The following is a 230,686-nucleotide window of genomic DNA, read 5'->3' as shown; positions in this document are numbered from 1 at the left end:
CGAAACCACCCTGGCGCAGATCTGGGCCGAGGTGCTGCAGGTCGAACGGGTAGGGCGCCATGATCATTTCTTCGAACTCGGCGGGCATTCGTTGCTGGCGATGCGCATGGTTGCGCAGGTCCGGCAACGGTTGGGGCTGGAGCTGGCGTTGGCGGATCTGTTCGCCAATGCCGAACTGGCGGCGGTCGCTGAGTGCCTGGCGGGTGCCGAGCGCAGCACCCAGCCGTCGATTGTGCCGGTAACGCGTGACGGCACCTTGTCCTTCGCCCAGCAACGCCTGTGGTTCCTCGCGCAAATGGCGGGCGGCAACTCGGCGTACAACATCCCCATCGCCCTGCGCCTGCGCGGTCGACTCGATATCGATGCGCTGCAAGCGGCGCTGGCGCGCATCGTGGCCCGCCACGAAACCCTGCGCAGCCGCTTCATCAGTCGCGATGACACTGCGCAGGTGACGATTGCGCCGGTCGACAGCGGCTTGCTGCTGCGTGTTGAAGATCTGCGCCAACAGCCACAGGCCGAGGACACCTTGCACAGGTTGATGGCGCAGGAAGCCTCGGCGGCGTTTGATCTGCAGAACGACCCGCTGATCCGTGGACAGCTGCTGCATCTGGCCGACGATCACCATGTGCTGTTGCTGACCGTACACCACATCGTCGCCGACGGTTGGTCGATGGGCGTGCTGACCCGCGAGTTGATGGCGTTGTATCAGGCATTCAGCCAGGGCCAGCCCGATCCGCTGCCAGCGCTGACGCTGCAATACGGCGATTACGCGGTGTGGCAACGACGCTGGCTCAGCGGTGACGTGCTGCAACGGCAAAGTGATTATTGGCAACAAACCCTCGACGGTGCTCCAGCGCTGTTGACGCTGCCCACCGATCGTCCGCGTCCGGCGCATCAGGATTATGCTGGCAGCAACCTCGAAGTGGTGCTGGACCAACACCTGAGCGCCGCACTCAAAGCCCTGAGCCAGCGGCATGGCGTGACCCTGTTCATGACCCTGACGAGTGCCTGGGCATTGCTGATGAGTCGTCTGTCCGGGCAGGCCGATGTGGTGATCGGCTCGCCGGTGGCCAACCGCACCCGCGCTGAAGTCGAAGGCTTGATCGGCATGTTCGTCAACACCCTGGCGCTGCGCATCGATACCTCGGGCGAGCCGAGTGTCGAAACACTGCTGGCACGGGTCAAGGCACGGACACTGGAGGCGCAGGCGCATCAGGACTTGCCGTTCGAGCAAGTGGTGGAAATCACCCGACCGTCGCGCAGCCTGGCGCACAGCCCGCTGTTCCAGACCACGCTGAGCTGGGACAGTCACGGCGGGCCGCAACTGGCGCTGGGCGAGCTGACACTGGAAGCGGTGGCCGGCGCGGACGAGGTCGCCAAGTTCGACCTGACGCTGACCCTGGGCGAGGTCAACGGCGTGATTCGCGGCTCGCTGAACTACGCCACGGCGCTGTTCGACGAATCGACCATCCGCCGCTATGTCGGCTATTTCCAACGGCTGCTGCAAGCGATGGTCGGCAATGATCACGCAGTCCTTGAACACGTGCCGTTACTGGCGGCGGAGGAGCGTCAGCGCTTGCTCGTCGACTTCAACGCCAGCGCACGCGATTACCCGCAGACCCTGACCGTGCACGGGGTTTTCCAGCAGCAAGCGGCGGCGCATCCAAAGGCTGTGGCGGCGGTGCATGGCGCGCAATCGCTGAGCTATTTCGAACTGAACGCGCAGGCCAATCGCCTCGCTCATCACCTGATCGGCCAAGGCGTGCAACCGGGGGATCACGTGGCGATCCTGCTGCCACGCTCGCTGGAACTACTGGTGGCGCAACTGGCGATTGCCAAGTGCGCGGCGGCCTATGTACCGCTGGACATCCATGCGCCGAGCGAGCGTCAGGCGTTCATGGTCGAGGACTGTCGGGCGGCCGCGCTGCTGACCCTGAGCGGCGAAATCATCGATTACGCCGCGCCGCGTATCGATCTGGACAGGCTGACCCTGAGCGGGCAACCGACGCATAACCCCAATCTTGTGCAGTCCTCGGAGTCGCTGGCGTACATCATGTACACCTCCGGCTCCACCGGCACGCCGAAAGGGGTGATGGTGCCGCACCGTGGCATCGGCCGTTTGGTGCTCAATAACGGTTACGCCGATTTCAATGCGCAGGATCGCGTGGTGTTCGCCTCGAATCCGGCGTTCGATGCCAGCACCATGGATATCTGGGGCCCGCTGCTCAACGGTGGTCGCGTGGTGATCATCGATCATCAGACCCTGCTGGATCCGCAGGCCTTTGGCCGTGAACTGAATGCCAGTGGCGCGACGATCCTGTTCGTCACCACTGCGTTGTTCAACCAGTACGTGCAACTCATCCCGCAAGCGCTCAAAGGCCTGCGCATTCTGCTCTGTGGTGGCGAGCGCGGTGATCCGGCGGCGTTCCGCACGCTGTTGGCCGAGGCGCCGGATCTGCGCATCGTGCATTGCTATGGCCCGACCGAAACCACCACCTACGCCACGACGTTCGAAGTGCGGGAGGTGGCGGAAAATGCCGACAGCGTGCCGATCGGTGGGCCGATTTCCAACACCCAGGTCTATGTACTCGATGCGCATCAGCAACCAGTGCCGATGGGCGTAACCGGTGAGCTGTATATCGGCGGCCAGGGCGTGGCGCTGGGTTATCTGAACCGAGCCGATCTGACCGCCGAGAAATTCATCCGTGATCCATTCAGCGATAAACCCGGCGCGTTGCTGTATCGCACCGGCGACCTCGCGCGCTGGCTGGCGCCGGGGCAACTCGATTGCGTCGGGCGCAACGACGATCAGGTAAAAATCCGTGGCTTCCGCATCGAACTGGGTGAGATCGAAAGCCGTTTGCTCAACTGCGCGGGGATCAAGGAAGCCGTGGTGCTGGCGCGCCGCGACGCTCAGGACGCCACGCGTCTGGTCGCCTATTTCACCGCGCACGAGGGACAACTCGACAGCGTTGAGCTGCACGCTCAACTGTCGGCGCGCTTGCCGGAGTACATGCTGCCGACGGCGTGGGTGCAACTGGAGGCATTGCCGCTGAACAACAACGGCAAGATCGACCGCAAGGCGCTGCCGGCACCGACCCCGGCCGCCATGCTCAGCCGGGTCTATGTAGCGCCGGTCACGGCGCTGGAGGAAAACCTGGCGCGCATCTGGGCCGGGTTGTTGCAGGTCGAGCAGGTGGGACGACACGATAATTTCTTCGAGTTGGGCGGTCATTCGTTGCTGGCGATGCGCATGCTGTCGCAGGTTCGCCAACAACTGGATGTCGAGCTGACCCTGGCCGAACTGTTCGCCAATCCGGAACTGGCGGCCGTGGCGCAGGTGTTGAGCCGGGCCGCGCGCAGCACCTTGCCGGAGATTGTCCCGGCAGCGCGTGAGCAAGTGCTGCCGCTGTCGTTTGCGCAACAGCGCCTGTGGTTCCTGGCGCAAATGGACGGCGGCAACACGGCGTACAACATTCCGCTGGGCCTGCGTCTGCGCGGGCGGCTGGATGAAGACGCGCTGCAACGGGCACTCGCGCGCATTGTCGAGCGCCACGAAACCCTGCGCAGCCGCTTCACCCAGATCGACGATCAGGCGCAGGTGCTGATCGTGCCGGCTGCGGCCGCGCTGTTGCTGCAGGTTGAAGATTTGCGCCAGCACCCGCAGGCCGATAACGCCTTGCGTGGGCTGATCGAAGAGCAAGCCAGCGCACCGTTCAATCTTGCTCGCGATTCGCTGATTCGCGGACGTCTGGTGCGTCTGGCCGACGATCACCATGTGCTGTTGCTGACGCTGCACCACATCATCTCCGATGGCTGGTCGATGGGTGTGCTGACCCGCGAGTTGGCGGCGCTGTATCAAGCCTTCAGCCATGACCAGCAAGACCCGTTGCCCGCGCTGGCGCTGCAGTACAGCGATTACGCGGTGTGGCAACGCCGCTGGCTCAGTGGTGAGGTGCTGCAACGGCAGAGCGATTACTGGCAGCAGACCCTGGCCGGTGCTCCGGCGTTACTGACGCTGCCGACCGATCGTCCGCGTCCGGCGCAACAGGACTTTGCCGGCAGCCATGTCGACGTAGTGCTGGGCGCGCCGCTGAGTCGCGGACTGAAAGCGCTGTGCCAACGTCGCGCCGTGACGCCGTACATGGTGATCCTCAGTGCCTGGGCGATGCTGCTCAGTCGCTTGTCCGGGCAGACCGACGTGGTCATCGGCTCGCCGGTGGCCAACCGTACCCGCGCCGAGATCGAAGGTTTGATCGGCATGTTCGTCAACACCCTGGCCCTGCGCATCGACACCTCTGGCGCCCTCAGCGGCGAAGCGTTGCTGGCGCGGGTCAAGGCGCAAACCCTGGCGGCGCAAGCGCATCAGGATCTGCCGTTCGAGCACGTGGTGGACATCAGCAAACCGCTGCGCAGTCTGGCCCACAGCGCGTTGTTCCAGACACTGTTGAGCTGGGACAACAATGACGGCCCGAGCCTGCAACTGGGCGACCTGACGCTGGAAGGCGTGGCGGGGGAAAGCCACTTTGTGAAGTTCGACCTGTCGCTGAGTCTCGGCGACAGCGCCGATGGCGTTCGTGGTTCGCTGCGTTATGCCACGGCACTGTTCGATGAGTCGACGGTGCGGCGTTTTGTCGGTTACTTCCAGCGCTTGCTGGCCGCGTTGGTCAGCGATGAACAAACGCTGCTGGAGCAGGTGCCGTTGCTGGCGCAGGACGAACGTCAGCGCCTGTTGCACGACTTCAACGCCAGCGAAGTCGATTGCCCACTCGAACAGCCGTTGCACTACTTGTTTGAAGCGCAGGTGCGGATTAAGCCCGAGGCCATCGCCGTGCAGTCCGAAGCTGGTCGGCTTTCCTATCGGGAACTCAATGCGCGGGCCAATCAACTGGCTCATCACTTGCGCGAACAGGGCGTGCAGCCGGATTCACGCGTGGCGATTTGCGTCGAGCGCGGGCTGGATCTGGTGGTCGGTCTGCTCGGCATTCTCAAAGCGGGCGGGGCCTATGTGCCGCTGGATCCGGGGTATCCGGCGGAACGTCTGGCCTACATGCTCGAGGACAGCGCGCCGGTCGCGGTGTTGGTGCAAGCAGCGACGCGTTCGCTGTTCGCCGCGCCTGCAATGACCTTGATCGACCTCGATCAAGGTCATTGGCAACAGTTGCCTGATCATGATCCGCAGGTGCCCGGCCTGGGCGAGTCGAACCTGGCCTACATGATCTACACCTCCGGCTCCACCGGTCTGCCGAAAGGCGTGATGATCGAGCATCGCAGCGCCTGCAACATGGTGCATTGGGGCTCGCAGATCAGTGCGCCGACCGAGCATGGTGCGTTGCTGCAAAAGGCCCCGTTCAGCTTCGACAGTTCGGTGTGGGAGATCTTCTGGCCGCTGTGTTCCGGCCTGCGTCTGGTGCTGGCACGGCCCGATGGCAACCGCGATTCGGCCTATGTGGTGCAGGCGATTCGCGAGCACCAAGTGACGGTGGTCAAGTTCGTGCCGGCGCTGCTGCAGGACTTCATTGAGCAGGCCGATGTCAGCCAGTGCACCAGCCTCACCGATGTGCTCAACGGTGGCGGTGAACTCAGCGCGGCGCTGGCGCGGCAGGTGCGCGATCGCCTGCCGTGGGTGCGTTTGCACAACGTTTACGGCCCGACCGAAACCACGGTCGACAGCACTGGCTGGACGCTTGAACCGGATCAGCCGGTGCCACACAACACGGTGCCGATCGGCCAGGCGCTGAGCAACACGCGCTTGTACGTGCTCGATGCTTACGATCAACCGGTGCCGCAGGGTGTCAGCGGCCAGTTGCACATTGGCGGTGTGGGTGTGGCGCGCGGTTATCACCGACTGCCGGAGATGCAGGCCGAGCGTTTCATCGACAGCCCGTTCGTGGCCGGTGATCGGCTGTACCGCACCGGCGATCTGGCGCGCTACAACAACGACGGTGATCTGGAATTCCTCGGGCGCAACGACTTCCAGATCAAGCTGCGCGGCTTGCGTCTGGAGCCGGGTGAAATCGAAGCGCGGCTGATCGAACATCCGGCCATTCGCGAAGCGGTGGTGATGGTGCGCGATGAACGTCTGGTGGCCTGGTACACGTTGCGTGCAGGGATCGAAACGCCAAACCTGGAGGTCTTGCGTGCCCATGTGCTGGAGCGTTTGCCGGAGTACATGGTGCCCGGCGCCTATGTGCTACTCGACGCATTGCCGCTGACCCCCAACGACAAGGTCGATCGCAAGGCCTTGCCGGAGCCGGGCGCAGACGCGGTAATCAACCGTCCATATGTGGCGCCGCAAGGCGAAGTGGAAACCGCGATGGCGCGTATCTGGGCCGAAGTGCTCAACGTCGAGCAGGTCGGTCGTCACGACAACTTCTTCGAGTTGGGCGGGCATTCGTTGCTCGCGGTGCGGCTGGTCAATCTGCTGCAACGCGGCGGATTGCAGGTGTCACTGGCCGAATTGTTCCAGCACCCGAGCATCGAGTCGGCGGCAGCGTTGCTCGCTCAGGATGAAATGGCCGGACTGCCGGAAGGGCTGGTCGTGGTGCGAGCCGGGAATACCGGTACGCCGCTGTTCCTGGTGCATGAATTCAGCGGCCGCGACGTGTATTTCCCGACGCTGGCGCAGCACATTGGCGGCGAGTTTGCGATTTATGGCCTGCCCGGCGTGCCGCTGGGTCAGCCACAGTTGCGCACAATCGAATGCATGGCCACGCGGATGGCCGGGATCATCCGTTCGGTGCAGCCACACGGGCCGTATCGTCTGGCGGGCTGGTCGTTCGGCGGGGTGCTGGCCCATGAGGTTGCCCAGCAATTGCTGGGTCAGGATCAACCGGTGGACTTCATCGGCATGCTCGACAGTTACGCGCCCAACTCACTGGCCCAGGACAAGGCGATGTGGAGCGGCAAGGATCTCGACAAGCGCCAGTTGCTCGGGCATTGCCGGGGGCGTGCGCTGATGCTCGGTGCCGATGGCGCCGCCGCGTTGGCGTCGGTCGAGGCTCTGGAAGCCGAAATGGAGCAGTTGGATTTCCACGCGCTGTTCCAGCGTTGCCAGGTGCAGCAACTGACCGATCCGGAACTGGCCACGGTCAGCGCGGCCGATGCCTGGCATTACTTCGATCGCGAGGCGGCGCATCGCCTGGCCTTGGCGCATTACCGGGTCAGCCCGGCGAGCCAGACGATTCATCTGTTCCGCGCGCAGGCGTTGATGGACGGGCAGTCTGTGCCAAGCCCGACACGCGGTTGGGAGGAGCGCTTCGACAGTCGTCTGTTGCAGTGCATCGATATTCCCGGGGATCACCGCAGCATGATGAAAAACCCACATATTCAGGCGTTGGGACAGGCCATCACTCGGGCACTTGAGGCGGTAATCGCGCCCGCCACGGCGGTGTATCAGCCGCTGCTGACGATCCAGAGCGGGCACCTGGGGCATGCACCGATTTTCTGCGTGCCGGGGGCAGGTGACAGCGTCACCGGGTTCATTCATCTGACCGAAGCGATCGGCCCGGAGTGGCCGATCATCGGCCTGCAACCGCGCGGGCTGGACGGCAGCAGTGTGCCGCACAGTCAGGTCGAGGCCGCTGCCGCGTTTTATCTGCAGGCGATCGCGCAGGCTTACCCAAAAGGCCCGGTGCATTTGATCGGCCATTCCTTCGGCGGTTGGGTGGCGCATGCCATGGCGGCGCAGCTGCAAGCGACCGGGCGCGAGGTGGCATCGTTGACGTTGATCGACAGCGAAGCGCCGGGCGGCAACGGCACGGCAGGCAAGCCGTACACCGGTACGGCGGCGCTGGAACGTTTGATCGACACCCTGCAACTGTCCAGTGGCAAGTCCCTGGAGATCGATCCGCAGGTGTTTGCCGACGCTGATGACGCCACGCAAATGCGCTTGCTGCATGCCGGGATGGTGCACGCCGGTGTGCTGTCGGAGCGCGCCGCGCCCGATGCGATGTACGGCCCGGTCCGCACCTTCGCCACAGCTTTGCGCACGGTCTATCAACCGTCACTGGCCTACACCGGCCCGGTGCGGTTGGCGCTGGTCGATGACCCGACGCTGGATGCGTGGGGCAATCAGCGCGAGCAAGCGGCGATGGTTGAAGGCTGGCAGCGCCAGGTTGCGGATCTGGCGGTGTGGTACGGGCCGGGCAACCACTTCACGATTCTCAAGGCGCCCAACGTCTTCAGTCTCGCGGCGTGGTGGCATGACGGCCTGAAAGTGCCGGCCGGGCAAGTGCTGTCCTGATTGTTGTTTATCTACCAGAGCCCGGCCGCTGGCCGGGCTCACCCCTGAACGGACTTGTGGTTATTTATGGAAAAGTCGAAGTTGCGCAAAGTCGGTATGGGTTTGGCGTTGGTGGCAGTGGCGGGATTGGCGTTCTACGCGGTGCAGGCCCCAGCCGAGGCGCCGCAGTACCTGACCGCCACGGTGGAACGCAGTGATATCGAAAACGCGGTGCTGGCCACCGGGTTGCTCGAAGGTATCAAGCAAGTGGATGTCGGCGCGCAAGTGTCCGGGCAATTGAAGTCGCTCAAGGTCAAGGTCGGCGACAAGGTGAAGAAGGGCCAGTGGCTGGCGGAAATCGACCCGTTGGTATTGCAGAACACCCTGCGTCAGGCCCAGGTCGATGAGGAAAACCTGCAGGCGCAAAAACGCGCCACTCAGGCTCAACTGAGGCAGACCAAAGCGATTTACGAGCGCTACAAGAACTTGCAGGACGACGCCTCGATCTCGCGCCAGGATTTCGAAAACGCCGAGTCGAACTATCAGGTACAACAGGCCAATCTGATGTCGCTGGACGCGCAGATCAAAAGCGCGCACATCCAGATCGACACGGCCAAGGTCAATCTGGCGTATACGCGGATTGTCGCGCCAATCGATGGCGATGTGGTCGGCGTGGTGACACAGGAAGGGCAAACGGTGATCGCCAGTCAACTGGCGCCGGTCCTGCTGAAACTGGCGGATCTGGACACCATGACCGTCAAGGCGCAGGTGTCCGAGGCCGATGTGATCCACATTGCCCCGGGGCAGGAGGTGTACTTCACCATTCTTGGCGAGGACAAACGCTACTACGCGAAATTGCGCGGCACCGACCCGGCGCCGCAGAACTTTCTTGAAACGCCGCCCGCCGGCACGCCGAAGCAAAGCAGTGCGGTGTTCTATAACGCCTTGTTCGAGGTGCCGAATCCCGACCATCGTTTGCGCATTTCGATGACCGCGCAGGTGCGCATTATCCTCGACACCGCCAAGGCAGTGCTGACCGTGCCGGTGGCGGCGCTCGGCCCGCGCAATGCCGATGGCAGCTTCCCCGTGCGCGTGCTCGACGCCAAGGGCCACGCGCAGTCGCGCAATGTGCAGACCGGGATCAACAACAACGTCAAAGTGCAGATCAATGGCGGTCTGGCTGAAGGTGATCGCGTGGTCATCGGTGATCCGCTGACCAGTGTGGCGGGGGCGTGAGCATGACTGAGCCACTGCTGCAGCTCACTGGTATCACCCGCAGTTTCACCGCTGGCGACCGCGAATTTCTCGCGCTGAAAAACATTAACCTGACGATCAATGCCGGGGAAATGGTCGCGATCATTGGCGCCTCGGGCTCGGGCAAATCGACGCTGATGAACATCCTCGGTTGCCTCGATTACGCCACTGCCGGCAGCTACAGGATCAACGGCCAGGAAACCCGCGATCTGGACAATCAGGCCCTGGCCGAACTGCGCCGCGACTACTTTGGTTTCATCTTCCAGCGTTACCACTTGCTGCCGCATTTGAGCGCGATGCACAACGTCGAGATGCCGGCGATTTACGCCGGCACGCCGCAGCTTCAGCGTCATGCCCGCGCCCGTGAGCTGTTGGCGCGATTGGGCCTGGAAGGGCACCTGACGCATCGGCCGAGCCAGCTCTCTGGCGGTCAGCAGCAGCGGGTGAGTATCGCCCGGGCCCTGATGAACGGCGGCGAAGTGATCCTCGCCGACGAGCCGACGGGCGCCCTCGACACGGCCAGCGGCAAGGAGGTGATGCGCATCCTCCTGGAGTTGCACGCGGCGGGGCATACGGTGATTCTGGTCACCCATGACCCGAAAGTCGCGGCCAACGCCGAGCGCATCATTGAAGTCAGCGACGGCGAAATCCTCAGCGACCGCGCCAACGAACGCGACACCACGCACCTGCTCAGCGATGAACCGGTGACCCCGAAAGCCACTGCGTCGCGGCGTTTGGTCGCTAGCCTCGGGCTATTCAAAGAGGCGTTCAGCATGGCGTGGGTGGCGTTGATTTCCCATCGCATGCGCACCTTGCTGACCATGCTCGGCATTGTCATCGGCATTACTTCTGTGGTGTCGATTTCGGCGGTCGGCGAGGGCGCAAAGAATTACGTGCTCAAGGACATCGCCGCGATTGGCAGCAACACCATCGATGTCTATCCCGGCAGCAGTTATGGCGACAAACGTGCCGCGGCCATTGAAACCCTGACACCGGCCGATGTCACCGCGCTGAATCAGTTGTATTACGTCGACAGCGCCACGCCGATGATCGGCCGCAGCCTGTTGTTGCGTTATCGCAATATCGATCTGGATGCGCAGGTCAACGGCGTCAGCGATCAGTACTTCAAGGTGCGCGGGATCAAGATGGCCGCCGGTATTCCGTTCAGCGAAAGCGATGCGCGACGCCAGGCGCAGGTGGTGGTCATCGATCACAACACCCGGCAGCGCCTGTTCGGGCAAGACGTCGATCCGTTGGGCCAAGTGATCCTCATCGGCAACCTGCCGTGCACGGTGATCGGTGTGGCCGCACAGGATAAAAGCCTGTTCGCCTCGGGCAAGACTCTCAACGTCTGGGTGCCTTACGAAACCGCCGCCGGGCGGGTGTTGGGTCAGCGTTATCTGGACAGCATCAGCGTGCGCATGAAGGACGGCCAGCCGAGCAAAGTGGTGGAAGAGCACGTCACCCAACTGTTGTTGCAACGTCACGGCACCAAGGACTTCTTCACCAACAACCTCGACAGCGTCTTGCAGACCGTGCAGAAAACCAGCCGCTCGCTGGCGTTGCTGTTGTCGCTGATTGCGGTGATTTCGTTGGTGGTGGGCGGTATCGGCGTGATGAACATCATGCTGGTGTCAGTGACCGAACGGACCCGCGAGATCGGTATTCGCATGGCGGTGGGTGCGCGGCAGTCGGACATTCGTCAGCAGTTTCTGGTGGAGGCGGTGATGGTGTGTCTGTTGGGCGGGGCGATCGGGATTTCCCTGTCGTATGCCATCGGGCATTTGTTTTCGGTGTTCATCAAGGAATGGGAGATGGTGTTTTCACTGGCGTCGGTGCTAACGGCGGTGGTGTGTTCGACGTTGATCGGGATTGTGTTTGGCTTTGTGCCGGCGCGGAATGCTTCGCGGCTAGATCCGATTGAGGCGTTGGCGCGGGATTAAGGGCTGACCCTCATCAAATCTGCTGGGCATTGAACAGGTCGTGATGTTGGGGGAATTGCCGGTGAATCAGGCATTGGAGCACGTCGCGGGATTGCCCTCACCCTAACCCTCTCCCAGAGGGAGAGGGGACTGACCGCGGTGTTCTTTCAAGTTACACCGACGTGGCATACCGAGCCGAACTCAGGTTTTGAAAACCACAACGATCGGCTCCCTTTCCCCCTCGCCCCCCTTGGGGGGAGAGGGCTGGGGTGAGGGGGGAATCCCACTGACACACCGCAAAACCTGGAACCACCGCCATCCAGTATTTCCATCAATAAACACCACGCCGTGAGCGCGTTTAAATTACACGAACCGTTACGTCATACCGCCTACAACACCTTGCGTCGTTACCTACGCGTACGCCAGAATCCGCCGGCTTACGCGGCTATGGGTCGGGATATATCGTTTGCCTGTCACTGCAAATCAGTGATCGGGTTTGGTAGCCCGCTTCGGTACCGCCGTATGGCGCCACCTTATGCAGTCTCTTTTTGCGGCTGCGTTTTATATGGTGGACATGCGTGGGGCTCATTCATGAGCGCCGGGTTTCCGTATCGACCGGTCTACCAACCCGCGCATGGCCGCCACCTTCGTTTGGTAGCGAAAGTGATGGCTCCGGTTAATTTCGATACGAGACTTTATCTATGTTCAAAGCCACACCCAACCCACCAGATACCGATCCGATCCCCTACGACGCCGCGCTCGAACCTCAAAACATCAAAGAGGCCACAGAACGGGCGATCAATTTCTACTTAAACCCTTCCTCGCTCAAAACCTCAAAACCCACCCGCAAAACCGGCAAGATCTACCTGATCGACCCCTCCGTCGACGACGAAACCCTGCTCGTTGAAGCCTACGAATCGCTGTCCTCGGCCAGTGACATGGCCCGCGACCTTGCTGACTCGGTCGACAGCCCTCACCGCAAGAAAATGCTGATCCTGCAGCAGGTGATCATGTTGAGTGAATTGGTGGTGAGTCGCGTCCTCGACAATCAGCGCTTGCCCAACTAATTGCGAAACTGTCGCGCGAGTGGTGATGCTGGGGAATTGCCGGTGAATCAGGCATTGGAGCACGTCGCGGGATTGCCCTCACCCTAACCCTCTCCCAGAGGGAGAGGGGACTGACCGCGGTGTTCTTTCGAGGTACGCCGACCTGAAATACCACGTCGAACTCTGGTTTTGAAAAGCACAAAGATCGGCTCCCTTTCCCCCTCGCCCCCCTTGGGGGGAGAGGGCTGGGGTGAGGGGGGAATCTCACTGACACACCCAAAAAACCGAAACCCACACTATCCCTGCGTATCAAGCCGCACTCGACGCCAACGCCTCCAACGGCGAATACATCCAGCGCATCAACGAATGCCGCCCGCTGATCCCCAACTTGATCGCCGCACGTTTCAGATAGCTCTCGACGGTGTTGACCTTCAACGCCAATTGTTCCGCCAATTCCGGCGCCGTGCGCCCGGCGAGCAGGCCGACACATACTTCGGTTTCGCGGTTGGACAGGCTCAGCCCCAGTTGCTCAAGGCGTTCGTCAAAGCGTAGGCGCAAGGTTTCCAGGCCGTTGCCTTCGGCTGCTTCGGACGTGGTCTGCGGATCAGGAGTGGCCGGTTGCAGGGCGTTGATGTGCTTTTCCACCATCGGCAGCAGCACCGGGGAAATGTCCTGCAACAGGCTGCGTTCCTGCGCGGAAAAGCGCTGCGACTCGTCGTTGCGATACACCGAAATCACGTAGCGGTAGCCGTCCTTGCGCCGGGTCAGGTGCAGTTGCGAGGCGTCCGCGCTGGTCGCGGCCGGCGGATTCTGTAAATGGTGGGCCGCCGCACTGTGTTCGGAAAACACCGTTTCGGCGAGCAGGGCCGGCTCTTTCAGCGGCTCACGCTCGCTGCGGCTCGACGCGCGGCCCAGCGGTTCGACACGCATCTGCCGGATGTGCGTGGCGTCTACCGCCAGTTGCGTCAGGATCAGGTCATGCAGCATGCGCGGAAAGTGCCGGCTGCCTGTGCTGGCAATGACCTTGCCGATGTGGGGGAACAAGTGTGAGTTCATATGCGTGTCATCCCTGAGAAGCGTTAATTCAAAAACGTCTGCAGCACTGTCGACGATCTCCTTGGTCGACGAAATACCGCAGACTTGGATCCTATCCTAGTACAACGTTTGAGCGACGGTTTAATGAAGGTGTTATTAGCTCATAACCGCGATGTCGGGTTGCTTGCCCTGTGAGCACCAGCGGTTGCGGCCTTGCTGCTTGGCTTGATACAGGCAGGTATCGGCTGCTTTCAACAGGGTCGCTGGGGTTACCGTGTCATCGACTGGATGCCAAGTGGTAATCCCGGCGCTGGCGGTGACATAGCCCAATGGATGCCCGGCGTGCTCCAGTTTCAGTGCACGGATGGCCTGCAGTATGTCTTCGGTAACCTGAATGGCGCCGGCATTGTCGGTGTTGGGCAGCAGCACGGTGAACTCTTCGCCGCCGTAGCGCACCGCGAGGTCGCTCGGTCGTTTGACCGCTTGCTGGATCGCCTGCCCGACAGCGCTCAGGCAATCATCGCCCGCCGCATGGCCATACTGGTCGTTGTAGCGTTTGAAGTGGTCGACATCGAGCATGATCAATGACAGCGCCGAACCTTGTCGCCGCGCCAGACGGATTTCGTCCACCAGCGCGTTGTCCAGACGTCGGCGGTTGCCCAGTCCGGTGAGGCTGTCAGTCAGCGCCATGTCACGCATGGTCTGGTGCGCGTAGCGAATTTCCCGCTCCATGGCCATGCGCTGGCGCAACTGGTGCAGCACCACCAGGCCGAAACCGCTGAGCACCAAAATCAGAAACACCAGCACGAAGCCGTTTTTCAGCAAATCCTGCTGCCACGGTTCGATGATCGAATCCCGTGAAAGCCCGGCCTCGACCACCAGCGGATAGGTGGTGAGCGCGCGATAGCCATACAACCGCTCAGTGTCGTCGACCACCGCGCGGACTTGCGCAATGCCGGCGTTGGCGTTGGGCAGGTAGACCTTGAAGATCTCGCTGTTGGCCAGGCTTTTGCCGATCACCGAGGCGATGAACGGCCGGCGTACGAGGATGGTGCCGTCGCGCCTGGCCAGCACCAGTGCGCCTTTGTCATCGATTCTGAAGTCGCCGTAATAGTCGACAAAGTAGCTGACCTTGACCGTGCCCAGCAGCACCCCGGCGAACGAGCCGTCGGGATTGTTCAGACGACGGGAGACGGGAATGATCAGGTCATGGGTCGATCGGCTTTCCACCACATCACCGATGCGCACCTGCCGATCATCATGGCTGCGGTGGTATTGAAAGTAATCGCGATCGGCGTTGTTGGCGGTCTCGGGCGTGACTTCCTTGTCGGTGACGAGCCACTGCCCATCCGCGCCGTAGATAAACAAGCCATGCAGCTGCGGCATGATTTTCGATTGCTGCACCAGCAGTTTGTGAATACGCGGCACGTCGAGGTTCTGCAGGCCATCGCCTTCGATACGTTCACTCAGGGCGGCGGTCAGCACATCCATTTGCCGAATGGTGTCTTCGGCATGCTGTGCAGTGGCGCGGGCCAGGTTGGTCACCGAATCGCGCGCGGAGGCGAATGCAGCGCGATAGTCGCGCCAGGTGCGCCAGCTCTCGACCGTCAGAAAGGCCAGTACCACCACCAGCATAAAGCTGACCGTAAGGCGGAATGTCGAGCCGGCGCGCACGGCGTTGCGGGCAGAGGCGGCTCTGCCCGGGTCTTCGGTGTTCGGCTCTGGCGGACGGCGTCCGAGCATGAACATCTCCTTTTCTCATACGTAATGCATCGCAACAGTATGACAAGGATCGCCAAAAAGTTCGGAACAGAGCGCGCGCCGTCGTTGAATTGTCCTGTTTGAGTGGACGGTGAAACGCTTTTCAGCCGATTTATCCCGTCCTCGTGCGTCAGTAATCTGTACCCAACTTGAACGCAACAACAACTTCAAAAACTCAAAAGGGACGCCCACCATGACCACTCCAACCTACAACCGCCTCAACAAAGACGACGCCATCGTGCTGCTGGTTGATCACCAGACCGGCCTGATTTCTCTGGTGCAGGACTTTTCGCCAAACGAGTTCAAGAACAACGTGCTGGCCCTGGCTGATCTGGCGAAGTTCTTCGAACTGCCGACCATCCTCACCACCAGTTTCGAACAAGGCCCGAACGGCCCGCTGGTGCCAGAGCTGAAAGAGATGTTCCCGGATGCGCCGTACATCGCTCGCCCTGGCCAGATCAACGCCTGGGACAACGAAGATTTTGTGAAAGCGATCAAAGCCACCGGGCGCAAGCAGATCATCATTGCCGGTGTAGTCACGGATGTCTGCGTAGCGTTCCCGACCTTGTCAGCGCTGGCGGAAGGGTTTGAGGTGTTTGTGGTGACCGATGCTTCCGGCACTTTCAACACCACCGTGCAACAAGCCGCGTGGAGCCGCATGACCCAGGCCGGTGCGCAGATGATGAACTGGTTCTCGGTGGCCTGTGAACTGCACCGCGACTGGCGCAACGATATTGAAGGCTTGGGCAATCTGCTGTCGCAGCGGATCCCCAACTACCGCAACCTGATGAACAGCTACTCGGCGCTGACTGCTCAGCAGAAGTAAGCCTGCGCGACCGAACAAAAGCCTGCCTTGAAAGCAGGCTTTTTTCGTGTCTGCGCTTTAAAGCGCTGGCAGCGCCGCGATGGTGTTACTTCAGGTTATGGCTGAAGAACTCGGTCAATTTGGCGAAGGGAATCAGGTTGACCCGGTCGTACAAGTCGACATGGCCGGCCCCTGGAATGATCAGCAGCTCTTTGGGCTCGGCCGCGCGCTGATACGCGTCTTCACTGAATTCGCGGGAGTGCGCCTGAGCACCGGCAATGAACAGCAGCGGACGCGGGGAGATGCTCTCGATGTCATTGAACGGGTAGAAGTTCATGAACTTCACATTGCTGACCAGCGTCGGCATGGTGGTGGTCTGCGGCGAAGCGCCGGTCGGAGTGACCTGGCCACGCGGGGTGCGGTAGAAATCGTAGAACTCGTCACCCACGGCGTTGCCGGTGAGTTTCAGCGGTGTGCCGCCGGTGTAGCGGACCGGGCCGCCCCAGAACTGCGCGTTACGCTGCTGCGCCGCCTGTTCAATGATGGATTGGCGTTGCGCTAGCGTGAGCGAATGCTTGAGGCCGTTACGGTTGGCAGCACCCATGTCGTACATGCTGACGGTGGCAATCGCCTTCAAACGTGGGTCGATCTTGGCGGCACTGATGGCGAAGCTGCCACTGCCGCAAATACCGATCACGCCGATACGCTCGCGATCAACCAGTGGGCGAGTGCCGAGAAAGTCCACCGCCGCGCTGAAGTCTTCGGCATAAATGTCCGGTGCAACCGACTGGCGTGGCAGGCCCTCGCTCTCGCCCCAGAAGGACAAGTCGAACGACAGCGTGACGAAACCCTGTTCGGCCATTTTGGTCGCGTAGAGATTGGCGCTTTGCTCTTTCACCGCGCCCATCGGGTGGCCGACGATGATCGCGGCATTTTTTGACTGCGGGTCAAGGTTCTTCAGGCTGAACAGATTGCCTGCGACCTTCATCCCGTACTGGTTCTTGAAGGTGACCTTTTCCACGGTCACTTTATCGCTGGTGTAGAAGTTGTCTGCGCCGTTCGACATATCGGCTCCCATGGCTGAAAAAGTACTGAAGAGCAGCCCGAAGGCCAAGCAAAAACCTTTCACTGGAATGTCCTTGCGATTGAGGGTTTATTCGTCTGAGCCTGTGCCCGAACATTCTCTCGATCAGCGCCTCAGCGCCGTAGTGCATTCCTCTGGATTGCTTGCCTGATCCACTGAATCTGGATTTTCAACGCCGCGCGCATCCGCCGCGGCCGTTTGGCGCGGCGTGCAGAGTAGATATGGCGGCGATGAGAGAGCGGGGGCAGCCGATGAATTACGCTGAGGATTCAGCGCTGGCCTCAACCACTCCGGTTTCAGCCTGACGACCGTTGCGCTGGGTTTCCGGAACCCCGACCCCAAGCAAGACAACCGCCACCGCCGCAATACCGGCCAGGGTCAGAAACGCCGCGCTGTAACCGGCCTCTTGCACAACGAACCCTGCAAGTCCGTTGCTCAACGCCGCGCCGAGTCCGAACGCCGTTGTCAGTGCGCCGAGGCTGACGTTGAAGTGGCCGGTGCCCTGGGTGAGGTCTTTGACCATGATCGGAAACAAGGCGCCAAACAGACCGGCGCCGACGCCGTCGAGCAGCTGCACCGCGACCAGCCAGTAAGCATCGTCCGACAGCGTATAGAGCACACCGCGCAACGGCAGGATCAGAAATCCGGCCAGCAGCAGCGGTTTGCGTCCCCACAGATCGGCTTTCGCCCCGACCAGTAATGCCGCCGGCACCATGACCAGTTGCGCTGCGACGATGCAGGCCGAGGTCAGCGGGGTGGCCATCTGCAAATTGGCTTGCGCAAGTTTTTGACTCACCAGCGGCAACATCGCCGCGTTGGCGAGGTGGAATAGCGCACAGCAAATGGCGAACAGCAACAGCGAGCGGTTGCCCAGCAGCACCGATAAACCGGAAGGCTGGTGATGGCCAGTGTCGGCGGGATCGAGTCCGCGGGCCTGATCATGGTCGATCGCTTCTGGCGATACGCAGGCGATGGCGATGACACTGGCCAGGGTCATGGCCGCCATCAGATAGAACACCGCCACCGGGCCGAACAGATAGGCGAATACGCCGGCGAGGAGGGCGGCGCAGGCGTTGCCGGCATGATTGAAGGTTTCATTGCGCCCGGTTCGCCGGGTGAACGCCCGTGGCCCGGTCATGCCCAGGGTAATCGCACAAATGGCCGGGGCGAATATCGAGGCGGCCATCGCACTCAGGGTTTGCGTCAACGCCACCCACGTGAAGGACGTCACGAACGGCAGCAGCAAGCAACTGCCGGTCACCAGCAGCGCGGCGATCGCAATCAACGCTCGTTTGCGCCGGCTGTTGTCGACCCAGGCGCCGGCGGGTGTCTGGGTGATCAGTGCAGCGACCCCGGCAATGGTCATCACCAGGCCGATGCTGGCCGGCTCCCAGTGATGCACCGCCAACAGGTAAATGGCCAGATAGGGGCCGAGACCGTCGCGCACGTCGGCGAGGAAAAAGTTCAGGCTGTCCAGTGACAGGTTGTTGCGGCGATCGAGGTCAGCGGCCACGGCGGTATCTTCAATATTTGAGGTTTGCGGATGGATTCAACCTCAGCAAGCCTAATGACCTGCGGCCACGAATATAAGTTGCAGGCCGCCGCCGTGTCGTTGCGAAACAACGCCAAGGGGTTGAAAACGACGTTCCGTCACATGGTTGCTGCGCGTTCGTCGCGCTACTTGTATCCTTGCGCCGGTCGAGGACATACGACCGCTGTTATTGCCTTGAATCAGTAACGGCCGGAACCGGAAACCGGACTTTCCATTAGGTACTTTCGTGAAGCGTGATACCCACCTCGTCATCCTCTTGCTGCTGGTCATCGGCTGCTCCCTGGCGTCGCTGACCATCTGGAAAGTGCTGTCCTCGCGCGATCGCGCGCTGGAGGAAGTCAATGTGCACGGGTTGAACCTGACCCAGGCACTCGAGACCTATTCCGAGGGCATTGTCCGGCAAAGTTCGCTGCTGTTGCTCGGGCTGGTCGAGCGCCTGGAAACCGAAGGCAGTGGCCCCGCGCAGATCCAGCGCTTGGGTGCGCTGATCAACCGCCAACAGCCGTTGATGCCACAAATGAGCGGGATCACCATCTATGACCGTCAGGGCCATTGGCTGATGTCGTCCAATCGACCGATTCCGGCGGGTGCCAACAGCAGTGATCGGGCCTATTTCATTCATCATCGCGACGACCCGAGCCGCGAACCTTTTATCGGGCCACCGATACGCAGCCGCTCCAATCAGGAGTGGGTGATCACCGTCAGCCGCCGTTTCAACGATGATCGTGGCGAGTTTGCCGGGGTGGTGGCCGTGACCTTGGGCGTGGAAAACTTCCTGCGCCTGTTCGGCAAACTCGACGTCGGGCAGGAAGGTGCTATCGGTTTGTCGTACACCGACGGCACGTTGCTGGTGCGCTATCCGTTCCGCGAGCAGGACATGGGCCGCAACTTTTCCAAGTCGCCGATCTACGCCAAATACCTGGTCGATCAATCGGTCGGTACCGCGTCGTATACCTCCAGCCTGGATGGCGTCGAACGCCTCTACGCCTTCCGCAAAAGCGAGAAATTGCCGCTGATCACCACGGTCGCCATCGGCAAGCGTGAAGCGCTCACCGCGTGGCGAACCGAGGCACTGCTGTCGGCGGTGGTGGTGGCGGGGCTGTTGGGGCTTACCGGTCTGATCGGCTGGTTCTTGATCCTCGACATCCGTCGCCGGACCCAGATTGAAGGCGAACTGCGCATCGCTCAGCAGCAGTTGCTCGGTTCCAATCGACAGCTGGAACTGCTGGCCATGAAGGATGCGCTGACCGGTCTGGCGAATCGGCGCTGCTTTGACCAGACCCTGGCCACAGAGGGGCGGCGGGCACAGCGCAACAACTCGTCGCTGGCGTTGCTGATGATCGATATCGATTATTTCAAGCGGTTCAATGATGCGCTCGGGCACGTTGCCGGCGACGCCTGTCTGCAAACCGTCGGTAGCGTGCTGGATGCGTGTGTGCGGCGGCCGTCGGACCTGGTGGCGCGCTATGGTGGTGAAGAGTTCGCGGTGATCATGCCCGACACCGATATTGACGGTGCCGAGGTGGTGGCGCAGCTGATAATCGAGCGCTTGCAGTACGCCAATATTGCCCACCCTGACAGTCCCGTGGCCCGCGTGAGCCTGAGCATCGGCATCGCCGCTGCGCGCGGTCCGCAGCTGGATCCGGTGAGCGCTCTGATCGAGTGCGCCGATCAAGCGCTGTATCAAGCGAAAACGGCAGGGCGCAACAGGTTCATGAGGTTCGCTGCGCAACCTTCAATCGAAGTCGATGGTCAGCAGGCCACTGACGCGTGACACCAACGTGTCGACGGCAAACGGTTTGGTCAGCACCTGCATGCCCGGGCCGAGTTGACCGTTGCCGATCACCGAGTTTTCCGCGTACCCGGTAATGAACAAGGTCTTCAGCTTCGGCCTGATTTGCCTGCCCGCATCGGCCATCTGCCGGCCGTTCATGCCGCCGGGCAAACCGACATCGGTAATGAGCAGGTCGATGTGCGCGCTGGAACGCAATACTTCCAGTCCCTCAACGCTGTCGGCCGCTTCGAGCAGGTTGTAGCCGAGATCGTTCAGCACATCCTTGAGCAGCATGCGGACGGTGGGTTCGTCGTCGACAATCAGGATGGTCTCGCCAGTCTTTGCCTGCAGGGTTGCCGAGCTTTGCGCGTCATCCTGATTGCGCTGCGTTTCGCCGACGTAGCGCGGCAGGTAAATGCACATGATGGTGCCTTGACCCACGGTCGATTGCACCCGTACCTGCCCGCCGGATTGCTTGGTGAAACCGTAGATCATCGACAGCCCGAGACCGGTGCCCTGGCCCAGCGGTTTGGTGGTGAAAAACGGGTCGAAGGCCTTGGCGATCACTTCCGCACTCATGCCGGTACCGGTGTCGGCGACCGACAGGCACAGGTATTGGCCTTCGGGCATTTCCCGTACGCGCGCCGATTCAGCATCCAGGGTTCGATTGGCGGTCTCGACGATGATGCTGCCGCCATCGGGCATCGCGTCGCGAGCGTTGATGCACAGGTTGAGCAGGGCGTTTTCCAGTTGACTGGCATCCACCAGTGCTGGCCACAGATCGGCGGCGGCGACCGTCTTCAGGCGAATGCTCGGGCCGACGGTGCGCTGGATCAGTTCGCTCATGCCGGCAATCAGTGCGTTGACTTCAGTCGGCCGTGGATCGAGGGTCTGGCGGCGGGAGAAGGCCAGCAGACGATGGGTCAGGGCGGTGGCGCGTTTGGCGGCGTCCTGGGCGATCTGCATGTATTTGTCGATGTCGTTCAGGCGACCCTGGGCGATGCGTTTGTCCATCAGCTCAAGGGATGCGCAGATGCCCGCCAGCAGGTTGTTGAAGTCATGGGCCAGACCGCCGGTGAGCTGCCCGACCGCTTCCATCTTCTGCGATTGGCGCAACTTTTCTTCGGCCTGCATCAGGTCGGCGGTGCGCGCAGAGACCCGTTGTTCCAGTGTGTCGTTGAGGGCTTTCAATGCGGCGGTGACCCGGTCGCGCTCAGCTTCGACGTTGCGCCGGTCTTCGACATCGATGAGCACGCCGGGAAAGCGCAAAGGCGTGCCGTCTTCGGCGCACTCGACGCGGCCGTTCGCTTCAATCCAGGTGTATTTGCCATCCGCGCCGCGCACTCGGTATTGGTGCGAATAGGCACCTCCCCGGGCAATGACTTCGTTGATCGCGGTGGTGAGTCCTTCCCTGTCGTCCGGGTGCACGGTCATCACCACTTGTTCCAGGCTCAGACCGTCAAGACCCCAGGCCGGGTCGAGGTCGAACACCCGCGCGAAGGCTTCATCGACGCTGAAACGATCGCTGGGCAGGTGCCAGTGCCAGGTACCGATAATGGCGCCGGCGGCGAGGGCGAGCTGGACACGTTCGACGTTTTCCCGAGCGACCGCTTCGCTGATGCGCAAGCGTTCTTGCGCGTCGCGGCGTTCGGTGACATCGCTGAAGAAGATCGCAATCTGCCGATCGGCCGGGTCGCCGACGCGGACGGCGCGCACATCGAACCAGCGTTCGAAGGTATTGGCGTAGTTCTCGAAGTTGGCCGGCTCGCCGGTCTTGGCCACATGGCCGTAGGTTTCGAACCAGAATTTCTCCAGGTTGGGCGCAAACTCGGTGACCCACTTGCCCCGCAGGTTGACCCCGGCCTGACGTTCGAATGCCGGGTTGGCCTCGACAAAGTAGTAATCGATGGGGTGGTCGTCGGCGTCGAATTTGACTTTGACGATGGCGAACGCCGCCTCGATGGTCTCCAGAATGGTGCTGAAGCGCTCTTCACTCTGGCGCAGTGCGGTTTCGGCGCTGCGCGAACGGGTCAGGTCGAGCATCGCACCGATCATGCGTTCGGCCTGGCCATCGGCATTGCGGATCAGATGTCCACGGTCAAGCACTTCGGCGTATGAACCATCGTGGCAGAGGAAGCGGTACTCAGCGCTCCAGGTCGTCCCGGAGCCGTCAATCGCCGAGCGAATCGAGGTGGTCACGCGCGAGCGATCCTGCGTGTGAATCTGCGCAAATCGCCAGTCACACGTCGGCTCGATGGCTGCTGACGCGTAGCCATACGCCTGTTGCAGCGAGTCGTTCCAGATGACCTGATTGGTTTTCAGATCCCAGTCCCAGACGGCGTCGCAGGTCGCCTTGACGGCCAGACGCAGGCGCGTGACCTCAGACTCAAGCTCCTCGCGAGTAAGCTGTTTCAGGATGTTCACCCTTCATGCGTTGATGGTTGGCTTGCGTTCAATTGGCGTGTTTCAAGCCCTCTGCTTCACAAGCTTTGTGAGCCATTGACCCGGGGCCTCATGTTTAAGTTGCACAGGGATGAAGGCTCGCGCGCGTTCATAGCGATTCGCCGCGATCCAGTTTGTCGAGCAGCCCTTGCCCGCGTTGCCACAAAGCCTGCTGTTTTTCCAACGGCATGCGATCAAGGTTTTTGTACATCATGCCCATGCGCTGATTGCTGCGCAGAAGGTCGCCGTGGCGCATCAGGAAATGCCAGTACAAGGCATTGAACGGGCAGGCGTTGTCAGCCGTGGTTTCGCGCACCGAGTAGGCACAGTCGCGACAGTAGTCGGACATCCGGTTGATGTACTGGCCGCTGGCGCAATAAGGCTTGGAACCGAGGTAACCGCCGTCGGCGTGCATGACCATGCCGAGGGTATTGGGCAGCTCGACCCAGTCGAACGCGTCCATATAGATGGCCAGATACCATTCACAGATCTGGCTCGGCGCGATGCCGGCGAGCAGGGCGAAATTGCCGGTGACCATCAGGCGCTGAATGTGATGGGCGTAGGCGTGTTTGAGGCTTTGGCCGATGGCCTGGCGCATGCAGTTCATTTGCGTGTCGCCGGTCCAGTAAAACTCTGGCAGGCGCCGCGTGTTACCGAAGGCATTGCCCTCGGCGTATTCCGGCATGTGCAGCCAATAAACGCCCCGCACATATTCGCGCCAGCCGATCAGTTGGCGGATGAAGCCTTCGGCGGCATTCAGCGCGATGGTGCCGGACCAGTAGGCCGACTCCACGTCACTGCAGAGTTGACGCAGATCGAGCAAGCCAATGTTCAGTGCAGCGCTGATGCGCGCATGGAACAGAAACGGCTCGTTGCTGGCCATGGCGTCCTGATAATCGCCGAATCCGGCCAGGCCGTAATCGAGAAAGTACGCCCACAATGCCTGGGCATCGGCATGGGTCACCGGATAGTTGAAATCATCGAGGCTGCCGTAGTGACTGGCGAAGCGTTCCTTGACCAGTGCGAGCACTTCGAGGGTGATTGCATCGTTGGTAAAACCCGCCGGGTAGGGCGCCTTGACGGATTTGGGCAGGGCTTTGCGATTGTCAGCATCAAAGTTCCACGCGCCGCCGACTGGCGTGCCATCGCCGTTGAGCAGCAGACGACTTTTGCGGCGCATCTCGCGGTAGAAGAACTCCATGCGCAACTGCTTTTTGCCAGCGGCCCACGCACGGAATTCGTCGCGGCTGCAGAGGAAACGGTTATCGGCATGCCAGTGGATCGGCAAGCCACAATCCTTCAGTGATTGCTCCAGACGCCAGTCGCCGCATTCGGTCAGGTGCACCTCGTTCGCTTGCAGTAGCGCCTGCCAGCGCTTTAATTCGCCGGGCACCGAGCCGCTGTTGTGCGGGTCGTCGAGGGTCACGTACTGCACTTGGAAGCCCTGGTTTTCCAACGCCTTAGCGAAGTGACGCATGGCGCTGAAGATCAGGGCGATCTTCTGTGGGTGATGAGCAACGTGGCTGGCTTCTTCCATGACCTCGACCAGCAGCACACGGTCCTGTTCGCGATCCAGACCGGCCAATGAAGCCAGATCAAACGATAACTGGTCACCCAGCACGAGGCACAGCCGACGGGGTTTGTTCATTTCACGGATTCAGCATAGTGAGCAGCAGGCTGCCGAGTGGACGTTTAGGTACTAAGTCCAGATAGTTGTACAGATTGTAGTCTGTGTATAGGTTTTTGTGCGGTGAATATTCACATCCCCCTGTGGGAGCGAGCCTGCTCGCGAAGGCGTCGTCACATTCAACATGTTGGCTGACTGACACGCCGCTTTCGCGAGCAGGCTCGCTCCCACAAGGGCTTGCACTCCGACGCGGATGAACGTTCCCGCTGTTGCGGGAGCGCTTGACGCCGCGTGGAAAGGCTTAGCCGGGATAAACGGGGTAATCCACATAGCCCTCGGCGTTACCGCCATACACCGTCGCCGGGTTCAACACATTCAACGGCCAGTCATTGGCAATGCGCGCCGGCAGATCGGGGTTGGCCATGAACGGGCGGCCGAAAGCGACGAAGTCTGCCAGCCCGGAATCGAGCAGTTGCGCGCCGGATTCGGCTGTGTAGCGCCCGGCATAAATGATCGCGCCGCTGAAGGTCTCGCGCACGGCCTGACGGAACGTTTGTGGCATCGCCGGCGCGTTGTCCCAGTCGGCTTCGGCGATCGACAGATAAGCAATGCCCACGTCCTCCAGCACTTTGATCGCTTCGATGTAAGTGGTGTGCGGATCTTCCTCGACCATGCCCAGGTAAGTGCGCGCTTCATCGGTGGTGGTAAACAGTGGGGCGAAGCGCACGCCGACTTTTTCCTTGCCAATGCATTCGGCGACGCCGGCGACCACTTCCTTGAGAAAGCGCAGGCGGTTGTGCAGCGAGCCACCGTACTGGTCGTCGCGCAAATTGCTGTGTGCGGAGATGAACTGGTTGACCAGATAACCGTTGGCGCAGTGCAATTCGATGCCGTCGAAACCGGCGTCCATGGCGTTGCGCGCCGCCTGAATGTACAGCTGAACCAACTCCTGAACTTCATCGGTGCTCAGCGCACGAGGTGCCGACGGTGGCACCAGTTCACCGGCGCCAGGCGCAGTTTCGATAAACACGCTGACCCGATCGGTAGCCACGGCAGAGGCGGAAACCGGCGCCGCGCCGTCAGGTTGCAGCGCGGTGTGCGAGACACGGCCGACGTGCCACAACTGGGCGAAGATCACCCCGTCCACGGCATGCACGGCCTCGGTAACTTTGCGCCAACCGGCGATTTGCTCAGGCGTATGAATCCCTGGCGTCCACGCATAGCCCTGACCTCGGGGTTCGATCTGCGTGCCTTCGGTGACCAGCAAACCGGCGCCGGCGCGCTGTTGGTAATACTCGGCCATCAGTTCATTGGCGATGTTGCCCGGTTGGGTGCTGCGCTGGCGGGTGAGGGGCGGCAGAACGATGCGGTTTTTCAGGGTGTGATGGCCGAGTTTGGCCGGGGTGAAGAACGGGCTGCTATTCATGGATTACCTTGTATTGGCATTTAATAGACCAGTCGTCTACTGGCCGGGTGAAAAAATAACGCCGGGCAAGACGCACCCGGCGTTAGGAAGGTTGGAAGCGAGGGTTTAGCCCAGCATCTCCAGCAGTTTTTTCGCGACGGCGGCGGAGCTGGCAGGGTTCTGGCCAGTGACCAGTTGCCCATCGGCGACCACATGAACCTGCCAGTCAGCCACTTTCGAGTAATAACCGCCGAGGCGCTGGAACTCGTCCTCGATCAGGAACGGCACCACGTCCGTCAGGCCAACGGCCTCTTCTTCGGCATTGGTGAAACCGGTGACCTGGCGGTGCTGGACCAGCGGTTTGCCGTCAGCGGTGAGGGCGTGACGTAACACACCCGGCGCATGGCAGACAAAACCGTGGGGTTTGTTGGCGCGGTCAAACGCTTCAATCAAAGCGATCGACTGTTTGTCTTCGGCCAGGTCCCACAGTGGGCCGTGGCCGCCCGGGTAAAACACCGCATCGAAATCCTCAGCGCTGACATCGGCCAAGCGGCCGGTATTGGCCAGTGCCTGTTGCGCGGCGGAGTCTTTGCGGAAGCGATCAGTCTCGGCAGTCTGCGCATCAGGCTCATCGCTTTTCGGGTCCAGCGGCGGCTGGCCACCGGCCGGCGAGACCAAGGTGACGTCGGCGCCGGCGTCCTTGAAGGCGTAGTAGGGCGCGGCGAACTCTTCCAGCCAGAAGCCGGTTTTCTTGCCGGTGTTGCCGAGTTGATCGTGGGAAGTCAAAACCATCAGGATTTTCATAGAGCACCTTGAGTCGATCAGGTGTCTTCGATTGAGCGAAGGATTCGCACATCGGCCACACCGGTCAGAAAACGTTTGTCGGAGCGCAGCATAGATTCCAATTAGACCAGTCGTCTAGTAATTTTTTATCCTGCGGTTTTTCATCGACAGGTATGGCAAACTTCCGTTCCTCCGAAAATACGACTGGTCTTTTGCCTGGTAATTTGCGCCCCCATGAAACCGACCTACGACGACACCCGCCAACACTTGCTCGACACCGGCCACCGGATGATGGCCGAGAAGGGCTTCACCAGTGTCGGCCTCAACGAAATCCTGCAGACCGCGGGCGTGCCCAAGGGTTCGTTCTATCACTACTTCAAATCCAAAGAGTTGTACGGTCAGGCGTTGCTGGCGGATTACTTCGTCGGCTATCTCGCCGACATGGAGCGGCGCCTGACGCTGCCAGGCTTGAGCGCCTATGAGCGGTTGATGGATTACTGGCAGGGCTGGCAGAACCGCTGCACCCTCGAAGGCCACGGCGATGAGTGTCTGGTGGTGAAACTCAGCGCCGAAGTCGCCGACCTGTCGGAGTCTATGCGCCTGACCTTGCGCGATGGCGCCGAGCAAGTGGTGGCGCGCATCACTCTGTGCATCGAGCAGGGCCAGGCCGAAAACAGCCTGCCCGCAGGCGACGCCCGGCATCTGGCGGAAACCCTTTATCAGCTGTGGTTGGGCGCCAGTTTGCTGAACAAATTGCAGCGTACCGGGCAGTCGCTGCAGACCTCGATGGCGATGACCCGACAACTGCTGGCGGTGTGAGCGGCGGGGCCGTTGTGGCCCAGGTTACATGGCTCAACACACCTCGCCCTGACTGTTGCAGGGCCGCACATCCTCGGCACGCCATTGTTTGATCAAGCGCCGGCGGTCAGGCGCGTAGTGTTCGACGAGCACCTGCACCGTCGCAAGGTCAGCCATATCGATCACGCGAAACCGGCTGTCGCCTTCGCACCACGCCGCGATGCAGCGCTTGCCTTCGATAAAGCCCAACATGATCGGCCAGATGATGTGTTCGGCGGCCTCCGCATGTTCGAGCGCTAGCGCGATGCGCAGCTTGTTCTGCTCGCGCAGCGCCCGACGAATCTCGCTGAGGTCGATGGTTGTGCCGGGCTTGTGCGGCTTGGCCACGTAAAAGGTTTCGTCTTCGAAGATCGGCCGCATCTGCGCGGGCAGCACGGCACTGATTTTCGCCAGGGCATTGTTGACGGCGCCCGCGAGTTGGCTGTCGGTCTGCCGGCTGACCCATTGCGCGCCGATGACCAAGGCTTGTATTTCCTCGGCGCTGAACGATAGCGGCGGCAGGACAAAACCGGGCTTGAGCACATACCCAAGGCCCGGCTCGCCGTCGATCTCGGCCCCCATGCCTTGCAGCGTGACGATATCGCGGCGAATGGTGCGCAACGACACGCCCAATTCAGCCGCCAAGGCTTTGCCGGACACCGTACGACGATGACGCCGCAGCGCTTGCATCAGCTCAAACAGACGATGACTTCTGGCCATTAACGCTCCATGGCGACGACACCTTTGCCGCCGAGTTTGCGGCCCTGTTCGAGCTCGCGGATCAGTTGTATGGCGCCGTCCAGCGGCACCACTTCTCCTAGCCGAATCTTCAAGCGTGCCTCAATGGCGGCACTGGCCAGTGTTTCGAGGATTTCGTGTCGCGGTGTGCCGATGACCAGTTTCAGTCGCCGATCAATCAGGCCGCGCAGGAATTTACCCGGACCCGGATTGAGATCAAGCAAACAGCCGCCCGGACGCAGCAATCCGATACCGGTCGAGACCGTCATCGTCGCGGCCGTGTCATACACCATATCGAAGCGCGCCGGCAGTCTTGTCAGGTCCGTTAACCGGTAGTCGTAGACGGTCGATACCCCCAGCGCCTGTGCCCGGGCAACATCCGACGCGCTGCAACTGCCCGATACCGTGGCCCCCGACATCAGGGCGATCTGCACCGCCGCTTCGCCGACAGCCCCGGCGCAACCATTGATGAAAACCTGCTGACCGGCTTGCAGTCTGGCCTTGTCGATCAACCCGTTCCACGCGGTAATGCCCGGTGTGCCGAGGCACGCCGCATCGGCGAAGGAAAGAGTATCCGGTTTGCTCGCCAGAAAGTCCTCCCTGGTCACGACGGCTTCGCCCAATGCGCCACTTTCTTTGAAGCGGGATAGCCCGAAAACCGCGTCGCCGACCTGGAAGCGTCTGACACTCGCCCCAACCGCAAGAACCACGCCAGAGAAATCCATACCCATCGCGCGCGGAAATGTTCTGCCGGTGATCAGCTTCATCCGGCCCTGACGCAACTTCCAGTCAATGGGGTTGATCGCTGCAAATCTGACCTGCACGAGCACTTCATCCTTGCCGGGTGCTGGCAACTGGGATGCTTCGATGCGCATCACTTCCGGACCGCCGTAGCACGAGTACTGAATACGTTTATAGCCTGCTGACATGTTGGGTTCGCCTTCCGAGAGTGGACATGACACCGACTCTATAACGGGGCAGTGCCAGTTTTTGGCACCATTCGCTTTCTATGGAGGAGGCAGATTGATGAGCGGTGTTCATGACTTCATGAAGCTGAGCGCAGATAGTCGCAAGATCCTCGTCGGTTTACCGTAGCGGCTGATTATCCCGTCAGCAGGAGCTTAACGATGGCAGCACTCCCGGTTCGTAGCGTGACCCACTCCAGCCGACTTCTGTTAACGGCCATCGCACTGTTGCTGACAGCCTGTGCTTCAACTGAAAAAGGTTCGACCTCCATGAAACGTTCACCTGCAATGACCTCCGATGCCGCGGCTGCCGTGTCCCCGGCACTGGCTCATAACACCGATGCCATGTTGTTCGGCGAAGTATGGAAACGCCCGGGATTGTCACCGCGTGACCGCAGTCTGGTGACGGTTGCGGTGTTGATTGCACGCGGGCAAACCGCCGAGATGGCCGCGCAATTCAACCTTGCGCTGGACAACGGTGTCACGCCGCTTGAGCTGTCCGAAACGCTCAATCACCTGGCGTTTTATTCCGGTTGGGGCAATGCGTCAGCGGCTCTGCCTATCGCCGGCGAGGTGTTCTCCGCGCGCAACATCGATGCTGAGCAACTGGCACCGGTTGCGCCGTCGTTGCTGCCGCTGGACCAGGTTCGCGAAGCTGACCGCGTGGAGCGCGTGAATGCGGCGGTGGGATCAGTGGCGCCGGGGCTGGTCGAGTTCACCACCAAAGCGCTGTTCCGCGATCTGTGGTTGCGGCCAGGTCTGGCGCCTCGCGATCGCAGCCTGATCACGGTCAGTTCGTTGGTGGCCAACGGGCAGACCGGCCAGGTCGGCTATCACTTGGGTCGGGCGATGGACAACGGTTTGAGTCAGACCGAAGCGGCGGAAATGATTACCCAACTGGCGTTCTATGCTGGATGGCCGAATGCGTTTTCCGCCGTGCCGGTGTTCAAGGAAGTGTTCAGCCAGCGCGCGCCGGGCTGACTGAACAGGGCGTCAAATCTGCTCCGGCAAGTGCGCGATAAGTTTGTCCAGCGTGATCGGATAATCGCGCACGCGCACCCCGGTGGCGTTGTAAATCGCATTGGCGATGGCCGCTGCGGCGCCACTGATGCCCAACTCGCCGACACCTTTGGCCTTGAGCGGCGTGGCGTACGGATCAACCTCATCGAGGAAAATCACCTGCTGATGGGGAATGTCGGCGTGCACCGGCACTTCGTAACCGGCGAGGTCATGGTTGACGAAAAAACCACGGTGCTTGTCGACCTGCAGTTCTTCCATCAGTGCGGCCCCGGCGCCCATGGTCATGCCGCCGATGATTTGGCTGCGCGCGGTCTTCGGATTGAGAATCCGCCCTGCTGCGCAGACCGCCAATTGGCGACGCAGACGAATCTCGCCGGTCGCCGCGTTGACCGCGACTTCGGCGAAATGTGCGCCAAAGGTCTGCTGGGCAAAGCGCTGGGCCAGATCGCCGAACTCCATGCGGTCTTCGCCAACGAGATCGCCTGCGGCCGCCGCGTGAGCCAAAGGAAAATGCCGCGTGCCATCGTGCACCTCGCCGTGGGCAAATTCGGCCGTTTGCGGATCAAATCCGACGGCGCGGGCAGCGGCTTCGCGCAACTTGACGCAAGCGGCATAGACCCCGGCGGTTGACGACGCCGCCCCCCATTGCCCGCCCGATCCCGACGACTCCGGAAAGCGCGAGTCGCCAAGGCGCACTTCGACCCGGTCCAGTTCCACACCCATCATCTCGGCGGCGGTCTGCGCAATGATCGTGTAGCTGCCGGTGCCGATATCAGTCATGTCGGTTTCGACGGTGATTGTGCCCTGCCGGTCAAGGCGCACACGGGCCGCTGATGCGGTGGTTGGCGCGCCACGTATGGCAGACGCCAGACCGATGCCAATCAGCCAGCCATTCTCCAGGCGTTGGCCGGCGCTTGCGTTACGCTGGTGCCAGCCGAAGTGCTCGGCGCCGGTTTCTAAGCACTCGACGAGTTGCCGTGTCGAGAACGGTCGTGATGGCTGTTCGGGGTCGACCTGGGTGTCGTTGAGCAGGCGCAACTGCAGTGGGTCGATGCCGAGTTTTTCCGCCAGTTCATCCATGGCAATTTCCAGCGCCATCATCCCCGGTGCTTCCCCCGGCGCGCGCATGGCCGAGCCTTCAGCCAGGTCCAGCACGGCAAGATTCAAGCGGGTCATGCGGTTGGCGCCAGCGTAGAGCAAACGTGTCGAGGCCGTCGCGGCTTCGGCCCGGCCCCCGGGCAGGTTGCCTGACCAACTCTCATGGCCGATGGCAGTGATCAAACCCTCGCGGCTGGCACCGAGGCGAATGCGTTGGAGCGTCGCGGGGCGATGGGTCAAATTGTTGAACATCAGCGGACGCGGCAGCGCGACTTTCACCGGACGCCCGGCGTGGCATGCCGCCAGCGACGCCAGCACCGCGTCACACAGGATCGTGCCTTTGCCGCCGAAACCGCCGCCGATGTAGGGCGATATCAAACGAATATCTTCTTTGCGTATACCGAGTGTCCTGGCCAGATCGCGCACGCCCCAGTTGATCTGCTGGATCGACGTCCACAACGTCAGCGAATTGCCGTTCCACTGGGCGATGGTGGCGTGGGGTTCCATCATCGCGTGCGCCTGATCCGGCGTGCTGTAGTGCTGATCGATCTGGATCGGTGCGGCGCTGAAGGCGCCTTCGAAATCTCCTGTCTGCGTCTGCGGCGGAGGGCCGAAACCGGCGGGTGGGGGCGGTGTGGCCGAATCCTTGGCGGCCGCCAGATCGAACGCGCCGGGTTCGGCCACATAGGTGATTTCCAGCAGGTGGGCGGCGCTGCGGGCCTCTTCAAATGTCTGCGCGACGACGATCGCGACAGCCTGGTGATAGTGGTCCACCTGCGGGCCGGCCAAGGCGCGCGCGACATAGAACTCGCCCTTGGCCAAAGGCCCGGCATTCTCGTAGGTGACGATCGCGATCACCCCGGAACTGTTGCTCGCCTGCGTCGAGTCGATCGAGGCAATTCGTCCCTTGCCGATCCCGGCGCCGACGATATACCCATAGGCCGGATTGGGCACTGCGGCATGTTGTTCATACGCGTAGGGCGCGGTCCCGGTGGTTTTCAACTTGCCATCGATGCGGTCGGCGGGCTTGCCGATGACGTTCAATTGATCGATCGGATTAGTGCCGGCCGGTGTGTCGAATTTCATCGCTGAGTTCCTCTTCGGGCGGGCTGTCGGCCACCGCCGGGCGCCTCAGCGCCAGCGTTTGCAGGCCATATCGCCTACGAGCCTAGGCCATTGAACCGCATCTGATAATGCGCCTTGCCAGGATGGAGTCATGAGTCCGGCTCACGAATCCTGACCAACATGACAAATAAGAATAAGTTTCAATTACACGATCTCTGGTATACCATCCGCGCCGCTGTTCTGGCGGTTTCACCCTTCGTTCTGGCCTATTCACAAGGTTTTCATTTCATGCGTCGTACTCTGCTTTCCATTTGCGTGCTGCAGGCGTTGTCTTCTTCCTCGTGGGCCGAACAGGCCGATTCAACATCCTCAGCGCTAGAGCTGGACGCAACCGACGTGGTCGGTACAGCGGATTACGAACGGGCCGACGGCCCGGTGCAGGGTTACCGCGCGACACGTTCCGCCAGTGCTACCCGTACCGACACCTCGATCCATGAAACCCCACAATCGATCAGCGTAGTGACCAAGGATGCAGTCGAAGACCTCGGCGCCACGCGTCTGCAAGATGCACTGGACTATGCCGGCGGCGTCGGCCGCGCAAACAATTTCGGCGGGCAGGGGCTGACCACATTCACCGTGCGCGGCTTTACTACCGGCGAGTTCTACCGCAACGGTTTCCCGATCAATCGCGGCTACCCGAACATGCCCGACGCCAACACCATCGAGCGTCTGGAAGTGCTGCGCGGGCCGGCGACAATGCTCTACGGCCGGGGCGATCCGGGCGGCACCTTCAACGTTGTGTCCAAGCAGCCGTTGGCCGAGCGCACGGTCACGCTGGGCAGTCAGTTGAATGATCAAGGCATGAAACGCGGCACGCTGGACGCTTCCGGCCCACTGGACGAAGAGGGTCGTCTGGCCTATCGATTGAACGTGGTGGGCGAGGGCGGCGATACCTTCCGCGATCACGTCGAGACCGAGCGTTACGGCATCACGCCAGTGCTGACCTGGCAGGCGAGCGATACCACTCGAGTGATCTTCGAGGGTGATTTCATGCGCAACAATCATCCACTGGATCGCGGCGTGACGCGTTACGCCAAACAGATCGGCACCGCCTCGCGGGACACGTTCTTCGGCGAGAAAGACGCCGGCAAATTGCACAACGACAACAACATGGCGCAACTGCGTTTCGAACATCTGCTCAATGATGACTGGACGCTGGGCGGTGGTTTCCAGTGGCTCGACGGCTCGCTTGAGGGCAATGCCATTGAAGCCAACGGCATTGCCGATGACGGTCGAACCCTGGGCCGCAATTTCAACTACCGCAAACTGGAATGGACCGACAAGGACACTCAACTCAATCTGACCGGGCATTTCAGCACCGGTGGCTTGCAGCACACCTTGCTGACCGGCATCGAATACGAAGATTACGACTACAAGTCGATCATTCAGCGCTCCAGTGGCGCGGTCGGCGCCTACCCGATCGACATCTTCGATCCGGTTTACGGCCAGCCGCGTCCGGCGCTGACTCGCACGCCGACTCACGACAAGGAAAACCTCAAGACCTACGCCGCATTCGTCCAGGATCAGGTGGCGTTGACCGAGCGTCTGAAGGTGCTGGCCGGGGCACGTTTCGAGCGATTCGAACACGACTATGAAACCTACGTGCCGGGCGGCAAAAACTGGCAGGCCAGCGACAACGCGGTGACTCCACGCCTCGGCGTGACCTACGATCTGACCGAGACGCTGGCGGTCTATGCCGACACCGCGCGCTCGTTCAAGCCCAATACCGGCGCGAGCCGCGTGGGCGGAGGCTTTGCACCGGAGAAAGGCAAGTCCTACGAAATGGGCGTCAAGTGGGAAGCGCTGGATCATCAGTTGAGCGTCGACGCGGCGATCTATCAGATCGAAAAGCGCAACGTGCTGACCACCGACCCGGTGGACTCGACCTTCAACGTCGCGGCCGGGGAAGTGCGCAGCCGTGGTTTCGACCTGAACGTCGCCGGCAACCTGACCCCCGAATGGCGCGTCATCGGCGGCTACGCCTACGTGGATGCCGAGGTGACCAAGGACAACGTGATCCGCTCCGGCACACGGTTGATGAACATTCCGCAAAACAGCTTTAGCCTGCTCAACGTTTACGAGTTTCAGGACGGAGCGCTTAAAGGTTTGGGCCTGGGTACCGGACTTAAGTACGTCGACGAGCGTGCTGGGCAAACCGCCAATACCGCGTTCTCGATGGACAGCTACACCGTTGTCGATTTGCTCGGCTTCTATAAGGTCAACGAGAAAGTGCGGCTCAATCTTGACGTGAAGAATCTGTTTGACCGGGATTATGAAGAGGGCGCGTTTGGTAATGTCTACGCCTATCCGGGCGCGCCGAGAACGGTGCAGGTGGGGATTTCCTACACCTTGTAAGCCGCGCTCGACGCTGCAACGGCGGCCCCTCACCCCAGCCCTCTCCCTGAGGGAGAGGGGGCCGACCGAGGTGTCTTGCGCTATGCATCGACCTGACAGATCGCGTCGATTATGGGTCCATCCGCAATGCTTGGCGGTATTGGATTCACAGCCGTTATTGCACGTCGGCGCTCATCGCCAATATCCCCCAATTGGTCCCTTTCCCTGCGGGAGAGGGAGTCGACCGAGGTGTCTTGGGTAATGCGTCGACCTGACAGATCGCGTCGATTACGGGTTCATCCGCAATGCTTGGCGGTCATGGATTCACAGGCGCTATTGCACGTCGGCGTCCATCGCCAATATCCCCCAATCGGTTCCTTTCCCTGCGGGAGAGGGAACCTTATGCATCGACCTGACGGATCGCGTCGATCCGCAACGCTTGGCTGTCATGGATTCACTGCCGCTATTGCACGTCGGCGCTCATCGCCAATATCCCCCAATCGGTTCCCTCTCCTGGGGGAGAGGGCTAGGGTGAGGGCAGCTGTTTCGGCACCCGCCACTTAGCCAGTGACACTACCTTCCGGTGTTTTTCCAGCAAACTCATGCGCGTTGAACACCTAGGGCTCAAGCATCAAGGGCCGCCAGACGATCGGAGCAACACCAAGTATTGCGTTGTGCTGCTTGGGGTCGGGCGTTTCGTGGTTCGCGGGTTCAGGTGGGTGTTTTTTCTCCGTGTCTTGCAGTTCGTCAGCGGGGGGCTTTTCGGTGTCGCAGGCAACGTTATCCATGGGTCTTTCGCCAGATGATTACAGGCAGGCAACTATTTGATCTGCACGATTACCTTGCCTTTCGCACGGCCCTGTTCGACGTAAGACAGGGCTTCGCCCGCTGACTCGAAGGCGAAGGTGCGATCCAGCACGGGCCTTATTACACCGGCTTCAATCAGGGTGGTGATTGCTTGCAGTTGTGTGCCGTTGGCCCGCATGAACAGGAAGCTGTACCGGACATCCTGCTTTCTTGCTTTGCGCCGAATACTCAGGCTCAGCAAGCGCATGACTTGCCGCAGCGGCCAGGCCAGGCCCTGCGCCTTGGCGAACTCGGCAGTTGGCGGGCCTGAGATGGAAATCAGCTGACCACCCGGTTTGAGTACCTTCAGCGAGTTTTCCAGAACGTCGGAGCCGAGGCTGTTCAGCACCACGTCGTAGTCGCGCAGTTCCTCCTCGAAGTGCTGCTGTTTGTAATCAATCACCACGTCCGCGCCCAACGCTTTTACCCATTCGACATTCGCGGTGCTGGTGGTGGTCGCGACAACCGCGCCGAGGTGCTTGGCCAGTTGAATGGCGATGGTGCCGACCCCGCCGGAACCGGCGTGAATCAAGACCTTCTGACCCTTTTGCAAACGGGCGATGTCGACCAGCGCTTGCCAGGCTGTCAGGGCAACCAAGGGAATGCCGGCGGCTTGTTCCATGCTGAGGTTGGCGGGCTTCAACGCCACGGCGTTTTGCTCGACGGCGATTCGCTCGGCGAACGTGCCGATTCGCTGTTCGGGCACGCGCGCATACACCGCGTCGCCGGGCTTGAAACCCTTGACCGCTGCGCCAACCGCAATCACCACGCCGGCGCAATCGTTGCCCAGCACCAAGGGGAATGAGTACGGCAGAATCAGTTTGAATTCGCCGCTGCGAATCTTTGAATCGAGCACGTTGACGCTGGCCGCGTGGACTTCAATCAGCACGTCATGGGCGCCGGGTACAGGCTCGGAGACATCGCCAATACGCCCGTTCTGCTTGCCATAGCGATCGATAAAATAAGCTTTCATGTTGGGGACGGCTCTCACGGTTCTGGGGGAGGCGGCGCTGCCTGAGCAGATTGGTTCAGCTATCGAGAAACGCCTGTGCCTTGCTGACAAAGTCAGCGTAGTTCTGGAAAATCGCGCCGTGTCCGGCGTCTTCATAAATGATCAGTTGCGCGTCGGGAATCCGCTTCGCCAGATCAATCGAGTTGACGGTGGGCACCATGATGTCGTTGTCACCGTTGACCACCAGCGTCGGGATTTGCAGGCCGCCGAGGTTCTGCGGCGTCTGTTTTCCCCATGCCTTGATGGCTCTCAACTGCCGTAGAAAAGCGCTCGGTGTCGGGCGCTTGTCGCGATCTTTGCGGCGTTCTTTCAAACGTTGCAGAAAGTCGGTCGCGGCCCGCTGTCCGTTGGCAGTTGTGGTGAAAAACAGATGGAACTTGGGATCGCGCAGGGTCAGCAAGCCCTTGAACATCAGTGGCCAGGAAACCGCACCGACCTTGGCGAGACCGACTCCGCCAGCAGGTCCGGTGCCGGTCAGAATCAGGCGTCGCACCAAGGCAGGATTTTTGAGCGCGATGTCCTGAGCAACGAATCCGCCGAGGGAAAAACCCAGCAGATCGACGCTGGTGAATTCCAGCGCAGCGACCAAGTTGATAACGTCGTCGGCCATCTGCGCGACGGTCAGGGGCGCGGTGCCGCCTGAGCCACCGACACCGCGATAGTCAATGGCGAGCACGCGCCGGGTTCGCGCCAGACCATCGACGATTCGCGGGTCGAAGTCGTCAAGTGCTGCGCCCCAATGATTGAGCAGGATCAGCGGCACCGCCGATTTTGGGCCGAGGTCGCGATAGGCGAAGGCCGTGCCGTCAACCAAAATCGATTGGTTGGCGGCGTTGACGAAAGGCATTTGTTCCATTGGACTCACGCCAGATAGCGCTGGGCGACTGCCGACTGGCGGATCTGTGCCAGCAGGCCCTGCCGCGCGGTCTGCAAGGCATCCCAGCGCTCACCTTCATGCAGCGGCGGAATGGTCACCGGCTCGCGACGATCGAAACCGACCAGCGCCGCATCGACCAGGTCGCTGACTTCCATGATCTCGCTCAAGGTGTTGATGTCGATGCCCGCGCGATCCCAGATCTCGGTACGCGTCGCGGCCGGCAGTACGGCTTGCACGTAGACGCCCAGTGGCGACAGTTCCAGGCTCAACCCCTGAGACAGAAACAGGACAAACGCTTTGGTTGCGCCGTACACCGACATGCCGAACTCCGGCGCCAGACCGACCACCGAGCCGATGTTGATAATGGCGCCGTCACCGGCCTTCGCCAGACGGGGAGCGATGGCACTGGCGAGCCGCACCAGTGCCGTGGTGTTGAGGGCGACCAGATTGGCCACTTTGTCGGTGCTCTGCTCGATGAAGTTGCCCGACTGCGCGGCACCCGCGTTATTGACGAGGATGCCAATGCGCGCATCGTCGCGCAGGCGCGTTTCGACGGTGGCCAGATCGCTGAGTTGGGTCAGGTCGGCCTGAAGCACATCGACGGCAACGCTGTGTTCGCTGCGCAGTTTCGCGGCGAGTGTTTCCAGGCGCTCAATATCGCGGGCGACCAGCACCAGATCATGCCCGCGTTGGGCGAAACGTTCGGCGTAAACCGCGCCGATGCCGGTGGAGGCGCCAGTGATAAGAACAGTAGGGTGGGCGTTCATAGGGTCATCTCTTTGTCAAAAACATCGATTAGGGATTGATGCATGAAGCAGTAAATGCGCTGGGGCTCGGCTTACTGGGCAGCAGCGCTCCATTCCGCCAGGGTCGGGTAGTCGATGTAGCCTTCTGCGCCGCCGCCATACAGGGTCGCGGGATTAAAACCGGCCAACGGCGCACCGGCCGCCAGGCGCTCGACCAGATCGGGATTGCCAATGAACGGGCGACCGAAGGCGATCAGATCGGCGTGGTCCTCGGCAATCCGCGCGTTCGCCAGCTCGAGGTCGTAGCCGTTGTTGGCGATGTAGGTGTTTTTGAATCGCTGGCGCAGAGCGCCGAAATCGAACGGCGCGACATCGCGCGGCCCGCCGGTTGCGCCTTCGACCACGTGCAGATAAACGATGCCCAGCGCATCGAGTTGCTCGACGATGTACTCGAATTGCCCTTGCGGGTCGCTGCTCGACACCCCATTGGCCGGCGACACCGGCGAGAGGCGAATGCCGGTGCGATCTGCGCCGATCTCGGCGACGACCGCTGCCGTCACCTCCAGCAACAAGCGCGCACGATGTTCAATCGAGCCGCCGTAGGCATCAGTGCGCAAGTTGGCGCCGTCCTTGATGAATTGATCGAGCAAATAGCCGTTGGCACCGTGGATTTCCACACCATCGAACCCAGCGGCGATAGCGTTGACCGCTGCCTGGCGGAAATCGTTGACGATCCCCGGAAGTTCACTGATGTCCAGTGCTCGTGGCGCGGAAACGTCTTCAAAGCGGTTGTTGACGAACACTTTGGTCGCCGGGCGTATCGCCGAGGGGGCGACAGGTGCGGCGCCGTTTTCTTGAAGATCAACGTGTGAAACGCGACCGACATGCCACAGTTGCAGGAAGATCTTCGCGCCTTTTTCGTGCACCGCAGCGGTGACCTTGCGCCAGCCATCGATCTGCGCCTGCGTGTAAATCCCCGGGGTGTCCTGATAGCCCTGGCCCTGTCGGGAGATCTGCGTGGCCTCGGAGATCAGCAGGCCAGCGGAGGCGCGCTGACTGTAATAGGTGGCCGCGAATTCACTGGGCACGAAGCCTTCGCCCGCTCGATTACGGGTCAGCGGTGCGAGAACGATTCGATTCGCCAGCGTCAGGGAGCCAAGTGTGTACGGCGTGAACAGATTTTGATCGGTCATGGGGGTTGATCCGTGCCTGTGAGTGAGCAGCGATAACTTCTGTAATTAGGATGATGATCGAAATCTAAACTGTCAACGGTTTTGATTATGGCTGACATCTATGTATCATCTGCGCATGATTTTTCAGCGGAGGTATTGCACGTGAGAGTCACCAAAGCCCAGGCGCAGGCAAACCGCGAGCACATCGTCGAGACCGCTTCGGTGTTGTTTCGTGAGCGCGGTTTCGACGGTGTTGGCGTCGCGGACCTGATGGCGGCGGCCGGATTCACCCATGGCGGTTTCTACAAGCACTTCGGCTCGAAGGCCGACCTGATGTCCGAAGCCTCGGCCAACAGCCTTGCGCGCTCGTTGGCCAGTGCCGAAATGCTCGATGTTCAGGGCTTCATCGACGCTTATGTGTCGAAAGAACACCGGGACGGGCGGGGCAGCGGCTGCACCATGGCCGCTTTGTGCGGCGACGCTGCGCGCCAGTCTGACGACGTGAAAACGGCATTTGCCGACGGCATCGAGCGCACGCTGCAGACGCTTGGCGACAAGTACCCGACAGGGCCCGACGCGGCGTCTGGTGAGGGGCGAGTGAAAATGATCGACATGCTGGCGCGGGCGGTTGGTGCGATTATCTTGTCTCGGGCCTGTCCGGATGATTCAGCGCTGGCCGATGAAATACTCGCGGTGTGTCACGCTGAAATGACCGCTTCACTGTCGGTTTCTACCGACAGTAAAAGTGGTTGATCGGTATTGTCCTTTTTGAGTTGACGGTGAAACGCTTTTCAGCCGATTTATCCCGTCCCTGTGCGTCAGTAATCTGTACCCAACTTGAACGCAACAACAACTTCAAAAACTCAAAAGGGACGCAGACCATGACCACTCCAACCTACAACCGCCTGAACAAAGACGACGCCATCGTGCTGCTGGTTGATCACCAGACCGGCCTGATTTCTCTGGTGCAGGACTTCTCGCCCAACGAATTCAAGAACAACGTGCTGGCCCTGGCCGATCTGGCCAAGTTCTTCGAACTGCCGACCATCCTCACCACCAGTTTCGAACAAGGCCCGAACGGCCCGCTGGTACCGGAACTGAAAGAGATGTTCCCGGACGCGCCGTACATCGCTCGTCCAGGTCAGATCAACGCCTGGGACAACGAAGACTTTGTGAAAGCGATCAAGGCCACCGGGCGCAAGCAGATCATCATTGCCGGTGTGGTAACGGATGTTTGCGTAGCGTTCCCGACCTTGTCGGCGCTGGCGGAAGGGTTTGATGTGTTTGTGGTGACTGATGCGTCCGGCACCTTCAACACCACCGTGCAACAAGCCGCATGGAGCCGCATGACTCAGGCTGGTGCGCAGATGATGAACTGGTTCTCGGTGGCGTGTGAGCTGCACCGCGACTGGCGCAACGACATTGAAGGGCTGGGTAATTTGCTGTCGCAGCGGATTCCCAACTACCGCAACCTGATGAACAGCTACTCGGCGCTGACTGCTCAGCAGAAGTAAGCCGACGCGACCAAACGAAAAGCCTGCCCTGAAAAGCAGGCTTTTTGTTCATCGCGAAGTCAGACCCGCAATTCAACAGCGACACCACGGGGAGCGCGGATCATTCAAGAGGCGTTGCTCGATACGCTTTATAAAGTCGCTGGACCTCAGGATCATCCAGGCTTTCATACGTAATCCCTTCCTTGTCCAGCCCGTCCAGCCCCTTTATCCCGCCAATCATTGCGGGCCATTCATCGCGGCTGGAGATGTCGATGACGAAGGGGGCCAGATAACCATCCAGATGGCCTGTGAAAGGGTCTCGGATTTCGTCGGCGAGTGCTCGCAGGTAGTCGTCTTTGTTGGTTTTTGACCAGTCGATGGCGAACCGGGTCCGATAGCACAACTCCATGTAGATGAGCAGGATTGTGCGGCCATTGCCATCCAGAAACGGGTGGGCGGACGCCAACTGGCCCATTACTTCGCCGGGGCGCTGACGAAAACGTTTTTTGTTTGCTGCGAGTTCGAAGGCGTATTCGACGGATCTTTTGATCAAGTCAGGACGTTCGAATATCGTGTGATGCGGATCATCTTTCGACCCTTTGAATACTGCTAGGTGGGGGACCAGTTCATTTCTGTCTTTTCCTGCCCACGGATAAAAACCGGAGAACAGGATTTCGTGGGTCTTGAGCACAGCTTTGTAGTCGATGGTTTTTTTCTTGGCGAGATAAGCAAGGGCATCTTCGATACTGGCTTCGAAGGAGAGGTGCTCAGACTCTTTGACTTCAAGAGGGTCTTTCAGTTTGAGCGAGTTTTGAAGATAACCTTCAGTCTCGAAATCGCCGAAGGGGTCAAAAGTCATGCGCTAAGTTGCCTCTTGCAACGCCTTTTTTCCTGGAGATAGCGCCCTTGCAGGGCCATGATTTCTGCTTTGTTGAGAACACCTTTACGCTTGAGATTGACGAGCAATTGCTCAATGCCATCCAGCTCGACAGCATCACCTGCCAGGCGAGTAATGGTCGCGGCCATGCAGCTCATGCTGTCACGCTCAGCGGTAACCTTATGCTTTTGGGCGAGTTTGCGGACTTCATTCGCAACGCCGCCAGTGGCTGGACTAGTCATTTGAAACCCTCGTTTTCTCCCTCAGAGCATAGCATGGCGCCGGCTCTATAAATTTTCCAGTAGCCCCCGGTTGTCAGCAAGAACATCGCGTTGTTCGGGTTGGCTACGAAACGCCTTTCAACCGATTTATTCCTTGTTCAGCGTTACACCTGCGCCCACTCATCACGAAACTGCAACAGAAAATCAACAAACGCCCGTACCCGTTGCGGCACATACCGGCCGTGCGGGTAGAGCAAGGTGTAAGGGCGCGAGCGCCCGGCGTAAGGCTGTAGCACCTCAACGAGGTTGCCGTCGGCCAGCTCCTTTTCGACAATGAACTTGTACGTCTGGAAGACCCCCGCGCCGTGTTTGGCCAGCGTGACGCCGCCGAGCACATCGTCTGAGCAGGAGTAGCCCCCCTCGGAAATCACTTCCCGATCATCGCCGTTTTCCTGGAACAGCCAGGAGATCCGCCGTCCGCTGCTGGGCAGTTCGAACTGAATGCATTCGTGTTGCACCAGATCCTCCAGCGTCTGCGGTGTGCCAGCCTTTTTCAAATAATCGGGCGAGGCGACAACCACCAGTTTGGCATCCTCCAGCAGCCGCGCGACCATGGTCGAATCCGGTTGGGCGCGCACGCGGATCGCCAGATCGTAGCCTTCGCCGACGAAGTCGATATTGCGGTTGCCCAAGTGGATGTCGACAGTGACGTCGGGATAGAGCGCGCGGAATTTCGGCAACAGCGGCAGGATACGGTGATGCCCGTAAGTGGTGGGCAGGCTGATGCGCAACAGCCCTGAAGGTGACGACTGTGCGCCCATGACTTCTTGTTGCGCTTCGACCAGTTGCGTCAGCGCCTGGCTGCACTGGACGAAAAAGTTTCTACCGGCCTCGGTCAAACGAATGCTGCGCGTGGTGCGGGCAAACAAGCGCGAACCCAAGCGCTGTTCCAGACGCAGAATCGACCGGCTCACCGCGGCCGGCGTCACACCCGCGAGCTGCGCGGCGGCGGTGAAACTGCCGGCTTCAGCGGCGAGGCAAAAGAGTTCGATGCTGCCTAACTGCAAGTCTTCAAAGTGGCGCTTCATGTGAGTACACCGAGGATCAACTGACGGTTCATTCTCAGGCTTATCTCATGAAGCGGCACCGCCGGTACACACCGGCGGCGCTGCGGGGAGGTATCAATGGCCAGCGCTTTGACCACCGTCGACATGGAGGATTTCGCCGGTCACGAACTTCGCACTGTCCAGGTAAAGGATCGCTTGCACGATGTCGTCGATCTCACCCATATGCCCGACCGGGTGCAGGCTGCCGAGGGCGGCGTGCGTCTCTTCGCCGTGCATCGGCGTTTTGATGATGCCCGGCGACACCGCGTTGACCCGAATGCCGCGCTTGGCATATTCGATGGCCAGCGATTTGGTCGCCGCGTTGATGCCGCCCTTGGTCAGCGACGCAAGCACCGACGGTACGCCGTCAATCGCGTGATCGACCAGACTGGTGGTGACGCTGACGATATGGCCACTGGCGTTTTTTTCCATCTCGGCAATCGCCAATTGCGAGATGTGGAAGAAGCCGCTCATGTTGGTTGCCACCACTTGTGCGTAGTCTGCCTGGCTGTATTCGGTGAAAGGCTTGGCGACGAATATCCCGGCGTTATTGACCAGCGTGTCGATACGGCCGAAGCGTGCAACGGCTTCGCGGATCACGCGCTCGGCGGTCTGTGGGTCGGCGATGTCACCGGCGACGGCGAGAATATCCGGGTCGGTGGACGGTTTGATCGAGCGCGAGGTCGCGACAACCTGATAGCCGCGTTCACGGAATCCCTTGACCAGACCTGCGCCAATGCCTTGCGAGGCGCCGGTAATCACTACAACTTTGTTGGACGTGCTCATGATGTTTCCTCATGCAATCTGAATGGTTTGAAAAAACGAAGTTCGGGTGTCAGGCGTGAGCCGCAATCTGCGCAGCTTGACGTAACGCTTGCTGGTAATAAGCGACGGACTGGGAACCGGGGATGACCTGTTTGTCGTCGATCACCATGGCCGGAACCGAATCGATGCCGCGCTGCTGATAAAACCGTTCAAGTTCGCGCACGGCCTGGCTGAACTCTGCGTTGGCCAGCACCTCTTGCGCACGCGGGCCATCGAGCCCGACTGCTTCTGCCAGTGTCACCAGCGTGGCGTGGTCATTCGGGTTCATGCCGTCAGTGAAGTAGGCCTTGAGCAAGGCTTGCTTCAACTCACGCTGACGTCCTTGTGTAGCGGCCCAGAACAGCAATCGATGGGCATCGAAGGTGTTGTGGAAATGGCTGCGTTTTTCCAGGTCGAAGTGAAAGCCGATCTGCTCGCCGCGCTCGATAATCATCGCGTTGCGATCCGCCACTTGCTCGGCACTGCGCCCGTATTTGCGCATCATGTGCTCGATGGCGTGTTCACCTTCGGCGGGCATGTCAGGGTTCAGTTCGAACGGTTTGTAGGTCAGTTCCACATCGACTTCGCCCGCCAGATTCTTGATCGCTTGCTCCAGAGCGGTAGCGCCCAACGCGCACCAGGGGCAAACGACATCCGAGACGAAATCGATTTTCACTGCCCGGCTCATGACTGCGAGTCCGCCAACTGTTGGCGATATTCGGTGGTGGTGATGCCGGCATAACCCCAGTTATCGGTGTCGACTTCCTCGATCACGATGTGGGTGAGTTTCGGATCCTTGTGCAGCACCCGCTGCATCGTTTCGGTGATTTCCTTGATGACCTGGGCTTTCTGTTCCCGGGTCACGCCGTCACGGGTGATACGTACGCTGATAAAAGGCATGGGGATCGCTCCACTGGCAAGCCCGTCAGGATGATGGGCCGCTGTTGGAGTGAACTTTAAGAAGCCACGCAAGATTGATAAATAGGCTTTGAGGTACATCATTTGTGATGTGGTGTATCAAATGGCTGCGTGCGGTGAAGTGCGCAAGAAGTTGCGCAGTACCTGGCCTGTTTTCATCCGGGAAAGTCTGTGCAGGCCTTATGAACCGAGGCTTTCAGACAAGTGCGCAACTTCTTGCACACCACTGCGCAAAAAGTTGCGCACTTTTATTTGTTTAATCTCGTTTATTCAAAGGTCGGCGTACGGGCTGTTTGTTTAAGGCGTTGAAGAATAATGGTTTTGTGATAGCTGGCATGGAGTTTGATAGCTCAAGCCTGCCCGGACAGGCAATGGTGCCTGTCGGTTGTGTGTTTTAAGCAAGGAGAGCATCCCCATGGCAACACCAGCGTACATGTCGGTTACCGGCGAAAAACAAGGTCTGATCACTGCCGGCGCATTCACCGCCGACTCCGTTGGCAACACCTTTCAGGAAGGTCATGAAGACCAGGTCATGGTGCAGGCTTTCACCCACGACGTGATCATCCCGCGTGACCCGCAATCCGGTCAGCCAACCGGTCAGCGCGTGCACAAGCCAGTTGTGATCACCAAGGTCTACGACAAGGCTTCGCCTCTGCTGCAAGCCGCTCTGACCTCCGGCGAGCGCATGAGCGAAATCGTTATCCAGTGGTTCCGTACTTCTGCTCAAGGCACCCAAGAGCACTACTACACCACCAAACTGGAAGACGCGATCATCGTCGCCATCAACAACAAAATGCACAACTGCCAGGACCCAGGCAACGCGCACTTCACCCACCTGGAAGAAGTGCAGTTCACCTACCGTAAAATCACCTGGACCCACGAAGTCTCCGGTACTTCGGGTTCCGATGACTGGCGTGCTCCAGTCGTTTAATTACGGCTGATGGTTGTACCGCCCCGACCGGCATGACCGGTTGGGGCGCACTCACTTCTAAAGAATTTTTGCCAATAGCCCCACAGCGGGCTGTTGCGCATCGCAGCACTGCGCGAGGGACAAGGGAATGTTCTCACCGGCCAACCAGCCTCATTTCAATCTGACCGTCGATGGCATCGACAGCGATTTCCAGGTGCTGTCGTTTACCGGTCGTGAGGCCCTCAACACGCCATTCGAATTCGAGCTGGAACTGGTCAGTGAAAAGGCCTCGATCAACCTCGAAAGCGTGCTGCACAAACTGGCGTTTCTGCAGCTGTCGCCGAGCGGCACGGGGATTCACGGGCTGGTCTACAGCATCGCCCAGGGCGAGGCGGGCAAGCGCCTGACGCGCTACAAGATTTCCCTGCGCCCGCAACTGGCCTACCTCGCGCACCGGGTCAACCAGCGCATCTTCCAGCAGATGACGGTGCAGCAGATCATCATCCAGGTGCTGGAAGAACACGGCATCCTTGCCAGCGATTACCACTTCCAGCTCAGCGCGATTTATCCGGAACGGATTTACTGCGTGCAGTACGACGAGTCGGACCTGGATTTCATCCAGCGCTTGTGCGAGGAGGAGGGCATTCACTACCACTTCCAGCACACGTCCAGCGGCCACAAACTGACTTTCGGCGATGACCAGACGGTGTTCCCGAAACTCGCGCCAGTGGCCTATCAGCAGGACTCCGGACTGGTCGCCGACAAACCGGTGGTCAAGCGTTTCGGCCTGCGTCTGGTCACCCGCACCAGCCGCACCACGCGCCGCGATTACGACTTCGTCAAACCGAAGATCGAGCTGGAAAGCGACGCCAAGAGTTCGGCTCAGCCAGACCTCGAAGACTACGATTACCCGGGCCGTTTCGTCGATCGCGAGCGTGGCAAACACTTGGCCAATCGCGCGCTGGAACGCCATCGCAGCGACTACCGTCTGGCCGAGGGTAATAGCGATCAGCCGATTCTGGTCAGCGGGCATTTCCTCGCCCTGACCGACCACGCCAACCCGACCTGGAATGACTTGTGGCTGCTCACCGAAATCTTCCACGAAGGCAAGCAACCGCAAGTGCTGGAAGAGTCGGTGACCAGCGACACCACCGACAACAAAGATGATTTTCACCAGGGCTACCGCAACCGCTTCAGCGCGATCCCGTGGGACGTGCCGTACCGTCCGCCGCTCGATCACCCGAAACCGAAAGTCCTCGGCACGCAAAGCGCGGTGGTCTGCGGCCCTGAAGGTGAAGAGATCTACTGCGACCAGTACGGCCGGGTGAAGGTGCAGTTCTTCTGGGACCGCGAAGGCAAGCACGACGACATGACCAGTTGCTGGATGCGCGTCGCGTCGAGCTGGGCGGCCGAAACCTTTGGCTCGATCAATATTCCACGGGTCGGCATGGAGGTGTTGATCACCTTTCTGGAAGGCGATCCCGATCAGCCGCTGATCACCGGTTGCCTGTACCACGGCGCCAATCTGCCGCCGTACAAACTGCCGGATTTCAAGACCCTGGCCACGGTCAAGAGCAAGGAATACAAGGGCAGCCGCGCCAACGAACTGCGCATCGACGATACCACCAGCGAGATCAGCATCGCGTTGCGCAGCGACCACGGCGCGAGTGCGATCAACCTCGGTTATCTGACGCATCCACGCCCGAGCGGTGGGCAGCCGCGTGGCGAAGGGTTTGAGTTGAGAACCGACCGCCACGGTGCGGTGCGTGCGGCGGCCGGTCTGCTCATCACCACTGAGCCGCGTCCGAACGAATCCAAGCACCACAAAGATCTGCCGGAAACCGCTGAACGTCTTGCTACCGCCAGCGATCAGCAAGACGGTTTTGCGGTGCAGGCCAAAGAGCTTCAGGCTCAGGAGGCGGGTGATCAGGACGACGTGGCCAAGGCATTGCACGCCCAGCATCAAGGCGTGCTCGGCAGTGGCCCGGCGAACCTCACCGCCAACGAATTCCCCGAATTCACCGAACCGCATCTGGTCCTCGCCAGCCCTGCCGGTATTGCCCTGACCACGCCGCGTTCCAGCCACATCGCCACCGGCGAACACCTCGCGCTGAGCAGCACCGGCCACACCAGCCTGTCGATCGGCAAACGCCTGCTGGCCAGTGCCAGTCGCGGCATGCGCCTGTTCGTGCAGAGCATGGGCTGGCGGCTGGTCGCAGCGTCCGGCGACATCGACGTGCGCGCACTGAAGGACAGCATCAACCTGCTGGCCAAACTCAACATCACCGCCAACGCCGACCGCATCACCATCACCGCGAAAACCGAACTGGTGATTCAGGGCGGCGGCAGTGCGACGACTTACAACGCCGGCGGCATCACCCACGCCACCAGCGGCCCGTACACCGCGCACGCGGCGAACTTCGCCTACACCGGCGCGAAAAGTCTCGCCGGGGTATTCCCGGAACCACCGAAACCGGGCAAGGGCAATCTGGAACTGTTCAACCAATACGCCGGGCGTCAGGGCATCAAAGAGGGCGATTACGAAGTCATCGATGCCCTGGGAAAAAGCATCAAGGGCAAGCTCGACGGCAAGGGTTTCGCCAGCGTCGCCGGCGCTGCACCGGGGCCGGCGCGTGTGCTGTTCGGCAAGGATCCGGCGGATACGTGGAGCGATGGCAGTTACATCGGTAAACCGGAGTGGCCGGTGAATCCGCCGGGTGCCGAAGACGTGCCGAGTCAGGTGCAGGCGATGGTCGCGCAGGTGTTGCCGAGCAAGAGTTGGGACATGTTGGAGAAGGGCAAGGACATGGCGCAAACAGGGATGAGTGCGATGCAGACGGCGCAAGGCGCGATGCAAACGGCGCAGCAGGTGAAAGACGTGGTGCAGGGCGGGGTGGCCGGGTTGCCGAAGCTGGCGAGTGCGGCGTTGCCGAGTGCTTCGGGTCTTCTTGGAGCGGCGAGCAAGGCGGGCAAATTGCCGAGTCTGCCAGCGCCGACGATTTCGAAATCTGTTGTTAAAACTCCAAGCCTCCTGACCGGAGAAGTACTGTCATGACTGAAGCAGCCGGTGCGCAAAAACGTGAACCACAGGTCGCCGTTGTACCGTTGAACACTCTGGATGTGCAGGATGTCGGGCGCGGTGCGGCTCGATTTGATGCCTGGCTGCGATCTATCAGTGGCGATGTGGTTACGCTGGATCGTATCAAGGGTGTAGCTGGAGCCCTGCCTGTTGTCGGCAACATCATGGCGCTGGTTGATGCGCTTGGCGATATCGTGACCCTCACCAAAAGCAAGCAGCGCGAACTGCTCGACTGGGTGAGCCTGGGCATCAACCTGATTGGTGTCTTGCCCGCGCCTCCCACGATGGCTGCAGCGCGCATGAGCTTGCGTCCGACCCTGTTTCTTGTTCGTCAGGAACTGCGCAACAGCGTCAAAATGCTGTTGGGCGATTCAATGATTGAAGTATTGGTCGGTCATTTGAATGCAACCATCGTCGGCACGATTGATGACTTCGTCAAACAAGCCCAAGGAAAGCTTTCCGGGATACTCGCTGACGCTGGAAAACTGGGCGAAAGCGCGGTCAGCGAAATTGCCAAAGGGCTTGAGGCCGTCGTCAACGGCAAGCTTGACGCGAAAGGCGATGCACGCGCGGCCAGTCAGAAAATCACCACGGCGGGCAATCAACTGCTCAGTGATCCTAAAGCGGCCATCGGGAACATTTTTGGTGCCGCCTTCAGTGCTTACAAAGCAGTAGGTAAGGGTGTCGCCAACAGTGCAGCCAGGAATCTGCTTCCGGATCAAGCCAAGAAGCTGGTGTTGACGCATACCGGAACCTTGCGAGCCATGGGGCCTGAGATAAAAACCCAACTGAGCAAGTTGGGGGATCCAGGTACACGTCATTCGATCGGCTGGTTATTGCAAATGCTCAGCGGTGCTGTTTTGACGTGGCGCAAGCGCCGTGGGCATGGTCAGAGCGCGAGCGTCAAACCCAATGCGACCAGCAAGGCACAACGCAAGGCCGGGGAAGGTCGATTAGAGGCCTCCAGTCATCAAGCACCGGCCAAAGGTGCAGCCAATCCAAACAAGAACGTCGCTTGTACGGGGACCTGCCACAGTATTAGTTTTTCGCTGGGCTCAGAGCTACTTCGTCATATCGACTTCAGTCTGCCCGGTGCCTTTCCAATCGAGTGGTCGAGAACCTATAACTCTCGACTGGATGCCTATGACCAAGGCTCATTGGGTGCACGCTGGGTAACCGAACTGAGCACACGCTTCGATTGCCGAGAAGAGGGTCTGGTCTTTTTTGGCTCCGATGGCAGAAGCCACGACTACCCACTCCCCAAGGTCGGACTGTTTCACTATGACCCTATAGAGAACGTCACGCTGATCCGCAGCAGAGAAGATCAGTTGCTGTTATGCCACGGCTTTGAGCGCAAGGAAACCTACGTCCGTCATGGTCGGCGCTATCTGTTGGCTGGCGTTGTACTTCGTAACGGTGCCGGGATCATGCTTCATTACGAGCATCGTCACGGTGACGAATCGATCCTGTCGGACTTGATGACTTATCAGGACGAAGTCACTCAAGTGCTTTCGCATCTGGGCACGTTAATTGATGATCACGGACGTCTCACCGGTTTGTGGGAGATCAAGGATGGCGTGCCTCAGCGTCAACTGTGCAGTTATCAATACGACACCTTCGGCAATCTGATTCTGGCCCAGGATGAAAATGGAGCCGCTTGGTCGTATCAGTACGAGCATCACTTGATCACTCGCTATACCGATCGAACCGCCCGGGGCATGAACATCGAATGGCAGGGGCGTGGCGCCGACGCAAAGGCTATTCGGGAATGGGCGGACGATGGCAGCTTCGATACGCGTCTTGAGTGGGATGACAATATTCGTTTGACCTATGTGACGGACGCGTATGGCAACGAGACCTGGCATTACTACGACATCCTTGGCTATACCTATCGCATCCGTCATCCGGATGAGCGCTCTGAATGGTTCTTTCGTGACGACGCCAAAAATCTGGTTCGTCATGTTCATACAGATGGAAGTACCGATCGCTTCAGCTACGACGCCCGCGGGAACATGGTTGAACACATCCGCCCGGATGACAGCGTCGAGTACTACGCGTTTGACGACCATGATCAACTGATCAAAATCAGTGACGCAGAAGGTGGTCAGTGGCAAAGAGGGTATGACGACCGCGGCAACCTTGTTGAGGCGATAGATCCTTTAGGCAACAAGACGGAGTACGCCTATAACAAGGCCGGACTGCCAATTGCCATCAAAGATGCCAACGGCAATGAAAAAGCGATCGAATACAACGAGGCCGGCCAACTGACCAAGTACGTTGACTGTTCTGGCAAGGCCAGCGCATGGGCGTACGATGCGCGTGGCCAGATGATCTGCTTCACTGACGCCGCCGGACAAAGCACTGAATACGAATACAGAAATGGTCAGTTGGTGCTGATCAAACATCCTGACAAAACGGAAGAGCGTTTTGAGCGGGACGCAGAGGGGCGACTGCTGGCGCACGTTGATGCATTGGGGCAATGCACGACTTGGAGTTATACCGCGGCCGGGTTCGTCAGTGAGCGTGTAGATGCCGCCGAGCAGAGCCTGCGTTACAGCTGGGACCGTTTGGGTCGTCTGGTTGCCTTGGAGAACGAGAACGAACAACGCGCCCACTTTCACTACGATCCGCTTGGCCGCTTGTTGGAGGAGAGGGGGTTCGACGGACGCACGACTCGCTATCAATACAATCCTGAAACCGGGCGCCTGGATAGCAAGTTCAATGGCCAGCGTGTCATCAAGTTCAACTTCGACTCCATGGGGCGCCTGACTGATCGTCATGCAAATCTGGGCGGTGAGTCTCAAAGTGAAGCGTATGCCTATGACGGAAATGGTCGTCTGGTCATGGCCAGCAACGGCAACAGTCGCCTGAACTGGTTTCATGATCCTGCCGGCAATCTTATTCGTGAACACCAGCACTATCTGGATCTCGACATGCCTCTTGTCGCTGTCTGGAAACATGAATACGACGTTCTCAATCTACGCATAGCGACGGTTCGCCCAGACGGGCACAAGGTGAGCTGGTTGACCTACGGAAGTGGCCACCTTCTGGGGTTACGACTGGACGATCATGATCTGATTGCATACGAGCGCGACGATCTGCACCGTGAAGTGGCACGCCATCAAGGTAATCGGCTACTACAAACCCAGAAGTGGGACCCGGCTGGGCGGCTTCAGGAGCAACTGCTGGGGCACTCTGACGACAAATCGACTCTACTCAAGCGCGAGTATAAGTACGATGCAGTGGGTCAGTTGACCGAGATTAACGACACTCGACGGGGCCCATTGGCGTACCGCTACGACCCGGTTGGCCGTCTCATCAGTGCCGTCAGCCGACTGGGCACCGAAACATTTGCATTCGATCCGGCCAGTAATCTGTTGGATGACGCGGTTACGCAGGTTCGAAGACCGCTTGATCAGGACACGCCGCGCAGCAAGTTGCTCGATAACCTCCTGCGTGAATACGCCGGTACTCACTATGAGTACGACGAGCGTGGCAATCTTATCCAGCGATGGCACAACGGAAGTTACAGCCGTATGCGCTGGGATCTGTTTGATCGAATGGTGAATTTCGACGATGCACGTTTGAGTGTCGATTTCGCTTATGACGCGTTGGGCCGGCGCCTGTACAAAAACTCCAATGCTCACTACAAGGAGCGTCCAGAGGCAGGGTCTCAGTGGAATCACAACGAACATGCTCGTAAACAAAGAGAGTTAGGCTGCGGTTTTACGTTATTTGGCTGGGACGGAGATAACCTGGCGTGGGAAAGCAGTCCTGCTCAAGCAGATGACGGAACGGGGAGAACGGTTCATTACGTTTTTGAGCCAGGCACTTACATTCCGGTAGCCCAGGCTGTTTCCAACGGTTCGATACAACTGTCAGGACTGCCCGATTATGTTGGCGACTACACGCTCGACGACGATCCCTTGTGGAATCACCAACCGACTGTACAAAGTTTCGATGCGATTGCCTGGTACCAGTGCGATCGTATGGGGACACCATTAGAACTCACTGATGAGAACGGTGAGATTGCCTGGAGTGCTCACTACAAGGCATGGGGAGAGGTTCGTGAGCAACGTTCCGCTCGAGCACAGCAGTTGGGGTTGGCCAACCCGATACGTTTCCAGGGGCAGTACCACGATGTCGAGACCGGCCTGCATTACAACCGCCATCGCTACTATGACCCTGGTGTCGGTCGATTCATAAGCAAGGACCCGGTAGGTTATGCAGGTGGTTTGAACACCTACGCTTACGCGCCTAACCCCACAGGCTGGATTGACCCTCTAGGCTTGACGAATACCCCAGACGGTACGGGGAAAACCGTTCCGATGAACAATCTGGGTATTCCCGACAAGAGTCAATTTGCTCCAAAACCTGGCATTACAAAGCCTTACGCTCGAAGTTCGGCGTGTGGGCCTACTACGGCGCAAACCGCCTCGGTACAGGGCCTACCTTGTGTGGTGTGTGGAACCGTGGCGCCTAAAATGGTTGCTGATCACAAAGATGCCTTGGTGGTGGAGTATTATCGAACGGGCACTAACGATGTGACGCATCAGTCCTCGTTGTTGGCTGTGCAGTCACACTGCCCCGTCTGCTCAAAAAAACAGGGTGGGCATGCATCATCGTATTCAAAATGTATGAAAACCAAGCTGGGAATCTGATTTATGCAAAAGGCTGACGCTGTTTATCCGGACCAGGCGCAAACAGAAATCTGTAGCAAGTATGGAATGCCTGTGCAACCGCCCGAAGAGATGGTCGCGATCGCTATTGACTCGCTTGGCAAGTCGCCGATTTATGGCACAAGAGTTCAATTGCCGGAAGACGGCAATATCAGCTGGTTTATTCACTGTGGTGAGTTCTCTGACGCGGATGACTTCTACAAGCCTGTCCATGTTCACCACCTGAGTGAAATGTTGCCTCAGGTTGTGAATTATCTTTGTCTGCCCACTGGCGCAAAATTCATCATCGATACAGCCGGCTATGAAGATGTCTGGATGGCTGAGTAAGGAGTATTGAAGCCGGTTCACCACCGGTTTCGCGTTTGATTGATCCCGTGGATCAATTGGAATATCAGCGGCTTGGTCAAAGGAGTGACAACATGAAAGACGCCATTCGCTTGGGCGACTCCACCACTCACGGTGGCAAGGTCCTCGAAGCCTTCTCCCGGACTGACCTCAATGGCAAGCCGATTGCCGGTGTCGGTCACAAGGTCAGTTGCCCGTTGTGCAAAGGGATATTCCCGATTGCCGAGGGCAGCAGCACCTACACCGTCGATGGCACGCCCATCGCGCTCGATGGCATGAAAACCGCCTGTGGCGCTGCGCTGATTGCCAGTGGCCCGAAGGGTGCGGTCGTCAGCTGAGTGCTGTAATGCCGCTGACGGAGAGCCAGCGGCGTGGCGTTTGACCTTAGTGAAGAAATGTAATTTGAATGCAGTGGGCGGTAGCGGCTGCGGAGGAAGGCAATGACGTCAGGGTTTTCAAGCGAACTCAGAACTCTCTCCGCCAGAGATTTACAACGTTATCCCTCAACTGTAATTCAAGGGAGGGCAGCATCACGTCACCGTCACACTTGGACTCCCGTTCAAGTGTGACGGTGACAAAAGCAAAGCCCAGGGACGAAAGGGCGAAGTGTTGACGTGAGGTCAATACCAGAATCTGGAAGCGAGCCTGCCCGCGGAATTGGCGCATGCGCACCTGCCGGCCACGGCTTCTCAAGCCAGCAACTGCGCGATCCATTCAGCCTGTCGCGTGATCTCTCGTACCTTCGCCTCGGGCAAAGCCTGCTGCGCCCGGGCGAACTGACCGAGGGTCTTTTGCTTTTCGTTCAGTATGCGTTGCCACTTGGCCAGAAACTCCGGACTGCGTGCCTGCATCTGTAGCGGGCCGAAGTACAGTTCCTGGTCGGAATAGCTCACCGGTTCGGCGCGTTCGGCGACGATGATTTCGTAGTCGAAGCGGTTTTCCCGCAGCACTTCTTCACTGAGGATGCGGTAGCCGTTTTCCATCAGCCACTGGCGCAAGGGTTGTTCACCGCCGTTGGGTTGCAGGATCAGACGTTCCTGGCCGTTGAGGTGAGCCTTGCCGCTGTCGAGGATGTCGCGGATGGTTTCACCGCCCATGCCGCAGACGCTGACGGCGGTGATGCCGTCGTCAAGTTTGATTGCTGCCAGACCATCGGCCCTGCGCACACAGATGTGCTGCTGCAAATCGTTTTCGCGCACAGTGCGTTCAGCCGCGTGGAACGGCGTCGCCGCAACCTCGCCAGCCACGGCCGCGCTGATCAAACCACGACGCATCAGCGCCACCGGCAGATAGCCGTGATCCGAGCCGATATCCGCCAGTCGCGCACCGGCAGGTACGTGGGCAGCCACCCGCTCGAGGCGCATGGACAATGTCTGTTCGTTCAACGGCAACCCCTTGATGGCAGGCAAAGGGGTGCGACTCTGGCGAGCAACGCCGGGCCTGTCAAATCCCGGCGACGGAATTCGATGGCCCATTGGCCGCGCTGAACGGCCAATGGGCGCTGAGGCTTAGCCAGCCAACGTTGCGTTGTCGATCACGAAACGATATTTCACATCGCCCTGGAGCATGCGCTCGTAGGCATCGTTGATCTGGTCGGCGCGGATCAGTTCGATGTCGGAAACGATGCCGTGCTCGGCACAGAAATCGAGCATTTCCTGAGTTTCGGCAATGCCGCCAATCATCGAACCGGCAATCGTGCGGCGCTTCATGATCAGGTTGAACACGTTCGGCGACGGGTGCGAGGTGGCCGGCGCACCGACCAGCGTCAGGGCACCATCACGCTTGAGCAGCACCAGAAAAGCATCGAGATCGTGCGGCGCGGCGACCGTGTTGAGGATCAGGTCGAAACTCTTGGCGTGTGCGGCCATTTCTTCCGCGTTGCGCGACACCACAACCTCATCGGCGCCCAGCGCCTTGGCTGCTTCACGCTTGGATTCAGAGGTAGTGAACGCGACAACGTGGGCACCCAGAGCGTGAGCCAGTTTGATGCCCATGTGGCCAAGGCCACCGATGCCAACCACGCCGACTTTCTTGCCCGGTCCCGCATTCCAGTGACGCAGCGGCGAGTAGGTGGTGATGCCCGCGCACAGCAGCGGTGCGACGGCGGCCAGTTGCGCTTCAGGATGACGGATACGCAACACGTAGCGTTCATGCACAACGATGTTTTGCGAATAGCCGCCCAGCGTCCAGCCCGGTGCATCCGGAGTCGGGAAGTTGTAGGTGCCGATCATGCCGTCGCAGTAGTTTTCCAGCCCGTTTTCGCAGTCATCGCAATGTTTGCAGCTGTCGACGATGCAACCGACGCCGACCAGATCACCGACCTTGTAGTCCGAAACATGGGCGCCGACGGCCGACACGCGACCGACGATTTCGTGTCCCGGTACGCAAGGAAATTGTGTCCCGGCCCATTCGGCGCGTACCTGGTGCAGGTCGGAATGGCAGATGCCACAGAACGCGATGTCGATCTGCACATCATGGGCGGCCGGCGCGCGGCGGTTGATCTGCATCGGCTCAAGGGGTTTGTCGCCCGCGTGGGCGCCGTAGGCTTGTACAAGCATGGGAACATCCTCGATCGGTTTGTCGTAAGGCATTGTTTCTTTTTCAGCGCTGCGGGCACTAGTGCATTCCTGTGCGATCCTTGCCTGATCCTGTGCGTTGTTGTGACATTGCGCGGACAGACGCTCGTGGCGTTTGCAGGTAATCTCCCGGTTCACTGACGACAACAAAATCAAAACAGGAGTCATTGATGCAACCAATCCGTCTCGGTCTGGTGGGCTACGGCAAGATCGCCCAGGATCAACACGTCCCGGCAATCCTCGCCAATCCCGCTTTCCAGTTGGTCTCCGTCGCCACCCAGGGCCAGCCTTGCCCCGGTGTCGAAAATTTCCGTTCGCTGAGCGAGCTGCTGGAAAACGGCCCGCAGGTTGACGCGATTGCCTTCTGCACGCCGCCGCAAGGTCGTTTTGCGCTGGTGCAGCAAGCGCTGGCCGCCGGCAAACACGTGCTGGTGGAAAAACCACCGTGTGCCACTTTGGGTGAGGCATTGGCCTTGGTTGATCAGGCAGCAGAGCAGGGCGTCAGCGCCTTGTATGCCTGGCATTCACGCTATGCGCCCGGTATCGAAGCGGCTCGCGACTGGCTTGCCTCGCGAACGCTGCAAAGCGTGCAGATCGACTGGAAAGAAGACGTGCGCAAATGGCACCCCGGTCAGACCTGGATATGGCAACCCGGCGGTCTCGGCGTATTTGATCCGGGCATCAATGCCTTGTCGATCGTCACCCATCTGCTGAAGCTGCCGCTGTTTGTCGAATCGGCTGAGCTGCGCGTACCGAACAACTGCCAGTCGCCAATCGCTGCGTCGATCAAAATGGCTGATGCGCATCAACTCGATGTGCGTGCGGAGTTCGACTTTGACCATGGCCATGATGAGCTATGGAGTGTCGAAGTTCGTTGCGCTGAAGGCGTGTTGCGCCTGGATAACGGTGGTGCGCTGTTGAGCATTGACGGTGTGCGCCAGGCGGTGTCGGAGGAGGGTGAGTACGCAGCGGTGTATCGGCATTTTCAGCAGTTGATTGGCGACAAGGCCAGTGACCTGGATGTGCAGCCGTTGCGCTTGGTGGCGGACAGTTTCTTTGTCGGCAGTCGGGTGTTGGTTGAGGCGTTTTACGATTAGTGCGGCGGGCAACGTAACCGGTCAATCGCTCTTTACTTTTTTTGCCTTGCCGACGCTCTATTGAAGGCAGAACTGCGGGAACTGAAAAGCTCCCGCAGTCTGAATTTCTACTCAGCGATTGGCTTCGGCCAGACCCGCCTCAATGAAACGTACTGAGCTCTCCATTGCCTGTTGACCTTCTGGCAGCATGGCAGAGTAGAAGTGCCAGGCGTGGAACATGGCAGGCCATACCTCGAGATTGACCCGGACACGGTTGTCCGCCAGATGGGTGGCAAGCCGCATCGCGTCACTCAGCATCAGCTCGTTCTCGCCAATCTGAATCAGAATGGGTGGGAGTCCAGTGACGTCCGCGAAAACCGGCGATGCCAGAGGATGGTTGGCCAGTGTCTCGCCAAGGAATGTTCTGGCAAGAATATCCAGAACAGGCTTGGAATTCAGCGGATCCAGGCCCTCACGGTTGCTCATAGAGGCGCCGGTGTGTTCGAGATTTGCCCAAGGCGAGATCGAAGAACCCACCGCAGGTAACGCAAGCCCTTTGGATTTGGCCGCCACCATCACGCTTACTACCATTGCGCCGCCAGCCGACTCGCCGGAAAACGCGATTTTTTCAGCCGGGATTTTCTGCTCAAGCAACCATTCGTAGGCGCGCAGTGTGTCGTCGATGGAGGCGGGGAATTTGTGCTCCGGGGCCAGGCGGTAGTCAGGCATGTATACACGAGCACCCAGCATTTTCGCGTAGTTGCCACCAATGCCGTGGTAGCCATCTGGACGGCCGACAATATACGCCCCGCCATGGATGTACATCACAACTGCGTCGGTCTTGACTTCATCGGGTGTCACCAGGGTCCCTGGAACACCGCCCATGTCGACTGCTTCGAACCTGACGCCGGTGGGCGCTGGATTTTGCGCGAGCATTCTTGCGTAGGAGTCGCGGATATCGCTCATTTTCGTGGTGGTATCAATGCCTTTGAGGACAGGTACCAAATCGTTCAGGCTGTTGGCCCAGGTTTGAACGGCTGCTTTTACTTTCGTATTCATGGTGATCTCGATTGAAGGAGGGCGTTGGATTAGCTAATTGAGATACTATTCTCTTGATTGGGGAATAGGGTTCCCCATAGCGAGTGCCGGGGCGCCCGAACGTTGATCGAGTGAGGAAGTATGGAAATTCATAACCTGAACGACATCGCGGCTTTTGTGAGTTCTGTAAAAGCCGGAAGCTTTACCGCAGCTGCCAAGCAATTAGGTCTCACTCGTTCGGCAGTGGGTAAATCGATTGTCAGGCTGGAAGCTCGATTGCAAGTGCGGTTACTCAACCGCACAACCCGCAGTCTGAGCCTGACGGACGACGGTCAGGTCCTTTACGAACGCTGTGTTGGCATCCTTCAGGATCTTGACGATGTCGAGGATGCACTGGCGTTTCGTCGCTCGACACCCAGTGGGCGATTGCGTATGAGTCTGCCGGTCGCACTGGGTAGGCTTCACGTTCTCCCGCATATCGAGTGCTGTCTGAAGGACTGGCCTTCGCTAAGTGTCGACGTTACGTTTTCCGACCGACTGGTAGACCTCATTGATGAGGGGTTTGATCTGGCCATGCGAATTGGCCCGCCCAAAGAGGATTCTCGATTGCTGACACGCACCGTGGCGTACCAGCAGATGATCACCTGTGCTTCACCCCACTATCTGGCTGAGCATCCACGGCCGCAAACGCCCGAAGAACTGTCCACGCACGAATGTCTGCATTTCGTCAGCGGGGGACGATTACTTCCATGGAATTTTCGAGTAGACGGCCAAGCGGTTGCCTTTACTCAAGGTGGGCGGCTACAGATGGACAGCGCGGAAGCGCTGCATGAGTGCGCGATGGCGGGCTTGGGTATTGCGACACTGCCGTCGTACGTAGTGAGCCACCAACTACGCAGCGGCAAGCTTGTTCAACTGCTCGAAGAATACGCTGAGGCCGCAGAACCCATCCGGATCATCTATCCCAGCAAACGACATCTTTCGCCCAAGATCCGCCTGTTCATCGATAAGCTTTTAGACGCGTGGTCTCCTTGTCCGCCGTGGGAACAATGTCTGGTTGATGATATTGGCGCTGTATGAAAAGGGGAGCTGATGCTCCCGGCGGAACGGCTAGTTGCAATGTTGTCAGGAGCGCTGATAGAAGCGTTACAACCGATCACTTGAGGGCAGACGCTCAATCGCATCGGCACCCGCTGTTCAGAAACGATCGAGTCTGAAGCGTTCATCTGCCGTCAGATCAGTCACCTGATACGTCGTTGCCGGCAAAGCCATCCGCACCACCATCTCCGCCGTCACCGCCGCCTGCGTCAGCCCCAGATGCTGATGCCCAAAAGCAAGCAACACCTTGCCCTCACACACCCGATCAATCACCGGCAACGAATCCGGCAACGACGGTCGAAAGCCCATCCACGGCGTCGCCGCTTCAGCGCTCAGATCCTTGCGAAACAAGCCCTGACTCAACCGATGCAACTGCCACGCGCGTTCCATCCTCGGTGGTTTTTCCAGACCGGCGAACTCGACGGTGCCCGCCAACCGCAACCCCTCGGACATCGGCGTCATGATGAACTTGCGCTCCAGCGAGGTCACGGGGAAGGGCAGTCGGTCGTGTTCCTGGGGCAGCATCAGGTGATAACCGCGCTCGGTGTCTAGCGGTACTTTTTTGCCGGTGAGGGCGGCGGTGAGTTTCGCCGAATGTGCGCCACAGGCGATCAGCACGCGGCGTGCAGTCAGACCGCCATTGCCGGTGGTCAGCGTCACCCCGTGCTCTTGCACATAGCCACCCTGAACCTGCTGCTGTACGAAGCTCACGCCGCTGGTCTTGGCCGCTTCGACCAATTCACACACCACGCGATACGGGTCGATGAAGTGCCCGGTGCGTGGGAAGAACAAGCCGCCCTGAATCTGTTCGCTGAGTTGCGGCGCGGTGTCGCGGATGGCGCCGGCCTGCCAGTAATCGACCGGCACCTGCTGCTGATGCAGTCGAGCCTGTAATGCCTGGATTGCCTGACGCGATTCGGGACGTTCGAACACCAGTAACGAACCATCGATCTTCAGCAGGTCCGGCCGCTGGATGTCGGCGAGCAAGCGCTGCCAGGCCTCCAGACTGCTTTCATTCAGGGCGCGCAAGCCTGCCACAGTGTTCTGAAACGGCGCCGGGCGCAGGTTCAGCAGCAGGCGGGTGAACCATGGCAAGGCGCGCGGCAGGTATTTCCAGTCCAGTCGCAACGGTCCCATCGGATCCATCAGCATGGCCGGCAGGCGCTTGAGGATGGACGCGTCGGCAATCGGAAACACCTGCTCGGTCGCCAGATGCCCGGCGTTGCCGAACGAGGCGCCGTGGCCGGGTGGCTGCTGATCGATCACCACCACGCGCAACCCTTTGCGAGCCAGACGTAGTGCGCAGGCGACGCCGATGATGCCGGCGCCGACCACGGCGATGTCGTGGGAGACGTTATTCGCCATAGTGCTGCGCTTCCCTTTGCCCATCGAGCAGACGCCGCAATTGCAGCGGATTGGCCTGCTTCAGTGCGGTCGGCAACAGGCTGTCGGGGAAGTCCTGATAGCAGACCGGGCGCAGAAAACGCTGGATCGCCGCTGTACCGACGGATGTCGTACGCGAGTCGGAGGTGGCCGGGAACGGCCCGCCATGCACCATTGCGTCACACACCTCGACCCCGGTGGGCCAGCCATTGATCAGCAAGCGACCGGCCTTGCGTTCCAGTGTTGGCAGCAGGGCGCGTGCCTGTTCCAGGTCTTGGTCATCAAGGTGCAACGTGGCGGTCAACTGGCCTTCCAGGTGTTCGCTGACCTGACGGATTTCAGCTTCACTTTCGCATTGCACAATCAACCCAGCTGCACCGAAGGCTTCGGCTTGCAGGCGGTGATCGGCGAGAAAGTCGGCGGCTTCGGTCACGAATACATGGGCCTGACATTGGTTCGGGCCGTTGCCGGTCTGACCAACACCGGCGATGTTCGCACTGGCATTCTCGGCCAGTGCATTCACGGCAGATTCGTAAGCACTGAAGATGCCCGGTGTCAGCATGGTCTGTGCCGGGCTGCGTTGAATGATCTCGGCGGTGGCGGCGATAAACTTGTCCAGTGCCGGTCCTTTCAAGGCAATCACCAAGCCCGGATTGGTGCAGAACTGGCCCGCGCCCAGCGTCAGCGACGTCACAAACCCTTCAGCCAACGCCTGCGTGCGATTCTCCAGCGCCGCCGGAAACAGCAGCACCGGATTGATCGAACTCATTTCCGCGTACACCGGAATCGGTTCGGGTCTGGCCTGCGCCGCTTGAATCAACGCCAGACCGCCGCTGCGCGAGCCGGTGAAACCCACTGCTTTGATCCGTGGATCAGTGACCAGCGCAATGCCCACTTCGCGGCCGGAACCGTACAGCAACGAGAACACGCCTTCCGGCAAACCACAGGCTTTCACCGCCCGCGCCACTGCGCGACCGACCAGTTCGCTGGTGCCGGGATGCGCACTGTGCGCCTTGACGATCACCGGACAACCGGCGGCCAGTGCCGATGCGGTGTCACCGCCCGCGACTGAAAACGCCAGCGGAAAATTGCTCGCACCAAATACCGCGACCGGCCCCAGTGCAATCTGCCGTTGACGCAGATCCGCGCGCGGCAGCGGTTGACGTTGCGGCAGCGCGCTATCGACACGCACATCCAGCCATTCACCGGCGCGAACCGTGCGGGCGAACATTCTTAATTGCTGGCAAGTACGCCCGCGTTCGCCCAGTAACCGTGCACGCGGCAGACCGCTTTCGGCATGGGCACGGTCAATCAGTTCATCGCCGAGGGCTTCGATTTTCTCGGCAATGCTTTCCAGAAATTCGGCGCGGACATTTAGGGTAGTTTCGCGATAAACATCGAACGCTGCCCAAGCCAGAGCACAGGCCTGTTCGACATGCTCCGTCGATCCTCCGGCATACGCCGGTTCCAGCGCTTCATTCGTGGCCGGATTGATCCCGCGAATAGCCTCGCGATTACCCGCAACCGAGTGCAGCCCGATCAGCATGTGGCCCGTCAGAGTCATGGTGTCTTCCTGAGAAAAAGGGAAATGCCTGCCGCGTAGCGCAACGCATCGCGGCAGGTGAGGAGGCGTTGATCAGGCGAAGTTCTGTTCCGCCGACCAGTTCTCGTACCAGTGACGGAACAGCGAATACTGCTTCTCGGCATAACGCCGTTGCGAGTCGCTCAATGCATCGGTTTCGTTGAAATGCAGGGTGTATTCCTTGTCGCCGTTGAGCACCATCAGGTGCTTGTAATACAGCACCAGATCGCAGCCTTCATCGAACGACGACAGCACTGCCAGCGCCGATTCCAGCTCCCGCGCCTGACGACGGGCCTTGGCATCTCCTTGTGCGGCCTTCTTGCTCAGTGCCACCAATTGCAGCACTTCGCGGGGCAGGGCGTTTCCGATACCGGTGATCGCGCCGGTGGCGTTGCAGTTGACGAAACCGTGCACCACTTGTGTATCGACGCCGACCATCAGCGTCACGTCTTCATCTTTGGAGGTGATGTTTTCGGCGGCGTATCGCAGATCGGCGCCACCGCCGAATTCCTTGAAGCCGATCAGGTTCGGGTACTCGCGACGCAGTTCGAAGAACAGGTCGGCGCGGGTGGCGAAGCCGTAGTACGGGCTGTTGTAGATCACTGCTGGCAGGTTCGGCGCGGCTTGTAGAATCGCGGCGAAGTGGGCTTTTTGCGCGGTGACCGATGCGCCACGGGACAGCACGCGGGGAATCACCATCAAACCCTGCGCGCCGACTTTCGCCGCGTGGGCTGCATGGGAAACCGCTTCGCGTGAGTTCACTGCGCCAGTGCCGACAATCGTTGGAATCTCGGCAGCGACCAGACGCGCCACGCCTTCCTGCCGTTCAGCCTCGGTGAGCAACGGCCAGTCGCCCATCGAACCGCAATAAACCACGGCGCTCATGCCGATATCGATCAGTTCGCGACCCTTGGCCACCAACGCGTCGAAGTCCGGTTTGCGCTGGGCGGTGCACGGGGTCATCAGGGCCGGCATGCAACCGGTGAAGATGTTGTCGCTCATTGTTTTAACTCCTTGGCACATCATTCAAATTGCGGTGAAAAGTCTGCGCGGAGGCTCAGATGCCCCACGCGAACGGGTCTGCTTCGTCGATCAGCAAGGTGCTGTCGGCGGTCATGTAAGCGCGGCCGGTGATGAACGGGCGGACTCGTTCGCCGTCCCACTCGAAGCGGCCTTCGAACTGGCTGCCGGTGATACTCGCCTGCACCCAGGTTGCGCCGGGTTGCAGCTTGTCGTCGGCGGCCAGACAGGCGAGTTTGGCGCTGGTGCCGGTGCCGCACGGTGAGCGGTCGTAGGCTTTGCCGGGGCACATGACGAAGTTGCGGCTGTCGGCCCGATCGTCATCGGCAAACAGTTCGATGTGATCGATGACGGCACCGTCCTCGCCGAAAATGCCTTGGTCTTCGAGGGCTTTGAGCATCGCCCAGGTGTAAGCGGTGAGGTGTTCGACGTTGTCCATGGTCAGCGTCTGGCCGTGCTCGGAGACGAGGAAAAACCAGTTGCCGCCGTAAGCGATATCGCCCAATACCTGACCGAATCCCGGCACATCCACCGGTACCTGTTTGCGGTGGCGATAAGCGGGGACGTTGCCCAAGGTGACGGTCCCGTCCTCATGCAACGTGGCGCTGACCGGGCCGACTGGCGTATCGATCTTGTGGATGCCCGGTTGGATTTTTCCCAGATACTGCAACGAGTTGATCAGGCCGATGGTGCCGTGGCCGCACATGCCCAGATAACCGGCGTTGTTGAAGAAAATCACCCCGCACGTGGCGTCCGGCGAGACCGGCGCGCAATACAACGCGCCGACCAATACATCGTTGCCGCGCGGTTCCAGCAGGCAGGCGCGGCGCCATTGATCATGCTCAGTGCGCAGCGCATCACGTTTTTCCACCATGGTGTTGCCGGGCAGATCGGGGAAGCCGTTCATCACCAGGCGCGTCGGTTCACCGCCGGTGTGGGAATCAATGACGTGTAGTTCTTTCATGGATAGATTCCTTTAGGTGATTTCAGTAGGCGCCGGCAGGGCGCGCAGCCACGGTCGAGGCGGGGGCGGCGACTTCGCTTTCCTCATCGTCCTCTTCCAGACGCAGCAGATGCGCCGGTACACCGGTCGCTGCGCCCCAGTAATAAATGCCGGTGGCGCAAGCAGCGACGACAATCGTGTCGAACGGGTGGGCGAGGATGCCGAGTCCGCCAAAGGTGCCGAGTTTCGACAGCACGATGGTTACTGCGTAGAAGGCGATCAACCACGCAGAGGAACGCACTTGGCTGGCCAGATTGAGGTGAGCGGTCGGCACAAAACGACCGCACAGCAGATACACAACGAACATCAGGATTTGCAGGCCGAGCAGCCACGACACAGTGTTCCAGCCCGACCAGTAGACAATCAGCGCGGCGATGATGAATGACACCGGCCCGAGCACGCCCATGCATTTGACCCGGAACGGCCGTGGCATGTCTGGCGCATTGCGGCGCAGCGCGGCTACGGACACGGGGGCCACGGCGTAGCTCAACACCAGCGCGGCGGAGACCACGTTGATCAGGGCTTCCCAGGACGGGAACGGCAGGGTCCAGAACACCGACAGGGCAAAGGTCAGCCACAGCGCCGGACGCGGGATGCCGGACTTTTCATCGATGTGGGTGAAGACTTTGAAGAAGGTCCCGGTCTGCGCCCAGCCATAGATCACTCGCGGGGTGGCGTTCATGTAGATGTTGCCGCAGCCACTCGGCGAGATCACCGCATCGGCGACCACCAGATAGGCCAGCCAGCCCACACCCAGTGCCAGTGCGATGTCGCGGTACGGCAGGGAAAATTCCTTGCTGATCCCGGCCCAGCCATTGGCGAGCATTTCGGTCGGGATGCTGCCGAGAAAGGCCATTTGCAGCAGCACATAAATCAACGTCGACAGCAGCACCGAGAGGATCAGCGCGATGGGAATGGTGCGCTGTGGATTCTTCACTTCACTGGCCACCGAGATGATCGGCGTGAGCCCCAGATAAGCGAAAATCACACCGCCCGCCGACACCGCCATTTCGATACCGGACAAGCCGAACGGGGCGAAACCTTGTACTTGGAAATTCGCCGGTTTGAAGAAAGTGAACAGCACGCCGATCACCAGCAGCGGCACGATGAACTTGAACACGCTGACCAGATTGTTGGCCTTGGCGAAGGTCTTTACGCTGCGGTAGTTGAGCAGGAAGAACACACAGAGCAGGCCGAACTGCACCATCCAGCCGAGGATCGTCGGATCGCCGCTGCCAGCCTTGGTCAGCTCGGGAAACCACGCTGCCGCGTATTGGCGCGAGGCAACCACCTCAATCGCCACCAGACTGGAAAACGCAATCAGGGTGATGAAGCCCATCAAGTAGCCGAGCAGCGGCCCGTGGGAGTAAACCGGATAACGCACCACGCCGCCGGCACGCGGTAACGCGGCGCCCAGTTCGCAATAAACGATGCCCAGCAACAACACGGCAAAACCGCCCAGCAGCCAAGAGAAAATCCCCGCCGGCCCGGCAATGGCGGACACATGACTGGCCGCGAACAACCAGCCGGAACCGAAGATCGCCCCGAGCCCGATAAATGTGAGGTCGATCAGTGAAAGCTGTTTTTTGAACTTGCCTTGGCCTGACATGGCATCGCCTTCTTGTGAGTTATTGGATAGGCAGTTGTGTCACTGGGACGGCCAGACTTTGAACTCATCGATGGTGTGGCGATTGATGTTTTGCGGTGGCTTCGATGACGAAATCAGCACAATCGCACTGGCGAAACGTGGCCCTCGACAGGTCTTGAGCGATGCTGCAATCTGCACGCGAAGGCCGCATGGCGGGCGCTTCGTCCATCCACGTTACGAGAGGAATCTTTGATGCAACAGGCGTTTTCGATCCTGTCTCAAGGCATTGATGGGCATCGCCCGCAGACACTGGAGGAGTTGTTGGCCGGTGCGGCATTGTTGTTGCCGATGCTCGATGTGATCCCTAACGCGGCGATTTTCATCAAGGATGTGCAGGCCCGTTACGTGCTCGCGAATCGCACGCTGGTGCAGCGCTGTGGCTTGAAGGATTTACGCCCGTTGCTCGGCAAAACCAGTGCGCAAGTTTTCCCGGCGCAACTCGGGCCGGGCTACACCGAGCAGGATCGCAAGGTGCTGGAGGAGGGCTTTGTGCTGGAGGATCAGCTCGAACTGCATCTGTATGGCAGTCGCGAACCGGGTTGGTGCCTGACTCACAAGCAGCCGCTGTACAACCGTGACGGGGTGATCATTGGCCTGGCGGGGATTTCCGTGGACCTGCAATCGGCCAGTGAAACGCACCCGGCATTCGAGCGGCTTGCGGCAGTCGATGAGCACATCCGCGCGAATTTCAATCGACGCGTGACCCTCGGTGAACTGACGCGCATCGCCGGTATTTCAGTCGCGCAACTGGAGCGCTACTGCAAACGCGTGTTCCACCTGACGCCACGGCAGATGATCCAGAAAGTGCGGCTCGAACACGCGCACCGATTGCTGCATACCGACTTGCCGATTACCGATGTGGCGCTGCAATGCGGCTATACCGATCACAGCGCCTTCACTCGGCAGTTCAAGGCCTCTACCGGGTTTACGCCGCGCGAGTATCGGCAGGCCACCTCACCCTGATGAAATGGTATTGAAGCGCTATGTAGGAGCTGCCGAAGGCTGCGATCTTTTGATCTTGATCTTAAAAAAAAATCAAAAGATCGCAGCCTTCGGCAGCTCCTACGAGGGAGTTAAGCCAAGACAGTCAGCCATGCCGAGAGCAGCAGTAACAAGGCAAGCGTCGCGTTCATCCGCTTGAACGCTTTCGGCGATCCCATCAACCGCGCGCTGCCCACACCCAGTAACGCCCAGAACGTCATGCACGGCAGCGACACCAACAGAAATGCCAGCGACAACACCAGCAGCCGCAAGGTCTTGTCACCACCGCCGACAAACACGCTGACCACCGCCACGGCCATCATCCACACCTTGGGATTGACCAGTTGCAGCATGGCGGCGCCCAGCACGCTGAAACCTTCTTCCTGCGTATCCGTCGGGTCCAGCGATGGCGGCGTGCTGCGGAAGATCTGCCACGCCAGCCAGCTCAACCAGAGCACACCGCCCCAGGCCATCGCTTGCTGCACGCGCGGGTAGCGCAGCAAGGTTTCGCCGGCACCGAGGCCGACCACCAGCACTATCAGTGCCGCCGCCGCGCAGGCGCCAAAAATGATCGGCAGCGTGGCGAGCAAGCCTTGGCGCGAACTGTGGCTCAGCACCAGAATATTGGTCGGCCCCGGCGTGATCGAGGCAACGAAAGCAAACAGCAGAAAGGGCAATAACGACGCCATGGGCGGATTCCTTGGAAGTAAACACAGGAAGCCATGATCGCCAGTCGTTGTGGGTCAGTCTGGAAGGTTTGAGCAGCGCTTGCGGTAGTCGGCAGGGGTGAGTTGATAGGCTCGGCGGAACCACCGCCCCATGTGACTCTGGTCAGAAAAACCGAGCACGCTGGCGACCTGCGCCGGCGTTTCACCCCGGGCCAGTAACTGCCGCGCCTTTGCCAGGCGCAACTGGATAAGGTACGCATGCGGCGCCAGGCCAAAAGCCGACTTGAAGGCGCGGCTGAGACGAAAACGGTCCACGCCGCAGACCCGCGCGAGATCATCGAGACCGATATCTTCATAGGTGTGCGCGTGCAGATAATCCCGCGCCATTTGCGCCACCAGCGGCAAGCGCGGATCGAAGTCTTGCCGCTTGCGCCAAGCGAGATGGCACGTGAGCGAGCTCAGCAAACCATCGACGGCGGTCTGACGGACGATGCGCAGATCACCGTCATGCAACGCATGGAAAGCGTGACTGATCGCTGTGGCCAGGCGCGGGTCCTGGCTCAGCGTGTCGGCAAAACCGGGCTGGCTGTCGGACGGTGCGTCTTCGAACAGCGCGTGCAGTTCACGCTCCAGCCAATGTGGATCGAGGTAGAGCATCGAATAGGTGAAACCTTCCTCGGTCGGCGCTTGCCCATCGTGGATTTCCCCGGGCTCCAGCAGGAACACGTTGCCCGGCGTACTGCGATGGCGCACGCGGCGACAATTAAACTGCTGCACACCTTGCTCGGTGACGCCCACGAGGAAGCTGTCATGCCAGTGCGGATCGTAGGCATGGCCCTCAAAGTGAGCGCGAATCGATTCAATCCCGGTGTCGACATCCTGGGACAGCTCGATCCAGTTGCGTTTATCCACGAAGGCTCCAGTGTTCGCCATTGAAAGGTGCGGCCCCATAAAATACCGCGCAATGGTGAAGGGCGTTTAGAAGATTTGTGCAGGTGAGGGGGCTAGACTCTGTAGGTCTCGACCCCTTTGCCGGCAGGTGGAATGCGATGATTAACCGATGCTCGTTCTGGGGCATGCTCACCCTGATCGGTCTTAGCCTGACGCTTGGCGCAGGCTGCTCCAGCCGAAAACACTATCCACCATCCGGTGTTGGCGATGCCTGCTACGCCAAAGCCTTGCCGTCGGTCGGCGAGGGCGGTCTGGCCTGGGGCTCCAGTTTGAACATGGCCCGGCAGAAATCGATGAACAACTGCATCCGTTATGCCGGGCGCTCCGGGGGCACGCCGAACACCTGTCAGGTGGTCTTGGCCAAGTGCAAATAGCTTTCTGTTGACATGGTTGCTTGAGGCAAATATATAGTTGCTTTAAGCAATTAACTGAGCATTTGCCATGTCCAGCAGCCATCTCCTCCAGCAAGCCGACGTTGTACGCGGCTTCAACCGCTTCTACACCCATCAGATCGGCGTATTGCAGGAGCATCTGCTGCAAAGCGACTACTCGCTGACTGAGCTGCGCATCTTGTATGAATTGGCCTCGCGCGGTGACCTGACCAGTGCCGACCTGCGCCAGATGCTCGGCCTGGACGCCGGCTACATGAGCCGCATCATCAGCGGTTTCGAAAAGCGCGGCTTGATCCAGAAAGTGCCGTCGCCCACGGATGCCCGCGCTGCACAATTGCACTTAACCGATTTGGGCCGTGAAATCCTGATTCCGCTGGAAAAGGCCTCCCGCGAACAGATCGTCGCCATGCTCGAGCGATTGTCTGAACCGCAGCAGAAACAACTGATCGGCGCCATGACGCTGATCCAGACACTGCTGCAAGGCAACAAAGACTCAACCTACGTATTACGCGATCCGCAGCCCGGCGACATGGGTACGGTGATGCAACAACAAGCCGCGCTGTATAGCCGCGAATACGGCTGGAATTCGGAGTTCGAAACGCTGGTGGCCGAGGTGGTCGCCAAGTACCTGCGTGATTACGACCCGACGAGCGAGCGCTGCTGGATTGCGGAAAAGGACGGCAAGGTCATCGGCTCCGTGTTCATCGTCCGCCAGGATGAAACGACCGCCAAACTGCGCATGCTCTACGTCGATGCCAGCGCGCGGGGCTTGGGCATTGGCAGTCGTCTGGTCGAAGAGTGCCTGCGCTTTGCCCGGCAGATTGGCTACCAGAAAATGACCCTGTGGACGACCAGCAACCTGACGGCTGCACGCAAGATTTATCAGCAGGCCGGGTTTGAACTGGTGGAGGAAGAAGCGGTTCACAGCTTTGGCAAGGATCTGCTGAGTCAGACGTGGGCACGGGTGTTGTGATCTGATTTTCATCGGCGGATGCAGTGAAAGGGCAGACGAAAAAAAACCGCCTTTGCGGGGCGGTTCTTTTGTAAACCTTGGTTTGCGACCGAGGTTTGTTGCTTCACTAGCTGCTTTAACGTTCGCTCATGGTAGGAGTCTTTGTGCCCCCTTGCAAGGTTAAAGTTCGTATGGAACTGGTTGTTTGCGCTATTTCATTTGCAGAAAAAGCTGGCAGAAATAATGATTAACAAAACAGAAAATTACTTTTCCTGAAAGCCTTTGAATGAAGGTTATGATGCGGGCGCTCACTTGTTCGAGCAGCGGTGAGGCCAGGCTGGTGACTAAACGGTTTCATGCCCTTTGACACGGTTTTGCACCCGTGCCGGAATGATGTTTCGGAGGGATTTCAACCGGCCGCCTCACTAGCTGCTTTAACGTGCAGGCTGAAGGCAAGCATGATCCGGTAAGTTTGCCGGAGGTTTGGCCCCCAGCCCTGGAGGCCAAAACGTATGAAGCTTTTGCTGCGTACGCTGAGCCTTGTATGGAGATTGTTTAAAGCCTTTCGCTTTTACGAGTTCCTGCGAGACCACTTTGACGACCTGAAGTAACGGCCGTTGAAGTGGGAGAAGCCCGTTTCAGTTTCGACTGAAACGGGCTTTTTTTGTTTTATAAAACTGTCATAAGTAGGATTTTTCTGTGTCGGGTTTTTTTGGCGTGTAGGGCATTTCTTCGGCAAGTGTAGGCGTTGTTCAAACCACTCTGTAGTCCGCAAAAAGCGTTCGATTATCGAGCACCCAAACCTTCGTCCAATTGCCCACTCTGACACTCCGGCGTACTGTGGCTCGTGATGCCTGAATCCCCGTGATCCCAAAAATAACGACAACAACGAGCAACGCCCCATGGACAGCCATCTGCTGAGCGATCGCAGCAGCGTGTTCCGTCACGCTGACCCTTATGCCGTCTCCGACTACGTCAATCAGCACGTCGGCCAGCACTTCATCGGCCTGTCCAGGACCACCCACCCACAAGCCAGCCTCAACCACCGCAAACTCGCCGATCTCGATCTGGCCCGCATCAGCTATGGCGGCAGCGTGCGCGTGACCTCCGTGGCGCTGGAGACCGTTTACCATCTGCAAGTGCTGCTGCAAGGCAATTGCCTGTGGCGCGGGCACAAGCGCGAACAGCATCTGGTGCCTGGCGAGTTGCTGTTGATCAACCCGGATGATCCGGTCGATCTGACGTACTCGGAAGACTGCGAGAAATTCATCCTCAAGGTGCCGGTCAGCGTGCTTGAATCGGTGTGCGACGAGCAGCGCTGGCAGCACCCCTCCAGCGGTATCCGTTTCCTGCGCAATCACTATCGGCTCGATGAGCTGGAAGGTTTCACCAACCTGCTTGCGATGATCTGTCAGGAAGCCGAGGCCAGCGACCCGTTGCTGCGGGTGCAGGAGCATTACGCGCAGATCATCGGCAGCAAACTGATCTCGCTGATGAGCACCAACGTCAGCCGTGAGTGCCTGAATGCGCCGAGCGTCAGCTTCGAGCGCATTCTCGATTACATCGAACGCAACCTTAAACTGGATTTGCCCGCCGAACATCTGGCCGCACAGGCGAGCATGAGCCCGCGCTCGCTGTACACCTTGTTTGAACGCCAACTGGGCGTTACGCCGATGCAATACATCCGCCAACGCAAGCTTGCGCGCATCCACGCCTGCCTCAGCGATCCGAGCTGCCCGGTACGCAATCTCACCGAACTGGCCCTGGACTACGGCTTTCTGCACCTCGGCCGTTTCTCCGAAAGCTATCGCCAACAGTACGGCGAACTGCCGTCGCAGACCTTCAAACGCCGCCACTAAAACACTGCGCTAAACCCCCCTCTGAAACACGCCGAATCACCTGCCGCGCCGTCCTGCACAAAATGGATAGCGATCTGCAGGATTCGGCTATTGCCCCGTGCATCGCCTCCCTAATCTGACCTGGCCTGAACAATAACAATGGAGGCCCCGGCCATGTCCCTGGGAATCGACTACCTCAATGCCATGCTTGAAGAAGACAAGGAGAAGGGCGCCTATCGCTGCAAGCGGGAGATGTTCACTGATCCGCGGTTGTTCGAACTGGAAATGGCGCACATCTTCGAAGGCAACTGGATTTACCTCGCCCACGAAAGCCAGCTCCCCAACAATAACGATTTTCTGACCACCACCATGGGCCGTCAGCCGATTTTTATCGCGCGCAACAAGGACGGTGTGCTCAACGCGTTCCTCAATGCCTGTAGCCATCGCGGCGCCATGTTGTGCCGGCACAAGGCCGGTAACCGTTCCAGCTACACCTGCCCGTTTCACGGCTGGACGTTCAACAACAGCGGCAAACTGCTCAAGGTCAAAGACCCGAGCGAAGCCGGCTACCCGCAAGGTTTCAACTGCGAAGGCTCCCATGACCTGAGCAAAGTCGCGCGTTTCGAGTCCTATCGCGGCTTTCTGTTCGGCAGCCTGAATGCCGATGTGAAATCACTTGCTGAACATCTGGGCGAGTCGGCAAAAATCATCGACATGATCGTCGACCAGTCGCCAGAAGGCCTGGAAGTGTTGCGCGGCTCCAGCTCGTATATCTACGAAGGCAACTGGAAACTCACCGCCGAAAACGGTGCCGATGGCTACCACGTCAGCTCGGTGCACTGGAACTACGCCGCCACACAGAACCAGCGCCAGCAACGCGAAGCGGGTGAAGCGATCAAGACCATGAGCGCCGGCAGTTGGGCGAAGAAAGGCGGCGGTTTCTACTCGTTCGATCACGGCCATCTGCTGCTCTGGACCCGCTGGGCCAACCCCGAAGACCGTCCCGCCTACGAGCGTCGCGACGAACTGGCCCGGGATTTCGGTCAGGCCCGTGCCGACTGGATGATCGAAAACTCGCGCAACCTGTGCCTGTACCCCAACGTGTACTTGATGGATCAGTTCAGTTCGCAGATCCGCATCGCCCGGCCAATCTCGGTCGACAAGACTGAAATCACCATTTACTGCATCGCTCCCAAAGGTGAGAGCGCTGAAGCGCGGGCCAAGCGCATTCGTCAGTACGAAGACTTCTTCAACGTCAGCGGCATGGCTACGCCGGATGACCTCGAAGAGTTCCGCTCGTGCCAGACCGGTTATGGCGCCGGGCGCGGCTGGAATGATATGTCCCGTGGTGCCACTCACTGGGTCGAAGGCGCCGATGCCGCGGCCGAAGAAATCGACCTCAAACCGCTGCTCTCCGGCATGCGCACCGAAGACGAAGGCCTGTTCGTGCTGCAACACAAGTACTGGCAGGAAACCATGCTCAAAGCCGCTGCCACCGAACCACAACTGATCCCCGTGGAGGCCGTGTGATGAGCAACCTCTACGACAGCGTGCGCGATTTTCTCTACCGCGAGGCGCGTTTTCTCGATGACGGCCAGTGGGATCAATGGCTGGAACTGTACGCCGCCGACGCCACTTTCTGGATGCCGGCCTGGGACGACAACGACACGCTCACCGAAGACCCGCAAAGCGAAATCTCGATGATCTGGTACGGCAACCGTGGCGGCCTCGAAGATCGCATCTTCCGGATCAAGACCGAACGCTCCAGCGCGACCATTCCCGACACCCGCACCTCGCACAACCTGAGCAACATCGAAATCGTCGAACAGGGCGAAGGGCAGTGCCAGGTGCGCTTCAACTGGCACACCCTGAGCTTTCGCTATCAGGTCACCGACAGCTATTTCGGCAGCAGTTTCTACACCCTCGATCTGCGTGGCGAACAGCCGCTGATCAAGGCCAAGAAAGTCGTGCTGAAAAACGATTACGTCCGTCAGGTCATCGACATCTACCACATCTAGTCGACACGGCGAGGTGCACCATGAATTTCCAGATTGCGCTTAATTTTGAAGACGGCGTCACCCGTTTCATCGAAGCCGGCGGCCATGAAACCGTGGCCGACGCGGCATATCGCCAAGGCATCAACATCCCGCTGGACTGCCGCGATGGCGCCTGCGGCACCTGCAAATGTTTCGCCGAGGCCGGGCGGTACGACATGGGCGACAACTTCATTGAAGACGCCTTGAGCGACGACGAACTTGCGCAAGGCTATGTGCTGACCTGCCAGATGCGCGCCGCAAGTGATTGCGTCGTGCGAGTGCCGGCCGGTTCGCAGGTGTGCAAGACCGAACAAGCGAACTTCCAGGCATCGATCAGCGCTGTCCGGCAGTTGTCCGAAAGCACTATCGCGCTGTCGATCAAGGGCGAAGCGCTGAGCAAACTGGCGTTTCTGCCGGGCCAGTACGTCAATCTGCAAGTGCCGGGCAGCGAACAGACCCGCGCTTATTCCTTCAGCTCATTGCAGAAGGACGGCGAAGTCAGTTTCCTGATCCGCAACGTGCCCGGTGGCCTGATGAGCAGCTTCCTCACCGGTCTGGCCAAGGCCGGCGACAGCATGAGCCTGGCCGGGCCGTTGGGCAGCTTCTATCTGCGCGAGATCAAGCGGCCGCTGCTGTTGTTGGCGGGCGGCACCGGCCTGGCGCCGTTCACCGCGATGCTGGAAAAGATCGCCGAGCAGGGCAGCGATCATCCCGTGCATTTGCTCTACGGCGTGACCAATGACTTCGATCTGGTCGAACTCGATCGTCTCGAGTCCTTTGCCGCACGGATCGCCAATTTCAGCTTCGGCGCGTGCGTGGCCAATCCGCAGAGCGCGCATCCGCTCAAGGGCTACGTCACCCAGCACATCGAGCCGCGCCACCTCAATGAAGGCGACGTCGACGTGTACCTGTGCGGCCCGCCGCCGATGGTCGAAGCGGTCAGCCAATACATCCGCGAGCAGGGCATCACCCCGGCGAATTTCTACTACGAAAAATTTGCCGCTGCGGCTGCCTGAAATCCTTTTTCGAGGTTGTCATGAACAACAGATTCTCCAACAAGGTCGCGCTGGTCACCGGCGCGGCGCAGGGTATCGGCCGCCGTGTGTGCGAACGCCTGTTGCGCGAAGGCGCGCAAGTCGTCGCCGTCGACCGCTCCGAGCTGGTTCACGAGCTGCAAGGCGAGGGCGTTCTCGCACTGACCGCTGACCTTGAGCAATACGCCGATTGTGCGCGGGTGATGGCCGAGGCGATCAACACTTTCGGCCGACTCGACATCCTGATCAATAACGTCGGCGGCACGATCTGGGCCAAGCCCTTCGAGCATTACGAAGTCGAACAGATCGAGGCTGAAGTGCGCCGCTCGCTGTTCCCGACGCTGTGGTGTTGCCACGCCGCGCTGCCGTACATGCTCAAGCAAGGTCGTGGCGCCATCGTCAACGTTTCATCGATTGCTACCCGCAGCGTCAATCGCGTGCCGTACGGCGCGGCCAAGGGCGGCATCAATGCGCTGACCGCGTGCCTGGCCTTTGAAAACGCCGAGCGCGGTATTCGCGTCAACGCCACCGCCCCGGGCGGCACCGAAGCACCGCCCCGGAGGATCCCGCGCAATGCCGCCGAACCGTCGGCGCAGGAGCAGGCCTGGTATCAGGAGATCGTCGCGCAAACCCTCGACAGCAGCCTGATGAAGCGCTACGGCAGCCTCGACGAACAGGTCGGCGCGATCCTCTTTCTCGCCTCCGACGATGCTTCTTACATCACCGGTGTAACTCTGCCGGTTGGTGGTGGCGACCTCGGTTGATTACTTTTCAAGGGACATTGAAATGCAGCGAATCCTGATTGAAAACCTGACGACGATCATCGTCGACCTGCCGACCATTCGCCCGCACAAACTGGCGATGCACACGATGCAGAGGCAGACCCTGGTAATCCTGCGCCTACGTTGCAGCGATGGTATTGAAGGCATCGGCGAAGCCACCACCATCGGCGGTCTCGCTTACGGTTATGAGAGCCCGGAAAGCATCAAAGCCAATATCGACGCACATCTGGCCCCGGCGCTGGTGGGTATGGACGCCAACAACATCAACGCGGCGATGCAGCGGCTCGACAAAATTGCCAAGGGCAATACTTTCGCCAAGTCCGGCATCGAAAGCGCACTGCTCGATGCGCAAGGCAAACGCCTCGGTCTGCCGGTCAGCGAACTGCTCGGCGGCCGCGTACGGGACAGCCTAGAAGTGGCCTGGACCCTGGCCAGCGGCGACACCGCCCGCGACATCGCCGAAGCCGAGCAGATGCTCGAAGCACGTCGCCATCGCATCTTCAAATTGAAGATCGGCGCCAACCCGCTGGAGCAGGATCTCAAGCATGTGGTGGCGATCAAAAAAGCCTTGGGCGAGCGCGCCAGTGTGCGGGTTGACGTTAACCAGTATTGGGACGAATCCCAGGCGATTCGCGGCTGTCAGGTATTGGGTGACAACGGCATCGACCTGATTGAACAGCCGATCTCGCGGGTCAACCGCTCAGGGCAGATTCGCCTCAACCAGCGCAGCCCGGCACCGATCATGGCCGATGAATCGATCGAAAGCGTCGAGGATGCTTTCAGCCTTGCCGCCGACGGCGCTGCCAGTGTGTTCGCCCTGAAAATCGCCAAGAACGGTGGCCCGCGTGCCGTGCTCAGAACCGCGCAGATCGCCGAGGCCGCCGGCATCGCGCTGTACGGCGGCACGATGCTCGAAGGCTCCGTCGGCACGCTGGCCTCGGCGCACGCCTTCCTCACGCTCAAGCAGCTGACCTGGGACACCGAACTGTTTGGGCCGTTGTTGCTGACCGAAGACATCGTCACTGAAACGCCGCAGTACCGCGATTTCCACCTGCACATCCCGCGAACTCCGGGCCTTGGCCTGACGCTGGACGAAGAGCGTCTGGCGCGTTTTCGTCGCCACTGAATCAGGAGAGTCACCATGCTGTTCCACGTAAAAATGACCGTGAAATTGCCTGTCGACATGGACCCGTCGCTGGCCACCCGGCTCAAGGCGGACGAGAAGGAACTGGCCCAACGGCTGCAACGCGACGGCGTATGGCGGCACCTGTGGCGCATCGCCGGGCACTACGCCAATTACAGCGTGTTCGATGTGCCGAGCGTTGAGGCCTTGCACGACACGCTGATGCTTTTGCCGCTGTTCCCCTACATGGACATTGAGGTCGATGGCCTCTGCCGGCATCCGTCGTCGATCCACAGCGACGACCGCTGACCCAACCCGGTCCCTGTAGGAGTGAGCCTGCTCGCGATAGCGGTGTTTCATTCAGCATCGATGGCAACTGGCAGACCGCTATCGCGAGCAGGCTCACTCCTACAAGGGACGGTGCTGGAACTCAAGAACCGCGTCGGCAAAACAACAAGATGAGGTAACCACCATGACCGTGAAAATTGCCCACACTGCCGAGCTGCAGGAATTCTTCAGAGAAGCCGCCGGTTTCGCCAACGACGACGGCAACTCCCGGCTGAAAACCATCGTCCTGCGCATCTTGCAGGACAGCGCGAAAATCATCGAAGACCTCGACATCAGCGAGGACGAGTTCTGGAAAGCGGTCGACTATCTCAACCGACTCGGTGCGCGCTCGGAAGCAGGACTGCTGGTTGCCGGCCTCGGAATCGAGCATTTTCTCGACCTGCTACAGGATGCCAAGGATGCACAGATCGGCTTGACCGGCGGCACGCCACGCACCATCGAAGGCCCGCTGTACGTGGCCGGCGCGCCACTGTACGAAGGCGAGTGCCGGATGGATGACGGCAGCGAGGAGGGCATCGCCACGGTGATGCTTCTAGAAGGCCAGGTGTTCGATCTGCATGGCCAGCCATTGGCCGGTGCCACGGTTGACCTGTGGCACGCCAACACCAAGGGCACCTACTCGTTTTTTGACCCGAGCCAGTCCGAGTACAACTTGCGTCGACGCATCATTACCGATGCCGAAGGCCGCTACTACGCTCGCAGTATCGTGCCATCCGGCTACGGCTGCGACCCGCAAGGGCCGACCCAGGGATGCCTGAACCAACTCGGCCGCCATGGCCAGCGCCCGGCCCATGTGCATTTCTTTATCAGCGCACCGGGGCATCGACACCTGACCACGCAGATCAATCTGTCGGGCGATCAGTATTTGTGGGATGACTTCGCCTATGCGACCCGTGAAGGCTTGGTCGGGGAGGTGGTGTTCCGTGAGGACGCGGTGTCGGGGCGTTATGCCGAGCTGAAGTTCGACTTCCAGTTGCAGCAGGCGCCGGACGCCAGTGCCGAACAACGCAGCCAACGGCCGCGTGCGTTGCAGGACGCTTGATACCGAGTCGTCTGGTTCCCTCACCCTAACCCTCTCCCAGAGGGAGAGGGGACCGACCGGGGGGATCTTGAGTGCTACACCGACCTGAACGTTTTGTACCGAATCCAACCCGGTCGTTCAGGTCGATGCATAACGCTAGACAACTCGGTCGGCTCCCTCCGGGAGAGGGTTGGGAGGGTACTGACCGAGGCGATATTTAGTGCTACGCCGACCTGAACAGTTTGTGCCGAATCCATAATCGACTCGGTCGTTCAGGTCGATGTATCGCGATATACACCTCGGTCGGCTCCCTCTCCCTCCGGGAGAGGGCTGGGGTGAGGGAAAATAAGGCCTAAGGTAATGCGAAAAAGATATTGGCTCTGCATTTTTAAGATCGTTTAGTTTTGACTCAAAGACGAATCAAAACGCATCAAACCGATAGACCCCCGATTGCCATGACGGCACACGCTGAATCGATCACAGGTTTTTCAGGTTTGATTCACACGGGAGTGAATCATGCCGCATACCCTCGACATCACCGCATTACCGACGCTGGATCTGTCGCTGTTCGAAGGCACGGCGCAACAGCGTTACGAATTTCTTGAAGACCTGCGCCACGCCGCGCGCGACGTCGGCTTCTTTTACCTGACCGGCCACGGTATCGACAGCGACTTGCTCAAGCAGGTGCAGGCCCACGCCCGGCAATTCTTCGCCTTGCCCGACAGCGAAAAAACCGCCGTCGGCATGATCAATTCACCGCACTTTCGCGGCTACAACCGTGCCGCCTCGGAGATCACCCGTGGCCAGCCCGATCTGCGCGAGCAGTTTGATCTGGGCGCCGAGCGCGAAGCGTTGCCATTAGACGCGGAAAGCCCGTTCTGGGCCCGGCTGCAAGGCCCCAACCAATGGCCGGCGGCACTGCCGGAACTGAAACCTTTGCTGCTCGAATGGCAAGAGGCGATGACGCGGATGTCGTTGCGCCTGCTGCGTGCGTTCGCTCAGGCACTGTCGCTACGGGCCGATGCGTTTGATCAGCTCTACGGCGACAAACCCAACGAACACATCAAGTTGATGCGCTATCCCGGCCAGTCCAGCGAGTCGAGCCACCAGGGTGTCGGCGCGCACAAGGATTCCGGTTTCCTCAGCTTCCTGCTGCAAGACCAGCAGGCCGGACTGCAGGTCGAGATCGAAGAGGGGCGCTGGATCGATGCGTTGCCGCGCGAGAACACCCTGGTGGTGAACATCGGTGAACTGCTCGAACTGGCCAGCAACGGTTATCTGCGTGCCACGGTGCATCGCGTGGTTTCGCCTCCGGCGGGCAGTGAACGCCTGTCTGTCGCGTTCTTCCTCGGTGCGCAACTGGATGCCGTGGTGCCGCTGTATCCGCTGCCCACCGCACTGTTGCGCGAGGCGCGCGGGCCGGCGAGTGATCCGCTCAATCCGCTGTTTCGCGATGTCGGCTGGAACTACCTCAAGGGTCGTTTGCGCTCACATCCGGATGTCGCGCAGCGCTTCTACGCCGATGCGTTGCTGCCGCCACCGCCCGTTCGTAAATCCGCCTGACTCAACCACCGCTCAAGGACTCCGCACATGATCAAGAAAGCAGGTTTGACCCTGGCCGTGCTCGGCGCGCTGGTGACGTCGTTCGGTGCGCAGGCGCAGGAGCCGTTGCGCGTGGCTGCCGACCCGGTGCCCCACGCGCAGATTCTGGCGTACATCCAGAAAATCGATCCGCAGCTGAATCTCAAAGTCATCGAGATCCCCAACGGGGTGAACTCCAATGAGCTGTTGGTGCACGGTGATGTCGACGCCAATTACTTCCAGCACCTGCCGTACCTGAAATCCCAGGAAAAGGCCCTCGGCGAGAAACTGGCGGTGGCGGCCACGGTGCATATCGAACCCTTGGGCATTTACTCGCACCGGCACAAAAGCTTCGCCGACGTGCCGGTAAAAGGCAGCGTCGCCGTGCCCAACAACGTCACCAACCTGAGCCGCGCGCTGTACCTGTTGCAGGACAACGGCCTGATCAAGCTCAAACCCGGCTTCAACGATCCGGCGGCCGATCAGGCAACGCCCAAGGACATCGCCGAAAACCCGAAACAACTGAAGATTCTCGAGATCGAATCGCCGCAGATTCCGCGCTCGCTGGACGACGTCGATCTGGCCGTGATCAACGGCAACTACGCGCTCGACGCAGGCCTGGTGCCGGCCAAGGATGCCTTGGGCCTGGAAAAAGCCGAGCACAATCCTTACGCCAACATTCTGGTGACCACGCCCAAGCTCGAACACGACCCGCGTATCGCGCAACTGGCCAAGGACCTGACCTCGCCAGAGGTCGCCAAATACATCAGCGACAACTTCGCCGGTTCGGTAATTCCGGTGGCGGGCGGCAAGCCATGATCGCCGTCGAGCAGTTGAGCAAGACCTATCCTTCGGCCGCGCAACCGGCACTCGATCAGGTCTCGTTGAGCATTCCCGACGGCGCGGTCTACGGGATTCTCGGGCGTAGCGGGGCGGGCAAGTCGACGCTGCTGCGCTGCCTCAACCTGCTCGAACGACCGGACAGTGGACGCATTCTGCTCGATGGCGTCGACCTGACAACGCTGTCGGTCAGCGAACTGCGCCAGCAGCGTCAGCGCATCGGCATGATCTTCCAGGGCTTCAACCTGCTGCATTCGCGCACCGTTTTCGACAATATCGCGGTGCCGCTGGAGATCGCCAAGGTGGGCAAGCCGTGGCGTCATGTGCGGGTTCGCGAACTGCTCGAACTGGTCGGTTTGAGTGACAAGGCGCAGACCTTTCCCTCGCAGTTGTCCGGCGGCCAGAAACAGCGCGTCGGCATTGCCCGCGCCCTTGCTGCTGAACCGGCTTATCTGTTGTCGGACGAAGCCACCAGTGCACTCGACCCGGAAACCACCGCGTCGATCCTCGAACTGCTGCGCGACATCAATCGGCAACTGGGCGTGACCATCGTGCTGATCACCCATGAACTGGAGGTGGTCAAGTCGATCTGCGATCACGCTGCGTTCATGGCCAACGGACGTCTGGTCGAAGCCGGGCCGGTACCAAGGCTGTTGGCCGATGCGCAATCGCAACTGGGTGCTTCGCTGCGACCGACCTGCGGCTTGCCGCTGGGCCACGCTGAGCCGGGCCTGAGTTTTCTAAAACAATACGGCGTACGGGCGGCGCACTCATGAACCGCACGGTCAATTGGGATGAAATCCTGCAACTGCTGTTCAACGCCACCGGTGAAACCCTGTACATGGTCCTGCTCGCAGGGCTGTTCACGCTGCTGATCGGCTTGCCGTTGGGCGTGTTGCTGTTCATCAGTCGCCGCGATGGACTGCTGCCGATGCCGCGCTTGAATGCCGTGCTGGGTGGCGTGGTCAACCTCGGCCGTTCACTGCCATTCGTGGTGATGCTGATTGCCCTGATCCCGCTGACACGGCTGGTGGTCGGCACAACGCTGGGCAGCACCGCCGCCGTGGTGCCGATCACCATCGGTGCGTTTCCATTCTTCGCGCGCATCGTCGAAAACGCTCTGGACGAAGTCGACAAGGGTCGCATCGAAGCGATCCTCGCCATGGGCGGCGACATCGGTCACGTGATCTTCAAAGTGCTGTTGCCCGAAGCGCTGCCGGCGTTGCTGGCCGGAATCACCTTGACGCTGGTGATGCTGATCGGTTTTTCCTCGATGGCCGGCGTAATCGGCGGTGGCGGGCTCGGTGATCTGGCGATCCGTTACGGCTATCAGCGGTTCAACAATGAAGTGATGGTTGCCACGGTGGTGGTGTTGGTGATCCTCGTCCAAGGCGTGCAAAGCCTGGGTGATCGATTGGTTCGTTCGCTGGCGCATCGTCGCTAAGGATTTGTATGAGTGTGCCGGTCGCTGTGGCCCGTGATCCGCTGATTCGTGTACGTGAGTTGAGCAAAATATTTGGCGCGAGCCGGGCGCTGAACGCCGTCAGCCTGGACATCTATCCCGCCGAAGTGGTGGCGCTGCTTGGTGCCAATGGCGCGGGTAAGTCGACCCTGGTAAAGATCCTCGCAGGCAGCCAGACTGCCGACGCTGGCGAGATCTGGCTGGAGGGCGCGCCACGCCATTTCAGTTCGCCGCTGTCGGCGCGGCGCTTCGGTATTGTCGCGGTGCACCAACAGATCAACGAGGGCATTGCACCGGGTTTGAGTGTCGCGGAAAACCTCCTGCTCGATGAATTGTGCAAGCCGGACGCGGACTTCTGGCTCAATCGCAAACGCCTGCTGGAACGCGCCGCGAGCATCGCCGCCGGGCTGGGTTTGACCTTGCCGCTGGAGCAGCCAATCGAACATCTCGGTCAGGCCGAACGGCAATTGGTGGTGCTCGCTCGAGCCTTGGCTTTGCAGCCGCGCCTGCTGATTCTGGATGAGCCGACGGCGGCGCTTTCCGATGCCGAGGCGCAGCGGCTGTTTGGATTGATCGACACCTTGCGCAGTCGCGGCGTGGCGATTCTGTACATCTCCCATCGACTCTCCGACCTGCAACGGGTGGCGGATCGCGCCATTGTGTTGCGGGATGGGCAGTTCGCGGGCGAGTTCACGGCGCGGCAATTACCCGAAGCGGTGAGCGCCATGCTCGGGCAGGCGCTGGCCGAGCATGTTTATCAGCCGTGCGTGGCCGGGCGCGAGGTATTGAAACTCAACGCCATGCAAATTCTGCCGCGCTCCGCCGCGTTCGACCTGACCCTGCACGAAAACGAAGTGGTGGTGCTCACCGGGCTGTTGGGCGCCGGCAAAAGTGAAATCGCCGAGGTGCTGTTCGGCCTGCGTAAAGCCACCTCGGGCCGCGTGCAACTGGATGGCGCTGACTGGCGTGCGGACTCGCCACGTCAGGCGATTCAAAGCGGGGTGTTCTTCGCGGCCGAAGATCGCGCCAGTCAATCGCTGGTGCCGGATTTCTCTTTGCGTCGCACCCTGACTTTGCCGTTTCTTGAGCGCTTTACCCGCGGCGGTTTTATCCGCAACCGCGCCGAAGCGGCAGCGGTCGAGGCACAAGTGGCGGCGCTGGGGATCAAGACTGCCGGCATCGATGTGCCGATGAGCGCGTTGTCGGGCGGCAATCAACAGAAAGTCGTGCTCGGCCGCTGGCTGCTCGGTGAAGGGCGGGTATTGATCCTCGATGAACCCTTTCAAGGCGTCGACGTGCGCGCCCGCCGCGACATCGGCCAGTTGCTCCGCGACAGCGCCAAGGGCCGGGCGACGCTGGTGATTTGTGCCAATGTCGATGAAGCCCTGGAAATTGCCGACCGCATTCTGCTGGTGCGCGATCACGCGGTGGTCGCCGAGTACCCGCGCGCCGGCCTCAATCGTGCTGATCTGGTCGCTGCACTGGCCGGCAGCGACGTGACCGATCATTCCCCTCAAGCCACGCCAAGGAGCAGAGCGAGTGCCTGATTCAAGTTCACTGTTATCGACCGAGCCGGCACGCGCCGAACGTCTGCTGCACGGGCTGATCCGCTATGGCCTGTTATGGCTGCTGGCGCTGATCGTGGTGTTTTTCAGTGTGGCCGAGCCGGCATTCCTGCGTGTCGGCAACCTGTTCAGCATCCTGCAATCGGTGTCGATTGTTGCGCTGCTGGCGTTGGGCGTGACGCTGACCATGGCGGTCGGCGGTCTCGATCTGTCGATTGGCGCGGTGGCGGCGATGAGCCTGATGATCGCCAGTTACGTGATGGTCGTGCTCGGCTGGGGCGCGGTGCCGGCGGTGTTGATCAGTCTGGCCGGTGGGGCGCTGGTTGGTCTGCTCAACGGCTGGCTGATCGTCAAGCTGCGGGTGCCGGACATTCTGACGACGCTGGGCAGCATGTTTCTGGTAATCGGCGTGCAATTGATTCCCACCGGCGGGCGCTCGATTGCGGTAGGCATGACGCTGCCCAGCGGTGAGGAAACCGAAGGTACGTTCAGTGCCGTGTTTCTGGCGCTGGGACGTGGGCGGTTGTGGGAGGTGGTGCCGATTCCGGTGTTGATCACGGCGGTGGTAGCGGTGGCGGTGTGGCTGTTTCTCGAACGCACGCGCATTGGTCGGCTGTTCTATGCCATCGGCGGCAACGAGCAAGCGGCGCGTTTGGCCGGTGCACCGGTGCAGCGCTTCAAGTTATTGGCTTACGTGCTCTCGGCGTTGCTTGCATCGCTGGGTGGATTGTTGCTCGCGGCGCGCTTGGGCCGCGGCGACGTCAGTTCGGGCAACGGTCTGGTGCTGGATGCCCTCGGCGCGGCGCTGATCGGTTTTGCCGTACTCGGCGCGAAGAAGCCCAACGCCTTTGGCACCCTGGTCGGCGCGCTGCTGGTGGCGGCGCTGCTCAACGGTCTGACCATGCTCAACGCGCCGTATTACGCGCAGGATTTCGTCAAGGGACTGGTGCTGGTGCTGGCCCTGATGTTCACGTTCGGCCTCGCGCATCGGGCGCGTTGAGCCGCTTTATGCAAGGAAGTTGTATGCACGGTTCAATCACACAGTTCGCCCGTCATTGCCTCGCCGGTGCGTTGCTTTCGGCATTGGCGCTGAGCGCGCAGGCCAAAGCCTTGCCCGGCGCACCCGCACCGTTCGACAAAGGTCAGGTGCAGATCGCGCTGGTGGGTTACTTGTTCTCCGGGGACTTTCCCGAGGCTTATTTGCGTGGCGTCGAAAAGCAGACCGAAGCGCTGGGTGCCAACCTGCGGGTCTTCGATGCCCGCCAGCAAGCGGCGAGTCAGGGCGAGATGATCGATCAGGCTATCGATCTCGGCGTCGACGGCATCATCGTCCAGCTCGGCTTGGCCGAAACCCTGAAAGCACCGATCGATCGGGCGATCGCCAAAGGCATCAAGGTCGTCGCTTTCGATGTCGATCTGAACACGCCGCAAGTGACCCAGGTCGAGCAGGATCACCATGCGCTGGCACGTCTGGCGCTGGATCAGGCCGTCAAGGACAACGGCACGAAGTTCGATGCCGGCTACGTGTACATCAGCGGTTTTACGCCGATGGAGCGCCGCGACGAGATCTGGAGTCAGGTCAAGAAAGCCAATCCGGGGATCGTCGAGAAGGCCCGCTTTGGCACGCTGAATCCGCCGATCGCCAACTCCGTGGCGGATCAAGCCAGCGCCGTACTTCGAGCCAATCCAGGCATCAGCGTGATTTTTGCACCGTTCGATGAGTTCGCCAAAGGCGCAAAAATCGCCGTCGACGAAGCGGGGCTGGCGAGCAAGGTGAAGATCTACAGCGCCGATATTTCCACCGCCGATATTCAGATCATGAAAGAGCCGGACAGCGCCTGGGCGGCGACGGCAGCGGTCAATCCGCAAGTGGCCGGGGCGATCAGTGTGCGCAGCCTGGCGATGTTGATTGCCGGGGAAAATCCGGGGCATCAGGTACTGGTGCCGCCGACGCTGATTACCCGTCAGCAGTTGCTGGATCTGGATGTGAAGAATGTTCGAGATCTGGCGCAGAAGCTCCCCAGCTTCGGTGATACCGCGAATGTCGCACGGGCGCCGTGGATTCCGGTGGCCAACTAGATCCTGCTACCGACCACGATCCCCTGTAGGCCTTCGCCTGCTCGCGATGGCGTCAGGTCTGTCGACATCTTTGGCGCCTGACCCAGCGCTATCGCGAGCAGGCTCACTCCTACAGGGAATTGGGGGCACCCTTGAAAATGGAGTGACTATGCACAACAAAGCCTCGCGCTTACGCAAAAGCCGTTCCCCGGCAGCGGATCCGTTGTTCGGTAAACGACTCCCCCCAGGCCAGGTGCTGACGGAGCGTTTTCCAATCCTCCACGAAGGCGAAATCCCGGATTGCGACCTCGCCAACTGGTCGCTGCGCCTGTTCGGCACGCTCGCACAGCCCATCGAATTACGTTACGCCGATCTACAGGCACTGCCGCAACGGCAATTGCGCTGCGACATCCATTGCGTGACACGCTGGTCGAAGTTCGACACCGAGTGGAGCGGGGTGCATCTGCAGGATTTGTTGCAGGCGTTCGATATCCAACCGACATCGGCGTTCGTCATGGCCCACGCCGACCACGATTACCAGACCAACTTGCGACTCGATGATCTGTTGCACCCCGACAGTCTGCTGGCCACCCATTACGCCGGCCAGCCTCTAACCGCGCAACATGGCTGGCCACTGCGGCTGGTGGTGGCGGGGCGGTATTTCTGGAAGAGCGCCAAATGGTTGCGCGGGCTGGAATTTGTCGATCAGGAACAACCGGGGTTCTGGGAGCAGAACGGCTTTCATCTGCACGCCGATCCGTTTGCCGAACAGCGATTCAGTGGTGATGAACTGGATATTGCCGAGGATGCCTGGCTGGAAAAAGAGTTCGACTAAGTAGTGCCCGACGCAGATCAAAACTGTAGGAGTGAGCCTGCTCGCGATAGCGGTTTTAAATTCAACGGTGATGTCGACAGATGTACCGCTATCGCGAGCAGGCTCACTCCTACAGGGGGACTGCATTTCAATCTAAAAAATTGGTGTTAGTTGATTCAGGTGTTGGCTCAGCAACACTTCTGTTGAACTAAGAACAACTTTTTAGGGCGATCTAACCTAAGCGTTATTGGTTCTTTTACGAGCTGCGGCAGCTCGTCTAGCATCTGGCTTCAAGGGGAAACGTCTCACGCTGGGGAAACTGCAACTCACCGTAAAAAAGCCTTCACTGCCTTCCGGAAATCCAAAACTACAGCAGACATTGCCGCGCATGGCTTGCCGAACTTTATTGTCGGCAACAGCCGGGTATTAACTGCGATTCAAGGAGCTGTTATATGCATTACCGTTCCCGTTCATTACTGGCGGCTGCCGTCGTGTCCGCCATCTGGCAACTTCCGGCCAACGCCGAAGAAACTTCCGTCAGTGCCGACAGCGAATCGCGACTCGGCACTGTGCTGGTCACCGGCACCCGAGGTACTTCGCGCACGGTGCTGGACTCTCCGGTGCCGGTCGACGTACTCACCGCCGAAGACCTCAAATCCGCCGGCGCCGCTGACGGTGAATTGGGCGCGGCGCTGCAGACGTTATTGCCATCCTTCAGCCTGCCGCGCCAATCCAACTCCGGTGGTGCCGACCACGTGCGCGCGGCGCAACTGCGTGGCATGAGCCCGGATCAGGTGCTGGTGCTGGTCAACGGCAAGCGCCGGCATACGTCAGCGGTGGTCAACGACTCTTCAAAGATCGGGCGCGGTACCGCCCCCGTGGATTTCAACTCTATCCCGCTCAGTGCAATCAAACGCATTGAAGTGCTGCGCGATGGCGCGGGCGCGCAGTACGGCTCCGATGCGATTGCCGGGGTGATCAACATCATCCTCGACGACGCGCCCGAGGGCGGCGAAGTGTCGACCAGTTATGGCGCTTATCACACCCATCAGGACGCCATCGGCAAGACCACCACCGACGGCCAGAACAGCGTGACCACGGCGAAGATCGGCACGCGCCTGGGTGAGGAGGGCGGGTTTATCCGTGGCGGCACCGAATACAAGGATCGCAACCCGACCAACCGCGCCGGTTTCGACGGTTTTGCCGACAGCCCCGGTCAGCGCAACTATGTGATGGGCGACGGCGTCGCGCGCGACGTCAACCTCTGGTTCAACAGTGAACTGCCGCTGGCCGGCGGCAAGGCCTACAGCTTCGGCACCTATAACCAGCGTCACACCACCGGCGCCGAGTTCTATCGCTACCCGTACGAACAGCCGCAGTTCTACCCCAACGGCTACTTGCCGCAATCGCTCGGCGACAACAAAGACATCTCCGCCACCGCCGGTTTCAAAGGCCTGATCGGTGATGAGTGGGACTTCGACAGCAGCGTAACTCACGGTCGCAACCGCTTCGAGGGCTCGACCCGGCGCACGCTTAACGTCAGCCTCGGCGAAGACTCGCCGACGAAGTTTGACACCGGCGATTACGAGCTGCGCCAGACCACCACCAACCTCGATTTCAGCCGCGAACTGCGTCTCGGCGAGCGCTCCTTTGTATTGGCGGTTGGCGGCGAATACCGCTATGAAAACTACCTGACCTATGCCGGTGACGAGGCCTCCTACATCGGCTCCGGAGCCGACGGCGCCAATGGCCTGCGCCCGAGCGAAGAGTCGGATCTGGATCGCAACGTGTTCGGCACCTACGCCGAGTTGTCCGGCGATCTCACTGACCGCTTCTTCGTCGACGCCGCCACGCGCTGGGAGCATTACGACGATGCCGGCAGCAAACTCACCGGCAAACTCAGCGGTCGCTACAAACTCACTGAGCAATGGGCCTTGCGCGGTGCGGTCTCGAACAACTTCCGCGCGCCGTCTCTGGCCCAAAGCGGCTTCCAGAACACCACCAGCAACTTCGGTGATGGCGGCACGCTGACTGATATCCGCGTGCTCTCGGTCAACGATCCGATCGCCCGTGCACTCGGCGCCGAGAAGCTCGATCCGGAAACCTCGAAGAACTTCAGCCTAGGCCTGACCTTTCAGTTGAACGAACGCTTCGATGCCTCCCTGGACGTGTTCCGCATCGACGTCAAAGACCGCATCACCCTGTCGCAACGCATTGGCAGCGATGCTCTGGAAACATACATCAATGACAACTTCGGCGTTGCTGGCGTGCACGACGTCAACTTCTTCACCAACGCCGCCGACACCAGCACCGACGGCGCCGAACTGGTGCTCAACTACCACCAGCCGTTCTACGAAGGGCAACTGGGCCTGACCACCGCGTACACCTACAACCACACCAAAGTCACCAGCACCAAAGGCACACCGTCGCAACTGACGGCGCTGGGCATTGGTAATGACGCCCTCGTTGGTGTCGAGGAAACCAACACCCTGACCGACGCGGCGCCGAAGGATCGCTTCATCTTTTCCGCCAATTGGGCCAGCGAGCATTGGGGCTTGCTCGGGCGTCTGACCCGCCAGGGCGAGACCACTCGCGTGTTCGATTTCGGCGATTCGCAACCGGAGCAAACCTACGGCGCCGTGTGGCAGCTGGACGCCGAGGTGGCCTACAAATTCACTCCGAAATTCAACATTGCCGTGGGCGGCAACAACCTCACCGACAACTACCCGGAACGTTCTGGCTCGGCGATCAACTACGGCGGCAACCTGCCGTACGACGTGCTCTCGCCAATCGGCACCAACGGCGCCTACTACTACGCCCGCGCTACCTATGGTTTCTGACGCGGGGCCGGGGCGGCATCTACCGGTGTTTCAAGCGTTGCTGATCACGCTGGGTATGGTGATCACCACCGACATCCTGAAAACCGCGCCGACCGTCGCCCTCAACGTCGGGCCGGAATATTTCTACCTGGTGTGGGTGCTGGGTGGCGTCGCATCAATGATCGGCGCGCTGTGTTTTGCCGAGATGGCCACGGCGTTTCCGCATCCGGGCGGCGACTATCACTTTCTGCGCATGGCGTATGGCGAGCGCATGGGATTCCTGTTCGCCTGGTCGCGGTTTTCGGTGATGCACACCGGCTGGATAGCGTTGTCGGCGTTCATGTTTGCCGATTACCTCAATGCGGTGGTGCCGCTGGGTCAGTACGGCTCGGGGTTGTTTGCCGGGGCGGTGATTGCCGCGTTGGTGTTGCTTAATCTCACCGGCAAGCACATTGGTTTTCTCACCCAGACCTTGTTGGTGGGGTTGCTGGCGCTGGGTTTTTTGAGCATCGCCAGTGCCGGCGTTTTTTTGGCCTGGCAAGGTATCGGCGCGCCTGCGCCGAGTCTTGCGCCCGTCGCGGAAAACACCGGTATGGCCGGATTTTCGGCGGCGATGATTTTCGTCTTTCTGGCGTTCGGCGGCTGGAGCGATGCGGCGACGTTATCGGCGGAAGTGCGTGATGGCCGGCGGGGGATTTTCATCGCCATGCTCGGTGCGCTGAGTGTGTTGATGGCGATCTATCTGGCGCTCAATTGGGCGTTCGTTCAGGGCTTGGGGTTCGCTGGATTAGCGGCCAGCAATGCACCGGCGGTCGAGTTGTTGAACCGGGCCTTCGGTGCACCGGGTGTGATGCTGATTTTGCTGATGGTCGGTATCGCCGCGATCGCGACCATCAACTCGACCCTTCTGGTCGGCGCGCGCACCACCTACGCCGCCGCGCGCGATATACCTCAGCTGCGCAGATTCGGCGAATGGGATGACCGGCATGGTGTGCCGCGCAAAGCGTTGCTGGCGGAAGGTGCGGTGGCGTTGTTGCTGGTGCTGTTCGGCAGTTTTACCCAGAGCGGTTTCAACACAATGGTCGAGTACCTGACACCGGTCTATTGGCTGTTTCTGAGTTTGAGCAGCGTGGCGCTGATTATTCTGCGGTGGCGTTTTCCCGAGGTGTCGCGGCCGGTGAAGGTGCCGTTGTATCCGCTGTTGCCGCTGCTGTTTTTCGGGTTGTGCCTGTACATGCTGTATTCCAGCGTGACGATGGTGGGGTTTGGGGCGTTTTTGGGGATTGCGGTGTTGTTGGTGGGGGCTGTGCTTTTGGCCGGGTTGAGCCGTTTAAAAGCGAACCCTCACCCCAGCCCTCTCCCGGAGGGAGAGGGGGCCGACCGAGGTGTCTTGGGGGATACATCGACCTGAAAGACCGAGTCGATTATGGATTCGGTGAAGCAAGTACAGGTCGAAGCCGATTGTGGATTCAGTGAGGCAAAAACAGATCGAAGCCGATTGTGGATTCAGTGAAGCAAAAACAGGTCGAGGTCGGTTGTGGATTCAGTGAGGTACGTTCAGGTCGGCGTACTTCTCCAATATCCCCCAATAAGTTCCCTCTCCCTCTGGGAGAGGGTTAGGGTGAGGGGCTTCTGATTCTAGAACGACACCTCCGCCGGCTGCGACAACCGCAGCACCGACAAATCCCCCGTAATACGCTTGTAAGCCAAACGAATCGCTTCGATGTTGCCCGCATTCTTCGCACTGTTCTCATGCAGGATCACAATCACCTTGGTGCTCAAGCGTTCAGGCTCTTTTGCGCCTTTATCCCGCCATTGCCCATAAGCATCAAGCACACTGAAGCCATCAGGAAACCGCGACGTAACCTCCTGATCAAGAAACTCACGCCAGCGCGGGGGGCTGACCGCGCCTTCCTTGCCATCAATCGACCCCACGGAGAAGTACAACTCGGTGCGAATCCACTGCGCCTGCGCCGGCCGCGAGGCATCGCCTTGCAAGGTCGAACTGGCAGGATCATGGGTGTGAACGGACGCAGGAGGAGGATTGGCACAACCGGCGACGGCGAGAAACAAAGCCGCCAGTAAAAGACGTTGAGGCATGGAACATCCTTATTGAACGATGAGTAAACCGCTCGAGTATAAGGTTGCTGTCTGACCACCAATAAAGACCTAAAAAGCAGGCATTTAGGCGCTTCGGGAATAACCCTTCACCGCGCAAAAAATGTGGGAGCGAGCCTGCTCGCGAAAGCGATTTTTCAGACAGCGAAAATATTCCATGCCAGAGCCTCACCGATTCATTACCCACTCTCCGGTGGTTTCGCCAACGCAATCTCTGCCGCACCCAGCCGCTTGAGAATTTCAAACAGCAAATCACTTTTGGTGACCCCGACAATCCGCGGGCTGCCCACGTAACCGGTCACCGTCAAGGTAATGCCGTCCGGCGACAAGTTGCTGAAGCGCACGAACGGTGCCGGTTTATCGAGGATGGTTTCGTTCTCCCGGTAAGTGTTGAGCAACAGGTCTTTGACCTCTTCAGGATCAATGTCCAGCGGGAACACCAACTCCAGCGACGCCACGCCTTGCGCGGTACCGCCCAGCGTCACGTTGCGCAGGTTCTGCGAAATCAATTGCGAGTTCGGGACGATGACGATCGAGCGGTCACTGAGCTGGATTTCCGTGGCGCGCACATTGATGCGACGGATATCGCCTTCTACGCCACTGATGCTGATCAAATCGCCGACCTTCACCGGGCGTTCAGTCAGCAGAATCAGGCCGGAGACGAAGTTCTTCACGATCTCCTGCAGACCGAAACCGATGCCCACCGACAACGCACTGACGATCCACGCCAGATTGGTCCACTGCACGCCCAGCGACGACAGCGTCAGCAGGATCACGAAGGCGTACCCGATGTTGGAAAACAGCGTGCTCAGCGAGGCACACATGCCCGGGTCCATGTCGGTCTTGGGCAGGAACTCGTTGTCGAGCCAACGACGCAGGGCGCGGATCAGCCAGATGCCGATCATCAACGCCAGTACGGCATTGAGCAGATGGCCGGGGACGATGTTCAGCTTGCGCAGTCCGGCGCCGCCGAGGATCGCCATGATGTTGCTCGCCAGTTGCCCGAGCGTGGTGCCGATGCCGCCGACAAACAGGGCGATGACCGCCAGCAACAACAACGCTGCACGGCTGAAACCGGACAGCAGAATCGAGATCTGATCGAGTCGCCGGTCACCGATACCCAGTAGCTGTTTGAGCGCCTTGCCGCTCGCATGTCTGGGTGAAAAAACGTGCTCGCAGACGTCCTTGATCAACTGGATCAGCAGGTAAAAACCTGACAGGACAATGTACGCCCACACCAGCTCATAACTGATGAACCGCGCCAGTGATACGTAGCCGGCGAGCAGGGCAATCGCCGAGACAAGCATCGAGACACTGGCGAGGGTGTAGATCACCCCGGCGAACGTGCTGTTCGCCGCCGCCGCATCATTGGCTGCGACCAAGGCCTTGCGCACCTTGCCGACGCGCAACAGCAGGACCGTCACGATCGCCAGCACAACGATGGAAATGACCCCGCGCCCGGCGATCACGATCTGGCTGCTCATGCCGGTGGCATTACTGACCTGCACCAGCGTCACCAGCACCAATAACGTGCAGGACAAGATGCGCGGGTAGGGCCTGAGCGCCAGCGCCACCTGATCGGCAATTGCCGGCAGGCGCCACGAGGGATGTTCGGTCGACAGCAGCGCGCGGCTCAACCCGGTGAGCAGCACGCAGGCATACACCACCTTCTCGAACTCTTCGGAGAAGGTTTCCAGCACGGGTGGCAAGGGTTGATGGCGGGTGCAGGCGTAGAAGAGCAACTGCAAGGCAATGCCGGTGGTGGCGATGGTCGCCAGCGCCGAGGCGAACGCCAGCGCACTGCGGCGCAGACGTCCCTCGGGCACGCGGTGAATGCACACCCAGGTCAGACCGCGTTCGGCCAACCGGCGTCCAAATGTCCAGATGATCAGCGCCACTAACACCAACACACTGGTGTAGAACCGCTCTCCCGGCGCCCACACGGTGGCCCAGGTGTCGCGCACCTGGGCGACGAAAAAGCGCAGACGCTGACGATCATCCTCGGTCGGACTCACCAGCGGCGACCAGAAACTCGGGCTCAGCACGCTGTCAGTGCCCAGCGTCAGCTCACTTTCCAGCAGTGTGCGACGGATGCCGGCGATCTGCGTAATCAGATCCGCCGCGCTCTGCTTCAACGCCGCCAGGCTCTTCAGCGTGCCGTCGACCTTGCTCTTCTGCTCGGCCAGCGATGCCCGTTGCGCAACGATATCTGCCTGCTCCGCCGCCAGATCAGCATCCGGCGCGGCCCCCAGCACCCCTAGCTGCACGGCCAGTTGCGCCTGCTGCGGCAACAACGCCGCCGACAACCGATCGACATCCAGAATGAATGCCTGCACGCGATCCTGCGGGCCTTCGAGCTGGTTGTAGTTGTTCGCGGCGGAAATCTGTTGCTTGAGGCCGTCGAGGCGTTGTTGCAGCGCCTGCAGATCGCTTTGCGAAATCACCGGCAACGGCGCGGCGGCGGTGGTTACCGGCGCCGGCAAGTCGGCAGCCAATAGCGTCGGGCTACCGCCAACAAGCAGCATGAATACGACAAAAAACAACGACTTCAATGTGTTGCGCATGGGTGAGGCGGCTCGAATGGATCACACAGTCTATGAGGTTAGGTGATCGAGCCGATCGAGGAGGAAAACTTTCCGGCAGAGCAGGGCAGGTGCGCAGCGCTGCCAAACGAAAAAAGCCCGACGGGTGAGGTCGGGCCTTTCTTCGGTGACTGCGCTGAAGCGCTGCATTCAGACGGCGCGGCGTTCAATCAAACGGTCTGAACCACCTTCGGCTACGGCATCACTGAACAGCGAATCGGTCTCGGTTGCGGCGGCTACGGCATCACTGAACAGCGGATCAGTCTGGGTCGCGGCGGCTACTGCGTCGCTGAACAGCGGATCGGTCTGGGTGGCGGCGGCTACCGCGTCGCTGAACAGCGGATCGGTCTGAGTCGCGGGAGCGGCAACAGCATTCAGGGCGAACAGTGAGAAAGCGATGCTGAAAAGGGCTTGGCGTTTCATGAGTGTGTGCTCCGTGGGGTAGTGGTTAGGTCTGGAGCCGATCTTACGCCGCAAGCCTGATAAGAGAACTTCATTGAATCAATGGTTGTTATTGATGCGGTTAATGGTTGTTCTTTTTGAACGCATCGGGGATAGCGCCGGGACTCACCTGAGCACTGATCAGCTCGGCCAACATCCGCACAGGTTCGGTGAAGGTCTGGCGAGATCGGTGCACCAACCCTATATCTCGATGGAAGGTGTGCTGGCCGAGGTCGAGTACCCTTACACCGTCGGGCCATGCAAAATCGGGCGCCGTCTGCGGCACCAACGCCACGCCCACGCCGTTCTCGACCAGCTTGATGATCGCCTCCAGTTCATCCAGTTCGCAGACTTCGTGCAGGTTGAAATGCATCTGCCGCAAAAAGCGGTCGACCTGCCTGCCGCCGAAAGAGGACCGGTCATATCGAATGAATGGCTGGCTGGAAAGCAACCGAGTCCAGTCATCTCCGGGCACGTCACGGGGCACGATCAATCGGTAAGGCTCCAGCGCCAAGGTTGTCCAGCGCAGATCACTTTGCAGCGAGAAGGGCGGGCGGATGATCACGGCCATGTCGATCTCGCCAGCATCCACCAGGTTGACCAGTTCCATCGACAAACCCGGCACTACCCGGGATCGGCATTGCGGGCAGTGCTGGTGAAACTTTGCCAGCGCGTCAGGCAAGTAAGAGCGCTGCACCGAAGCAATCGCGCCAATGTTGACCAGCACGCTGGGCGGCAATCCCACCGTCGTCGAGCCGAGGCTGTCGTAGAGCCTGAGCAGTTCTTGCGCCTGCAGGAGGATCTGCTGGCCCATTTTGTTGAGGTGTGCCGAGCGCCCTTTTCTGTCGAAAAGCTCGAAGCCGAGTTCAGCTTCCAGGCGCTGGATCTGTGCGCTGACGGCGGCCTGCGTGAGGCCGATTTTGTTGCCTGCTGCAGCGAAAGTACCTTCGCGAGCGACGGCGATAAGTGTCTTCAGTTCTTTGATCATTCACAAATATTAATTGTGTTTCTAAGAAATATATATTGATTTTTATGTTTGGTTTTCCGTCCTAGGATGTTTCCCATTCCCCGGCAGCGGCTGAACCCAAGGCGCCGATGACGGCAGGAATGTTCGCCAACCCACAACAATATGATCGGAGTTCTGATGAGCCTCTCGCCTTTTCACCTCGCTATCCCCGTTTACGATCTGGCTGCAGCGCGCACCTTTTACGGTGAAGTCTTTGGTCTTGCAGAAGGGCGCTCCAGTACTCAGTGGGTCGACTTCGATTTTTATGGCCACCAACTGGTCATTCACGAACACCCGAAAACCGCGTCCCAGGAAAGTGTTCACAGCAACCCGGTCGACGGTCACGACGTTCCGGTTCCGCACTTTGGCATCATTTTGGGATGGCAGCAGTGGGAAGCCTTGGCCGAGCGCCTGAAGTCCTTTGGCACCGAGTTTGTGATCGAACCGTACATTCGCTTTCAGGGGCAGGTTGGCGAGCAAGCCACCATGTTTCTCTTTGATCCATGCGGCAACGCTCTGGAATTCAAGGCTTTCAAGGATATGAGCCAGCTCTTCGCCAAGTGACAAACGTCATGGCACAACCCGGTTGTGCCATTCGGTCTCAAGTGAGCTGGAAGCTCATGACTCTAGCAACTGCCCAAAACGCAGACCTTTCATTCCAACAAAAAGGCTAGACATGAAACGTATTCCCTTGGTGTGGCAAATCGTTGCCGGGCTGTTGCTTGGCGTGCTCGTCGGTTGGTATTTCAATACCCATCCGCAGTATCAAACGTGGGTGAGTGCGGAGATCCTCAAACCCCTTGGTGACATCTTTATCAAGATGATGAAGATGGTCGTTGTACCCATTGTGTTCTGTTGCATGATTCTGGGCATTGCCGGCGGTGGCGATAACAAGTCGTTTGGCCGCATGGGCATCAAGTCGCTGGGGTATTTCTTTGCGATAACCGCGCTGGCGATTGTGGTCGGCCTGTGTTTCGCAAATATCTTCGAGCCGGGTACCGGCACCGATATTTCCGGCCTGTCCCACGGCACGGCGTCGATCAACATGGAGCCATCAAAAGGCGCACTGGTGATCCTGCAGAACATCGTGCCGGACAATGTTCTGCTGGCGATGTCGGAAGCGAAATTGCTCTCGGTGCTGTTCTTCGCCGTGCTGTTCGGCCTCGCCCTGAATGCGCTGCCGAGAGAGAAAAGTGCACCGGCCATTGCGCTGGTTCAGAGCATTTCCGACGCGATGTTCAAAGTGGTCTCAATGGTCATGGCCTACGCGCCGATTGGGGTCTTCGGCATGATTGGCGCAACGGTCGCGACGTTTGGGTTTGCCTCTTTGTTGCCGCTGCTCAAGTTGATTGGTGTGGTTTACCTGGCGCTGATTGTTTTTGCCTTGGTGATACTCGGTGGCATTTGCTACTTGATTGGCGAGAACATTTTCAAATTGATCCGCTACTTTCGCAGTGAATTGATTCTGGCGTTTTCGAGTGCCGCATCGGCCGCCGTCATGCCGCAGTTGATGACCCGGTTGGAGAGCTACGGTGTACCGCGTCGGATTGTCAGTTTCGTGGTACCGGTCGGGTATGCCTTCAATCTGGACGGTGCCTCGATTTTCCTCGGCGTGGCGACGATTTTCGTGGCGCAACTCTATGGCATCGACCTGTCCCTGTCGCAGCAGATCCTGCTGGTGGTGACGATGGTGCTGACCTCGAAAGGCGCGGCGGGTGTGCCCGGGTTTGCCATCATCATCCTCTCCGCAACGTTGGCTTCAGCCGGTCTTCCGTTAGAGGGTGTGGCGTTGATCGCAGGTATTTTCAGGATCATCGACAGCGGCACGACCACGCTGAATGTATTGGGCAATGCCATCGCACCGCTGGTGATTGCCAAGTGGGAAAGGGCTGCGCTTGAACCCTCACGTGCTCGTACCGCAGCCGAAGTGTGAGTTATTCGCGGACATTCGCTTTTGCAATCGTACTTTTGACGAGTGCACGCCCGCTGGCACAGGGGCGTTTTTTTGGGTCTTTTTACTAGACGACCGGTCTATTGATTTGGAGTGCTTATGATTGATAACGCTGTTGATACCGACCTTTTTTCGCCCATGGCCATGGGCGCGCTGCAGTTAGCCAACCGGATTGTCATGGCGCCGGTGACCCGCAGCCGGATGGCCGAAGACGGCGTGCCAAATGAAATGCATGCGACCTATTACGCCCAGCGCGCTAGTGCAGGCTTGATCATCGCCGAAGCGACGAACATTTCCGCTCAGGGGCGCGGCTATGCGATGACCCCGGGAATCTGGTCGCAAGAGCAAGTCGCCGGGTGGAAGAAAGTCACCGATGCCGTACACGCCGCGGGCGGAAAAATCGTCAGCCAGTTGTGGCATGTCGGGCGTTTCTCCAGTGTCGAGTTGCAGCCCAATGGCCAGGCACCGGTCGCGCCTTCGGCGATCAAGGCTGAGGGCAGCACGTACACCGAGAATGGTTTCGTCGAAGTGTCGATGCCGCGTGCGCTTGAGACCTCGGAAATTCCGGGAATCATCGAGCAGTACAAACTGGCTGCCGAGAACGCCAGGCGCGCCGGTTTCGACGGTGTGGAAGTGCATTCTGCCAACAGTTATCTGCTCGACCAGTTTCTGCGCGATTCGACCAATCAGCGCACCGATCAGTACGGCGGCTCCATCGAAAACCGTGCGCGGCTGACGCTGGAGGTCACCGAAGCGGTGGTGTCCATCTGGGGCAGCGACCGCGTCGGTATCCGCCTTTCACCGGTAACCCCCGATGCCGGCAATACGCCGCCCGACAGCAACGTCATGGCGACATACGGGTACCTGATCCAGCAACTCAATCGATTCAATCTGGCCTACCTGCATTTCGTCGAAGGCGCCACCGCCACATCTCGAACCGTGCCCGCGGGCGTGGACCTGGACGCGCTGAGTGCGCAGTTCGAAGGCGCGTTCATTGGCAACAACAACTATGACCTGGCGATGGCGCTCGAGCGTCGGGCGCAGGGCCGCATCGACGCGGTGGCGTTTGGACGCTTGTTTATTGCCAACCCCGATCTGGTGGAACGTCTGCGGCACGGTTTCGAACTGACCATTGCACCGCGTGAGAGTTACTACGGCGGGGGCGCCAAAGGCTACATCGACTGGCCAACCGCCAACGCCTGAATGACTGCCCGGACGCAATCGCATTCACTGTAAAGAGGAACGGAACATGAACTATCTGCACAACAAAGTCGCCATCGTCACCGGCGCATCGTCCGGTATCGGGGCGGCAACCACACGGGCGCTGGCAGCACACGGCGTTCGCGTCGTTGCCGCCGCGCTGGATGAACACGGTCTGAATACGTTCGTCGCCGAGTTGCGTGATGCCGGTCATGACGTGTGTGCATTTACCACTGATGTGACCCGGCCGGATCAAACCCGGGCGCTCGCCAGATTCGCTCAGGACACCTATGGCGCTGTAGACATTCTGGTTAACAACGCCGGGCTGATGCTGTTCTCCAACTGGGTCGATCTGGCCGTGGCGGATTGGGACCAGATGATCGACGTCAACATCAAAGGCTATCTCAATGCCACAGCAGCCGTGCTGCCAATGATGCTCGAGCAGAAGTCCGGGCAGATCCTCAACATGGACTCGGTGGCCGGTCATCAGGTCGGGCCGGCGGCGGGTGTTTACAGCGCCACCAAATTCTTCGTGCAGGCCATGACCGAGTCCATGCGCAAGGAGCTGGGCGTGCAGCACGGCATCCGCGTCAACACGGTCAGCCCCGGCGTTATCAATACCGGCTGGGCGGACAAGGTCAGTGATCCAGAAGGGCGCAAGGCCGCCTAGGAACTGAACCGCATCGCCATTGCGCCTGACGATATCGCCCGTGCCGTGATCTACGCGCTCAACCAGCCGGAAAACGTCAACGTCAACGACCTGATCATTTCGCCGACGCGCCAGGATTGGTGAACGTCGGCTACTCCCGCTGCCGAGTGCCATCCCTGGCTCGCGGCAGACTCTGAAACTCACCCCCAACGATAGGAAACAACCATGTCCAAGAACATCAAAGCCGTGCCGACGGCTGAATACAACGCTGTGATCGCCACCGCCAATCAATACGTCGAAGGCCTGCGCATTGGCAGCGCGCAAGGCGTCGCTCAAGCCTTCCATAAAGAGGCAGTGATGTACGGTTTCACCAACGGCGAACTGCTCTGCGGCCCGATCAAGAACCTGTTCGACTTTGTCGAGAAGAACGGCGCAGCCCCCGAAATCAGCACGCGACTCGACGTGCTGGCGATCACCCCGACCACTGCGGTGGTGCGTGTGGACATGGAAACGGATGCAATTGGCGCCGACTACAACGACTACTTGACCCTGATCAAAATCAACGGTGTCTGGAAGGTCATTGCCAAGGTTTATCACCAGTTCGAGGTCTGAATACCGACCACTCCCGGCAGTTCGCTGCCGGGGATCAACACAAGAGGATTTATGTCATGCCGATGGTTGAGTTTGACGCTGTCCTGGACGGCGATGCACAAAAGATCTGGAACGTATTGAAGCAGTTTGGCCAGATTCAGAACTGGCATCCCTCGATCGTGAGCAGCCAGATCGAAGGCGGTGCAGCGCAGAGGGTGGGTTGTATTCGCACCCTCACGCTGACCGATGGCGCGGTTGTCAGAGAACGCTTGTTGGCGCTTGATGACTCAGCATTATCGCTGTCCTACCGCTTTGAAGAGGCACCTTTACCGCTGGATAACTACGTGGCCAGCGTGAAGTTGGTCGCTTTGACGGGACAGAACAAAACGCTCATCAGTTGGTCGGCAAGTTTCGATCCTCAAGAGCTGAATACCGCTGAGCACTATCAGGCACTGATCCAAAGCCTGATCGTTGAGGGTCACAATGGGCTGCAGGCATTGATCGCTCAGCATTGACATCACACCGTTTACACGCCCACATTCCCGTAAGGAATGCAGGGCATAAAATTAATGAATTTTTCTTATCTGATGTCTCGGCGTAGTTTCTTCTGAAACAGAAAGGAGTCTCGTCGTGAACCCAACATCAGCAGAAAAATTCGACACCTTGCGCGCCAGCGAATACGCCCGGCAAAGTCGCATCGCCCTGGCCGGCTACGACGCCTGTCACGATCTGGCGGCCTGCATATTGGCCGCCAGTCTCGGTTCGCGCCCGGCGAACATACTGGTGGTCGGCGCGGGCGGTACGGCACAGGAAATCATTGCGATGGCGGCGCTGGAACCGCAGTGGCGTTTCATCGCGGTCGATCCTTCCGCACCGATGCTTGAAGCCGCCGTGCAGCATTTGGAGGCCAACGACTTGCTACATCGGACGCAGGTTCATCTCGGGCATGTCGAGGACTTGCCGGCCGATGCGCAATTCGACGCGGCGACATTGATCGGCGTGCTCCATCATCTGAACGGTGACGATCCCAAGCGCCAGATCCTGCAAACGATTCAGGCACGTCTCAAGCCGGGCGCGCCGCTGATTGTCGCGGGCAATCATTACGCCTACGCCAGCCAACCATTATTGCTGCAGGCGTGGGGGCAGCGTTGGCGCCAGCAGGGTGCCAGTGCGGAGGAGGTGAAGGCCAAGCTGGGCAAGATTCTGCAAGGCGCCGATCCGCCGCATTCCGAGGCGGCGGTTCAGGCGCTGTTGCATGAGGCCGGATTTGGCGAGGCGACGCGGTTTTTCAGCAGTCTGTTCTGGGGCGCGTGGCTGACGTGTAAAACCGACGCCGCTAAAAGTAGCGACTCGGCACTTCCCCCAACACTTGCTTGAACACCGTCGCAAACGCACTGGAGCTGCTGTAGCCCAAGTCCATGGCGACCTGTGTGACCGACTGACCTTTGCCCAGCATGACAATCGCCGCCAGCAGACAGGCTTGCTGCCGCCATTCGATATAGCTGATCCCGGTGTGCAGCCGAAAGTGTCGGGTGAAGGTGCGTCGGCTCATGCCCGCCCGTTGCGCCATGTCGTCGATACCGACCTCCAGCGAAGGCTGCTGCAGAAACGCGCGGCACACCATTGCCAGTCTAGGTTCTGCCGGTAACGGCGCATTGAGCGAAAGCACGGGCATGCTGGCGATTTCATGCAGCAGCAAGCCCATCAAATGGCCGTCATGCCCTTGAGTGGAATAGCGCGCGGGGACATCGATGGCTTTCAACAGCAAATGGCGCAACAACGGCGACACCTCCAGCACCTGACATTGCCCCGGCAGTTCGAGGCGCTGCGCCGCTTGTTTGCGGATATAGGTGTTGTGCAGCGTGACAGTCCCGCGCATTTGCATGGAGTGGCGCAGTTGCGCGGGTACCCAGATGCCGCGCTGCGGCGGCACGACCCAGTTACCGTCATCGGTAAACACGGTGATGACACCGCTGGCCGCGTAGGCGAATTGGCCGCGCTGGTGATCGTGCAGCGGGAACAGCGTGCCGTCCGCGTAATCAATGGCGGTCACGACGGCGTCGCGCGGGGTGTTCTGATAGGGATGACTGGAGATTTCTCGCATGGCCCGATTCTAATGAAAGTTGGCCTGTGACTGAAAGCAGGCCAGGTCGATTGCCGGCATATTTCTCCGCGCCCGAGTACTTCCGCTCGGCGCCGGGAAAGATTGACCATGCAAAAGAAGCATCTTGTACTCGCCGTTCTGGTGACGGCTGTCTGGGGATTGAACTTCCCCGTGACCAAACTCGGCCTTGCGGCTATCGACCCGCTGCTGCTGACCGCACTGCGTTTCACGTTGGCCGCATTGCCCTGGGTGTTTTTCGTCGAACGTCCACGTGTGGCGTTCCACTGGCTGGCTGCTTACGGACTGATTTTCGGCGTGGCGATGTGGGCGTTGATCAACCTCGGTATCGCTTGGGGCGTGCCCCCCGGAACGGCATCGCTGCTGATCCAGTTCAGTGCGTTTTTTACCTTGGGTTGGGGCGTGGTTTTTTTCGGCGAACGTCTGGGACGGCTGCAATGGCTTGGCACTTGGTTGGCTGTCGCCGGCCTGATGGGCATCGTAATGAGTCGCCCCGGCGACGCATCGGTGGCGGGTTTGGCACTGGTCATTGGCAGCGCCCTGGCGTGGAGCATTGGCAACGTCGTGATCAAGGTCTCGAAGGTGCGTGAGATTTTTGCGTTTGTGGTGTGGGCGAGCCTGTTTCCTCCCATCCCGCTCATGCTGCTGACGTGGCTGCTGCATGGCACCGCACCGTTCACTGCACTGCCGTCGCAGCTCAACGCGATAACCGTGTTTTCGCTGGCGTTTCAGGTCTATGCCGCGACGCACTTCAGTTATTGGGGATGGAACTTGCTGTTGCGCGAATACCCGATATCGCGAGTGGCACCGTTGTCGCTGTTGATTCCTGTGTTCGGGATCTTCAGCTCGATGGCGATCTTCGGCCAGTATCCAAGCCTCTTTGACTGGCTTTCGATCTCGCTGGTTTTACTGGCGATCCCCTTGGGATCAGGGCATGTGCACGGAATGCTTTTGCGCCTTCGGGTACGGCATTAATGTTCAGCAGTGGATGCCAGCCACTGTGCCCTGGATAACCCGTAGCACTTGCACTGGGCAGGTGCACCGGAGAGGTTTAGCTCGGCGTCATACAAGTGCCCGGCGCCGATTTTCAACAGCGCTTTTTGCGAACGAAGGTTGGCGGGGCCGATGTGGAAATAGACGGTGTCGTAGACCTTGAAAGCATGTTCCAGCATCAATCGTTTCAACTCACGATTGGCATCGCCACCCCATTTCGCCCGCACCAGAAAGGTGTAGCCGATGGCGATACTCTCGGGTTGATCGGGCGGCGTGTAGTAGCTCGACATACCGACGATCTGCCCCGACTCGATATCGATGACGGCAAGTGCTTTCTGGCTGGCGAGCCGAGCGGCGAAGTACGCTTCAAACACTTGCCGTTCATAGCGATCGCTGGCGGGGTGGCCGGCCCAGATCAGTGGATCACTGGCGGCCAGGAACAGCGCTTCAAAGTCACTGGCAGCCAATGTCCGCAGCTTCAGCGTGCTTGCGTACAGAGCGGGTTGGCAGTCGAAGTCGCCTACAGGCATGGTTTGCGTTCCTGGTCGAACTGGGGAATGCGACCAGTTTAGGGCGGCAAGAGGTTAAGGAAAGATCCAATTCGAGGAGGATTTGTGGGGCCACTCGGTCCAGGAGCTCGGCCTGATGAGTGGGGGGATTATCCGGCAAATAATCTGCCTTATATCATTCTAAGCAACGCCGCTTTGATAATGGCTTCTGAACGTGTTGAAGAATTCATTTTTCGGGTGAACTGTTTGACGTGAAAGTATACGGTCGCACGCGTGACGTTGATGGTGTCGGCCACCTGCTTGGATGTCAGGCCATCAGCGAGCAAGCGCATGATGCGTACTTCACGAATATTTAGCTGACTACTTGCTACGGATTGGCTGCATTTCGACAGGTGACTTATTTTTTGGGCGACCATTCGTGATTCCGAGAACAATGTTTCGTAGGTCTCATTGAAGTCAATGTCGGGTCGGTCTGTGTTCGCCCAAATCAGAGTCAATGACGCCACGCTGCCGTTACGCATGGGATAAATTAACGTCGAAGCATCTGCCACGCGTTTGGCTGCAGACGTTTTTATCAATGTGACAATGCTCGGCGAGGACACGGGCAGCCCGCTGCTCCAGTGATGTATTTCTACGTCACTGGCTATATCCAGAACCGGGTCCATCATCCAGATTTTTTCCTGGTCGTAGATAACCCGACAGGAAAAGTCAAAGTTGTCGGTGAGATAGACTTTCGGAAGTGATACAGGTACCGCCGCCTTGTAGAAAATTGCGTAATGGCTGCAGTTTGTCTTTAGCAGGATCCTCCTTGTTAGTTCCCTTTGAAACGTGCCCGCGAATGAAACTCGCGCGTAGTCAAATGCTTGTCGAAAATCAACGTTATGTTTAGCCACGACCATATCTATCCTTGATTCGGTATCAGGGGCGAACCGTCAGGCTAGCTAGAGGTTGCAGAGTTTTCAACCAGACAGGCGCAAGTCGACTCAGGGACAAGGTCGCGTAGCACATGAATATGTTGAAAAACTATCAACATTAGTAGTGATAGGGCGTTTTTTTCAACCACCCTGATCGTGGCTGCCGTTGATGGGCAGCCGAGTACGCTGAAGAATCTGCCTAAAATAATGGAGAAAACTATCATGAATGATATCGACACGATCACTAACGCATGGGGGCGCTGGAAAACTGCTCAATACGGAACAACCTGCTGGTTTACTGAAAGCACACAATATGCCCGTAACAAAGACACCAAGAACTACATGCAATATCAAACCAATGTGACGCCACCAAAAGATCTGGTGTACTCGAGTTTTGTGCAAAAAGATGGTGGCAGCGCTTTGTTAGGTAAATACGACACTGTCAATGACGGCGGTCAGGTCATAGAACATGTGGTGAGCTTGCAACAAGGGTTGACGGATACCTTTACCTGGAGCGTTACGGAACAACTCAAAGTCGGCGTCACGGTAAAAGCCAACGCGGGCATTCCACTTGTAGGTGGCGCGGAGACAAGCAGTACCGTTGAAATGACCCTGTCTTCTACGCAGGGCGCGAGCGAGTCCAAGGCCTCCAACTATGGGGCGTCGACCAAAGTGCCAATTTCTCCCCACACCCACGGTTGGGGTGAGGTTGACTTGAGTTTCACCGAACTAAACACCCAGTGGGTCGGGAACGTCTGGCTGCAAGGATACGTTGCCATCTGGTTCAATAATAAAGTGGCAATCAACAATAACGGTGATTACCACTATTTGTGGTTCATCCCGGTTCAACAGGTTTTCTCCGAGTGTATTCAACATAACATCATCAGCACTTCCGGCTACATCGTACAGGGCGGCGGAGTGACTGCTCAGGCCAGCGGAACGTTCCACAGCAGCATGGGCCTGAGCTTGAAAACCATCGCCCATGAACAGCCATATCCCGGAAAATCCGAAGCGGTCAAAACCTATTACGGTTATGTGAGTACTCGACCGGAAGTAGAATTTAAAAGCATCTCAGCTATCAATGAATCGAGAGATAACGTGGATTAACGATCGTCTCTGATTAATCAGTAGACCCGGCCAGCACTTCTGAAGAAAGAAGGGCTGGCCAGGCTCAAAGTCTGTTTCCGGCCATTCAAGGGGAAGCTGAGGGGGATTTCAGCTTTCGCTGGTTTCGACTGGCTCTGCGGCTTCAGCTTCCAGTTTTGCCCGATCAGCCTTGCTGATGTATTTGGGCTTTTTCGGCGCCAGTTTGGCGCTGGCCTTTTTGGCCTTTTCCTTGAACAACTGCTTGAGTTTCTTTTGACGATTCATGTTTTCTGTCCGGCCTACAAGTTTGAATAACGACTAGCGAAGGGCGTAAACGTACGCATCAATGGACGAGCCACAAGATAGGCTGCACTTTGCCCTCAAAAAGGGGCGAATCCTGACGTAAGCCTCCGTCCAAGGCAATGCCATTCCTCACATTGCGATGAAGTCGCGCACAGCTTTGATGGTCGGCGCCGGGGCTTCTTCCATCAACCAATGTCCTGCCGTCGGAATCACCACCTCGGTGACGTTGTCCGCAGCATTGCGCATGACGATCGCTTCGTTGTTGCCAAAGGACTTTTCACCGCCCACGGCCAGCACCGGCATGCTCAAGTGTTTCTGCAGGACGGGAGCGTTGTCGAGGGCGTCCTGACGAATGCTGCGGAACTGGGCGAATGCGGCGTGCATGGCGCCGGGGCGGGCGTATAGCTTAGCGTAGTGCTGACGGGTGCCTTCATCGACCTTGGCCGGATTGCCGGCAAACTCATTCCAGAAGCGATCGAGGTAGATGCGCTCACGCCCGGCCACCAGACGCTCCATGTCCGCACCGCCAAAGTCGAAGTGCCAGAGCATCGGCGAACGAACAATGTCATTCCACGGGGTGATGCCGGGCACGGGCGCGTCCATCACCACCAGGCGCTCGGTCAGTTCGGGATAGCGCGCGGCATAGGCGAACGCGACCATGGTGCCGATGTCATGCCCGATGACCACCGAATGTTCGATCTTCAGCGCGCTCAACACCTGACGAATGTCGCCGGCCTGAGTCTTTTTGTCATAGCCGCCCTCGGGAATCGACGACAACCCCATGCCGCGCAGATCCGGCACCACCACGGTGTGGTCGCGGGCCAGATCCGCCGCCAGCGGCGCCCACATGTCGCCGGTATCACCGAAACCATGCAACAGCACCACGGCCGGACCCTTGCCACCGACCCGCACGTGCATTGTCGCGCCTTCGACCTTGATGTCCTGAGTGTGGAAGGTCGGCGGGAAGGGGACGACGTCGGCAAAAGCCTGGAAACTCAGGGCAAGAAGGGCGAGGGCGGTCAGTAGCGGGCGAGTCATGACGAAGTCTCCAAGCGTGGGGGGATGGAGAGAGCGTAGACGTATCGATCAGGGCCGCAGGAGTTTCACTTGGAAGCGAACGCCGCCTCGATAAACGCCCCCAGCGCCATCTCCTCAAGAATTTCGATAGAGAAGCGGCCGAAGCGCTTCGGCAGCCAGATGATGCGCATTGCGGACGGGTGTCGATGGGCTGGGCGTAATCGACGATCGGCCAGCCGGGATAAACTAAGCTGATGTGTAACGTCAGGATGACACAGGAGCATCCCACCATGAAGGCGCGCCGCATGATCAAGTCACGCACGTTGATTGCAACGATTTCGTCCCTTGCGCTGGTTTTCAGTTCGGCGATGGCACTGGCCGATCCCGGTAATGGAAAAGGTCAGGGGCAGGGCAATGGCAAGGGAAATTCGCAGAATGTGCAGGGCCACGGTAACCAGAAAGGTAACGGCAACAAGGGCAACAACTCGGGTGGTGACTGGAGTCATGGCCCAAGCATCGATCACGGCAATGTGCTCGGGATTGTTGGCGGCTACCGCGACTACTGGAGCCCGGGGCCTGCGCTGCCACCGGGCATTCAAAAGAATCTTGCACGCGGCAAAGCATTGCCACCCGGTATCGCGAAAAAGCTCGATGGACGCCTGGTCGGTCACCTGCCGCATTACGATGGCTACGAATGGCAGCAGGTGGGCACTGATCTGATCCTGGTCGCGTTGGCCACCGGCCTGATTTACGAGGTGCTCAACGGGGCGTTTGATTAAGCTTTCCAGCCCGTTGCGCACCACCCACGCCGATCAGACGATTTTCAAAGCACTCAGCACGATCAGCGATTGCTCGGCGAAAGCCTGAGCCTGTTCGGTCAGCGCGGCAATGTTGGCTTCGGCAGTGGTCAGCGGTTTGCCGTCCTTGAGCAACACTTCGTTTTGTTCGGCGATGACGCTCCACACCAGTTGCGCCCACTCCGCCGGGTGCTGTTTGCCTTGGCGGATTGCAATCAGGAACAGTTGCTGGAAACGACTGACCGTGACGCCGCCACCGGTGACCGGACTGCTCAACACCTGAATGTCAGCGTTGAACAGCGCGCGCTTGCACAGTTGCAAGTTGAACGCGGCGCAGCGTTCGTACACCAGCGCCTCGGCGGCTTCGCTCTGGCAAGGGGCTACCGCGCCCATGCCGACCAGGATGGCGATGGCCTGTTCCAGATCGTCGTAGGCCATTGGCGACACCGCATCGAGCAACTGTTGCATCGTTCTGGCTTCATAGGTCTGACCCGCGAGTGCATTGAGGAGCGGGCGGTAAATTTCCGCTTGCAGTGACGCTTCGCCAGCGGGGCCGGTGACGCTGGACGCTACGTTTTCTGCCGGTTGCATCAGGACAAATCGCGTATTGAGCATGCGCGAGCGGCGCTCGGTGGCGCTCAGTCGGTTGGCACCGCGCACGTACAGGTCGCGACGGAAAGCCTGGTTGACGAAGTAGTCACGCGCCTGCTCGCGCATCACCGGATGTTCGATACCGTCGAGAAAGGCCAGGCCTTCAGCGCTCAGGTTGAGTGCATCGACCGAATCCAGCGGCACCGCTGTGGTGACGTAATCGAGCTTGGCCGGGGCCAGCGCATCCACCATGTCGGCGAAATACATGCAGTTCCAGTCGCGATTGAAATATTCGTGGGCGACGTATTGGCGATCCTGACCTTTGATGGTCTGCAGTCGCGCGCCCAGGCTCGGCGCGGCGATGGCGTACTTGGGGTTGGCCGCCAGCAGCGCTTCGGAAAACTGCAACGCAGCATCGATGCGCTGATCCGGCCGCGTCGAGTGGCTGGCAAAGCGGTCGTGCAGGCTGAACAATTGGCGCAACGGCGCTGAAGGCGACCAGCCCGGGAAGGCGTTGTAGCTGACGTACAGGTGACCACCCGGTTTGAGGTGGCGCCGGGCGAATTCGACAATCAGCTTCTGGTTGTCACGGCTGACCCAGGTCCAGATGCCATGCAGGCTGATGCTGTCGAACTGCGGCAAATCATGGCGCGCCAGCAGTTGCTCGAAGCTGTCGTCATAGAGTCTTGCGCCGTTGTTGCTGAGTTCCGCCAGCTCAATGGCGTGAGCCGCCTGACCAGGGTGGAAGTCCGTACCGACGAAGCCTGCCGGGTTGGCCGTGGCGTGAATATTGATCGACACACCCTGACCAAAACCGAGTTCGCAGTGATAACCGTCGGGATTGTCGAGGCCGGCAAAGCCGCGTAACAACAGGCAGTAACGCTGGAAAACCGGATTGATTTCCCGGCTATAGCTGTAGGTGTAGCCTTCGTCGGTGAAATAACCTTCGTTCCAGGCATTGCTCATGGGTGCAGCCTCTTGAATCGTAATGGAAAGTGGCTCTTGTAAAAGGCATGGACGTGCGTCGTTCAGTCTTGCGCAGGCCACCCGCATGTTGTCGGCAGGATCGAACCATTCGATAGGGTTCGTGCTGATATTTTGCCGGGTTATTCATGATCGGAGTTGGTCGCTCCTCACAAACGCACGCCCATCTCCAGGGCACGGGTCTCGAAGCCGAACTCGGCATACATGCGCACCGCGCGCTCGTTGAAAGGCCAGACCGTCAAGCGCAAGTCCTGCGCATTCTGCTCGATAGCCCAGTCTTTAACCCGCTGAATCAGCGCGCGGCCAATGCCTTTGCCCCAGAACGGTTCGGCGACACACACCGAACCGATGCGCACCACGTTCTGTGGCTGCATCAACGGCCCGGAACTGGCGGACAGGGTGGCCGTAATGAACGCGGCGGGCTGATCTCCCACACTGGCGATGAAGGCGATCTGACCGGGCTTTTCGAATACACCGGCCCAGTGCGGCAAGTCGCGGGCAAAATCATCAGTCGCGGCGGCGTAGATATCGGGGCGGGCGGCGTGGTGGACCGAGTTGAGCAATTGGCCCAGCTCGCACATCGCCATAGCATCTTCGGCGGTGGCGGTGCGGTAGGTAATGATTTCTTCCATGATAAAAATTGCTCCCTGGATGTGTTCATAAGCTTCGCATCCTGCGGCAAACGGCGAAAGTATGCATCCCGGATCCTGCAGGCATTTCAACGAAGCCGGGGGCACCTGGGTCGCTTTTTCAGGCAAATCTGTGCATTGAATGTTTCTGCGTTAAACGAATAATCGAGCGCTCGAATCTTTTGGAGTTGGGCACTGTATGGAAGCGTTACGCATTCAATCTGGCGACATTTATCGTTCACGGACGGCAGCCTCGGAGAGTCGCCCATGAGCCTGCATACCCGCACCAAACGCTTGACCGTGCCGCAACTGGTCGCGATGAAAGGCCAACAGAAAATCGTCTCGCTGACGGCGTACTCCAGCAGTATCGCCAAGCTGATCGACCCGATCGTCGACTTTATTCTGGTCGGCGATTCCACGGCCATGGTCGGTTATGGCCGCGCCTCGACGCTGAGCATGCAGCTCGAAGAAATCATCGGCCACACGCGGGCGGTGGTCGATAGCACGCGCCTGGCCTGTGTGGTGGCCGACATGCCGTTTGGCAGTTATCAAGAATCCCACGAGCAGGCCTTTCGTAATTGCGCTCAGGTATTGGCGCGTACCGGTTGCGACGCGGTCAAACTGGAAGCCAACAAGGCCTTGGCGCCGACGGTCGAGTTTCTTGTAGCCCGTGGTATTCCGGTCATGGCCCATGTCGGCTTGATGCCGCAGTTCGTCAATGTCATGGGCGGTTTCAAGGCTCAGGGCCTGACCGCTGAAACCGGTGCAGTGATTGCCGAAGACGCCCGGGCCAATCTCGACGCGGGCGCCTTCAGCCTGTTGCTCGAAGGCGTGGCGGAGGGCGTGGCGCGGCAGATTACTCTGGACTCGCCAATGCCCACCATCGGCATCGGCGCCTCACCGGCCTGCGACGGCCAGGTGCTGGTCACCGAAGATGTGCTCGGCCTGGGCGGTGAGCATCTGCCGCGCTTCGTCAAACGCTACGCCGATGTCGGCGCGGTGATCAGCGAGGCATGCGCGCAGTTTGCTGAGGATGTGCGGCATGGTCGGTTTCCTGAAGCGCGGCATTGCTATGGACTTTAAGCGCGGTTTTCTTCGTTGAGCGCCTGCGCCAGTCGTTCCACTGCGTGGCCGATGTCCTTGTCCCAGTCGAGGGTGTAACTCAGGCGCAGGTACTGCTTCCAGGCGCCTTGCTGGCTGAAGATCTCGCCGGGGGCGACCACGATCCGCTCGGTCAGCAGGCGCTCGAACACCCGTTGCATGTCGATCGGCCGCACAGCCTTGAGCCAGAAGCTCGCACCGCCCTGTGGGGCGACTACCTGCCACTGACCGTTACCGTGTTCTTCCAGCAAGGTCTGTAGCTGTTGCATGCGCTTGCGCAACAGTGCTCGCAGGGTGGTCAGGTGCTGATCGATGCGCCTGGAGCTGTAAAGTCTGGCAATCGCTTTCTGCCGAATTGGCGAGAGGCGAAATCCGCGTTGCATAAACAATCGATGAAATTGCGCGGCCTGCTGGCGACACAGCACATAGCCGTACGGCGCTTCACCGCCAATAATCTTGTCGAACGTCGAGAACACCACCAGTTTGTCCGGATCAGCAAAATCGCGATAGCGCGCGGGTGAATCGGAGAAACACAACTCGCCCCATGTGTCGTTTTCGAACAGCCAGATATCGCGCTCGGCCAGCCAGTGACAGATCTGCTGTTTATCCTGTGCTGGCATCAACTGGCCTTGGGGAATATTCACCGTGGAGGACAGCACCGCCAGGCGCACCGGTTCGCGCGTGAGTAACGCCTTCAACGCGGTTAGATCGAAGCGGCCGTCATCACCGAGGGGCATTTCGATGACGCGGATATTGGCCGCCTGCAACTGGCGCAGAATCGCCCATGAGCAAGGCGATTCCACCAGCGCCACGCTGCCGCCGAGATTCAAGGCACTGAGCGACAACTCCAATACACTGCGCAGGTCGGCGCCGATATACGCCTGCTCGGCCTGCCAGTGGTTGTGAGCAGCACGGGTGTAGCGTTCCGCCAGGGTGGCGCGCAATTCCGGCTCGCCGAGTGGCTGATAGAGCGGTGCATTCGAGGGCGGGTATTGGCGAGTCAGCTCACGCTCCATCATCAACAACGGCCCCTGCAGCGACAGCAGCATCGCCGGGGCATCGCTGCTCAGCGCCAGCATGCCGGGCTGACGGGCGCTGGCGAAGACGTGGTCCAGAAGATTGCCGGAGCTGGTCGTCACAGGCGCCGCCGGCATCGACCGGGTGAAATAGCCGAACCTGGGTTTGGCGTGGATTCTGCCTTCGTCCTCGAGCAGTGCGTAGGCATATTTGGTCGTCGACACCGAAACGCCGAGGCGCAGGGCCAGTTGTCGCAGGGACGGCAGTTTCTGCTCAGTCGTGCCACTGGCCGCCTCGATCAATCCGATGAGGTAGTGGTAGACCGCTTGATAGGCGAACGCGGTGTCGTTGGGGGGCGTCAATGCTGTTCTCCTTGATTGTCAGCCTACGAAGCAAACGGAAGATTGTGCCAAAGCAGTCAGCTGTCCGTTTGCGCCGCCGCCCAGTGCTTCATCTCTTCAGCAATGAAGTGATTGACTAGGTCGCTGTACATTTTCTCAATGGCATCTGCATTCAAACCTTCGTTTTCGGCCCAGTCGCGACGGGTTGCCAACATCGCCTGAAAACGCTCCGGTGCCCGCACTGAGGTCGCCGAGGTCTTGAACTTCGAGGCCGCGAGTACGTACTGAAAGCGCTTGCCCAGCAGTTTGATCACCGCTTGATCGAGTCGGTCGATTTCACTTCGAATATCTTGCATGTCCGCACAGTCGGCGGGTTGTAACGTGTTGATGACGTCCATGTGCGTCTGAGCCTCTCGAGTTGTTGTTGATATTGCGGCGGGTTTTCAGCGGGTAAGAGCAGCGTTGTTTGTCACTTTGCGTGCTTCAGACAGCTCAGTGAGAAACGCCAGAATCTGCGGCACACCGCAAAGATGAACGACTGGAATCTGCGGCCCGACGCTAGCACGCATCGCTTCAATGCTCGGGCGATTGACCCGGTCAAAATTCCACACGTATTTCAGAAATTGCAGAAATGCGCGGTCCAGCCGCTCGGTGCAGCCGACGGGAAGATCCGCGCGCGGGCGATTCAGGGCGCTGCGCAGAATGACCCGCTTCATGCAGGTCAGCCGAGGCGTATCCAGCCAGATCACCAGGTCGGCACGGGGCAGTCGCAGATCGAAGGTGCGCCGCGAATAATTGCCTTCGCAGATCCAGGTGTCGCCCGCCACGGCTTGGCGAACCCGTTCACGGAACATTTCATTGACCGGCTCTACCCAGCCTGGCTCCCAGAACAGCGGGTCGAGGTGAACCACCGCCAGATCCAGACGCCGGCCGATTTCGCGGGCGAGGCTAGATTTGCCGCTGCCCGAGTTGCCCAGAATGACGATGCGTTGCATGTGCAAATCCCTTGCTGCAAAAAGTCGGCAAGTCTAAATCAAGCGTTACCGGAATTCCGAAAAAAACGCTCTGGGCGGCACGGTTGAAGGGCAGCAGATGACCGGCGATCCAGCAGCTCTTCACTGGCGAGGCGCCCGACGATTGCCGCCAGCGTCACACCGGGATGCATCGCACAAACGTAGACCCCGCCGACACCGGGCAAGTAACCGACCGCGGGTATGCCATCAGCGGGCATAGGTCTCAGTCCGACGGCGACGGTTTGCGCCTCAATCAAAACCACCCCGTGAAGTTCTTTGCGTATGGCTTCGGCGGTTTGCCGGGCGATGTCAGTCGGCGAGTTGCCTGGCGTCTCTCCCCAATAATCTTCAGCGGCCAGCAACGTGCCGTCGGCGCTTTGCCGAATTTCCATTTCGGGGCTGGAGATGATGCCTTTGACCAGGCCCGGTTGGGTCTTGTAGCGGATGAAAATGGCGGGCGAAGCGTCGATGGGCAGGGAGACGTTGAGCATCTGGGTTAACTGCCGGGTGGCAGTCCCCGCAGCAAGCGCAACGAGGTCGGCATCAAACGTGCCCGCTGTGGTTTCAACGCCGGTGACATCTGCGTTGCAGGTTTTGAAACCGGTCACTCGGGTTTGCGTGAGCAATTGCGCCCCCAGCGCCCGGGCGCCGGCAATCAAGGCGTGGGTGGCCTGCACGGCGTCGAGTGCGCCTTCTTCCGCGCGATACAACGCGCGGGGAGGGGGATTTTTCAGGTTGGGCTCGCGGGCAAGCACCTCGGCAGACGATAACAATGTCGCCGACGCCGGATACTCTGCTGATTCGCTGTACGACAGCGCTCCGGTCCAGCGAATCTGCACATCCGGCAGCTCGGTTTCGAGTCGTCGGTAGGCTTCTATGGCCATCCCGCGCAACTGCGCAATCGGATCAGCGCCGGCGTGCGTGGCATTGATCCAGGCGAAAGAGCTTGCCGTCACGCCGCTCGCGATCTCGCCGGCCTCGATCAACGTGACCTGTGCACCTTTGCCGGACAGGTGATACGCAAGAGAGGCACCGACGATGCCTGCACCCACCACCACAATTCGCCCACGTGTTTTCTGTTTCATTTCAACATTCCCTGTTGTCGACGGCTGATCCTGCAACAGGGGTGACAATGCGAGCAACCAGAAAAAAGCCCGGCCAAAGCCGGGCTCGTCCACTTGCAACGGATCAAGCAGCCATATTTCCCGCGGCCATTTCCTTCTTGCAGCTGGCCTTCATTGCTTCCATCTGCGCGCCCAGTTCTTCGAGTTTTTCCTTGCCCAGAAGCTTTTTCGCCTGAGGAAACATTTCCGTCTCTTCCTCTTCGATATGGTGTTCGAGCAATTCCTTGACCACTTTCACTCGACCGGAAAACTCCGGGGTGCCCGGGTCGGTCAGTTTCAGATCGGGCAGCACCAGTGAGTCCACGGTGCGGTGTTCTTCCTTGGCTTCGAAGTACATGACGTCCTGTTCCTTACTGCCGGCGACCTTAAACGCGGGGTAGAGGATTTCCTCTTCGAGGCGGGTATGGATGGAGATTTCCATTTCCAGTTTGCCCAACAGCTCGACGCGTTTTTTCAGCGCGCGCTCGGTTGAATCACTGAGTTGGCTAAGGATGTCTTTGACTTTTGCATGATCGGCTTTGAGAAGGTCGATGGCGTTCATGGCGCTGCCTCTGCTGTCACGGAGTTAACACAGGCCGTTGTTTCACGGCGCTGTGAATGCCCTGATTCAGTCGCATTTGCCATGCCAGTCCGTGGCGAATGCTCAATCGCTCTGGATCAAGGGCTTGCGCCGACACGGGCAAAAAGCCTTCGTGCAGCCTGCATGAAGAGGACATTGCAGGCATTGCAGATCACGGCTTCGTCAGATGACAAGCGCCGCGTGCCGGGCAGTCAATCGGATTACGACGCTGAATGACTGACATGCTTGGGCCCCGCCAACGCCCAGGCAATCAAGCCGAACAACGGCACAAACACGATCAGCACGATCCACACGCCTTTGTTGCTCGCTTTCCCCTCGCTCTTGCGCACCCGATTGATGGCCCAGAGTTCGATTAGCAGAAGAACTGCCGCCAGTACGATCCACACGGTTTCGATTTGCATTGGCTACCTCCTGATGGTCTGTGCGTTAGGTGGCGTGCGGTGCGACGGGTTCATTTATTTTTGTTCAGGGCATTGAGCTGGCGAGCGAGCTCCAGTGCCACCCGACCGCTGTTAAAGGTCGGCAGCAGGTGAGTGAAAGGGATGTCGATCATTCGGTTCTCGCGCACCGCGCGCAGTTGCGACAACACCGGGTCGTGGGTCAGCAGATAGCGTTTGCGCCTGGCGGGCGACCATTCGGCGTCGGCCAGCAGGATCACGTCCGGGTCGCTGGCCAGCAGGGTTTCGCTGTTGACGGTGACTCGATACAGGTTTATGTCGGCGAACACATTGCGTGCCCCGGCAGCCGCCAGCAGAGGAGTGACAAAACCACGTCGGCCCTCGCTGTCGAGGCCTTTGACTTCACTGTCGAGATAGAACACTGACAATGGTTTAGCCGTACCGGCCAAGGCTAGGGCGCTGGCAATATCCTTTTCCATGGAGTCGATCAACGCTTGGGTTTTTTGCTGCTGGTGCAGCAGCTTGCCCAGCGTCAGCAAGTCATTGCGTACATGCGCGAAATAATCCAGCGAATGCCCGTTGCAGGCGGATTCCAGCAGATACGAACCCACGCCATTACGCGCAAGCCCCGAGCGGGAAGTCACACCGTCGGCGAATGCCGTGGCAAACCCGCCGATCACCAGATCCGGCCTCGCAGCGTAAAGCACTTCGCTGGCCGGGTATTGCCGCGCGATCACCGGCACACCGAAATACTCGGAAGGCCGCTGCCCGGCACCGGTGTCATCCAGATACGCCACGCCGACCAGCGCTGGCCCGGCACCCAGTGCCAGCACGAGATCCGCCGCATGCTGATTGAGCGCGACGATGCGTGAGGGCGCAGCGGCGCGCCAGTCTTCGCCGCAATTACGGTAAGTGTCGGCGAGCGCGGGCGCGGCGCAGAGCAGGGCACTCAACAACATCCACAACCTGCTCATGGCCGCGCCTTGATCAGCAAATCCGCAACCACTTCACCGCCCACCAGATGCCCCTCGACCAGCCGCTGCACATCGTCTTTGCTGCGCACGCCATACCAGCAACGCTCCGGATACACCGTCACAATCGGCCCCAGATTGCACGGAAACTGACAATGCGTACGGGTCAGCAGAACGCCGCCCGGCGTCTCGATGCGATCGTGCGCGAGCAAATGCCGGCGCAGGGTTTTCCATAGCTGCAAGGCGCCGCGCTGGGTGCAGCGTGGGCCGGTGCAGAGGAACACATGGCGCGCGTGCTCGGGCACGTGCGACCAGTCCGGGTGCGTGTCGACGCCGTCGACGGTTTTGATCTCACTCATCAGAAGCGGTACGTGTAGCGCACTTCGGAGGTGAACGGCCGGCCGAGGTTGTCGACATTGCTCGAACGGCTGGTGACGTAATCGCGATCGAAGAGGTTTTCCACCAGCAGGCTCACGCGGTGTTGGTGGGCGTTGTCGAGGTAGCGATAAGCGTCGGCGTCGACCACTGAATAATTGCCGTACTCGACCTGCTTCGAGCTTTTGATATCGCGGATATAGCGGATCGCACCGCCAACGCCCCACAGGCGATTTTCCGATTCATAACCCACGCGCGAACGGGCGAAGAAGCTCGGGATGTCATTGATGGTCGCCCCCGTGCGGGATTCGGTGAGGTTGCGGGTCATGTCCGCTTGCAGACTCCACTGATCGTTGAGCGCCAGTTTGGCGTCGGCCTCGAAACCGCGCATCTGGATCGTGCCTTCACCGTTGACCCACTGAATGTCATCGAGGGTGATCAGGTCGTCGATCTTGCGTTTGAACAGGGTCACGCTGGCGCTGAATTCGCGATCGAGCAAGAAGCCTTTGTAGTCGACACCGAGTTCAGCGTTGCGGCTTTTTTCCGGTTTGAGATTGCGATTACCGATCTCGTCGCCCGGCTCGTTGACGAACAGTTGCTCGGCGTTCGGCAGTTTGTAAGCGCTGCCGTATTGGCCGCGCACCGACCAATTGTCATTGAGGTCATACAGCGAAGTGAGCATGCCGACCGTGGCACTGTCGCCGCCGCTCATGGCTTCGTGGCGCACACCGATGCTCGGATGCCAGTCGGGCAGGGCGTCGATCTGCGGTCGCAGTTGCGTGTAGAACGCATGGGCTTCGGCCTTGTCGTTGTCGATGATCAACACATCGTCCTGGCCCTTGAACCATTGGTTGTCGCTGCCGAACACCAGCACATGGCCGCCGCGCAGTTCAGCCTTGCCTTCGGCCTGCACGCCCCAATCGGTGAAGCCCCAATAGTCGTTGTGATTGATGACTTGGGTGCCGCCCCCGGCGATATTGTTGACGCGCGTGTAGCGGGTGTCCCAGTCGTTGATATGACTTTTGATGAAGTAGCTCAGGCGCTCGTTGACGGTCTGCTCGAAGGTCGCCGTGGCGATCTGCTGCACGCGGTCGTTGGTGGTGTTGTGGTTGTCGACCGGGCGGGCGAAGTCGAGATTGGCGTCGGCGTATTGGTAGAACAGTTCCAGCCGCGCATCATCGCCAAACGACTGAATCGCCTTGCCACCGAAGGTGGTGACTTCGTAGGCGCGGTTCTTCTCGCTGACGTTTTTCATGTCGCGGTTGCGATAGGGCTGGTAACCGTCGGAGACGTTGTGGCTGACATACGCCAGCAGACCGAGATCGCCAAAACCGTTCGTGAAGATGTTCTCGACCCGAGCGTCTTCGGTGGTGCCGCCGAAACTGTCGACGCCCAGATTCACTTCGCCAGAGGTTTTGCGCGATTGCGGGCTGCGGGTGACGATGTTGATCACACCCGACACGGCTTGAGTGCCGAACAACAGGCTCTGGCCACCCTTGAGCACTTCAATGCGCTCGATGGCATTGGCCGGCAGGGTGTCCAGATAGAGGCCGCCGTACAGGCGATTGTTCAGGCGTACGCCGTCAAGCAGGATCAACGTGTCGTCGTTGCGCCCGCCCAGCAGTGAATAAGTGCCGTAGTCGAACGGACCGTTTTTCGGTGCGACGTACAGACCGGGAATGAACATCTGCATGACGCGGCTGACATCGGCGCTGGGGCCGGCACGTTCGATCTGTTCGCGGCTGACGATCTCGACCTTGCTGCCGAACTTCGCCATCTCGGCGACGGTGGTGGATTCCACAGACGGTGCAGAAACGATTTGTTGATGGAGTTCCAGCGGCGCGTCGTCGGCCAGTAGCAGCGGGCTGAACAGGCAGCCAAGGAACAGGGTTGGAGCAGGAGTGTTGAAAGGTCGAATCATTGTCTTCTCGAAAAGGATCTTCGCAGAAGAGCATGCAGGAGAAGGCATCGCGCACAGCCAATACCGGCCCATGCCCGCCCACCGCAGGATTTTGCCAAACAAAATTTCAGGCCGGTCTCCGGGCTCGCGCGTATCGAGGCTTTCACCTTCCCATGGCCGTCTGGCCACAGTGGTGTATCGAAAGCATCACGCGCATACCGTTGCGGGGGCAGCACCGGACTTGTTCGAAAAGAACGTACCGGTTTCCCGTTTCACCCCATGCACGGCGGCATGGGACACCTGAAACTGGGCGGCATCTGAACATTCGAATGACCGTTCGTCAACTTTCGGGACCCGGGTTATGGGTATGCAAATGGCCAAAGTTGCCTATTGCCAAGCACCCGTCGCGCGCCAGACAATAAGAGTCATTATCACTCGCGAATTATTCCAGCCTCATGTCCGCCGACGAATTATCCCTGCGCAGCGCCGTCAATGACTTGTATTGCGACCATCACGGGTGGTTGAAAGGCTGGTTGCGCAAGCGTCTGAGCAACTCTTTCGATGCGGCCGATCTGGCGCAGGACACCTTCGTTCGGGTCATCAAGGCCCGCAGCGCTCTGGAGATTCGCGAGCCGCGTCCTTACCTGTCGATGATCGCCAAAGGCTTGCTCGTTGACCTGTTCCGCCGCCGTTCGCTGGAGCAATCCTGGCTGGAAGCGCTGGCGGCCATGCCACAAGAGCAACAGCCTTCGCTGGAAGAGCAGGCGATCCTGCTGCAGGCGCTGGTGGAAATCGACCGTCTGCTGCAAGGGCTGGGGCCGAAGGTCAAGCAGACCTTCATCCTGTCGCAGTTCGATGGCCTGACCTACCCGCAGATTGCCGAGCGCTTGAACATCAGCGTGCGCAGCGTCAACAACTACATGGCCAAGGCCATGGAGCATTGCTGTCTGATGCAGATTCAGATGCAACTGGCATGAGCCTGTCGCCCGCCGAACTGCAAGCGATCAGCGCCGCTGCCCGCTGGTACGCGCGTCTGCATTCCGGCATCGCCACCGAGGCCGACCGCGCTGCGTGGAACGACTGGTTGCGCGCCGATCCTGCCCATCAGCAAGCCTGGCAGCAGATGGCGGCGGTCGGCGAACAGATGGCCAGCGTGCCGGGCGCATTGGCGGCACCGGCGTTGCGCGGGGTCGAGCGATCCCGGCGGCAGGTATTGCGCAGCGTGGTGCTGCTGGCGTCGGCCGGGTCGCTGGGCTGGCTGGGCTGGCGCAGTGAGCCGTCGCAAAACCTGCTGGCCGATTTCCGTACCGGCGTGGGCGAGCGGCGCGAGTTTCGTCTGGCCGATGGCAGTGCCTTGCTGCTCAACACCGACACCTCGGTCAATCTGCGTTTCGACGGTCGCCAGCGGACCCTGGAATTACTGTGGGGCGAGATTCTGCTGAGCACCGCGGCCGATTCGTCGCAGCGTCCGTTCAAAGTATTGACCCGGCATGGCCAAGTGTTGGCGTTGGGCACGCGGTTTATCGTCCGCTCACAGGACAGCGGTGGCGAGGTGTCGGTTGTCGAGAAGGCGGTCGAAGTCAGCTCGGCCGGCGGTGGCTCCACCGTGCGTTTGGAAGCCGGACAATCAGTGGCTTTCAACAGTCGTGCGGTAGGCGCGATTCGCCGCAACGATGCGTCGGTCGGTGCCTGGCAGCAAGGCAGCATCATCGCGCTCAACCGTCCTCTGGCCGAGTTGCTGGCGGATATTTCGCGTTACCGCCATGGCGTGCTGCGGTGTGATGCGCGGATCGCCCAACTGAAGGTTTCCGGCGCATTCCCGATCGACAACACCGACCTCGCACTGGCGGCGCTGGAGAGTGGATTCTCCTTGCGCATCACGCGCTACAGCCGTTATTGGGTCAACGTGTCGCCGCCTGCCCAGTGATGGGCACCGTGAACCGGAAATGTTTTTTACAGCGTTTGCACTTTTCACGCACACCGTTCGGCTCATCCCTCAATGAGTTTTTATTCAGCGTTTCTGGGGGAGGGTAAGCATGTCTCGGGTGTACAAGTCTGGTCGTCTGGCGACCGCGGTGAAGGTCGGACTACTGGCGGCAACGACGGCCGGCGTCTGGTCGACGACCACGTTGGCCGCGCCGTTTTCGGCGCAACAGAGTTCGGTTAAATCCTTCGACATTGCCGCTGGCAGCCTGACCGAAGTACTCAGCCATTTCGCCAGTGCGGCGGGGGCAGCGATTTCGTTTGATGCGCAACAAACCGATGGCCTGAAATCCCCTGGCCTCAGAGGCGCATTCGGCACCAGCGAAGGCTTTGCGCGGATTCTTGGCGGCAGCGGCCTGCAAGCCGAACCGCAGGCCAATGGCACCTATGTGCTGCGGCCGGCACCGGTAGTCGGTTCGGCGCTGGAACTGGGGGCCACCAACATCAACGGCCAGTTGCTCGGCGCGACCACGGAAAACAGCGGCTCGTACACTACTGGCGCGGTGACCATCGGCAAAGGCGAGCACTCGCTGCGAGAGACCCCGCAATCGGTCACGGTGATGACGCGCAAAATGCTCGACGACCAGAACCTCAACACCATCGATCAGGTCATGGAAAAGACCCCGGGGGTTACCGTCTACGACTCGACCATGGGCGGCAAATACTTCTACTCCCGTGGCTTTCGCATGTCGGGCCAGTATCAGTACGACGGCGTGCCGCTGGACATGGGCAACCTCTACGTTCAGGCCGACAGTTTCAGCGGTGACATGGCCTATTACGACCGCGTCGAGATCCTTCGCGGCGCGGCCGGGATGATGAAAGGTTCGGGCGGCACCGCCGGCGGGGTGAACTTCGTGCGCAAACGCGGGCAGGCCACAGCGCAAACCGAGATCACCTTGTCGGGCGGCAGTTGGGACAATTATCGCGGACAAGTCGACACCGGTGGCCCGTTGAATGACGCTGGCACCATACGTGGCCGCGCCGTGGTCGCCGAGCAGAGCCGGCATTACTTTGTCGACGACGCCAGCCGCAAGGATCAGGTGTATTACGGCGCGCTCGACTTTGACGTCAGCCCCGACACCACACTCGGACTGGGTGTCGCCTATGAAGACGTCGATGCCAATCCGTGCTGGGGCGGTCTGCCGCGCTACAAGGATCGCAGCGATTTGAAACTCAGTCGTTCGACTTGCCTGGATCCGTCGTGGAATACCTGGCGCAGCCAGCGCACGACGGTGTTCAGTGATCTCAAGCATCAGATCAACGAAGACTGGAGCCTGAAGGTCGCCAGCGTTTACACAAAAAACACGCAGGACATCAAATACGCATTTGCTTCCGGTGCGGTGACTCCGGGCGTCAACACCACCGGCATGCTGGGCAGCATGTACGACTACGATCAGGTCGACTACGGCCTGGATGCGTACGTCGATGGCAAGTTCGACGCATTCGGTCAGCAACATGAACTGATCGTGGGCGCCAACGCCAGCCGTTCGAAAAAGAACGACTTCTACTCCGTGGCGTTTTTGCCGCAGCGGCAGAATGTGTTCAATCCCGACAAACATATTCCTGAGCCGGACGACAGTTACTTCATCGAAAACTCTTCGCGCGGCGGCCCGGTCAATTCGCTGACCAAACAGCAGGGCGTTTACTCGACGTTACGCCTGAAACTCGCGGATCCGTTGACGCTGGTCGTCGGTGGGCGGGTCAGCTGGTACAGCTCTGAGACTGATTCGGACTTCATCAACAGCGGTACTTCGGAGCATTCCAGCTCGACGGAAACCGGCCAGGTCACACCGTTTGCCGGGGTTCTGCTGGATTTGAACGAGAACCTGACGGCTTACGTCAGCTATTCGGACATTTTCACGCCGCAAGGCAACTACCGTTCCGAAGACGGCGCGGCGCTCAAGCCACTGGTGGGCCAGAGCTATGAACTGGGGATCAAGGGCGCTTGGTACGACGGTCGACTCAACGGCTCGTTCAACCTGTTCCGCACGATTCAGAAAGATCAGGCGCAAACCGACTACAACTCGTCCTGCCCATCGTCCGACGGCTATTGCTACCTCAATGCGGGTAAGGTTCGCGCACAAGGTTTTGAAGCCGAGATCAGCGGTGAAGTCATCGAACGCCTGCAACTGCTCGCGGGGTACACCTACACGCAGACCAAGACCCTGGACGACATCGACAGCAGCCTGACCGGTGCCGCGTTCAATACGTATGTGCCGCGACACGTGCTGCGCATGTGGGGCGATTACGCGCTGAGTGGCGCGCTTGAGCGCTTTACCCTCGGCGCCGGGGTCAATGCACAAAGCGACAACTTCCGCGTCTCACCCGCCAGTGGCGAGAAAATCAGCCAGTCGGGTTATGCAATCTGGAACGGTCGCATCGGCTACCGCATCGATGACACCTGGTCGGTCGCGCTCAACGGCAACAACCTGTTCGACAAGCGTTACTACTCGACCATCGGTACCGAGACGTTCGGCAGCTACTACGGTGATCCCCGCAACTTCATGATGTCGGTGAAGGCGAGTTTCTAGTTCAGCCTGAATTGATTGCAAGCGCCGGTCCGTCCTGAGTGCAGAGGTGTGTCAGTGGGTTCAGCACCTTCCGGTCACCCTGCGCGCGCGCACCGGCTGCTTTGCTGTGAGGCTTGTCGTGTTTTTCTCCTTCTTTTGAAATAGCTACTAAGGTCTATAACTGTAATCTCGAGGCCATATCCGTTTGTTGTCGACAGTGGCCACTCAGTGGTGGAGATAGCTGAACAGGGAGGTTTTCATGCAAGGTGCCAGCGGCCATTCTTACGGCGGGCACGCCCCGCATTTCATTCGCAACGCATTACTGGTCGCCATGGCCAACACCCTGATGCTCGCAGACGCTCAGGCCGCATGCGGGCCTTTGGCGGCGGGTGCTTACAACGTTTCGCAAACCTGTTCGGGCTGTCGTTGTCCGCCGGGACCATCGACGCTGGCGTCAGCCACTACACTCGGAGCGCCGCCGGCGAAGACACCTTGCGCGCTTACGGCGTCGGCGCCTACTGGACGCACTTCGGCCCGTCCGGCTGGTATCTGGACGGCGTGTTGCAAGTCAACCGCTTCGACATCGAAGCCAAACCCAACGACCTGGCCAAACTGAAAACCCGTGGCTGGGGCTACACCGCATCGCTGGAAAACGGCTACCCGTACGAAGTCGACAAAGACTGGTACATCGAGCCGCAATTGCAGGCGATCTACAGCTACGTCGATCTGGACAGCAGTGATGACGTCGGCGCGAAAGTTCGCTTCAAGGACGTCGATTCACTGATCGGCCGCGCCGGCGTGCGCATCGCCAAGGACTGGGACACCGAAGGCGTCGACAAGAGCGCACGGCGCACCAATGGGTGGATCCGGCCGAGTATCTGGCATGAATTCAAGGGGCAGCCGAAAACCGAGTTTTCCTCCGAGTCGGGGTACATCCCGTTCGAATCCGACATTCAGGGCACGTGGGGTGAAGTGAATGTCGGGGTGGATTACCAGGCCAATCAGCGCACCACGTTTACCGCGTCGGCCGGCTATCGCCAGGGGTTCGACGGTGACAGCCACGGGTATGACGCGATGTTGGGGTTGAAGATCAATTTCTAGCGCACTCGGGTACACCGCATAACCCTGTAGGCCTTCGCCTGCTCGCGATAACGGTGTGTCAGATAGCAAATGAACACCTGACACACCGTTATCGCGAGCAGGCGAAGGCCTACAGTGGATGGCTTGCTGACGTTCAGCCCTATATTCTTCCCGCCTGTTTGATGGAATGACTTAGGGAAGAATTGCATGCCGTTCAGGGTGATGGTGGTCGGTGGTTACGGAAATTTCGGCAGCATCGTGTGCAGGCATCTGGCGCTGATGCCGGACATCGGCCTGGTGCTTTCGGGTCGTGACCCGCGCAAATTGCAGCGCAAACTCGATGAGTTGAACAGCCAATCGGGTAACGTCTGCGAAGGCTGGTGCGGTGATGCCATGGGCAGCGAATTCAAAGCCGCATTGCGGGCGATGAATATTCAACTGGTCGTGCACACCGGCGGGCCGTTTCAGGGGCAATCCTATGCGCTCGCCGAAAGTTGCATCGACGCCGGTGTGAATTACTGCGACCTGGCTGACTGCCGCACGTTCGTCAACGGCATTCACGTTCTCGACGCGAGAGCGAAGCAGGCCGGCGTGGCGATCCTCAGCGGTTGCAGCTCGGTGCCGACGTTGTCGTCGGCAATCATCGATGAACAGCGTCAGCGTTTTTCCCGCATCGACTCGATCGAACACGGCATTTCCTCATCGGCGAAAATGCCGGGCTTGTCGACCATCGAAGGTGTACTCGCTTACGCCGGCAAACCGATCAAGCAACTGAAAAACGGCAAGGTGCATGAAGTGTCCGGCTGGCTGGACCTGACCTTGCGCAAAATGCCGCAGATGGGCACGCGTCTGCTGGCCAACGTTGATGTGCCGGACATGGACATCTTCGCCGGTCGTTATGGCGCGCAGACCCTGAAGTTCAAGGCTGGCGCCGGGCTTAAACTTGGCGGCGTTGCCAACGGTCTGCTGGCTCAGGCGCTGAAAGTCGGGCTGGTGCGCGACCATGCCTTGTGGGCCGGCAGACTGCATCGCCTGGGCACGCATTTCGAGCGTTTCGGCGATGGCAAAAGTGCGATGTACATCGACGTGCAGGGCCTTGGCGTTGACGGCAAACCGCTGTCGATGACCGCGCAACTCACCGCCCTGAACGACAAAGGCCCGGAAATCCCCAGCTGCGCCGCCGTGGCCCTGGCGACAAAAATGGCTTCAGGCTACGTGCCGGCCGCCGGCGCCCGACCGTGCGTGGGCGAAATCAGCGTCGCTGAGTACATGGCCGCGATCAACGATCCGGCCAACCTGAGTCTGGCCGTGCAGTTCTCGGACGGGCAGCGCTGACATGCTCTACCTGTGCCTGAAGTACCTGCACATCATCGCCGCGATCTTCCTGTTCGGCTTCGGCATGGGTTCCTACCTCTACCTGATCGCCGCCAGCCGCACGCGCAATCCACAAGTGATTGCCCACGTTGCGCGCATGGTCGTGGGCTTTGACACCTGGATCACCACGCCGGCCGGGTTCGTGCAGATCATCACGGGGTATCTGCTGATGCGCCTGTCGGGGCTGAGCATGAGCACCGAGTGGGTGCTGACCTCGTTGATCATTTTTCTGTGCGTCGGCTCGCTGTGGTTGCCAGTGTTGCTCCTGCAGAAGCGGCTGTGTGTGATGGCGACGAGTGCGAGCGAAGTGGGGGCGGGGCTGGATGAGCAGTATCAAGCCGTCTACCGGAAATGGTTCTGGATGGGTGTGATGGGTTTCGCCGGAATGTTTGTCATCGTACTGATGATGGTCACGAAGATGACGCCGGTGCAGTTGTTTAACTTTCTGGTGTAGGTGCGGTGGCTTTCAGGAAGCGCTGTTCATGATCAGGGTTCGGCAGCAGGCAAGTGTCGTACTTGCCGAACAGCCGATAGCGGTTCAGCGCAATGCGATCGTAGGCCCAGTCGCGCAGTCCACGAGGGAATACGCGCAGCAGGCGCAATGGCTGCCAACGGGCGGGTAGTTGGCTGATGACTTCGAGGAACGCGTCCGAACGTTCCCAGTAGTGACGATCACGAATAACGGCCATGGTGTCGAATTGATCTATGGGCAGGCCGGCCCACGCGAGCAACGCCTGCCCCTCCGGCGACTGCACCGCTGCCAGACGTACGCGATGTTGATGATCGTGGCGAATCAAAAAACGCGCCCAGCCATTGCAGAGTTTGCACACGCCATCGAACAAGACCACGGATTCGCCGGGGTTGAGGAACGGGGCGGGGGTCGGGCGGTTTTTTTCGGAGGGCATAGGGTTTGTGTTCAAGAGGTCGGGTGTTGCGATCATAGCGCCGCAAGCAGTTGTTCGCGAATAACTGCCTCAGGCAGAGCCGTGGATATAAGGAACAGACCCCGTTTAGACGCGTGATCTGCCTCCCGACGATGTCAAACCGCTGCTTCACCCCCGTGAATGTCCCTGACTCGATCCTTGGAACCGGCCCGAAGCGTATGGCGAAACTTCAACGCCGGCCGCTCGACGCAATAGTAGGAAACACCACTCAACAAGAACGACAGCACCAATACCGTTGCAATCCTGGCCCAATCGAATGAGGTGATCGGCCAAAAGCCGTGCAGGAAGTAAATCACCATGAAGTGATTGAGGAACACGCCGTAGCTGATGTTTCCCAGAAATTCGTCAAACCGGTGAAATTTCAGTTTTGTCAGCCAGTACACGGCAGGGATGCCCAGGGCAATGCCTGCGGCCACTTCGGCGTTGAACGGTCGGCGGTCGATCCAGCCCGCCATGATCGCCACGACGATCATGGCCGCCGCCACGGCGGTGCCTGTGGCGATTGCCAGACCCTTCGCCTGCGGTTTGTAGAGGTAGCTGCCACACAGGAATATAAACAGGACGCCCGGCAACAGACGGTAGCCGTAGTAGTCGGTGTTGATGAATCCAAGACACGCGGGAATGAACACCGCGACGGACAACGCGAAAGCAACGCCCCGTGCTCGGTAGATGAGCAGGAACGGGATCACCAGGTAGAAGCACACCTCAAGCCCGAGCGACCAGGCCGGAGGCAAAATCCACGTTCCGCTTGCGCCGAACATATAGAAACCGAGGGGCACGATCGCGAGGTTCGCGGCGATGTTTCTGAAGGTCAGTTCGGCCCACTGTGGCGTGCCGGGCAGCAGGAAGTAGATCACCGCACAAGAGACGAAGAAATAGAACAGGAATTGCGGATAAAGACGCAAGGCTCGGTCCAGGTAGAACCGGCCGACTTTCTCGGGGGCCTTGTAGTTGCGCTCGATCAGTGAGGTCATCACGAAACCACTGATGAGCAGGAAGGAAATCACGGCAACCACTCCTGGGTTGAACCCCATGAACGTCTTGCCCATATGCGAAACAGCGACCAGGACGGCCAAAAGCAAACGGAAGGCTCCCACGTGTATCCCCAAACGACCTTGTAGTTATGGCGGGTAAATTACGATGGTTTTTGGGGGGATGACAGGTTTTTCTCTGCGCTCGGGGCTAGGGAATTTCAGGATTTCGGAGAATGCGGGATTTATGCGAGCCATTCGCAGTGGGCGAGAGCGCTCGGCACGGAACCAAGCGCTCAGGGTAGGGCGGGGCACTTACGGCTCCACCCTGACGTTTCAGCCTTTGTTTGCGTTTAGCTTGCGCAGTTCTTCGTAGGTCGCCGACTGGACGAACCAGAAGCCGGAAATGATGCACCAGCACAGGGCGCCGGCCACGAAGATACCCAGCGCCGGGAGGAACCCGCTGGTGAAAATCGCGACGATAGCGACCAGCCAGATGAACGCCAGGGAGAGATAGAGGACGGTGTTGTTGACGCTGATGACGAAGTCTTTCACGGGGGCATATTCCTTGCAGGATGTAGAAAAATTCCCCCTCTCCGGGGGCGAACGCATGCTATCACATTGCCTTCACGGTTCAAGGAAGGGGAACTCATTGCCGGCTGGAATGGGGACGGATTTATTTATCAGGCAGACCGGTCGCTTCTGGCCGAAATCGGACGTCCCTGAGCGGCCACTATCTGCTGACCGTGGGCGAATGGGCCGGTGGCGGTGGTTTCCAGAGAGCGTGAGAAGTTAGCGGCGGATTTGCGACAGTGTGTCGATTCGATTTTCCTGGTTATCCAAAATCTTTCTCGACATACACCAGCGTAGCGTCACCATTTAAGCTTGCTGAAACGTTTCACCCAGTTTATAAAAAGCGCACAACTCCAAGAAAGGCTGCTGCCATGACCCCGCTCAAACTCGTTGTTGCCCTCAGCGCACTGTCCGCTGCCTCCCACGCCATGGCCTGGGATTACGTTCTGCTCGACACCGACAAAGCCGCCCAGAACTGGCAGATCACCAGCCAGCAACTCGGCATAAAAACCGACAAACCCTTCAGCGTTACCCTGCGCACCTTGCATGGCGGTCGGCAAGAGGGCGTCAGCATTGTCGACATCGATAACGGTACGATGAAACTCTCGGTAGTGCCGACACGGGGAATGAATGTCTTGCAGGCCTCGGTCGGCAATGTGCGCATGGGCTGGGATTCGCCGGTCAAGGAAGTGGTCAATCCGTCCTTCATCGAACTCAATGGCCGCGGTGGTCTGGGCTGGCTGGAAGGTTTCAATGAGCTGGTCACCCGCTGCGGATACGAATGGGTCGGCCACCCCGGCGTCGACAACGGCGAGCTGCTGACCCTGCACGGTCGAGCCGCCAATATTCCTGCGAACAAAGTCACTCTGCACATCGATGAAACACCACCGTACGCCATCACCCTGCGCGGCGAATTGAAAGAGCAGGCGTTCAAGAAGGTCGACTTCTCCGTCGCGACGGAACTGGTCACCGAACCCGGCCGCGTCGTGTTCGACCTCAACGACACCCTGACCAACAACGGCGACTATCCGAAGGAATACCAGGCGCTGTATCACAGTAACTTCAGCACCCCGTTCCTGGAGCAGGGTGCTCGTTTCGCCGCGCCAGTAAAGCAAGTGTCGCCGTTCAACGACAAGGCCAAGGGCGATCTGCCCGAATGGCAAACCTACCGCGCACCGACCAAGGACTACGACGAAACGGTTTACAACGTGGTGCCGTACGCCGATGCCAAGGGCGATACGTTGACCGTGTTGCATAACAAGGCCGGCAGCCTTGGCGTTTCGGTTGGCTTCAATACGCAAACACTGCCGGTGTTTTCCCTGTGGAAGAACACCGATACCCAAGGCCAGGGATATGTCACGGGGCTGGAGCCGGGGACAAGTTTTTCCTACAACCGCCGTTATCAGCGGCCACTGAACCTGGTGCCGACAATCGGGCCGAAGGAACACAAGCAGTTCCGCATCAGCTACAGCTTGTTGGCGGATAAGGCGGCAGTGGACAAGGCCTTGAAGCAGGTGAGCGAAATTCAGGGTGGACGCGAGACCGAGGTGCGGCAGACGCCGTTGGTTGATCTGACCAAGGAGTGACACCGGCCAAGGCATTGTCGGCCGATGAGCTGCTCGCAATGACAGAGACTGTCGGCTCTTGGCCAAAAGCAGGCGCATTAAGCGTTCTTGATCCCTCTGTGGCGGATACCTGACCGCCGCCACAAAGGGATCACCCCTCAATCCACCGGCACAACCTTATCCAGCGCTCGATTCACCGCCAATTCCCCCAGCATCACCACTTGCGCAATGCCCAGCGCAGTTTTGCGGTGGCCTGGGTCCAGGAGGGCGGCGAAGTTGCAGAGCATTTCGGTGGCTGAGCTGAGGGACTCGCTGGCGTTAACCAGCAGGGACTCGCTGTCGTAGTCGGCGTTGGGTTGGCGTCAGGTAGTAATCGAGGGCGCGTTCGGCGGCGTCGTTGAGGGTTCGGGAGTCCGGGAATTTGTAGGGTGAGACTGGATCGGTTTCTGGTGGATTCGGCGTTGGTTTGAACATAGATGAAGCTCCATATGGGACTTAAGGAACCATCACCTTCGCTACCAAACGAAAGGTGGTGGCCATACGAAGGTTGGTAGACCGGCCCATATGGAAAATCCGGCGCGCCCGAGGACGCCCTGCGCATGGCCACCATAAGACAAATGCTGAAAAAGCATCTGCGCACGGTGACGTTATGCGTCATATGAGAGCGGGCTACCAAACCCCATCACTGTTTTTCAGTGACCCGGAAACGATAAAACCCGCGCCCCAGACGCACAAGCCGGCGGATTCTGGCGTAGTCGTAGTCGTAGGCAACGGCGCAAGACGTTGTAGCCTTAAGCAGGTAACGCGACGTGTCTTTTAAACAGTCAGAGAAAACTCCTAAACAAGCCTCATCAACGCGCCATCCAAAATGACATTCGTCGGTCCGTCCTCCAGCTCAGGCAATGGTGTGGAACCCTCATGACAGGGCACGCACCAACACTGAGTTGCAACCCAAAAAGACGAGGAGGGATACCGATGTCAGTTCATCCGATTCTGTTTCTGGGTGGTTCCGGCGCCATCGGCCACCGTTCTGCCGAAGCGTTGCGTGCTGCCTATCCTGACGTGCCGTTGCTGATCGGCGGGCGCGACCAAGCCAAGGCGCAACAAGCCGCCGAGGAAATGGGCGGGGCGCAGGGCGTGGTCATTGATCCTGCTGCCGACGACTTGGGGTTGGGCGATCGCCCGGTCAGCGCCGTGGCGGTTTTCTATATGGATCATTCCCTGGCCGGACTGCGTTTCGCGCAGCAACGCAAGGTGCCGCACTTGAGCATTTCTTCTGGCGTGTTCGAGATTGCGCCGCAAATCGCGAGCTTCATTCATCGCCCTGACGCGGCGCTCATCGTGCTGGGTTATGAGTGGATGGTGGGCGCGACGACGGTGGCGGCGCTGCACATTGCTGAGGCGTTTTCCCGGGTGCGCGATATCCGCATTGATGCGCTGGTCGACGAGGAGGACGGCGGCGGGCCGGCCGTGGCCGAGGATTTTGAACACCTGAACAAGATGCTGCCCGCCGCCCTGACTCGGCGCGACGGGGATTACATTTGGCGCGAAGGGGCGGACAAGAACGTCAGCTTCCGTGCGCTGGACGGTACGCCGATGCAAGCCAGCGGTTTCTCGTCCATCGATGTCACTGGGCTGGCGGCTGCCACCGATGCGCTGAATGTGCAATTCAATCTCGCCAGCGGGGTCAGTTCTTCGCGGCGCGCGGGTCGGCCGATGTCGACCGAAATTCTCATCGAAATGGTCGGCGAGGATCGCAAGGGTCGGACGTTGCACACACGGCATGCCGTCGTTCACCCGGCAGGTGCCGCAGCGTTGACAGGGCTCAGCGTGGCCATGTTGTTGGAACGACTGCTCGGGCTGGATGGCAAACCACCCACTCCGGCAGGTCTGTACTTCCCTTATCAGTTGCTCGATGCCGGTGCGTATCTGGAGCGTCTGAGCAGGGAGGGCGGTGAGCTTATAAACCTGCAAGAGCATTAAGGCAGGCTTCTTTCGGTAATGCCGATCTTGCCCACTGAACCGCTGGCAAACCTTGATGTGTTCGCCAGCGGTAATTTGCCCTCACGGCGAGTGCCACTCCCCACCATCCGCCACCGGCACCTCGCCCAGATCATAAGGATTGACCCCTTCAAGACAGCCCACATTGAAGCCGAACTCCTGCGGATTGCTGCTACGTCGGTGATGGGTGTAGATGCCGCAGTTACCGCAGAAAAAGTGCTCGGCCACTTGCTGGCCAAAGCTGTACTTCAACAACGCCGATGTTCCGCGAATCACCTTCAGGTCAGCCGCCGGCACCGCCGCAACGATCGCGCCTCGGCGTTTGCAGAACGAGCAGTCGCAGCGGTGCGGCGTGGGCAGGCCTTCGGGCAGGTGGATTTCGAGAATCACGGCGCCGCAATGGCAACTGGCGCGGTGATCACGGCGGATCAGCGTATTACCGATTTGTTTGAGCATGGCTATGCCTCTGTCCAGTCCACGGTCGCCGTTTCACGCCACTTCACTTCGGTAATGCCAAAGCGCTCGGCCTGGGGTTTGGAGATGACCTTCAACGGTGGTTTGCCGGGTTTGGGAATTGGCGCGATGCCGGCATCGCAACTCGCCCAATGCCAGGCATCGGCATTGCGCATGGTTTTCGCGCGGATGACGAATGATTTTGGCTGGCCGTGAAGTTTGTATTCGATGACGAAGATGTCGACGTTGCTCATGCGTTCCTCCTTACGCTCATACGCAAATGAGTTTTGCCGACAAAAAAAATTCAAAGGATTTTCGGAGTTTGTTTCAGGCTGCTGAGAATTGTTTTGAGTTGAACGGCTGGAGCGGGCGCAAGCCTAAAGATCAAGCCTTGCCGAGTAGACAAGGGGACGAAAAATCCAATCGATTTCAACCCCGGAGGTAGCCGGTGACCAAGACGATCAGTGCCAGGGATTTGAACATTCAGCTCAAGCACAACGATGACGGTTCCCTGTTCAAATGGCTGCTTGCCAGTTTCCTGATGGGCAAGCGGATACAGGCCGAAATCGCTGCAGAAGCCTATCGGGTGATTGCCGATAAACACGGGCGCGATACACCGCGCAAACTGGCCGCGTGCAGCCATCGTGAACTGGTCGCGATGCTCGGGGAAGCGCATTACGTGCGTTATGACGAGACCACCGCCGTACGGCTTCACGCCTTGGCACGCCGGTTAAACGACGAGTACGCGGGCAAGGTCTGCCATATGGTCGAGGCCAGCGCTGATCGCCAGGCGTTTGAGAAACGGCTGGCGGAGTTCGACGGCATCGGTCCGAAAACCGTGGAAATCTTCATGCGCGAAGCAAGCGCTGTACTTGGCTTTTGATCGCAGGCAGCAATCCAGTCACGGTCACTGCCGGGATCATTCGAAGGCTACCTCACTCGACGACCAGAACGATTGATCGCCAACAGGCACAGCCCGACCAGCAATGCAGCGCCTGCAACCAGGAGCGCCGAAGGTTGCATCGGTTGGCGCAAGCCTGCTGCTGTGTGCCGCTGCGATATCGCCCGAGGTCGGGTTTCAATAGCTATTTCGTCAAGCGTCTGCAATGGCGTAACGACCTCTGCCTGAAACGGCATTTCCTCGATGCTCAGACGCAGGCCGTCTGTCAGCTCCAGTGTCCGTGCGGTGATAGTGCCGACGATTCTGTCCGGATAAACCGGTTCGCCATTGGGATCGAGTTGGTCATACAGGAATTTTTGCCCTTCAAGCCAGCCCACGGCCGTTTGCAACTCGGGGCCCAGGTAATACTTGCCATCGAGGAAAAATCCGGAAAATTGCGGCGCGCGCTCGACGCTTTCAATGCGATAACGCTCACCCGGTTTCATACCGGTTTCAGGGGCAATCATGGTCAATCCCTCCGCTGTAGGTTCAGCGGTAGAGAACAGGGAGCGACCGTCGTTCCATGTAAAGGAGGAAAGGTAGCGGGTTGTCTTGATCAACAGCCTGGATCATTCAGGAGAGCAAACGTACGCCTGAGCGGATCAGTCCCTTTGCCGTCAACTCCCGAATTTTTTCCCGCAGTGTTTCGCGCTCTGCCTTCGGTGTTACCGGATCGACAACCAGATATTGCCTGTCGCACCACGATTCGATTTGGCCGATCCAGTAGGTTTGTCCGGCGTGCCCCGTGTCGAGGCGGCTTAACAAGTAGCCGACTTGTTGCCAGGTCGGCAGCAGTTGGAAAGTGGCGCTGCGCCGCGCCAACGGGAGTTCATGCCAGTCTTGATCAAGTTTGGCTTTCACTCCACGGATCAACAGCGGCCAGGACACTTTGTCCAGTCGCGCAATCACCACCGAAAAAACTTTATCCGACGGATCGTCGAGTGCCGCGAACAGTTCAGGCAATTGATCATCGCGAAGCAGGCGCGCGGCGGCTTGTCGCACGGTAACAAAAGCCGAGCGTAATGCGCGGGCGTGCCAGTGCTCTGGCAACGTGCCAGCGAGTTCAGTGGTCAGGCCGATCACGCCCAGCCAGTGTTGTTTTGCCGTGGGTAACGGCTGACTCAAGCGCTCGGCGAGGACCGCGTGCGCATCAACGTCGTTACGCGGTGCCGCCCACAGCGCCAGATTGCGGACGGCAGGTGACACATCCAACAAGGCTTCGTGCAGTACAGGTTTCGGATCGGCGAGTAGCGGCAGCAGCGCATGAAGCACACGCACACGGATTTTGCCGCGGGGCCGTGACATCGCTTCAAGGAGCAACGGCAGACTTTGCGGCGCCGGCAACATTGCAGTCGCCGACACCGCCATCAAACGTACGGTCAACTCGCGATGAGCTAAAGCGCTGCGGAGCAGGGTTTCGGGGTTCTCAGGATTTTCCAGCAACAGCGTAAACAGGTAACGCGCGGCTTTGCCTTGGCGATCCAAGAAATCGGCGTACACCTCGTCCCGGCATTTCGCCGATTGCAGCATTGCGCGAACCGTCGATAAGGTCTGGCTGTGGTCGACTCGGCGTTGCGCTGCCAATGCCATCAAGGGTTCGAGAGCGGACAACCAGGCCTGGGTATGAACAGGGGAGAGGTAGTGTTGCAGGCCCGCCGCCGCCAATTCGCGCACCTGCGGGACCCAATCGTTCAGGCGTTCGATCAACACCGCCAATGCTTCGGCAGACGCTTGCCTGCACATTTCTCGCACAGCGACTTCACGAACAAAACCGTTGGCGTGATTACTTACGTCTGCCCATGTGCCGGTGCTGCCGACGTGAGCGAGTATTTCCAGCGCGTCGTTGCGTCGGAAGTCCTCATAAGTGGCAGGCTGTCCTTGCTTGCGTGCCAACCGGGTCAGCCAGTCTTGTGTGGTGTTCATCGGGCAGTGCGTCCTTGCGGGGGCAAATTGTTTTGCGCAAAAGCGTCAGCCTACGCGACTGGCGCCCGAGCACAAAATATCTTCGCTGCCATCCGGGCAGTGCGACGAGCCACGGCGCGTCGCCATGATTCCGGATGGATTGTCCATGGCCCAGACACACCTTCGCCCGACACAGGCCGGGCGAAGGTGCACAACGCAATCGCGATCAATAATCCCAGATCGCCGGAATCCAGCGAAACGCCTCGCCATTCACGGCAACACGGCCCACCGATGGAAACGGCAGGTGCGTGGCGACAAACAGTTCGCCACTGGCCGCAGCTTCCTGCAGCAGCCGCACGCGCACGCGCACCGCTTCATCGGGGTCGTGCTCGAAGCCGTTGTGCCAGTCCGGGTGGTCGAAGGCCACCGGGAACAGGGCGTCGCCGGCGAAGGTCAGGCGTTCGTCGCCGGAGCTCACGTAGACCACGCAGTGGCCCGGGGTGTGGCCGCCGGTGAGTTTGGCGACGACGCCAGGGGCGACTTCGAACGCGTCTTCGAAGATGCGCAGTTTGCTTTGATATTGCTGGATGAACGCGTTGGCGGTGGAGCGCAATACATCCGGCACCGGTGCGGGCATGTCGGTATAAGTGAAGTCCGGCGAGGTCCAGAAGTCGACTTCGGTGGCGGTGACGTGGATGCGCACGTCGTCGCGCAGACGGTTTTTCACCGTGTCGACAAGCAGGCCGCCGATGTGGTCCATGTGCATGTGGGTGATCACGATGTCGGTGACATCGCGTAGGTCGATACCGGCCGCCGCGAGGCGTTTGGGAAATTGTCCGGCGCGGGGGAAACCGGGGAACTGCCCGCCGAGGCCGGCGTCGACGAGGATCACCTGTTCGCCGCTACGCACCACCAGCACGTTAAGTGCCCAGTCGAATGCGTCGGGGCCCAGATACATCTCCTTGAACCACGCAGCACGGGCTTCGGGATCGGCGTTGGTCGACATGGTCTGGGTCGGCAGCGGCAGGACGCCGTCGCTGATCACCATCACGTCGATGTCACCCAGGCGCAGCGCGTAGCGCGACGGCACCAGTTCTTCGGGCGGGGTTTGCAGGGTGGCGCTATTGGCGGTGAATGAATCCAGATGCACGGTCATGGTGTTCTCCTTGTACTCAGGCAAGACATCGGTTCGAGGTTGAAGGGGGCGATCAAGCCACCGGAATTGCCGGGTCGGCAGCGGCCAGCGCGGCGCTACGCTCGGCGGCCGGCGGGTAGATCCACACGCTGTTGATTTGCGTCTTCAATTCTTTGGCTTCGGCTTTCACCAGTTTCAGTTGGCGATCCCAGCCCTCGGTGTACACGGCGCCCCAGGCACCCAGGTCAAGGCAGGTAACGTACTTCGGCTGACGGTAAGTGGTTGGCGCCACGCCGAGCAGATCGGCGACGGCGTTGTTGCCAGCGTGACGACCGAGGCTGATGGCGTGCTGGCAAGACATCACCGAGAAGTTACCGACGTCGTCGGTGGCGGCGCGGGCGACATCGCCGGCGGCGAATACGTGATCGAGACCTTGCACTTTGAGGTTGCCATCGACGTGCAGACGACCCTGGACGTCGCGTTCGGCGTTGAGCTGTTCAGTCAATGGACTGGCGCGGAAACCCACGGTCCAGATCACCGTGTTGCTTTCGATGTGGCGGCCATCGGCGAGGGTTACGCCGTTGGCATCCACGCCGGCGACCGAGGCGTCGACGATCCACTCGATGCCCAGTTCTTTCGAGGCTTCGATGATGGACGGGCGAATCCCGTCGCCCATGGTCGCGGCGATGTCTTTGCTGCGATCAACGATGATCACTCGAACGTCTTGACCCTCACCCAGAATGGCGCGCAAACGGGCCGGCATTTCGGTCGCGGTTTCGATCCCGGTGAATCCTCCGCCGGCGATGACCACCGTGTTGCGGGCCTTGCTGGCCGGCTGACTGGCCAGCGAGATCAGGTGGCGTTCCAGCCGCGCCGACGATTCGATCTGGTCAACGTCGAAGGCATGTTCTTTCAGACCCGGCACTGGCGGACGGGCCAGTTGGCTGCCGCTGGCCAGCACCAGGCGATCGTAAAAAAGTTCGCCCGGGCGACCGTTTTCATCGCGATAGCCGACGCGACGTGCCTGGCCATCGATGCTTTCAGCGGTGCCTTTGACGAAGCGCACACCGACAGCGTCGAACAGCGCGTCGAGCGGCGCATACATGCTGTGCACGTCGGGTTCGTAGAAACGCGGACGGATGCGCAGTTCGGCTTGCGGGGCGAGCAGAGTGATCTCCACGTCGTGACGGTCATGCATGTCCAGCAAACGCGCGGCGCTCAACGTGCTCCAGAGTCCGCCGAACCCTGCACCGATCACCAATAATTGCTGTTTCATAATGTGCTCCCTGACGCTGATGGATGGATAAACCGAGTCGTGGTTTCGACTCTGGCGCGACGATCACTGGCCGCCGCAAACCGCTTGCCGTACTGCATGGCGGTTAGTCGCCCGCTGTCGAAAACAATGCTACGGCGTGAGGGCTGTGGGCGCAGTTGTCCATCGGTGTGCGTCGATTACGCATGTGTTGAAGGGGGGTATACGAAGGTATCGACTGTGGGAGCTGCCGAAGGCTGCGATCTTTTGATCTTGCTTTTAAAAGGCAACAGCAAAAGATCGCAGCCTTCGCAGCTCCTACACGGGAGGGGTTTTACTCAGGGCTTGTTTGATATGGCTAAGCAAGTCATCGGCCTGGAAGGGCTTGGGCAGGCAAGCCACCACTTCGGGGACTCGGGTGTTCACGTCATCGGGATGAGCAGTGACGAAAATCACCGGAATGCGCAAGCCTTGCGCGCGCAACGCTTCAAGGAGTTCCAGTCCGCTCATGCCGGGCATCTGGATATCGGAAATCAGGCAGTGCACCTGCGCAAGGTCTGTCGATGCAAGGAACGCGCGGGCGCCGCAATAGGTCTGCACTCGGTAGCCACTGGCGCGCAGCAAGCTTGCCAGCGCACTGCGAATGGCCTTGTCGTCGTCCACCACTGCAATGACAACCGTGTTGTGCATAGGGCTCCCTGGTCGGATGGGCACGTATGGCGACTCCTGTCGTCCTTCCACCATACGCCGTCCGCACCGGCGCAAAACTATACCTAGGTATAGTCGGTCGAGCCCCTTTGGCCCTCAGCCGTTCCGGCCATCAGCCTTCACGGCTGAAGCGGCTGCGGTAATCACGCGGTGAAATCGACAGGTGCCGCTGAAAGCAGGCGCGCAGCCGCTCTTCGTCACCAAAGCCGCAGAGACGCGCGACCTTGTCGATGTTGTGCGTTGAGTTTTCCAGCAGACGCTTGGCCGCTTCGAGGCGGAACAATTCGATGGCTTTGGACGGCGTGCGGCCGGTGTTCTGTTTGTAGACCCGGGTGAAATTGCGCAGGCTCATTCTGGCCTGCTCGGCGAGACGCTCCACACTCAGCTTGGGATCGCCGAGGTTGTCCATCAGCCACAGGTGCAGTGAGTCGAACAACGGACTTTCCTGCACTTGCGCTTGCAGCAGTGTGCTGTATTGCGCCTGACCACCGGGGCGTTTGAGGTACACCACCAGTTCGCGGGCGACCTGCAAAGCCACTTCGCGGCCGACATCAGCTTCGACCAACGCCAACGCCAGGTCGATTCCGGCCGTGACTCCGGCCGATGTCCACACCGTGCCTTGCTGGATGAAGATTGCATCGGCATCCACTTCGATCGCCGGGAAGCGCTCGCGCAACGTTTCGCACATGGCCCAATGCGTCGCGGCGCGACAGCCGTCGAGCAGACCGGCCTTGGCCAGCAGAAACGCGCCGCTGCACACCGAAACCACGCGTTGCGCGCTCGGAGCCTCGCGACGCAGCCAATCGGTCAGTTCACCGTGCTCATCGAGGGTCTGGCAGATGTCCGGTGCACCGGGGACGACGAGGGTGTCCAGCGTGGCAATGTCCAGATCGCGTAGCGCGCGGGTATCCACGGCCAGACCTTCGACGGTGTACACCAAACCGCCGTCAAGGCTGGCGGTGTGCAGTTGATAACCGGGTTGACCGCGTTCGGCCAAGGCCTTGCTCGCCGCCCAGAACACCGTTTGTGCACCGCTGAGGTCGAGCAGGCTCATGCGCGGGTAGGCAATGAACACCACGTCGCGTGATTGCGCGGCAGAAGTGCGAGGCTGTGGGAAGGCGCTGGACATCAAAATCTGCCTGTTCAATCGGCTGAAGTGGGGCGGAGGCGACATGGCCGATTTTCAGGGTTTTCTGGCCTGTCGGCAACGCGTGCCGACTGCTAGCCTGCTGTGCGACCGTTTGGCTGGCCTCTGGCTGCGTTTGCCATCATGGACTAGATTTATTCACCTGCACATCGTACGCGTTGCGATCTCGCCGAGGAGACAGTATGACCCTGTGGTCGCATTCCAGCCCCAGCGCCAACCCGCCGACGTTGCGCGAGCCAGTGGTTTATGTGGTCGACGACGACGCCTCGATGCGCCAGGCTCTCGACGGTTTGCTGCGCTCCATCGGCCTGCAGGTGCAGACGTTCGAAACCTCCCTGGATTTTCTCGCATCGGCCAAACGTGACGTGCCCGGTTGCCTGGTGCTCGATGTGCGCCTGCGCGGTGAAAGCGGTCTGACTTTACAGGAGCAGATGGAAAAGACCGGCGTGCGCATTCCCATTGTGTTCATGACCGGACACGGCGATATCGCCATGACCGTCAAGGCGATGAAGGCCGGCGCGGTGGACTTTCTCGCCAAGCCGTTTCGCGATCAGGACATGCTCGACGCCGTGGCCAGCGCGCTGGCCCGCGACAGTGCGCGGTTGCTTGCCGAGCAGTCTGGCGCGGTTATGCGCCAGGCCTACGAGACATTGACGGTGCGCGAACGTGAGGTGCTCAGTTTTGTCATTGTCGGGCTGATGAACAAACAGATCGCCGCGCAACTCAACCTCAGTGAAGTGACGGTGAAAGTTCATCGCGGCCAGATGATGAAGAAACTTTCGGCACGCTCGGTGGCGGATCTGGTGCGCATCGCCGAAGCCCTGGGCATCGAGCCGGCGCGGCGCAACGCTTGAACGGCGGTCTTCGCTAAAAATCGCGGGTCATCCACCGCGTGGCAGAAAACCCTTTGACGGTGTCGACACAGATGGCCAGCAAAAAACAGATTTTGTGGGACGACGGCGAGCGGGTGTTTACCCGCGAACGCGGCCAGGGGGAGGGCAGCCGCAATGTTCTGGTAATGCGCCCGACCCTCGCTCAACCGCTGCCTGCGACCCTCGATCGACTGGCGCACGAATACAGCCTCAAGGACGCTCTCAACGGTGAATGGGCGCTGCAACCGCAAGCCATTGAACGCGCAGGCGCAACCACGCGTCTGCTGTTCGACGACCCCGGCGGCGAGCCGCTGTCGCGTTTATTGATCGCGCCGCTGGACACCGAAACCGGCCTGCTGCAGGCCATCAACATCGCCGTGGCGCTGGGCCGCCTGCACCAGTGCGGGCTGGTGCACAAAGACCTCAAGCCGCAACACATTCTGGTCAATTGCAGCGACGGCCAGACACGCCTGACCGGCTTCGGCCTCGCCTCACGTCTGCCCCGTGAACGGCAGGCGCCGGAGCCACCGGAAACCATCGCCGGCACCCTCGCGTACATGGCGCCGGAACAAACCGGGCGGATGAACCGCTCGATCGATTCGCGCAGTGATCTGTATGCCTTTGGCGTGACCCTTTATCAGATGCTCACCGGCTCACTGCCGTTCAGCGCCAATGATCCGATGGAATGGGTGCATTGCCACATCGCGCGGTTACCGATGCCGGCGTGCGAACGGGTGGCCACCGTGCCGGCGATGCTTTCGCGGGTGGTCATGAAGTTGCTCGCCAAGACTGCCGAAGAGCGCTATCAAACCGCAGCCGGCGTCGAGCATGACCTGCGTCGTTGCCTGAACGATTGGCAGCGCGCCCGGCACATCGAGACATTTACCCTGAACGAACAGGGCGCGATCGATCGCCTGCTGATCCCGGAGAAACTCTACGGGCGCGAGCGCGAAGTGCAAACGCTGATCGATGCGTTCGCACACGTGGTGCAGAGCCAGGCGCCGAAACTGGTGCTGGTGTCCGGTTACTCAGGCATTGGCAAATCCTCGGTAGTCAGCGAGTTGCATAAAGTGCTGGTGCCGTCGCGGGGGCTGTTCGCCTCCGGCAAGTTCGATCAGTACAAGCGCGATATTCCCTATGCGACGCTGGTTCAAGCCTTTCAAGGGCTGGTGCGCACGCTGCTGGGCAAGCGCCGCGAAGTGCTCGTTGAATGGCGCGCGGCGCTGTTGCAGGCACTGTCGCCGAACGCGCGGCTGATGACCGAGTTGATCCCCGAACTGAAACTGATCATCGGCGAGCCGCCAGCGGTGCCGGAGCTTGAACCGCAACAAGCGCAGCAGCGATTCCTGCGGGTGTTGCAGCGCTTTATCAGCGTGTTTGCCCGACCGGAACACCCGTTGGCGCTGTTCCTCGATGACCTGCAATGGCTGGATGCGGCGACGCTGGATCTGCTCGAAGAGCTGCTGACCCGCGCAGAGGTTGGCCACCTGCTGCTGGTCGGCGCCTACCGCAATAACGAGGTCGATGCCGACCACCCGCTCAGCAGCAAACTCAAAGCCATTCGTAGTGCCGGCGCGCACATCGCCGAGATTCGCCTGACCCCGCTCGCGGGTGTGCACATCGAACAACTGATCGCCGAATCGTTGCGCTGTCCACCCGCGAGCATCGTCACGTTGGCGCGGCTGGTGCTGGACAAGACCGGCGGCAATCCGTTTTTCGTCATCCAGTTTCTCCAAGCCCTCGCCGAGGAAGAACTGCTGATTTACGACCATCAGCTCAATCGTTGGCGCTGGGATCTTGAGCTGATCAACGGCAAAGGCTACACCGATAACGTTGTCGATCTGATGGTCGGCAAGCTTGCGCGTTTGCCACTGGAAACCCGGCAGGCCTTGCAACAATTGGCGTGCCTGGGCAACGTCGCGCGGATCGACACCCTGGCCACCGTGCTCGATCTGTCCACGGCGCGCGTGCACGCGGCGCTGTGGCCGGCGGTGCGCCAGGATCTGGTTGAACGTCTGGACGGCGCCTGTGCGTTTGCCCACGACCGTGTGCATGAGGCGGCTTACTCGCTGATCGCCGAAGCCGAACGTGCGCAGACGCATTTGCGCATCGGCCGGCTATTGGCGCTGCAAACGCCGGGCGAGAGGCGCGAAGAGGCGATCTTTGAAATCGTTGGCCAACTCAACCGTGGCGCCAGCCTGATCAGCGCCCGGGCCGAGCGTGAACAACTGGCCGAATTCAATCTGCTCGCCGGTCAGCGCGCCAAGGCTTCGACCGCTTACACCTCAGCGCTGACCTACCTGGGCGCGGGTGCAACAGTGCTTGGCGCACAAGGCTTCGACAGCCGCCATGAGTTGGCGTTTGCCCTGGAGCTGAACCGCGCCGAGTGCGAATTTCTCACCGGGCAATTGGCACTGGCGGATGCCCGTTTGCAGGTTCTGGCCGAGCGCGCGGCGACCACCGTGGAGCGTGCGGCCGTGACGTGTTTGCACATGGACGTCTACCTGTTGCTTGATCGCAGCGACCGCGCGGTGGCGGTCTGCCTGGCCTATTTGCGTCAGGTTGGCATCGACTGGACGGCGCATCCGGACGATCAGCAAGTGCGCCAGGAATACCAGCAGATCTGGACGCAACTGGGTGAGCGCAGCATCGAACAATTGATCGACCTGCCGCTGATGGAAGATCCGGCCTCACTGGTGACGCTGGATGCGTTGAGCAAACTGTTGGCCCCGGCGTTGCAGTCCGATGCGAACCTCGCATGCCTGACCATCTGTAAAGCCGTCAGTCTGAGTCTTGAGCACGGCAATTGCGACGCCTCCTGCATGCTCTACGCCAACGTTGTGCGGGTCGCCGGGCGGCGCTTCGGTGACTACACCAGCGGTTACCGCTTCGGCCGTTTGGGCTGCGATCTGGTTGACCGCCGAGGTCTTACGCAATACGAAGCGCGTACCTACCTGTGCTTCTCGATTTTCGTGGTGCGCTGGATGCGCCCGGTGCGCGAGTGCCGTGAATTGTTGCGACGTGCGCTCAGCGCCGGCAACCGCATCGGCGATTTGCCCTATGCGGCGTATGCCGGCAACAGCCTGATTTCCGACCTGCTGTTTATTGGCGAGCCGCTGGCGGAGGTGCAGGTTCAGGCCGAGGCAGGGTTGGCTTATGCGCAGAAAATCCGCTTCGGTCTGGTGATCAGTTTCATGAGCTGCCAACGGGCACTGATCCGCATGTTGCGCGGGCAGACACTGGAATTCGGCAGTTTCAACGATGAACAATTTGATGAGACGCACTTCGAGGCGAATCTCGCCGCGCCTGATCTGGCGCTGGCTCGGGGCAAATATTGGGTGCGCAAATTGCAGGCGCGTTATCTGGCTGCAGATTACGCGGCGGCCGCTGACTGCGCGGCTCAAGCGCAGGAATTAATGTGGGTGATTTCTTCTTTTTTCGAGGAGGCCGAATACCACTTCTACGCCGCGCTGACATTGGCCGCCCACGGCGCCGTCGATAGCGATCAACTGCAACGCTTGGCAGAACACCACGATCAACTGCAGACCTGGGCGCAACAGTGTGCCGAAACCTTCGCCAGTCACGTGGCACTGGTCGGCGCGGAAATCGCGCGGGTTGCGGGGCAACTGATCGAAGCAGAGTTGCTGTACGAACGGGCGATTCAATTGGCGGCGGATAACGGTTTCGTTCACATCGAGGCTTTGGCCAACGAACTGGCGGCGCGTTTCTACGGTGCTCGCGGTCTGGCGAAAATCGCCCGCGTTTACCTGCAAGACGCGCGCTACGGTTACTTGCGCTGGGGCGCCGATGGCAAGGTGCGACAACTGGAGCGACGGCACCGTTTTCTGCGCCAGGAAGACGCGCTGCCTAGCCCGACTGCGACCATCATCACTGCCGTCGAGCATCTGGATCTGTCCACGGTGCTCAAGGTCTCCCAAGCCGTGTCTGGCGAAATTGTTCTCGACCGGTTGATCCAAACGATCATGCGCACCGCCATCGAACAGGCCGGCGCCGAGCGGGGTGTGCTGATTCTCACCGAAGGCGAGATTCCGTATATCGCCGCGCGAACGCGCATTGGCGACAGCAGCAATTTACTGTGCAATGAGCCGGTCAACGCGACGGCGCTGGCCGAATCGGTGCTCTACCAGACCCTGCGCACCGGCGAAAATCTGTGCCTGGACGATGCCGGCGCCGATCCGGCATTCGCCGCTGATCCGTATATGCATCAGCACGGCGCCCGCTCGATCCTGTGCCTGCCGTTGATGAATCAGGGTCGGGTCGCCGGGGCGCTGTATCTGGAGAACAATCTGTCGGCGGGGGTGTTCAGCCCGGCGCGTGTTGCCGTGCTGCGGCTGGTCGCTTCACAAGCGGCCATCTCGCTGGACAACGCGCGGCTGTATCGTGACGTCGCCGAGCGCGAAGCGAAGATTCGCCGGCTGGTCGATGCCAACATCATCGGCATTATCGTTTGGAGCGTTGAAGGGGAAATCATTGAGGCCAACGACGCGTTCCTGCGCATGGTTGGCTACCAGCGCGATGATCTGCTCTCGGGAAACGTGCATTGGCGCGACATGACCCCGCCGGCTCGGCGCGCCGAAAGCGAAGCGGCGCTGGCGACGGCGATCCGCACCGGGCGCACTCAGCCGTTCGAAAAGGAATACATCCGCAAGGACGGCAGTTGCCTGCCGGTGATCGTCGGTCTGGCCGCGTTTGAAGCCAGTCAGCAACAGGGCGTGGCGTTCGTCCTCGACCTCAGCGAACGCAAACAAGCGGAAGAACAAGTGCGCGAAGGCGAGCGCCGTTACCGTCAGGTACAAGCGGAACTGGCCCACGCCAACCGCGTGGCGACCATGGGCCAATTGGCGGCGTCCATCGCCCACGAAGTCAACCAGCCGATCGCCGCCACCGTGACCAATGCCAACGCCGCGCTGCGCTGGCTCGGCGCACAACCGCCGAACACCGATGAAGTCGAGCATGGCCTCAGGCGCATCATCAGCGATGGCAACCGCGCGGCCGACGTACTCGGCCGAATCCGCGCATTGATCCGCAAGACGCCGCCGCAACGGCAAGCGCTGGACCTCAATGCGGTGGTGGACGAAATGGTCGGGTTTACGCGCGGTGAGGCGACTCGGTATAGGGCTGTGGTGTCCGTGCAACTGGCCAGCGACTTGCCGGCGGTATTGGCGGACCGGGTCGAGTTGCAACAGGTTCTGCTCAATCTGATCGTCAACGGCCTCGAAGCCATGGCGGTGATGGAGGAGGGCGCGCGTCGACTGTCGATCAGCAGCGCTTGCGTCGGTGAAAACGTGCGGATCACGGTCAGCGACTCCGGGCCGGGGTTTGCCTGTGAGCGCGCGGAAGAAGTCTTCACCGCGTTCTACACCACCAAAGCCACCGGGCTGGGGATGGGGCTGTCGATCTGTCGCACGATCATTGAGGCGCATGGCGGACGCTTGTGGGCGGAGGCGAATGCGCCTTGTGGGGCGCGGGTTGTGTTTGCGTTGCCGAGTCATGAGGCATTGCAGCAAACATAGGTTGCAATGTGCGCGCGGTGACCAATTGGTTTTAATCGTGAACACGTAGTTCTCGAATGTCGATATCAGACACGATCATGGCGCAATCAGGCTACTGACTCATCGGGCAGGCCGGGTAAGGTGGGGTGTCTTTAAGTCAAGATAACCCCATACAGATCATGGGGTTGATAAGAACTGCGGCGGTTGAGGGGGCTTCTTTCGGGGAGTTTTACAGGCGACGATGATGATCGTTTGCCTGAGTCAACTCGCTTAAATGTCGATCAGCAGAGAATAAAAAAACCAATGATCAGCCCGAACTCCATGGATTCGAGTAGCCAATTGGCGCAGGGCTTCAAGCCTCGTCACGTCACCATGCTGTCCATTGCCGGGATTATCGGCGCCGGATTGTTCGTAGGTTCAGGGCATGCCATTGCCGCAGCGGGGCCGGCGGTTCTGTTGGCCTATCTGTTTTCCGGTTTGCTGGTGGTGCTGGTCATGCGCATGCTCGGTGAGATGGCGGTGGCCAATCCGGACACCGGTTCGTTCTCGACCTATGCCGATCAGGCGATCGGGCGCTGGGCGGGCTTCACCATCGGTTGGCTTTACTGGTGGTTCTGGGTGTTGGTGATTCCCATCGAAGCATTGGCGGCCGGGCATGTTTTGAACCAGTGGTTTCCTCAGGTCGATGCCTGGTTGTTCGCCTTGGGCTCGATCATTGCGCTGGTGGTGACCAACCTGTTCAGCGTGTCCAAGTACGGTGAATTCGAATTCTGGTTCGCCATGGCCAAGGTTGTGGCGATCATCGGTTTTATCGGTGTCGGTTTTGCCGTGTTGATGGGCTGGATTCCCGACAGGGAAGTCAGCGGGTTGAGCGGGTTGATGGCCGACCACGGCGGATTTGCGCCCAACGGTCTGTCGGCGGTGGTCGGCGCCTTCATCACCATCATGTTCAGCTTCATCGGCACCGAAGCGGTGACCATCGCCGCCGCCGAATCCAACGACCCGTCGCGAAACATTGCCAAGGCCACGCGTTCGGTGATCTGGCGCATCGGCGTGTTTTACCTGCTGTCGATCTTCGTGGTGATTTCCGTGGTGCCCTGGAATGATCCGTTGCTGGCCTCGGTCGGGTCTTATCAGCGCGCCCTGGAAATCATGAACATTCCCCATGCCAAGTTCATGGTCGACGTGGTCGTGCTGATCGCCGTGGCCAGTTGCATGAACTCCTCGATCTACATTGCCTCGCGCATGTTGTTTTCGCTCGGTCGTCGTGGCGATGCGCCGAAAGCGCTGAAGGCGACCTCCTCGGAAGGTGTGCCGCGCGCCGCCGTTATCGCCAGCACGGTGATCGGTGCGTCGATTACCGTGTGGAGCTATTTCATGCCCGCCGGGCTGTTTCAATTCCTGCTGGCCAGCTCCGGGGCAATTGCTTTGCTGGTCTACCTCGCCATCGCGGTGTCGCAGTTGCGCATGCGGCGGATTTTGCAACAGCGCAACGTCGAGCTGACCTTTCGCATGTGGCTGTTTCCTTGGCTGACGTGGCTGGTGATCGTATTCATCTGCGCGGCGCTGGCGGTGATGATGATCACTCCGGAACATCGCACCGAAGTCACCACAACTATTGGCCTGGCGTTGGCGATTTCCTTTATCGGCCTGGTGACGTCGCGTCATCCTGCGCCAGCGGCGAGAGTTACATCGGTGGGGTAAAAAGGGAGCGGATTGCGCTGATCTATTGATGTCGCCGGGCTTTATCACCACAAATTCCGCAGCCGTATAGTGCTTGCCCCGTTACGCGATTACCCATAAACCCTCCCACTGAACCGAAGTATTCAGGTCAATGACGCCGGTAGTCGCCGGCGCACGGAGGGATCATGGACGTCACCGCAATTCCCGAAGGATTCACCCCATTTACCCGCAGCAGCCCGTTGCTGGATCTGCTTGGCCCGATCTACGCCAGGGGCAGCGGGCTGCAACTGGAACTGGGTTTATTGACTGACTCACGCCATGCCAATGGCCGTGGCACCCTGCATGGCGGCGTCTTGGCGACCTTGGCCGATGTCGGCATGGGATACGCCATGGCATTTTCCAGCGACCCTCCGCAGCCATTGATCACCGCGAGCATGACCCTGGATTATCTCGGCGCGGTGAAAATGAACGAGTGGCTGGAAGTGCGTTTGGAGTACTCGAAAAAGGGACGTCAACTGGCGTTTGCTGCCGTTAGTTTGCATGTTGGTGAGCGAACGGTTGCGCGGGCCAGTGCGGTGTTTGCGGTGCCGGTGAGTTGAGTGAGTATTCGTCAAAGCGTTGGTTACTGTGCCATTAACCCTTGAGTCACTGCATCTTTTGGCGCACCCGTTGAAACTCGTACGGTAAGCCAATCAGGGCCGTTTCTGATTGGGTTTCCGCCGCGTCGATAGAACTTTGGTCGGTGTCTGGCGTGATGGCATTTCGATGTCTTCCTGTGCATAATCGGGCGCCGCTGCCAAAGCAGACTGAAGTGGAATCATGGGAAAGGGAGCACCTTCGTGCGCCTTTTCGACATCATATTGGCGATCTTGGAGATGGATCGGCCAGCCAGTTTCAGTCAGTCGCGAGCAGCTTTGAGATCGAAAGGAATCAGTATGACGCAGAGGGTGGTGCAAACGATTTCTCGTGCCTGGTCGCGCATGGGAGAACTGAGTCGACTTCGGACTCCGTCCCAACGCAGTGAATACATCGTTGAGGGTTTCGCCGATGACCGGGTGATCGTATTGATCGCCTCCAAGCGCCACGTCCTGCTCAGATCGGCGTTCGAAGCGGCGCTGAATTACCTTCACCAACACAGCCATGGGATTGAAAGTCCGTGCCTGATCAAGTCAAACAATGACCCGGCGCTATCCGGCCCGCTCTGTCGTGCCAGTAGAGTCACGTTGAGCGGGGCGTACGGCCCGCGAAACATCAATTACGTACTGCCAATTCTGCAAGCACTCGGCGTGGTCGATATTCGCACATCGACGCCTAATGCTGTCTGGCTCGTGACGCCTCTCGCAGCCAATGATCTTTCATTTTCGAACCCGGTACGGCGAGTCGGGAAGGGTTTGCTCACTGCCAGGCAATTTGATTTTGCTCAGTATCTGAGCGGTTTATGGACAGGTGCAGCAGGTTCGTTTTCGCATCGCTACAAGGTCAGTAGGCACCATTCCTGGAAAGACTGGAGAGCTCGGCATGGCGCCAGCGATTGGTGGTGCCAGAGCTTAAGCCAAGCGAACCAGCACTATTGCTGGCCTGAAAAGGCTGCCCCGCATGATTTTGCGAGTATTGCAGCTGAGCTGCGCAAGAGCCTGGCGGCCAATGATGATGCTGCAGCGTTGGTTACGTGCAAGGCGATCTTTGCCTGGGGTGGCGTTGCTCGAAAGGCTGACGATGCTTCTTTGCAGTGGGTCGAGTCGCAGGCGGCAGCCAAGACCTTGTGCCGTTCAATCCGCAGGGCCGTTAAGTTGCTTGACCGCGCATGTGCAGACCCGCTGGACGATTTCAACGGAAAAACACTGTTGATGAATTCGGCGATGACCAAGATCTATGCCGCCGCGGCGCCGGACAGCTTGATTATTTATGACGGTCGTGTGGGGGCGGCATTGGGGGTGCTGGCGCGCACTTGGCTTTTGGCAAATGCTGAGCGCACGGTTCCTGCGGATTTGGCATTTCGCTGGGGCCCGAATACCAAGACCGCGAACCAGAAGGATGAAACGAGAAATCCTTCGCAAGACCTCTTCATTTTCACAAACCTCTATACCGCCTCCAGCGACATTCCTGCACGCAACAGGGAGTGGGCTGAACTTGTGCGGATGAGCAGCCGCTTGCTGTGGGCTACGGGCGAAATTCTCGGCGCGCAGGGTCACACGGTGACACTAAGCATGTTGGAGCGTTCGTTGTTTATGTTGGGGTATGACGTTCGCTGATTGCACGCCGTGAGTTTTCAAGTTTCTGAGGCGTTGGTCATGATCCCTTCGTTAGTTGATGCAGTGACAGCTGTTGTGAGTAAAGCATTGGCAGATTCAAGGACCGCAATCCGGGCCGCTAATTTTCAAGGAGATCAGATGTACGAGCAAAATATCGAACTGCTGCGCGAAGAATCCCTGCGTTTGCTTGAAGTGGAAATCGATCTGTTGCAACGAATGAAGGATGCAGACGGCGTAGTGGTCGATGAGCACAGTCATGAGCACCAGACGTTTACCCAGGCCAGCATCCAGAAAGATTTGCAGATGCTCCGGGGCGAAGCAGACAAGCTTCAGCGCCTGGAAATGGTGCTGGCCGTTGTCGGGACGATGAAGGCAGGCAAATCGACCACGATTAACGCCATTGTCGGCACTGAGGTGCTGCCGAATCGAAATCGTCCGATGACCGCTCTACCGACGCTTATTCGTCATACCCCCGGCCAGATCGAACCTGTTTTGCGACTGGAAAACATCGGCCCGATCAACAGTGTCGTAGCTGAGTTGCATGAGTTGTTGCGTGACCCCGCCGGGCAGCAATTGCCCTACGAACTGATTGACGACAAGGATATGCAGTCCCTGCTGCGGCTAATTGATGAGAATCAGCGGTTTGACAACTGCTATCAGGGGCCTGAGGCCATTTTCTGGTTTCTCAGAAGCTTGAATGATCTAGTGCGCGTAGCACTCGAGTTGGGCGTGGACTTCCCATTTGATAGCTATGACGAAATTCACGAAATCCCCGCTATTGAAGTCGAGTTTTCCCATTTGGCCGCAATGCCAGAAGGTTTGGGCCGTCTGACCTTGCTCGACACGCCCGGCCCGAATGAAGCCGGCCAGCAGCATCTTCGCAAAATGCTGGGCGAGCAACTGAAAAACGCCTCGGCTGTTTTAGCCGTTCTGGACTTCACTCAACTCAAGTCAGATGCTGACCAGCATGTGCGCCAGGAGCTGGAGCGAATCGCAGATGTAGCTCAAGGGCGGATGTTTGCGCTCGTCAACAAGTTCGATGAGAAAGATCGCAACAGTGATGATGAGGCGCAGACCAAACGCCTTGTTGCTGATTCATTGATGGAGGGCCGACTACAGCATTCTCAGGTATTCCCCGTATCGTCAAAATTCGGCGATCTTGCCAACCGTGCACGACGGGAGTTGGCACTCAATGGCTGCTTGCCGACGATTGTCGGCGATCAGAACGCCTGGGTGGAGGACTTCGGTAAAGCAGCGTTCGGCATGCTTTGGACGAGCATGGTGACAAATCCGGAGGCCGTGAAAACAGCGGCCAACGCACTCTGGAATGCCTCGTTGTTCGCAGCCCCTCTGGATCAGATCATTCGTAAAGCCCACGCCGGCGCTGCGACACTTGCCGTGGCTTCTGCTGCCGCCAAGCTCGCTGACATCGCGGTCAGATTGAACAACTTTCTCTCTGTTCGAGATGCCGCGCTGGGAAAGGGCGTAGAAGAATTGAGCGAGCAGATCAATTCTTTGCGCAATGACATCGAGCGTATTACCGGTCTGGAGGACAAGACGCGAAAGGATGCCGAACGCGCCTTGCAAGCCATTGATGGAAAAATGAAAAAGGTCTTTTCTGAAATTCGTGCCGCCATCAGCGCTCAGATTCAAGAGGGATTCAAAGCGGGCAAGGAAACCGAAGAGCAACAACCTCAGGAGCGCAAAAGAGAGTCTCTGACCGGACTGCTTTCGATGCTGACGGGTGCGGGTAGCCAACGGAGGCTGGAGAGACGACGTACGACTTACGGCTATGAGTTTAATGAAGACACGCCTGTCATCAAACTCAGCAATCGGGAAAAAGCTCAAGAGATTACGCAGGGTATCGAGAATGGAGTCCGGGAGATAATCACGCTCAATGAAAGGCGTTTAGTCGCAGAGACTGAGCTCATTTTGCGAGATTTTCATGTTTTGTTCGAGCAAGGCATTTCAACTCAGGCCAGTGAGATTGTCAGCCAACTCAACCAGCGTTTGAACCGCAGCGGCTTTTCCATTGCAATCAAACTACCACCCATGCCAGCGCTTTCAATGCGACCTTCCAGTGGAGAAGTGTTGGGTGAGGTCATCGAAAACAAGCAGCGCAGTGTGCGTCGGCGGCGTCGAGCCGGTGGGTTGTGGGGGGGCATTTGCAGCTTCTTCGAGACAGATGACTGGGGTTGGGAAACCTATTCGTCGAAAGAGGAATATTTTGAGATCGACGTTAATAAGGTGAAGGCCTCTATCGAAAAGTCTGTCGCCGATGTGTTCGCTGGTTTGGCGAGTGCCACGGTCGAAACCATCGCCAAGCCACTGGAGGCCAGTGTTGACGACTTCTTTGATGAGCTCAGGCTCACCGTCGAGTCCATTCGCAGCGACCTGAATCAAAGTATTCGCGACAAACAGTCCGATCAAGGGCAGCAGCAAAGACTGGGTGAACTGCTGGCAGGCTTCAAGCGCCATGTGCCTGGTATTCAAAAGGACAGTGATGCGCTCAAACGTGACGTCCCTTCCGCGGGCGTTGAGGTGGCGGCATGAGTGAGCAGACCCCGATTTCACCCGGCTCGGATATCTGCCAGACACTGACGTGTCTGCCCGAAAAATTCGTGGTGGATTTTGCCAACGGCATTGATGTCGCGCGGGAACGCCAACGTTACATGGCCAAGCGGGATGGGTTTTTCACTCGCCTTTTCGACGGCTTTACCGGTCAGGGTGATCGCAATCAGGCTGAGATCAACGCAAACCTTACTGATGGCGTGGAAGGTGCGTTGAACTGGTTGAAGGATTTGAGCGAGTCGTTGGCCAAAAGCAATCATGCGATTGTTCAAGTCAACAACCGGGTCAACGCCCTCAAACACGATGTCGCCACCCTCGTCGATTTTTCGATAGAGAGCCGCCAGGCTATTAATTCGCTTTCGCAACGTCTGGACGAGCGTTGTGATGAGCTGGATCGCAATGTCGCAAGGATTGACCGGTTACAGCAGGCCCACCTGCATCTGGACGATGTTTTCGGCAAGTGGGGAGCAGGGCGGTTCAATATGTTCACGCTGTCCGGGCGCTGCTATGCAGCACTTGAAGAACTGCGGTGGGGGGCTTTTGGCGACTATTGCCAGACAGTGTCCGGGCACGAACGACAGAAACAGCTTGAGCGTCTGGCCAATCAGGCAATCATTCAGATGAACAAGGATGCAGGAATCAGTCAGGGCGAGCGTATCGCGACTCGCGACCGGTGGCTGGCTCGTCCTGTTGGAAGTGTCGTTTCTGCTGACGGCGAAGATGCTATTCGTTATCTGGGGGACTGGACGGACCCATATTCCACACCGTTCGCATTTGCGGCCTCGCAGACCCCGGAAGAGTTGCCTGTGCATTTGCCAAGGATCATTGCAGCGCCAAGGGTGACAGAAGCCATGATCAGTGAGCTGTTTCTGGAGGCTTCATGATGACTGCTCCCATGAAAGTCGGGTTGGTACTTTCCGGTGGTGGGGCCAAAGGGGCCTATCAGGTCGGTGTGCTCAGAGCCTTGCGCGAACTCGGCACCCGCATTGATGCAGTTTCAGGCGCCAGCATTGGCGCCCTCAACGGCGGCGTTCTGGCTTCTTCTCCATCACTGGATATCGCTATCGAGCGCCTGGAGGCTATTTGGGAACGGTTGGCCAATGACTCCCCGTTAAGCATGAAGGCGCCTGGGTATCTGGCGCTTTTGGCTGCAGCGGGCCTGCGGGTTCAGGGTGCAGGCGTTGTGCTGGGACTTGTTCACGCCGTGAAAAAAATAGCGGGGGCCTTTGAGTTCGAGTTACCGAGCTGGCTTGATGGGCTCGACGAAGGCTTGCTGGACGACCAGCCGTTGAAGCAGCTGATGGATGAGTTTCTCGACAGCAAGCAGCTAGCGACAGGGATCCCACTCTATGTCTCGTTGTATCGCAGCAACGGCGGTCTGCAGGACTTGGCGTCAGCATTCATGGCTGAGCTGGGGCTGAGCAATACACCGGATTCGGAATTCGTGCATATACAGTCGCTCGAGGAAGACCGGCGCAAACAGGTGTTGCTGGCTTCTGCTGCGATCCCGCTATTGTTCGCCTCGCGCAAACACGGTGAAAAACGTTACTCGGACGGCGGCCAAGGTGGCTGGCAGACGATGCAGGGTAATACGCCAATCACCCCATTGCTGGAAGCTGGATGCAATCTGGTAATCGTCACTCACTTGAGTGATGGATCGCCATGGAGCCGTCAACGATTTCCGGATGCAACCATTCTGGAAATTCGTCCCCAACAAAGCCTTAACCGAGCTACGGGCCTCATGAGCGGCGCTCAGGACTTGCTCGGTTTTGATGTCGACAAGATCCCCACCTGGATCGAACAGGGTTATCAGGACACGCTGCATTGTGTTGGACGGGTCATGAAGGCTCAGCAAAGTCGCGATCAACTGCGGGGCGCGCAAGCCGCTCTTGCAGGCATCGCAAGTGAGTCCGCAAGTGCCGACGCAACACTGGCCGATGCGATGGCACGATTATCCAGGCAGCCCTGACAAGGAGTCAGAAGTGGCAAATGTAAAAATTGAATGGGATTGGCTGCATTGGAATTGTGGTCAGACGTGGGGAACTGATGTCTGGCCGGAATTGCAACGCAGAGGGGTTAAACAGCAAGACCTTGAACGATGCGTCTATGTGATCAGGCTCAACGGTCTGTTCGCCATCCAGTACCCGCTAGGCGTTTCTCCCACGGTCTATATCGGCGAAGGAAACTTTGAACAACGTATTACTCAGCACAAAAACTGGCTGATGGAACTCGCGGATTTGCAAGGCGAGTATGAGTTTCTCATCGGCTATTGTTTCCCTCGCGCGCGGAACGCCTCGAAAGTTTATTCCGATTTCGAGGCGATGCTGATCCACGAATTTCGAGACATTTACGGCGCGGCTCCGCTGCGCAACAGGCAAATGGAGTTTCAGAAATCAAACCACGTGTTTGAGCCAATGAATGAAATCCGCAGCGCGATCATGATTGGTCAAGGCATGCGTTTTCATTGGGCGGTGCAGCCGATGAAAAGCTCGCCTATGTATGATGTTTACCAGCGGACTATTCTGGAAGAGTTGAGGGTTTGACCCTGTCTTTAGCGGGGTAAAGCGAGAAGTCGTTGGTTAAATAAAATTTCAAGTAATTTGTTGTTGGCTAATTTGTTAGGGGTTTCCATGGATTTAGCTCCAGCTACAACCAAAACATCTATCGTGCTGCTGGGTGTTGCAATAATTGCGTTCGGCATGATTGTTTTAATGCAAGTGCTCACCGGATATCCGCCGTTCAAGGATCAATATTTTTTTCAGCTATTTGGAATCGAGGGACGAAACTGGTTTGTGGGCGGGAGAGAGGCTGTCCACTTTTTTGGATTTATTGGTTGTGTCTTATTCGGATGGTCCTATGTTTACTCGATGACATTCAAGGGGATGCTGAAGGTTCATTTTTTTATTCTCCCCGTTTTGCTGATGTTTTTGCTCGCATTGACAAAGTTTGTTGAACTGAGTGTTCCCTACTATTTTTTTGTAATCTTTGCTCTGATAGGTGCAGTCATATCTGTTTTAATGACAGTCTGGATGAACAGTTCCAAACGCAGCGTTAAATACCCAAAGATGATCATTGTTCCGACGCTAGTTTGTCTCTCAATCTCTTGGATATGTGAGTTTTTTTGGGAGCCAACCCTTCGCGCTTGTGGATGGCAACAAAGTGAGGGCATCACCTGGTCGCTACTAGTAGGGGAGAATAGCCCTTGTGTCTGGACAAACCTTCGATTCCAGTGGGCTCAGATCATCATCGATTTTGCTGCGATCGTTATAGGCTTGGTGATTGCGCTTATTATTTATAAGTGTCTGGCGCATCAAAAGCGATGACGCCATCTGATTGGAGTTCGCGATATATGTGCTATGCAGAGGGCAGAGGGCGCGGCTACGATGATGAAGAGTATAAACCGTGGTGTCGCCTGCGTTGCTAAAACCTCTTGCCAGTCATGTAGATGAGCCGATTCAAGCCACTACCGGCATAAGGATCTCAGCGACTGCGGATCGAATGACACATTGGCCATACTTCGAGCGTCAGGTATTGGTTGCCATTGCCCAGCAGTGCCGTCGATTTCGCGCAGGGTCCATTGCCCGGGGCCGGACCAGGACAGTTCTATGAACGGCCCTTCAAGTGCTTTGCTCGCTATTAACATGTCGACTTCGTCAGCAGGCCCGGGGAGCATGCCTCCGACAGCAATGGGCACGCGCTGACGCAAAAGGCTGTTGAGCATGCTCAGCAACTCGGCACGTGATGTGTAAGGCACTCGGTGCTCCCCAACTTCTGAGTGGGCAAACACCAGGCTGCCGGTATCGGCGTCCACGGAACTGATCAACGCGAGATGCGTCGGTGGCCGGCCTGAGCCCCTTGAATACCTCAAGCCTGATCCATCGCCGCCGCCACGCCCTGATCCTCACCCAGAAACCCACCACTCTGATGCTGCCAGAGCCGCGCATAAATGCCGTTTCTGTTCAGCAACTCAGCGTGCGTTCCCTGTTCGATAATCCGCCCCTCGTCCATGACAATCAGTCGATCCATCGCCGCAATCGTCGACAACCGATGCGCAATAGCGATCACGGTCTTCCCCTGCATCATTTCATCGAGACTTTCCTGAATGGCCACTTCGACTTCCGAATCCAGCGCACTGGTGGCTTCGTCGAGCAGCAGGATCGGGGCGTTCTTCAACATCACCCGGGCGATAGCGATGCGTTGGCGCTGGCCGCCGGAGAGCTTGATGCCGCGTTCGCCGACCAGGGTGTCGTAGCCGCTGTGGCCTTGCTTGTCGCTGAGTTGGCTGATGAAACCGTCGGCTTGCGCATTGGCGGCGGCGCGGCGGATGTCTTCGTCGGTGGCGTCCGGGCGGCCGTAGGCGATGTTGTCGCGTATCGAGCGGTGCAGCAGCGACGTGTCCTGGGTGACCATGCCGATCGCGCTGCGCAGACTGTCTTGGGTCACGTGCGCGATGTTTTGCCCGTCGATGCGGATCTCACCGCTGTCGACATCGTAAAAGCGCAGCAGCAGATTGATCAGCGTCGATTTGCCCGCGCCGGAGCGGCCGACCAGGCCGATTTTTTCGCCGGGGCGGATGTGCAGGCTCAAGTTGTCGAGGACCTGGCGTTCGCCGTTGTAGTTGAAATTCACCTTGTCAAAAGACACCGCGCCGCCAGCCGGCACCAGCACACTGGCGTTCGGCGCGTCCTGCACTTTGGGGCCGCGGGTGAGGGTGGCCATGCCGTCCTGGACGGTGCCGATGTTTTCGAACAGCGACGTCATTTGCCACATGATCCAGTGCGACATGCCGTTGATGCGCAGCGCCATGGCGGTGATCGCCGCGACCGCGCCGGTGCCGACCTGACCCAGATGCCACAGCCACAGGGCATAGCCGCCGGCACCGATAATCAGCCCGACCACCAGCGCCTGATTGACGATCTCGAACTGGCTGACCAGACGCATCTGGCGAAAACCGGTGAGTTTGAAATCCTCCATGGCGGCGCGGGCGAAGTGCGCTTCACGTTTGGAATGCGAGAACAGTTTCACCGTGGTGATGTTGGTGTAAGCGTCGGCAATGCGCCCGGTCATCGACGATCGCGCATCGGCCTGTTCCTGGCCGACCTTCCCCAAACGCGGCACAAAGTACAGCATGGCCAGCCCGAACAACGCGAGCCAGGCAATGAACGGCAGCATCAGTTTCAGCGCAAAGCCGCCAGCCAGGGCGATGATCGCGATGAAGTAAACGCCAATGCCCGGTGCGATTTCGATCAGCGTGAACAAGACTTCGCGCACGGCCAGCGCGGTCTGCATGACCTTGGTCGTGACCCGCCCGGAGAACTCATCGGAGAAGAACGAAAGGCTTTGCCGCAGCATCAGCCGATGGAAATCCCAGCGCAGCCGCAGCGGCAGATTGATCGCGAGGATCTGGTGCTGGACCATCGTGCGCAGCGCCACCAGCCCGATGCTGATGAACAACACAATGCCGATGCCCCACAGCACACGGCTTTCCTGCGCGTTGACACCGCCGCCGGCCTGCCACGTCGAGAGCAGATCGACGACCTGACCAAGAAAGGAAAACAGCCAGGCTTCATAGATCGACACGCCGGCACTGAGCAGCGTCAGCGCGAGGATATAACCGCGTGCGCCGCGCGTGCAGGCCCACAGGAACCGGATCAGGCCGACGGGCGGAGGTGGTGCTTCGTCGGGGGGGAAGGGGTCGAGCCGTTGTTCAAACACGCGCAGCATTGTGGTCTCCGAAATCATCAGGGTCAGGGGATTCTGCCATTTAATCGCGGCGTTGAGGGTTTGCTCTATCAGCTACGCTAACTGTTCAAGTGACTTGAGCAGAGCAAAATGCAGCGAACACAACCGGTTTCCTGTTGGGAGTCGATGAGCAAAGGAAATGTTTAATTTCTTTTTGACGTTTTTGTTCGTGCTCATCCCCACAGCGTCTCTTTCACTCGACAGTTACCTTTGCTACCGAGTGGCAAAAAACCAACCGGTGAGCCAGGCGTGGAAGGGCTGCAATTATGTGCTTTCTATCCTGCTGATCATGCAGTTGCTGGGCCTGGCCCTGTATTTCTTTTACATTGCGTGAGCCCAGCCGTTTGCACCAGCCCGACAAGAGGTGGTGTTGTTGATTCCTGAATATCGAATTCGCATTTACTGCCTGATCGGTGCGCTGTTATGCCTGCTCGTGGCGTGGGCCAGCGCCGAGCAGCTGTACAACGCCGCGACCCTTTGGCAACTCGACGTCACGACGGGGCGGGGGGCTTTCAAATCCCGAGAGCACTTGGTGTTCGATCAACAGCCATGGCGCTTCGTTTTTTATCTGCTGGTGTCCATTGCCGTTTTCATCGCCTCGACCGGCGCGGCACTGTGGTTTTTGCGGGGTGTATTACGGGGGCGGCAAGCGTTCAAGCGCTGGAGTGGAAAATTCCGATAAGCCCTGCACCTGTCGTTGTGCAAGAACTTCATGCCAAGGGCCGAGCGGGCGCTGGTATAAAACATTTTCACCACGCTGCATCCATTTCAACCCCTGCTCCGTAAATTCAATACCCTCACTCGAAGGGTCGAAGAATTCAGGAGACGCATCATGCATACTTTTTTCAAACGCATCGTCATCACCTGCCTGACAGTGCTGAGCCTTGGCGCTGGACTCGGTTTCGCTGCCGGTAACGTCATGGTCGGCGGCGCGGCCATGTATCCGACGAAAACCATTGTCGAAAACGCTGCCAACTCAAAAGACCACACGACACTCGTCGCAGCGGTCAAGGCTGCCGGACTGGTTGATACCCTTAACAGTAAAGGGCCGTTTACCGTCTTCGCCCCCACCAATGAGGCCTTCGCCAAATTGCCTGCCGGGACGGTCGATATGCTGGTCAAACCAGAACACAAAACAGACCTGACGAAGATTCTGACTTACCACGTCGTGCCCGGCACTCACACCGCGAAACAGTTGATGGATGAAGCCAAAATGCACGACGGCAAAATGATGCTGAAAACCGTCCAGGGCGAATCACTGACCGTCATGCTAAGCAATGGCAAGCTGTGGTTGGTGGATGCCAAAGGAGGCAAAGCCGCCATTACTATTGCTGACGTCATGCAGTCCAACGGCGTGATTCATGTAATCGATACGGTGCTGATGCCGAATTGACGCTTGGCAAATTCGGCGGACTCTCTTCAGAGAGTCCGCCGTTGATCTGAAGCGGTTTACCGAATGCGGTGCGTCCACCGAGTTGCATCCGGGCCCAAACCACAGCTCGAAAGCAGCCACAACGTTAAGCCCACGCAGGTGGCAGAGATAATTTTTTCGTTTTCGCGGGTTTCCGCTGTCTCTGACTTCCTGGCCTTTTCGGGCTTGTTGTCAGCTTTTCGGGCTGTTTTTTTCAGGTCCAGACATTCATCGCCGATTCGGCAACAGTGTTTGTCCCACCGCCCGATTTTTCCCGCCACTGTCATTCCCTAGCATCGTCTCCAGGCCAGCGGCAATCACGCTGAAGCGGCCCACTCAACGAGACGGTGAACATCATGAACACAATGAAAATCGCAATGGCGTTACTGCTTGGCAGTCTGGGCGCGCAGGCGTATGCGGATACGACAGAAACGCAAAACCTGCCGGTCGAAACCTATGGCTACTCGACCAAACTCGACATCGAGCATGTGATCTCGATTACCGAGCCGGCCAATGAATGCGCGCCGGTGCCGGTGCAGATGACTTATGAAGACTCCCATGGCGAGCGCCATGTTTTGCAATACCAGGTCATGGGCACTGGCTGCTCCAGTTGATTCACTGCAGAGAAGGGAGGGTCGACACTCCTTGTCTGCTGCGCTCAGTGCTTACTTGCTCCCGCAATATCTTCATCCGATGCCAGTAATTCCGGGATCGACTGCTTGAGAAAATCCACCCAGGTTCTGGTTTTCGCATCAACGAACTTGCGCGACGGATAGATCGCGAACAGGTTCAATTCCTCCAGCCGGTACGCCGGCAGCACCCGCACCAATGTCCCCGCCCGCAGGCCATCCACGGCCGATGCTATCGGCTGAATGCCGATGCCCATGCCTTTTCTGATCGCGATGGTCATGCCGTCGGCGGTGTTGATATGGAAGGGCGACACGGGAATGGTGATGGTCTCCAGGCCTTGCGGCCCCTCGAACGTCCAGTGCTCCACTGGCATCACCGTGTTGACGATACGCAGGCACTCATGTTCGGCCAAGGCGTCGGGCGAGTGCGGTGTGCCGCGTTTTTCCAGATAAGCCGGCGACGCGCAGAGGATGCTGTAGGTGATGCCCAGCCGTTGCGCGACGAAGCCGGAATCCGGCAGTTCACGGGCCAGCACGATGGACATGTCGTAGCCTTCTTCGAGCAAGTCCGGCACGCGGTTGGTCAGGGTCAGGTCGAACATCACCGTGGGGTGAATTTCTCGATAGCGGGCGATGGCGTCGATCACGTAGTGGTTGCCGATGGCCGACATCGCGTGGATTTTCAAGCGGCCCACGGGCAGGGTTTGTGCGGTGCCGGCCTCTTCGTCGGCCTCGCGGACATCGTCGAGAATGCGTTCACAGCGTTGCAGGTAACGCAGGCCCGCCTCGGTCAGAGCGAGGCGGCGGGTGGTACGGTTGATCAGACGCGTGTGCAGGCGGGCTTCGAGGGCGGACACGGCTTTGGAGACGTTGGTTGTGGTGGTGTCGAGCAACTCGGCGGCCGCCGTAAAGCTGCCGCTTTGCGCGACGGCGACGAAGAAACGCATGCTCTGGAAAACGTCCATCGTTGTTCCGCCTTATGGTGGGTTGTGTGGTGTTGGTGGGGCGGTGTTCACTTTTAATGGCAGCCCTTCACCCTAACCCTCTCCCGGAGGGAGAGGGTTAGGGTGAGGGGCTGTCCGCCGACCTGAAATATCAGGTCGAACTCAGGATTTGAATAGCACGCGATCAGGCTCCCTCTCCCTCCGGGAGAGGGCGGGGGTGAGGGCCACACTCTGCGTCACGCCATAAACTTCAAGACGTACGCCCAGGAATAAACCCCGGCACCCCGGTTTCCACCACCGAATTGAAGCGGATCCGCGTGCTGATGTCTTCCTTGATCTCACGCATCGCCCGCTGCGGCAATGTCGCAACATCAAAATTCTCCTGAATATGCGCTGGCGTCGCCGAAGTCGTCAGAAACGCCGTACCACGCTGCACCGCCCACGCCAGTGCCACTTGCGCCGGGGTTTTCTGTACATGCCGGGCAATGCCGGTCAGCACGGCGTCCTCCAGCACATTCGGCTGCATCCCGTGACCCAGCGGCGCGAACGCCAGAAGAATGATGCCGTGCTGTTGGCAGAACTCGAGCATGTCCCATTCCGGCAGGTACGGGTGTGATTCGATCTGCACCACGGCCGGTTTGATCCGGGCGTGTGCGACGATCTCTTTCAGCGCTTCCAAAGTAATGTCCGAGAGGCCGATGGAATTGCAGCGACCTTCATCCACCAGACTTTCCAGCGCCCGCCAGGTGTCGAGCAACGTGATCTCGCCATCGTAGATGACGTGACCGAATACATCGCGCGGATCCTGATCATCCCCCGCCTGAAAAGCGAACGGCGTGTGGATCAGGTAGCAATCGATGTAGTCGGTTTGCAAGCGTTGGCAACTCGCCTCGAAGGCCGGTCTGACCCGCTCGGGGCGGTGGTTGGTGTTCCACAGTTTGGTGGTGATGAACACGTCTTCGCGACGAATCCGGCCGGCAGCGAAAACCTGCTGAAACGCTACGCCGATCTGCGCTTCGTTGCGATAACGTTCGGCGCAGTCGAAGTGGCGGAAACCCACCTCCAGCGCGCATTTGACCGCTTCAGTGGTGGTGCTCAAGTCGCGGAACAAGGTGCCAAAGCCAACGGCCGGCATCGAACCCGCACCGTTGTTCAGCGGCCAGCGGGTGTCGCGAAGCGCATCGTGAAAGGCTTCGTAGGTCATGGTTTTTCTCCAGTGTCGGTGGTTACAGCGGTGTTTGTTCTGTGCCTGCACGGGCGGCGAGTGTTTGCTCGAAGACGCCGACAGAATTGCCGCCCAGCGCCACGAACAACTGCACGGTGTCGAGATAGCGCGTGGTCTTCACCTGAATCTGCCCAAGCAGGGCCTGCTCGTACGCGCGCTCGGCTTCGAGCACTTGCAGGACGCTGTTTTCGCCTTGGGCGTAAGCCTGTTGGTTGAGGCGCAAACTGCTGTCGGCGGCGCGCAACGCATCGTCCTGCGCCAGATTTTGTTCGGCGCCGTGATGGATCGCCTGCAAGCTGTCCGCGACCTGGCCGAACGACTCAATCACGGTTTGCTGATAGCGCGCGAGCGAGGCGTTGTAGCCATCGATGGCGGCCTGACGTTCGGCTTTCAGCGTGCCACCATTGAAAATCGGCGCAGTCAGGCCGGCCGCGAACCCCCATAGTGCGGCGCCGCCATTGCCGGACGCGGCTTGTGCCAGTGAGGCCGACAACTCGATGCGCGGATAGAGATTGGCTGTCGCCACCCCCACAGCCGCGCTGGCCATGTGCAGTTCGGCTTCGGCCTGCAAGATATCCGGGCGATTGCGGGCGGTTTCCGAAGGCAGGCTGACCGGCAGCGTCGACGGCAAGACAAAGTCGCTGAGAGTGAAGTCCGGCGCGATCCAGTCAGCCGGGCCTTTGCCGGCGAGTATCGACAAGGCATGCCGCGCCGCATCACGCTGTTGGGCAAGGGGCGGCAGCAGGGTGCGATCCTGCGCCAGCCGCGTTTCGGCCAGCGACACATCGATGCGCGTGGTGCTGCCGCTTTGCTGAGCACGCTGCACCAGATCAAGGTTTTTTGAGTCATTGGCCAGCAGCGTTTGCACCGCCGCGATCTGCGCATTGGCCGAGGCGATCAGCAGTGCTTGCCGGGCCACTTCACCGGTCAATGTGAGATAGGCCGCTTCGTAGCGATGTTTGTGCAAATCGGCCAATGCCTGCTGGCCTTCGACTTCACGTTTGATGCCGCCGAAAGCATCCAGGTCGAATGTCACCCGTGGGCCGATGGCGTAGACATTGGCAACGCTCGGCTGCGGTCCGCTGTGAGTGCGTTGCCGACCGCCCGCCGCCGCAAAATCCACTTGCGGGTACAGCGCGCCTTCCGCCGCTGCAACGGAGGCCGCAGCCTGGCGCAGGGTCGCATCGGCGGCGACCAGTTCGAGGTTGCCGTCGATGGCGCGGCGCATCACTTGATCGAGTTTTGGCGAGCGCAGCGCGGTCCACCAATCGCCGTGAAGGCGTTGGCCCATAGCGAAGCGTTGAGCGCCGGAGGAATGCTCTGCTTGCTCATCGTAGTGCTCTGATGAGCCGGCGGCGGGGCGCTGAAAGTCGGGGCCGACGGTGCAGGCCGAGAGCATCACCATCAAGGCCAACGCACTGAAGGCACCTGGGCTTGCAGAGCGAGTGAAGCGTGTAGACGTTTTCATTTTGCAGACTCCACAAAGATCAGTTGGCCGCAGCCGGTTTGCGTAGCAACAGCACCAGCGGACTCACCACGAGCATCGCCAGCATCAAAATCTTGAACTGGCCCATCACCGCGACGAACGCGGCCTGATGGGTCACCAGATGGTTCAAATGTTCCAGCGCCGGTAGCGATGTCGGCAGCGCCGTTCGATAGGGCGTCAACTGGCTGACCAGCGCGACGTGCATGGCCTGGGTGTTGTTGAAGAAAAAGATCTGCACCACCGCCACCCCGAGGGTGCTGCCGTAGACGCGCATCAGGTTGAACAGGCCGGTGGCTTCCGGGCGCAATGCCGGATTGAGCGTGCTGAACGCGACTTTGCTCAGCGCCGGCATCAGCACGCCGAGGCCGACGCCTTGAAGGAATCCGCTCCACGCCACGGGCGTCCAGTCCATCAGCGGCGAGTAGCCGAGCATCAGCCAATTGGCGTAGACCACCAGCGCGATACCGGCGGTGATAAACACCCGTGTGTCGATCCAGCCCGGCGCACGGCCCATCAGCAGGAACGCGCCGACCAGGCCGATGCCGCGCGGAATGGTCAGGAACCCGGTGGTGTCTGGCGGGTAGCCCATGATTTCGTCGAGCATCGGCGAGGTCAGCGCCATGGTCGACAGCAGCACAAAACCGAGGGCGAAGAACATCACCGTCGACAGCACGAAGTTGCGATCGCGCAGCAGCGCCTTGCTGACGAAGTGCACTTTGGCCGTCCACCGATGCACGATGAACAGGTACAACCCGAGCGCGCAGGCCAGCGCTTCGATGCAGATTTCCAGCGAGTCGAACCAGTCCAGGCGCTCGCCACGATCAAGGAGCATCTGCAGGCCGATCATGCCGACAGTGAACGTGCCGAAGCCGAAGAAATCATAGGGCGGACGCTGCTCGGCTTTTTTCTCGGCGAGCAGCAACGCCACCGTCATGAGGATGTACGCGATCAGCGGCAGGCTCAGGTAAAACATCGGCCGCCAGTCGAGGTACTCACAGATCAGGCCGCCAATGCTCGGACCACTGACGATGCCGAACAGCACCAGCGCCGTCCATTTCGCGCCGAACGCAGGACGCTTTTCAGCGGGCAGGGTTTCCAGGGCAATCGCCATCGACAGCGGCGCCAATACGCCACTGGCCAGGCCTTGCAGAATGCGCGCGGCGATGAACTCGAGCGGCGTGCTCGCCCACGTGCCGAGCCACAGGCCGAGGGCAAACAACACCAGGGCAATCTGATAAACCCGCTTCAAGCCGAAGGACGCGGCGAGCCACTGCGCGATCGGCAAAGTGATCGCGCTGGCGGCCAGATACGCCGTGAAAATCCACCCGGCCTGATCGTCAGTCATCGACAGGCTGCCCTGTATCAAACGCAGGGCGGCATTGGGCAATGGCAGATTCATCGATTGCAGATAAGTCGTCAGTAAGGCGACGAAGCGTAATGCGCGCAGATCAGCCGTGTTGTTCATCACCATTACCCCGCGCTGAGCAACGACTTGAGTGGATACCACCACGGCGTGCGGTGGCCGGTGTCGACTTCGACCGTGGCGCTGGTGCCGGAGAACAACGGCATGGCCGGGTCAGCGTCGTCGAGTTCGAGGCGCACCGGTACCCGCTGCACGACCTTCACCCAGTTGCCGGTCGCGTTTTCCGGCGGCAGCAGGGCGAAGTCCGCGCCGGCGCCGGGGCTCATGCTGATCACGTGGGCCTTGAAGGGGCGGTCAGGATAAGTGTCGAGGGTGATCGTCGCCGTCTGGCCGGGGCGCATGTGGTTGAGCTGGGTTTCGCGGAAGTTGGCTTCGATCCAGGTCTCATGGTCGGAAATCAATGCGAACGCCGCGCTGCCGTTGCTGACGTAATTGCCCACCTGCAAGTCGTCGACCTTGGCCACGATGCCGTCGGCCGGCGCGGTCACTGTGGCGTAAGACAGATAGAGCTGCGCCTCGTCGAGCTGGGCCTTGGCTTCGCGCACGGTTGGATGTCGGTCGATGGCGATGTCCGGATCACCACTGAGGGCGACTATGGTGCTGGCGATCTGTTGCTCGATCGAAGCGATGCGTTGGCGTGAGACTTTCTGGTCGGTGTCGGCGCGTTCATAGGCTGCCCGCGAGACGAATTCGCTGGCGATCAGTGCTTTTTTGCGAGCGAACTCTTTCTGATCGTAGTCCGCCGACGCCCGCGCCGATTGCAGTTCGGCCTGCTGCTGGCGATAGCTGGCCTTGAGGCCGTCGATGCGCAGGCGAGCATTGCCTAACTGGGCTTCGGCGCGGTCGACTGCAATCTGCAACGGTTGCGGGTCGAGGCGAAACAGCACCTGGCCTTTGCGCACGGGTTGGTTGTCGTTCACGGCAATCTCGACCACTTGCCCGGACACCCGTGCATTGATCGATGCCTTGGCCACGCGGGCATAGGCGTTGTCGGTGGAAACGAAAGGCTCGTTCGCCCGGTATTGGCTGTAGCCGATGACCGCGAACAGCGCGGGCACGCCTGTCATCAACAGTGCTCGCAACCTTTGCTTGAGCGGTTTTTTCGATGGGGCGTCCGGCAGATCGCGGATCGGCTGGGGGCTGGCATGTGCTGCGGTGAGATCAATTGGCTGGGTCATGATCTGCTCTATCCAAAATGCTGAAGCGCAAACGGAACATCGGGCCGACCGGGGCAATCGCCTGTCGCCGCGACGTGATTAATGGCTGCGAAAAATCAAATCGGTGCGCGGTGGGGGAGGATCGCTCCTTACCGCTGTTCGTCGTTGCTACAGCCCGTTGGGGCTGCGCCATAACAAAGCTGCTGACCAAGGAATTTCTGGTTCCTTAATTTTGTGCGATGGTGTAAGAATATGAGCGACTTCCCATCCACGCAAGGAATTTGTACGACATGGCACAAAATAAACCGACAGAAGGAAAAGGCCGTGGCCGTCCTCGCGCCTATGACCCGCAAACGGCGCTGCAACAGGCCCTCGGTGTGTTCTGGAATACCGGCTATTCCGGTGCTTCGCTGGACAGCATCGCCACGGCGGCAGGGATGAACCGGCCGAGCCTGTACGCCGCGTTTGGCGATAAACACGCGCTGTACATCAAGGCTCTCGATCAATATTGGGATACCGCGCACGCCGCCATGCAGGCCGCGCTGACCGACAGCAGCCTGACCCTGGCCCAGGCGTTGAGCGGTTTTTATGAGGGGCAATTGGCGATCTACTTCTCGGGCGACGGTCAACCTCGTGGCTGCTTTGCCATCGGTACGGCGACCACCGAAGCGGTTGAAGACCCGGAAATCCGCAATGTGCTGTCGGCACGCCTCAGCCAATTGGATGCTGATCTGGAAGCACGCCTGCAAACGGCAATCGAGGCTGGCGAACTGAAGCCCGATAGTGATTTGGCCGCGCTCGCGGTGATTGCTTCTTCGCTGCTGCACAGCATTTCGATCCGCGCGCGGGCGGGCAAGTCCCGCGAAGAACTGACCGCGATTGTGCGCAACGCCGTCAGCGTGATTTGCGGCTGAGCGCGAACATGAACGCTCTCGAAGACATTCTCGCGGAAGATCTGTCAGTGGTCTTTTGCGGGATCAATCCCGGTCTGCTCGCGGCGGAGCAGGGACATCATTTCGCCGGGCGCAGCAATCGGTTCTGGCGCACGCTGCATCTGGCCGGGTTCACGCCCGAAGAAGTGCGCCCGGAAAACGACCGCTCGATTGTGCAATACCAGTGCGGTTTGACGGCGGTGGTCGCCCGGCCAACCGCGCGGGCGGATCAAGTGTCAGCGCAGGAATTCATCGCTGCCGCCGCTGATTTCGAAGCGAAGATGGCCCGCTACACACCACGGCATGTGGCGTTTCTCGGCAAAGCGGCTTACGCGGGGCTCTCCGGGAAAAAAGCCATTGCCTGGGGACTTCAGCCGGAAACTTTCGGCGGTGCGGCGGTCTGGGTGCTGCCCAATCCCAGCGGGCGCAATCTGGCGTTTTCCCTCGAACAACTGGTTGCGGCCTATCGGCAGTTGTACCAAGCCACAGCGCTTCAAAGCGCTTGAGTGTCGGCCTCGATGCGCGCTGAAATCCATTGCCGACTGTAGGCCAGAACGCCCTGAGCGAGGGCCGTGGGGAAGTGGATAAAGCCGTGGGGCGAGGAGGGCAGCAGGTACACCTCGACCGGCGCCGATTGCGCCCAGCGTTGGGCTATGTCGAGGGTGTCGTCGCGCAGCGGATCGAGTTCACCGGCAAACAGCAGCGCAGGCGGGAAATCGCTGAAGTCGCCGTACAGCGGTGATGACGGTGGCTGGCGGCGTTGTTCGTCAGTCAGTTCCGGGGTCAGCAAGCGCAGTGCCTCGACCATGCCCGGGCCGTCCAGCACCAGCGTATCCGCCGTCGCGCTGCGTACGCTTGGGGTTCCGGTCAGGTCGTAGACGCCGTAATACAGCAACGCGCCGCTGATGCGTTGCAGCAATTCCGGCCATTGCTTGAGCGCCAGCAAGGTCGCCGCCGCCAGATGACCGCCCGCCGATTCACCGACCACCACGACGGGCAGACCGGCAAATTCGGCATCACTCAAGACCCCGCGAGTCGCGTTGAGGCAGTCCTCCAGCAGACCTTCAAGCGGCGTCGAAACCGCTAATCGATAATCGACCGAGACCACCGTCACCTGGCAGGTGTTGACGATGGCGATGTTGAAATTGTCGTTCATCTGCGCATTGCCGATCACCCAGCCGCCGCCGTGGAAGTCCAGCACCACGCCTTTCGCCGGGCCTTTGGGACGGATTATCCGCACCGGCACGTTACCGAGCATCTTCTGCTCAGCCGTCAGACCATGCTCGCGCAACTTCCTCGCACCGCCGACCTGACTGACGCGCAACAGCGCCTGAATCAAACGCGGCGTCAGGCGATTGCGGATCTTGAAACGCGGCAGCCAGGCGAGTTTGCGGTTGAAGGCGCGCACCTGCGCCAGCTCGCGCTCGCCTTGCGGCCACGGTGTTGCAGTACCCCAATTGGCATTGCTCATCAGCGGTTCTTGATCAGGATGGAAAAATTCAACGCCGCCGCCACACACAGCCACGCCAGGTACGGAAACAGGATCAAGCCAGTGATCAGGTCCAGTTGTATCGCCAGCACCACCATCGCCGCAACCACCAGCCACAGCACCGTGAGAATCACCATCGCCGCCAACACCTGATGCGCGCCGAAGAACACCGGCGTCCACAGTGTGTTCAACGCAATCTGCGCCGCCCACAGCGCCAGCACAGTCTGGCTGCCAGGGATCAGGCTCAAGCGGTAACCGGCCCAGGCCAGCAGCAGATAGATAATCGTCCAGGCCACAGGAAACGCCCAGTTAGGCGGGGTGAACCCGGGTTTGTTCAGCGTTTCGTACCACGGCCCCGGTTTGAACATCACGCCAGTGGTTGCCGCTGCTGCGCAGGCCAGAAGAAAAATGAAGAAGGTCATCGCCGATCCTTGGCTGAAATCAGCCGCTAAGGGGTTTAAGAAAAGGACGCCCCGGCGCGCGAAAAGTTTGCCATGAATTCCAGATTGGTCTGAGGGGCGATTCAATTTGAACTAAAAACTGACCACTGCGTCAGGATAGTCAGTTGCCTTTTCCTACTGACGCGGATGACATCATGTACACCTATCACATCGATTACCGATTCAACGGCGAGCCTCGTACCTTTCTGCTTGAACTCAAAGAACAGCAGTTGGCCGAACACGAGGCCGCGATGCATCTGCTCGAGTTGCACCTGGGCGACGCGGAAAACGGCCTGATCATGCCCACTGCGGATTCGACGGCCGAGGAGATTCTCGAGCAGGCCAGGCGGGTAGGGATTACAGACATCAAGGTTGTCAGCCAGACCAACTGAAGTGTGCTGCAGACGTTGGCAATGACGGTGATTCATCGCATGCTGCGCGCACACTTCAATGTACGCCCGGAGGACACGCCTTGCCGACCCTGAGCCGCGCTGATCTTGCTTACGTTCTGCAAGTCCTGGAGCAAGACACGATTCACGACTTGAGCGTTATTTGTCAGGCTGTGCAGATGAATCCTCGCGACCTGTTGAATCAAGTCGCGATGGCCATGGCCGATCAGTTCCTTAGCGGTGTACGCGACTTTCACGCATGCGACGAGATGATGAATCTGTTGTTCGGCGATATCGTCAACCTCGGCATGGATGCCGAAATGCCCGAGCCGGCTTTTTCCATCTACCTCGCGTTTGATTCCGGAGAGCATTGGCACACCGGTGATAACGAGGAGGTCGTACCGTGGGAAAAATGGACGCGACCTGAGCTCGTGCAGATTCTTGATCGGCTGGCGGGTGGCTTGTCCGGGGCTCGTCGATAGTTACACGCTTTCTAGCGCTGGGTGGGCGACAAGCAAGTTTGCCCGCTCTTGATAGAACCGCAAAAACTCCTCCGCCGGCATCGCTTTGCCGAACAGCCAGCCCTGACCAAAATGCACGCCGTGACTGCGCAGGTAATCGCGCTGGGCTTCGGTCTCGATGCCTTCGGCGACAATCTGCAGGCGCAGGCTCTTGGCCATTTCGATGATGTGGCCGGTCACGGTGCCGGTCGCGGCATCCTGATCGATATTGTCGACAAACGACTTGTCGATCTTCAGCACGTCCAGCGGCAATTGCTGCAAATGCTGGAGGCTGGAAAACCCGGTGCCGAAATCATCGATGGCCGCCAGATAACCCAGCTCACGGGCGCGATTGACGGTGGCGCGGGCAGCATCAATCTCAACGAAGCCGCGCTCGGTGGCCTCCAGCCAGATCTGCTTTTGTTGCACGTCGGCGCGGCGTAACGCAGCGTCGAGTATCGGCAGGAAACGGCCGCTGCTGACGTCCTTCGCCGCCAGGTTGATCGCCACGTGCAAACCGCGCTCCTTGACCAGCAACGGGCCGAGGTCGCGCATCACATTGTCGATGACCTGATCGGTGATCGGCAGAATCAAACCGCTGTGCTCGGCCAGTGGGATAAATGCATCGGGGCACACCCGCGAGCCATCCGGATGCTGCCAGCGCACCAGAGCCTCCGCACCGACGCAGGCACCGTCGCCGAGGCGGATGATCGGTTGATAGTGAACAACGAACTCGCGATTGCGCACCGCCAGTTGCAGTTCCGCCAGCGGCGACAGACGTTGCCGGGTGCGGCGCACGATCAGCAACACCAGCACCCCCGCGAGCAAGCCACCGATGGGCAACAGCAATAACTCCCGGCGGATCAAGCCTTGCATCAGCTCATGGCGCGACAGCGCGGCGATGGCGACCCAGTCGCCGCTGTGTACGAGGGTGTAGAGGTAGCCGTCGGCAAGGCCGGAGTGCGGGCCGGAATGCACGCGAGCAAGAAAGTGTTCCGCGCCCGAGTGCGAGGTGCTGACTAATTGCCCGGACGCGGTGCCGACGGCCAGATGCAGATCCTCATCGAGCATCACATGCAGAAACTGCTCGGGATTGACCAGCACGTTGAACGCCGCATACTGCAGCGCCATCATCGGTTTCGCCGCAACGATGCGCGACTGCACGCCGAGCGACACGCGCACGCCGTCCGAGGTGGTGAAGTCCTCGCGCCATGGCGTCGCGTGCTGCCCGACCGGGCCCCAGGAACCGCAGGCGTAAATCTCTTCTTCGACGTAGCCGATCGACTTCACTGACAGGGTGTTGATGGTCAGCAGCCGCATCTCGTCGATGCTTTCCGGCGTGCATGGCGCGAGCCGCGAACCCGCGATGGATTTCAGGGCGCCGGCCGCTTCACTGAAAGTCACGTGGGCGCGACTGGAGGCGACGGAAGCGAGGGTTTCCAGGCGCTGCTGCGCCGCCGCCAGATTCAACATCCAGGCGACATAACCCATCAAAAGTACCGGAAGCAAGACACACGGAAGGCCCAGGAGAACGCTCCCCCAGACAATGCGTTTTTTGTTCATGGCGCCACCTTGGCCACAAGGCCTGTGACGTGCGCACAGCACGGCTGTTTTCAGCCACACCAGAATATCGCCGCCGGGGTGGGCGAATATTGTTGTAGATCAACTATTCCACTGCCGGCCTTCAATCCCTGTGTGAGCTGGCTTGCTCCCACAGGTTTGTGGCAAAACACAGATACCCAATAGCCCAAAGAACCCTGTAGGAGTGAGCCTGCTCGCGATCGCGGTGGGTCATTTAGCAATGATGTGGCCGGTAGACCGCGATCGCGAGCAGGCTCACTCCTACAAAGTTTGTGTCAAATCCAGGATATCCAGCATCCCGAAGAACCCTGTGGGAGCGAGCTTGCTCGCGAAGGGGCCCTGTCAGCCAACATCACCTTAACTGACCTACCGCATTCGCGAGCAAGCTCGCTCCCACAGTGTCACCGCTCAAACTGCACCATCCAACCCGATGGACAATTCACGCACCCCACGGCCCATTCGCGCAGGCATTTTCGTGCGGCGTGAATTTGTCATATTCGGTCTAAATCCGGTGCAGATAGTAGGCACCCCAACGCTAACCGAAATGAGGCTGCACCGTGTTTCAACGTCTTCTGTGTTCGCTGTCCGTACTGAGCCTGTCCATCGCCGCCGCCCATGCTGCCGAACCCGTTCTGCTCGACACGCCGCGCCTGCAAGGCATGGACAATTTCCGTGATGTCGCCGGCACCACCACCGCGTATTCCACCGCCCACGACGGCACGATGCGCGCTGGCGTGTTCTACCGCGCCAACGCGGTAACTCCGACGGCCTCCGACCTGGCGACCCTCAACAGCCTTGGCATCAAAGCCGTCTACGACCTGCGCACCCCCAGCGAAATCGCCGCCACCCCCGACACGATGCTGAGCGGCGCGACCTACCAGAACATCGACATCATCGGCTCCACCACCTCCGGCGCGAACATCACCAACATCTCCTTCAAAAGCGCCGCCGACGCCATCGCCATGATGGAACAGACTAACCGCGCCTTCGTCAGCGACGCTGGCATGCGTGGCCAGTTCAACCAACTGTTCAACGAACTGGCCAGCACCGACGGCGCCCAACTGTTCCACTGCACCGCCGGCAAGGACCGCACTGGCTGGACCGCCGCGGTATTGCAGAGTATCGCCGGTGTCGACGATGCGACCATCATGGCCAACTACCTCGCCACCAACGACTACACCGCCGCCCGCGTCGCCGCCACGCTCAAAGCGCTGCCGCCGAGCATGGCCGCCATCTACGAGCCGTTGCTCGGCGTGCAGGCCAGTTACCTTCAGGCCGGCCTCGACGAAGTCACCGCGCAATACGGCAGCATGGACAACTACCTCAAACAAGGTCTCGGTCTGTCGTAGGAAACCATCTATGTGCTGCGCGGCAAACTGGTCGAATACAACAGCCTGCCGGGTCAGGCCGGGCTGATCGGCAATGCCGCCGGCGGCGCCGAACTGCTTCGCCAATTGCAGAACACCAACCTGTCCGGCGCCTACAGCGCCTACAACTATTACCTGCAATCGGCCATCGACGCCGGCACCCTCGGCGGTGTCGAATCCCAGGTCGGTGGCCAGGTTCACGCCGACGCCGCCAGCTACCTGCTGCGCCAAAACGCAATGATCGAGCAAGCCGCCGCGCCGTTCGCCAGCGGCACTGACCTCAAGGTCGGCCAATACCGCCTCTGGACCACCGCGCTCGCCAGCTATCTCGGCACCGACGGCTCGGCCCACGCCGAGAGCAGCAACGAACACAGCCAAGGCCTGATGGTCGGCATCACCCAGCGCTTCAGCGAACAACTCAGCGCACGTGGCGGCTTCGGCTACAGCAAAGGCACGGTCGGCGGCGCGGGTGGCGAAGCCGACACCGACTTCACCTTCCTCAACATCGGCGCCCGCTACGGCTTCACCAGCCTTGAACAAGGCCTGTTCCTAGACGCCAACGCCAGCGCCGGCTACATCGACTACGACAGCAAACGCGATCTCGGCGGCGGCCTCGGCACCGCGAAGGGCGACACCCACGGCAACCTCACCGGCGCCACGTTGGCCCTCGGCTACCGCGCCCCAATCAACGGCATGATCTTCGAACCAAGCCTCGGCTTCCGAGTCAGCCACCTCGACCTCAACGGCTTCAAAGAGAAGGGCAGCGAACTGGCCCTCGACGTCGACGACAACAGCGCCACCCGCCCCAGCGCCGTCGCCAACCTCAACGTCGCCTTCGCCCCCGTAGCCATGGGCGCATGGCAACTGGTGCCGGGCGTACAAGTGGGCTACGAACGCACACTGGGCGACAACCAGGTCGACAGCCAAAGCCACCTGCTCGGCCTCGACATCGAACAACGCGCCGCTTTCGACAACCGCGACCAGTTCAGCGGCGGCGTCAACGTCATGGCCAGCCTCGGCGCCCTGAGCCTGGGCGCAGAAATCGGCGCCAACGGCGGCGGCGACAGCCACGGCTTCAACGGCGGTCTAAAAGCCAGCTACGCCTTCTAAAACACACGCGGGATCAAGGATGACCCCCAATCCAACAAACACCCCAAAACCCAATGTGGGAGCGAGCCTGCTCGCGAAAGCGCCAGGCCAGTCAACATCAAATCGACTGACCCACCGCATTCGCGAGCAAGCTCGCTCCCACAAAAGCCCCTCACCCTAACCCTCTCCCGAAGGGAGAGGGGACTGACCGCGTGGATTGGAAGAGTTACACCGACGTGGCATACCGAGTCGAGCTCAAATTTTGAAAAGCCCATCAATCGGCTCGCTCTCCCTCGGGAGAGGGATGGGCGGCCGGCGTTCCGATGAGGGGCAGCCCCACCACAAAGCCTGCGAGTGTCCCTTGCGCTTGTATATGAAGTTGTGGGAGAGGGGACTGACCGAGGCGTCTTGCGTCATGCACCGACCTGAAAGATCGAGGCGATTATGGATTCAAAGCAAGACTCTCAGGTCGGGCTAGATCTTCAATATCCCCGGCTCGGTTCCCTCTCCTTGGGGAGAGGGCTAGGGTGAGGGGAAAGCAGTCACCGCAAAATCAACTGGCCAACTCGGTCAAACGCCCCCGCGGCCACTCCTCAATCAACCGCGCCGGCGTGCCATCCCCACGCTTAGCGACCCATCGGCGCGGTGCGATGTTTAGCTAAATCTTCTCACCACAAGTTACCTTGCAAACCTGTTACCCAATCACCCCCGAGCCCGAAACTCCGCCGGACTCACCCCATAAGCCCCCTGAAAATACCGACAAAACCGCCCCACATTACTAAACCCGAACCGCAACGCCACCTCGGTCACCGACCCCGAACCCCGCTGCTTCAACACCTCATAAGCCCGCTCCAGCCGCACCTGCCGCTGATACGCCACAATCGACATCCCGACAAACCGCCGAAACCCCTCCTGCAACGCCCGCTGACTGACATGGCTCAACCGCGCCAGATCCACACCACTGACCAACTGCTCCGGATGCGCCTGAATAAACTCCACCGCCAACTTCACATGCCGCGGCGCAACCATCGCCGTCGGCCGCCGCAACGCCTCGGAAAAATTGTGCGGCCATGCCTCCAGCACCGCATCAACCAACATCTCGCGCAACCGCGACGGCATCAACGTCCCGCTGTTGAGCAACAAATCAAACTCCGTGCCCGTGGCCAGATCAATCAACGCCTTGATCCCCTGAAACGCCGCCGTCTCAAGATCCACACTCGGCTCAAAAACAATCTTCTGCAGAATCGGTTTATCCAACAGCGCCGACAACCGCTCAGTGAGCTGATGCCGATTGATCGACATCCCGTGATGCGCGTGATCATCCAGAAAACGCATCGAACGGATATCCGCCTTATCAATCGCCAGCCCAACGTGCGACACCCCGATAGACTCGGTGGCATGGTTGAAAACGATCTTGCCGGCAGTGGGGATAACGAACGTGATCTCATCCTGTGGATCGGGGAAAGCGACGGTGAAATCACCGTGATAATGCATCCGCCGAAAACTCACGCCATCGTGCCGCCCGTAAACGCCGCCGATAATGATGTTCGACGGCAGCGGCGGATTGTCGGCATAACGATTGCCAAACAATCTGGAAAACAGTGCACCGAAGTCGTCCGAACGGAGGTTGTCGGAGCGCAGGATAATTTGCTGGCGAACGGGAGTCGGAAACACCTTGGCGGCACCTTCTTTTGGGGCTCTAGGGCAGGGGTGTAGGGGAGGGCGCCAAGGAGATTAGCAGACGAAATATGACGCGTTTGTGACAGTCAGAAACATGTCGTTACAGCGCCGCACCACGTTTAGGAACAAGGACACTCGGCAGGCAAAGGCCAACATGGCAACCTGCTCGCAACTGTACTCAGCAAACAAATAGCGGCGACGCCTCCAGCGCTTGGCCCTGTTTGACATGACCTGAAAGCATTCAAGTTAATTGGAGCGGCAATGCAAGCCAACACACAAACACTCCCCATCACCCTGACCCCCGAACTCGACTTCGACCAAAGCGCCGCCAGCGCCTTCGGCGAATCGCTGACCCGCGAATACACCCAAGCCACGCCATTCCCGCACATCGTCATCGACAACTTTCTGCAAGCCGATGTCATCGCCAGCATCCGCGAACACTTCCCGGTCGAACCGACCAACAACGAACAGACTTACGAGCGCGGCTACAAAGGCCAACTCAAACGCCAGATCAGCCCCAACGCCTGCAGCCCGTACCTGAAGAACGTCTTCAACATCTTCAACTCCGCACCCATGCTGCAATTCCTCGAAAAACTCACCGGCATTCAAGGGCTGATCCCCGACCCTTATTTCGCCGGCGGCGGCCTGCACGAAACCAAAACAGGGGGCTTCCTCGGCGTGCACTCGGATTTTCGGCTGAACAAAAAGCTCAACGTTGAACGGCGGTTGAACGTGATCATTTACCTGACCGAGGACTGGCAGGAGGCGTACGGCGGCAACCTGGAGCTTTGGGATGTGGGGATGAAGAAATGCCTGAAGAAGGTGCTGCCGATTTATAACCGGTGTGTGATTTTTAATACGGATAAGGACAGCAACCACGGGCATCCGGAGCCGTTGACTACGCCGGAGCACGTCACTCGGCGGTCGATTGCGCTTTATTACTACACGGCGAGTGGGGTGGGAGGGGAGCCGGGGCAGAGGAATAAAACGCACTATAAGCCGCGGCCGAAGGATCGGTGGAGTTTGAGGTATTACGTGAGTAAGTTGTTTAGGAAGGGGTTAGGCTTTTGATGTTTAGATATGGATAATTTTTTTGCGCATTGATTGAAAAGTTACTGGAGTTCGTTATGCTTTCATCCAGAGTATATGGTGGCATCGGAAGAGTTCACGGCTCTGTGGGGGCGGCAGGGACATAAATCTTTAACAAATGGTATACGCTATTTCAGGAGGCTCGGTGGTGGGGGTGTCTAGAATGGCGGACCATTTTCAAGTTCAAGTCCAAACAGCGTAGCTCGCCCTAAAGTGTAGATGCTCTAAAGCGCGAGGTGGATTCCGTTAATGTGTTGCTGTATACCCGGAGGTCGCTGAAATTTTTAAAATCTGCAAATTTTTGGTAAGCATCTCTATCAACCGTACCCAGCATTGTCGGGCTACTGCGATGCGCGCGTTTCCTACGTTGGTTGCGGGTTAAGTAAGATGTTGAAGCGGCAAGGATCATTTGCAGTGGCGACAGGCGCGTAATTAAGATCGGAGTTACTTCGAGTTATATTTCCGATTACCTTACGGCCGAGGGCATCAATGGACTGCCCTGATCGATTTGGCGGTGAAAAAATTACAAGTCCGCTGGGTTTGCTTCCCTGGTTTTCGATTCGCTTAGCAGGTAGTGGCTATCCAGAAACCTTCAAAAAACCACTGCTGTCACCAAGAGACTTTAATTGAAAAATCTGATTTCTCTGGTAAATTGCGGCGGTTTGCAAGCTGGCTGGGAAAAAAGCTCCGGATGTCGACACAAAAATTGACAGATGACGATGCTCAGTATGCTCTGGTTGCTGCTGAGATGGGAAGGCATCGAGAAGATACCGAAACCTCAAAACTAGGTCATTGGGCTGCTGCCTCAACATACGAAAGGCGGCACAAATTGTACCTTGGAATCCCCGCGACACTTGGTTCCTTGATTCTGACTTGGTTGCTTTCCTCGGATGTCAAAAAAATATTCGAGGGTTCTGGGCATGATTGGATCATCGGTATGGTGCCGGTAGGCCTCAGTCTCGTTGTTTCTGTCTTGACGGGAGTCGGCGCTTTTTTGAATTTCAATGAAATGGCGATCAAACATAGAAGCGCTGCGGAGAGTCTGCATGCGCTCTGGCGTGACTGTCTTAACTGGAAAACGGATTTCCCCACTTCGACGAAGGTTGCTGAAGCTGTTTTGGCGGTTCAACGCTATCGTCAACGCCTCAACGATATCAATCGAGACTCTCCTCAAATTCCGTACTGGGCCTACAAGAAAGGTAACAGGCAAAAGGCACAAGGCTCCACTCGTTATACTGATCAGAACTCGGCTGCCACTAATATCCCCCGAGATATTCAGTGAATAGATTTCTTTAGTGCTTTAACTCCAGCAGATAGCTTTTTCTTGGTGTCGGCCAAGAACGTTGTTGTATCGAAGAACAGCCGATTTTTCTTGATTGGGCGAAAGACCGAAATTCTTGATAAAACATACCGTTCAAGTAGGTGCGCGAATGACGCTGTTCCAATGAACTATCTAGCGTCGAGTAGAGTTGCGAGTAGCCGCGCCAAGTTTCGGGCGTCATCGGTGGCTCTGTGATAAGAGCCACGCCAAGCCATCCCCATCGATTCTGTGGCCTCCTTCAAACTAGGTGCTGGAGTTCCAAAGGCGCAGCTGTAGAACTCATCAATACTCAGATGTTCGAGCCCTGTCAGTAATGATGTGATGTCCAGCCTTGTTGAGTCCTGCTTCAATTGATCGGCATCGTAGCGCCCCCAAGAACACCAAACTGCGCCTTCTATGAGATAAGGTTCTATAAAATCATTCAGCTCTTGATTAACTTTAGAAAATGTCATTGCTCCATCCACATCGAGTTGTTTGATACCTGTCAGCGACGTGCAGAAGCGCGTCAATGTAGGATGAGTAGTCGGACGAACTAGACGGGAAAATTCCGCCGCCGTCGACAGGTTGCTTAAGCGGTCCAAGGCGATTACACCGACTTCGATGATCTCCATTTCTTCCTTTTGAATGGAAAGCTTCCTGCGCGATGCTTCGGCTCCGGGAATGAAATCATCGCAAGTCGCTTCCAAATCCACGCAAAAAACGTAGCGAGATCTTCTGAGGCGACCCTTGAAGTGGGTGATTGCTTGGGGGTAGGTGAGTTGCATTCTTACTAACCTCGTTCACAGCCATTGGATTTCCGAGCACCTGCGCAAGCTGTCAGATAAAACGGATGAACATCACTCAGATATTCAAAGGACTGTGTGGATACTGAATGGTTCGGGTGTTGAGGGGATGTTTCGAACGATTTACACTCGCTATGATTTATCGAAAAGTGTGAATGGCATCACTAATTTGGCGTCAATAGTCCGCCAAAAAATGCGCTCAGCCTCACGCACACAGTTACATTGCCACACTCACACAAACCGCAGTGGATGCCATGGTGCGTCCAAGTCAACGCACAAGGAACGAGAAATTGAGTATTGCGGAAAAATTTCAGACTTTTCTTTCGAACATAAAAATTGACAACGATGAGCAGATCAGTTCTCGGTATGCCGATATTACGGTATGCCTGAATAAGAATTTTCGTGATACTTCCTCGGCTACTGCAAATAATCTACAGGTTGGATCGTATGGCCGCTGGACAGCCATTCGTGGCGTTTCAGATCTAGATATGATTTACATAATGCCTGATAGTAAGTGGGACAGCTATAACGTTGTTGGTGGTCAGGCGAAGTTGTTGTCGGACACTAAGGATGCGCTAAAAGCTCGGTACCCGAGAACTGACATTTATGTCGATAGTCCTGTCGTACGGGTCTTGTATACGAATTTCCATGTCGAAGTCCAACCCGCGTTCGAGCAAGACGACGGAAGCTTTAAATTCCCCGATACCCGTAGTGGCGGAAGTTGGAAGGTAACAAAGCCTCGGGATGAGATAGAGGCAATGAAGGATACCAATATCGAGAAGAATCGAAACTTACGTCGCCTTTGCAAAATGGCTCGAGCATGGAAGAATAAGCACGGAGTTGCAATGGGCGGACTGCTAATCGATACGCTAGCCTATAATTTTTTGAAGTCGACAAATGCGTACGATGCGAGAAGTTATTTGTATTATGATTGGATGAGTCGGGACTTTTTCAAGTATTTGGCGGATGAGCCGGAGAAAGAGCGATACGCAGCGTTGGGTAGCGGTCAGCATGTGAAAGTCAAAGACGCCTTCCAAAAAGATGCGGGCAAAGCTTATGAACTTTGTGTGAGCGCGATCTCGGTTTCGGGTAGTGACACAGAAAATTCAAAATGGCAAAAGGTATTCGGTGCTCGTTTCCCTGCACCTGAAAAGCAAATGGCCAAGGCATCGAGTCGAGTGTTCCGAGAAACAGAGGAGTTTATTGAGGATCGGTTTCCTGTCGATATTCGCTATAAACTTAAGATTGACTGCGAGGTTACTCAGAACGGATTTCAACCACGCAGGCTTAGGGGCATGTTGGGAAAGAATTTTAAACTCGGCGCACAAAAATCGCTAAAGTTTGAAGTCGCTGACATCAAGGTGCCTGGTACATATGATTTATATTGGAAGGTCCTCAACAGAGGGGACGAGGCTGAGCGTCGCGATTGTGTCCGTGGTCAGATAGTGGAAGACAGTGGGCACCAAGCAGTGTCAGAGCACACAGATTTTGCGGGCGACCATGTTGTGGAGTGCTATGCGGTCAAAAATGGAGTTGTTGTGGCGAAAGATCGCATTCACGTCCCTATTGAGTAATCAGGAATGAACAGAGACGCATTGCTAAAGTCAATCGCCGAGCTAGGTTATAATGTCGGAATTGGCTGCAAGAAGCACTGGGCAACACTTGATGTCGTGGAAAAAATTCCTGGTTTTATAGGGTTTCTTTCAATGGCTGTGGGTATTTTTGCTCTTGTAATAGATGAGCTTAGTGCAAAGATTCCATCGGCGATCATGCTGGTATTCGGTATATGTGCTCTTTATATTTCTTACTATGATCATAAGAAAAAGGACTATGAAGCTGCTGCGCAGAAGCTAACAGAGTTGCTTGACGAGCTCCGGGATCTTTATCGTGAAGTGCAAGGGGTTGCTGTGGCACCCACTCCTGCGCAGGTTGGTCGCCTGCAAGATATTAGAAAGGTCTATTACAATACTTGCCTGAGTAAGCAAATTCTTTTTAGTGACTGGTATGCCCACTACAAATTCTTTTGGCAACATCAGATTGGCTGGATGGATGAGCAGTTGGGATTTAGATTTTTTCGAGACAAGCTTCCGCTTTCACTGATGTTTTGCATTTTGGCAGCTATAGGGTTGACGGCTTACGAATTGCAAGATAAGACAGTTCGAGTTGTGAATAAATTAGAGGCTCGCAATATTCCCGCTGAGAAAATTATTGATAGTTATGCATGGGGTTTTACGATGACTTGGACTGCATGTTCTGCCGCCAAAGTGCTACCCGGCGATTTTTTGAAATTGTCACGAATTACACCGTAGTTTTTGAGGGCTGGCAGGGCTGGGCTTCATTGTCAAAGTGACGTCATAACTCCAGGCCGATAAGAAACTCTTCCTAGGAGGATTATTTGAGTGGCGGTGGAACTCGGAGGAATCGACGATACCTCCGAATTCCGTGGGAAAAATGGGGCGACTTAAATCCTCTTCTTGCCGATAATCGACAGTTGGACCACCGCTTACTCCAATGGCACCACGTTATCCAACGCCCGATTCACCGCCAACTCCCCAAGCATCACCACTTGCGCAATGCCTTGCAGTGTCTTGCGTGCCGGTCCATGGACCAGCCCGATAACATCCCCAAGCATCACCGAAGCCGAGCCGAGTGATTCACTGGCATTCACCAGTAGTTCTTCAGTCTTGGTTTTTGGATTGGCGATAAACATCGTGTTGGTTTGGTACGGGGTGAGCATGATTTCCGGGGCGGGGCCGAGGTAATGGGAGAGGGCGCGGTCGACGGCTTCGTTGAATTTCTTTGCGTCTGGGGATTCGTCGCCCGCGATCGGATCAATTTCTGGCGGATTTGGCGTAATTTTGAACATAGATGAAACTCCTGGGAAACGATTAAGGAGCCATCACACTTCGCTACCAAACGAGGGGTGGCGGCCATGCACAGGTTGGTAGACCGGCCCAGGAGCCCGGCGCGTCCGAGGACGCCCTACGCATGGCCACCATAAAGCGGAGATCAAAAAAACGATCTCTGCGAAAGGTGCGCAATGCGCCTGGGAAAGTCGGGCTACCAAACCCGATCACTGCTATTCAGTGACCGACCCACGATAGAACCCGCCCACCCGGCGCACAAGCCGGCGGATTCTGGCGTAGTCGTAGGCAACGGCGCAAGGCGTTGTAGCCTGTTGGAAGTATTTCGGAATGCTTTTAAACAGGTCGTTTGGAATGCCAGCCGTCCAAGGTCTGACACCCGTAAAAACGCTTCAACTCTTCAACAAAATCAACGCACACCTACCAACCCCGCCAATGGCTTCGACGCCTGTTGACGGCGCTGATGGGCATGTAGATCGGCTCACGGTCTTACAGCATTTGCGTACCGGCAGCGCAACATGCAGGCAGTCACTCCAGCACTTGAAATGGCAATCTACAATCACTGTGGAATGCCATGGAGAGGTTTTGAATATGACCGAAGAACATCTCGTACGCACCAAAGCAATCCTTGTTGCACAAGAAGGCAAATACCGTCGATCAGCCATGCGCTGGAAGTTTGCGTACCGCTTTCTATTGGTTGTTTCGGCGTTATTGGCATCGGCGGCTGCGATCATTTCAAAACTGTCATTTCTGGATGACAAAGCCCTTTCAGCGGATTGGTCTTCCATGCTCGCCGGTACCGCTGCCGTTCTGACAACGTTGCTGGCGGCCCTGGATTTTGAATCCAACTTCCGGATCAACCGCCGGTCACGCCACCAAGTGCAAATACTCCTCCTTGACGCCGAAAAATCCGAGGCAGTCCCGGACAAGCTTCTGGAGGGGTTGCAGCAAGTCGTGAGCCGTCGGACTCATGATCTGGACAAGGCCGACTGAGGCGCAAGGAAGATAGCGGGTGCCGTGAAAAACAACCCGCTCAACGCGCCAATCCCTTCTATAGTCAAACTGCCACCACCACTTGGGGCTTGTCGGAAACTTGCAGTCGACCTTTGCTCGAGACGAACTCGAGAGCCCTCAATAACCCATCAGGGAAATGGAGAGCACCATGGCTTTAGTCGACCCGCGCAATAATGAATATGACGTCAACAAACTCAATACTGCAAGTATCGTTGGGCATGTTGATACCGATAGCGCACGAATCTGGATTCGCGTTTATAAAGCAGGGGAGTGGACGCTCGTCTGGTCCGAAAGAAAGCTGGAAGGGGATTTGTTTTCTCTTGATGGCAAAACCATTGAACAGTTTTTGGCGGATCAGGGCGCCGACCCGCAAAATACGATAGTACACAAATTCAGTGATGGCTCAGACTTGACCAGCACCTTCGATATTACAAGCCTTAAGCCGAACACTACTTACTACTATTACTTGATGAGCCAGAAGTTGGTAAGCCGAAGCCTGTGGCGCCGGACCGAAATTGGCTATCAAAAGACTTTTTCCTTTACCACCATGGCGCAAGTCATGCCCAATTTCAGTTTCGGATTCTATAGCTGTCACGACCCTTTCAATGCAAACAACAGTCTGGGTGCGTGGCCATTGTTTCTCAATAGAGCGACTGACGCTAATGTCAGGTTTGTCATTGGTGGAGGAGACCAGGTCTACGTGGATTGCCAGGAAAACAAGTATTTTCCTGATATCTGGGAGTGGCTCCAGAACAACAAAGATGAATTGATTCAGGCCTATGAAAAAAAGGAAAGCTACAAGGCGCGGAGCTCGACGCGTACCTGTTGAACCTCTACCGCTGGTACTACCGCGTGTACTGGAAATTTCCTCATATGCAGGAGATGTACGCAAATATTCCTCAATATATGATTTGGGACGACCATGAAATCATGGACGGTTGGGGCTCCAGAACTGTTGGCGAACGCCTGGACATTCTCTCCCGGTATTTCAGGGCAGATGATCCTGTCACTGACCAGCAAATCATTGATTCCATGTGGAATGCCGCAAGAACTGCCTACTTCGAATATGCACATAGTCATAATCCACCCACAAATATTGACAAGACAATGCTGAAAACCCCTGGTCAGTGCATTTGGGACTATGGCTTCGTAAAGGGGACGACTCCGTTCTATGTGCTCGATCTCCGCGGCCATCACGATGTAGATCAACCCCGAAACAAGCTGCTTGGGGATGCGCAAATCGAAAGATTTGTAGAGTGGCTGGATTCCGACGCTGTGAAGAAATCCAGGATCGTATTTGTGGTCAGCTCCGTGCCTTTCGTTCACTGGAAATCTTTCGTGATGACGGCGGGTTCTTTGATAGACAGTCTCAGGGATGACCTGATGGATGAGTGGGACCACAAGAGCAACCATGAGGAAAGAAACTTTCTGCTGGAGAAAATATTCGCCGCACTGGATGCCGAAGGCAGAACCCTGGTCTTCTTGAGCGGCGACGTTCATTGCGCCGCCGCCTTCAAGCTTCAGCATCAGAACTATCGTAAGGCAAATGTCTTCCAGATCACTTCGAGCGCCATCTCACGGATGCCCGCTGGCATGGCTGTATATGCTGGAATTGCAAAATCCGGCACGCTGAGTGGCCATGAGAAAGTCCAGTTCGAACACTTGTTCAGCCATTCGGAAGACAAGAATTTCGCTATTTTTCATGTCAACAACAGCGCATCGGTTACCGTTGATCTTTGTTGGCCAGGCGGCACGGAAGGGGAAGCCGTGATCAAAACGATCCAGCTGAAATAACCCTCGCGCCAACACCGATTTCGTGAGTGCCACGGCAACCTCGGAATCGGATTGGCTTTTGGTATCTGACCGCATGGCGAGTGAACGCCGAAGGTGAGGAACATGACAAAAAGACACGTTGGCTCAGTGCTGATCAGCTTCTTGGCGATGGTTGTCGCAGAGTTCGCCGCGGCGGCCGAACGAACGCCCATCAGCAGTTTTCAGGCGCTGGACCTGAAAGACCAAATCAGCTCGGTTGCTGCGATCCTCGGCGTATTGATCACTGTATTCGGCGTGTTTCGAGGCTTGGCAGTAGCACGCAAATCGAATCGCCTGAGGCAGGCTGCGGTGGCCAAGGAAGTGCTTAAGGATCTGTTCACCGACCCGCTGGGACGTTCAGCGATGCAAATGCTCGATTGGGACGGCCGCACGTTCCAGGCAGGGCCGAACAGCCAGACCGTGCACTGGGTCGACCTGCAACCGGCATTGGTGATCCCCTCCAGTTCGACGCAGTTTAATGTTAAGCAACAGTTCATTCGAGATTGCTTCGAGAACTTGTTCGACCACTTGCTGATGATCGACCACCTGATTTCAATCGAGAACATCCACTACGATGACATCAGGATTCCTGTCCAGTATTACGCTGCGAAACTATCCAGACACCCGCTAGTCTTTGATCCCTTCCTGTTGAAGTATGGTTATGCCAAAGCACATGGACTCATCCATCGTTTGGCCAAAGACTACGCGGCACACTCGGAGGCGCTGGACAGCGATCGCAACTGATCGGGAAGATTATCGTGACTCAGTCATTTTTCTGGTAAACGTCAGTACTTCTGTCGCTTCGGTACCCGCGATGAACGCCGCGATCTGCTCTTGCGGCTGGGGAGAAAATTCGAGGTATTAATCGATCAGGTATTCGATGACAGCTTGGTTATCCTTGGGGCCGGGTCGGTGGAAACGGCCATGTCCCACGCTCGCAATACCTGCGTGATCGCCGCGTCAATACTCTCAATTGTCATGGCGTCTCGGGCGAGGATCGATATCCCTTGGAGGAAACTGTCAAACACCGTCGCCAAGGCGACGGCGTTGGTCTCAAACGCTAACTCTCCACCACTCACACCACGTTCGACACACGCAACAATCCCAGCGCGGGTGCGGGCGCGGGAGTGGGTGAGCGCTTCGACGACGCGCGCATTTTCCGGACTCGGCGCGCTCATGACGCCGAGGGTGACCATGCAGCCTTTCGGGTGGCCGTCGTCGCACTGCATGCGTGCTGACTGGCGCAGGGCGGTTTCGATGGCTTGGCGTGGCGGCAGGGTTTCGTCCCACAGGCATTCGGTGACTTGGGCGAAGGTCGTCAGGTAGCGCTGCACGCATTCGTCGAACAGGGCTTCCTTGGAGCCGAAAGCAGCGTAAAAGCTTGGCGCGGAAATGCCGCCGCCTAGTTCAGCCTTCAACAGTGAAAGGGATGTCGAGTCGTAGCCGTGTTGCCAGAACAATTGCATGGCCTGGTCGACGGCGTCGTCGCGATCAAATGCGCGGGGGCGGCCGGTTCTGGCCATAGCTGAAACTCCTCGGAAAGTGATTTGGATACTAGTCGATACATAAGTCGTTGACAACGGGCCTCGGCTGCAGCCAGTATTTTATATCGATCGGTACGCAAGTCTGAATTTCCAAACTCAAGGAGTTTCCCGTGACACCTTCATTGACTCTAACGGCGGCGCCCAAACGCCTGCCCATCGGCGCGCTGCTGGCGCTGGCCATGACCGGATTCATCTGCATCGTCACCGAAACCCTGCCCGCCGGGCTGTTGCCGCTGATCAGCGATGGTCTGGCGATTTCGCCTTCGATGGCCGGGCAGATGGTCACCGCGTATGCGCTGGGCTCGGTGCTGGCGGTGATCCCGATGACCATCGCCACGCGAGGCTGGCGTCGACGCAATGTGTTGTTGCTGACCATCGTTGGTTTTCTGCTGTTCAACTCGATCACGGCGTTGTCGTCGCACTATGGAGTGACGCTGGTGGCGCGGTTCTTTGCCGGGGTTGCGGCAGGTCTGGCGTGGAGTTTGTTGGCCGGTTATGCGCGACGCATGGTCGAGCCGGATCAGCAGGGCAAGGCGTTGGCACTAGCCATGGTCGGCACGCCGATCGCCTTGTCACTGGGCGTGCCGCTCGGCACTTGGCTGGGTGGCCTCGTCGGGTGGCGCACGACGTTCGGGTTGATGTCGGCCCTGACCCTGATGCTGATTGTCTGGGTATTGGTGAAGGTGCCGGACTATCCGCCGCAGCCTGCGCATCAGCGTCTGTCGTTGCGCCGCGTGTTGACCACGCCGGGTGTGCGGCCGGTGCTGGCGGTGGTGATCAGCTGGATGCTGGCGCACAACATTCTCTACACCTACATCGCGCCGTTTGTGGCGCCGGCGGGGCTGGCGGATCGAGTGGACCTGGTGTTGTTGGTGTTTGGTCTCGCGGCGTTGGCGGGGATTTGGCTGACGGCCAAGTTGGTTGAGCCGCTGTTGCGCAAGACCGTTCTGGTGAGTCTGGCCACGTTTGCACTGGTGTGCGTAGGGTTCGGCTTTTACGGACGGGTGCCGGAGGTGATTTATCTGGGCGTGTTGGTGTGGGGATTGAGTTTTGGCGGTGCGGCGACGCTGTTGCAGACGGCTCTGGCGGATGCGGCGGGGGATGGCGCAGACGTGGCGTTGTCGTTGAATGTGGTGGCGTGGAATAGCGCGATTGCAGGCAGCGGGGTGGTCGGCGGGGTGCTGTTGGATCGATGGGGAGTTGCCGCTTTCCCATGGGCGATGGTGGTGTTGGTGGCGGTGGGGTTTGTGATTGCCTGGAGTGCTCGGGCGCATGGGTTCAGAGCGGGGCCGCGTGGGGCGGGAGCGGCGGCCGTGGTTGGGCACTGAAGGTTTTTCAACGCCGCTCATTTTTTGAAGTGCGCAAGAAGTTGCGCAGTGACTTTCTTTTTTTCTCGGGTGAATGCTCTGTAGCCCACGTCGTTATTGGCCTCCAGCCAAGTGCGCAACTTCTTGCACACCACTGCGCAAGAAGTTGCGCACTTCTCTTGGTTTTTCATCGGCTTAGCGTCAAGAAAAGTGAATCGATGGCCGCAAAGCCTTGATCTGTATGGGTTGCATGAAAGCTGGCATGAAGTTTGATGGCTCAAGGCCACTCCGGTGAGCAATGGTGCCCGCCGGGTACGTCTTTTTGAGCAAGGAGAGCATCCCCATGGCAACACCAGCGTACATGTCCGTCACTGGCGAAAAACAAGGCCTGATCACTGCAGGCGCTTTCACCGCTGACTCCGTAGGCAACACCTACCAGGAAGGCCACGAAGACCAGGTTATGGTTCAGGCTTTCACCCACGACGTGATCATCCCGCGTGACCCGCAATCCGGTCAGCCAACCGGCCAGCGCGTGCACAAGCCAGTTGTGATCACCAAGGTCTACGACAAGGCTTCGCCTCTGCTGCAAGCGGCGCTGACTTCCGGCGAGCGCATGAGCGAAATCGTTATCCAGTGGTACCGCACTTCTGCTCAAGGCACCCAAGAGCACTACTACACCACCAAACTGGAAGACGCGATCATCGTCGCCATCAACAACAAGATGCACAACTGCCAGGATCCGGGCAATTCGCACTTCACCCACCTGGAAGAAGTGCAGTTCACCTACCGCAAAATCACCTGGACCCACGAAGTCTCCGGTACTTCGGGTTCCGATGATTGGCGTGCTCCAGTCGTTTAATTACGGCTGATGGTTGTACCGCCCCAACCGGCATGACCGGTTGGGGCGCACTCACTTCTAAAGAATTTTTTGCCAATAGCCCCTTGAGGGCTGTTGCGCGTCGCAGCACTGCGCGAGGAACAAGGGATGTTCTCACCGGCCAACCAGCCTCATTTCAATCTGACCGTCGATGGCATCGACAGCGATTTCCAGGTGCTGTCGTTCACCGGTCGTGAGGCCCTCAACACGCCGTTCGAATTCGAGCTGGAACTGGTCAGTGAAAAGGCCTCGATCAACCTCGAAAGCGTGCTGCACAAACTGGCGTTTCTTCAGCTGTCGCCAACCGGCACTGGCATTCACGGGCTGGTCTACAGCATCGCCCAGGGCGAGGCGGGCAAGCGCCTGACCCGCTACAAGATTTCCCTGCGCCCGCAGCTGGCGTACCTCGCGCACCGGGTCAATCAGCGGATCTTCCAGCAGATGACCGTGCAGCAGATCATCAGCAAGGTGTTGGAAGAACACGGCATCCTCGCCAGCGATTATCACTTCCAGCTCAGCGCGATTTACCCCGAGCGCATCTACTGTGTGCAGTACGACGAGTCGGATCTCGACTTCATCCAGCGCCTGTGCGAGGAGGAGGGGATTCACTACCACTTTCAGCACACCGCCAGCGGCCACAAACTCACCTTCGGTGATGACCAGACGGTGTTCCCCAAACTGGCGCCCGTGGCCTATCAGCAAGACTCCGGGCTGGTCGCGGACAAACCGGTGGTCAAGCGTTTCGGCCTGCGTCTGGCCACGCGCACCAGCCGTACCACACGGCGCGATTACGACTTCGTCAAACCGAAGATCGAGCTGGAAAGCGATGCCAAAAGCAGCGCCCAACCGGATCTTGAGGACTACGACTACCCGGGCCGTTTCGTGGATCGCGACCGTGGCAAGCACCTGGCCAATCGGGCACTGGAACGTCATCGCAGCGATTATCGACTCGCCGAAGGCAACAGCGATCAGCCGATCCTCGTCAGCGGACATTTCCTCGCCCTGACCGACCACGCCAACCCGACGTGGAATGACTTGTGGCTGCTCACCGAAATCTTCCACGAAGGCAAGCAACCGCAAGTACTGGAAGAGTCGGTGACCAGCGACACCACCGACCTCAAGGACGATTTCCACCAGGGCTATCGCAACCGCTTCAGCGCGATCCCGTGGGACGTGCCGTACCGTCCGCCGCTCGATCACCCGAAACCGAAAGTCCTCGGCACACAAAGCGCGGTGGTCTGCGGCCCTGAAGGCGAAGAGATCTACTGCGACCAGTACGGCCGGGTGAAGGTGCAGTTCTTCTGGGACCGCGAAGGCAAGCACGACGACATGACCAGTTGCTGGATGCGCGTCGCGTCGAGCTGGGCCGCGGAAACCTTTGGCTCGATCAATATTCCGCGGGTCGGCATGGAGGTGTTGATCACCTTCTTGGAAGGCGATCCCGATCAGCCGCTGATCACCGGTTGCCTGTACCACGGCGCCAATCTGCCGCCGTACAAACTGCCGGATTTCAAGACCCTGGCCACGGTCAAGAGCAAGGAATACAAGGGCAGCCGCGCCAACGAATTACGCATCGACGACACCACCAGCGAGATCAGCATCGCGCTGCGCAGCGACCACGGCGCCAGTGCGATCAACCTCGGCTACCTGACCCATCCGCGCCCGAGCGGTGGGCAGCCGCGCGGCGAAGGTTTTGAGTTAAGAACCGACCGCCACGGTGCGGTGCGTGCGGGTGCGGGTCTTTTGATCACCACGGAGCCACGGCCGAACGAATCCAAGCACCACAAGGATCTGCCGGAAACCGCTGAACGCCTCGCCACGGCCAGCGATCAGCAAGACGGTTTTGCGGTGCAAGCCAAAGAGCTGCAAGCCCAGGAAGCCGGCGATCAGGACGACGTCGCCAAAGCGCTGCACGCCCAGCACCAAGGCGTACTCGGCAGCGGTCCAGCCAACCTCACCGCCAACGAATTCCCCGAGTTCACCGAGCCGCATCTGGTCCTCGCCAGCCCCGCGGGCATCGCCCTGACCACACCGCGCTCCAGCCACATCGCCACCGGCGAACACCTGGCATTGAGCAGCACCGGCCACACCAGTCTGTCGATCGGCAAACGCCTGCTGGCCAGCGCCAGTCGTGGCATGCGCCTGTTCGTGCAAAGCATGGGCTGGCGGCTGGTCGCAGCGTCCGGCGACATCGATGTACGCGCACTGAAGGACAGCATCAACCTGCTGGCCAAACTCAACATCACCGCCAACGCCGACCGCATCACCATCACCGCGAAAACCGAACTGGTGATCCAGGGCGGCGGCAGCGCCACCACTTACAACGCCGGCGGCATCACCCACGCCACCAGCGGCCCGTACACCGCGCACGCGGCGAACTTCGCCTACACCGGGGCGAAAAGTCTCGCCGGGGTATTTCCGGAACCGCCGAAACCGGGCAAGGGCAATCTGGAGTTGTTCAACCAGTACGCCGGGCGCCAAGGCATCAAGGAAGGCGATTACGAAGTCATCGATGCGCTGGGCAAAAGCATCAAAGGCAAGCTCGACGGCAAGGGTTTCGCCAGTGTCGCCGGTGCTGCACCGGGGCCTGCGCGGGTGCTGTTCGGCAAGGATCCGGCGGACACCTGGAGCGATGGCAGTTACATCGGCAAGCCGGAGTGGCCGTTGAATCCGCCGGGGGCCGAAGACGTGCCGAGTCAGGTGCAAGCAATGGTCGCTCAAGTGTTGCCGAGCAAGAGTTGGGACCTGTTGGAGAAGGGCAAGGACATGGCGCAAACAGGGATGAGTGCGATGCAGACGGCGCAAGGTGCGATGCAAACGGCGCAGCAAGTGAAGGGTGTGGTGCAGGGCGGCGTGGCCGGGTTGCCGAAATTGGCGAGTGCGGCCATGCCGAGTGCGTCGGGGATTTTGGGGGCGGCGGGTAAGGCCGGCAAGTTGCCGAGCCTGCCTGCACCGAGTCTGCCAAAACCTTCCTTGAAAACCCCGGGCCTGTTGGCGGGTGAGATGCTGTCATGACTACTGAAGTAGCTGCTGTAAAACGTGAACCTCAAGTTGCCATCGTTCCCCTGAATGCCATCGACATTCAGGATGTCGCCAGCGGTGCGGCAACCTTCGACGCCTGGCTGCAATCCGCCAGTGGTGGTGTGGTCACTCTCGACCGGATCAAGAATGTCGCCGGGGCCTTACCAGTGGTGGGCAACATCATGGCGTTGGTTGATGCGCTGGGTGACATCGTCACGCTGTCGAACGCGCAGAAACGCGACCTGTTGGCCTGGGCCAGTCTGGGCATCAACCTGATCGGTGTTTTGCCGCTGCCACCGGCGATGGCGGCAGCCCGTATGACCCTGCGTCCGACACTGTTCCTGGTGCGTCAGGAGATGAAGGCCAGCAGCAAGATGCTGCTCAGTTCATCGGTCATCGAAGTCCTGATCGGCCACTTGAACGAGTCCATCATCGGCACCCTCGATGACTTCGTTGAACAGGCCAAAGGCAAGCTGCCGGGTATTCTGGCGGACGCTGGCAAGCTGGGCGAGGACGTCATTAACGAAATCGCCAAAGGTCTCGATACGGTGGCCAATGGCAAGCTTGATGCCAAGGGCGATCTCAATGCGGCCGGCGCACAAGCGAGTGCAGCGGTCGATCAATTCAAGAATGATCCCCTTGCATCGTTCGGCAACATCTTCGGCGCCGCTTGCAGCGCTTATAAAGCCGCAGGCAAAGGTTTGGCCAACAGTGCAGCCGATCACCTGCTGCCCGATGACGTGAAGAAGCGGGTTGCTACGGAAACCGCAAAACTGCGAGCGATGGGCCCGGAGCTGCGCACCCAGTTGAGTAAGCTGGACGACGAGTCCGTTCAGAACTCCATCGGCTGGTTGCTGTTGATACTGTCCAGTGCCGTGGCTCTGTGGCGCAAGCGCAATGCCCATGGTCAAGGGGCCGGTGTCAAACCAGATCAGACCAGTCAGGCCAAGCGCACTGCCTCGGAAGGGGCGCTGGGAGCGACGGGCCGACAGGCTCCGGCGACTCACGCCCCTAATCCGAAAAGAAACTGTGCCTGCTCCAGCACCCGTCACAGCATTAACTTTGCCCTGGGTTCGGAAAGCCTCAGCCATACCGATTTCAGTTTACCCGGGGCTTTCCCGGTTGTGTGGATGCGTACCTACAATTCACGTTTGGGTGCATACGACCAAAACGAACTCGGCGCCCGCTGGATCAACGAGTTCACCACACGTTTCGATTGCGTGGATGATGGCCTGACCTTCTACGGCGCCGATGGCCGCGATCACAGCTATCCGTTGCCCAAAGTCGGTCTGTTCCACTACGACGCCATCGAAAGTATCACCCTCGTTCGTGCCAGCGAAGATCAGTTGCTGGTGTGCCGTGGTTTCGAGCGCAAGGAAACCTACGTCCGCCGTGGCCAGCGCTATGTGTTGACCAATATTTCGCTGCGAAATGGCGCCGGGATCATGCTGCACTACGAGCATCGTCACGATGAGCAGTCGGTGCTTTCGGACTTGATCACTTATCAGGAAAACGACTTCACCAAAGTCCACCTGCACCTCGGCACGCTGATCGACGATCACGGCCGACTGACCGGTCTCTGGGAAATCCGCGACGGTGAACCGCAGCGACAACTTTGCGCCTACCAGTACGATGCCTATGGCGACCTGATTCAGGCACAAGACGAGAACGGTGCAGTCTGGTCGTATCAGTTCGAGAATCACCTGATCACCCGCTACACCGACCGCACCGGGCGCGGCATGAACCTGCAATGGGACGGTTCAAGCGCCAAGGCCAAAGCCGTGCGCGAATGGGCCGATGACGGCAGCTTCGACACGCGTCTGGAGTGGGACGAAAATATTCGTCTGACCTATGTCACCGACGCCCTCGGCAACGAGACCTGGCACTACTACGACATCCTTGGCTACACCTATCGCATCCGCTACGCGGACGAGCGTTCGGAATGGTTCTTCCGCGACGAGGCGAAGAACGTCGTGCGCCACGTGCATACCGATGGAAGCACGGATCGCTACAGCTTTGACGAGCGCAGCAATCTTCTCGAACATATTCGCGCCGATCACACCGTGATGCATTACGCCTACGACGACCAAGACATGCTGATCAAAATCAGCGATGCCGAGGGCGGTCAGTGGCAACGCGCCTATGACGACCAAGGCAATCTGGTCGCAGCGCTCGATCCGCTGGGCAACAAAACCGAATACGCCTACAACAAGGCCGGTCAGCCCACGGCGATCAAGGATGCCAACGGTAACGAAAAAGCCCTCGACTACAACGACGCCGGGCAACTGGTCGAGTACGTCGACTGCTCAGGCAAGACCAGCGCCTGGGAATACAACGAACTGGGGCAGATGATCTGCTTCACCGACGCTGCTGGAAACGCCACCGAATACGAATACAAGGCCGGCCAACGGGTGCTTATCAAGCACCCGGACAAGACTGAAGAACGCTTTGAACGTGACGCCGAAGGCCGGTTGTTGACGCATGTCGACGGTCTCGATCGCTGCACCACCTGGAGCTACAGCGCGGCCGGTTTGATCGCCGAACGTGTCGATGCCGCCGAGCAAACCCTGCGCTATCGCTGGGACCGTCTCGGACGGCTAACCACCCTGGAAAACGAAAACGAACAATGCGCGCACTTCCACTATGACCCGGTCGGTCGACTGCTGGAGGAAAGCGGATTTGACGGGCGCAGCACTCGCTATCAGTACGACCCGATAACTGGTCGCCTCGCCCAATTGATCAATGGCAAACGCATCATCTCGGCGAGCTTTGACCCGATGGGCCGCCTGATCGAGCGTCGTGCTACCCAGGGCGAGCAGTCACAAAGCGAGACTTTTGCCTACGACGGCAACGGCAATATGGTGCTGGCCGACAACGCCGGCAGCCGTCTGCAATGGTTCCACGACCCGGCCGGCAATCTGCTGCGCGAGCACCAACATTACCTCGGCCTGGAAAAACCCACCGTCGCGATCTGGCAGCACGAGTACGACGTGCTCAACCAACGAGTCGCCACCGTGCGCCCCGACGGCCACCGCGTCAGTTGGCTCACTTACGGCAGCGGCCATCTGCTGGGCATGCGCCTGGACGAGCATGAGCTGATCAGTTATGAACGCGACGACCTGCACCGCGAAGTTGCCCGTCATCAAGGTAACCATTTGCTACAAACTCAAAGCTGGGACCCGGCCGGTCGCTTGCAGGAGCAACTGCTGGGGCGCAGCGATGACAAAAGCACTCTGCTCAAGCGCGAATACAAATACGACGCTGCCGGCCAACTGACTGACATCAACGACAGTCGTCGCGGCCCGCTCGCCTATCGCTACGATCCCGTCGGCCGACTGCTCAGCGCCGTGACGCGTCAAGGCGTTGAAACTTTCGCCTTCGACCCGGCCGGTAACCTGCTGGATGACAAGACTGCCGAAATCCGTCGCCCACTGGATCTGACGCCACCGCGCAGCAAACTGGTCGACAACCTGCTGCGCGAATACGCCGGCACCCACTACGACTACGACGAACGCGGTAATCAGATCCAGCGCTGGCACAACGGCCAACGCAGTGATCTGCGTTGGGACCTGTTTGATCGACTGGTGCATTTCGAAGATCCGCGCCTGAGCGTGGATTTCGCTTACGACGCACTGGGACGCCGCCTGTACAAAAACTCCCGAGCGCACTACAAACAGCGCCCGGAAGCCGGTTCCCTCTGGAACAGAAACGAGCACGCCCGCAAACAGCGTGAACTGGGCTGCGGTTTTACGCTTTACGGATGGGACGGCGACAATCTTGCGTGGGAAAGCAGTCTGGCGCAGGGCGATGGCGAGCCGGGACGCACGGTGCATTACATCTTTGAACCGGGCACCTTCATACCCGTCGCTCAAGCTGTGCGCCACGCGCCGATCAACCTCATGGGCCAGCCGGATTACAGCGGTGAATACAGCCTTGATGAGGATCCGTTGTGGAATCACAAAGCCACGGCATTGCCGTTTGATGCGTTGGCCTGGTACCAGTGCGATCACCTGGGAACACCGCAGGAACTGACGGACTCACACGGCAATATGGCTTGGACCGCGCAGTATAAGGCGTGGGGGCAGGTGACGGAGCAGCGTTCAGAATGGGCGCGACAGCATGGTGTGACGAATCCGATACGGTTCCAGGGGCAGTATCACGATCATGAGACTGGGCTGCACTACAATCGATATAGATACTATGATCCGAGGGTTGGGCGGTTTATTTCGCAGGATCCTATTGGCTTCGCGGGCGGCATTAACATCTACCAGTATGCGCCAAACGCCAATGGTTGGATTGATCCGCTTGGATTGGTTAAAGGTACAAATGAAAAAGGTCAGGTCACGAGTCGTGGAGGATGGAGAAAGGCATCTGTAAGGGACGCATGGAATAGTGCCCTTCCCGGACCGAACGGAGGCAAAATCTGTCCTGTGTGCGAAACAGAAGTAGAAGTTGCCCCAGGAACAGGTCCGCGAGATTGGGATATGGATCACCATCCCGATCCGTGGAGCAAAAGAGATTTCCCAGACGGCGTAAGTCGAAAAGAGGTTCTCGACAATTACCAGACGGGCGTTATTCTAAAATGCCCATCCTGCAACCGTAGAGAAGGAAATCGAAAATGAGCATTATTGAACATATAGAGAAGCACTTTGGGAAAATTTACCAAGGGTGGGACTTTTCTGAAGGTGCACATTCTTATCAAGTAGTTGAGTGTCGGGATGGTAGTGTGGAAGGTGTTGTCACATTTTGTACGCTAGGCCTTTCACATGTAGGGCTTAAGTCTTCGGTGTCTGCACAAGTAATACACCACGAATTGTTATTGTCTATTGATCAGAATGAGATTCCCAAGAATGCAGTGGCAATCGTAAAGCAACTTGCAGATGATGCTATTGGCTCCACTTACGCCTTGTTGAATAATCAGTTAATACAGAGGGGGGGAGTTGTTTTCGATGATTACTCGCTCTCTGCTGTATGGATCAAGCCTCCGGTTTTTTTTGGAGATGAATCATTTTCTTATACTGGGCTTGATACGCATGGCCTTACATGCGTTTTTGCGTGGATTGTTCCAGTATTTGACTCGGAACTTAAATATATTGAACAAAAAGGTGCGGATGCTTTTGAAGTGTTGCTTGAAGAAACATCGATTGATTTGTTTTCATTAAGTAGGGATAGCTTGGTCGCTTGAATTTGTAGTGCAAGGTTTCTTTACTCCGTTTTCTGTGGGTCATGGAGATAGGTCGGGATAAAGAGCGTTCTCAGAGGTGGGCTGCGTTTTTATAATTAATTAAACGTAGTCTGTCCTGATAAAAAAACGGGGGGCGTAACTTTGACTGTAATACGGACGACGCTGGCCATGCCATCAGAAATCGATTGGGTGGAAGCGGTGGTAAGGGGAACATTTTTCCTCAAGCCCCTAGTGTTAACCGTGGTGAGTTCCGTGACTTTGAGGGAGATATTGCCGACGCTGTTAAAGGCGGTAGTAACGTAATAGTACGTGTCACCCTCAGTACGATGAAGGTGCCACTCGACCCCATTCTGTTTTGTACCAGGCGAGAGTTGACGGGGATACTGAAAGTCGGCTATTCCAGAACCCTTGTTCGTGCGATTGTTGATAGGATCGTTTTATGTTACCTAGTGAGCGATTACAAAATTTTCTTTCGCAGATGCATGAGTGGGAGGTGGGATTTCATGCCGAGAAGCGATGCGACGCATATAAGACGGATTCGGGGTATCGGACTAAGGCGAATGAAGCAGCAAAATCAAGGTTGGAAGCGATATTCTCTGAAAATCTGAGTGTGAAAGCTTTAATTGCCCTTGGATCAGCAAGGCTCGATACATTAGGTACTGGACAGCCTCCGGAGTATGAACAGACCATTTTGACTGATACCGAAGAACAGCTAGATAAGGTAACGAATATTCAGGCAGTCAGAAAAAAAGGGCTGAAACAACGTTATCGATACACCGTGATCGGAGAGCGTGATGAACCAAAAATTGATGGGGTTAGCGTTTGGCGCGCTAGCAGTGAGAAATGGGAGCGTCGTCATGCGATTTAGCCCTGAACCGGTCTCTGAAGAAAATCACCTGTGCACGAGTTGATGAAAACTGCTCTGGGACAGACCACGTTTCTGAAGGTTTTTAAACGTGGTTTGCCTAATAAAGTCTAGTCGGCTTATCACCCTGAGCGTATAGAATGAAAGGTACCTTTCACAAGATTGTCTTTGAGTTAACGCCTGACGAGGATGATTATCCTCCTGTATCTGCTGAGTCGATCTGGGGCATCTATGCCGGTGATGGCACCTATATCTTAGACAATACTCCCTATTACGTTTATGGCGTGAGTAAGGGAGATTCCGTGCAGGTAAAGTCCAGTGGCGATGAGATGATAGCTGTGCGTGTCGCAAAACAGGGTGGCCATTCGACTGTCAGAGTTTTTGCCAGTGATACTGAAGAGAAAAGAAAAATAATCGCTCATCTTCATCAGTTAGGTGCCTCGTGCTCAGTTAGTCAGGAAGTGTCGCTGTTTACAGTGGATATTCCCTCAGATTGTGATTTTTTCGCAATCGACAGATATTTGTCTGATATTGCTGATGGGGAAAATACTGCATATGAGGATGCTTGTCTGCAGCACTCAGATATTGAGTCATCTCGTCTAGGGGAGTGCCTGTCATTGGCTTCTTTACCACTACTAGCTCATTGATTGAGTAAGCCCTAGGGGGGCATGGATACAGGCCGTGAGCTGGAGTTTATTAATCGTAGTCTGTCCCTATTAATATCGCCGGGGCCAAGAAGCATGCCGAGAGGAACTATTGGAGGAAAGCGGCTCGGATGACTATGTATGTTGGCGATGTGGCGGTAGTTCGAAAAACCCTAAAGATATGCATTTGGGGCACACCAATGTCCCGACCTCCAAAGGTGGTAACCTTGCGATGGTTAACATCGCCCTTGAAGGCGCTTCGTGTAATCTGAGTGCTGGTAGTAGTGGTTATGTCAAAGAAGGCATGTCGTGTGTTGAACGTGGAAGCTGTGGAGCACCCTATGGTCGATGATCAATCAGCAGAACTCATCCGTGTGTATGCCGGAAAAAACTCAAAAGGTCCAGTATTTGAACAGCTACCGGCTCGCAAAATTGACGAACATACATATGAGCTTCTGTCTTCCCCGGGGCTGGCTTTGAATCTGGCACGAGGAGATATAATTTCGTTAGAAAATCCTCAGACACACGCCGAGGTTTTGAAGAGGGGGGGCAATTTTTGTATCCACATCTACTCCAAACACATTTCGCCAGAGCGGCTGGAGGTGCTTGAAGCGGATGTTGCAAACGAGCTCAACGGTACCTTGGACGGCGTATATAGGGGGAATTTGTCATTAGCAATTCCTGCGGAAAATGGAATGGATAGAGTTGCGAAATTTTTTAACGCCTTCTATGAACAGACCGGGGTTCAGTGGTACTACGCGAACATCTACAAAAATATCGATGATGCAGAAGACGAAACGCTGCTCAATTGGTGGTTGGATAGTTAGAGGGGAATGACTGGAATAAGAATGTGGATTATTTTCGGCAGTAGAACCAGTAGGTGTAGTGAATTTTTCGGGAGCTGCCGTGAAGGAAAGTGCGGAGTTGCGTCCCAGTCCGTCCCAGATAAATATTTGTGAGAAGGACGAACTGGTGGTGCATGCTCCTGAGGAAATGGTTGCCGTCGCCTTGCAGACTGTAGGCCAGTCCCCGGTTTATGACAGCAGAGTTGACTGCCTGAAGGAGGGACTGTTAGCTGGTTCATACACTGCGGTGAGTATTCAGCGGCGGTTGTTTTCTAAACGCACGTTAACTGCTCTGGGACAGACTACGTTTCTGAAGGTTTTTAAACGTGGTTTGCCTAATAAAGTCTAGTCGGCTTATCACCCTGAGCGTATAGAATGAAAGGTACCTTTCACAAGATTGTCTTTGAGTTAACGCCTGACGAGGATGATTATCCTCCTGTATCTGCTGAGTCGATCTGGGGCATCTATGCCGGTGATGGCACCTATATCTTAGACAATACTCCCTATTACGTTTATGGCGTGAGTAAGGGAGATTCCGTGCAGGTAAAGTCCAGTGGCGATGAGATGATAGCTGTGCGTGTCGCAAAACAGGGTGGCCATTCGACTGTCAGAGTTTTTGCCACTGATACTGAAGAGAAAAGAAAAATAATCGCTCATCTTCATCAGTTAGGTGCCTCGTGCTCAGTTAGTCAGGAAATGTCGCTGTTTACAGTGGATATTCCCTCAGATTGTGATTTTTTCGCAATCGACAGATATTTGTCTGATATTGCTGATGGGGAAAATACTGCATATGAGGATGCTTGTCTGCAGCACTCAGATATTGAGTCATCTCGTCTAGGGGAGTGCCTGTCATTGGCTTCTTTACCACTACTAGCTCATTGATTGAGTAAGCCCTAAGGGGGCATGGAGACAGGCCGTGAGCTGGAGTTTAATAATCGTAGTCTGTCCCTATTAATACTCACTCCTTAAGGACCTGAAATGGAAAAGGTATTTTTTAACTTGATCGTCGAAGACGATTACCCTCCTGTCTCGAGCGAAAGCGTTTGGGGCGAAAAAACGGCATCCGACACATTCATTGTGAAGAACATACCGTTTTATTCGAGAGATGCTTGTCTTCATGATGAGGTTGCTATCATCGCCGGTGCAGACGGTGAGCACCTTTTCGATAAGGTCGTCACGAGCAGTGGTAACAGCGCCATTCGTATAATTTTCTTTGCTGAAGGAGTACCTCACATCTCGCCCGTGCTGGACTCCCTAGTCAATATAGGTTGCAAGTGGGAAGGAATGAGTAAGAAATTCTTTTCCATCAACATTCCTGCGGAGGTTTCCTTCGATGAGGCGATAGACCTGCTTGCTGAGGGAAAAGCTAAAGACTGGTTGGATTTCGAGTATGGATTGGTCCGACAGTAGAGACGCCTACCTAGTAGGCGGAGGGTAACCGTCCGGCCAACTCACCTTCCTGACCCCGACGCCAAAGGCGATGGTGTCCACCTAATTTAAGTGGACACCATTTCTAGCCTTTTAAGCGGGTCTTTCCATGCAGTCACAACGCCGATTAATTCGCCTTGCGAGATTTGCAGGCTCTCAGACCGACCTCAACGGCAAGCCGATTGCCGGTGTCGGTCACAAGGTTAGTTGCCCATTGTGCAAAGGCATATTCCCGATCGCCGAGGGCAGCAGCACCTACACCGTCGACGGTACGCCCATCGCCCTCGACGGTATGAAAACCGCCTGCGGCGCTGCGCTGATTGCGAGCGGGCCGAAAGGCGCCGTGATCAGCTAGGCATCAAACATTCTGGATTCAATCAATACCCCCGCTGTAAACCTTAAAGGACTAAACATGAAATACACCGCTTTGATCTTCGCCATGACCGCAGCCCTGGGCACCGCCAGTCTTGCCCATGCGGAAGAGATGGATCCTGCAGCGCTGAAAAATGCCTACGACATGGGGCGCAACTCGGCTGGTTTGATCAACCACTGCGTCGACAAGGGATTCTTGAAAGCTGACAGTACTGAGAACGCCAAGAAGATGAGCGACTATATTAAGGGCATGCCTGGGCCAGTGGACAAAAGTGACGGCGACAAAATCGAAGCTCAGGGACGCAAGGGTGAGATGTTTATGAACGGTGAATACCAAAAGCTCGAGGGTAACCTGCCGCCGACGCTCAGTCTCAAGCAGTGGTGCGAACAGGCGGATCAAGGCATGCGTAATGGCTTGAAGCAAGTAGGTTTGTAAGTGAGTCCGACCTTGTGGCCAGGCTCGAAAAACGCTCGCTGATTGCGAGCGTTTTTTATTCCGCTGCAGGTGCTTGATGTCGTTCTATTGGCTCAGCCCCTTGGAATCCGCCAACCCGCCCTCATAACCATCGCTATACCCAACACCCCGAAGAGGAACGACACGCCATGACCACTCAAACCGAAACCGCCATCCTCGCTGGCGGCTGCTTCTGGGGCATGCAGGATCTGCTGCGGCGCTATCCCGGTGTGTTGCAGACTCGCGTCGGTTACACCGGCGGCGATGTGCCGAACGCTACCTATCGCAACCATGGCGACCACGCTGAAGCCATCGAGATCACCTTCGATCCTGCGGTGATCAGCTATCGGCAGATCCTTGAATTCTTTTTCCAGATTCACGACCCGAGCACGGCCAACCGTCAGGGCAACGACCTCGGTCGCAGCTATCGCTCGGCGATTTATTACCTCAGCGAAGCGCAACGTGATATCGCCGAGGACACCGCTGCCGATGTTGATGCGTCAAAACTATGGCCGGGCCGCGTGGTGACCGAAATCGAACCGGCGGGGCCGTTCTGGGAAGCAGAGCCGGAGCATCAGGATTACCTTGAGCGTATTCCGAATGGCTACACCTGCCATTTCATTCGCCCGAACTGGAAGCTGCCGAAACGCGGGTGAGGGGGCACGCCGCTCATTCAGCGCCACTTCAGTGGTTGCGAGGCTGAATGAGTTTCCGACTTCGCGGGCAAGCCCGCGAAGCGGCGAGTGCCCATAGCGCCGTTTTAACCCTGCGCTTGATCCTTCAAATCATCCAGCGCATCGATGATCGCCTCATCGCTGTCGGCCATTGCATCTCGCATATCTTTAGCGAGGGTGCTCTGGACGGCCATGAATTTTTCGGCCAGATCGCGGCCCTTTTTCGAACTCAGGATGATCGTCATCGCTTGCTCGGGATGCTGGTTGGCGCGAGTCAGCAGGTCAAGCTCATCGCTGTTGAAGTGATTGGCATAGATTTCCACGACCATGCCCTTCAGGTCGTCAGGATCGATGTTCTCTCGCACGACGTTGCGAATTTGCTCGTGTTCGAGCATCGGGTAGCGGGAGGCATAACCGCTGGACGCGGTCTCGACCATGCTGGTGTATTGCTTGGTCATGCCACTGGACTCGACGAACGCCTGCGCCTTGTCCTTGTTACCCCCACAACCCGCCAGCGCCGCTGCGGCCAATACAGCCAGCATAATTTTTTTCATGCCCATGAGCATTTTTCCTTTAATGATCTGTAAGTGCAGAGAGCGCCACAAGTGTCCCTGTCTCTCACTCCAAACACCGTTTCGGGGTAATGCGGATTTCTCCGGACGGGTCGGCACTATTGGCCCTCTCGGCATTGCGCGCAGGCTCTTTACGACCGCTCCATTCGACAGGATAAGGTCCGCTCGGTGCCAGCAGCGCCTGCATTTGGTTCATGAAATCAGTGTCACTTCGGGCGTAGAAGATCCACTCCCGACGGTGTTCTCCAGTGACCGTGCACACCCACTTCGCGAGCCCGTCATCCACCGCGGCCGACAGTAAAAGGGCCTCCATCTCATTCATGCGTACAAGATCACGAGGTCTCGGCAGGAGTTTCCTGGAGGTGTAATTCCAGCGGACTTTCATCTTGAACGGTAGCGCCTGCTGCTCCGTCGCGGAAATTGAGCGAGCAGTCTGGTAACTCATGGGGCTGGGGGTGTCCGGATAGTCGGACTCCTGAAAAGTTTCCTCGCCCGGCTCGGCTAGGCGCATTTGCGGGTAAAGATCTGGGCCATTGCCAAGAATGGCATTGAGTGCAGCAGCGCGTTCGTCATTACGGTCAACCACGCAGTCATCGTAAGCGGCACTGTGGAGTGGGCCTTCATCCAGGCATGGGTCGCGTTCGATCGGTGGCGGGGGATGGGAGCAGCCCGTGTTAAGCAGAGCTGTCGATGCCAGCAGCAAAAACAGCGGCCAAGCGCGATTCAGGGTGTTTCGATTGTCGGGTTTAACGTCATTCACAACATGCCTTCCTTGGGAGGGGCGAGTACTGGTTTGGAGTGGAAGTGATCGAGCAGTGTCGCCATTAATGCCGACTGACCTGCTTGAGCCAGTTCCAGAAGGGGTCGTTCGATTCGCTCACATCCATGCACTCTGTACCGCCGACCAGATCCGCTGCTCGCGCCGGTATGCCCAGCCCGAGCGTTCGCTCGACGTGGCTTCGCAACAGAAGAGGCGGTGGAGGGTAATCGTCTCCGGCGCATTCTTTTTCGCGTACTTCATCCGGGGTCAGTTGAAACTGCTCCGGCCAGCAGAGCTCGTCGTAACCGATAGCCAACAGCCTCAACAAGTCTTCAATCGTGTCGGTCAGGACGCAAAGCATCGTTGACCCTGAACCTGATCCCAGATGGACGAATCGCTGTTGCCCGCTGTCGTCCAGCCACAGCCCGGCCCCGGAGCCGTCCCCACCGGTTCTGAGGAACAGGGTCAGGCGCTGGTTTACGTCAGGATCATTGCTGTTAGTCCAGCGGGCGGTGTCGGCAGGTACTGGCAGGTAAAAAGCGGTTGTCGCCACATCGCTGTGTGCAGGGTCAGGATGCAGCGTCATATAGCGCGTGCCATCGCGGTGACTGCGCACGCAGCCATGTTCTTCCAACAACTCAAGTGCTTGGCGAAGGCGTGCGGGCATTGGATTGCCCGCAGGGAAAGCGGCCGCCATTTCATCGGTGAAGTTCATTCATTTCCTGACTTGGTGGGCATTGTAGAGGGTTGCGTGCCGGTTCAAACGTCGTCTCGTCGAGAAGCCAAGGTCCCGGTGTACGTTCAATTACGCTTTACCAAACCCCAGAAAAGAACGCAGTTTATTGCCCCACTTGCGCTCATAGAACGGCGTGGTCTCCCTGAGAAAGTAATCACTCAGGCCAGCTTCACCTTGGGACACCCGGCACAAATCAACCGGCTCGCCCTGCGGCGCGGTATCTCCGGCAACATTGCCCGCCTCACGCATAACCCGCTCAATATCGCCGTCCGCCTCGATACCCACGATCAAGTGCGGTTTTTCATCTTGCGAGGTGTCATGCATCAATGCCAGAAACGCGCGCTTCACATTGGAATGTTTGGCTAGCAATTGCGCGAGCGAATGGATCATTTGGGATGGGTATTCGGCGGGCTGGCCGAGCAACACGTTGGTTTCTTTCTCGACCGTGCGTTGCGTGGCGGTCTGGCCAACGGCATCGGCGAGCAAATTGTGCACTTCCTGCGGGAAAAACTCTTTGCCGTACGGCGACTTGGGATTCAGACAGAGCAGGGCGCCCAGTGTGATTTCGAACAACGATCGGGCGGGTATCTCGAGGTAGGTCTGCTCGCTGTCGATGGACTGTTGCAGTGTTTGCAGTGACGAGAAAAACGGGATGACCGGTGTGCCGTCCGGTTTTTGCCAATGGGCGATGCTGATGTTGCTGCCGGCTTCGAGATTGACGTGGCCGTCTGCCTCACCGGCGGTGCCGAGAATGTAAACGTTTGAATTCAACAGGGTGTTGAAAAACTCGGGACGATGTGCCGGTTCGTCGGCGGCCAGTTTGAGGCTTTTTTCCAGCAGGTTTTCTGGTTGGGTATCCATGGTGTTCATCCCTGACTCGGTCTAAAACAGAGCAAAGCGTCGATCAGTTACATCGACGCTGGTTCGACTGACGCCTTCGCGGGCAAGCCCGCTCCCACAGGTTTCCGGGGCGCTCACAAAATCGCGGTACAGCGCAGATCATTGTGAAAGCTGGCTTGCCAGCGATGGCGGTGGGTCAGTCAACTTCCTCGGCACAGCCTATCCGCCATCGCCAGCAGGGGGAAGACGTCAGAGCAAACTCCACGAAACCCCGACATAAACCCCCATCCCTTCACCCGGCGTCGACCGCGCCGCATCCAGCCCCTTGTCGTCATACCCCGGTGTGACCGTTGCCGCGTAGTGTTTATTGGTCAGGTTGCGCATATCCACCCACGTCTGCCAGTCATCCTTCGGCGCGTTGTAACCCAGCGTCGCGCCAAACAGTGCGTAAGGATCGGCGTAATAACTGTTGGCGTAATCCACCGCGACTTTGGACACCAGTTGCGTATTCATCGCCGCAAAGAACCCCTGCGGCCAGTCGTAACGCAATTCGCCTTGGTAGTAGTGCATAGGCAGACCGGGCAAGCGGTTGTCACCAAAACGATCATCATCGCGATAGTGGAAATCACTGAAGGTATACGCCTGACGCAAACTCAACTGACGGCCATCATCAGCCGACCAGAGTTTGCTGTTGAGGCTGGCTTCAACGCCTTGGTGCACCGTAGGGCTGGCGTTGAGTTCGTAAGGGGTGACGGCATTGGCATCCGGCAACACCGAGAGCAGCTCATGCCGCACCTGCGCGTAATACCACGCCAGACTCCATTCGCCGACGGCACTGTCGCCGCGCCCACCCAGCTCCAGCGTAGTCGCGGTCTGGTTCTGCAGTTTGATCGGGTCTTTCTGCGTGCCGGTCGCAGCGCCGTTGCCGGTCGGAAAGCGCACGTTGGAGCTGTAGATCAGCGACCACGGATGCGGCGCCTCAACCGAGCGGCTGAGGTTGCCGAACACTTGCAGATCCGGGCTGATCTGGTAGCGCAGGCCGAGGCGCGGGGCGTAATCCCAGTCGTTCATGCTGGTTTTGCCGCCGCTCTGCGGGTAGGTCACAGCGCTTTCGCGGCGGGTGTAGATGGCGGCGAGGCCGGTGGTCAGCCAGAGGTCGTCGGCGATTTCCAGGTCGTTGCCGAAGTGCAGAACGGTGTCCGAACCCTGATAGGTGAAGTTGCGCATGCGAGTGCCGGGCACGTAGCTGGCGGTGTTGCCGGTCGGGATGCGCACAAACTCACTGGCGCCGTCGTTGGGCAGGTGTTTGGTCACGCGCAGGCCGACGTTGCTGCGGCTTTCCATGCCGAAAATCGTGTCGCGGCGTTTGTAGTCGAACGTGCCGCTGACGTCGGTGTAGGCGACCTTCAAACGGTTCGGGCCTTCGCGCAGGTCCATCGGGTAGTCGTGGTAGACGAGGCCGGTCTGAATGCTTGAATCGTCGTCGATGTAATAGGTGGTCTTGTTGCCGATGAAAGTACTGCCCGGTTGCTTGCGGCTGTCATCGCGTGCCACATAGGACGGATTGGCCGCGCGAGGCGAGTGCTCGATGGAGTGCTTGGTCACGCGGCCGGCGAGGTCGTTGTCGGTCTCGCGGTAGCGGATATAGAAGCGCGTTTCCAGGTTCGGGTTGAAGCGATAACCGAAATTGGCGATCACGCCTTTGCTTTCGCTGGCGGTGTGATCCTGATAGCCGTCGGCGTTGGAATCGGTGAGCGACACGTAGTAATCGAAGTCGCCGAGCACCTGCCCGGAACTGACCTGACGCTGCTGATAACCGTGGCTGCCGGTGGCATAACGCACCTGAAGTTTCGGTGCGTTGTAGCCGGTGTGGCTGACGTAATCGATGGCGCCACCCAGGGCCAGCGAACCGCGATCGAAGCCGTTGGCGCCGCGCAGTACTTCAACGTGATCGACCCACAGCGGCTCGAGCAATTCATACGGCGTGCCGCCCGGGCCGGTCAGTGGCAGGCCATCGAGCAGGGTGTACAGCCCCGACGCATGGGCGCCCGGCGCGCGGTTGATGCCCGAGCCACGGACCGAGATTTTCACGCCTTCGTTGCCCGCCGACTGCGCATAAACCCCAGGTTGATACGCCAGCACATCCTGATTGCTTGCCACGCGGCCCTGCAGCGGCTGACGCATGTCGACCACGTCGGTGCCGCCGGGCACCTGATCGAGGCGGGCCTTGGCTTCCTCAACAGAGACATCACTGCCGTTGCGATCCTCGGCCGAAATCAGCACTTGCCCCAGTTCCAGGCCTTGAGTCTCGGCCATCGCCGGGCAGGCTAGAGCCAGGCCGAGCAGGGCAGTGGGCAGGGATTTGGACGCGGGCATCGAGAAAACTCCAGGCAGACAAGGGCAGGGCAATGAACAGTGCGACGCAAGAAAGAACGAACGAAACACATGGCAATTTTGCTTTTTGCCCGGTCATGGCAAACGGCACGTCATGAACTAACCTCACGTGTCTGGTGTATCCCGTCAATCAACACTCTGTTTCTGCATTTATTGGAGAGAGGCCAAGGTCATGGCAAAAGGCAAAAAGAAGGCCGCCACGGCGCCTGAAAGTCTGAAACTGAAAAACAAGGATTACCTCGAGCATTTGCGCAAACTGCACGTCGAACTGGTCAAGTTGCAGGAATGGGTGATTGCCAAGGGCGTCAAGGTCTGCATCGTTTTCGAAGGACGCGACGGCGCAGGCAAGGGCGGGACCATCAAGGCGCTGACCGAGCGCGTCAGCCCGCGTGTCTTTCGCGTGGTGGCGTTGCCGGCGCCGACCGATCGCGAGAAAAGCCAGATGCACGTGCAACGTTATCTGCCTTATCTACCGGCGGCAGGCGAAGTGGTGATCTTCGATCGCAGTTGGTACAACCGCGCCGGTGTTGAGCGTGTGATGGGCTTCTGCACCGACGAGCAGGCCGACAAATTCCTCAAATCGATTCCGTGGGTCGAGCACGCCATCGTCCAGTCCGGGGTGATCCTGCTCAAGTACTGGCTGGAAGTCAGCCCCGAAGAGCAGACCCGCCGGCTTGAGGCGCGAATCAACGACGGGCGCAAGACCTGGAAACTGACACCCATGGACTTGAAGTCCTACAGCCGCTGGTACGACTACTCACGGGCACGGGACGAAATGTTCAAACACTCTGACACCGAACACGCGCCGTGGCTGGTCGCCGACTCCAACGACAAGCGCCGCGCACGGCTGAACATCATCACCGATGTGCTCAGCCGCATTCCGTATGAGGATGTGAAGCGCGACAAGGTCGAGTTGCCCAAACGGCAGAAGCCGGGCAAGTACCGGGATCCGGATTATCCGTATAAACGCGTAGCGACAAAGTTCTGACAGCTGGCCCGCACAAATCCCTGTAGGAGTGAGCCTGCTCGCGATAGCGGTGTGTCAGCCAACACATCCGTCACAGACAATCCGCTATCGCGAGCAGGCTCACTCCCACAGTATTCGGTGATCATCCGTCATGGCGGATCAGCACAAACCCTGTGGGAGCTTGCCTGCAAGCGATGGCGGTGGGTCAGCCAATATTTTCGGTGCAGACAATCCGCTTTCGCGAGCAGGCTCGCTCCCACAGGGTTTGGTGGAGTTTCCTGCATTGCTGATCAGTACTACCCCTTAGAAGTGAGTAGTCCATCCGTCGACTGCGCTGAACCATCGCGATCTCGTTTCTTTCTACCCGTGGAGTCCTTCACGAGATCATTCCCGATGTTCGATCAGCGCAAACAAGAAAAACTGGCGGCATGGCGAAAACTGGCGACGCAAGCGCAGATGCGTCTGGACCCGGAACAGCAGTACGACGAACTGCTCAAGGCCGCCGATGAAATGGAGGAGCAGGGGCTGATCACCAGCGCCGAGTGGCGGCAGTTAGTGCGCGATGCGGGCAATGTGTTTACCGCCGATTTGGGTCGTACAAACGGTTAAGTCCTTCAGGTCACGCGACCTTTCTTTGCCTTCAGCTGTGCGCCCCTGGAGTCGTGCAGCAATTGCGCAAACGCGACTTTGTCGATCGGCCGACTCATGAAGTAACCCTGCACCTCATTGCATTGATCAACGCCGAGAATATCCAATTGTTCTTCTGTCTCGACCCCTTCGGCGGTGACGGTCAGACCCATGGCTTTGCCTAACCCGATGATTGCCTGCACCACAGCGCGATCATTTGTGCCGCTGCTGATCGAGGCGATGAAGCGCTTGTCGATCTTGATCCCGTCGAAGGGATAGGCGCGCAGGTAACCGAGGGACGAGTAGCCGGTGCCGAAGTCGTCCATGTTCAGGCGCACGCCGAGTTCTTTCAGGGCATTCATGGTGGTCAGCGCGCCGTCGGTGTCGTTGAGCATCACGTTTTCGGTGATCTCCAGCTCCAGGCGACTGGCCGGAAAACGGCTTTGCACCAGCACCTCGCGAACATCCTCGACCACATCGCTGACGGCGAACTGCGCGGGCGACAGATTGACCGACAGCAGAATGTCCTCCGGCCAGCCCAACGCGGTTTCGCAGGCCTCGCGCAGTACCCAGCGCCCGAGCGGGACGATCAGGTCGGTCTGCTCTGCCAACGGGATGAACAAGTCCGGGCCAAGCAATCCCTTGGTGGGATGCTGCCAGCGCACCAACGCTTCGACCGAAACGATGTGCTTGCCATCGATCTTGTAGCGCGGCTGATAGTGCAGGATGAATTCGTTGTGCGTGAGCGCGTGACGCAAGTCATCTTCCATTTGCCGGCGCGTCTGGATCTGATCGCTCATGTGCGCTTCGAAATAACACCAAGTGTTTTTGCCTTCGGATTTGGCTTGATAGAGGGCTATGTCGGCGTAACGGATCAGGTCGCTGGGCACATAGCCGTGGTGGCGACTGAGCGAGATGCCGATGCTGGCGCCGATGTGCAGCGGATGGTGTTCGAAGACCACCGGTTGATGCAGGCTGCCGATCAGGCGGGTGCAGAATTTGTCGATTTCGTGCGGACTGTCCATACCGTTAAGCACCACGATGAATTCGTCGCCGCCCAGTCGCGCGACGATGTCGTGTTCGCGGGTGCACTCACGCAGGCGCACGGCGACTTCCTGCAGCACGGCGTCACCGGCCGGGTGGCCGAGCGAATCGTTGATCGGCTTGAAGTTATCGAGGTCGATCATCAGCAGCGCCAGCGGTGGCGCGTGCTCCTTGAGCAGCAGCGCTTCATCCAGATAACGCGCAAGCTTGTTGCGATTGGGCAGGCCTGTCAGGGCGTCGTGCATCGACAGGTGCTGGATCTGCGCATGGGCGGCGACTTCGTCGGTGATGTCGCTGGCGGTACCGCGATAGCCGATGACTGTGTGCTGCTGATAAATCGGCCGGGCCGACAGTCGACAGTGGCGTTGCTGGCCGGCGTGGTCACGGTAGGTGCAGCGTAAATCGCTGGCGCTGTTCTCCTCGGTGAGGTTTCTCAGCCACAGTTCCAGCGGCGTGGTATCGCAACTCAACAGGTGGCCGATGTCTTGCCCCAGCCACAGGGTTTGCGGGTAACCGGTCACTTCGCTGAAGCGCGCCGACAGGTAGGTCAGCGCGAGGGCGCGATCGACCTCCCAGATCCAGTCGGACGCGGCTTCGGCCACGGCGCGAAAGCGTTCTTCACTGGCTTCCAGCTCGCGGTTGGCGTTTTCCAGTGCTTGATTGGAGGTTTGCATGACGGCAAAACTCTGGTCGACGTACTGCGATGAACGCAAGGCGTGACGGAAGAAGTACGCGGTCAGCAGCATCAGCACCACAATCGTCGCGCCGAGTGGCGGCAGCAATGACCACAATAAATGTTGCCCGGGTCGCTCCAGATCAGCGACCAGGCTGTAACCGGTGCTGTCCAGCGGCACCCGAGGGCGCTGCGGGTCGATGGTCTCGTCCGGCGCCAGCGTCAGGTTGTTCAAGCCGTAACCGCTGCCAATCAGACGCAACTTGGTCGGCGTGAGTTTGTCGACGAACACCAGCACCGATGAGGTCTGCGGATCGCCAAGGGGCCGCTCATCGTTGGGAATAATCGCCGCCGCCGACACCAGCGCCGGCCAGCCTTCGAACAGTGAGTAGCGGCTGACCGGTTTGGTCAGATCACCTTGGCCCAACACTTGATCGAGTAACTCCGTGGCGCTCACCTGAACGAACGCGGACAGCTCGGCATCGACCATTTGCCCGCGCACCACCGCGTAACGGGTGCCTTCGCGGTTGAGCACGAACACGCCGTCATAGCCGTCACTGGTGAACAGGGTTTTGCCGAGGTTCTGCTCGGTGTAGGCCCAATCGGTGTCGACCTGACCGCTCAAATGCTCGTAGGCGGTGGTCCAGTAGGCGTAGCTGGTGATGTAGTTTTTCGAGGCAGTGATGCGGTTTTCCAGCGCGCGAGCCGAGTAAAAGCGGGTTTTGTTGATCTCGTCGTTGTCGAGGCGTTCGGCAATGCCGAGCAAGGCCACGGTCGCCGCAATCACGCCGCTGACAAACAGCGCTCCGACCGCGAAGGCCAGGCGGCGAGTGACGGCGCTCTGGCGCGGTGGAAGCGGGGCTGCATAGCTGGAAAGGTCCATGTGCTCGTCCTTGATCCGCTGTCTTCTGAATCTAGAACCACGGCGTGGGCGCAATGTTCAGATTGTTCTAGGCGACTGCTCTGAAAGCGTAGTGAACCCCGCGTGATTTGTCTTCCCAAGTGCAGGACGCCGATCAGCGGCCAATCCCGAAAGGGCAAGACTTCCCGCGCAAAAACCGGATAATGGCCGCCATTCGTTTAGCCGTATTCTGGTAATCCCGCATGGAAATCAAGGTCAACTTTCTCGACAACCTTCGACTTGAAGCCAAGTTCGACGACTTCACGGTGATCGCCGATCAGCCCATCCGCTACAAGGGCGATGGCTCGGCACCGGGGCCGTTCGACTACTTTCTGGCATCGTCGGCGTTGTGTGCGGCGTACTTTGTGAAGTTGTACTGCGACACGCGCAACATCCCCACGGAAAACATTCGTCTGTCGCAGAACAACATCGTCGACCCGGAAAACCGCTACAACCAGATCTTCAAGATCCAGGTCGAGTTGCCGGCGGACATCTCCGAGAAAGATCGTTTGGGCATCCTGCGTTCCATCGATCGCTGCACGGTGAAGAAGGTCGTGCAGACCGGCCCGGAATTCATCATTGAAGAAGTCGAGAACCTCGACGCCGATGCCCAGGCGCTGTTGATGCCGGTGGCCGGCTCGGACGCAGGCACCTTCATCGCCGGCAAGGACCTGCCGCTGGAGCAGACCATCGCCAACATGTCGGGGATTTTGGCCGACCTGGGCATGAAGATCGAAATCGCCTCGTGGCGCAACATCGTGCCCAACGTCTGGTCGCTGCACATCCGCGATGCGCATTCGCCAATGTGCTTCACCAACGGCAAGGGCGCGACCAAAGAGGGCGCACTGGCCTCCGCGCTGGGCGAGTTCATCGAGCGCCTGAACTGCAACTTCTTCTACAACGACCAGTTCTGGGGCGAAGAGATCGCCAACGCCGAATTCGTCCATTATCCGGACGAACAATGGTTCAAACCGGGGCCGAAAGACGAGTTGCCGAGTGAGATCCTCGACGAATACACCCTGAAGATTTACAACCGTGACGGCGAGTTGCGTGGCTCGAACCTGTTCGACACTAACTCCGGCAACACCCAGCGTGGCATCTGCTCGCTGCCGTTTGTGCGCCAGTCGGACAATGAAGTCGTGTACTTCCCGTCCAACCTGATCGAAAACCTTTACCTCAGCAACGGTATGAGCGCCGGCAACACGCTCGCCGAAGCGCAGGTGCAGTGCCTGTCGGAGATCTTCGAGCGCGCGGTCAAGCGCGAAATCCTCGAAGGCGAAATGGCCCTGCCGGACGTGCCGCAAGCAGTGCTGGAGAAATACCCGAGCATCCTCGCCGGCATCAAAGGCCTGGAAGAGCAGGGCTTCCCGGTGCTGGTCAAGGATGCGTCGCTGGGCGGTGAATTCCCGGTGATGTGCGTGACCCTGATGAACCCGCGCACGGGCGGCGTGTTCGCCTCGTTCGGCGCGCACCCGAGCCTGGAAGTGGCGCTGGAACGCAGCCTCACCGAGTTGTTGCAGGGCCGCAGTTTCGAAGGCCTCAACGATCTGCCGCAGCCGACCTTCTCCGGTCAGGCGGTCACCGAGCCGAACAACTTCGTCGAGCACTTCATCGACTCCAGCGGTGTGGTGTCGTGGCGCTTCTTCAGTGCCAAACCGGACTTCGAATTCGTCGAGTGGGACTTCTCCGGCCAGGGCGAAAACTCCAACGCCGAAGAGGCCGCGACGCTGTTCGGCATCCTCGAAGACATGGGCAAGGAAGTCTACATGGCGGTCTACGAGCACATCGGCGCCAAGGCCTGCCGGATTCTGGTGCCGGATTACTCGGAGATCTACCCGGTCGAAGACCTGATCTGGGACAACACCAACAAAGCACTGCAGTTCCGCGCCGACATCCTCAACCTGCACAACCTGAGCAAAGTCGGCCTGCGCAACCTCGCCCAAGGCCTGGAAAACAGCGAGCAGGACGATTACACCGAGATCACCACGCTGATCGGCGTCGAGTTCGACGACAACACGCCGTGGGGCAAGCTGACCATTCTCGAACTGCGCCTGCTGATCTGTCTCGCGCTGCAGAAGTACGAGCAGGCCAAAGACCTGGTCGAAGCTTTCCTGCAGTACAACGACAACACCGTCGAGCGCGGCTTGTTCTATCAAGCAGTGAACGTGGTGTTGGAGATGGAACTGGATGAAGACCTGCTGCTGGAAGACTACGAAGCCAACTTCCGCCGGATGTTTGGCGACGAGCGGATGGATGCGGCGATTGGTTCGGTGAATGGCAGCGTGCGGTTTTATGGTTTGACGCCGACGAGCATGAAGCTGGAAGGGCTGGATCGGCATTTGCGTTTGATCGAGAGCTATAAAAAGCTGCATACGGCGCGGGCGAATGTGAAGCAGGTTTAAGCCGGTTTCACATTGAGTTCGGCGGTGGATTCACCCCTCACCCCAGCCCTCTCCCCAAGGAGAGGGAGCTAATTTGTGGGCTTTTCAAAATCCTAGTTCGACTCGATATCTCAGGTCGGCGTATTTCGAACAGACGCCTCGGTCAGTCTCCTTTCCCCAAGGAGAGGGGCTGAGGTGAGGATTTTGCAAAACCCGAGTTCGACTCGATATCTCAGGTCGGCGTATTTCGAACAGACGCCTCGGTCAGTCTCCTTTCCCCAAGGAGAGGGCTGAGGTGAGGATTTTGCAAAACCCGAGTTCGGCTCGATATCTCAGGTCGGCGTATTTCGAACAGACACCTCGGTCAGTCTTTTCTCTCCAAGGAGAGGGCAGGGGTGAGGATTTTTCAAATCCAGAGTTCGACTCGATATCTCAGGTCGGCGTATTTCGAACAGACGCCTCGGTCAGTCTCCTTTCCCCAATGAGAGGGCTGAGGTGAGGATTTTTCAAATCCAGAGTTCGGCTCGATATTTCAGGTCGGCGTATTTCAACCAGACGCCTCGGTCAGTCCCCTCTCCCTCTGGGAGAGGGCTAGGGTGAGGGGCTTTGGCTTTTACGCCCATGCGCCGCATCCGCCAGTTGCCCTGTATCGACCCGCACAAACACCGAATCACCCACGGCGGTGAGGACGTCATCGGCAAACACTTCACAAATCACCCGCGTCTTCCGCCCAACCTCACCCTCGACGGTCGCCCGCAAAACCAGCGGCACGCCCATCGGTGTCGGTTTGATGAACTTGATGCCGAGGTTGCCAGTAACGCAGTCGATACGCGGCAGGCTGCCTGGTTCGCGGTTCTCCGCGCGGTAGTGGTAAGCCATCGCTGTCCAGTTGGAATGGCAGTCGACCAGCATCGCGATCAAGCCGCCGTAGACCAGGTCCGGCCAGCCGCAGTATTTGGCCTCCGGCAGGTGTTCGGCAATGACGTGCACGCCGTCTTCATGCCAATGGCTTTTGACGTGCAGGCCGTGCGGGTTGCGGCCGCCGCAGCCGTAACAGACGCCTTCGGGCGCGGCGAGGTCTTGCAGAGGAGTATCGAGGCTGGACATGGTTTTTATTATCCTGGCGTGGTGAGTCCGGTCAGGCGCAGGCGATTGCGCCCGCCGCGTTTCGATTCGTAGAGTGCCGCGTCGCCTTGCTCGATCAGTGTCGTCAGGTTGGCGGGCGGGTTGTCGAACAGGCTGGCGCCGATGCTCAGGGTCACGGCCGCGGTGGTGGGGAATGTCTGTGAAGTGGTGCTGAGAAACTGCTCGCGCAAGGCGTTGCCCAGTTCCATGACGCGCTCACTCGATGCGCTGTTTAACAGAATGACAAACTCGTCACCGCCCAGGCGCGCCGTCAGCGCATTGCGCGGCAGTAACGAGCGGATCATCTCGCTCAGGGCGATCAACAAACGATCCCCAGCGGTGTGGCCGTGCTGGTCGTTGACCAGTTTGAAATTGTCGATATCGATCAGCAGCAAGGCGCCGGGATGCTCTGGCGAAACCTGTTCGAGCAGGCGCGGCGCGCGCTTTTCGAGGGCGCGGCGGTTGTACAGGGCGGTCAGCGGATCGCGTTCGGCGAGGCGGGCGATCTGTTTTTCCCGGCGATAACGTTCGGTGCCGGTCATCGACAAAGCGATCAACATGATTGCCATCGCGCCCTCGACCAGGGAAATCTGGATGATCTCGCCACGAAACGCCGCCAGATCGATCAGCGTGCCGGGGATCACCACGGTCAGGGCTTTGGCTACATAGAAGATCCCGTGGCCGAGCAAAACGTAACGCAACTGCACCGCGCCGACGCTCAACGACTTGCCGTGGGGGCGAAGCAGTGAGCTGGCCTTGAGCGTCGCCAGCGCCACCAGCAGCGAATTGGCTGCGAGCATGACCTTGGACCACAGCGACCCGTCCGGCAGCAACAGCATGACCAGCCAAGTGACGAAGATCAGGTACCAGGCCGGCGACAGCCGTATCTGGGTAAAACGTGCCACGCCGAGCAGGAACAGGAAATGCGCGGTCACCAGCAAGCCGTTGGCGAACCAGATGCCGATCAGCAAAAAGCCGCTGCTGCGCAGCAGGGCCAGGGTGGAACCGACGGTGATGGTGGCAAAACCGGCGCTCCACAACAGTAGCGAAGGCTCACGAATGCTGCGCCATTCGATCGCCAGATACAGCGCGGCAGCGGCTGCGAGGGCGATGGAAAGGGTCAACATCGTAGGTGGGTCGAGCGGCATTTCTTGATGAGCCTGTCTGATTGGCAGTGAGACCGGCGATTGTAAGCGTTCGGGCGGTTTTTTCGCAGAGGCCTTATTGCCGCGCAGACCATTGGCAGCGGGGAGGGCGCGGTCGTTAGTCGCCCCCCTGACCACGGTGCCGATCGGTCATCGTTCTGGCGCGAGCCAGGTGTCGACGACTCGACGATCCAGCTCTTCCCAATAAGCCATTCCCAAGACACGGGTGGTGTTGAGCCCGCGCAGGTAACCGCGCAACTGATTGGCAGTGTCGGTGATGATCTGCGGGTCGGTGATGCCTTTGTCCAGCAATACGCTTTCGTACTGAACCAGATACTCGGCCACACGCTCGCGGAAATCGGGCAGAACGGCGTCACGGATCAGGTCAAACGTTCTCAAGGCGAACTCCTCATTTCATGTTTTTCTAGTTGTGGTTGAGTGTGTATCAGTCTGCACGTCGCGCAACTATTGCTAGAAGTAATAGTGACCATCAAGAAACGCAAGTTCTGCTTTGTCGGTAATCGGCGGAAAATCACTTCCATCGAACACGCAGCTCAAGGAATTTGCGCGATGAACACCCTGACCCGACTGGCTTTGATCGCCCTGCTGACAGGCGGCGCACTGTTCACAGCTCCGACTTACGCAGCCGACACCGGGTCGTGTCACTTCCAGACCATCACCGGCAGCAGCGCGACGTTGCAGCATTCGCAAACCGTGGGTGTGTTGCTCAGTGAGAACACTCTGGACAACCTGCAATACCTTGAGCGTTACCACGACATGGCGGTCAACGGCGCGAAAGATGCGCTCGACTCGCGGATTCGTAAAGCCTTTGTCAGCAGTTCCGATCCGGAGCTGGCCATCGACTGGCTGGTGAGTTCGCTGCAACAACAGTTCTTGTCGGTGACCGTTTACGACAACCTGGATGCGCTGGTGCAGGCTCATCCGGACGTGGTGGTGAAGCTCGACACGTTCAATCGGCTGCTGACCCAGCGTAACAGTCTGGTCGAAGCGCGCTTCACCGCACGCTTCTACGATGCCGACCTGCAATACATCGGCAAGGCTGAAGGCGCCGTCGAGAAACAGTTGCCTTCGGTGTGGGTGCATAACCAGGCCGCACCGGTCATCGCTGCGCAGATTGACAGGCAGCGTGACTTGCAACTCAACGCCTTGAAGCAATTCGATGTGTCGCTCAAGGCGTTGGTGGCGTCGAGCTGAACACTTAAAACATAAATGGCAACGGCGGCTCCGTGAGGCTGAACCGTTGCCGGTTGAATCGAACCTTTATTTTCAGGATGACACCGATGCGTCTTTTCTTTGTGCCTGCTCTGGCCGTTGCCTCTTTGTTGCTCGCTGGTTGTGCTTCGGCGCCGAATAACCCGAGCCTGACCTTGCAGACCAGCAAGACGCCTGCGCAGTACGCGGACTGTGTTGTGCCGAAGTTGCAGGGCAGTGCGCTGAACCCGACGGTTTCGCAGACTCAGCGCAGTTACCGGATTGTGGTGCCGAGCAAGGTTTCGGCTGACAACGTGCTGGAGGCTTACAAGGCTGGCGCTGGCGGCAAGGTGTTTATCTACGAGCGGCATTTGTTGGCTTCGAATCTTTTGCCTTCGAGTTTTGAGCGGGCTGCGCAGGATTGCATCTGATTTTGGCTTTTGTACGGATTTGACTGAGCTCCTTTGGTTGGCCGCAACCAACCAATTTTTTGCCCCGCGCCGTTTATTCGGTTGCGGGGCTTTTTTTTGGCTTGGCGGCCTTTGGGCCGACCAGGCTCTTGGGGTTTTGGGTGAATATCCGTTTTTTTGGGGGTTGCGGCTGGCGGTTTCGCTCTTACAGCGAGTCCCTTTGGCAAACGCCCCAAAGGAACCAAAGGTCTGGGCCCCGGCGTTCGGCCCTCGCCGTGGCTCGGGTTCCTTCGTTACGGGATCTATCCGGGGGCATCGCCTACGGTTTGCTTCGCTGCACCTCCTCTCGATGCATTTGGCTCCGCCAAACGGTCGCTGCGCTCCCACCCCCGGATAAATCCCTCCACTCAGCCTGCCGAAGGGGCCAGCACGGCAAGATCAAGAGCTGCAGCCGAGCTAACGCTCATCCTGTTGAGTGGTGAGTAGCGGGCGGGGGGGGCTTTGATTTGTTTCAGAATTTGAGTGCGGCTCGGTATTCCACGTCGGTGTATCTCTCGCAATCACCTCGATCAGTTCCCTCTCCCTCCGGGAGAGGGCTAGGGTGAGGGGCTTTTGATTTATTTCTGAATCTGAGTACGGCTCGGTATCTCACGTCGGCGTTCTACCAATCACCGCGATCAGCTCCCTCTCCCTGCGTGAAAAGGCCAGGGTGAGGGGCTTTTGATCTGGTTCAGTATCGAATTCAACTCGGTATTTCATCTCGGTGCATTTCACGCCATCACCTCGATCAGTTCCCTCTCCCTCCGGGAGAGGGCTAGGGTGAGGGGCTTTTGATCTGGGCTATGCGGGCGGTTGCTGTAACATGCAGCAACTTCAATCTTGCGAGCAGCGAAAATGGATTCTCACTCGATATTGACCTTCACTCTGGTCGCCGCAATTGCCATCGCCAGCCCGGGGCCGGCGACGTTGATGGCGATCAATAACAGTCTCGCGCATGGGCAGCGCAGTACGATCTGGTCGTCGCTGGGCAATGCCAGTGGTTTGTTCTGTCTGTCGGCGGCGGCGATGTTGGGGTTGGGGGCGTTGTTGGCCAGTTCCGAAATTCTGTTCAATGCGGTGAAGATCATCGGGGCCGGGTATTTGTTCTATCTCGGGGTCAAGCAGCTGTTCAAAAAGGGGCCGATGCTACCGGAGGGTGTCGAGGGAGCGGCGAGCACGGTGCGACCGACTCGCGGCAAGCTGTACAAATCGGCCTTTTTGACGGCGGTGACCAATCCCAAGGCGACGATGTTTTTCACCGCGCTGTTTCCGCAATTCATTGATCAGGGCGCTGCGCTGTTGCCGCAGTTTCTGATCCTGACTTCGATTTTCATGGCGTTGTCGGTGTCTTCACTGAGCATTTACGCGGCGCTGGCGTCCCGGGCCAAGGGCGTGTTGACCCGTCCGGCCTTGTCCCGTTGGGTCAGTCGTGTGGTCGGTTCGACCTTTATCGGTTTTGGTGCAGCGATTCTGACGATGCGTCGGCAGGCGGCTTAAACCCATTTGAATCGGGCCGGGAATCTCGCCACAAAGCAGGTTCCCGCCTCGGCAGTTGAGGTCACGCTCAAGGTGCCGTTGTGCGCTGTCGCTATCTGCGATGCGATGTAAAGTCCCAAGCCCAAACCTTCGCAACGCTGCCCGGCTTCGGCTCGGGAAAACGGTTCGAACAGCAGTGGCATCAATTGCGCTGAAATCGGCGTGCCCTGATTGGTCAGGGAAATCACGATCTCGTCATTTTCTGCATAGGCTTTGAGAACGATCGGCGCGCTGTTCGAGCCATGGGTCGCGGCGTTGCCCAGCAGATTGGAGAGCAATTGGCTGATGCGCAGCGCATCGCAATAGATGCCTGCCGGCACATCCAGCTCATGGATAAACACCGCTTGGGGATGGGAGGCTTGTACCTCGGCAAGGGTCAATTGCAGGGTGTGCTGCAAATCATCCACCAACTTGCGCTGCACCGGAATCCCGCCGCCCAGTCGTCCTCGGGCGAAGTCGAGGATGTTTTCGATCAACACACCCATGCGCACCGAGCTGGTGCGAATCGCCGAAATCAGATTGAGTGAGCGCTTTTCTTCGGTTTTGCTTTCCAGCAGGTCAGCGCTCATGCGAATGGCGCTCAGCGGTGTGCGCAAGTCGTGACCCAGGACGGCGATGAATTGCTCGCGCAGGCGCCCGAGTTCATTGGCGTTGTTCAGCTCGATTTGGGTCGCTTCCAGATGGCGTTGCGTGTCCAGGTTCATGGCGATCAATTGAGCGAACAAGGTCAGTGTTTTGGTAATGGCCGGTTCATCGATATTGGCCGGGACCGAATCGATGGCGCACAGCGTGCCGAAGAAATCGCCATTGGCTTTGACGATGGGAATGGAGATGTAGCTTTCCAGGCCATAGGTTTTCGGCGTGTGGTGAAGCGAAAAGACCGGGTGCGCACTGGCGTGCCCGAAGATCACCGGCTGCTGATGCTGGCGGATCTCGTGGCAGATGGTTGATTCAAGCACCAGTTCGCCACCGGGTTTGAGCCCGAAATCAATCGAGTCATCAACCGCGCACGCCACCCAGTTGCTTTCAGTGACTCGCGCCACCGCCGCGAAACGCATGCCGGTGAGGTGTTTGACCATGCTCAGGATGACCGGCACCGCGTCAATGCTGCGGATCGCGTCGATGTCGGGGGTAAATGCCGGATTGGTCATGGTGTGATGCTTCGTGAAGAGTTCGCTCAGAGACTATCTGTTATTGCCGAACATGACTAATGCGCAAGCCACAAAGAACAAGGGCGCCACGGATTTCCCGGGCGCCCTTTTTTATCGCAGGTTCGAACGTCAACGATTCAGAACTTGTATTTGGCGGTCAGCATGTAACTGCGCGGGTTGCCGTAGTTGTCGTTGGAACCCCAGGTAACATCGGAGCCGATGGCGGAGTAATAGACGCGGTCAAAGATATTGTTCGCGTTGACTTGCAGATCCAGGTGTTTGTTGACTTCGTACCCGGCCATCAGATCGGTGACGGCATAGCCGCCCTGTTCTAGACGGTAGCTACCGTTATTGGCCAGGGTGATGTCGTTGTACATGCGGCTCTGCCAGTAGACGTTGCCACCTACACGCAGGTGTTGCAGCGGGCCCTGGAAGCGGTACACGGTGGAGACCTTGAACAGATGCTCAGGCGTGTCGGTGTCGAAACGCTGATTGTTGTTGGCCGGGTTTTCATCCTTGATGTAGTGCGCGCGGGTGTAGGTATAGCCGGCGCCGACTTGCCAGTTGTCGGTCAGGGCGCCTTGCAGTTCCATGTCGACGCCTTGGCTACGCACCTTGCCCGATGACCCGTAGCAGGTCAGGACCGGGCAGCCGAACTGAGTGTCGGCCTGGGTGGCGCGGCCGGTCTGGTCCATCTGGAACACTGCCAGACTGGCGTTGAGGGCGCCGTTGAAGTACTCGCCCTTGATGCCCACCTCGTAGTTTTCGCCGACGATCGGTTCGAGCACCTTGCCGCCGAGGTCTTTCTGGGTTTGCGGGGTGAAGATGTCGGTATAGCTGGCGTACACCGAGTGGTGGTCGTCGAGTTTGTAGATCAGACCGGCATAGCGGGTGAGATTACGGGTGACCTTGTAGTCGCCATCGCCGGAGCGATCATCGTTGTCATACCAGTCGAGACGGCCGCCGAGAATCAGTGTCAGTGGATCGGCCAGGCTCAGGCGGGTGGTCAGGTAAACGGCGTCCTGAGTGGTGACGGTGCGGGTTTTGCCGTCACGCACGAAGTCTGGTTTTGGCGCGCCAATCGGCCAGGCCGTGGTGTACGGGTCGTATTCCTTGGTGGTCGCGTCATATACGCGGTTGCTGGCGCCGACGACCAGTTCGTGGCTGCGGCCAAACGCTTCGAACGGGCCACTGGCGAACACGTCGAGCGAGCGCTGCTTGTCGGTGTGATGGGATTGATAGGCGGTGGTTTCCAGCGGGCCGGCGTAGCGCGACAGGTAAGTCCCGGAGAACTCGCCGTCAAGGGTCGAGGACGAACCGGCGACATGCAGTTTCCAGTCGTTGTCGAAACGATGCTCGACTTCACCGAACACGGTGTCGATTTGCAGCTTGCGGTTTTCCCAGTCGGTGCCCGGGTAGGTGGAGCGGGGCAGATCGAGGTGGTGGCCGTTGGTGCCGATCGGCAGGCCGCCCCAGAAATAGTTGGTTTGCTCATTCTGCCGCGAGAAACCCAGGGTCGCGGTGGTGCTGTCGCTCAGGTCGGCTTCACCGATGGCGTAGAACAAGCCATGATCGTTTTCTTCCTTGTCGCGGAAGCTGTCAGCCCCTTGATAGGAGCTGACCACGCGGCCACGCAAGGTGCCGCTTTCGTTCAAGGGGCTGGAGGCGTCGATTTCGCCACGGTAGTCATCCCAACTGCCGGCGGCACCGGTGAGGGTCACGCGTTGATCTGCAGTCGGGCGTTTGCGCACCAGGTTGATCGCCGCCGAAGGGTTGCCGGCACCGGTGACCAGACCGGTCGCACCACGGACGATTTCGACGCGGTCGAACATCGCCAGGTTCGGTTGCACTGCCATCGAGAACGGCGAGTATGAACTCGGCAGGCCGTCGTACATGATGGTGTCGATGTCGAAACCGCGCGAGCTGTACGTCTGCCGACCCGGGCCGCTGGCCTGACTGAGGAACAACCCCGGCGTGCCTTTCACCACGTCGTTGATGCTGGTCATGTTCTGGTCGTCCATGCGTTGACGGGTGATCACCGTTACTGCCTGAGGCGTTTCGCGCATGGTCAGCGACAGCTTGGTCGCCGTCCGCATCGGGCCAGTGGTGTAGGACTGGGTGTCTTCGGTGGTGCTGCTCATCTGCGTGGCGCCGATTTCTGTCGCATCCAGTTCCAGTGTGGCCGGCGCGGTTTTTTCAGGCGTGGCGGGCGTTGTCTCGTCGGCCAGTGCCGGTGTGATGCTGGCCATGCAGATGGCGAGCGCCAACAGGTTAGGTGAACGGTTTGAGCGGCGGTAAATGGTGCGAAACGACATCAATCTGCTTCCCCAAATGATACGAAAACGAATCCAGTGCGAGTGCGTGTAGGAATTATTCGCATTAGTGTGTCAGATCATTCCGGGTGAAGAAAGCCGTACGGCTCAGTTAGTTAACGAATTTTTCACAATTGGCCGGGCGCTCTGCGTCGCGGGTTGGCGCAGGTTTCTGGTTTTTCGGGGGAGGAGAGAGGGGCGAATCGAGGCATGGCGGGCCGATCACAGAAGCGTGTGATCGGCTCGCTGATGAGGGTAATTAGGGCGTGTTATTTCAGATCTTCGGCCTGGTGCCGCTCGGGCACTTGAGTCGCTTCATCGCCCCATGTGCGATTGACGCGCTGCCCACGGATGACCGCCGGCCGCTTGGAAATGTCCTCTGCCCAGCGCTGCACATGCGTGTATTCATGAGCCGCAAGAAACTCGGCCGCCGAATAAACATTGTTGCGCACCAGTTGCCCGTACCACGGCCAGACCGCGATGTCGGCGATGGTGTAGCTGTCGCCGGCTAGATAGGCGCTTTCGGCCAAACGCCGATCCAGCACGTCCAGTTGCCGCTTGGCTTCCATGGTGAAGCGGTTGATCGGGTATTCCATTTTCTCCGGCGCATAGGCGTAGAAATGTCCGAAACCGCCGCCCAGGTACGGCGCCGAGCCCATCTGCCAGAACAGCCAGTTCAACGTTTCGGTGCGGCCGGCCGGGTCTTTCGGCAGGAAGGCGCCGAATTTCTCGGCCAGATACAGCAGGATCGAGCCGGATTCGAACACGCGGATCGGCGGCTCGACGCTGCGATCCAGCAGCGCGGGGATTTTCGAGTTCGGGTTGATCTCGACAAACCCGCTGGAGAACTGATCGCCTTCGCCAATGCGGATCAGCCATGCATCGTACTCGGCAGCGCTGTGCCCCAGCGCCAGCAGCTCTTCCAGCAGAATCGTCACTTTGACGCCGTTGGGCGTGGCCAGCGAGTACAGCTGCAATGGATGCTTGCCGACTGGCAGGGTCTTGTCATGGGTGGGGCCGGCAATCGGCCGATTGATACTGGCGAACTGGCCACCGGACGGGGCTTCGTTTTTCCAGACCTGGGGTGGAACGTACGGCGCTTTGCTCATCTAAGGGGCCTCATCTTGGCAAGTGGAAAAAATACCTCGCTGATCATAGACAGGACATCACAGAACCCGCTTCCTGTTCCAGAGCGCGATTGATCGGTCGCATCAGTCATTTCGCGCGCAGGTAGCGAACCCATTCGCTGGCCCTTCTGAGGCCATGAAAACCCAGGATCGAGACGGCGATGACCGCGATTATCGGCCCAATCACAGCCAGCCCTGTGGTCATCTGGGTGTAGGTAGCGAGGGACAGGGCAAGCACCGCATAGCCGGCGAGGTACTTCCTGTAGGCGATCAAGAGCATTGGCACCATCAGAACGACGAACAGATGAATGGCGATGGTGAGCAGGATTTGCGCGATCAATTGCACCGGCATGCTGCCCATGGATGCCTGAGCCATGGTTATTTCGGCGTCGTACAGAAACATCTGCAGCGCAATGACGATTATTGCGGCCGTTACCAGCGCAGAGACGGCCGCTATTTTCGAGCGTTTCATCTGATCTCCAAAGGGTGAAGCAACGTCTGATAAATGAATCTTTCAGCCTCAGCGCTGCGGCCATTGATCCTTGATTTCAAACCACGGTGCTTTCGACGTGACTTCGACATGCTGCTGTTTTTCCGTGGTGAACGTCGTGTCCAGCGTGCCCAGTGCGACCGAGATCCAGCCGTTGAATTCCCCTTGATTGCTTGCCCAGAACAGCGACGAGCCGCAGTGCGTGCAGAACTGGCGTTGTACCGATTCAGACGATTGATACGACTTCAACTGGTCAGCGCCCTCCAACAATTCCAGGTTCTGGCGCTGCACGCTGCCATAGCTGGCAAACGCCGCGCCGTGGCTTTTGCGGCATTGGCTGCAATGGCAATGCGAAAGCGCTTTGGGCCGTGAGCGGATCTGGTATTTCACCGCTCCGCACAGGCAGCTGCCCCGGAAGGTCTGAGGGGAGGGCGTGAGCATTGTTATCGGGGATCCTGGTAAGTGATGGCTGGTTTCAAGCGGTCAAGTGAAGGCGCCAGAAACCCGGTAATCAGGGAAATCACCTGTTGCTGGATCTCTGCGCGTGGGCGGCCGCCCTCGCCATCGGTGCAGATAATGCTGTCGCCCGGTACATCCTCGTCGAGCATGGCCACGGCGCCAGGTTTGCAGATCGCCATGAAACTGAAGTGACTGGCGTCGCTGATCTCGACGAAACGTGATGAGGTTTTTGGCAGGCGTTTGGCGAGGTCGACCGATTCCAGTTGCGCGGGCAGTTCTTTCGACGGTACGCCGGCAGCGATCACCAGAATCGGCACGGGGTAGGCCGCCAGGCTTGCATCGGTCATTCCGCGCGACAGCCCCAAGTCCAGTGACACCACGGCAGTAACGCGCTTGTCACGCCAGTCGGCGGCCAATTGAGCTTTCGCTTGCGCGGTGCTTGCAGTGTTCATTTGTTGGTAGGCGGTGCAACTGGCCAGTTGCGTGTGGACCTTGCAGTCTTTGGCAAAACGCTCGGGGTCGAAGCGCGCGCCGCCGGCTTCGAGCACGGTCCAGCCGCCGAGTGAATGGCCGACAATGGCAATTCGATCCTTGGTCACCGCGCCGAATTTTTCCGGTTGCGCCGTCACAGCATCAATGGCCCGGCTGAGGTCGACCGGGCGTTGCCACAGTTGTGCCGCCGCTTGTGGGCTGCGATCGCGGCTGGTGGTGCCGGGATGGTTGACTGCAGCGACGATGTAACCCTGATGCGCCAGCGCACTGGCCAGCCAGGTCTGGTTGATCCAGCTTCCGCCATAGCCGTGGGAAAGCACCACCAACGGATGCGCGCCGCTGGCGGCCGGGGCGTCGAGCACGGCAGGGGCGCCGACGAAGACCGGGTTGTCGCCGAACAATTGTGGCGTCGCGTCGGTGGTCGCGCTCGGGTACCAGACGACCATTTCCAGCGGGCGCTCGTTGCGCGGATCGGCCAGCGTGGCGTACTGGAAACCGACGGGTTGGGTGTCAGCTAATACGTGGCTGCTCAAGCAGATCAGTAGTAGAGCGCCGAGAGACTTTTTCATTGTTGTTATCTTCCGTGATGGGCCGTTTGGGCGAGATGGACTTTGCCCGAATTCTCGCGCTTCAGCGAGCCCTGCGTCTTAAACATTTTCCAGCGGCCATCGCGTGGCCAGATGCGCGCTCAGGTAATCGAGAAAGGCTTTGACCTTCGGCGTCATCGCCGCCCGTTCCTGTACGCAGGCGTAGATGTCCATCGGCTCGACAACGCTGTGTTCAAACAGCGGCACCAACTGCCCGCTCGCCAGATAAGGTGCCGCAACAAACTCCGCCAGTCGCGTGACCCCTGCGCCGTGAACCGCCATTTGCGCCAGCGCATCGATGTCATCACTGATGGCGGTGGCATTGATAGGGGCGTCGAAACGCTCGCCGTCGCGAGTAAACGTCCAGCGCAGAAAACGTCCGTCCAGGGGATAACGAAAAGCCAGGCAGGCATGGTTTTGCAAATCATCCGGCGATTGCGGCCACCCGGCGCGCTGAAGATAAGCCGGCGCGGCGCACATGATGAAGGGCAGCGAAACGATCTTGCGCGCGACGATGCCGTCCTCCAGTTGCGGCGTGATCCGCAGGCTCAGATCGATGCCGTCCTGAATGTGATTGATCTTGCCATTGCTGGTCGACAGTTCGATCAGCAGGCGCGGGTGCAGCGCGGCGAAACCGGCGATCAGCGCGGCCAGCACATGGCGGCCGAACGCGGAGGTCGAGGCGATGCTCAGTCGGCCCTGCAACTCGCTGTCATCGCTGCTGATCGAGCTTTGCGCGGCTTCCAGATCTGCCGCAATTCGGCGGACTTTTTCGTAATAAACCGCGCCGTTTTCGGTGAGCGCCATGCTGCGCGTGGTGCGTTGCAACAACCGCACGCCGAGGTGCGCTTCCAGCCGATTGATCGTCTGGCTCACCGCCGCCGCACTGACGCCCAGAATCTTCGCGGCGCCGACAATCGAGCCCGATTCCACCACTTTGATAAAACTGGCAATCGCCGCTAACAGGTTCATTAATGTCCCGCTGAGGGTTGATTCGTAAGTTCTGCTTTATAAAGTACCTGCGGTTGATCGTCTAGTTACGCGGGTGCGGCCTTGCTAACGTGCGGTCTCCCTGTCACTGGATGGAAAAGCCATATGAATCAAAGAACCAACGCCGAAGCCTTGATCATCAGCCGCCGCAAGCTGTCGCCGCGTGCCACGCCGTATGTGTTTGCACTGTACATGGCGACGATCATGGCGTTTCTGATGTCGCTGGTGATCACCGCCGCCAATTCCGGCATTGATAACGACTACCTGAGTAATGCCTTGCATGCCTACAAGCTGGCGATGCCCGCGGCGTTCATGTGCATCCTGGTCGTGCGGCCGATCGTGATCAAACTGGTGGCGTGGACGGTGCATCCGCATTGTTGAAACGCCCCGTCTCGGCAGTGACTGTTCTGACGTCTTCGCGAGCAGGCTCGCTCCCACATTTAGACCGCGATCCCCTGTGGGAGCGAGCCTGCTCGCGAATGGCCTCACCACCGATAGACAGGTCTTGTGGGGTGCCTCAGAAAAACTCGTCGAGCAGCTGATAAAAGGCGATCCGCTGTAGATCCGGCTCCACGCCATACACCTCGAAAAACAACGGCAGCCACTGCTCGCCAAGGTTGTCCGTGATGCTGTGCGCGGCTAGCGCCAAATCCTGATAACGATCAGCGACGCCGAGTCGCCCGCAGTCGACAAACCCACTGAAGCGGCCCTCGTCGGCGAGCAGATTGGGCAGGCACGCATCGCCATGAGTCACCACCAGATCTTCCTGCGTCGGACGTGTGGCGAGCAACTGCTGGAACACGGTTTCGGCGGATTGTCCCAGGCGCGAATCATCGAAGTCTTCTTCGTCGATCAGCCCGGCGAGCAGGTGTTCGCGGGCCCGTGTGATCTTCTGCTCCAGACTGTGATCGAACGGACAACTGTCGATCGCCACCGCGTGCAGTGTGCGCAGTGCCTGCGCCGCGAGCGCGACGATCTGCTCCGGCGAAAGGTGCTCGCTGCTGGCAAGATCCCGGCCCGGCACGGCGGTCATCAACAGCCAGTTGTGTTGCGCTTGCGTGGTGGTGTCGAGCACACGCGGCGCCGGTAAATCCTGCGTCGCCAGCCAGCGTAAGCGCTGCACTTCACCGGGCAACTCGCCCCAGGTCATCACTTGTTCGGTTTTGACGAACTGCGGCGCCGCCCCGGCAGGTGTAATCCGCCATACATCGGCGCGCGACTCGCCAATGGTCTGCTGTTCAATGGCCGCACCGGCAAATTGGCTGCGCCATGCTGCGGGGAAATCCATGTCTTTTGTCCTTGCAATTATCGAAGTGCGCATTGTGCCGTTCTGGCGGTTTGGTGCGCAAACACGGATCGGTTCAGGAAATCCATCGAAACTTCGCCAACAACCCAACTGTCCAGACCCTTACACGTCCCGGCGGATGTTCTGTCGGGACAGCTCCATGCAGCGGAGAAAGACGAGGATCGAGATGACGATGACAGTGGGAGACTTTCTGGTTGAGCGGCTCAGCGAATGGGGCGTTACGCGGATTTTTGGTTACCCGGGTGACGGCATCAACGGCGTGTTCGGCGCGCTCAGTCGGGCCAAGGGAAAAATCGAATTCATCCAGGCACGGCATGAAGAAATGGCCGCGTTCATGGCCTCGGCGCATGCCAAGTTCACGGGGGAATTGGGGGTGTGTATCGCCACCTCCGGGCCCGGCGCCTCGCACCTGATCACCGGCCTTTACGATGCACGCCTGGATCACATGCCGGTGTTGGCCATCGTCGGTCAGCAAGCACGCACCGCGCTCGGCAGTCACTATCAACAAGAGCTTGATCTGGTGTCGATGTTCAAAGACGTCGCCGGGGCATTTGTGCAGCAGGCGTCGGCGCCTTCGCAGGTGCGGCATTTGCTCGATCGCGCAGTGCGCACGGCCGTGGGCGAACGCCGGGTAACCGCGCTGATTCTGCCCAACGATTTGCAGGAACTGAAGTATGAAGCACCGGCGCGCGCCCATGGCACCGCACATTCCGGGGTGGGTTACACGAAACCCAAAGTGCTGCCTTATGACGAGGATCTGCAGCGGGCCGCCGCGGTTTTGAATGCGGGCGAGAAGGTCGCCATTCTGGTTGGCGCCGGGGCTTTGCAGGCGACCGACCAAGTCATCGCGGTGGCCGAAAAGCTCGGCGCCGGTGTCGCCAAGGCCCTGTTGGGCAAAGCCGCGTTGCCGGACGATCTGCCTTGGGTCACCGGCAGCATCGGCCTGCTCGGCACCGAACCGAGCTACAAACTGATGAACGAATGCGACACTTTGCTGATGATCGGCTCAGGTTTTCCGTACTCGGAATTTCTGCCCAAGGAAGGTCAGGCGCGCGGTGTACAGATCGATTTGCAGCCGGACATGCTCAGCCTGCGTTATCCGATGGAGGTCAATCTGGTCGGCGACTCGGCGGAAACCCTCGCCGCGTTATTGCCACTGCTCGAGCAGAAAACCTCCAACAAGTGGCGCAAGAAAGTCGAAGGCTGGCGCAGCAGTTGGGAGAAAACCCTCGAAAGACGCGCCATGGCCAAGGCTGATCCGGTCAACCCGCAACGAGTGGTCTATGAGCTGTCGCCACGCTTGCCCGATGAGGCCATCATCACCAGCGACTCCGGCTCCTGCGCCAACTGGTTCGCCCGTGACCTGAAAATCCGCCGTGGCATGCAGTGCTCGTTGTCCGGTGGCCTGGCGTCCATGGGCGCCGCTGTGCCTTACGCGATTGCCGCGAAGTTTGCTTATCCCGAGCGTTCGGTCATTGCGTTGGTGGGCGATGGCGCGATGCAGATGAACAACATGGCCGAACTGATCACCGTCGCCAAATACTGGCGGCAGTGGGCGAGTCCGAAATGGATCTGCGCGGTGTTCAACAACGAGGATCTCAATCAGGTCACGTGGGAGCAGCGGGTGATGGAGGGCGATCCGAAGTTCGAAGCGTCGCAAAGTATCCCGGACGTGCCTTACCACTTGTTCGCCATTTCCATTGGCCTGAAAGGCATCTTTGTCGATCGCGAAGAAGACGTCGCCGCTGCGTGGGAAAAGGCACTGGCCTCGGAAGTGCCGGTGGTGATCGAGTTCAAGACCGACCCGAACGTGCCGCCCTTGCCGCCGCACATCAAGCTTGAGCAGGCGAAGAAATTCGCCACGACATTGTTCAAGGGCGATCCGGATGAAGCCGGGGTGATCGTGCAAACCGCCAAGCAGGTGCTCGGCGCCGTGTTGCCCGGGAAAAAATAACCGGTTTACACGGAAGATTGATTTGATCGTTCCCACGCTCGGCGTGGTAATGCAGCCCGTGACGCTCCGCGTCACTGGACGCGAAGCGTCCCTTGAGGCATTCCCACGCAGAGCGTAGGAACGATCAGGCAGGAGAAACCCGGAGGTGTGCTTTTGATTTTCATCGGTTGTGCCGGCTGGAGTCTGGGGCGCGAACACTGGCCGGTATTTCCCCTGGAGGGCACGCATTTGCAGCGCTACGCCGCGCGCCTCAATGGCGTGGAAATCAACAGCTCGTTCTACCGTCCGCATCGCCGGCAAACCTATGAGCGTTGGGCCGATGGCGTACCGGAGGCCTTCCGGTTTTCGGTGAAAATGCCCAAACACATCACCCATGAGTTACGCCTGGCAGGTTGCGAGGCGGCGCTGGACAGGTTTCTGGCTGAATGCGGCGGTCTGGGCGAACGCTTGGGCTGCTTGCTGGTGCAGTTACCACCTTCGCTGGCGTTTGACGCCGCCAGCGCCGAAACCTTTTTCACGACATTGCGCGAGCGCTTC

General features: G+C 58.8%; 198 protein-coding genes, 5 pseudogenes and 1 riboswitch (2 of these 204 only partly in view). Of the genes and pseudogenes, 109 read left to right on the top strand and 94 right to left on the bottom strand.

The genetic code is table 11. The features are described 5' to 3' along the window. The 4 genes from VY732_RS17575 to VY732_RS17560 form a co-directional block, all read left to right on the top strand. Positions 1–8,245, top strand: the 3' portion of a protein-coding gene (locus VY732_RS17575; RefSeq protein WP_331691318.1) for a non-ribosomal peptide synthase/polyketide synthase. It extends 9,584 nt beyond the left edge of the window; only the last 8,245 of its 17,829 coding nucleotides appear in the window; its start codon lies off the left edge, out of view; the stop codon is at positions 8,243–8,245. Positions 8,246–8,311: 66 nt separating this feature from the next. Beyond that, entirely contained in the window at positions 8,312–9,460 is a 1,149-nt protein-coding gene (macA, locus tag VY732_RS17570; RefSeq protein ID WP_331691317.1) for a macrolide transporter subunit MacA, read from the top strand. Positions 9,461–9,462: 2 nt separating this feature from the next. Continuing rightward, complete coding sequence (locus VY732_RS17565) at positions 9,463–11,421, top strand: MacB family efflux pump subunit (protein WP_331691316.1); 1,959 nt, start codon at positions 9,463–9,465, stop codon at positions 11,419–11,421. A gap of 680 nt (positions 11,422–12,101) precedes the next feature. Beyond that, positions 12,102–12,467 carry a DUF6124 family protein gene (locus VY732_RS17560; protein WP_331691315.1) on the top strand — a complete coding sequence of 122 codons (366 nt, stop codon included), beginning with the start codon at positions 12,102–12,104 and terminating at the stop codon, positions 12,465–12,467. Positions 12,468–12,755: 288 nt separating this feature from the next. Here VY732_RS17560 and VY732_RS17555 read toward each other — a convergent pair whose 3' ends face one another. After that, entirely contained in the window at positions 12,756–13,502 is a 747-nt protein-coding gene (locus VY732_RS17555) for a response regulator transcription factor (RefSeq protein WP_331691314.1), read from the bottom strand. A gap of 135 nt (positions 13,503–13,637) precedes the next feature. Then, positions 13,638–15,224, bottom strand: coding sequence for a sensor domain-containing diguanylate cyclase (locus VY732_RS17550; RefSeq protein ID WP_137216541.1), 1,587 nt, complete (start codon positions 15,222–15,224; stop codon positions 13,638–13,640). Positions 15,225–15,435: 211 nt separating this feature from the next. Here VY732_RS17550 and ycaC (VY732_RS17545) point away from each other — a divergent pair, with 211 nt between their 5' ends. Further along, entirely contained in the window at positions 15,436–16,068 is a 633-nt protein-coding gene (ycaC, locus tag VY732_RS17545; protein WP_007915995.1) for an isochorismate family cysteine hydrolase YcaC, read from the top strand. Positions 16,069–16,153: 85 nt separating this feature from the next. Here ycaC (VY732_RS17545) and VY732_RS17540 read toward each other — a convergent pair whose 3' ends face one another. Together VY732_RS17540 and VY732_RS17535 are read right to left on the bottom strand one after the other, a co-directional pair. Further along, the gene (locus VY732_RS17540; protein ID WP_102899157.1) at positions 16,154–17,176 is read right to left on the bottom strand and encodes an alpha/beta hydrolase; all 1,023 of its coding nucleotides are present in this window, start codon (positions 17,174–17,176) and stop codon (positions 16,154–16,156) included. A 211-nt stretch (positions 17,177–17,387) separates the two neighbouring features. Then, positions 17,388–18,644, bottom strand: coding sequence for an MFS transporter (locus tag VY732_RS17535; RefSeq protein WP_331691313.1), 1,257 nt, complete (start codon positions 18,642–18,644; stop codon positions 17,388–17,390). 265 nt (positions 18,645–18,909) lie between these two features. Here VY732_RS17535 and VY732_RS17530 point away from each other — a divergent pair, with 265 nt between their 5' ends. Beyond that, positions 18,910–20,457, top strand: coding sequence for a sensor domain-containing diguanylate cyclase (locus tag VY732_RS17530; RefSeq protein ID WP_331691312.1), 1,548 nt, complete (start codon positions 18,910–18,912; stop codon positions 20,455–20,457). On the opposite strand, the gene VY732_RS17525 is transcribed toward VY732_RS17530, so the two are convergent. The 4 genes from VY732_RS17525 to VY732_RS17505 form a co-directional block, all read right to left on the bottom strand. Then, on the bottom strand, positions 20,419–22,881 hold the full coding sequence (locus VY732_RS17525; protein WP_331691311.1) for a PAS domain-containing protein: 2,463 nt from the start codon (positions 22,879–22,881) through the stop codon (positions 20,419–20,421). The genes VY732_RS17530 and VY732_RS17525 overlap by 39 nt on opposite strands. A 127-nt stretch (positions 22,882–23,008) precedes the next feature. After that, the gene (locus tag VY732_RS17520; RefSeq protein ID WP_331691310.1) at positions 23,009–24,547 is read right to left on the bottom strand and encodes a cryptochrome/photolyase family protein; all 1,539 of its coding nucleotides are present in this window, start codon (positions 24,545–24,547) and stop codon (positions 23,009–23,011) included. 280 nt (positions 24,548–24,827) lie between these two features. Then, positions 24,828–25,952 carry an alkene reductase gene (locus VY732_RS17510; RefSeq protein WP_331691309.1) on the bottom strand — a complete coding sequence of 375 codons (1,125 nt, stop codon included), beginning with the start codon at positions 25,950–25,952 and terminating at the stop codon, positions 24,828–24,830. Positions 25,953–26,057: 105 nt separating this feature from the next. Further along, complete coding sequence (locus VY732_RS17505; protein ID WP_077572445.1) at positions 26,058–26,735, bottom strand: type 1 glutamine amidotransferase domain-containing protein; 678 nt, start codon at positions 26,733–26,735, stop codon at positions 26,058–26,060. Positions 26,736–26,948: 213 nt separating this feature from the next. Here VY732_RS17505 and VY732_RS17500 point away from each other — a divergent pair, with 213 nt between their 5' ends. Continuing rightward, positions 26,949–27,533 (top strand): TetR/AcrR family transcriptional regulator, encoded by a 585-nt coding sequence (locus VY732_RS17500; protein ID WP_095118458.1) that lies wholly within the window; start codon positions 26,949–26,951, stop codon positions 27,531–27,533. A gap of 33 nt (positions 27,534–27,566) precedes the next feature. On the opposite strand, the gene VY732_RS17495 is transcribed toward VY732_RS17500, so the two are convergent. Both VY732_RS17495 and VY732_RS17490 read right to left on the bottom strand, forming a co-directional pair. Continuing rightward, positions 27,567–28,271, bottom strand: a complete 705-nt coding sequence (locus VY732_RS17495; protein WP_102899148.1) for a helix-turn-helix transcriptional regulator — start codon at positions 28,269–28,271, stop codon at positions 27,567–27,569. Next, positions 28,271–29,218 carry an NAD(P)-dependent alcohol dehydrogenase gene (locus VY732_RS17490; protein WP_331691308.1) on the bottom strand — a complete coding sequence of 316 codons (948 nt, stop codon included), beginning with the start codon at positions 29,216–29,218 and terminating at the stop codon, positions 28,271–28,273. The genes VY732_RS17495 and VY732_RS17490 overlap by 1 nt, the downstream gene beginning before the upstream one ends. A gap of 198 nt (positions 29,219–29,416) precedes the next feature. Here VY732_RS17490 and VY732_RS17485 point away from each other — a divergent pair, with 198 nt between their 5' ends. Beyond that, positions 29,417–30,235, top strand: coding sequence for a carboxymuconolactone decarboxylase family protein (locus VY732_RS17485; protein WP_371042936.1), 819 nt, complete (start codon positions 29,417–29,419; stop codon positions 30,233–30,235). 12 nt (positions 30,236–30,247) lie between these two features. Here VY732_RS17485 and paoC read toward each other — a convergent pair whose 3' ends face one another. Continuing rightward, positions 30,248–32,458, bottom strand: a complete 2,211-nt coding sequence (paoC, locus tag VY732_RS17480; protein WP_331691306.1) for an aldehyde oxidoreductase molybdenum-binding subunit PaoC — start codon at positions 32,456–32,458, stop codon at positions 30,248–30,250. A gap of 267 nt (positions 32,459–32,725) precedes the next feature. Here paoC and VY732_RS17475 point away from each other — a divergent pair, with 267 nt between their 5' ends. Next, entirely contained in the window at positions 32,726–34,852 is a 2,127-nt protein-coding gene (locus VY732_RS17475) for a TonB-dependent siderophore receptor (protein WP_331691305.1), read from the top strand. 799 nt (positions 34,853–35,651) lie between these two features. Here the strand turns inward: VY732_RS17475 and VY732_RS17470 are convergent. From VY732_RS17470 to VY732_RS17455, 4 genes are all read right to left on the bottom strand, one after another. Beyond that, positions 35,652–36,650, bottom strand: coding sequence for an NADP-dependent oxidoreductase (locus VY732_RS17470; RefSeq protein ID WP_331691304.1), 999 nt, complete (start codon positions 36,648–36,650; stop codon positions 35,652–35,654). Positions 36,651–36,705: 55 nt separating this feature from the next. After that, positions 36,706–37,545 (bottom strand): alpha/beta fold hydrolase, encoded by an 840-nt coding sequence (locus tag VY732_RS17465; RefSeq protein WP_331691303.1) that lies wholly within the window; start codon positions 37,543–37,545, stop codon positions 36,706–36,708. 5 nt (positions 37,546–37,550) lie between these two features. Next, positions 37,551–38,333, bottom strand: a complete 783-nt coding sequence (locus VY732_RS17460) for an SDR family NAD(P)-dependent oxidoreductase (RefSeq protein WP_331691302.1) — start codon at positions 38,331–38,333, stop codon at positions 37,551–37,553. A 71-nt stretch (positions 38,334–38,404) separates the two neighbouring features. After that, positions 38,405–39,505 carry an alkene reductase gene (locus VY732_RS17455; protein WP_331691301.1) on the bottom strand — a complete coding sequence of 367 codons (1,101 nt, stop codon included), beginning with the start codon at positions 39,503–39,505 and terminating at the stop codon, positions 38,405–38,407. Positions 39,506–39,646: 141 nt separating this feature from the next. On the opposite strand from VY732_RS17455, the gene VY732_RS17450 reads away from it, so the two are divergent. Both VY732_RS17450 and ycaC (VY732_RS17445) read left to right on the top strand, forming a co-directional pair. Continuing rightward, positions 39,647–40,237 (top strand): TetR family transcriptional regulator, encoded by a 591-nt coding sequence (locus VY732_RS17450; protein WP_331691300.1) that lies wholly within the window; start codon positions 39,647–39,649, stop codon positions 40,235–40,237. A 128-nt stretch (positions 40,238–40,365) separates the two neighbouring features. Further along, entirely contained in the window at positions 40,366–40,998 is a 633-nt protein-coding gene (gene ycaC, locus VY732_RS17445) for an isochorismate family cysteine hydrolase YcaC (protein ID WP_007916011.1), read from the top strand. Between the two features lie 100 nt (positions 40,999–41,098). Here the strand turns inward: ycaC (VY732_RS17445) and VY732_RS17440 are convergent, their stop codons facing one another. The 6 genes from VY732_RS17440 to VY732_RS17415 all read right to left on the bottom strand — a co-directional run bounded on the left by VY732_RS17440 (position 41,099) and on the right by VY732_RS17415 (position 44,885). Beyond that, positions 41,099–41,836 (bottom strand): Fic family protein, encoded by a 738-nt coding sequence (locus tag VY732_RS17440; RefSeq protein ID WP_331691299.1) that lies wholly within the window; start codon positions 41,834–41,836, stop codon positions 41,099–41,101. Next, complete coding sequence (locus VY732_RS17435; protein ID WP_007916021.1) at positions 41,833–42,096, bottom strand: hypothetical protein; 264 nt, start codon at positions 42,094–42,096, stop codon at positions 41,833–41,835. The genes VY732_RS17440 and VY732_RS17435 overlap by 4 nt, the downstream gene beginning before the upstream one ends. Before the next feature lie 143 nt (positions 42,097–42,239). After that, positions 42,240–43,163, bottom strand: coding sequence for a LysR family transcriptional regulator (locus tag VY732_RS17430; RefSeq protein ID WP_331691298.1), 924 nt, complete (start codon positions 43,161–43,163; stop codon positions 42,240–42,242). 93 nt (positions 43,164–43,256) lie between these two features. Next, a complete protein-coding gene (locus VY732_RS17425) occupies positions 43,257–43,967 on the bottom strand; it encodes an SDR family NAD(P)-dependent oxidoreductase (protein ID WP_331691297.1) in 711 nt (236 codons plus the stop codon). Positions 43,968–44,016: 49 nt separating this feature from the next. Next, positions 44,017–44,673, bottom strand: a complete 657-nt coding sequence (locus VY732_RS17420) for a DsbA family oxidoreductase (RefSeq protein WP_077572473.1) — start codon at positions 44,671–44,673, stop codon at positions 44,017–44,019. Next, positions 44,670–44,885, bottom strand: a complete 216-nt coding sequence (locus VY732_RS17415) for a tautomerase family protein (protein WP_016987787.1) — start codon at positions 44,883–44,885, stop codon at positions 44,670–44,672. The genes VY732_RS17420 and VY732_RS17415 overlap by 4 nt, the downstream gene beginning before the upstream one ends. A gap of 433 nt (positions 44,886–45,318) precedes the next feature. Here VY732_RS17415 and VY732_RS17410 point away from each other — a divergent pair, with 433 nt between their 5' ends. From VY732_RS17410 to VY732_RS17390, 5 genes are all read left to right on the top strand, one after another. Beyond that, on the top strand, positions 45,319–45,834 hold the full coding sequence (locus VY732_RS17410; RefSeq protein WP_127646759.1) for an Hcp family type VI secretion system effector: 516 nt from the start codon (positions 45,319–45,321) through the stop codon (positions 45,832–45,834). Between the two features lie 127 nt (positions 45,835–45,961). Beyond that, positions 45,962–48,868, top strand: coding sequence for a type VI secretion system Vgr family protein (locus tag VY732_RS17405; RefSeq protein WP_331691296.1), 2,907 nt, complete (start codon positions 45,962–45,964; stop codon positions 48,866–48,868). Continuing rightward, positions 48,865–53,553 carry an RHS repeat-associated core domain-containing protein gene (locus VY732_RS17400; RefSeq protein WP_331691295.1) on the top strand — a complete coding sequence of 1,563 codons (4,689 nt, stop codon included), beginning with the start codon at positions 48,865–48,867 and terminating at the stop codon, positions 53,551–53,553. Before VY732_RS17405 ends, VY732_RS17400 begins: the two co-directional genes overlap by 4 nt. 3 nt (positions 53,554–53,556) lie before the next feature. Next, the gene (locus tag VY732_RS17395) at positions 53,557–53,898 is read left to right on the top strand and encodes an immunity protein Imm33 domain-containing protein (protein WP_116029673.1); all 342 of its coding nucleotides are present in this window, start codon (positions 53,557–53,559) and stop codon (positions 53,896–53,898) included. Positions 53,899–53,990: 92 nt separating this feature from the next. Continuing rightward, entirely contained in the window at positions 53,991–54,254 is a 264-nt protein-coding gene (locus tag VY732_RS17390; RefSeq protein ID WP_011333757.1) for a PAAR domain-containing protein, read from the top strand. A 351-nt stretch (positions 54,255–54,605) separates the two neighbouring features. Here VY732_RS17390 and VY732_RS17385 read toward each other — a convergent pair whose 3' ends face one another. Then, positions 54,606–55,301, bottom strand: coding sequence for a tRNA (adenine(22)-N(1))-methyltransferase (locus VY732_RS17385; RefSeq protein WP_302471966.1), 696 nt, complete (start codon positions 55,299–55,301; stop codon positions 54,606–54,608). A 123-nt stretch (positions 55,302–55,424) separates the two neighbouring features. After that, positions 55,425–56,474 (bottom strand): NAD(P)-dependent alcohol dehydrogenase, encoded by a 1,050-nt coding sequence (locus tag VY732_RS17380; protein ID WP_331691294.1) that lies wholly within the window; start codon positions 56,472–56,474, stop codon positions 55,425–55,427. A 188-nt stretch (positions 56,475–56,662) separates the two neighbouring features. On the opposite strand from VY732_RS17380, the gene VY732_RS17375 reads away from it, so the two are divergent. Further along, positions 56,663–57,589, top strand: a complete 927-nt coding sequence (locus VY732_RS17375) for a Gfo/Idh/MocA family protein (protein WP_331691293.1) — start codon at positions 56,663–56,665, stop codon at positions 57,587–57,589. 111 nt (positions 57,590–57,700) lie between these two features. On the opposite strand, the gene VY732_RS17370 is transcribed toward VY732_RS17375, so the two are convergent. After that, positions 57,701–58,627, bottom strand: coding sequence for an alpha/beta hydrolase (locus tag VY732_RS17370; protein ID WP_331691292.1), 927 nt, complete (start codon positions 58,625–58,627; stop codon positions 57,701–57,703). 120 nt (positions 58,628–58,747) lie between these two features. Between VY732_RS17370 and VY732_RS17365 the strand changes: the two genes are divergently transcribed. Next, positions 58,748–59,686 (top strand): LysR family transcriptional regulator, encoded by a 939-nt coding sequence (locus VY732_RS17365; RefSeq protein ID WP_331691291.1) that lies wholly within the window; start codon positions 58,748–58,750, stop codon positions 59,684–59,686. Between the two features lie 117 nt (positions 59,687–59,803). On the opposite strand, the gene VY732_RS17360 is transcribed toward VY732_RS17365, so the two are convergent. The 5 genes from VY732_RS17360 to VY732_RS17340 all read right to left on the bottom strand — a co-directional run bounded on the left by VY732_RS17360 (position 59,804) and on the right by VY732_RS17340 (position 66,301). After that, positions 59,804–61,069, bottom strand: a complete 1,266-nt coding sequence (locus tag VY732_RS17360) for an NAD(P)/FAD-dependent oxidoreductase (protein ID WP_331691290.1) — start codon at positions 61,067–61,069, stop codon at positions 59,804–59,806. After that, complete coding sequence (locus VY732_RS17355; protein ID WP_331691289.1) at positions 61,059–62,651, bottom strand: aldehyde dehydrogenase (NADP(+)); 1,593 nt, start codon at positions 62,649–62,651, stop codon at positions 61,059–61,061. The genes VY732_RS17360 and VY732_RS17355 overlap by 11 nt, the downstream gene beginning before the upstream one ends. 72 nt (positions 62,652–62,723) lie before the next feature. Continuing rightward, entirely contained in the window at positions 62,724–63,671 is a 948-nt protein-coding gene (locus VY732_RS17350; RefSeq protein WP_331691288.1) for a dihydrodipicolinate synthase family protein, read from the bottom strand. A gap of 55 nt (positions 63,672–63,726) precedes the next feature. Next, entirely contained in the window at positions 63,727–64,653 is a 927-nt protein-coding gene (locus VY732_RS17345) for a 4-hydroxyproline epimerase (RefSeq protein WP_331691287.1), read from the bottom strand. Positions 64,654–64,675: 22 nt separating this feature from the next. Continuing rightward, entirely contained in the window at positions 64,676–66,301 is a 1,626-nt protein-coding gene (locus VY732_RS17340; protein ID WP_123593318.1) for an APC family permease, read from the bottom strand. 231 nt (positions 66,302–66,532) lie between these two features. Between VY732_RS17340 and VY732_RS17335 the strand changes: the two genes are divergently transcribed. Then, on the top strand, positions 66,533–67,303 hold the full coding sequence (locus VY732_RS17335; protein WP_123593317.1) for an AraC family transcriptional regulator: 771 nt from the start codon (positions 66,533–66,535) through the stop codon (positions 67,301–67,303). A 110-nt stretch (positions 67,304–67,413) separates the two neighbouring features. On the opposite strand, the gene VY732_RS17330 is transcribed toward VY732_RS17335, so the two are convergent. Both VY732_RS17330 and VY732_RS17325 read right to left on the bottom strand, forming a co-directional pair. Beyond that, positions 67,414–68,010 carry a LysE family translocator gene (locus VY732_RS17330; RefSeq protein WP_331691286.1) on the bottom strand — a complete coding sequence of 199 codons (597 nt, stop codon included), beginning with the start codon at positions 68,008–68,010 and terminating at the stop codon, positions 67,414–67,416. A gap of 54 nt (positions 68,011–68,064) precedes the next feature. After that, a complete protein-coding gene (locus tag VY732_RS17325; RefSeq protein ID WP_331691285.1) occupies positions 68,065–68,901 on the bottom strand; it encodes an AraC family transcriptional regulator in 837 nt (278 codons plus the stop codon). 137 nt (positions 68,902–69,038) lie between these two features. Here VY732_RS17325 and VY732_RS17320 point away from each other — a divergent pair, with 137 nt between their 5' ends. From VY732_RS17320 to VY732_RS17225, 20 genes are all read left to right on the top strand, one after another. Then, the gene (locus VY732_RS17320) at positions 69,039–69,314 is read left to right on the top strand and encodes a hypothetical protein (RefSeq protein WP_212621750.1); all 276 of its coding nucleotides are present in this window, start codon (positions 69,039–69,041) and stop codon (positions 69,312–69,314) included. Between the two features lie 67 nt (positions 69,315–69,381). Next, the gene (locus tag VY732_RS17315; protein ID WP_077572488.1) at positions 69,382–70,305 is read left to right on the top strand and encodes a bifunctional helix-turn-helix transcriptional regulator/GNAT family N-acetyltransferase; all 924 of its coding nucleotides are present in this window, start codon (positions 69,382–69,384) and stop codon (positions 70,303–70,305) included. An 881-nt stretch (positions 70,306–71,186) separates the two neighbouring features. Then, entirely contained in the window at positions 71,187–72,143 is a 957-nt protein-coding gene (locus VY732_RS17310) for an AraC family transcriptional regulator (protein WP_331691284.1), read from the top strand. A 153-nt stretch (positions 72,144–72,296) separates the two neighbouring features. Next, positions 72,297–73,652, top strand: a complete 1,356-nt coding sequence (gene benA, locus VY732_RS17305) for a benzoate 1,2-dioxygenase large subunit (protein WP_331691283.1) — start codon at positions 72,297–72,299, stop codon at positions 73,650–73,652. After that, complete coding sequence (gene benB / locus VY732_RS17300; RefSeq protein WP_331691282.1) at positions 73,652–74,140, top strand: benzoate 1,2-dioxygenase small subunit; 489 nt, start codon at positions 73,652–73,654, stop codon at positions 74,138–74,140. The genes benA and benB overlap by 1 nt, the downstream gene beginning before the upstream one ends. A gap of 20 nt (positions 74,141–74,160) precedes the next feature. Then, positions 74,161–75,174, top strand: coding sequence for a benzoate 1,2-dioxygenase electron transfer component BenC (gene benC, locus VY732_RS17295; protein ID WP_331691281.1), 1,014 nt, complete (start codon positions 74,161–74,163; stop codon positions 75,172–75,174). A gap of 20 nt (positions 75,175–75,194) precedes the next feature. Next, positions 75,195–75,956: a 1,6-dihydroxycyclohexa-2,4-diene-1-carboxylate dehydrogenase gene (locus tag VY732_RS17290; RefSeq protein ID WP_331691280.1), complete on the top strand. Its 762-nt coding sequence runs from the start codon at positions 75,195–75,197 to the stop codon at positions 75,954–75,956. 22 nt (positions 75,957–75,978) lie between these two features. Next, positions 75,979–77,100 carry a muconate cycloisomerase family protein gene (locus tag VY732_RS17285; protein WP_116029690.1) on the top strand — a complete coding sequence of 374 codons (1,122 nt, stop codon included), beginning with the start codon at positions 75,979–75,981 and terminating at the stop codon, positions 77,098–77,100. A gap of 15 nt (positions 77,101–77,115) precedes the next feature. Continuing rightward, the gene (gene catC / locus VY732_RS17280) at positions 77,116–77,406 is read left to right on the top strand and encodes a muconolactone Delta-isomerase (protein WP_194934249.1); all 291 of its coding nucleotides are present in this window, start codon (positions 77,116–77,118) and stop codon (positions 77,404–77,406) included. 163 nt (positions 77,407–77,569) lie between these two features. Then, a complete protein-coding gene (gene catA, locus VY732_RS17275) occupies positions 77,570–78,487 on the top strand; it encodes a catechol 1,2-dioxygenase (RefSeq protein WP_331691279.1) in 918 nt (305 codons plus the stop codon). Between the two features lie 495 nt (positions 78,488–78,982). Next, positions 78,983–80,029, top strand: coding sequence for an isopenicillin N synthase family dioxygenase (locus tag VY732_RS17270; protein ID WP_331691278.1), 1,047 nt, complete (start codon positions 78,983–78,985; stop codon positions 80,027–80,029). A gap of 27 nt (positions 80,030–80,056) precedes the next feature. Then, the gene (locus tag VY732_RS17265; protein ID WP_331691277.1) at positions 80,057–80,866 is read left to right on the top strand and encodes a MetQ/NlpA family ABC transporter substrate-binding protein; all 810 of its coding nucleotides are present in this window, start codon (positions 80,057–80,059) and stop codon (positions 80,864–80,866) included. Next, the gene (locus tag VY732_RS17260) at positions 80,863–81,663 is read left to right on the top strand and encodes a methionine ABC transporter ATP-binding protein (protein WP_331691276.1); all 801 of its coding nucleotides are present in this window, start codon (positions 80,863–80,865) and stop codon (positions 81,661–81,663) included. The genes VY732_RS17265 and VY732_RS17260 overlap by 4 nt, the downstream gene beginning before the upstream one ends. Continuing rightward, positions 81,660–82,331 carry a methionine ABC transporter permease gene (locus VY732_RS17255; protein ID WP_077572499.1) on the top strand — a complete coding sequence of 224 codons (672 nt, stop codon included), beginning with the start codon at positions 81,660–81,662 and terminating at the stop codon, positions 82,329–82,331. Before VY732_RS17260 ends, VY732_RS17255 begins: the two co-directional genes overlap by 4 nt. 8 nt (positions 82,332–82,339) lie before the next feature. Further along, complete coding sequence (locus VY732_RS17250; protein ID WP_331691275.1) at positions 82,340–83,896, top strand: sugar ABC transporter ATP-binding protein; 1,557 nt, start codon at positions 82,340–82,342, stop codon at positions 83,894–83,896. Beyond that, the gene (locus VY732_RS17245) at positions 83,889–84,914 is read left to right on the top strand and encodes an ABC transporter permease (RefSeq protein WP_331691274.1); all 1,026 of its coding nucleotides are present in this window, start codon (positions 83,889–83,891) and stop codon (positions 84,912–84,914) included. Before VY732_RS17250 ends, VY732_RS17245 begins: the two co-directional genes overlap by 8 nt. 23 nt (positions 84,915–84,937) lie before the next feature. Further along, positions 84,938–85,993, top strand: a complete 1,056-nt coding sequence (locus tag VY732_RS17240; RefSeq protein ID WP_137216591.1) for a substrate-binding domain-containing protein — start codon at positions 84,938–84,940, stop codon at positions 85,991–85,993. Between the two features lie 148 nt (positions 85,994–86,141). Continuing rightward, positions 86,142–86,807 (top strand): sulfite oxidase-like oxidoreductase, encoded by a 666-nt coding sequence (locus VY732_RS17235; RefSeq protein WP_331691273.1) that lies wholly within the window; start codon positions 86,142–86,144, stop codon positions 86,805–86,807. Between the two features lie 431 nt (positions 86,808–87,238). Then, positions 87,239–89,626 (top strand): TonB-dependent receptor plug domain-containing protein, encoded by a 2,388-nt coding sequence (locus VY732_RS17230; protein WP_331691272.1) that lies wholly within the window; start codon positions 87,239–87,241, stop codon positions 89,624–89,626. Continuing rightward, positions 89,616–91,016 carry an APC family permease gene (locus tag VY732_RS17225; RefSeq protein WP_331691271.1) on the top strand — a complete coding sequence of 467 codons (1,401 nt, stop codon included), beginning with the start codon at positions 89,616–89,618 and terminating at the stop codon, positions 91,014–91,016. Before VY732_RS17230 ends, VY732_RS17225 begins: the two co-directional genes overlap by 11 nt. A 227-nt stretch (positions 91,017–91,243) precedes the next feature. On the opposite strand, the gene VY732_RS17220 is transcribed toward VY732_RS17225, so the two are convergent. From VY732_RS17220 to VY732_RS17205, 4 genes are all read right to left on the bottom strand, one after another. Further along, positions 91,244–91,705 carry a DUF3574 domain-containing protein gene (locus VY732_RS17220; RefSeq protein WP_331691270.1) on the bottom strand — a complete coding sequence of 154 codons (462 nt, stop codon included), beginning with the start codon at positions 91,703–91,705 and terminating at the stop codon, positions 91,244–91,246. 197 nt (positions 91,706–91,902) lie between these two features. Beyond that, positions 91,903–94,287, bottom strand: a complete 2,385-nt coding sequence (locus tag VY732_RS17215; protein ID WP_331691269.1) for a DUF3772 domain-containing protein — start codon at positions 94,285–94,287, stop codon at positions 91,903–91,905. A 168-nt stretch (positions 94,288–94,455) separates the two neighbouring features. Then, positions 94,456–94,728, bottom strand: coding sequence for a hypothetical protein (locus tag VY732_RS17210; protein ID WP_331691268.1), 273 nt, complete (start codon positions 94,726–94,728; stop codon positions 94,456–94,458). Positions 94,729–94,828: 100 nt separating this feature from the next. Next, complete coding sequence (locus tag VY732_RS17205) at positions 94,829–95,734, bottom strand: LysR family transcriptional regulator (RefSeq protein WP_123593292.1); 906 nt, start codon at positions 95,732–95,734, stop codon at positions 94,829–94,831. Positions 95,735–95,890: 156 nt separating this feature from the next. On the opposite strand from VY732_RS17205, the gene VY732_RS17200 reads away from it, so the two are divergent. From VY732_RS17200 to VY732_RS17170, 7 genes and pseudogenes are all read left to right on the top strand, one after another. Further along, positions 95,891–96,316 carry a VOC family protein gene (locus VY732_RS17200; RefSeq protein ID WP_108225465.1) on the top strand — a complete coding sequence of 142 codons (426 nt, stop codon included), beginning with the start codon at positions 95,891–95,893 and terminating at the stop codon, positions 96,314–96,316. Between the two features lie 112 nt (positions 96,317–96,428). Continuing rightward, positions 96,429–97,685: a cation:dicarboxylate symporter family transporter gene (locus VY732_RS17195; RefSeq protein ID WP_077572510.1), complete on the top strand. Its 1,257-nt coding sequence runs from the start codon at positions 96,429–96,431 to the stop codon at positions 97,683–97,685. A gap of 117 nt (positions 97,686–97,802) precedes the next feature. Beyond that, positions 97,803–98,906: an alkene reductase gene (locus tag VY732_RS17190; protein ID WP_331691267.1), complete on the top strand. Its 1,104-nt coding sequence runs from the start codon at positions 97,803–97,805 to the stop codon at positions 98,904–98,906. A gap of 46 nt (positions 98,907–98,952) precedes the next feature. After that, positions 98,953–99,696: pseudogene (locus VY732_RS17185) on the top strand (SDR family oxidoreductase). 81 nt (positions 99,697–99,777) lie between these two features. Then, a complete protein-coding gene (locus VY732_RS17180; RefSeq protein ID WP_331691266.1) occupies positions 99,778–100,164 on the top strand; it encodes a nuclear transport factor 2 family protein in 387 nt (128 codons plus the stop codon). Positions 100,165–100,220: 56 nt separating this feature from the next. Continuing rightward, positions 100,221–100,658: an SRPBCC family protein gene (locus VY732_RS17175; protein ID WP_116029707.1), complete on the top strand. Its 438-nt coding sequence runs from the start codon at positions 100,221–100,223 to the stop codon at positions 100,656–100,658. Positions 100,659–100,773: 115 nt separating this feature from the next. Next, the gene (locus VY732_RS17170) at positions 100,774–101,520 is read left to right on the top strand and encodes a class I SAM-dependent methyltransferase (protein WP_116029708.1); all 747 of its coding nucleotides are present in this window, start codon (positions 100,774–100,776) and stop codon (positions 101,518–101,520) included. On the opposite strand, the gene VY732_RS17165 is transcribed toward VY732_RS17170, so the two are convergent. Further along, positions 101,480–102,247: an AraC family transcriptional regulator gene (locus VY732_RS17165; protein ID WP_331691265.1), complete on the bottom strand. Its 768-nt coding sequence runs from the start codon at positions 102,245–102,247 to the stop codon at positions 101,480–101,482. The two genes, VY732_RS17170 and VY732_RS17165, sit on opposite strands and share 41 nt — an antisense overlap. 108 nt (positions 102,248–102,355) lie before the next feature. On the opposite strand from VY732_RS17165, the gene VY732_RS17160 reads away from it, so the two are divergent. Continuing rightward, a complete protein-coding gene (locus VY732_RS17160; protein ID WP_331691264.1) occupies positions 102,356–103,240 on the top strand; it encodes an EamA family transporter in 885 nt (294 codons plus the stop codon). Here VY732_RS17160 and VY732_RS17155 read toward each other — a convergent pair. Further along, positions 103,237–103,788: a GNAT family N-acetyltransferase gene (locus VY732_RS17155; protein ID WP_331691263.1), complete on the bottom strand. Its 552-nt coding sequence runs from the start codon at positions 103,786–103,788 to the stop codon at positions 103,237–103,239. The two genes, VY732_RS17160 and VY732_RS17155, sit on opposite strands and share 4 nt — an antisense overlap. Before the next feature lie 149 nt (positions 103,789–103,937). Then, entirely contained in the window at positions 103,938–104,660 is a 723-nt protein-coding gene (locus VY732_RS17150; protein ID WP_176091719.1) for a helix-turn-helix transcriptional regulator, read from the bottom strand. Positions 104,661–104,903: 243 nt separating this feature from the next. Here VY732_RS17150 and VY732_RS17145 point away from each other — a divergent pair, with 243 nt between their 5' ends. Beyond that, entirely contained in the window at positions 104,904–105,788 is an 885-nt protein-coding gene (locus VY732_RS17145; RefSeq protein WP_116029712.1) for an ETX/MTX2 family pore-forming toxin, read from the top strand. 108 nt (positions 105,789–105,896) lie between these two features. On the opposite strand, the gene VY732_RS17140 is transcribed toward VY732_RS17145, so the two are convergent. The 3 genes and pseudogenes from VY732_RS17140 to VY732_RS17130 form a co-directional block, all read right to left on the bottom strand. Beyond that, complete coding sequence (locus VY732_RS17140; protein WP_077572520.1) at positions 105,897–106,052, bottom strand: DUF2986 domain-containing protein; 156 nt, start codon at positions 106,050–106,052, stop codon at positions 105,897–105,899. 147 nt (positions 106,053–106,199) lie between these two features. Then, complete coding sequence (locus tag VY732_RS17135) at positions 106,200–107,108, bottom strand: alpha/beta fold hydrolase (protein ID WP_077572521.1); 909 nt, start codon at positions 107,106–107,108, stop codon at positions 106,200–106,202. A 65-nt stretch (positions 107,109–107,173) separates the two neighbouring features. Then, positions 107,174–107,287 (bottom strand): annotated as a pseudogene (locus tag VY732_RS17130) (VOC family protein); the annotation flags it as partial. 105 nt (positions 107,288–107,392) lie between these two features. Between VY732_RS17130 and VY732_RS17125 the strand changes: the two are divergent. Next, complete coding sequence (locus VY732_RS17125; protein WP_176091721.1) at positions 107,393–107,866, top strand: anti-virulence regulator CigR family protein; 474 nt, start codon at positions 107,393–107,395, stop codon at positions 107,864–107,866. Between the two features lie 33 nt (positions 107,867–107,899). On the opposite strand, the gene VY732_RS17120 is transcribed toward VY732_RS17125, so the two are convergent. Both VY732_RS17120 and VY732_RS17115 read right to left on the bottom strand, forming a co-directional pair. Beyond that, on the bottom strand, positions 107,900–109,441 hold the full coding sequence (locus VY732_RS17120; RefSeq protein ID WP_077572523.1) for a class I SAM-dependent methyltransferase: 1,542 nt from the start codon (positions 109,439–109,441) through the stop codon (positions 107,900–107,902). A gap of 167 nt (positions 109,442–109,608) precedes the next feature. Continuing rightward, positions 109,609–110,091 (bottom strand): GNAT family N-acetyltransferase, encoded by a 483-nt coding sequence (locus tag VY732_RS17115; protein ID WP_331691262.1) that lies wholly within the window; start codon positions 110,089–110,091, stop codon positions 109,609–109,611. A gap of 264 nt (positions 110,092–110,355) precedes the next feature. On the opposite strand from VY732_RS17115, the gene panB reads away from it, so the two are divergent. Then, entirely contained in the window at positions 110,356–111,171 is an 816-nt protein-coding gene (gene panB / locus VY732_RS17110; protein ID WP_123593284.1) for a 3-methyl-2-oxobutanoate hydroxymethyltransferase, read from the top strand. Here the strand turns inward: panB and VY732_RS17105 are convergent. The 9 genes from VY732_RS17105 to VY732_RS17065 all read right to left on the bottom strand — a co-directional run bounded on the left by VY732_RS17105 (position 111,168) and on the right by VY732_RS17065 (position 118,929). Next, the gene (locus tag VY732_RS17105) at positions 111,168–112,568 is read right to left on the bottom strand and encodes an aminotransferase-like domain-containing protein (RefSeq protein WP_331691261.1); all 1,401 of its coding nucleotides are present in this window, start codon (positions 112,566–112,568) and stop codon (positions 111,168–111,170) included. The two genes, panB and VY732_RS17105, sit on opposite strands and share 4 nt — an antisense overlap. 56 nt (positions 112,569–112,624) lie before the next feature. Next, complete coding sequence (locus tag VY732_RS17100) at positions 112,625–112,945, bottom strand: isochorismate lyase (protein WP_123450279.1); 321 nt, start codon at positions 112,943–112,945, stop codon at positions 112,625–112,627. 45 nt (positions 112,946–112,990) lie between these two features. Continuing rightward, positions 112,991–113,542 carry an AAA family ATPase gene (locus VY732_RS17095; RefSeq protein ID WP_077572529.1) on the bottom strand — a complete coding sequence of 184 codons (552 nt, stop codon included), beginning with the start codon at positions 113,540–113,542 and terminating at the stop codon, positions 112,991–112,993. 38 nt (positions 113,543–113,580) lie between these two features. Next, positions 113,581–114,645 carry an NAD(P)/FAD-dependent oxidoreductase gene (locus tag VY732_RS17090; protein WP_331691259.1) on the bottom strand — a complete coding sequence of 355 codons (1,065 nt, stop codon included), beginning with the start codon at positions 114,643–114,645 and terminating at the stop codon, positions 113,581–113,583. 103 nt (positions 114,646–114,748) lie between these two features. Continuing rightward, complete coding sequence (locus tag VY732_RS17085) at positions 114,749–115,225, bottom strand: hemerythrin domain-containing protein (protein ID WP_331691258.1); 477 nt, start codon at positions 115,223–115,225, stop codon at positions 114,749–114,751. 239 nt (positions 115,226–115,464) lie between these two features. Then, positions 115,465–115,665 carry a PLDc N-terminal domain-containing protein gene (locus VY732_RS17080; RefSeq protein ID WP_077572531.1) on the bottom strand — a complete coding sequence of 67 codons (201 nt, stop codon included), beginning with the start codon at positions 115,663–115,665 and terminating at the stop codon, positions 115,465–115,467. A 50-nt stretch (positions 115,666–115,715) separates the two neighbouring features. Next, complete coding sequence (locus VY732_RS17075; RefSeq protein WP_331691257.1) at positions 115,716–116,636, bottom strand: ABC transporter substrate-binding protein; 921 nt, start codon at positions 116,634–116,636, stop codon at positions 115,716–115,718. Beyond that, the gene (locus VY732_RS17070; protein ID WP_331691256.1) at positions 116,633–116,992 is read right to left on the bottom strand and encodes a (2Fe-2S) ferredoxin domain-containing protein; all 360 of its coding nucleotides are present in this window, start codon (positions 116,990–116,992) and stop codon (positions 116,633–116,635) included. Before VY732_RS17070 ends, VY732_RS17075 begins: the two co-directional genes overlap by 4 nt. Beyond that, complete coding sequence (locus VY732_RS17065) at positions 116,992–118,929, bottom strand: TonB-dependent receptor plug domain-containing protein (RefSeq protein WP_331691255.1); 1,938 nt, start codon at positions 118,927–118,929, stop codon at positions 116,992–116,994. Before VY732_RS17065 ends, VY732_RS17070 begins: the two co-directional genes overlap by 1 nt. 92 nt (positions 118,930–119,021) lie before the next feature. Beyond that, positions 119,022–119,227, bottom strand: a riboswitch (cobalamin riboswitch). 136 nt (positions 119,228–119,363) lie between these two features. Between VY732_RS17065 and VY732_RS17060 the strand changes: the two genes are divergently transcribed. From VY732_RS17060 to VY732_RS17035, 6 genes are all read left to right on the top strand, one after another. After that, positions 119,364–119,885, top strand: a complete 522-nt coding sequence (locus tag VY732_RS17060) for a sigma-70 family RNA polymerase sigma factor (RefSeq protein ID WP_116029724.1) — start codon at positions 119,364–119,366, stop codon at positions 119,883–119,885. Beyond that, a complete protein-coding gene (locus VY732_RS17055) occupies positions 119,882–120,835 on the top strand; it encodes a FecR domain-containing protein (protein WP_116029725.1) in 954 nt (317 codons plus the stop codon). Before VY732_RS17060 ends, VY732_RS17055 begins: the two co-directional genes overlap by 4 nt. A gap of 109 nt (positions 120,836–120,944) precedes the next feature. Further along, positions 120,945–123,422 (top strand): TonB-dependent siderophore receptor, encoded by a 2,478-nt coding sequence (locus tag VY732_RS17050; RefSeq protein WP_331691254.1) that lies wholly within the window; start codon positions 120,945–120,947, stop codon positions 123,420–123,422. A 405-nt stretch (positions 123,423–123,827) separates the two neighbouring features. Beyond that, complete coding sequence (locus VY732_RS17045) at positions 123,828–124,502, top strand: autotransporter outer membrane beta-barrel domain-containing protein (protein WP_331691253.1); 675 nt, start codon at positions 123,828–123,830, stop codon at positions 124,500–124,502. A gap of 186 nt (positions 124,503–124,688) precedes the next feature. Beyond that, the gene (locus VY732_RS17040) at positions 124,689–125,816 is read left to right on the top strand and encodes a saccharopine dehydrogenase family protein (RefSeq protein WP_331691252.1); all 1,128 of its coding nucleotides are present in this window, start codon (positions 124,689–124,691) and stop codon (positions 125,814–125,816) included. 1 nt (position 125,817) lies between these two features. Then, on the top strand, positions 125,818–126,309 hold the full coding sequence (locus VY732_RS17035) for a DUF2269 family protein (RefSeq protein ID WP_034155435.1): 492 nt from the start codon (positions 125,818–125,820) through the stop codon (positions 126,307–126,309). On the opposite strand, the gene VY732_RS17030 is transcribed toward VY732_RS17035, so the two are convergent. The 3 genes from VY732_RS17030 to VY732_RS17020 form a co-directional block, all read right to left on the bottom strand. Beyond that, entirely contained in the window at positions 126,293–126,760 is a 468-nt protein-coding gene (locus tag VY732_RS17030) for a thiol-disulfide oxidoreductase DCC family protein (protein WP_331691251.1), read from the bottom strand. The genes VY732_RS17035 and VY732_RS17030 overlap by 17 nt on opposite strands. A 134-nt stretch (positions 126,761–126,894) precedes the next feature. Further along, positions 126,895–127,896 carry an acyltransferase family protein gene (locus VY732_RS17025; protein ID WP_331691250.1) on the bottom strand — a complete coding sequence of 334 codons (1,002 nt, stop codon included), beginning with the start codon at positions 127,894–127,896 and terminating at the stop codon, positions 126,895–126,897. 210 nt (positions 127,897–128,106) lie between these two features. Further along, positions 128,107–128,325, bottom strand: coding sequence for a hypothetical protein (locus VY732_RS17020; RefSeq protein ID WP_331691249.1), 219 nt, complete (start codon positions 128,323–128,325; stop codon positions 128,107–128,109). Between the two features lie 389 nt (positions 128,326–128,714). Here VY732_RS17020 and VY732_RS17015 point away from each other — a divergent pair, with 389 nt between their 5' ends. Beyond that, positions 128,715–129,929, top strand: a complete 1,215-nt coding sequence (locus tag VY732_RS17015; RefSeq protein ID WP_331691248.1) for an aldose 1-epimerase family protein — start codon at positions 128,715–128,717, stop codon at positions 129,927–129,929. A gap of 137 nt (positions 129,930–130,066) precedes the next feature. On the opposite strand, the pseudogene VY732_RS17010 reads toward VY732_RS17015, so the two are convergent. Beyond that, positions 130,067–130,382, bottom strand: a pseudogene (locus VY732_RS17010) (DUF6124 family protein). Between the two features lie 501 nt (positions 130,383–130,883). Here VY732_RS17010 and VY732_RS17005 point away from each other — a divergent pair. Further along, positions 130,884–131,891, top strand: a complete 1,008-nt coding sequence (locus tag VY732_RS17005) for an NAD(P)-dependent oxidoreductase (protein ID WP_331691247.1) — start codon at positions 130,884–130,886, stop codon at positions 131,889–131,891. A gap of 81 nt (positions 131,892–131,972) precedes the next feature. On the opposite strand, the gene VY732_RS17000 is transcribed toward VY732_RS17005, so the two are convergent. Then, the gene (locus VY732_RS17000; protein WP_331691246.1) at positions 131,973–132,365 is read right to left on the bottom strand and encodes a GFA family protein; all 393 of its coding nucleotides are present in this window, start codon (positions 132,363–132,365) and stop codon (positions 131,973–131,975) included. Between the two features lie 2 nt (positions 132,366–132,367). After that, positions 132,368–132,616 (bottom strand): DUF6555 family protein, encoded by a 249-nt coding sequence (locus VY732_RS16995; protein ID WP_077572547.1) that lies wholly within the window; start codon positions 132,614–132,616, stop codon positions 132,368–132,370. A 194-nt stretch (positions 132,617–132,810) separates the two neighbouring features. Between VY732_RS16995 and VY732_RS16990 the strand changes: the two genes are divergently transcribed. Next, entirely contained in the window at positions 132,811–133,245 is a 435-nt protein-coding gene (locus VY732_RS16990; protein WP_077572548.1) for a DNA methylase, read from the top strand. 47 nt (positions 133,246–133,292) lie between these two features. Here VY732_RS16990 and VY732_RS16985 read toward each other — a convergent pair whose 3' ends face one another. The 6 genes from VY732_RS16985 to VY732_RS16960 form a co-directional block, all read right to left on the bottom strand. Next, a complete protein-coding gene (locus VY732_RS16985; protein ID WP_077572549.1) occupies positions 133,293–133,769 on the bottom strand; it encodes a short chain dehydrogenase in 477 nt (158 codons plus the stop codon). A 106-nt stretch (positions 133,770–133,875) separates the two neighbouring features. Further along, a complete protein-coding gene (locus tag VY732_RS16980; protein WP_331691245.1) occupies positions 133,876–135,225 on the bottom strand; it encodes a HEAT repeat domain-containing protein in 1,350 nt (449 codons plus the stop codon). Between the two features lie 205 nt (positions 135,226–135,430). After that, positions 135,431–136,360: an MBL fold metallo-hydrolase gene (locus VY732_RS16975; protein WP_331691244.1), complete on the bottom strand. Its 930-nt coding sequence runs from the start codon at positions 136,358–136,360 to the stop codon at positions 135,431–135,433. A 52-nt stretch (positions 136,361–136,412) separates the two neighbouring features. Next, on the bottom strand, positions 136,413–137,615 hold the full coding sequence (locus tag VY732_RS16970; RefSeq protein WP_077572552.1) for an NAD(P)/FAD-dependent oxidoreductase: 1,203 nt from the start codon (positions 137,613–137,615) through the stop codon (positions 136,413–136,415). 294 nt (positions 137,616–137,909) lie between these two features. Next, positions 137,910–138,281 carry a response regulator transcription factor gene (locus VY732_RS16965; RefSeq protein WP_077572553.1) on the bottom strand — a complete coding sequence of 124 codons (372 nt, stop codon included), beginning with the start codon at positions 138,279–138,281 and terminating at the stop codon, positions 137,910–137,912. Positions 138,282–138,411: 130 nt separating this feature from the next. Then, positions 138,412–139,428 carry a GlxA family transcriptional regulator gene (locus VY732_RS16960; protein WP_077572554.1) on the bottom strand — a complete coding sequence of 339 codons (1,017 nt, stop codon included), beginning with the start codon at positions 139,426–139,428 and terminating at the stop codon, positions 138,412–138,414. Between the two features lie 200 nt (positions 139,429–139,628). Between VY732_RS16960 and VY732_RS16955 the strand changes: the two genes are divergently transcribed. From VY732_RS16955 to VY732_RS16910, 10 genes are all read left to right on the top strand, one after another. Then, a complete protein-coding gene (locus tag VY732_RS16955; protein WP_077572555.1) occupies positions 139,629–140,300 on the top strand; it encodes a response regulator transcription factor in 672 nt (223 codons plus the stop codon). A gap of 71 nt (positions 140,301–140,371) precedes the next feature. Continuing rightward, a complete protein-coding gene (locus VY732_RS16950; protein WP_077572556.1) occupies positions 140,372–145,852 on the top strand; it encodes a trifunctional serine/threonine-protein kinase/ATP-binding protein/sensor histidine kinase in 5,481 nt (1,826 codons plus the stop codon). Positions 145,853–146,134: 282 nt separating this feature from the next. Beyond that, the gene (gabP, locus tag VY732_RS16945) at positions 146,135–147,535 is read left to right on the top strand and encodes a GABA permease (RefSeq protein ID WP_331691243.1); all 1,401 of its coding nucleotides are present in this window, start codon (positions 146,135–146,137) and stop codon (positions 147,533–147,535) included. Positions 147,536–147,699: 164 nt separating this feature from the next. Next, positions 147,700–148,113, top strand: a complete 414-nt coding sequence (locus VY732_RS16940) for a PaaI family thioesterase (protein WP_331691242.1) — start codon at positions 147,700–147,702, stop codon at positions 148,111–148,113. Between the two features lie 240 nt (positions 148,114–148,353). Beyond that, the gene (locus tag VY732_RS16935; RefSeq protein ID WP_331691241.1) at positions 148,354–149,766 is read left to right on the top strand and encodes a hypothetical protein; all 1,413 of its coding nucleotides are present in this window, start codon (positions 148,354–148,356) and stop codon (positions 149,764–149,766) included. A gap of 39 nt (positions 149,767–149,805) precedes the next feature. Continuing rightward, the gene (locus tag VY732_RS16930; RefSeq protein ID WP_331691240.1) at positions 149,806–152,319 is read left to right on the top strand and encodes a dynamin family protein; all 2,514 of its coding nucleotides are present in this window, start codon (positions 149,806–149,808) and stop codon (positions 152,317–152,319) included. Continuing rightward, complete coding sequence (locus VY732_RS16925; protein WP_331691239.1) at positions 152,316–153,221, top strand: diguanylate cyclase regulator RdcB family protein; 906 nt, start codon at positions 152,316–152,318, stop codon at positions 153,219–153,221. The genes VY732_RS16930 and VY732_RS16925 overlap by 4 nt, the downstream gene beginning before the upstream one ends. Then, positions 153,218–154,306: a patatin-like phospholipase family protein gene (locus VY732_RS16920; protein ID WP_331691238.1), complete on the top strand. Its 1,089-nt coding sequence runs from the start codon at positions 153,218–153,220 to the stop codon at positions 154,304–154,306. The genes VY732_RS16925 and VY732_RS16920 overlap by 4 nt, the downstream gene beginning before the upstream one ends. A gap of 13 nt (positions 154,307–154,319) precedes the next feature. Next, positions 154,320–154,880: a hypothetical protein gene (locus VY732_RS16915; RefSeq protein ID WP_007916191.1), complete on the top strand. Its 561-nt coding sequence runs from the start codon at positions 154,320–154,322 to the stop codon at positions 154,878–154,880. Positions 154,881–154,967: 87 nt separating this feature from the next. Beyond that, positions 154,968–155,660, top strand: coding sequence for a hypothetical protein (locus VY732_RS16910; RefSeq protein ID WP_331691236.1), 693 nt, complete (start codon positions 154,968–154,970; stop codon positions 155,658–155,660). 541 nt (positions 155,661–156,201) lie between these two features. Here VY732_RS16910 and VY732_RS16905 read toward each other — a convergent pair. Continuing rightward, positions 156,202–158,061 carry an ABC transporter ATP-binding protein gene (locus tag VY732_RS16905; protein WP_331691235.1) on the bottom strand — a complete coding sequence of 620 codons (1,860 nt, stop codon included), beginning with the start codon at positions 158,059–158,061 and terminating at the stop codon, positions 156,202–156,204. Positions 158,062–158,218: 157 nt separating this feature from the next. Here VY732_RS16905 and VY732_RS16900 point away from each other — a divergent pair, with 157 nt between their 5' ends. The 4 genes from VY732_RS16900 (at position 158,219) to VY732_RS16885 (ending at position 160,104) form a co-directional block, all read left to right on the top strand. Beyond that, positions 158,219–158,413: a hypothetical protein gene (locus VY732_RS16900; protein ID WP_077572564.1), complete on the top strand. Its 195-nt coding sequence runs from the start codon at positions 158,219–158,221 to the stop codon at positions 158,411–158,413. Positions 158,414–158,443: 30 nt separating this feature from the next. Further along, entirely contained in the window at positions 158,444–158,761 is a 318-nt protein-coding gene (locus VY732_RS16895; protein WP_139353596.1) for a hypothetical protein, read from the top strand. Positions 158,762–158,911: 150 nt separating this feature from the next. Continuing rightward, positions 158,912–159,472, top strand: a complete 561-nt coding sequence (locus VY732_RS16890; protein WP_077572565.1) for a fasciclin domain-containing protein — start codon at positions 158,912–158,914, stop codon at positions 159,470–159,472. Between the two features lie 374 nt (positions 159,473–159,846). After that, positions 159,847–160,104 carry a DUF2790 domain-containing protein gene (locus VY732_RS16885; protein WP_077572566.1) on the top strand — a complete coding sequence of 86 codons (258 nt, stop codon included), beginning with the start codon at positions 159,847–159,849 and terminating at the stop codon, positions 160,102–160,104. A 44-nt stretch (positions 160,105–160,148) separates the two neighbouring features. On the opposite strand, the gene VY732_RS16880 is transcribed toward VY732_RS16885, so the two are convergent. The 5 genes from VY732_RS16880 to VY732_RS16860 form a co-directional block, all read right to left on the bottom strand. Continuing rightward, positions 160,149–161,084 carry a LysR family transcriptional regulator gene (locus VY732_RS16880; RefSeq protein WP_331691234.1) on the bottom strand — a complete coding sequence of 312 codons (936 nt, stop codon included), beginning with the start codon at positions 161,082–161,084 and terminating at the stop codon, positions 160,149–160,151. A gap of 229 nt (positions 161,085–161,313) precedes the next feature. After that, positions 161,314–162,267 (bottom strand): aldo/keto reductase, encoded by a 954-nt coding sequence (locus tag VY732_RS16875; protein ID WP_077572568.1) that lies wholly within the window; start codon positions 162,265–162,267, stop codon positions 161,314–161,316. A gap of 22 nt (positions 162,268–162,289) precedes the next feature. Beyond that, a complete protein-coding gene (locus VY732_RS16870) occupies positions 162,290–163,756 on the bottom strand; it encodes an efflux transporter outer membrane subunit (protein ID WP_331691233.1) in 1,467 nt (488 codons plus the stop codon). Positions 163,757–163,775: 19 nt separating this feature from the next. Then, complete coding sequence (locus VY732_RS16865) at positions 163,776–165,239, bottom strand: DHA2 family efflux MFS transporter permease subunit (RefSeq protein WP_331691232.1); 1,464 nt, start codon at positions 165,237–165,239, stop codon at positions 163,776–163,778. Between the two features lie 5 nt (positions 165,240–165,244). Next, on the bottom strand, positions 165,245–166,375 hold the full coding sequence (locus VY732_RS16860) for an HlyD family secretion protein (RefSeq protein ID WP_331691231.1): 1,131 nt from the start codon (positions 166,373–166,375) through the stop codon (positions 165,245–165,247). A gap of 269 nt (positions 166,376–166,644) precedes the next feature. Here VY732_RS16860 and VY732_RS16855 point away from each other — a divergent pair, with 269 nt between their 5' ends. Further along, entirely contained in the window at positions 166,645–167,268 is a 624-nt protein-coding gene (locus VY732_RS16855) for a TetR/AcrR family transcriptional regulator (RefSeq protein WP_077572571.1), read from the top strand. Positions 167,269–167,276: 8 nt separating this feature from the next. Beyond that, positions 167,277–167,792 (top strand): G/U mismatch-specific DNA glycosylase, encoded by a 516-nt coding sequence (mug, locus tag VY732_RS16850; RefSeq protein WP_077572572.1) that lies wholly within the window; start codon positions 167,277–167,279, stop codon positions 167,790–167,792. Here mug and VY732_RS16845 read toward each other — a convergent pair. Both VY732_RS16845 and tspO read right to left on the bottom strand, forming a co-directional pair. Continuing rightward, positions 167,780–168,757, bottom strand: coding sequence for an alpha/beta hydrolase (locus VY732_RS16845; protein ID WP_331691230.1), 978 nt, complete (start codon positions 168,755–168,757; stop codon positions 167,780–167,782). The genes mug and VY732_RS16845 overlap by 13 nt on opposite strands. After that, positions 168,757–169,197, bottom strand: a complete 441-nt coding sequence (gene tspO / locus VY732_RS16840) for a tryptophan-rich sensory protein TspO (RefSeq protein WP_077572574.1) — start codon at positions 169,195–169,197, stop codon at positions 168,757–168,759. Before tspO ends, VY732_RS16845 begins: the two co-directional genes overlap by 1 nt. Positions 169,198–169,340: 143 nt before the next feature. On the opposite strand from tspO, the gene VY732_RS16835 reads away from it, so the two are divergent. Continuing rightward, a complete protein-coding gene (locus VY732_RS16835; protein ID WP_331691229.1) occupies positions 169,341–169,607 on the top strand; it encodes a hypothetical protein in 267 nt (88 codons plus the stop codon). A gap of 80 nt (positions 169,608–169,687) precedes the next feature. Continuing rightward, a complete protein-coding gene (locus VY732_RS16830; RefSeq protein ID WP_331691228.1) occupies positions 169,688–170,086 on the top strand; it encodes a hypothetical protein in 399 nt (132 codons plus the stop codon). Here VY732_RS16830 and VY732_RS16825 read toward each other — a convergent pair whose 3' ends face one another. Further along, a complete protein-coding gene (locus tag VY732_RS16825) occupies positions 170,087–171,595 on the bottom strand; it encodes an EAL domain-containing protein (protein ID WP_331691227.1) in 1,509 nt (502 codons plus the stop codon). A gap of 647 nt (positions 171,596–172,242) precedes the next feature. Between VY732_RS16825 and VY732_RS16820 the strand changes: the two are divergent. Further along, positions 172,243–174,162, top strand: a pseudogene (locus VY732_RS16820) (tyrosine-protein phosphatase). A gap of 681 nt (positions 174,163–174,843) precedes the next feature. On the opposite strand, the gene VY732_RS16815 reads toward VY732_RS16820, so the two are convergent. Beyond that, a complete protein-coding gene (locus tag VY732_RS16815; protein WP_331691226.1) occupies positions 174,844–175,815 on the bottom strand; it encodes an AraC family transcriptional regulator in 972 nt (323 codons plus the stop codon). Positions 175,816–176,082: 267 nt separating this feature from the next. On the opposite strand from VY732_RS16815, the gene VY732_RS16810 reads away from it, so the two are divergent. Both VY732_RS16810 and VY732_RS16805 read left to right on the top strand, forming a co-directional pair. Continuing rightward, the gene (locus tag VY732_RS16810; RefSeq protein WP_331691225.1) at positions 176,083–176,892 is read left to right on the top strand and encodes a 2OG-Fe(II) oxygenase; all 810 of its coding nucleotides are present in this window, start codon (positions 176,083–176,085) and stop codon (positions 176,890–176,892) included. Positions 176,893–177,484: 592 nt separating this feature from the next. After that, the gene (locus VY732_RS16805; RefSeq protein WP_331691224.1) at positions 177,485–178,192 is read left to right on the top strand and encodes an SLATT domain-containing protein; all 708 of its coding nucleotides are present in this window, start codon (positions 177,485–177,487) and stop codon (positions 178,190–178,192) included. A gap of 167 nt (positions 178,193–178,359) precedes the next feature. Here VY732_RS16805 and VY732_RS16800 read toward each other — a convergent pair whose 3' ends face one another. Beyond that, complete coding sequence (locus tag VY732_RS16800; RefSeq protein WP_331691223.1) at positions 178,360–178,995, bottom strand: 3'-5' exonuclease; 636 nt, start codon at positions 178,993–178,995, stop codon at positions 178,360–178,362. Positions 178,996–179,303: 308 nt separating this feature from the next. Between VY732_RS16800 and VY732_RS16795 the strand changes: the two genes are divergently transcribed. Then, positions 179,304–180,587, top strand: coding sequence for a nucleotide-binding domain-containing protein (locus tag VY732_RS16795; protein WP_331691222.1), 1,284 nt, complete (start codon positions 179,304–179,306; stop codon positions 180,585–180,587). A gap of 6 nt (positions 180,588–180,593) precedes the next feature. After that, complete coding sequence (locus VY732_RS16790) at positions 180,594–181,322, top strand: SLATT domain-containing protein (RefSeq protein WP_331691221.1); 729 nt, start codon at positions 180,594–180,596, stop codon at positions 181,320–181,322. A 194-nt stretch (positions 181,323–181,516) separates the two neighbouring features. Here VY732_RS16790 and VY732_RS16785 read toward each other — a convergent pair whose 3' ends face one another. Then, the gene (locus tag VY732_RS16785; RefSeq protein WP_331691220.1) at positions 181,517–181,879 is read right to left on the bottom strand and encodes a DUF6124 family protein; all 363 of its coding nucleotides are present in this window, start codon (positions 181,877–181,879) and stop codon (positions 181,517–181,519) included. Between the two features lie 589 nt (positions 181,880–182,468). On the opposite strand from VY732_RS16785, the gene VY732_RS16780 reads away from it, so the two are divergent. The 4 genes from VY732_RS16780 (at position 182,469) to VY732_RS16765 (ending at position 185,447) form a co-directional block, all read left to right on the top strand. Beyond that, a complete protein-coding gene (locus tag VY732_RS16780) occupies positions 182,469–182,870 on the top strand; it encodes a hypothetical protein (protein WP_331691219.1) in 402 nt (133 codons plus the stop codon). Between the two features lie 169 nt (positions 182,871–183,039). Next, positions 183,040–183,720, top strand: a complete 681-nt coding sequence (locus VY732_RS16775) for a hypothetical protein (RefSeq protein WP_331691218.1) — start codon at positions 183,040–183,042, stop codon at positions 183,718–183,720. Beyond that, a complete protein-coding gene (locus tag VY732_RS16770) occupies positions 183,717–184,685 on the top strand; it encodes an alkaline phosphatase D family protein (RefSeq protein WP_331691217.1) in 969 nt (322 codons plus the stop codon). Before VY732_RS16775 ends, VY732_RS16770 begins: the two co-directional genes overlap by 4 nt. A gap of 102 nt (positions 184,686–184,787) precedes the next feature. Next, positions 184,788–185,447, top strand: a complete 660-nt coding sequence (locus tag VY732_RS16765) for a hypothetical protein (RefSeq protein WP_331691216.1) — start codon at positions 184,788–184,790, stop codon at positions 185,445–185,447. Positions 185,448–185,572: 125 nt separating this feature from the next. Here VY732_RS16765 and VY732_RS16760 read toward each other — a convergent pair whose 3' ends face one another. Further along, positions 185,573–186,226, bottom strand: a complete 654-nt coding sequence (locus tag VY732_RS16760) for a TetR/AcrR family transcriptional regulator (RefSeq protein WP_331691215.1) — start codon at positions 186,224–186,226, stop codon at positions 185,573–185,575. A 131-nt stretch (positions 186,227–186,357) separates the two neighbouring features. On the opposite strand from VY732_RS16760, the gene VY732_RS16755 reads away from it, so the two are divergent. The 14 genes and pseudogenes from VY732_RS16755 (at position 186,358) to msrA (ending at position 201,901) form a co-directional block, all read left to right on the top strand. Then, entirely contained in the window at positions 186,358–187,575 is a 1,218-nt protein-coding gene (locus tag VY732_RS16755; protein ID WP_212621807.1) for an MFS transporter, read from the top strand. A 322-nt stretch (positions 187,576–187,897) separates the two neighbouring features. Continuing rightward, entirely contained in the window at positions 187,898–188,413 is a 516-nt protein-coding gene (locus tag VY732_RS16750; RefSeq protein WP_007918282.1) for an Hcp family type VI secretion system effector, read from the top strand. A gap of 126 nt (positions 188,414–188,539) precedes the next feature. After that, complete coding sequence (locus tag VY732_RS16745) at positions 188,540–191,446, top strand: type VI secretion system Vgr family protein (protein WP_331691214.1); 2,907 nt, start codon at positions 188,540–188,542, stop codon at positions 191,444–191,446. Continuing rightward, the gene (locus VY732_RS16740; protein ID WP_331691213.1) at positions 191,443–196,074 is read left to right on the top strand and encodes an RHS repeat-associated core domain-containing protein; all 4,632 of its coding nucleotides are present in this window, start codon (positions 191,443–191,445) and stop codon (positions 196,072–196,074) included. Before VY732_RS16745 ends, VY732_RS16740 begins: the two co-directional genes overlap by 4 nt. Further along, positions 196,071–196,637: a suppressor of fused domain protein gene (locus VY732_RS16735; RefSeq protein ID WP_331691212.1), complete on the top strand. Its 567-nt coding sequence runs from the start codon at positions 196,071–196,073 to the stop codon at positions 196,635–196,637. The genes VY732_RS16740 and VY732_RS16735 overlap by 4 nt, the downstream gene beginning before the upstream one ends. Before the next feature lie 185 nt (positions 196,638–196,822). After that, a pseudogene (locus VY732_RS16730) lies at positions 196,823–196,897 on the top strand (RHS repeat-associated core domain-containing protein); the annotation flags it as partial. A gap of 179 nt (positions 196,898–197,076) precedes the next feature. Next, a complete protein-coding gene (locus VY732_RS16725; protein ID WP_331691211.1) occupies positions 197,077–197,505 on the top strand; it encodes an NTF2 fold immunity protein in 429 nt (142 codons plus the stop codon). 137 nt (positions 197,506–197,642) lie between these two features. Then, entirely contained in the window at positions 197,643–198,149 is a 507-nt protein-coding gene (locus tag VY732_RS16720; protein WP_331691210.1) for a DUF4265 domain-containing protein, read from the top strand. A gap of 338 nt (positions 198,150–198,487) precedes the next feature. Next, a complete protein-coding gene (locus VY732_RS16715) occupies positions 198,488–198,973 on the top strand; it encodes a DUF4265 domain-containing protein (protein ID WP_331691209.1) in 486 nt (161 codons plus the stop codon). A 393-nt stretch (positions 198,974–199,366) separates the two neighbouring features. Continuing rightward, positions 199,367–199,873 carry a DUF4265 domain-containing protein gene (locus VY732_RS16710; RefSeq protein ID WP_331691208.1) on the top strand — a complete coding sequence of 169 codons (507 nt, stop codon included), beginning with the start codon at positions 199,367–199,369 and terminating at the stop codon, positions 199,871–199,873. A 96-nt stretch (positions 199,874–199,969) separates the two neighbouring features. Continuing rightward, the gene (locus tag VY732_RS16705) at positions 199,970–200,401 is read left to right on the top strand and encodes a DUF4265 domain-containing protein (RefSeq protein ID WP_331691207.1); all 432 of its coding nucleotides are present in this window, start codon (positions 199,970–199,972) and stop codon (positions 200,399–200,401) included. Positions 200,402–200,528: 127 nt separating this feature from the next. Further along, complete coding sequence (locus VY732_RS16700; RefSeq protein WP_331691206.1) at positions 200,529–200,774, top strand: PAAR domain-containing protein; 246 nt, start codon at positions 200,529–200,531, stop codon at positions 200,772–200,774. Between the two features lie 57 nt (positions 200,775–200,831). Then, complete coding sequence (locus tag VY732_RS16695) at positions 200,832–201,227, top strand: hypothetical protein (RefSeq protein WP_331691205.1); 396 nt, start codon at positions 200,832–200,834, stop codon at positions 201,225–201,227. A 167-nt stretch (positions 201,228–201,394) separates the two neighbouring features. Beyond that, positions 201,395–201,901 (top strand): peptide-methionine (S)-S-oxide reductase MsrA, encoded by a 507-nt coding sequence (gene msrA, locus VY732_RS16690; protein ID WP_258709771.1) that lies wholly within the window; start codon positions 201,395–201,397, stop codon positions 201,899–201,901. A 104-nt stretch (positions 201,902–202,005) separates the two neighbouring features. On the opposite strand, the gene VY732_RS16685 is transcribed toward msrA, so the two are convergent. From VY732_RS16685 to VY732_RS16665, 5 genes are all read right to left on the bottom strand, one after another. After that, entirely contained in the window at positions 202,006–202,473 is a 468-nt protein-coding gene (locus tag VY732_RS16685; protein ID WP_254846356.1) for a hypothetical protein, read from the bottom strand. Positions 202,474–202,537: 64 nt separating this feature from the next. Further along, entirely contained in the window at positions 202,538–203,251 is a 714-nt protein-coding gene (locus tag VY732_RS16680; protein WP_249122233.1) for a DUF695 domain-containing protein, read from the bottom strand. Positions 203,252–203,315: 64 nt separating this feature from the next. Then, positions 203,316–203,966, bottom strand: a complete 651-nt coding sequence (locus tag VY732_RS16675; protein ID WP_077572608.1) for a hypothetical protein — start codon at positions 203,964–203,966, stop codon at positions 203,316–203,318. Between the two features lie 90 nt (positions 203,967–204,056). After that, positions 204,057–204,848: an enhanced serine sensitivity protein SseB gene (sseB, locus tag VY732_RS16670; protein WP_331691204.1), complete on the bottom strand. Its 792-nt coding sequence runs from the start codon at positions 204,846–204,848 to the stop codon at positions 204,057–204,059. 228 nt (positions 204,849–205,076) lie between these two features. Then, positions 205,077–207,203, bottom strand: coding sequence for a TonB-dependent receptor family protein (locus VY732_RS16665; protein ID WP_331691203.1), 2,127 nt, complete (start codon positions 207,201–207,203; stop codon positions 205,077–205,079). 190 nt (positions 207,204–207,393) lie between these two features. Here VY732_RS16665 and ppk2 point away from each other — a divergent pair, with 190 nt between their 5' ends. Together ppk2 and VY732_RS16655 are read left to right on the top strand one after the other, a co-directional pair. Further along, a complete protein-coding gene (gene ppk2, locus VY732_RS16660; RefSeq protein WP_077572611.1) occupies positions 207,394–208,209 on the top strand; it encodes a polyphosphate kinase 2 in 816 nt (271 codons plus the stop codon). A 372-nt stretch (positions 208,210–208,581) separates the two neighbouring features. Then, complete coding sequence (locus tag VY732_RS16655) at positions 208,582–208,797, top strand: hypothetical protein (RefSeq protein ID WP_077572612.1); 216 nt, start codon at positions 208,582–208,584, stop codon at positions 208,795–208,797. A gap of 5 nt (positions 208,798–208,802) precedes the next feature. On the opposite strand, the gene VY732_RS16650 is transcribed toward VY732_RS16655, so the two are convergent. Continuing rightward, on the bottom strand, positions 208,803–211,415 hold the full coding sequence (locus tag VY732_RS16650) for a bifunctional diguanylate cyclase/phosphodiesterase (RefSeq protein WP_331691202.1): 2,613 nt from the start codon (positions 211,413–211,415) through the stop codon (positions 208,803–208,805). A gap of 221 nt (positions 211,416–211,636) precedes the next feature. Between VY732_RS16650 and VY732_RS16645 the strand changes: the two genes are divergently transcribed. Further along, positions 211,637–213,835 carry an OsmC domain/YcaO domain-containing protein gene (locus VY732_RS16645; protein ID WP_331691201.1) on the top strand — a complete coding sequence of 733 codons (2,199 nt, stop codon included), beginning with the start codon at positions 211,637–211,639 and terminating at the stop codon, positions 213,833–213,835. A gap of 570 nt (positions 213,836–214,405) precedes the next feature. Here the strand turns inward: VY732_RS16645 and VY732_RS16640 are convergent. The 3 genes from VY732_RS16640 to VY732_RS16630 form a co-directional block, all read right to left on the bottom strand. After that, positions 214,406–214,921 carry a PaaI family thioesterase gene (locus VY732_RS16640; RefSeq protein ID WP_331691200.1) on the bottom strand — a complete coding sequence of 172 codons (516 nt, stop codon included), beginning with the start codon at positions 214,919–214,921 and terminating at the stop codon, positions 214,406–214,408. Positions 214,922–214,929: 8 nt separating this feature from the next. Then, the gene (locus tag VY732_RS16635; RefSeq protein ID WP_331691199.1) at positions 214,930–216,087 is read right to left on the bottom strand and encodes a GGDEF domain-containing protein; all 1,158 of its coding nucleotides are present in this window, start codon (positions 216,085–216,087) and stop codon (positions 214,930–214,932) included. A gap of 147 nt (positions 216,088–216,234) precedes the next feature. After that, a complete protein-coding gene (locus VY732_RS16630) occupies positions 216,235–216,483 on the bottom strand; it encodes a hypothetical protein (RefSeq protein ID WP_331691198.1) in 249 nt (82 codons plus the stop codon). Between the two features lie 171 nt (positions 216,484–216,654). Here VY732_RS16630 and VY732_RS16625 point away from each other — a divergent pair, with 171 nt between their 5' ends. The 3 genes from VY732_RS16625 (at position 216,655) to VY732_RS16615 (ending at position 219,242) form a co-directional block, all read left to right on the top strand. Further along, positions 216,655–217,299, top strand: a complete 645-nt coding sequence (locus VY732_RS16625; RefSeq protein ID WP_331691197.1) for an ATPase — start codon at positions 216,655–216,657, stop codon at positions 217,297–217,299. Between the two features lie 86 nt (positions 217,300–217,385). Then, positions 217,386–217,727 carry a hypothetical protein gene (locus VY732_RS16620; protein ID WP_077572619.1) on the top strand — a complete coding sequence of 114 codons (342 nt, stop codon included), beginning with the start codon at positions 217,386–217,388 and terminating at the stop codon, positions 217,725–217,727. An 873-nt stretch (positions 217,728–218,600) separates the two neighbouring features. Further along, complete coding sequence (locus tag VY732_RS16615; RefSeq protein ID WP_137216874.1) at positions 218,601–219,242, top strand: LysE family translocator; 642 nt, start codon at positions 218,601–218,603, stop codon at positions 219,240–219,242. On the opposite strand, the gene VY732_RS16610 is transcribed toward VY732_RS16615, so the two are convergent. From VY732_RS16610 to VY732_RS16580, 7 genes are all read right to left on the bottom strand, one after another. Then, the gene (locus VY732_RS16610; protein ID WP_116032593.1) at positions 219,239–220,432 is read right to left on the bottom strand and encodes a GAF domain-containing sensor histidine kinase; all 1,194 of its coding nucleotides are present in this window, start codon (positions 220,430–220,432) and stop codon (positions 219,239–219,241) included. The two genes, VY732_RS16615 and VY732_RS16610, sit on opposite strands and share 4 nt — an antisense overlap. Before the next feature lie 137 nt (positions 220,433–220,569). Continuing rightward, the gene (locus VY732_RS16605) at positions 220,570–222,747 is read right to left on the bottom strand and encodes a TonB-dependent siderophore receptor (protein ID WP_123595962.1); all 2,178 of its coding nucleotides are present in this window, start codon (positions 222,745–222,747) and stop codon (positions 220,570–220,572) included. A gap of 266 nt (positions 222,748–223,013) precedes the next feature. Next, complete coding sequence (gene yghU / locus VY732_RS16600; protein WP_212621823.1) at positions 223,014–223,853, bottom strand: glutathione-dependent disulfide-bond oxidoreductase; 840 nt, start codon at positions 223,851–223,853, stop codon at positions 223,014–223,016. 106 nt (positions 223,854–223,959) lie between these two features. Further along, positions 223,960–224,343 carry a hypothetical protein gene (locus VY732_RS16595; RefSeq protein ID WP_331691196.1) on the bottom strand — a complete coding sequence of 128 codons (384 nt, stop codon included), beginning with the start codon at positions 224,341–224,343 and terminating at the stop codon, positions 223,960–223,962. Positions 224,344–224,391: 48 nt separating this feature from the next. Beyond that, on the bottom strand, positions 224,392–224,802 hold the full coding sequence (locus VY732_RS16590; protein WP_095049960.1) for a GFA family protein: 411 nt from the start codon (positions 224,800–224,802) through the stop codon (positions 224,392–224,394). Between the two features lie 2 nt (positions 224,803–224,804). Further along, positions 224,805–225,881 carry an alpha/beta hydrolase family protein gene (locus VY732_RS16585; protein WP_331691195.1) on the bottom strand — a complete coding sequence of 359 codons (1,077 nt, stop codon included), beginning with the start codon at positions 225,879–225,881 and terminating at the stop codon, positions 224,805–224,807. A gap of 78 nt (positions 225,882–225,959) precedes the next feature. Further along, a complete protein-coding gene (locus VY732_RS16580; RefSeq protein ID WP_123595954.1) occupies positions 225,960–226,871 on the bottom strand; it encodes a LysR family transcriptional regulator in 912 nt (303 codons plus the stop codon). A gap of 123 nt (positions 226,872–226,994) precedes the next feature. Here VY732_RS16580 and VY732_RS16575 point away from each other — a divergent pair, with 123 nt between their 5' ends. Further along, entirely contained in the window at positions 226,995–227,270 is a 276-nt protein-coding gene (locus tag VY732_RS16575; protein ID WP_077572627.1) for a DUF2798 domain-containing protein, read from the top strand. A 136-nt stretch (positions 227,271–227,406) separates the two neighbouring features. Here the strand turns inward: VY732_RS16575 and VY732_RS16570 are convergent, their stop codons facing one another. Further along, positions 227,407–228,177 (bottom strand): APH(3')-II family aminoglycoside O-phosphotransferase, encoded by a 771-nt coding sequence (locus tag VY732_RS16570; RefSeq protein WP_331691194.1) that lies wholly within the window; start codon positions 228,175–228,177, stop codon positions 227,407–227,409. Between the two features lie 184 nt (positions 228,178–228,361). Here VY732_RS16570 and VY732_RS16565 point away from each other — a divergent pair, with 184 nt between their 5' ends. Further along, the gene (locus VY732_RS16565) at positions 228,362–230,149 is read left to right on the top strand and encodes a thiamine pyrophosphate-requiring protein (protein ID WP_331691193.1); all 1,788 of its coding nucleotides are present in this window, start codon (positions 228,362–228,364) and stop codon (positions 230,147–230,149) included. A 153-nt stretch (positions 230,150–230,302) separates the two neighbouring features. Next, a protein-coding gene (locus VY732_RS16560) for a DUF72 domain-containing protein (protein ID WP_331695880.1) crosses the window boundary here: on the top strand, positions 230,303–230,686 show its 5' portion. The gene runs 333 nt beyond the window's last position; 384 of the gene's 717 nt are visible here — the first part of the coding sequence; its start codon is at positions 230,303–230,305; its stop codon lies off the right edge, out of view.

The sequence above is a fragment of the Pseudomonas sp. ZY71 genome (genome assembly GCF_036542145.1).
In the GTDB taxonomy this organism is placed as follows: Bacteria; Pseudomonadota; Gammaproteobacteria; order Pseudomonadales; family Pseudomonadaceae; genus Aquipseudomonas; species Aquipseudomonas koreensis_A.
Note: the sequence above shows the minus strand (reverse complement) of the source record. Positions and strands in the feature narration are given on the sequence as shown.

Excerpts from the sequence above, each read along its gene's own strand:
- benA (WP_331691283.1), top strand. The coding sequence starts at position 72,297 with ATGTCCCTGGGAATCGACTACCTCAATGCCATGCTTGAAGAAGACAAG.
- VY732_RS17210 (WP_331691268.1), bottom strand. The coding sequence starts at position 94,728 with ATGAAACGCCAAGCCCTTTTCAGCATCGCTTTCTCACTGTTCGCCCTG.
- VY732_RS17015 (WP_331691248.1), top strand. The coding sequence starts at position 128,715 with ATGACCCCGCTCAAACTCGTTGTTGCCCTCAGCGCACTGTCCGCTGCC.
- VY732_RS17400 (WP_331691295.1), top strand. The coding sequence starts at position 48,865 with ATGACTGAAGCAGCCGGTGCGCAAAAACGTGAACCACAGGTCGCCGTT.
- VY732_RS16715 (WP_331691209.1), top strand. The coding sequence starts at position 198,488 with ATGGTCGATGATCAATCAGCAGAACTCATCCGTGTGTATGCCGGAAAA.
- VY732_RS17080 (WP_077572531.1), bottom strand. The coding sequence starts at position 115,665 with ATGCAAATCGAAACCGTGTGGATCGTACTGGCGGCAGTTCTTCTGCTA.
- VY732_RS17460 (WP_331691302.1), bottom strand. The coding sequence starts at position 38,333 with ATGAACGCCCACCCTACTGTTCTTATCACTGGCGCCTCCACCGGCATC.
- VY732_RS17145 (WP_116029712.1), top strand. The coding sequence starts at position 104,904 with ATGAATGATATCGACACGATCACTAACGCATGGGGGCGCTGGAAAACT.
- VY732_RS17135 (WP_077572521.1), bottom strand. The coding sequence starts at position 107,108 with ATGACTCGCCCGCTACTGACCGCCCTCGCCCTTCTTGCCCTGAGTTTC.
- VY732_RS17050 (WP_331691254.1), top strand. The coding sequence starts at position 120,945 with ATGTCTCGGGTGTACAAGTCTGGTCGTCTGGCGACCGCGGTGAAGGTC.
- VY732_RS16640 (WP_331691200.1), bottom strand. The coding sequence starts at position 214,921 with ATGTCCAGCCTCGATACTCCTCTGCAAGACCTCGCCGCGCCCGAAGGC.
- VY732_RS16905 (WP_331691235.1), bottom strand. The coding sequence starts at position 158,061 with ATGCTGCGCGTGTTTGAACAACGGCTCGACCCCTTCCCCCCCGACGAA.
- gabP (WP_331691243.1), top strand. The coding sequence starts at position 146,135 with ATGATCAGCCCGAACTCCATGGATTCGAGTAGCCAATTGGCGCAGGGC.
- catC (WP_194934249.1), top strand. The coding sequence starts at position 77,116 with ATGCTGTTCCACGTAAAAATGACCGTGAAATTGCCTGTCGACATGGAC.
- VY732_RS17505 (WP_077572445.1), bottom strand. The coding sequence starts at position 26,735 with ATGAAAATCCTGATGGTTTTGACTTCCCACGATCAACTCGGCAACACC.
- VY732_RS16960 (WP_077572554.1), bottom strand. The coding sequence starts at position 139,428 with ATGTCCAGCGCCTTCCCACAGCCTCGCACTTCTGCCGCGCAATCACGC.
- VY732_RS16790 (WP_331691221.1), top strand. The coding sequence starts at position 180,594 with ATGAACAGAGACGCATTGCTAAAGTCAATCGCCGAGCTAGGTTATAAT.
- VY732_RS17560 (WP_331691315.1), top strand. The coding sequence starts at position 12,102 with ATGTTCAAAGCCACACCCAACCCACCAGATACCGATCCGATCCCCTAC.
- VY732_RS16650 (WP_331691202.1), bottom strand. The coding sequence starts at position 211,415 with ATGGACCTTTCCAGCTATGCAGCCCCGCTTCCACCGCGCCAGAGCGCC.
- VY732_RS17240 (WP_137216591.1), top strand. The coding sequence starts at position 84,938 with ATGCACGGTTCAATCACACAGTTCGCCCGTCATTGCCTCGCCGGTGCG.
- VY732_RS17075 (WP_331691257.1), bottom strand. The coding sequence starts at position 116,636 with ATGAGCAGGTTGTGGATGTTGTTGAGTGCCCTGCTCTGCGCCGCGCCC.
- panB (WP_123593284.1), top strand. The coding sequence starts at position 110,356 with ATGAGCCTGCATACCCGCACCAAACGCTTGACCGTGCCGCAACTGGTC.
- ycaC (WP_007916011.1), top strand. The coding sequence starts at position 40,366 with ATGACCACTCCAACCTACAACCGCCTGAACAAAGACGACGCCATCGTG.
- VY732_RS17490 (WP_331691308.1), bottom strand. The coding sequence starts at position 29,218 with ATGTCAGCAGGCTATAAACGTATTCAGTACTCGTGCTACGGCGGTCCG.
- VY732_RS16615 (WP_137216874.1), top strand. The coding sequence starts at position 218,601 with ATGGATTCTCACTCGATATTGACCTTCACTCTGGTCGCCGCAATTGCC.
- VY732_RS17265 (WP_331691277.1), top strand. The coding sequence starts at position 80,057 with ATGATCAAGAAAGCAGGTTTGACCCTGGCCGTGCTCGGCGCGCTGGTG.
- VY732_RS16860 (WP_331691231.1), bottom strand. The coding sequence starts at position 166,375 with ATGACCCAGCCAATTGATCTCACCGCAGCACATGCCAGCCCCCAGCCG.
- VY732_RS16775 (WP_331691218.1), top strand. The coding sequence starts at position 183,040 with ATGGCTTTAGTCGACCCGCGCAATAATGAATATGACGTCAACAAACTC.
- VY732_RS17095 (WP_077572529.1), bottom strand. The coding sequence starts at position 113,542 with ATGCAACGCATCGTCATTCTGGGCAACTCGGGCAGCGGCAAATCTAGC.
- VY732_RS17370 (WP_331691292.1), bottom strand. The coding sequence starts at position 58,627 with ATGAATACGAAAGTAAAAGCAGCCGTTCAAACCTGGGCCAACAGCCTG.
- VY732_RS16720 (WP_331691210.1), top strand. The coding sequence starts at position 197,643 with ATGAAAGGTACCTTTCACAAGATTGTCTTTGAGTTAACGCCTGACGAG.
- VY732_RS16810 (WP_331691225.1), top strand. The coding sequence starts at position 176,083 with ATGCAAGCCAACACACAAACACTCCCCATCACCCTGACCCCCGAACTC.
- VY732_RS17520 (WP_331691310.1), bottom strand. The coding sequence starts at position 24,547 with ATGAACAAACCCCGTCGGCTGTGCCTCGTGCTGGGTGACCAGTTATCG.
- VY732_RS16985 (WP_077572549.1), bottom strand. The coding sequence starts at position 133,769 with ATGATTGCCCCTGAAACCGGTATGAAACCGGGTGAGCGTTATCGCATT.
- VY732_RS17055 (WP_116029725.1), top strand. The coding sequence starts at position 119,882 with ATGAGCCTGTCGCCCGCCGAACTGCAAGCGATCAGCGCCGCTGCCCGC.
- VY732_RS16705 (WP_331691207.1), top strand. The coding sequence starts at position 199,970 with ATGGAAAAGGTATTTTTTAACTTGATCGTCGAAGACGATTACCCTCCT.
- VY732_RS16785 (WP_331691220.1), bottom strand. The coding sequence starts at position 181,879 with ATGTTCAAAATTACGCCAAATCCGCCAGAAATTGATCCGATCGCGGGC.
- VY732_RS16725 (WP_331691211.1), top strand. The coding sequence starts at position 197,077 with ATGTTACCTAGTGAGCGATTACAAAATTTTCTTTCGCAGATGCATGAG.
- VY732_RS16620 (WP_077572619.1), top strand. The coding sequence starts at position 217,386 with ATGCGTCTTTTCTTTGTGCCTGCTCTGGCCGTTGCCTCTTTGTTGCTC.
- tspO (WP_077572574.1), bottom strand. The coding sequence starts at position 169,197 with ATGACCTTCTTCATTTTTCTTCTGGCCTGCGCAGCAGCGGCAACCACT.
- ycaC (WP_007915995.1), top strand. The coding sequence starts at position 15,436 with ATGACCACTCCAACCTACAACCGCCTCAACAAAGACGACGCCATCGTG.
- catA (WP_331691279.1), top strand. The coding sequence starts at position 77,570 with ATGACCGTGAAAATTGCCCACACTGCCGAGCTGCAGGAATTCTTCAGA.
- VY732_RS16665 (WP_331691203.1), bottom strand. The coding sequence starts at position 207,203 with ATGCCCGCGTCCAAATCCCTGCCCACTGCCCTGCTCGGCCTGGCTCTA.
- ppk2 (WP_077572611.1), top strand. The coding sequence starts at position 207,394 with ATGGCAAAAGGCAAAAAGAAGGCCGCCACGGCGCCTGAAAGTCTGAAA.
- VY732_RS16925 (WP_331691239.1), top strand. The coding sequence starts at position 152,316 with ATGAGTGAGCAGACCCCGATTTCACCCGGCTCGGATATCTGCCAGACA.
- VY732_RS16965 (WP_077572553.1), bottom strand. The coding sequence starts at position 138,281 with ATGCACAACACGGTTGTCATTGCAGTGGTGGACGACGACAAGGCCATT.
- VY732_RS17550 (WP_137216541.1), bottom strand. The coding sequence starts at position 15,224 with ATGCTCGGACGCCGTCCGCCAGAGCCGAACACCGAAGACCCGGGCAGA.
- VY732_RS17180 (WP_331691266.1), top strand. The coding sequence starts at position 99,778 with ATGTCCAAGAACATCAAAGCCGTGCCGACGGCTGAATACAACGCTGTG.
- VY732_RS17070 (WP_331691256.1), bottom strand. The coding sequence starts at position 116,992 with ATGAGTGAGATCAAAACCGTCGACGGCGTCGACACGCACCCGGACTGG.
- VY732_RS17100 (WP_123450279.1), bottom strand. The coding sequence starts at position 112,945 with ATGGACGTCATCAACACGTTACAACCCGCCGACTGTGCGGACATGCAA.
- paoC (WP_331691306.1), bottom strand. The coding sequence starts at position 32,458 with ATGAAATTCGACACACCGGCCGGCACTAATCCGATCGATCAATTGAAC.
- VY732_RS17165 (WP_331691265.1), bottom strand. The coding sequence starts at position 102,247 with ATGCGAGAAATCTCCAGTCATCCCTATCAGAACACCCCGCGCGACGCC.
- VY732_RS17250 (WP_331691275.1), top strand. The coding sequence starts at position 82,340 with ATGAGTGTGCCGGTCGCTGTGGCCCGTGATCCGCTGATTCGTGTACGT.
- VY732_RS16970 (WP_077572552.1), bottom strand. The coding sequence starts at position 137,615 with ATGAAACAGCAATTATTGGTGATCGGTGCAGGGTTCGGCGGACTCTGG.
- VY732_RS17380 (WP_331691294.1), bottom strand. The coding sequence starts at position 56,474 with ATGCTTGTACAAGCCTACGGCGCCCACGCGGGCGACAAACCCCTTGAG.
- VY732_RS17215 (WP_331691269.1), bottom strand. The coding sequence starts at position 94,287 with ATGCGCAACACATTGAAGTCGTTGTTTTTTGTCGTATTCATGCTGCTT.
- VY732_RS17465 (WP_331691303.1), bottom strand. The coding sequence starts at position 37,545 with ATGGAACAAATGCCTTTCGTCAACGCCGCCAACCAATCGATTTTGGTT.
- VY732_RS16940 (WP_331691242.1), top strand. The coding sequence starts at position 147,700 with ATGGACGTCACCGCAATTCCCGAAGGATTCACCCCATTTACCCGCAGC.
- VY732_RS16765 (WP_331691216.1), top strand. The coding sequence starts at position 184,788 with ATGACAAAAAGACACGTTGGCTCAGTGCTGATCAGCTTCTTGGCGATG.
- VY732_RS17155 (WP_331691263.1), bottom strand. The coding sequence starts at position 103,788 with ATGCCTGTAGGCGACTTCGACTGCCAACCCGCTCTGTACGCAAGCACG.
- VY732_RS16700 (WP_331691206.1), top strand. The coding sequence starts at position 200,529 with ATGCAGTCACAACGCCGATTAATTCGCCTTGCGAGATTTGCAGGCTCT.
- VY732_RS17365 (WP_331691291.1), top strand. The coding sequence starts at position 58,748 with ATGGAAATTCATAACCTGAACGACATCGCGGCTTTTGTGAGTTCTGTA.
- VY732_RS17125 (WP_176091721.1), top strand. The coding sequence starts at position 107,393 with ATGATCAAGTCACGCACGTTGATTGCAACGATTTCGTCCCTTGCGCTG.
- VY732_RS17160 (WP_331691264.1), top strand. The coding sequence starts at position 102,356 with ATGCAAAAGAAGCATCTTGTACTCGCCGTTCTGGTGACGGCTGTCTGG.
- VY732_RS17195 (WP_077572510.1), top strand. The coding sequence starts at position 96,429 with ATGAAACGTATTCCCTTGGTGTGGCAAATCGTTGCCGGGCTGTTGCTT.
- VY732_RS17090 (WP_331691259.1), bottom strand. The coding sequence starts at position 114,645 with ATGAAACAGAAAACACGTGGGCGAATTGTGGTGGTGGGTGCAGGCATC.
- VY732_RS17565 (WP_331691316.1), top strand. The coding sequence starts at position 9,463 with ATGACTGAGCCACTGCTGCAGCTCACTGGTATCACCCGCAGTTTCACC.
- VY732_RS17395 (WP_116029673.1), top strand. The coding sequence starts at position 53,557 with ATGCAAAAGGCTGACGCTGTTTATCCGGACCAGGCGCAAACAGAAATC.
- VY732_RS17120 (WP_077572523.1), bottom strand. The coding sequence starts at position 109,441 with ATGAGCAATGCCTGGAACGAAGGTTATTTCACCGACGAAGGCTACACC.
- VY732_RS16955 (WP_077572555.1), top strand. The coding sequence starts at position 139,629 with ATGACCCTGTGGTCGCATTCCAGCCCCAGCGCCAACCCGCCGACGTTG.
- VY732_RS16780 (WP_331691219.1), top strand. The coding sequence starts at position 182,469 with ATGACCGAAGAACATCTCGTACGCACCAAAGCAATCCTTGTTGCACAA.
- VY732_RS17040 (WP_331691252.1), top strand. The coding sequence starts at position 124,689 with ATGCCGTTCAGGGTGATGGTGGTCGGTGGTTACGGAAATTTCGGCAGC.
- VY732_RS16595 (WP_331691196.1), bottom strand. The coding sequence starts at position 224,343 with ATGAAACGCTCGAAAATAGCGGCCGTCTCTGCGCTGGTAACGGCCGCA.
- VY732_RS17350 (WP_331691288.1), bottom strand. The coding sequence starts at position 63,671 with ATGAGCGACAACATCTTCACCGGTTGCATGCCGGCCCTGATGACCCCG.
- VY732_RS17030 (WP_331691251.1), bottom strand. The coding sequence starts at position 126,760 with ATGCCCTCCGAAAAAAACCGCCCGACCCCCGCCCCGTTCCTCAACCCC.
- VY732_RS17430 (WP_331691298.1), bottom strand. The coding sequence starts at position 43,163 with ATGAAGCGCCACTTTGAAGACTTGCAGTTAGGCAGCATCGAACTCTTT.
- sseB (WP_331691204.1), bottom strand. The coding sequence starts at position 204,848 with ATGGATACCCAACCAGAAAACCTGCTGGAAAAAAGCCTCAAACTGGCC.
- VY732_RS17475 (WP_331691305.1), top strand. The coding sequence starts at position 32,726 with ATGCGTCGTACTCTGCTTTCCATTTGCGTGCTGCAGGCGTTGTCTTCT.
- VY732_RS16740 (WP_331691213.1), top strand. The coding sequence starts at position 191,443 with ATGACTACTGAAGTAGCTGCTGTAAAACGTGAACCTCAAGTTGCCATC.
- VY732_RS16710 (WP_331691208.1), top strand. The coding sequence starts at position 199,367 with ATGAAAGGTACCTTTCACAAGATTGTCTTTGAGTTAACGCCTGACGAG.
- VY732_RS16610 (WP_116032593.1), bottom strand. The coding sequence starts at position 220,432 with ATGACCAATCCGGCATTTACCCCCGACATCGACGCGATCCGCAGCATT.
- VY732_RS17200 (WP_108225465.1), top strand. The coding sequence starts at position 95,891 with ATGAGCCTCTCGCCTTTTCACCTCGCTATCCCCGTTTACGATCTGGCT.
- VY732_RS16655 (WP_077572612.1), top strand. The coding sequence starts at position 208,582 with ATGTTCGATCAGCGCAAACAAGAAAAACTGGCGGCATGGCGAAAACTG.
- VY732_RS17205 (WP_123593292.1), bottom strand. The coding sequence starts at position 95,734 with ATGATCAAAGAACTGAAGACACTTATCGCCGTCGCTCGCGAAGGTACT.
- VY732_RS17000 (WP_331691246.1), bottom strand. The coding sequence starts at position 132,365 with ATGCTCAAACAAATCGGTAATACGCTGATCCGCCGTGATCACCGCGCC.
- VY732_RS17115 (WP_331691262.1), bottom strand. The coding sequence starts at position 110,091 with ATGGAAGAAATCATTACCTACCGCACCGCCACCGCCGAAGATGCTATG.
- VY732_RS16855 (WP_077572571.1), top strand. The coding sequence starts at position 166,645 with ATGGCACAAAATAAACCGACAGAAGGAAAAGGCCGTGGCCGTCCTCGC.
- VY732_RS16735 (WP_331691212.1), top strand. The coding sequence starts at position 196,071 with ATGAGCATTATTGAACATATAGAGAAGCACTTTGGGAAAATTTACCAA.
- VY732_RS16880 (WP_331691234.1), bottom strand. The coding sequence starts at position 161,084 with ATGGACGTTTTCCAGAGCATGCGTTTCTTCGTCGCCGTCGCGCAAAGC.
- VY732_RS17420 (WP_077572473.1), bottom strand. The coding sequence starts at position 44,673 with ATGAGCCGGGCAGTGAAAATCGATTTCGTCTCGGATGTCGTTTGCCCC.
- VY732_RS16685 (WP_254846356.1), bottom strand. The coding sequence starts at position 202,473 with ATGAAAAAAATTATGCTGGCTGTATTGGCCGCAGCGGCGCTGGCGGGT.
- yghU (WP_212621823.1), bottom strand. The coding sequence starts at position 223,853 with ATGAGCAAAGCGCCGTACGTTCCACCCCAGGTCTGGAAAAACGAAGCC.
- mug (WP_077572572.1), top strand. The coding sequence starts at position 167,277 with ATGAACGCTCTCGAAGACATTCTCGCGGAAGATCTGTCAGTGGTCTTT.
- VY732_RS16980 (WP_331691245.1), bottom strand. The coding sequence starts at position 135,225 with ATGAACACCACACAAGACTGGCTGACCCGGTTGGCACGCAAGCAAGGA.
- VY732_RS17375 (WP_331691293.1), top strand. The coding sequence starts at position 56,663 with ATGCAACCAATCCGTCTCGGTCTGGTGGGCTACGGCAAGATCGCCCAG.
- VY732_RS16675 (WP_077572608.1), bottom strand. The coding sequence starts at position 203,966 with ATGAACTTCACCGATGAAATGGCGGCCGCTTTCCCTGCGGGCAATCCA.
- VY732_RS16590 (WP_095049960.1), bottom strand. The coding sequence starts at position 224,802 with ATGCTCACGCCCTCCCCTCAGACCTTCCGGGGCAGCTGCCTGTGCGGA.
- VY732_RS17360 (WP_331691290.1), bottom strand. The coding sequence starts at position 61,069 with ATGGCGAATAACGTCTCCCACGACATCGCCGTGGTCGGCGCCGGCATC.
- VY732_RS17455 (WP_331691301.1), bottom strand. The coding sequence starts at position 39,505 with ATGACCGATCAAAATCTGTTCACGCCGTACACACTTGGCTCCCTGACG.
- VY732_RS16875 (WP_077572568.1), bottom strand. The coding sequence starts at position 162,267 with ATGACCTACGAAGCCTTTCACGATGCGCTTCGCGACACCCGCTGGCCG.
- VY732_RS17495 (WP_102899148.1), bottom strand. The coding sequence starts at position 28,271 with ATGGCCAGAAGTCATCGTCTGTTTGAGCTGATGCAAGCGCTGCGGCGT.
- VY732_RS17255 (WP_077572499.1), top strand. The coding sequence starts at position 81,660 with ATGAACCGCACGGTCAATTGGGATGAAATCCTGCAACTGCTGTTCAAC.
- VY732_RS17230 (WP_331691272.1), top strand. The coding sequence starts at position 87,239 with ATGCATTACCGTTCCCGTTCATTACTGGCGGCTGCCGTCGTGTCCGCC.
- VY732_RS17440 (WP_331691299.1), bottom strand. The coding sequence starts at position 41,836 with ATGACTTTTGACCCCTTCGGCGATTTCGAGACTGAAGGTTATCTTCAA.
- VY732_RS16750 (WP_007918282.1), top strand. The coding sequence starts at position 187,898 with ATGGCAACACCAGCGTACATGTCCGTCACTGGCGAAAAACAAGGCCTG.
- VY732_RS16950 (WP_077572556.1), top strand. The coding sequence starts at position 140,372 with ATGGCCAGCAAAAAACAGATTTTGTGGGACGACGGCGAGCGGGTGTTT.
- VY732_RS17470 (WP_331691304.1), bottom strand. The coding sequence starts at position 36,650 with ATGAAAGCTTATTTTATCGATCGCTATGGCAAGCAGAACGGGCGTATT.
- VY732_RS16900 (WP_077572564.1), top strand. The coding sequence starts at position 158,219 with ATGTTTAATTTCTTTTTGACGTTTTTGTTCGTGCTCATCCCCACAGCG.
- VY732_RS16995 (WP_077572547.1), bottom strand. The coding sequence starts at position 132,616 with ATGAGCAACGTCGACATCTTCGTCATCGAATACAAACTTCACGGCCAG.
- VY732_RS17335 (WP_123593317.1), top strand. The coding sequence starts at position 66,533 with ATGCAACAGGCGTTTTCGATCCTGTCTCAAGGCATTGATGGGCATCGC.
- VY732_RS16580 (WP_123595954.1), bottom strand. The coding sequence starts at position 226,871 with ATGAACCTGTTAGCGGCGATTGCCAGTTTTATCAAAGTGGTGGAATCG.
- VY732_RS16930 (WP_331691240.1), top strand. The coding sequence starts at position 149,806 with ATGATCCCTTCGTTAGTTGATGCAGTGACAGCTGTTGTGAGTAAAGCA.
- VY732_RS16695 (WP_331691205.1), top strand. The coding sequence starts at position 200,832 with ATGAAATACACCGCTTTGATCTTCGCCATGACCGCAGCCCTGGGCACC.
- VY732_RS16870 (WP_331691233.1), bottom strand. The coding sequence starts at position 163,756 with ATGAAAACGTCTACACGCTTCACTCGCTCTGCAAGCCCAGGTGCCTTC.
- VY732_RS17500 (WP_095118458.1), top strand. The coding sequence starts at position 26,949 with ATGAAACCGACCTACGACGACACCCGCCAACACTTGCTCGACACCGGC.
- VY732_RS17190 (WP_331691267.1), top strand. The coding sequence starts at position 97,803 with ATGATTGATAACGCTGTTGATACCGACCTTTTTTCGCCCATGGCCATG.
- VY732_RS17235 (WP_331691273.1), top strand. The coding sequence starts at position 86,142 with ATGCACAACAAAGCCTCGCGCTTACGCAAAAGCCGTTCCCCGGCAGCG.
- VY732_RS17290 (WP_331691280.1), top strand. The coding sequence starts at position 75,195 with ATGAACAACAGATTCTCCAACAAGGTCGCGCTGGTCACCGGCGCGGCG.
- VY732_RS16570 (WP_331691194.1), bottom strand. The coding sequence starts at position 228,177 with ATGGATTTCCCCGCAGCATGGCGCAGCCAATTTGCCGGTGCGGCCATT.
- VY732_RS16845 (WP_331691230.1), bottom strand. The coding sequence starts at position 168,757 with ATGAGCAATGCCAATTGGGGTACTGCAACACCGTGGCCGCAAGGCGAG.
- VY732_RS16575 (WP_077572627.1), top strand. The coding sequence starts at position 226,995 with ATGAATCAAAGAACCAACGCCGAAGCCTTGATCATCAGCCGCCGCAAG.
- VY732_RS16920 (WP_331691238.1), top strand. The coding sequence starts at position 153,218 with ATGATGACTGCTCCCATGAAAGTCGGGTTGGTACTTTCCGGTGGTGGG.
- VY732_RS16625 (WP_331691197.1), top strand. The coding sequence starts at position 216,655 with ATGAACACCCTGACCCGACTGGCTTTGATCGCCCTGCTGACAGGCGGC.
- VY732_RS16885 (WP_077572566.1), top strand. The coding sequence starts at position 159,847 with ATGAACACAATGAAAATCGCAATGGCGTTACTGCTTGGCAGTCTGGGC.
- VY732_RS17175 (WP_116029707.1), top strand. The coding sequence starts at position 100,221 with ATGCCGATGGTTGAGTTTGACGCTGTCCTGGACGGCGATGCACAAAAG.
- macA (WP_331691317.1), top strand. The coding sequence starts at position 8,312 with ATGGAAAAGTCGAAGTTGCGCAAAGTCGGTATGGGTTTGGCGTTGGTG.
- VY732_RS16975 (WP_331691244.1), bottom strand. The coding sequence starts at position 136,360 with ATGACCGTGCATCTGGATTCATTCACCGCCAATAGCGCCACCCTGCAA.
- VY732_RS17355 (WP_331691289.1), bottom strand. The coding sequence starts at position 62,651 with ATGACTCTGACGGGCCACATGCTGATCGGGCTGCACTCGGTTGCGGGT.
- VY732_RS16585 (WP_331691195.1), bottom strand. The coding sequence starts at position 225,881 with ATGAAAAAGTCTCTCGGCGCTCTACTACTGATCTGCTTGAGCAGCCAC.
- VY732_RS17315 (WP_077572488.1), top strand. The coding sequence starts at position 69,382 with ATGTCCAGCAGCCATCTCCTCCAGCAAGCCGACGTTGTACGCGGCTTC.
- VY732_RS17220 (WP_331691270.1), bottom strand. The coding sequence starts at position 91,705 with ATGCCTCAACGTCTTTTACTGGCGGCTTTGTTTCTCGCCGTCGCCGGT.
- VY732_RS17035 (WP_034155435.1), top strand. The coding sequence starts at position 125,818 with ATGCTCTACCTGTGCCTGAAGTACCTGCACATCATCGCCGCGATCTTC.
- VY732_RS16760 (WP_331691215.1), bottom strand. The coding sequence starts at position 186,226 with ATGGCCAGAACCGGCCGCCCCCGCGCATTTGATCGCGACGACGCCGTC.
- VY732_RS16825 (WP_331691227.1), bottom strand. The coding sequence starts at position 171,595 with ATGGGTTATGTCGCCTGGATGTTGAATCTGGCGGCGGCGCAGCAGCGC.
- VY732_RS17270 (WP_331691278.1), top strand. The coding sequence starts at position 78,983 with ATGCCGCATACCCTCGACATCACCGCATTACCGACGCTGGATCTGTCG.
- VY732_RS17340 (WP_123593318.1), bottom strand. The coding sequence starts at position 66,301 with ATGTCAGGCCAAGGCAAGTTCAAAAAACAGCTTTCACTGATCGACCTC.
- VY732_RS17320 (WP_212621750.1), top strand. The coding sequence starts at position 69,039 with ATGATTAACCGATGCTCGTTCTGGGGCATGCTCACCCTGATCGGTCTT.
- VY732_RS17425 (WP_331691297.1), bottom strand. The coding sequence starts at position 43,967 with ATGAGCACGTCCAACAAAGTTGTAGTGATTACCGGCGCCTCGCAAGGC.
- VY732_RS16890 (WP_077572565.1), top strand. The coding sequence starts at position 158,912 with ATGCATACTTTTTTCAAACGCATCGTCATCACCTGCCTGACAGTGCTG.
- VY732_RS17310 (WP_331691284.1), top strand. The coding sequence starts at position 71,187 with ATGGACAGCCATCTGCTGAGCGATCGCAGCAGCGTGTTCCGTCACGCT.
- VY732_RS17085 (WP_331691258.1), bottom strand. The coding sequence starts at position 115,225 with ATGAACGCCATCGACCTTCTCAAAGCCGATCATGCAAAAGTCAAAGAC.
- VY732_RS16645 (WP_331691201.1), top strand. The coding sequence starts at position 211,637 with ATGGAAATCAAGGTCAACTTTCTCGACAACCTTCGACTTGAAGCCAAG.
- VY732_RS16865 (WP_331691232.1), bottom strand. The coding sequence starts at position 165,239 with ATGAACAACACGGCTGATCTGCGCGCATTACGCTTCGTCGCCTTACTG.
- VY732_RS17405 (WP_331691296.1), top strand. The coding sequence starts at position 45,962 with ATGTTCTCACCGGCCAACCAGCCTCATTTCAATCTGACCGTCGATGGC.
- VY732_RS16800 (WP_331691223.1), bottom strand. The coding sequence starts at position 178,995 with ATGCAACTCACCTACCCCCAAGCAATCACCCACTTCAAGGGTCGCCTC.
- VY732_RS17435 (WP_007916021.1), bottom strand. The coding sequence starts at position 42,096 with ATGACTAGTCCAGCCACTGGCGGCGTTGCGAATGAAGTCCGCAAACTC.
- VY732_RS16635 (WP_331691199.1), bottom strand. The coding sequence starts at position 216,087 with ATGCCGCTCGACCCACCTACGATGTTGACCCTTTCCATCGCCCTCGCA.
- VY732_RS16910 (WP_331691236.1), top strand. The coding sequence starts at position 154,968 with ATGGATTTAGCTCCAGCTACAACCAAAACATCTATCGTGCTGCTGGGT.
- VY732_RS17005 (WP_331691247.1), top strand. The coding sequence starts at position 130,884 with ATGTCAGTTCATCCGATTCTGTTTCTGGGTGGTTCCGGCGCCATCGGC.
- benB (WP_331691282.1), top strand. The coding sequence starts at position 73,652 with ATGAGCAACCTCTACGACAGCGTGCGCGATTTTCTCTACCGCGAGGCG.
- VY732_RS17390 (WP_011333757.1), top strand. The coding sequence starts at position 53,991 with ATGAAAGACGCCATTCGCTTGGGCGACTCCACCACTCACGGTGGCAAG.
- VY732_RS16605 (WP_123595962.1), bottom strand. The coding sequence starts at position 222,747 with ATGTCGTTTCGCACCATTTACCGCCGCTCAAACCGTTCACCTAACCTG.
- VY732_RS17140 (WP_077572520.1), bottom strand. The coding sequence starts at position 106,052 with ATGAATCGTCAAAAGAAACTCAAGCAGTTGTTCAAGGAAAAGGCCAAA.
- VY732_RS17060 (WP_116029724.1), top strand. The coding sequence starts at position 119,364 with ATGTCCGCCGACGAATTATCCCTGCGCAGCGCCGTCAATGACTTGTAT.
- VY732_RS17260 (WP_331691276.1), top strand. The coding sequence starts at position 80,863 with ATGATCGCCGTCGAGCAGTTGAGCAAGACCTATCCTTCGGCCGCGCAA.
- VY732_RS17510 (WP_331691309.1), bottom strand. The coding sequence starts at position 25,952 with ATGAATAGCAGCCCGTTCTTCACCCCGGCCAAACTCGGCCATCACACC.
- msrA (WP_258709771.1), top strand. The coding sequence starts at position 201,395 with ATGACCACTCAAACCGAAACCGCCATCCTCGCTGGCGGCTGCTTCTGG.
- VY732_RS17415 (WP_016987787.1), bottom strand. The coding sequence starts at position 44,885 with ATGCCTTTTATCAGCGTACGTATCACCCGTGACGGCGTGACCCGGGAA.
- VY732_RS17065 (WP_331691255.1), bottom strand. The coding sequence starts at position 118,929 with ATGATTCGACCTTTCAACACTCCTGCTCCAACCCTGTTCCTTGGCTGC.
- VY732_RS16745 (WP_331691214.1), top strand. The coding sequence starts at position 188,540 with ATGTTCTCACCGGCCAACCAGCCTCATTTCAATCTGACCGTCGATGGC.
- VY732_RS17485 (WP_371042936.1), top strand. The coding sequence starts at position 29,417 with ATGGCAGCACTCCCGGTTCGTAGCGTGACCCACTCCAGCCGACTTCTG.
- VY732_RS16565 (WP_331691193.1), top strand. The coding sequence starts at position 228,362 with ATGACGATGACAGTGGGAGACTTTCTGGTTGAGCGGCTCAGCGAATGG.
- VY732_RS17330 (WP_331691286.1), bottom strand. The coding sequence starts at position 68,010 with ATGGCGTCGTTATTGCCCTTTCTGCTGTTTGCTTTCGTTGCCTCGATC.
- benC (WP_331691281.1), top strand. The coding sequence starts at position 74,161 with ATGAATTTCCAGATTGCGCTTAATTTTGAAGACGGCGTCACCCGTTTC.
- VY732_RS17225 (WP_331691271.1), top strand. The coding sequence starts at position 89,616 with ATGGTTTCTGACGCGGGGCCGGGGCGGCATCTACCGGTGTTTCAAGCG.
- VY732_RS17285 (WP_116029690.1), top strand. The coding sequence starts at position 75,979 with ATGCAGCGAATCCTGATTGAAAACCTGACGACGATCATCGTCGACCTG.
- VY732_RS17345 (WP_331691287.1), bottom strand. The coding sequence starts at position 64,653 with ATGAAAGAACTACACGTCATTGATTCCCACACCGGCGGTGAACCGACG.
- VY732_RS17410 (WP_127646759.1), top strand. The coding sequence starts at position 45,319 with ATGGCAACACCAGCGTACATGTCGGTTACCGGCGAAAAACAAGGTCTG.
- VY732_RS17555 (WP_331691314.1), bottom strand. The coding sequence starts at position 13,502 with ATGAACTCACACTTGTTCCCCCACATCGGCAAGGTCATTGCCAGCACA.